The organism is Pseudomonas bharatica CSV86 (assembly GCF_000319305.2).
Lineage (GTDB): Bacteria > Pseudomonadota > Gammaproteobacteria > Pseudomonadales > Pseudomonadaceae > Aquipseudomonas > Aquipseudomonas bharatica.
In genome coordinates, this window is record NZ_AMWJ02000002.1 from 512642 (window position 1) to 743327 (window position 230686).

At 59.7% G+C, this 230686-nt stretch carries 196 protein-coding genes, 5 tRNA genes, 27 pseudogenes and 1 riboswitch (2 of these 229 cut by a window edge); of the genes and pseudogenes, 60 read left to right on the top strand and 168 right to left on the bottom strand.

Annotation, left to right across the window (positions count from 1 at the left end; all coding sequences use genetic code 11):
• The 16 genes and pseudogenes from fliQ to CSV86_RS16070 form a co-directional block, all read right to left on the bottom strand.
• A protein-coding gene (gene fliQ, locus CSV86_RS15995; RefSeq protein WP_009400027.1) for a flagellar biosynthesis protein FliQ crosses the window boundary here: on the bottom strand, positions 1 to 197 show its 5' portion. The gene continues 73 nt to the left of window position 1, outside the view; 197 of the gene's 270 nt are visible here — the first part of the coding sequence; it begins with the start codon at positions 195 to 197; the stop codon falls past the left edge of the window.
• Between the two features lie 16 nt (positions 198 to 213).
• Positions 214 to 966 (bottom strand): flagellar type III secretion system pore protein FliP, encoded by a 753-nt coding sequence (gene fliP, locus CSV86_RS16000; protein WP_009400028.1) that lies wholly within the window; start codon positions 964 to 966, stop codon positions 214 to 216.
• A complete protein-coding gene (gene fliO / locus CSV86_RS16005) occupies positions 966 to 1427 on the bottom strand; it encodes a flagellar biosynthetic protein FliO (protein WP_009400029.1) in 462 nt (153 codons plus the stop codon). The genes fliP and fliO overlap by 1 nt, the downstream gene beginning before the upstream one ends.
• On the bottom strand, positions 1428 to 1895 hold the full coding sequence (gene fliN, locus CSV86_RS16010) for a flagellar motor switch protein FliN (protein ID WP_037060469.1): 468 nt from the start codon (positions 1893 to 1895) through the stop codon (positions 1428 to 1430).
• A 45-nt stretch (positions 1896 to 1940) separates the two neighbouring features.
• Positions 1941 to 2909: a flagellar motor switch protein FliM gene (gene fliM / locus CSV86_RS16015; RefSeq protein WP_009400032.1), complete on the bottom strand. Its 969-nt coding sequence runs from the start codon at positions 2907 to 2909 to the stop codon at positions 1941 to 1943.
• 9 nt (positions 2910 to 2918) lie between these two features.
• Positions 2919 to 3419 (bottom strand): flagellar basal body-associated protein FliL, encoded by a 501-nt coding sequence (gene fliL, locus CSV86_RS16020; protein ID WP_009400033.1) that lies wholly within the window; start codon positions 3417 to 3419, stop codon positions 2919 to 2921.
• A gap of 186 nt (positions 3420 to 3605) precedes the next feature.
• Positions 3606 to 4901 carry a flagellar hook-length control protein FliK gene (locus tag CSV86_RS16025; protein ID WP_009400034.1) on the bottom strand — a complete coding sequence of 432 codons (1296 nt, stop codon included), beginning with the start codon at positions 4899 to 4901 and terminating at the stop codon, positions 3606 to 3608.
• Positions 4902 to 4999: 98 nt separating this feature from the next.
• Positions 5000 to 5347, bottom strand: coding sequence for an Hpt domain-containing protein (locus tag CSV86_RS16030; RefSeq protein ID WP_009400035.1), 348 nt, complete (start codon positions 5345 to 5347; stop codon positions 5000 to 5002).
• A gap of 27 nt (positions 5348 to 5374) precedes the next feature.
• Positions 5375 to 7077: pseudogene (locus CSV86_RS16035) on the bottom strand (ATP-binding SpoIIE family protein phosphatase).
• Between the two features lie 8 nt (positions 7078 to 7085).
• Entirely contained in the window at positions 7086 to 7391 is a 306-nt protein-coding gene (locus CSV86_RS16040) for an STAS domain-containing protein (RefSeq protein ID WP_009400039.1), read from the bottom strand.
• A gap of 94 nt (positions 7392 to 7485) precedes the next feature.
• Entirely contained in the window at positions 7486 to 7938 is a 453-nt protein-coding gene (gene fliJ / locus CSV86_RS16045; RefSeq protein WP_009400041.1) for a flagellar export protein FliJ, read from the bottom strand.
• A 6-nt stretch (positions 7939 to 7944) separates the two neighbouring features.
• Positions 7945 to 9302, bottom strand: a pseudogene (gene fliI, locus CSV86_RS16050) (flagellar protein export ATPase FliI).
• Positions 9292 to 10083: a flagellar assembly protein FliH gene (fliH, locus tag CSV86_RS16055; RefSeq protein WP_009400045.1), complete on the bottom strand. Its 792-nt coding sequence runs from the start codon at positions 10081 to 10083 to the stop codon at positions 9292 to 9294. The pseudogene fliI and the gene fliH overlap by 11 nt, the downstream one beginning before the upstream one ends.
• 120 nt (positions 10084 to 10203) lie before the next feature.
• Positions 10204 to 11223 carry a flagellar motor switch protein FliG gene (fliG, locus tag CSV86_RS16060; protein ID WP_009400046.1) on the bottom strand — a complete coding sequence of 340 codons (1020 nt, stop codon included), beginning with the start codon at positions 11221 to 11223 and terminating at the stop codon, positions 10204 to 10206.
• A pseudogene (locus tag CSV86_RS16065) lies at positions 11216 to 12271 on the bottom strand (flagellar M-ring protein FliF); the annotation flags it as partial. The gene fliG and the pseudogene CSV86_RS16065, both read right to left, overlap by 8 nt.
• Before the next feature lie 181 nt (positions 12272 to 12452).
• The gene (locus CSV86_RS16070; RefSeq protein ID WP_000349485.1) at positions 12453 to 12767 is read right to left on the bottom strand and encodes an ArsR/SmtB family transcription factor; all 315 of its coding nucleotides are present in this window, start codon (positions 12765 to 12767) and stop codon (positions 12453 to 12455) included.
• A gap of 141 nt (positions 12768 to 12908) precedes the next feature.
• On the opposite strand from CSV86_RS16070, the gene CSV86_RS16075 reads away from it, so the two are divergent.
• Positions 12909 to 13913, top strand: a complete 1005-nt coding sequence (locus CSV86_RS16075; protein ID WP_040363373.1) for a permease — start codon at positions 12909 to 12911, stop codon at positions 13911 to 13913.
• 12 nt (positions 13914 to 13925) lie between these two features.
• Entirely contained in the window at positions 13926 to 15203 is a 1278-nt protein-coding gene (locus CSV86_RS16080) for an ISL3 family transposase (RefSeq protein WP_000610830.1), read from the top strand.
• A 49-nt stretch (positions 15204 to 15252) separates the two neighbouring features.
• On the opposite strand, the pseudogene fliF reads toward CSV86_RS16080, so the two are convergent.
• From fliF to CSV86_RS16105, 5 genes and pseudogenes are all read right to left on the bottom strand, one after another.
• A pseudogene (gene fliF, locus CSV86_RS16085) lies at positions 15253 to 15990 on the bottom strand (flagellar basal-body MS-ring/collar protein FliF); the annotation flags it as partial.
• Positions 15991 to 16005: 15 nt separating this feature from the next.
• Positions 16006 to 16335 (bottom strand): flagellar hook-basal body complex protein FliE, encoded by a 330-nt coding sequence (gene fliE, locus CSV86_RS16090; protein WP_009402338.1) that lies wholly within the window; start codon positions 16333 to 16335, stop codon positions 16006 to 16008.
• 90 nt (positions 16336 to 16425) lie between these two features.
• A complete protein-coding gene (locus CSV86_RS16095; RefSeq protein ID WP_004574636.1) occupies positions 16426 to 17715 on the bottom strand; it encodes an ISL3-like element ISPpu12 family transposase in 1290 nt (429 codons plus the stop codon).
• 21 nt (positions 17716 to 17736) lie between these two features.
• Positions 17737 to 18249, bottom strand: a complete 513-nt coding sequence (gene lspA / locus CSV86_RS16100) for a signal peptidase II (protein WP_003821921.1) — start codon at positions 18247 to 18249, stop codon at positions 17737 to 17739.
• A 3-nt stretch (positions 18250 to 18252) separates the two neighbouring features.
• Positions 18253 to 19148, bottom strand: a pseudogene (locus tag CSV86_RS16105) (cation efflux transmembrane domain-containing protein).
• Between the two features lie 95 nt (positions 19149 to 19243).
• On the opposite strand from CSV86_RS16105, the gene cadR (CSV86_RS16110) reads away from it, so the two are divergent.
• Complete coding sequence (gene cadR / locus CSV86_RS16110) at positions 19244 to 19651, top strand: Cd(II)/Pb(II)-responsive transcriptional regulator (protein WP_009403731.1); 408 nt, start codon at positions 19244 to 19246, stop codon at positions 19649 to 19651.
• A 181-nt stretch (positions 19652 to 19832) separates the two neighbouring features.
• Here the strand turns inward: cadR (CSV86_RS16110) and CSV86_RS16115 are convergent, their stop codons facing one another.
• The 4 genes and pseudogenes from CSV86_RS16115 to CSV86_RS16130 form a co-directional block, all read right to left on the bottom strand.
• A complete protein-coding gene (locus CSV86_RS16115) occupies positions 19833 to 21230 on the bottom strand; it encodes a sigma-54-dependent transcriptional regulator (protein ID WP_009402336.1) in 1398 nt (465 codons plus the stop codon).
• Positions 21227 to 22432 carry a sensor histidine kinase gene (locus tag CSV86_RS16120; RefSeq protein ID WP_009402334.1) on the bottom strand — a complete coding sequence of 402 codons (1206 nt, stop codon included), beginning with the start codon at positions 22430 to 22432 and terminating at the stop codon, positions 21227 to 21229. Before CSV86_RS16120 ends, CSV86_RS16115 begins: the two co-directional genes overlap by 4 nt.
• A gap of 180 nt (positions 22433 to 22612) precedes the next feature.
• A pseudogene (locus tag CSV86_RS16125) lies at positions 22613 to 24016 on the bottom strand (sigma-54 dependent transcriptional regulator); the annotation flags it as partial.
• Positions 24017 to 24193: 177 nt separating this feature from the next.
• Positions 24194 to 24508, bottom strand: coding sequence for an ArsR/SmtB family transcription factor (locus CSV86_RS16130; protein WP_000349485.1), 315 nt, complete (start codon positions 24506 to 24508; stop codon positions 24194 to 24196).
• Between the two features lie 141 nt (positions 24509 to 24649).
• On the opposite strand from CSV86_RS16130, the gene CSV86_RS16135 reads away from it, so the two are divergent.
• A complete protein-coding gene (locus tag CSV86_RS16135) occupies positions 24650 to 25654 on the top strand; it encodes a permease (protein ID WP_040363373.1) in 1005 nt (334 codons plus the stop codon).
• 12 nt (positions 25655 to 25666) lie between these two features.
• A complete protein-coding gene (locus tag CSV86_RS16140; RefSeq protein WP_000610830.1) occupies positions 25667 to 26944 on the top strand; it encodes an ISL3 family transposase in 1278 nt (425 codons plus the stop codon).
• A 59-nt stretch (positions 26945 to 27003) separates the two neighbouring features.
• On the opposite strand, the pseudogene CSV86_RS33430 reads toward CSV86_RS16140, so the two are convergent.
• From CSV86_RS33430 to flgB, 36 genes and pseudogenes are all read right to left on the bottom strand, one after another.
• A pseudogene (locus CSV86_RS33430) lies at positions 27004 to 27081 on the bottom strand (hypothetical protein); the annotation flags it as partial.
• A 169-nt stretch (positions 27082 to 27250) separates the two neighbouring features.
• On the bottom strand, positions 27251 to 27547 hold the full coding sequence (gene fliT / locus CSV86_RS16150; protein WP_009402880.1) for a flagellar protein FliT: 297 nt from the start codon (positions 27545 to 27547) through the stop codon (positions 27251 to 27253).
• A gap of 23 nt (positions 27548 to 27570) precedes the next feature.
• Positions 27571 to 27954, bottom strand: coding sequence for a flagellar export chaperone FliS (gene fliS / locus CSV86_RS16155; protein WP_009402882.1), 384 nt, complete (start codon positions 27952 to 27954; stop codon positions 27571 to 27573).
• A gap of 129 nt (positions 27955 to 28083) precedes the next feature.
• Positions 28084 to 29484 (bottom strand): flagellar filament capping protein FliD, encoded by a 1401-nt coding sequence (gene fliD, locus CSV86_RS16160; RefSeq protein ID WP_009402884.1) that lies wholly within the window; start codon positions 29482 to 29484, stop codon positions 28084 to 28086.
• Positions 29485 to 29565: 81 nt separating this feature from the next.
• Positions 29566 to 29934 carry a flagellar protein FlaG gene (locus CSV86_RS16165; RefSeq protein ID WP_009402885.1) on the bottom strand — a complete coding sequence of 123 codons (369 nt, stop codon included), beginning with the start codon at positions 29932 to 29934 and terminating at the stop codon, positions 29566 to 29568.
• 67 nt (positions 29935 to 30001) lie between these two features.
• Positions 30002 to 30856 carry a flagellin domain-containing protein gene (locus CSV86_RS16170; RefSeq protein ID WP_009402887.1) on the bottom strand — a complete coding sequence of 285 codons (855 nt, stop codon included), beginning with the start codon at positions 30854 to 30856 and terminating at the stop codon, positions 30002 to 30004.
• A 217-nt stretch (positions 30857 to 31073) separates the two neighbouring features.
• A complete protein-coding gene (locus CSV86_RS16175; protein ID WP_009402889.1) occupies positions 31074 to 31325 on the bottom strand; it encodes a hypothetical protein in 252 nt (83 codons plus the stop codon).
• A gap of 5 nt (positions 31326 to 31330) precedes the next feature.
• Positions 31331 to 32619: pseudogene (locus CSV86_RS16180) on the bottom strand (motility associated factor glycosyltransferase family protein).
• Between the two features lie 55 nt (positions 32620 to 32674).
• On the bottom strand, positions 32675 to 33601 hold the full coding sequence (locus CSV86_RS16185; protein ID WP_009402893.1) for a ketoacyl-ACP synthase III: 927 nt from the start codon (positions 33599 to 33601) through the stop codon (positions 32675 to 32677).
• Between the two features lie 391 nt (positions 33602 to 33992).
• Positions 33993 to 35015 (bottom strand): pseudaminic acid synthase, encoded by a 1023-nt coding sequence (gene pseI, locus CSV86_RS16190; RefSeq protein ID WP_311985842.1) that lies wholly within the window; start codon positions 35013 to 35015, stop codon positions 33993 to 33995.
• Between the two features lie 15 nt (positions 35016 to 35030).
• Positions 35031 to 36497, bottom strand: a complete 1467-nt coding sequence (gene pseG / locus CSV86_RS16195) for a UDP-2,4-diacetamido-2,4,6-trideoxy-beta-L-altropyranose hydrolase (protein ID WP_009402898.1) — start codon at positions 36495 to 36497, stop codon at positions 35031 to 35033.
• Entirely contained in the window at positions 36494 to 37210 is a 717-nt protein-coding gene (gene pseF, locus CSV86_RS16200; RefSeq protein WP_009402900.1) for a pseudaminic acid cytidylyltransferase, read from the bottom strand. Before pseF ends, pseG begins: the two co-directional genes overlap by 4 nt.
• Positions 37207 to 38361: a UDP-4-amino-4,6-dideoxy-N-acetyl-beta-L-altrosamine transaminase gene (gene pseC, locus CSV86_RS16205; protein WP_009402902.1), complete on the bottom strand. Its 1155-nt coding sequence runs from the start codon at positions 38359 to 38361 to the stop codon at positions 37207 to 37209. Before pseC ends, pseF begins: the two co-directional genes overlap by 4 nt.
• Positions 38358 to 39359: a UDP-N-acetylglucosamine 4,6-dehydratase (inverting) gene (gene pseB / locus CSV86_RS16210; RefSeq protein WP_009402904.1), complete on the bottom strand. Its 1002-nt coding sequence runs from the start codon at positions 39357 to 39359 to the stop codon at positions 38358 to 38360. Before pseB ends, pseC begins: the two co-directional genes overlap by 4 nt.
• A gap of 158 nt (positions 39360 to 39517) precedes the next feature.
• On the bottom strand, positions 39518 to 42397 hold the full coding sequence (locus CSV86_RS16215) for a TIGR00180 family glycosyltransferase (protein WP_009402906.1): 2880 nt from the start codon (positions 42395 to 42397) through the stop codon (positions 39518 to 39520).
• 79 nt (positions 42398 to 42476) lie between these two features.
• Positions 42477 to 43208 (bottom strand): cephalosporin hydroxylase family protein, encoded by a 732-nt coding sequence (locus CSV86_RS16220; RefSeq protein ID WP_009402908.1) that lies wholly within the window; start codon positions 43206 to 43208, stop codon positions 42477 to 42479.
• 20 nt (positions 43209 to 43228) lie between these two features.
• Positions 43229 to 44302 (bottom strand): class I SAM-dependent methyltransferase, encoded by a 1074-nt coding sequence (locus tag CSV86_RS16225; protein WP_009402910.1) that lies wholly within the window; start codon positions 44300 to 44302, stop codon positions 43229 to 43231.
• Positions 44292 to 45149, bottom strand: coding sequence for an NAD-dependent epimerase/dehydratase family protein (locus CSV86_RS16230; protein WP_037061269.1), 858 nt, complete (start codon positions 45147 to 45149; stop codon positions 44292 to 44294). Before CSV86_RS16230 ends, CSV86_RS16225 begins: the two co-directional genes overlap by 11 nt.
• Positions 45150 to 45154: 5 nt before the next feature.
• Positions 45155 to 46378, bottom strand: coding sequence for a class I SAM-dependent methyltransferase (locus tag CSV86_RS16235; RefSeq protein ID WP_009402912.1), 1224 nt, complete (start codon positions 46376 to 46378; stop codon positions 45155 to 45157).
• On the bottom strand, positions 46375 to 46935 hold the full coding sequence (locus tag CSV86_RS16240) for a dTDP-4-dehydrorhamnose 3,5-epimerase family protein (protein WP_009402913.1): 561 nt from the start codon (positions 46933 to 46935) through the stop codon (positions 46375 to 46377). Before CSV86_RS16240 ends, CSV86_RS16235 begins: the two co-directional genes overlap by 4 nt.
• On the bottom strand, positions 46932 to 48014 hold the full coding sequence (gene rfbG / locus CSV86_RS16245) for a CDP-glucose 4,6-dehydratase (protein ID WP_037061271.1): 1083 nt from the start codon (positions 48012 to 48014) through the stop codon (positions 46932 to 46934). Before rfbG ends, CSV86_RS16240 begins: the two co-directional genes overlap by 4 nt.
• Positions 47996 to 48768, bottom strand: a pseudogene (gene rfbF, locus CSV86_RS16250) (glucose-1-phosphate cytidylyltransferase). The gene rfbG and the pseudogene rfbF overlap by 19 nt, the downstream one beginning before the upstream one ends.
• 218 nt (positions 48769 to 48986) lie before the next feature.
• Entirely contained in the window at positions 48987 to 50126 is a 1140-nt protein-coding gene (locus CSV86_RS33045; RefSeq protein WP_311985843.1) for a glycosyltransferase family protein, read from the bottom strand.
• Positions 50078 to 52570, bottom strand: a complete 2493-nt coding sequence (locus tag CSV86_RS16255) for a glycosyltransferase family 2 protein (RefSeq protein WP_311985844.1) — start codon at positions 52568 to 52570, stop codon at positions 50078 to 50080. Before CSV86_RS16255 ends, CSV86_RS33045 begins: the two co-directional genes overlap by 49 nt.
• Positions 52571 to 52684: 114 nt before the next feature.
• Positions 52685 to 54259, bottom strand: a complete 1575-nt coding sequence (locus CSV86_RS16260; protein ID WP_009402918.1) for a flagellar hook-associated protein 3 — start codon at positions 54257 to 54259, stop codon at positions 52685 to 52687.
• Between the two features lie 13 nt (positions 54260 to 54272).
• Positions 54273 to 56321 (bottom strand): flagellar hook-associated protein FlgK, encoded by a 2049-nt coding sequence (gene flgK, locus CSV86_RS16265; RefSeq protein WP_009402920.1) that lies wholly within the window; start codon positions 56319 to 56321, stop codon positions 54273 to 54275.
• Between the two features lie 10 nt (positions 56322 to 56331).
• Positions 56332 to 57537, bottom strand: a complete 1206-nt coding sequence (gene flgJ / locus CSV86_RS16270) for a flagellar assembly peptidoglycan hydrolase FlgJ (protein ID WP_009402922.1) — start codon at positions 57535 to 57537, stop codon at positions 56332 to 56334.
• 12 nt (positions 57538 to 57549) lie between these two features.
• A pseudogene (locus tag CSV86_RS16275) lies at positions 57550 to 58658 on the bottom strand (flagellar basal body P-ring protein FlgI).
• Between the two features lie 12 nt (positions 58659 to 58670).
• A pseudogene (flgH, locus tag CSV86_RS16280) lies at positions 58671 to 59365 on the bottom strand (flagellar basal body L-ring protein FlgH).
• 54 nt (positions 59366 to 59419) lie between these two features.
• Positions 59420 to 60205: a flagellar basal-body rod protein FlgG gene (gene flgG / locus CSV86_RS16285; RefSeq protein WP_009402928.1), complete on the bottom strand. Its 786-nt coding sequence runs from the start codon at positions 60203 to 60205 to the stop codon at positions 59420 to 59422.
• Positions 60206 to 60250: 45 nt separating this feature from the next.
• Positions 60251 to 60991 carry a flagellar basal-body rod protein FlgF gene (gene flgF, locus CSV86_RS16290; RefSeq protein WP_009402930.1) on the bottom strand — a complete coding sequence of 247 codons (741 nt, stop codon included), beginning with the start codon at positions 60989 to 60991 and terminating at the stop codon, positions 60251 to 60253.
• A 311-nt stretch (positions 60992 to 61302) separates the two neighbouring features.
• Positions 61303 to 61485, bottom strand: a complete 183-nt coding sequence (locus CSV86_RS16295) for a hypothetical protein (RefSeq protein WP_009402932.1) — start codon at positions 61483 to 61485, stop codon at positions 61303 to 61305.
• A 74-nt stretch (positions 61486 to 61559) separates the two neighbouring features.
• On the bottom strand, positions 61560 to 62882 hold the full coding sequence (gene flgE / locus CSV86_RS16300; protein ID WP_009402934.1) for a flagellar hook protein FlgE: 1323 nt from the start codon (positions 62880 to 62882) through the stop codon (positions 61560 to 61562).
• A 27-nt stretch (positions 62883 to 62909) separates the two neighbouring features.
• Positions 62910 to 63631, bottom strand: a pseudogene (flgD, locus tag CSV86_RS16305) (flagellar hook assembly protein FlgD).
• A gap of 15 nt (positions 63632 to 63646) precedes the next feature.
• Positions 63647 to 64087, bottom strand: a complete 441-nt coding sequence (gene flgC, locus CSV86_RS16310; RefSeq protein ID WP_009402938.1) for a flagellar basal body rod protein FlgC — start codon at positions 64085 to 64087, stop codon at positions 63647 to 63649.
• 3 nt (positions 64088 to 64090) lie between these two features.
• Complete coding sequence (flgB, locus tag CSV86_RS16315) at positions 64091 to 64501, bottom strand: flagellar basal body rod protein FlgB (RefSeq protein ID WP_009402940.1); 411 nt, start codon at positions 64499 to 64501, stop codon at positions 64091 to 64093.
• A 343-nt stretch (positions 64502 to 64844) separates the two neighbouring features.
• On the opposite strand from flgB, the gene CSV86_RS16320 reads away from it, so the two are divergent.
• Positions 64845 to 67445: an autotransporter family protein gene (locus CSV86_RS16320; RefSeq protein WP_009402942.1), complete on the top strand. Its 2601-nt coding sequence runs from the start codon at positions 64845 to 64847 to the stop codon at positions 67443 to 67445.
• A 102-nt stretch (positions 67446 to 67547) separates the two neighbouring features.
• On the opposite strand, the gene cheR is transcribed toward CSV86_RS16320, so the two are convergent.
• A complete protein-coding gene (gene cheR, locus CSV86_RS16325) occupies positions 67548 to 68375 on the bottom strand; it encodes a protein-glutamate O-methyltransferase CheR (RefSeq protein WP_009402946.1) in 828 nt (275 codons plus the stop codon).
• A 52-nt stretch (positions 68376 to 68427) separates the two neighbouring features.
• The gene (locus tag CSV86_RS16330; RefSeq protein ID WP_009402947.1) at positions 68428 to 69360 is read right to left on the bottom strand and encodes a chemotaxis protein CheV; all 933 of its coding nucleotides are present in this window, start codon (positions 69358 to 69360) and stop codon (positions 68428 to 68430) included.
• 67 nt (positions 69361 to 69427) lie between these two features.
• On the opposite strand from CSV86_RS16330, the gene flgA reads away from it, so the two are divergent.
• The 4 genes and pseudogenes from flgA to CSV86_RS16350 all read left to right on the top strand — a co-directional run bounded on the left by flgA (position 69428) and on the right by CSV86_RS16350 (position 72009).
• Positions 69428 to 70180, top strand: coding sequence for a flagellar basal body P-ring formation chaperone FlgA (gene flgA / locus CSV86_RS16335; RefSeq protein ID WP_037061278.1), 753 nt, complete (start codon positions 69428 to 69430; stop codon positions 70178 to 70180).
• A 180-nt stretch (positions 70181 to 70360) separates the two neighbouring features.
• Complete coding sequence (gene flgM, locus CSV86_RS16340) at positions 70361 to 70678, top strand: flagellar biosynthesis anti-sigma factor FlgM (RefSeq protein WP_009402949.1); 318 nt, start codon at positions 70361 to 70363, stop codon at positions 70676 to 70678.
• Between the two features lie 45 nt (positions 70679 to 70723).
• Positions 70724 to 71191, top strand: a complete 468-nt coding sequence (locus tag CSV86_RS16345; RefSeq protein WP_009402950.1) for a flagellar protein FlgN — start codon at positions 70724 to 70726, stop codon at positions 71189 to 71191.
• A gap of 75 nt (positions 71192 to 71266) precedes the next feature.
• A pseudogene (locus CSV86_RS16350) lies at positions 71267 to 72009 on the top strand (flagellar brake protein).
• A 37-nt stretch (positions 72010 to 72046) separates the two neighbouring features.
• Here CSV86_RS16350 and CSV86_RS16355 read toward each other — a convergent pair.
• From CSV86_RS16355 to bkdR, 3 genes and pseudogenes are all read right to left on the bottom strand, one after another.
• Positions 72047 to 73388, bottom strand: a pseudogene (locus tag CSV86_RS16355) (MFS transporter).
• A gap of 152 nt (positions 73389 to 73540) precedes the next feature.
• Entirely contained in the window at positions 73541 to 74782 is a 1242-nt protein-coding gene (locus CSV86_RS16360) for a glutamine synthetase family protein (protein WP_170395089.1), read from the bottom strand.
• A 327-nt stretch (positions 74783 to 75109) separates the two neighbouring features.
• Entirely contained in the window at positions 75110 to 75601 is a 492-nt protein-coding gene (bkdR, locus tag CSV86_RS16365; RefSeq protein WP_009402958.1) for a Bkd operon transcriptional regulator BkdR, read from the bottom strand.
• Positions 75602 to 75800: 199 nt separating this feature from the next.
• On the opposite strand from bkdR, the gene CSV86_RS16370 reads away from it, so the two are divergent.
• From CSV86_RS16370 to lpdA, 4 genes are read left to right on the top strand one after another with little or no spacing between them, the layout of a single operon-like run.
• The gene (locus CSV86_RS16370) at positions 75801 to 77033 is read left to right on the top strand and encodes a 3-methyl-2-oxobutanoate dehydrogenase (2-methylpropanoyl-transferring) subunit alpha (RefSeq protein WP_009402965.1); all 1233 of its coding nucleotides are present in this window, start codon (positions 75801 to 75803) and stop codon (positions 77031 to 77033) included.
• Position 77034: 1 nt separating this feature from the next.
• Positions 77035 to 78093, top strand: coding sequence for an alpha-ketoacid dehydrogenase subunit beta (locus tag CSV86_RS16375; RefSeq protein WP_009402967.1), 1059 nt, complete (start codon positions 77035 to 77037; stop codon positions 78091 to 78093).
• Complete coding sequence (locus CSV86_RS16380) at positions 78094 to 79374, top strand: dihydrolipoamide acetyltransferase family protein (protein ID WP_009402969.1); 1281 nt, start codon at positions 78094 to 78096, stop codon at positions 79372 to 79374. It abuts the gene before it with no gap.
• Between the two features lie 2 nt (positions 79375 to 79376).
• Positions 79377 to 80765 carry a dihydrolipoyl dehydrogenase gene (lpdA, locus tag CSV86_RS16385; protein WP_009402972.1) on the top strand — a complete coding sequence of 463 codons (1389 nt, stop codon included), beginning with the start codon at positions 79377 to 79379 and terminating at the stop codon, positions 80763 to 80765.
• A 106-nt stretch (positions 80766 to 80871) separates the two neighbouring features.
• On the opposite strand, the pseudogene CSV86_RS16390 reads toward lpdA, so the two are convergent.
• A pseudogene (locus CSV86_RS16390) lies at positions 80872 to 81593 on the bottom strand (TylF/MycF/NovP-related O-methyltransferase).
• Positions 81590 to 82455: pseudogene (locus CSV86_RS16395) on the bottom strand (2OG-Fe(II) oxygenase family protein). The pseudogenes CSV86_RS16390 and CSV86_RS16395 overlap by 4 nt, the downstream one beginning before the upstream one ends.
• Positions 82456 to 82777: 322 nt before the next feature.
• Between CSV86_RS16395 and CSV86_RS16400 the strand changes: the two are divergent.
• Entirely contained in the window at positions 82778 to 83356 is a 579-nt protein-coding gene (locus CSV86_RS16400) for a hypothetical protein (RefSeq protein WP_205346339.1), read from the top strand.
• Here the strand turns inward: CSV86_RS16400 and CSV86_RS16405 are convergent.
• Together CSV86_RS16405 and CSV86_RS16410 are read right to left on the bottom strand one after the other, a co-directional pair.
• The gene (locus tag CSV86_RS16405) at positions 83353 to 84057 is read right to left on the bottom strand and encodes a TraX family protein (RefSeq protein WP_009402979.1); all 705 of its coding nucleotides are present in this window, start codon (positions 84055 to 84057) and stop codon (positions 83353 to 83355) included. The genes CSV86_RS16400 and CSV86_RS16405 overlap by 4 nt on opposite strands.
• Positions 84057 to 84872 (bottom strand): AraC family transcriptional regulator, encoded by an 816-nt coding sequence (locus CSV86_RS16410; protein WP_009402980.1) that lies wholly within the window; start codon positions 84870 to 84872, stop codon positions 84057 to 84059. Before CSV86_RS16410 ends, CSV86_RS16405 begins: the two co-directional genes overlap by 1 nt.
• Positions 84873 to 84958: 86 nt before the next feature.
• Between CSV86_RS16410 and CSV86_RS16415 the strand changes: the two genes are divergently transcribed.
• Positions 84959 to 85849, top strand: a complete 891-nt coding sequence (locus CSV86_RS16415) for a DMT family transporter (RefSeq protein ID WP_009402981.1) — start codon at positions 84959 to 84961, stop codon at positions 85847 to 85849.
• Between the two features lie 66 nt (positions 85850 to 85915).
• Here the strand turns inward: CSV86_RS16415 and CSV86_RS16420 are convergent, their stop codons facing one another.
• The 5 genes and pseudogenes from CSV86_RS16420 to CSV86_RS16435 form a co-directional block, all read right to left on the bottom strand.
• A complete protein-coding gene (locus tag CSV86_RS16420) occupies positions 85916 to 86254 on the bottom strand; it encodes a hypothetical protein (RefSeq protein ID WP_037061286.1) in 339 nt (112 codons plus the stop codon).
• 74 nt (positions 86255 to 86328) lie between these two features.
• Positions 86329 to 87108: a methyl-accepting chemotaxis protein gene (locus CSV86_RS33435; RefSeq protein WP_376699766.1), complete on the bottom strand. Its 780-nt coding sequence runs from the start codon at positions 87106 to 87108 to the stop codon at positions 86329 to 86331.
• Positions 87109 to 87183: 75 nt separating this feature from the next.
• Positions 87184 to 88269, bottom strand: a pseudogene (locus tag CSV86_RS33440) (cache domain-containing protein); the annotation flags it as partial.
• A gap of 122 nt (positions 88270 to 88391) precedes the next feature.
• Entirely contained in the window at positions 88392 to 88730 is a 339-nt protein-coding gene (locus CSV86_RS16430) for a Rieske (2Fe-2S) protein (protein ID WP_009402984.1), read from the bottom strand.
• Positions 88731 to 88860: 130 nt separating this feature from the next.
• A pseudogene (locus CSV86_RS16435) lies at positions 88861 to 89984 on the bottom strand (FAD-dependent oxidoreductase).
• A 144-nt stretch (positions 89985 to 90128) separates the two neighbouring features.
• Between CSV86_RS16435 and CSV86_RS16440 the strand changes: the two are divergent.
• Positions 90129 to 91046, top strand: coding sequence for a LysR family transcriptional regulator (locus CSV86_RS16440; RefSeq protein ID WP_009402986.1), 918 nt, complete (start codon positions 90129 to 90131; stop codon positions 91044 to 91046).
• Positions 91047 to 91134: 88 nt separating this feature from the next.
• Here CSV86_RS16440 and CSV86_RS32010 read toward each other — a convergent pair whose 3' ends face one another.
• The 7 genes and pseudogenes from CSV86_RS32010 to CSV86_RS33450 form a co-directional block, all read right to left on the bottom strand.
• Entirely contained in the window at positions 91135 to 91857 is a 723-nt protein-coding gene (locus CSV86_RS32010) for a DUF6708 domain-containing protein (protein WP_240160516.1), read from the bottom strand.
• Between the two features lie 44 nt (positions 91858 to 91901).
• The gene (locus CSV86_RS16450) at positions 91902 to 94913 is read right to left on the bottom strand and encodes a T6SS effector BTH_I2691 family protein (protein ID WP_240160517.1); all 3012 of its coding nucleotides are present in this window, start codon (positions 94911 to 94913) and stop codon (positions 91902 to 91904) included.
• A gap of 23 nt (positions 94914 to 94936) precedes the next feature.
• On the bottom strand, positions 94937 to 95095 hold the full coding sequence (locus tag CSV86_RS32015) for a hypothetical protein (protein ID WP_240160518.1): 159 nt from the start codon (positions 95093 to 95095) through the stop codon (positions 94937 to 94939).
• The gene (locus CSV86_RS16455; RefSeq protein WP_009402989.1) at positions 95092 to 96039 is read right to left on the bottom strand and encodes a hypothetical protein; all 948 of its coding nucleotides are present in this window, start codon (positions 96037 to 96039) and stop codon (positions 95092 to 95094) included. Before CSV86_RS16455 ends, CSV86_RS32015 begins: the two co-directional genes overlap by 4 nt.
• Positions 96036 to 98108, bottom strand: coding sequence for a type VI secretion system Vgr family protein (locus CSV86_RS16460; protein WP_009402990.1), 2073 nt, complete (start codon positions 98106 to 98108; stop codon positions 96036 to 96038). Before CSV86_RS16460 ends, CSV86_RS16455 begins: the two co-directional genes overlap by 4 nt.
• A gap of 122 nt (positions 98109 to 98230) precedes the next feature.
• Positions 98231 to 99103, bottom strand: a complete 873-nt coding sequence (locus tag CSV86_RS33445) for a methyl-accepting chemotaxis protein (protein ID WP_376699767.1) — start codon at positions 99101 to 99103, stop codon at positions 98231 to 98233.
• Positions 99095 to 100183: pseudogene (locus tag CSV86_RS33450) on the bottom strand (HAMP domain-containing protein); the annotation flags it as partial. The gene CSV86_RS33445 and the pseudogene CSV86_RS33450, both read right to left, overlap by 9 nt.
• A 260-nt stretch (positions 100184 to 100443) precedes the next feature.
• Between CSV86_RS33450 and CSV86_RS16470 the strand changes: the two are divergent.
• Both CSV86_RS16470 and CSV86_RS16475 read left to right on the top strand, forming a co-directional pair.
• Entirely contained in the window at positions 100444 to 101601 is a 1158-nt protein-coding gene (locus CSV86_RS16470; RefSeq protein WP_009402993.1) for an alpha/beta hydrolase family protein, read from the top strand.
• 20 nt (positions 101602 to 101621) lie between these two features.
• Entirely contained in the window at positions 101622 to 102557 is a 936-nt protein-coding gene (locus CSV86_RS16475) for a VOC family protein (protein ID WP_009402994.1), read from the top strand.
• A gap of 151 nt (positions 102558 to 102708) precedes the next feature.
• Here the strand turns inward: CSV86_RS16475 and CSV86_RS16480 are convergent, their stop codons facing one another.
• From CSV86_RS16480 to CSV86_RS16525, 10 genes and pseudogenes are all read right to left on the bottom strand, one after another.
• Complete coding sequence (locus tag CSV86_RS16480) at positions 102709 to 104328, bottom strand: sulfatase-like hydrolase/transferase (protein ID WP_037061288.1); 1620 nt, start codon at positions 104326 to 104328, stop codon at positions 102709 to 102711.
• Positions 104329 to 104344: 16 nt separating this feature from the next.
• Positions 104345 to 105133, bottom strand: coding sequence for a cyclase family protein (locus CSV86_RS16485; protein WP_009402996.1), 789 nt, complete (start codon positions 105131 to 105133; stop codon positions 104345 to 104347).
• A gap of 11 nt (positions 105134 to 105144) precedes the next feature.
• Positions 105145 to 106131, bottom strand: coding sequence for an NAD-dependent epimerase/dehydratase family protein (locus CSV86_RS16490; protein WP_037061290.1), 987 nt, complete (start codon positions 106129 to 106131; stop codon positions 105145 to 105147).
• The gene (locus CSV86_RS16495; RefSeq protein WP_009402998.1) at positions 106122 to 107114 is read right to left on the bottom strand and encodes a fumarylacetoacetate hydrolase family protein; all 993 of its coding nucleotides are present in this window, start codon (positions 107112 to 107114) and stop codon (positions 106122 to 106124) included. Before CSV86_RS16495 ends, CSV86_RS16490 begins: the two co-directional genes overlap by 10 nt.
• Positions 107111 to 107683: a cupin domain-containing protein gene (locus CSV86_RS16500; RefSeq protein WP_009402999.1), complete on the bottom strand. Its 573-nt coding sequence runs from the start codon at positions 107681 to 107683 to the stop codon at positions 107111 to 107113. Before CSV86_RS16500 ends, CSV86_RS16495 begins: the two co-directional genes overlap by 4 nt.
• 13 nt (positions 107684 to 107696) lie before the next feature.
• Positions 107697 to 108893 carry an MFS transporter gene (locus CSV86_RS16505; protein WP_009403000.1) on the bottom strand — a complete coding sequence of 399 codons (1197 nt, stop codon included), beginning with the start codon at positions 108891 to 108893 and terminating at the stop codon, positions 107697 to 107699.
• The gene (locus CSV86_RS16510) at positions 108883 to 111303 is read right to left on the bottom strand and encodes an efflux RND transporter permease subunit (protein WP_009403001.1); all 2421 of its coding nucleotides are present in this window, start codon (positions 111301 to 111303) and stop codon (positions 108883 to 108885) included. The genes CSV86_RS16505 and CSV86_RS16510 overlap by 11 nt, the downstream gene beginning before the upstream one ends.
• A 5-nt stretch (positions 111304 to 111308) precedes the next feature.
• A complete protein-coding gene (locus CSV86_RS16515; protein WP_009403002.1) occupies positions 111309 to 112409 on the bottom strand; it encodes a WD40/YVTN/BNR-like repeat-containing protein in 1101 nt (366 codons plus the stop codon).
• 58 nt (positions 112410 to 112467) lie between these two features.
• Complete coding sequence (locus CSV86_RS16520) at positions 112468 to 113832, bottom strand: DUF1329 domain-containing protein (RefSeq protein WP_009403004.1); 1365 nt, start codon at positions 113830 to 113832, stop codon at positions 112468 to 112470.
• A gap of 10 nt (positions 113833 to 113842) precedes the next feature.
• A pseudogene (locus tag CSV86_RS16525) lies at positions 113843 to 115521 on the bottom strand (DUF1302 domain-containing protein).
• A gap of 318 nt (positions 115522 to 115839) precedes the next feature.
• Here CSV86_RS16525 and CSV86_RS16530 point away from each other — a divergent pair.
• The 3 genes and pseudogenes from CSV86_RS16530 to CSV86_RS16540 all read left to right on the top strand — a co-directional run bounded on the left by CSV86_RS16530 (position 115840) and on the right by CSV86_RS16540 (position 118888).
• Entirely contained in the window at positions 115840 to 116760 is a 921-nt protein-coding gene (locus tag CSV86_RS16530; RefSeq protein WP_009403007.1) for a LysR family transcriptional regulator, read from the top strand.
• 339 nt (positions 116761 to 117099) lie between these two features.
• Positions 117100 to 118443 (top strand): metal-dependent hydrolase family protein, encoded by a 1344-nt coding sequence (locus CSV86_RS16535; RefSeq protein ID WP_009403009.1) that lies wholly within the window; start codon positions 117100 to 117102, stop codon positions 118441 to 118443.
• 2 nt (positions 118444 to 118445) lie between these two features.
• A pseudogene (locus tag CSV86_RS16540) lies at positions 118446 to 118888 on the top strand (GlcG/HbpS family heme-binding protein).
• On the opposite strand, the gene CSV86_RS16545 reads toward CSV86_RS16540, so the two are convergent.
• Positions 118879 to 119799 (bottom strand): LysR family transcriptional regulator, encoded by a 921-nt coding sequence (locus CSV86_RS16545; RefSeq protein WP_009403013.1) that lies wholly within the window; start codon positions 119797 to 119799, stop codon positions 118879 to 118881. The pseudogene CSV86_RS16540 and the gene CSV86_RS16545 sit on opposite strands and share 10 nt — an antisense overlap.
• Positions 119800 to 119883: 84 nt before the next feature.
• The gene (locus CSV86_RS16550; protein WP_009403015.1) at positions 119884 to 120795 is read right to left on the bottom strand and encodes a LysR substrate-binding domain-containing protein; all 912 of its coding nucleotides are present in this window, start codon (positions 120793 to 120795) and stop codon (positions 119884 to 119886) included.
• Between the two features lie 82 nt (positions 120796 to 120877).
• On the opposite strand from CSV86_RS16550, the gene CSV86_RS16555 reads away from it, so the two are divergent.
• The 3 genes from CSV86_RS16555 to CSV86_RS16565 all read left to right on the top strand — a co-directional run bounded on the left by CSV86_RS16555 (position 120878) and on the right by CSV86_RS16565 (position 124473).
• A complete protein-coding gene (locus CSV86_RS16555) occupies positions 120878 to 122077 on the top strand; it encodes an MFS transporter (protein ID WP_051032720.1) in 1200 nt (399 codons plus the stop codon).
• 6 nt (positions 122078 to 122083) lie between these two features.
• Positions 122084 to 122845: a glucose 1-dehydrogenase gene (locus CSV86_RS16560; protein WP_037061297.1), complete on the top strand. Its 762-nt coding sequence runs from the start codon at positions 122084 to 122086 to the stop codon at positions 122843 to 122845.
• 230 nt (positions 122846 to 123075) lie between these two features.
• A complete protein-coding gene (locus CSV86_RS16565) occupies positions 123076 to 124473 on the top strand; it encodes a tyrosine-type recombinase/integrase (protein ID WP_009403021.1) in 1398 nt (465 codons plus the stop codon).
• 256 nt (positions 124474 to 124729) lie between these two features.
• Here the strand turns inward: CSV86_RS16565 and CSV86_RS16570 are convergent, their stop codons facing one another.
• From CSV86_RS16570 to cadR (CSV86_RS16585), 4 genes are all read right to left on the bottom strand, one after another.
• Entirely contained in the window at positions 124730 to 125668 is a 939-nt protein-coding gene (locus CSV86_RS16570; RefSeq protein WP_240160520.1) for a hypothetical protein, read from the bottom strand.
• 81 nt (positions 125669 to 125749) lie between these two features.
• Positions 125750 to 126217 carry a hypothetical protein gene (locus tag CSV86_RS16575; protein ID WP_240160521.1) on the bottom strand — a complete coding sequence of 156 codons (468 nt, stop codon included), beginning with the start codon at positions 126215 to 126217 and terminating at the stop codon, positions 125750 to 125752.
• A gap of 224 nt (positions 126218 to 126441) precedes the next feature.
• Positions 126442 to 127170 carry a hypothetical protein gene (locus CSV86_RS16580; protein ID WP_170394878.1) on the bottom strand — a complete coding sequence of 243 codons (729 nt, stop codon included), beginning with the start codon at positions 127168 to 127170 and terminating at the stop codon, positions 126442 to 126444.
• Between the two features lie 255 nt (positions 127171 to 127425).
• A complete protein-coding gene (cadR, locus tag CSV86_RS16585) occupies positions 127426 to 127833 on the bottom strand; it encodes a Cd(II)/Pb(II)-responsive transcriptional regulator (protein ID WP_009403731.1) in 408 nt (135 codons plus the stop codon).
• 95 nt (positions 127834 to 127928) lie between these two features.
• Between cadR (CSV86_RS16585) and CSV86_RS16590 the strand changes: the two are divergent.
• From CSV86_RS16590 to CSV86_RS16600, 3 genes and pseudogenes are all read left to right on the top strand, one after another.
• Positions 127929 to 128823 (top strand): annotated as a pseudogene (locus CSV86_RS16590) (cation efflux transmembrane domain-containing protein).
• Positions 128824 to 128826: 3 nt separating this feature from the next.
• Positions 128827 to 129339 carry a signal peptidase II gene (gene lspA, locus CSV86_RS16595; protein WP_003821921.1) on the top strand — a complete coding sequence of 171 codons (513 nt, stop codon included), beginning with the start codon at positions 128827 to 128829 and terminating at the stop codon, positions 129337 to 129339.
• A 21-nt stretch (positions 129340 to 129360) separates the two neighbouring features.
• Positions 129361 to 130553: pseudogene (locus CSV86_RS16600) on the top strand (ISL3-like element ISPpu12 family transposase); the annotation flags it as partial.
• A gap of 49 nt (positions 130554 to 130602) precedes the next feature.
• Here CSV86_RS16600 and CSV86_RS16610 read toward each other — a convergent pair.
• The 3 genes from CSV86_RS16610 to CSV86_RS16615 are packed head-to-tail and all read right to left on the bottom strand — an operon-like array spanning position 130603 to position 132896.
• Entirely contained in the window at positions 130603 to 131880 is a 1278-nt protein-coding gene (locus CSV86_RS16610) for an ISL3 family transposase (protein ID WP_000610830.1), read from the bottom strand.
• A gap of 12 nt (positions 131881 to 131892) precedes the next feature.
• Positions 131893 to 132123: a permease gene (locus CSV86_RS32770; protein WP_311985846.1), complete on the bottom strand. Its 231-nt coding sequence runs from the start codon at positions 132121 to 132123 to the stop codon at positions 131893 to 131895.
• A complete protein-coding gene (locus CSV86_RS16615) occupies positions 132072 to 132896 on the bottom strand; it encodes a permease (RefSeq protein ID WP_283811596.1) in 825 nt (274 codons plus the stop codon). Before CSV86_RS16615 ends, CSV86_RS32770 begins: the two co-directional genes overlap by 52 nt.
• 141 nt (positions 132897 to 133037) lie before the next feature.
• Here CSV86_RS16615 and CSV86_RS16620 point away from each other — a divergent pair, with 141 nt between their 5' ends.
• Positions 133038 to 133352, top strand: a complete 315-nt coding sequence (locus CSV86_RS16620) for an ArsR/SmtB family transcription factor (RefSeq protein ID WP_000349485.1) — start codon at positions 133038 to 133040, stop codon at positions 133350 to 133352.
• 920 nt (positions 133353 to 134272) lie between these two features.
• Here CSV86_RS16620 and CSV86_RS16625 read toward each other — a convergent pair.
• The 7 genes from CSV86_RS16625 to CSV86_RS16655 form a co-directional block, all read right to left on the bottom strand.
• A complete protein-coding gene (locus tag CSV86_RS16625) occupies positions 134273 to 134731 on the bottom strand; it encodes a GNAT family N-acetyltransferase (RefSeq protein ID WP_240160522.1) in 459 nt (152 codons plus the stop codon).
• Between the two features lie 97 nt (positions 134732 to 134828).
• Entirely contained in the window at positions 134829 to 135077 is a 249-nt protein-coding gene (locus CSV86_RS16630; protein WP_009394956.1) for a hypothetical protein, read from the bottom strand.
• 42 nt (positions 135078 to 135119) lie between these two features.
• Positions 135120 to 135446: a hypothetical protein gene (locus CSV86_RS16635; RefSeq protein ID WP_170394881.1), complete on the bottom strand. Its 327-nt coding sequence runs from the start codon at positions 135444 to 135446 to the stop codon at positions 135120 to 135122.
• A gap of 141 nt (positions 135447 to 135587) precedes the next feature.
• On the bottom strand, positions 135588 to 135884 hold the full coding sequence (locus tag CSV86_RS16640) for a hypothetical protein (protein WP_009394961.1): 297 nt from the start codon (positions 135882 to 135884) through the stop codon (positions 135588 to 135590).
• 1017 nt (positions 135885 to 136901) lie between these two features.
• Positions 136902 to 137105, bottom strand: coding sequence for a hypothetical protein (locus tag CSV86_RS16645; RefSeq protein ID WP_009394964.1), 204 nt, complete (start codon positions 137103 to 137105; stop codon positions 136902 to 136904).
• A 232-nt stretch (positions 137106 to 137337) separates the two neighbouring features.
• Positions 137338 to 137904, bottom strand: a complete 567-nt coding sequence (locus tag CSV86_RS16650; protein ID WP_009394968.1) for a type II secretion system protein M — start codon at positions 137902 to 137904, stop codon at positions 137338 to 137340.
• Between the two features lie 311 nt (positions 137905 to 138215).
• Positions 138216 to 139928, bottom strand: coding sequence for a phosphoethanolamine transferase (locus tag CSV86_RS16655; protein ID WP_043860449.1), 1713 nt, complete (start codon positions 139926 to 139928; stop codon positions 138216 to 138218).
• Between the two features lie 484 nt (positions 139929 to 140412).
• Here CSV86_RS16655 and CSV86_RS33455 point away from each other — a divergent pair, with 484 nt between their 5' ends.
• A complete protein-coding gene (locus tag CSV86_RS33455) occupies positions 140413 to 140751 on the top strand; it encodes a zinc ribbon domain-containing protein (RefSeq protein WP_075805335.1) in 339 nt (112 codons plus the stop codon).
• Positions 140752 to 140805: 54 nt separating this feature from the next.
• On the top strand, positions 140806 to 141711 hold the full coding sequence (locus tag CSV86_RS16665) for a cation diffusion facilitator family transporter (protein ID WP_037058636.1): 906 nt from the start codon (positions 140806 to 140808) through the stop codon (positions 141709 to 141711).
• Between the two features lie 116 nt (positions 141712 to 141827).
• Here CSV86_RS16665 and CSV86_RS16670 read toward each other — a convergent pair whose 3' ends face one another.
• Complete coding sequence (locus CSV86_RS16670; RefSeq protein ID WP_009394973.1) at positions 141828 to 142154, bottom strand: DUF2790 domain-containing protein; 327 nt, start codon at positions 142152 to 142154, stop codon at positions 141828 to 141830.
• 661 nt (positions 142155 to 142815) lie between these two features.
• Between CSV86_RS16670 and CSV86_RS16675 the strand changes: the two genes are divergently transcribed.
• Complete coding sequence (locus tag CSV86_RS16675; protein WP_009394976.1) at positions 142816 to 143490, top strand: heavy metal response regulator transcription factor; 675 nt, start codon at positions 142816 to 142818, stop codon at positions 143488 to 143490.
• On the top strand, positions 143487 to 144914 hold the full coding sequence (locus tag CSV86_RS16680; RefSeq protein WP_009394978.1) for a heavy metal sensor histidine kinase: 1428 nt from the start codon (positions 143487 to 143489) through the stop codon (positions 144912 to 144914). Before CSV86_RS16675 ends, CSV86_RS16680 begins: the two co-directional genes overlap by 4 nt.
• A gap of 47 nt (positions 144915 to 144961) precedes the next feature.
• On the opposite strand, the gene CSV86_RS16685 is transcribed toward CSV86_RS16680, so the two are convergent.
• Positions 144962 to 145549 (bottom strand): hypothetical protein, encoded by a 588-nt coding sequence (locus tag CSV86_RS16685; RefSeq protein ID WP_009394982.1) that lies wholly within the window; start codon positions 145547 to 145549, stop codon positions 144962 to 144964.
• Between the two features lie 267 nt (positions 145550 to 145816).
• Between CSV86_RS16685 and CSV86_RS16690 the strand changes: the two genes are divergently transcribed.
• A complete protein-coding gene (locus CSV86_RS16690; protein ID WP_009394983.1) occupies positions 145817 to 146038 on the top strand; it encodes a hypothetical protein in 222 nt (73 codons plus the stop codon).
• 82 nt (positions 146039 to 146120) lie between these two features.
• Here CSV86_RS16690 and CSV86_RS16695 read toward each other — a convergent pair whose 3' ends face one another.
• Genes CSV86_RS16695 through CSV86_RS16705 form a run of 3 tightly spaced genes read right to left on the bottom strand, consistent with a single transcriptional unit; the run spans position 146121 to position 148937 of the window.
• Complete coding sequence (locus tag CSV86_RS16695) at positions 146121 to 147575, bottom strand: ArnT family glycosyltransferase (protein WP_009394985.1); 1455 nt, start codon at positions 147573 to 147575, stop codon at positions 146121 to 146123.
• Positions 147569 to 148552 carry a glycosyltransferase family 2 protein gene (locus tag CSV86_RS16700; RefSeq protein WP_009394987.1) on the bottom strand — a complete coding sequence of 328 codons (984 nt, stop codon included), beginning with the start codon at positions 148550 to 148552 and terminating at the stop codon, positions 147569 to 147571. The genes CSV86_RS16695 and CSV86_RS16700 overlap by 7 nt, the downstream gene beginning before the upstream one ends.
• Positions 148518 to 148937 carry a GtrA family protein gene (locus CSV86_RS16705; protein ID WP_009394988.1) on the bottom strand — a complete coding sequence of 140 codons (420 nt, stop codon included), beginning with the start codon at positions 148935 to 148937 and terminating at the stop codon, positions 148518 to 148520. The genes CSV86_RS16700 and CSV86_RS16705 overlap by 35 nt, the downstream gene beginning before the upstream one ends.
• A gap of 258 nt (positions 148938 to 149195) precedes the next feature.
• Here CSV86_RS16705 and CSV86_RS16710 point away from each other — a divergent pair, with 258 nt between their 5' ends.
• Together CSV86_RS16710 and CSV86_RS16715 are read left to right on the top strand one after the other, a co-directional pair.
• On the top strand, positions 149196 to 150071 hold the full coding sequence (locus CSV86_RS16710; protein WP_170394884.1) for a LysR family transcriptional regulator: 876 nt from the start codon (positions 149196 to 149198) through the stop codon (positions 150069 to 150071).
• 302 nt (positions 150072 to 150373) lie between these two features.
• On the top strand, positions 150374 to 151681 hold the full coding sequence (locus CSV86_RS16715; protein WP_009394993.1) for an OprO/OprP family phosphate-selective porin: 1308 nt from the start codon (positions 150374 to 150376) through the stop codon (positions 151679 to 151681).
• 64 nt (positions 151682 to 151745) lie between these two features.
• Here CSV86_RS16715 and CSV86_RS16720 read toward each other — a convergent pair.
• The 5 genes and pseudogenes from CSV86_RS16720 to CSV86_RS16740 all read right to left on the bottom strand — a co-directional run bounded on the left by CSV86_RS16720 (position 151746) and on the right by CSV86_RS16740 (position 160106).
• A pseudogene (locus tag CSV86_RS16720) lies at positions 151746 to 153742 on the bottom strand (heavy metal translocating P-type ATPase).
• Between the two features lie 199 nt (positions 153743 to 153941).
• On the bottom strand, positions 153942 to 154265 hold the full coding sequence (locus CSV86_RS16725; protein WP_009394997.1) for a DUF2790 domain-containing protein: 324 nt from the start codon (positions 154263 to 154265) through the stop codon (positions 153942 to 153944).
• Between the two features lie 155 nt (positions 154266 to 154420).
• Positions 154421 to 157582 (bottom strand): CusA/CzcA family heavy metal efflux RND transporter, encoded by a 3162-nt coding sequence (locus CSV86_RS16730; protein ID WP_009394998.1) that lies wholly within the window; start codon positions 157580 to 157582, stop codon positions 154421 to 154423.
• Between the two features lie 24 nt (positions 157583 to 157606).
• Positions 157607 to 158856, bottom strand: a pseudogene (locus CSV86_RS16735) (efflux RND transporter periplasmic adaptor subunit).
• 66 nt (positions 158857 to 158922) lie between these two features.
• Positions 158923 to 160106, bottom strand: a pseudogene (locus CSV86_RS16740) (TolC family protein).
• 492 nt (positions 160107 to 160598) lie between these two features.
• Here CSV86_RS16740 and CSV86_RS16745 point away from each other — a divergent pair.
• Together CSV86_RS16745 and CSV86_RS16750 are read left to right on the top strand one after the other, a co-directional pair.
• Positions 160599 to 161942 (top strand): OprD family porin, encoded by a 1344-nt coding sequence (locus tag CSV86_RS16745; protein ID WP_009395002.1) that lies wholly within the window; start codon positions 160599 to 160601, stop codon positions 161940 to 161942.
• Between the two features lie 486 nt (positions 161943 to 162428).
• Positions 162429 to 163103 carry a heavy metal response regulator transcription factor gene (locus CSV86_RS16750; protein ID WP_009395004.1) on the top strand — a complete coding sequence of 225 codons (675 nt, stop codon included), beginning with the start codon at positions 162429 to 162431 and terminating at the stop codon, positions 163101 to 163103.
• A gap of 528 nt (positions 163104 to 163631) precedes the next feature.
• Here the strand turns inward: CSV86_RS16750 and CSV86_RS16755 are convergent.
• Positions 163632 to 163934: a hypothetical protein gene (locus tag CSV86_RS16755; protein ID WP_170394887.1), complete on the bottom strand. Its 303-nt coding sequence runs from the start codon at positions 163932 to 163934 to the stop codon at positions 163632 to 163634.
• 298 nt (positions 163935 to 164232) lie between these two features.
• Here CSV86_RS16755 and CSV86_RS16760 point away from each other — a divergent pair, with 298 nt between their 5' ends.
• On the top strand, positions 164233 to 165096 hold the full coding sequence (locus tag CSV86_RS16760; RefSeq protein ID WP_009395008.1) for a DUF5677 domain-containing protein: 864 nt from the start codon (positions 164233 to 164235) through the stop codon (positions 165094 to 165096).
• A 258-nt stretch (positions 165097 to 165354) separates the two neighbouring features.
• Here the strand turns inward: CSV86_RS16760 and CSV86_RS16765 are convergent, their stop codons facing one another.
• Positions 165355 to 166440 (bottom strand): IS630 family transposase, encoded by a 1086-nt coding sequence (locus tag CSV86_RS16765; protein ID WP_043859632.1) that lies wholly within the window; start codon positions 166438 to 166440, stop codon positions 165355 to 165357.
• Positions 166441 to 166494: 54 nt separating this feature from the next.
• Positions 166495 to 166707: a hypothetical protein gene (locus tag CSV86_RS16770; RefSeq protein WP_037061891.1), complete on the bottom strand. Its 213-nt coding sequence runs from the start codon at positions 166705 to 166707 to the stop codon at positions 166495 to 166497.
• Positions 166708 to 166909: 202 nt separating this feature from the next.
• Between CSV86_RS16770 and CSV86_RS16775 the strand changes: the two genes are divergently transcribed.
• Positions 166910 to 167041, top strand: a complete 132-nt coding sequence (locus tag CSV86_RS16775; protein ID WP_095158879.1) for a YHYH domain-containing protein — start codon at positions 166910 to 166912, stop codon at positions 167039 to 167041.
• Positions 167042 to 167113: 72 nt separating this feature from the next.
• On the opposite strand, the gene CSV86_RS16780 is transcribed toward CSV86_RS16775, so the two are convergent.
• Positions 167114 to 167710, bottom strand: a complete 597-nt coding sequence (locus CSV86_RS16780) for a TraX family protein (RefSeq protein WP_009405340.1) — start codon at positions 167708 to 167710, stop codon at positions 167114 to 167116.
• On the opposite strand from CSV86_RS16780, the gene CSV86_RS32020 reads away from it, so the two are divergent.
• Positions 167709 to 167846, top strand: coding sequence for a hypothetical protein (locus tag CSV86_RS32020; RefSeq protein WP_009405341.1), 138 nt, complete (start codon positions 167709 to 167711; stop codon positions 167844 to 167846). The two genes, CSV86_RS16780 and CSV86_RS32020, sit on opposite strands and share 2 nt — an antisense overlap.
• 51 nt (positions 167847 to 167897) lie before the next feature.
• Here CSV86_RS32020 and CSV86_RS16785 read toward each other — a convergent pair whose 3' ends face one another.
• The 9 genes and pseudogenes from CSV86_RS16785 to CSV86_RS16825 all read right to left on the bottom strand — a co-directional run bounded on the left by CSV86_RS16785 (position 167898) and on the right by CSV86_RS16825 (position 180099).
• A complete protein-coding gene (locus CSV86_RS16785) occupies positions 167898 to 169589 on the bottom strand; it encodes a TnsD family Tn7-like transposition protein (protein ID WP_075804296.1) in 1692 nt (563 codons plus the stop codon).
• Positions 169590 to 169887: 298 nt separating this feature from the next.
• Positions 169888 to 170706 carry a hypothetical protein gene (locus tag CSV86_RS16790; RefSeq protein ID WP_009405342.1) on the bottom strand — a complete coding sequence of 273 codons (819 nt, stop codon included), beginning with the start codon at positions 170704 to 170706 and terminating at the stop codon, positions 169888 to 169890.
• A 319-nt stretch (positions 170707 to 171025) separates the two neighbouring features.
• Complete coding sequence (locus CSV86_RS16795) at positions 171026 to 171397, bottom strand: histone-like nucleoid-structuring protein, MvaT/MvaU family (RefSeq protein ID WP_446532474.1); 372 nt, start codon at positions 171395 to 171397, stop codon at positions 171026 to 171028.
• A gap of 102 nt (positions 171398 to 171499) precedes the next feature.
• A complete protein-coding gene (locus CSV86_RS16800; protein WP_075804325.1) occupies positions 171500 to 173191 on the bottom strand; it encodes a TnsD family Tn7-like transposition protein in 1692 nt (563 codons plus the stop codon).
• Between the two features lie 15 nt (positions 173192 to 173206).
• A complete protein-coding gene (locus tag CSV86_RS16805) occupies positions 173207 to 174676 on the bottom strand; it encodes an ATP-binding protein (RefSeq protein WP_009405347.1) in 1470 nt (489 codons plus the stop codon).
• Positions 174673 to 176846, bottom strand: a pseudogene (locus tag CSV86_RS16810) (Mu transposase C-terminal domain-containing protein). The gene CSV86_RS16805 and the pseudogene CSV86_RS16810 overlap by 4 nt, the downstream one beginning before the upstream one ends.
• Positions 176843 to 177697 carry a TnsA endonuclease N-terminal domain-containing protein gene (locus CSV86_RS16815; protein WP_037061886.1) on the bottom strand — a complete coding sequence of 285 codons (855 nt, stop codon included), beginning with the start codon at positions 177695 to 177697 and terminating at the stop codon, positions 176843 to 176845. The pseudogene CSV86_RS16810 and the gene CSV86_RS16815 overlap by 4 nt, the downstream one beginning before the upstream one ends.
• A 107-nt stretch (positions 177698 to 177804) precedes the next feature.
• Entirely contained in the window at positions 177805 to 179082 is a 1278-nt protein-coding gene (locus CSV86_RS16820; protein ID WP_000610830.1) for an ISL3 family transposase, read from the bottom strand.
• 12 nt (positions 179083 to 179094) lie between these two features.
• Positions 179095 to 180099, bottom strand: coding sequence for a permease (locus CSV86_RS16825; RefSeq protein ID WP_040363373.1), 1005 nt, complete (start codon positions 180097 to 180099; stop codon positions 179095 to 179097).
• A 141-nt stretch (positions 180100 to 180240) separates the two neighbouring features.
• Between CSV86_RS16825 and CSV86_RS16830 the strand changes: the two genes are divergently transcribed.
• Complete coding sequence (locus CSV86_RS16830; protein WP_170394890.1) at positions 180241 to 180531, top strand: ArsR/SmtB family transcription factor; 291 nt, start codon at positions 180241 to 180243, stop codon at positions 180529 to 180531.
• Between the two features lie 134 nt (positions 180532 to 180665).
• Here the strand turns inward: CSV86_RS16830 and CSV86_RS16835 are convergent, their stop codons facing one another.
• Positions 180666 to 180980 carry an ArsR/SmtB family transcription factor gene (locus CSV86_RS16835; RefSeq protein ID WP_000349485.1) on the bottom strand — a complete coding sequence of 105 codons (315 nt, stop codon included), beginning with the start codon at positions 180978 to 180980 and terminating at the stop codon, positions 180666 to 180668.
• Between the two features lie 141 nt (positions 180981 to 181121).
• On the opposite strand from CSV86_RS16835, the gene CSV86_RS16840 reads away from it, so the two are divergent.
• Together CSV86_RS16840 and CSV86_RS16845 are read left to right on the top strand one after the other, a co-directional pair.
• Positions 181122 to 182126, top strand: a complete 1005-nt coding sequence (locus tag CSV86_RS16840; RefSeq protein WP_040363373.1) for a permease — start codon at positions 181122 to 181124, stop codon at positions 182124 to 182126.
• Positions 182127 to 182138: 12 nt separating this feature from the next.
• Complete coding sequence (locus CSV86_RS16845; RefSeq protein ID WP_000610830.1) at positions 182139 to 183416, top strand: ISL3 family transposase; 1278 nt, start codon at positions 182139 to 182141, stop codon at positions 183414 to 183416.
• 571 nt (positions 183417 to 183987) lie between these two features.
• On the opposite strand, the gene CSV86_RS16850 is transcribed toward CSV86_RS16845, so the two are convergent.
• Entirely contained in the window at positions 183988 to 184512 is a 525-nt protein-coding gene (locus tag CSV86_RS16850; protein ID WP_170394894.1) for a hypothetical protein, read from the bottom strand.
• Between the two features lie 15 nt (positions 184513 to 184527).
• Here CSV86_RS16850 and CSV86_RS16855 point away from each other — a divergent pair, with 15 nt between their 5' ends.
• Positions 184528 to 185508, top strand: coding sequence for an IS5-like element ISAch1 family transposase (locus tag CSV86_RS16855; RefSeq protein WP_014819624.1), 981 nt, complete (start codon positions 184528 to 184530; stop codon positions 185506 to 185508).
• Between the two features lie 397 nt (positions 185509 to 185905).
• Here CSV86_RS16855 and CSV86_RS16860 read toward each other — a convergent pair whose 3' ends face one another.
• The 4 genes from CSV86_RS16860 to CSV86_RS16870 form a co-directional block, all read right to left on the bottom strand.
• Positions 185906 to 186457 (bottom strand): hypothetical protein, encoded by a 552-nt coding sequence (locus CSV86_RS16860; protein ID WP_009397337.1) that lies wholly within the window; start codon positions 186455 to 186457, stop codon positions 185906 to 185908.
• Positions 186458 to 186564: 107 nt separating this feature from the next.
• The gene (locus tag CSV86_RS16865) at positions 186565 to 187188 is read right to left on the bottom strand and encodes a hypothetical protein (RefSeq protein ID WP_009397335.1); all 624 of its coding nucleotides are present in this window, start codon (positions 187186 to 187188) and stop codon (positions 186565 to 186567) included.
• A gap of 13 nt (positions 187189 to 187201) precedes the next feature.
• Complete coding sequence (locus tag CSV86_RS32775) at positions 187202 to 187330, bottom strand: hypothetical protein (protein WP_009397333.1); 129 nt, start codon at positions 187328 to 187330, stop codon at positions 187202 to 187204.
• Positions 187331 to 187840: 510 nt separating this feature from the next.
• On the bottom strand, positions 187841 to 188116 hold the full coding sequence (locus tag CSV86_RS16870) for a hypothetical protein (protein WP_009397331.1): 276 nt from the start codon (positions 188114 to 188116) through the stop codon (positions 187841 to 187843).
• 9 nt (positions 188117 to 188125) lie between these two features.
• Between CSV86_RS16870 and CSV86_RS16875 the strand changes: the two genes are divergently transcribed.
• A complete protein-coding gene (locus tag CSV86_RS16875) occupies positions 188126 to 188458 on the top strand; it encodes a hypothetical protein (protein WP_009397330.1) in 333 nt (110 codons plus the stop codon).
• 193 nt (positions 188459 to 188651) lie between these two features.
• Here CSV86_RS16875 and CSV86_RS16880 read toward each other — a convergent pair whose 3' ends face one another.
• From CSV86_RS16880 to CSV86_RS16895, 4 genes are all read right to left on the bottom strand, one after another.
• Positions 188652 to 188861 (bottom strand): hypothetical protein, encoded by a 210-nt coding sequence (locus tag CSV86_RS16880; RefSeq protein ID WP_009397328.1) that lies wholly within the window; start codon positions 188859 to 188861, stop codon positions 188652 to 188654.
• Positions 188862 to 189141: 280 nt separating this feature from the next.
• Positions 189142 to 191391, bottom strand: a complete 2250-nt coding sequence (locus tag CSV86_RS16885) for a DUF3991 domain-containing protein (RefSeq protein ID WP_170394897.1) — start codon at positions 191389 to 191391, stop codon at positions 189142 to 189144.
• A 68-nt stretch (positions 191392 to 191459) separates the two neighbouring features.
• Positions 191460 to 193880, bottom strand: coding sequence for a MobF family relaxase (gene mobF, locus CSV86_RS16890; RefSeq protein WP_170394900.1), 2421 nt, complete (start codon positions 193878 to 193880; stop codon positions 191460 to 191462).
• Positions 193877 to 194311 (bottom strand): hypothetical protein, encoded by a 435-nt coding sequence (locus CSV86_RS16895; RefSeq protein ID WP_009397324.1) that lies wholly within the window; start codon positions 194309 to 194311, stop codon positions 193877 to 193879. Before CSV86_RS16895 ends, mobF begins: the two co-directional genes overlap by 4 nt.
• Before the next feature lie 353 nt (positions 194312 to 194664).
• On the opposite strand from CSV86_RS16895, the gene CSV86_RS16900 reads away from it, so the two are divergent.
• From CSV86_RS16900 to CSV86_RS16940, 9 genes are all read left to right on the top strand, one after another.
• Entirely contained in the window at positions 194665 to 195210 is a 546-nt protein-coding gene (locus tag CSV86_RS16900) for a hypothetical protein (RefSeq protein WP_009399003.1), read from the top strand.
• A 28-nt stretch (positions 195211 to 195238) separates the two neighbouring features.
• Positions 195239 to 195961 carry a StbB family protein gene (gene stbB / locus CSV86_RS16905; RefSeq protein ID WP_009399004.1) on the top strand — a complete coding sequence of 241 codons (723 nt, stop codon included), beginning with the start codon at positions 195239 to 195241 and terminating at the stop codon, positions 195959 to 195961.
• A gap of 17 nt (positions 195962 to 195978) precedes the next feature.
• On the top strand, positions 195979 to 196728 hold the full coding sequence (locus tag CSV86_RS16910; protein ID WP_158487715.1) for a hypothetical protein: 750 nt from the start codon (positions 195979 to 195981) through the stop codon (positions 196726 to 196728).
• 29 nt (positions 196729 to 196757) lie between these two features.
• Positions 196758 to 197093 (top strand): hypothetical protein, encoded by a 336-nt coding sequence (locus CSV86_RS16915; RefSeq protein ID WP_009399006.1) that lies wholly within the window; start codon positions 196758 to 196760, stop codon positions 197091 to 197093.
• Positions 197093 to 197584, top strand: a complete 492-nt coding sequence (locus CSV86_RS16920; protein WP_009399007.1) for a hypothetical protein — start codon at positions 197093 to 197095, stop codon at positions 197582 to 197584. Before CSV86_RS16915 ends, CSV86_RS16920 begins: the two co-directional genes overlap by 1 nt.
• A gap of 76 nt (positions 197585 to 197660) precedes the next feature.
• Complete coding sequence (locus CSV86_RS16925) at positions 197661 to 199082, top strand: P-loop NTPase family protein (protein WP_170394903.1); 1422 nt, start codon at positions 197661 to 197663, stop codon at positions 199080 to 199082.
• On the top strand, positions 199079 to 199885 hold the full coding sequence (locus CSV86_RS16930; RefSeq protein WP_170394906.1) for a TraM recognition domain-containing protein: 807 nt from the start codon (positions 199079 to 199081) through the stop codon (positions 199883 to 199885). Before CSV86_RS16925 ends, CSV86_RS16930 begins: the two co-directional genes overlap by 4 nt.
• Positions 199882 to 200208: a hypothetical protein gene (locus CSV86_RS16935; RefSeq protein ID WP_170394909.1), complete on the top strand. Its 327-nt coding sequence runs from the start codon at positions 199882 to 199884 to the stop codon at positions 200206 to 200208. The genes CSV86_RS16930 and CSV86_RS16935 overlap by 4 nt, the downstream gene beginning before the upstream one ends.
• Entirely contained in the window at positions 200205 to 200954 is a 750-nt protein-coding gene (locus CSV86_RS16940) for a hypothetical protein (protein WP_009399009.1), read from the top strand. The genes CSV86_RS16935 and CSV86_RS16940 overlap by 4 nt, the downstream gene beginning before the upstream one ends.
• A 254-nt stretch (positions 200955 to 201208) precedes the next feature.
• Here CSV86_RS16940 and CSV86_RS16945 read toward each other — a convergent pair whose 3' ends face one another.
• The 6 genes from CSV86_RS16945 to CSV86_RS16965 form a co-directional block, all read right to left on the bottom strand.
• Positions 201209 to 202639, bottom strand: coding sequence for a hypothetical protein (locus CSV86_RS16945; protein WP_240160523.1), 1431 nt, complete (start codon positions 202637 to 202639; stop codon positions 201209 to 201211).
• Positions 202636 to 203394 carry a hypothetical protein gene (locus CSV86_RS32025; RefSeq protein ID WP_240160524.1) on the bottom strand — a complete coding sequence of 253 codons (759 nt, stop codon included), beginning with the start codon at positions 203392 to 203394 and terminating at the stop codon, positions 202636 to 202638. The genes CSV86_RS16945 and CSV86_RS32025 overlap by 4 nt, the downstream gene beginning before the upstream one ends.
• Positions 203394 to 203924 (bottom strand): hypothetical protein, encoded by a 531-nt coding sequence (locus tag CSV86_RS16950; RefSeq protein WP_009399011.1) that lies wholly within the window; start codon positions 203922 to 203924, stop codon positions 203394 to 203396. Before CSV86_RS16950 ends, CSV86_RS32025 begins: the two co-directional genes overlap by 1 nt.
• 570 nt (positions 203925 to 204494) lie before the next feature.
• The gene (locus CSV86_RS32030) at positions 204495 to 205310 is read right to left on the bottom strand and encodes a hypothetical protein (RefSeq protein ID WP_240160525.1); all 816 of its coding nucleotides are present in this window, start codon (positions 205308 to 205310) and stop codon (positions 204495 to 204497) included.
• A complete protein-coding gene (locus CSV86_RS16960; protein WP_009399013.1) occupies positions 205297 to 205596 on the bottom strand; it encodes a hypothetical protein in 300 nt (99 codons plus the stop codon). The genes CSV86_RS32030 and CSV86_RS16960 overlap by 14 nt, the downstream gene beginning before the upstream one ends.
• The gene (locus tag CSV86_RS16965) at positions 205596 to 206279 is read right to left on the bottom strand and encodes a YiaD family glycine zipper/OmpA-like lipoprotein (protein ID WP_009399014.1); all 684 of its coding nucleotides are present in this window, start codon (positions 206277 to 206279) and stop codon (positions 205596 to 205598) included. The genes CSV86_RS16960 and CSV86_RS16965 overlap by 1 nt, the downstream gene beginning before the upstream one ends.
• A 527-nt stretch (positions 206280 to 206806) precedes the next feature.
• Here CSV86_RS16965 and CSV86_RS16970 point away from each other — a divergent pair.
• Entirely contained in the window at positions 206807 to 207538 is a 732-nt protein-coding gene (locus tag CSV86_RS16970; RefSeq protein WP_037060128.1) for a TraX family protein, read from the top strand.
• A gap of 521 nt (positions 207539 to 208059) precedes the next feature.
• Here the strand turns inward: CSV86_RS16970 and trfA are convergent.
• The 3 genes from trfA to CSV86_RS16985 all read right to left on the bottom strand — a co-directional run bounded on the left by trfA (position 208060) and on the right by CSV86_RS16985 (position 210903).
• The gene (gene trfA, locus CSV86_RS16975) at positions 208060 to 208971 is read right to left on the bottom strand and encodes a plasmid replication initiator TrfA (protein ID WP_158487716.1); all 912 of its coding nucleotides are present in this window, start codon (positions 208969 to 208971) and stop codon (positions 208060 to 208062) included.
• Between the two features lie 262 nt (positions 208972 to 209233).
• On the bottom strand, positions 209234 to 209422 hold the full coding sequence (locus CSV86_RS33460) for a helix-turn-helix transcriptional regulator (RefSeq protein ID WP_170394912.1): 189 nt from the start codon (positions 209420 to 209422) through the stop codon (positions 209234 to 209236).
• 599 nt (positions 209423 to 210021) lie between these two features.
• Entirely contained in the window at positions 210022 to 210903 is an 882-nt protein-coding gene (locus tag CSV86_RS16985; protein WP_009399016.1) for a hypothetical protein, read from the bottom strand.
• A 150-nt stretch (positions 210904 to 211053) separates the two neighbouring features.
• On the opposite strand from CSV86_RS16985, the gene CSV86_RS16990 reads away from it, so the two are divergent.
• Positions 211054 to 212313, top strand: a complete 1260-nt coding sequence (locus CSV86_RS16990) for an abortive infection family protein (protein ID WP_009399017.1) — start codon at positions 211054 to 211056, stop codon at positions 212311 to 212313.
• A gap of 367 nt (positions 212314 to 212680) precedes the next feature.
• On the opposite strand, the gene CSV86_RS16995 is transcribed toward CSV86_RS16990, so the two are convergent.
• A tRNA-Arg gene (locus CSV86_RS16995) sits at positions 212681 to 212757 on the bottom strand.
• Positions 212758 to 213049: 292 nt separating this feature from the next.
• Here CSV86_RS16995 and CSV86_RS17000 point away from each other — a divergent pair.
• Positions 213050 to 213244, top strand: coding sequence for a hypothetical protein (locus CSV86_RS17000; protein WP_037060130.1), 195 nt, complete (start codon positions 213050 to 213052; stop codon positions 213242 to 213244).
• On the opposite strand, the gene phnN is transcribed toward CSV86_RS17000, so the two are convergent.
• Entirely contained in the window at positions 213232 to 213834 is a 603-nt protein-coding gene (phnN, locus tag CSV86_RS17005; RefSeq protein ID WP_051032698.1) for a phosphonate metabolism protein/1,5-bisphosphokinase (PRPP-forming) PhnN, read from the bottom strand. The genes CSV86_RS17000 and phnN overlap by 13 nt on opposite strands.
• A 338-nt stretch (positions 213835 to 214172) precedes the next feature.
• Between phnN and CSV86_RS17010 the strand changes: the two genes are divergently transcribed.
• The gene (locus CSV86_RS17010; RefSeq protein ID WP_003254499.1) at positions 214173 to 214499 is read left to right on the top strand and encodes an Arc family DNA-binding protein; all 327 of its coding nucleotides are present in this window, start codon (positions 214173 to 214175) and stop codon (positions 214497 to 214499) included.
• A gap of 178 nt (positions 214500 to 214677) precedes the next feature.
• Here CSV86_RS17010 and mgtE read toward each other — a convergent pair whose 3' ends face one another.
• From mgtE to alaS, 8 genes are all read right to left on the bottom strand, one after another.
• Positions 214678 to 216120, bottom strand: coding sequence for a magnesium transporter (gene mgtE, locus CSV86_RS17015; RefSeq protein WP_009399023.1), 1443 nt, complete (start codon positions 216118 to 216120; stop codon positions 214678 to 214680).
• A gap of 375 nt (positions 216121 to 216495) precedes the next feature.
• Positions 216496 to 216572, bottom strand: a tRNA-Arg gene (locus CSV86_RS17020).
• Positions 216573 to 216648: 76 nt separating this feature from the next.
• Positions 216649 to 216725 (bottom strand) — tRNA-Arg (locus CSV86_RS17025).
• Positions 216726 to 216801: 76 nt separating this feature from the next.
• Positions 216802 to 216878 (bottom strand) — tRNA-Arg (locus tag CSV86_RS17030).
• A 108-nt stretch (positions 216879 to 216986) separates the two neighbouring features.
• A tRNA-Ser gene (locus tag CSV86_RS17035) sits at positions 216987 to 217076 on the bottom strand.
• Between the two features lie 72 nt (positions 217077 to 217148).
• The gene (csrA, locus tag CSV86_RS17040; RefSeq protein WP_009399024.1) at positions 217149 to 217337 is read right to left on the bottom strand and encodes a carbon storage regulator CsrA; all 189 of its coding nucleotides are present in this window, start codon (positions 217335 to 217337) and stop codon (positions 217149 to 217151) included.
• A gap of 168 nt (positions 217338 to 217505) precedes the next feature.
• Complete coding sequence (locus CSV86_RS17045) at positions 217506 to 218741, bottom strand: aspartate kinase (protein ID WP_009399025.1); 1236 nt, start codon at positions 218739 to 218741, stop codon at positions 217506 to 217508.
• 87 nt (positions 218742 to 218828) lie between these two features.
• Positions 218829 to 221450, bottom strand: a complete 2622-nt coding sequence (alaS, locus tag CSV86_RS17050; RefSeq protein WP_009399026.1) for an alanine--tRNA ligase — start codon at positions 221448 to 221450, stop codon at positions 218829 to 218831.
• Between the two features lie 227 nt (positions 221451 to 221677).
• Positions 221678 to 221831, top strand: a riboswitch (FMN riboswitch).
• A 94-nt stretch (positions 221832 to 221925) separates the two neighbouring features.
• Between alaS and CSV86_RS17055 the strand changes: the two genes are divergently transcribed.
• Positions 221926 to 222432 (top strand): 6,7-dimethyl-8-ribityllumazine synthase, encoded by a 507-nt coding sequence (locus CSV86_RS17055; RefSeq protein WP_009399028.1) that lies wholly within the window; start codon positions 221926 to 221928, stop codon positions 222430 to 222432.
• 135 nt (positions 222433 to 222567) lie between these two features.
• On the opposite strand, the gene astE is transcribed toward CSV86_RS17055, so the two are convergent.
• From astE to argR, 8 genes are all read right to left on the bottom strand, one after another.
• Positions 222568 to 223578, bottom strand: a complete 1011-nt coding sequence (gene astE / locus CSV86_RS17060) for a succinylglutamate desuccinylase (protein ID WP_009399029.1) — start codon at positions 223576 to 223578, stop codon at positions 222568 to 222570.
• Between the two features lie 11 nt (positions 223579 to 223589).
• Positions 223590 to 223880 carry a hypothetical protein gene (locus CSV86_RS17065; protein WP_009399032.1) on the bottom strand — a complete coding sequence of 97 codons (291 nt, stop codon included), beginning with the start codon at positions 223878 to 223880 and terminating at the stop codon, positions 223590 to 223592.
• A 14-nt stretch (positions 223881 to 223894) separates the two neighbouring features.
• Entirely contained in the window at positions 223895 to 225244 is a 1350-nt protein-coding gene (gene astB / locus CSV86_RS17070; RefSeq protein ID WP_009399034.1) for an N-succinylarginine dihydrolase, read from the bottom strand.
• A gap of 25 nt (positions 225245 to 225269) precedes the next feature.
• The gene (gene astD / locus CSV86_RS17075) at positions 225270 to 226733 is read right to left on the bottom strand and encodes a succinylglutamate-semialdehyde dehydrogenase (protein WP_009399036.1); all 1464 of its coding nucleotides are present in this window, start codon (positions 226731 to 226733) and stop codon (positions 225270 to 225272) included.
• Positions 226730 to 227758 carry an arginine N-succinyltransferase subunit beta gene (locus CSV86_RS17080; protein ID WP_009399038.1) on the bottom strand — a complete coding sequence of 343 codons (1029 nt, stop codon included), beginning with the start codon at positions 227756 to 227758 and terminating at the stop codon, positions 226730 to 226732. The genes astD and CSV86_RS17080 overlap by 4 nt, the downstream gene beginning before the upstream one ends.
• 51 nt (positions 227759 to 227809) lie before the next feature.
• Positions 227810 to 228829 carry an arginine/ornithine succinyltransferase subunit alpha gene (aruF, locus tag CSV86_RS17085; RefSeq protein ID WP_009399040.1) on the bottom strand — a complete coding sequence of 340 codons (1020 nt, stop codon included), beginning with the start codon at positions 228827 to 228829 and terminating at the stop codon, positions 227810 to 227812.
• Between the two features lie 127 nt (positions 228830 to 228956).
• Complete coding sequence (locus CSV86_RS17090; RefSeq protein ID WP_009399041.1) at positions 228957 to 230177, bottom strand: aspartate aminotransferase family protein; 1221 nt, start codon at positions 230175 to 230177, stop codon at positions 228957 to 228959.
• A 350-nt stretch (positions 230178 to 230527) separates the two neighbouring features.
• Positions 230528 to 230686 carry the final stretch of a transcriptional regulator ArgR gene (gene argR / locus CSV86_RS17095; RefSeq protein WP_009399047.1) on the bottom strand. It continues 822 nt past the right edge of the window, so 159 of the gene's 981 nt are visible here — the last part of the coding sequence; the start codon falls outside the window, past its right edge; the stop codon is at positions 230528 to 230530.

Consider the following 230686-nt stretch of genomic DNA (forward strand, 5'->3'; position numbering starts at 1 on the left):
CCGGCGACGATCAGGGTGACCAGCATCACCAGCAGGCGCGGGAGAAAGCTAAGGGTCTGTTCGTTGATCTGGGTGGCCGCCTGGAACATCGCCACCAGCAACCCCACCAGCAGGCTCGGCACCACCAGCACCGCCACCATGAGGGTGGTCAGCCACAGGGCATCGCGAAACAGGTCGACTGCGACTTCAGGGGTCATGCTGCTCTCCTGCGCGTCAAACGCCGCCGAAACTGCCGGCAAGTGTGCCGATGATCAAGGCCCAGCCATCCACCAGGACGAACAGCATGATCTTGAACGGCAGGGAAATGATCAACGGCGACAGCATCATCATGCCCATGGCCATCAGCACGCTCGCCACCACCAGGTCGATGATCAGGAACGGGATGAAGATCATGAAGCCGATCTGGAACGCGGTCTTCAACTCCGAGGTCACGAACGCCGGGACCAGGATGGTCAGCGGCACCTGGTCGGGGCCGGCGATGTCGGTGCGCTTGGACAGGCGCATGAACAGGTCGAGGTCGCTCTGCCGGGTCTGCGCCAGCATGAAGTCCTTCAGCGGCACCTGGGCCTTCTCCAGCGCCTGCGGCGCGGTCAGGGTCTCGGACAGGTAGGGCTGCAGGGCGTCGCGGTTCACCCGGTCGAATACCGGGCCCATGATGAACAGGGTCAGGAACAGCGCCAGGCCGATGAGGATCTGGTTCGACGGGGTCTGCTGCAGGCCCAGGGCCTGGCGCAGGATCGAGAAGACGATGATGATCCGGGTAAAGCTGGTCATCAGGATGACGAACGCCGGGATGAAGCTCAGCGCGGTCATGATCAGCAGGATCTGCAGGCTGACCGAGTACTCCTGCTGGCCATCCGCCCCGCTGGACAGGGTGATCGCCGGGATCGACAGCGGGTCGGCGGCCAGCGCCGCAGGGGCGGCCAGCAGCACCAGCAGCGTCAATATCGTTCGCAATGCGGCCATCACGGCTTGTCCTTCTGATCCTTGCCCAGCAGCTCCATCAGGCGCTGGGCGAATTCCGGCGTGGCCGGGCGGGCGCTGGCCGGCGCTTCGACGGCTGTGTTCATGACATGCAGGGCGGTCAGGCTGCCCGGGGTATGGCCGATGAGGATCTGCTCGTCGCCGACCTGCACCAGCAACAGCCGATCACGAGGGCCCACCTGGCGACTGCCGACCACCTGGATCAGCTGGTTGGCGTTGGGCGCAGCGTTCTGCACCCGGCGCAACAGCCAGGCGAGAAAGAAGATCAACCCCAGCACCAGCAACAGGCCAAGAACCAGTTGGGTCAACTGGCCAGCGACGCTGCCGGAGGTTGCCGGTGCCACCGTCGCCACGGCCGGCGTGGCGCCAACCTGCGCCGCCAGGCCCACGGGCATCCAGCACAGGCCGGCGGCGAGCGCCAGCAGGAGGAGAAAACGCTTCACTCAGCGCAGCTTCTTGATGCGTTCGCTCGGGCTGATCACGTCGGTCAGGCGGATGCCGAACTTCTCGTTGACCACCACCACCTCGCCATGGGCGATCAGCGTGCCGTTGACCAGCACGTCCAGCGGCTCGCCGGCCAGGCGATCAAGCTCGATCACCGAACCCTGGTTGAGCTGCAGCAGGTTGCGGATGCTGATTTCGGTGCTGCCCACTTCCATGGAGATGTTCACCGGGATATCCAGGATCACGTCCAGGTTCGGCCCGTCCAGGCTGACCACTTCGCTAGGGCGTGGCGAACTGCCGAATTCTTCCATCGGCAGACGGCTGGGGCCGCCGCTGGAGGCGCCACTGTCGCCGGCCATCAGCGCATCGATATCGGCCTGGCCGTCGCCGCTTTCGCTCAGGGCAGCGGCCCACTCGTCGGCCAGTGCCTGGTCTTCCATCGAAGTAATGTCGTTTTCGTTAGCCATCTTGTCCTCGACAAGCAATCAAATCGGTTAATGAGGGTCAGGCGCTCAGCGTCGCTCGATCGGCGCCTTGATCTGCAGGGCCAGGGTGCCCTTGTGCGAGCCCAGGCTGGCCTTGAACGACGGCACGCCGTTGGCGCGCACGACCAGGTCCTCGGGCAGTTCCACGGGAATCACGTCGCCTGGCTGCATGTGCAGGATGTCGCGCAGCTTCAACTGGCGCCGGGCCACGGTGGCACTGAGCGGCACGCTGACGTCCAGCACGTCTTCGCGCAGGGCCTTGACCCAGCGCTCGTCCTGGTCGTCCAGGTCGGACTGGAAGCCGGCGTCGAGCATTTCGCGCACCGGCTCGATCATCGAATACGGCATGGTCACGTGCAGGTCGCCGCCGCCGCCGTCGAGTTCGATATGGAAGGTCGAGACCACCACCGCCTCGCTCGGGCCGACGATGTTGGCCATGGCCGGGTTGACCTCGGAGTTTATGTACTCGAAGTTGACCGGCATGATCGCCTGCCAGGCTTCCTTGAGGTCGACGAAGCACTGGTCGAGGACCATGCGCACGACACGAAGCTCGGTCGGGGTGAACTCGCGCCCCTCGATCTTGGCGTGACGGCCGTCGCCGCCGAAGAAGTTGTCCACCAGCTTGAACACCAGCTTGGCGTCGAGGATGAACAGCGAGGTGCCGCGCAGCGGCTTGATCTTCACCAGGTTGAGGCTGGTCGGTACGTACAGCGAGTGCACGTATTCGCCGAACTTCATCACCTGCACGCCGCCCACCGCCACGTCGGCGGAGCGCCGCAGCAGGTTGAACATGCTGACGCGGGTATAGCGGGCGAAACGCTCGTTGATCATTTCCAGGGTCGGCATGCGACCGCGGACGATGCGATCCTGGCTGGTCAGGTCATAGCTCTTGACGCTGCCGGGATCGGCGCTTGATTCGGTTTGCACCAGGCCATCGTCGACGCCATGCAACAGGGCATCGATCTCATCCTGGGACAGCAGGTCCTGCACGGCCATCTTCGGCTCCTACTGCAATACGAAATTGGTGAACAGCAACTGGTCGATGACCAGCTTGCCGACTTCCTTTTGCGCCACTTCCTGGACGCTGGCGGTGGCCTTCTGGCGCAGCATTTCCTGGCCGACCGGGGTCGCCAGCGACTCGAAGGACTGCCCGGAGAAGAGCATGACCAGGTTGTTGCGGATCACCGGCATATGCACCTTGAGCGCCTCGAGGGCGGCCTGGTCGCGGGCCTGCATGGTGATGCTCACCTGCATGTAGCGCTGGCGGCCGTTCTGGTTGAAGTTGACCACGAAGGCCGGCGACATGGATTCGTAGATGGCCGGTTGCTTGACGTTGGCCGCAGCCGCAGCAGGTTCGGCGGCAGGCTTGCTTTCGGACTTGTGCAGGAAGAACCAGGTAGCGCCAACCGACAGGCCGATGGCCAGCAACAGGGCCAGGACCAGCAGCAGGATCAGTTTGAGTTTGCCTTTAACGGCGGGGTCTTTGACTGCTTCGCTCTTCGCCATGCCAATAATCCGTCACTCACAGGAGGTTTGTTCCACTATGGCGTGTGGGCGAGCAAGTGTTATGCCAGTTTCAGGAAGGAACGGAGCGCCGTGAACCCTGTGGGAGCTGGCTTGCCAGCGATTGCGATGGTGAATTCACTACCGTCATCGCTGGCAAGCCAGCTCCCACAGGGTCCGCGCCAGCCTTTAGACGACGTAGTCGACGGTACTGGAGCCGATGACGGTCTGCGGTTCCACCGCCGCGACATCGGTCTCGCCGGCCTCGGCATTGCGCCGCGCCGCCACGCCACTCATCTTCGGCGAATCGTCCTGGCTGGCGCTGTGCTGCTGGCGCTGCTGGTCGGCGACGTTGACGTCCGGCTGGGCCATGCCTTGCTGGCTGAAGAGTTCGCGCAGGCGGTGCACCTGGCCTTCGAGGGCATCGCGCACCCCGGCGTGACCGCTGGCGAAGGTGATCTGGGTCGGCTGATCGACGGCCATGTTCACCTTGATGTCGAGGCGCCCGAGCTCCCTGGGCTCCAGCTGGATATCGGCAGACTTGAGGTTCTGGCTGGACAGGTACATGACCCGGTTGACCAGGCCCTCGGTCCAGCCGCCCTGGTTCATGGCCAGGGGCTGGTGCAGCGGCGCGGGCGCCACGGCATTGGCGGTCTTCGGCGTGACCGCCTGGGTCAGGCTGGCCAGGCGGTTGGCGAAATCGTCGACCCGGGTGTCGCTGCTGGCGCCCTTGAGGTCCTTGAGGCCGTCGTCGATCAGGCCGGCGAAGGCCTTGTCGCCGCTTTCGGTCTGGCCGGCATCGGCGTCACCCGGCTGGAGCATCTGCGCCAGTGTATTGACAGCCGGTTGCTGGGCCTGGGCACCCTCCTGCCCCGGGGTCTTGCTGGCGTGGGCCGAGGTAGTGCCCTGGGCCTGGGCGTTCTGTTCCAACGCCAGGCGCAGTACCGGCAGATCGGCCAGGGCATCCGCCTCCGGATCGAAGGCCTGCTCGTCACTGACCGCAGGGGTGATCGCCGCCGCCGGCTGCTGGCCTGCCGCCTGGAGCACCGGCGCCACCGCTTCGGCCTGGGCCTGGAGCAATTGCGCACCCTGTGCAGCATCGGTCAACTGGCCGGCAACCAGGTTGGCGTCGAGGGATGACTGGGCATTGGCATCGCTCGCATCGCCGCTATCGCCCTGCCCGGTCGCGCTGGCCTGGACTTCATGTTCGTCAGGCAATTCCTTGCCGCCATCGGCAACCTTGCCGGCTTCGGGCTCTTGCGCCTTGCCGCTGTTTGCCGCCGATTTGTCGACGCCCCCACGGCCCTGCGCAGGCACCTCGCTCTTGCCGGCAACCGGCTCCTTGGCCTGCTGCGAATAGACACGGGAAAAGTCCGAACCCTTGTCGTTCAAGCTCTGCGTGGCTTTGTCCAGGGTACCGTTCTGGGACCGTGCGCTCTTGGCGGCAACGCTGGATTGCAGCAATGGGTTTGATGCGACGGGCATGAAAAGGTCTCCGCTACAGAAGCTTGGCATCACGAATAGCGAAGGTTACGCAAAAGTCGCGCCAGGTTGCGCCTGACGCGACGTCGAAGAGCGCAAGCTCAGCTGACCTGCACCCGCTTGCACTCGTCACAAAAGATGTCGTGGACCTCGGCAAACTCCCGCCGTATCTGATCGATCAGGTGCTCGATGCCGAACAGCGAGTGCTGCTGCACCCGCTCTTCCACCTGGCGGCAAAGTTCTGCCAGCTCATGCGCCCCCATGTTGCTGGCACTGCCCTTGAAGCTATGCGCCGCCAACCGCAATTCATCGGCATTGCGGGCGCGAAAGAGGTCGTTCAGCCGCCGCTCGGAGTCGTAGAGGAAGGTTTCCAGCAGCTTGAGGTAGTCGTCCCCCATGACGTCCTGGAGGTCGCTCAATACCTTGCGGTCAACATGAGAATCGGACACTTGTTCACTCCTTGATCAAGACTGCGATTATGCCAGAGCGTCCCAGACGAACTCCACGCGCGCCCGGCGCCCGCCATCGCTCCATTCGGCATGCCGGCCCAGCCGGCGGACCAGATTCAGGCCACGTCCGCTCAGGCGCTGCTCGACAGCAGGCAAGGCGCTCACTTTACCCATGTCGAAGCCGTCGCCGCTGTCCTCGACTTCAATAATGAGACGCCCTCCTCCCTTCCAGGGTTCCACGCGCAGGCTTACGCGGATATGGCCGCTGTCCAGGGCCTCCAGGCGCCGGTCGCGCTCCTGATAGTAGGTGGTGAAGCCCTGGGCATCGCGCTTGAGCGCGGAGTCCAGGCCCAGCACCCCATGCTCCAGGGCGTTGGAATACAGCTCGTTGAGCACGCTGTACAGGGCACCGCTCTGCTTGCGCAGGCCGTGCACCTCCTGCAGCACCTGCATCAACCAGGGCAGCGGGTTGAAACGCTTGAGGGTCCGGGCACGGAACTCGAAGGACAGCGACCAGTCCAGCGGGCTCGACTGGCCGCTGTCGGAGTACATCAACGGCGCTGGCATCAGCCGCTCCGGGCCACCACGGTGATTTCCAGCAGGCTGGCATCGTCCCGCGCGCGGCCACGGAACGCCTCCAGGGCCAGCAGGACGTCGTCGAACAGATGCTCGGGACGGCGATTTTCGCTGAACACCCGCAGCAGGCGCTCGACGCCGAAAGGTTCATCACTTTCATCGCAGGTTTCCACCACGCCATCGGTCAGCAGGAACAGGCGGTCACCCAGGGCCAGCGGCAGCACATCGGTACGTTCGTCGAAGCGTTCAGGCGGCAACACCCCCAGCGGCAGGTGCCGCGACACCAGCGGCGTGGCCTGGTCGCCGGAAGCCGGCAACAGATAGCCGTCAGGCATGCCACCGTTCCAGACTTCCACCACGCGCCGCTCGAAGCTGAGGTTCAGCAGCAACGCGCAGCAGAACATGTCCACCGGCAGGATGCGCTTGAGCTTGGCATTCATCTCGCGCAGGGTTTCCGCCAGGCCGTAGCCCTTGGCCGTCATGCCATGGAAGACTTCGGCCAGGGGCATGGCACCCACTGCGGCCGGCAGGCCATGGCCGGTGAAGTCGCCGAGCAGCACGTGCATGTCACCGGTGGGCGTGAACGCTGCCAGCAGCAAGTCGCCGTTGAACAGTGCATAGGGTGATTGCAGGTAGCGGATGTTCGGTGCACCGAGGCAACCGGCATGGGCGATCTGGTCGAACACCGCCTTGGCCACACGCTGTTCGTTGAGCAGGTGGTTGTGATGCAGGGCAATCTGGTCGCGCTGTTCCACTACCGTGGCCTGCAGGCGGCGCAGGCGATCCATGGCCTTGATCTTGGCTGCCAGCACCGCCGGGCTGTAGGGCTTGGCGAGGAAATCGTCGCCGCCGGCCTCCAGACAGCGCACCAGGGCATCGTCCTCGGTCAGGGAGGTGAGAAAGATGATCGGCACAAGCTCCTCGCCGGCCAGCGCCTTGATCTGCCTCGCCGCTTCGAAGCCGTCCATCACCGGCATGACCGCGTCCAGCAGCACCAGTTGCGGGCGCTGTTCGGCGAACAGGGCGACCGCCAGCTTGCCGTTCTCCGCGGTCAGCACCCTGTGCCCCTGCTTGCGCACGATGGTAGCCAGCAACAGCCGGTCGGTCCCGCCATCCTCGGCGATCAGGACAGTCAGGGTATGCCCGTCGCTCATGCTGGCGCTCAAGTGATATCGAAGAGTTTTTCGAAGTTGGAGATCGCAAGGATCTTGCGCACATCGGAGTTGGTGTTGATCACCCGGATATTCGAATTATCGCCACCGGCGTGGTCACGCAGCAGCAGGAGCATGCCCAGGGCGGAGCTATCCAGGTAGGTGGCGTCCTTGAGGTCGACATCGAAGCTGTCGGGGCGCACCGGCGTGCGCTCGTAGGAATCGCGAAATTCCTGGTGCCTGCCGAAATCGAAACGACCCTTGATGCGGATCGTCAGCTTTTTCCCGTCCTGGGACAACTCGGTTTCAACAGCCATGTTGGCGCTTCCTTCGGAGGTGGCGAGTGCGGTCCTCTAGAAGGTTTAGCAGCCCGCCCGGAGCCCGGCAAGGCAGGCCGACCAGCGCGTGGTGTCAGAATCGATCGTGCCGCGGCAGGCGTTGCGACAGCTCGTCGAGAAGCTTCTGCTCACGCTTGTCCTCCAGCAGCCGGGCTTCCTCGATGTAGCGCTGGACCAGCTTGCGCAGCCCCTCGACCCGGGCGTAGGCCTCCTGCCAGGTGCCGCGGGCGCTATTGAGGTTGTTCTGGTGCCAGACCAGGCTCTGGTGCTGCTGCGCCACCGCCGTGTCGAGCTGGCCGAGGAAACGCTGGAAGCCCACCAGCCATTTGCCCGACACCCCCTGGCTGCCGCGCTGCATCCATTGCTGCTGGTAGTCGCTGCGGAACTGGTCGAGTTCGGCCAGCTTGGCCTGGGCCTGGGCCACCTGCTGCTGGAAGTGCCCGAGACGCTGCGCGGCCTTGCGCTCGGCATCCTCGGCCATCTCCACCACCGGGGCCAGGCGCGCGGCACGACTGGGCTGGGCCATGGCCTATCAGCCTGCCGTGAGCGGCGTGAATACCGCTGCCAGCTGTTCGCGGCTCTGCTCCTGGCTGACGTTCTCGTTCAGCCCCTGGCGCAGGAAGTGCACCAGCCGCGGTTGCAGGGATATGGCCAGGTCGGTTTCCTTGTCGCCGCCGGCCACGTAGGCGCCGACGCTAATCAGGTCGCGACTCTGCGACAGCCGCGACCACAGCTGCTTGAACTGCTGGGCCTGGGTCATCTGCTCGGGCGTGACCACCTGCGGCATGACCCGACTGATGGAGGCCTCGATATCGATGGCCGGGTAATGCCCCTCCTCCGCCAGGCGCCGCGACAGCACGATATGGCCGTCGAGGACGCCGCGCGCCGAGTCGGCGATCGGATCCTGCTGGTCGTCGCCTTCGGAAAGCACGGTGTAGAACGCGGTGATCGAACCGCCGCCAGCCTCGCCGTTACCGGCCCGCTCCACCAGCTTGGGCAGCTTGGCGAATACCGAAGGCGGGTAGCCCTTGGTCGCCGGTGGCTCGCCGATGGCCAGGGCGATTTCGCGCTGGGCCTGGGCGAAGCGGGTCAGGGAGTCCATCAGCAACAGGACGTTCTTGCCCTTGTCGCGGAAATACTCGGCGATGCGCGTGCAATACATGGCTGCGCGCAGGCGCATCAGCGGTGCGTCGTCCGCCGGCGAAGCCACCACCACCGAGCGCTTGAGGCCCTCGGTGCCGAGGATATGCTCGATGAACTCCTTCACCTCGCGCCCCCGTTCGCCGATCAGGCCGACCACGATGATGTCGGCCTCGGTGAAGCGGGTCATCATCCCCAGCAACACCGATTTACCCACGCCGGTGCCGGCGAAGAGGCCCAGGCGCTGGCCGCGGCCGACGGTGAGCAGGCCGTTGATGCTGCGAATGCCGACGTCCAGGGGCTGGCTGATGGGGTCGCGGTTAAGGGGTTGATGGTCGGGCCGTCCATCGGCACCCAGTCCTCGGCCTTCATCCCGCCCTTGCCGTCGAGGGCGCGACCGGCGCCGTCGAGAACACGGCCGAGCATGCTCATGCCCATCGGCAGGCGGCCGCTGTCGTCGAGCGGCACCACCCGCGCCCCCGGGGCGATACCGGCGACGCTGCCCACCGGCATGAGGAACACCTTGCCTCCGGCAAAGCCCATGACCTCGGCCTCGACCTCCACCGGGTGATAGCTGTCGTCATTGATGACCTTGCAGCGGCTGCCGACGGCAGCGCGCAGGCCTTCGGCCTCAAGGGTCAGGCCGACCATGCGCAGCAGGCGGCCTTCCACTACCGGCTGGTGGGGCAGGCGGATGGCGTCGGCGTAGGTACCCAGGCGCCTGGCGAAGCTGGTGCGGTCAAGGCGCATCGCTGGCTTCCGTTTCCTCGACCGGCACCTTGTTGTCCTGCAACTGGAAATGCAGGTCCGGCGCAGCCGGATGCAGCCCCTGGTCATGCAATTGGTCGAACAGTTGCTTGAGCGCTTTCTCGAGGCGGGTTTCCATGGTCGCGTCGATACGGCTGTGGGCGGTCTCGATCCAGCAGCCGCCAGGCTGCAGCGAGTCGTCTTCGAGCAGACGCCAGTTTTCCTCATGCCGCGCGCGCAGGGCCTTGGCCAGCTCGAAATCCTGGGGATTGAGGTGAATGCGAATGTTCTCGGCGCCCATGGGCAACAGCTTCAGGGCTTCGCGCAGGACATGGGTGATCTGGCTGGAATCGGTCTTCAGCTCGCGGCCGACGACCTCGCGGGCAATATGGCTGACCAGGTGCACGAGATGCTTTTCGATCTGCGCGTCCTGCTCGGCGATGGGGTCGAGCAAATGGCCCATCAGTTGCTCAAGGCTTTCCAGGCGTGCATTCAGGGCCACTTCGGCCTCCTGGCGAACCTTGAGCTGGGTGCTATGGAAACCTTCGCGCTCGCCCGTGGCGAAGCCCTCGTTGTAGGCCTCCTGGCGAATGCTCTCGAGCTCTTCGAGGGTCAGCGGCTGGACTTCCTCCAGCGGCACTTCCTCGACCTCCTCGGCGACCTCCTCGGGCTCAGGCTCGGGTTCCGGCTCCGGCTGCGGGTCGAAACTGGGCAGTGCCCAGCGGTCGAAACCCTCGACGTCGCGGGCGCGGATCAGTTCACTCAGATGTTCGTTGGTCGACATGATTCCATGCGCTCTCAAGTCGGGTTACGGATGACAGAAGCCCAGGCACGACCCGGGCTTGACGTCCAAACCCAAGGCTGCCTGGCAATCGGCGCCGCCCCGCAGGCCGGCGCCGACGCATCAGATCATCTCTTCGGCACCTTTGCCGCCCAGCACGATCTCGCCGGCTTCGGCCATGCGACGGGCGATGGTGAGGATTTCCTTCTGCGCAGTCTCGACGTCGCTGACACGCACCGGTCCCTTGGCTTCCAGGTCGTCGCGCAGCAGCTCGGAGGCACGCTTGGACATGTTCTTGAAGATCTTGTCCTTGACCTTTTCGTCCGCGCCCTTGAGCGACACCACCAGTACATCGGAGGAGACTTCGCGCAACAGGGCCTGGATGCCGCGGTCGTCGACATCGGCCAGGTTGTTGAAGACGAACATGAGGTCTTCGATCTGCTCGGAAAGATCGCCGTCGATCTCGCGGATCGCGTCCATGAGCTGCCCTTCGACCGAACTGTCGAGGAAGTTCATGATGTCCGCGGCACGCTTGATACCACCCAGGGTGGTACGGGCGGCATTCGAGTTGCCGGAGAACTGCTTCTCGAGGATCTGGTTCAGTTCCTTCAACGCCGCCGGCTGCACGGTGTTCAACGACGAGACGCGCAGGATGATGTCCAGGCGTACCTTATGGTCGAAGTTGCCGAGGACTTCCCCGGCCTGGTCAGGATCGAGATAGGCCACGACGATCGCCTGGATCTGCGGGTGTTCGTAGCGGATGACGTCGGCGACGGCGCGAGGTTCCATCCATTTCAGGCTGTCCAGACCACTGGTATTGCCGCCCAGCAGGATGCGGTCGATCAGGCCGTTGGCCTTGTCCTCGCCAAGGGCCTGGGTCAGCATCTTGCGGATATAGCCGTCGGAGCCGACACCCAGGCTGGTCTGGTCGCCGACGATCTCGACGAACTCGCTCATCACCTGCTCGACCTGCTCGCGATGGACGTTGCCCATCTGCGCCATGGCCACGCCCACGCGCTGGACCTCTTTCGGCCCCATGTGCCGAAGTACCTGCGCAGCGTCGGTCTCGCCCAGCGACAACAGCAGGATGGCTGCCTTGTCGACACGGGTCAGCTTGGAAGTCAGGGCTCGATTGTCACTCATCGGCGTTGATCCACTCTTTCACGACCTGGGCCACGCGACCCGGGTCTTCTGCCACCAGACTCTTGATAGCGTTGAGCTGGGCGTCATAGCCCTCGCTCGGACTAGGCAAGAGGATGCTTTGCGGACCACCCAGGCTGACACGGTCGCTCGGCATATCGCCGTCCAGCCCGATCATGCCGCCCAGTTCCATGTCGCTGTCGCTGCCGGACTGCTTGCCGCCGCCGGTGATGTTGTTGAGCACCGGCCGCAGGACCCCGAACACCAGCACGAGGATGAACAGCACGCCCAGCACTTGCTTGACGATGTCCCAGAACCACGGCTGCGAATAGAACGGGATCTCGGCGATGGCCTCGCCACGGTCGGCGGCGAACGGCACGTTGATCACGCTGACGCTGTCGCCGCGGCTGGCATCGAAGCCTACTGCGTCCTGGACCAGGCGGGTGAAGCGCGCCAGGTCCTCGGCGCTCCATGGCACCGTGGTGGCATTACCGTTGGCCGGGTCGATCTTGACCTGGTCATCGACCACAACCGCGACCGACAGGCGGGTCAGGCGACCCTGCTGCTGGCGGGTATGGCTGATGGAGCGGTCCAGCTCGAAGTTCTTGGTCGACTGGATGCGCTTGTCCGAAGGATACGGCGCCAGCATCGGCTGCCCGGTGGCCGGGTCCATGACCTGCTGGCCGTTGGCATCGAGCAGCGGCTGGCCCGGCTGGATCGCCGCTGCGGCACCGGGCGCAGCGCCACCGGTGGTCTGCGGCGCCGAGGCCGGCCCGGGAGGCTGGTTGCTCAACGCGCCGGGCACGCCCTGCGGACCGGAACTGCTGGAGCGCTGCTCGTTGACCGACTGCTCGCTGCGCAAGGCAGGCTGGTCGGGGTTGAACTGTTCGGCGGTGGACTCGACGGCACTGAAATCGACGTCGGCGGAGACCTCGGCCTTGTAGCGATCGTTACCCAGGACAGGCTGCAGGATGTTGTGCACCCGCTGGGTCATCAGCCCTTCCATGCGCCGGGTGTAGTCGAACTGCTTGCCGGCCACGGTGAGCTCGGTGTTTTGGGTATCCGGAATTTCTGGTTGATAAAATGCCAAAGATGTAAAGAAGAAAATCTTTCTCAGCGGATTATCTGATTGATCCTCTTCAGCCTACTCTACTGCCAATTTTCTGTTTCCACCTTCGCCTGAGTCTTCATAGCGATGCTGACTAGGGAGGACAGCGAGAGCTGGGCAAGCGTCAAAGCGGTTCTGGTTCATGCGCAATCCGGACACCTGCACAACATTCCTCTTGTAAGAAACCGATCAAATTCTCTAGGTGCCCATACTCGGGTATACAGACAATCGTGCGGCTATGTTTCTCCTGCCGGATCAGCCCTACCTTGGCCATGCGCGCAAGGTGATGTGATAGCGTCGAAGCAGGAATACCCAGCCCCTTCTGGATATCTCCGACCGAAGCCCCATCATGGCCAGCTTTGACCAGAAAGCGGAACACGGACAGTCGGTGACTATTCCCTAGCTCAGCTAAGCTGGCTGCAACCTTTTCGTGATCCATAGCACGCCCCAATAATTCGATGTTTCTAGAATTATAGTTGACAGGTCGGATAAACGCAAGTAGGCTGCGTACATCATTTCGACAATACTAGAAATATAGGAGTAATATTGAATGTCATCTCAACTCCAAGACGCTCTAGGCATGTTCGCCTTTCTCGCTATCGAGCTATCGGTTTTATTCATTGGCATTAGCTTGCTGGTCGGAGTTCTTCAACGTCACATCCCACCATCCAAGGTGGAAGCGTTACTGACTTCCAGTGGGAAGCGAGGCTATTTTCTTGCTGCTGGTTTAGGAGCTATAACGCCCTTCTGTAGTTGCTCGACTATCCCCATGTTGAAAGGGTTGATTCGGGCACGGGCCGGTTTTGGGCCGATGATGGTGTTTCTTTTCTCATCTCCGTTGCTGAATCCTATCGTCGTCGGCCTGCTGGTTGCCACGTTTGGATGGACACTTACTGCTATCTATGTGCTCGCCGCTTTGGTGGTCGCGGTAGGTGCCGGATGGCTGCTTCACACGCTTGGCTTCGAGCGTTATGTGCGCCGGACGGCGACACAAGAGAGCAGTGGATGTAGTTCATCAGCAAGCCCGTGCAGTGCTACATCGACCGCATCGAGTTGCGGCACCAACAGCTGCGACACCACTCCGAAGACGGCTTCTTGCGGGGCTGATAGGAAGACAACAGTCTCTACGTCTAGCGAATGCTGTGACAGTCAACCCACTGTCACGGTTAAGAAAGAAGGGAAGTACAGTGGTGTGTGGCGGGAAGCTTGGTCGGACTTTATCGATGTGTTGCCTTACCTGCTCATCGGTATTGCGATTGGCAGCGTGATCTATGGTTTCATGCCCACTGACTTATTGGAGCAGTATGCAGGCCCAGATAATCCCTTTGCCATTCCAGTTGCCGCTGTCATCGGCGTGCCGTTGTATATTCGCGCTGAAGCCGTCATACCTCTGGCAGCGGCTCTGATGGCCAAAGGCGTGGGTGCCGGGACGGTGCTAGCGTTGATCATCGGCAGTGCCGGAGCCAGCCTGACTGAGCTCATTCTGTTGCGCTCTTTGTTCACGCTGAAGCTTTTAGCGGCGTTTTTAGCAGTCATTTTTGCTATGGCGATGATTGCCGGTTACGCCACCTACCTGTTTTTCTGATCAAGGCGGGAGATGATTAATTCGTTAAGCCTTCCTGGGTACCAGTTGGTGGATTCTGATGAGCAGAATGAAGACATACATTTTCGGCTTGAAGCACCTACACCAGTAGCCTGCGAGGGGTGCGGCGTGCAGGGTGAGTTCGTGCGGTTCGGCAAGCGTGACGTTCCCTATCGTGATCTGCCCATCCACGGCAAGCGGGTCACTCTCTGGGTGGTCCGCCGCCGATACACCTGCCGGGCCTGCAAGACAACATTCAGGCCCCAGCTACCGGAGATGGTGGACGGATTCCGTATGACACTGCGGCTGCATGAGTACGTGGAGAAGGAATCCTTCAACCACCCCTACACCTTTGTGGCGGCACAGACCGGCCTGGACGAGAAGACGGTGCGCGACATCTTCAACGCCCGCGCCGAGTTCCTGGGGCGCTGGCACCGCTTCGAGACGCCCCGCATCCTGGGCATTGACGAGCTATACCTGAACAAGCGCTACCGCTGCATTCTGACCAACATTGAGGAGCGAACCCTGCTCGACCTGCTGGCCACCCGCCGCCAGGACGTGGTGACCAACTACCTGATGAAGCTGAAAGACCGGCAGAAGGTCGAGATCGTCAGCATGGACATGTGGAACCCCTACCGGGCAGCGGTCAAGGCTGTGCTGCCCCAGGCCCGTATCGTGGTCGATAAGTTCCATGTGGTGCGCATGGCCAACGATGCCCTAGAGAGAGTGCGCAAGGGCCTCAGAAAGGAGCTGAAACCGTCCCAGAGCCGGACTCTCAAGGGAGACCGGAAAATCCTGCTGAAACGCGCTCACGAAGTCTCAGACCGGGAGCGCCTCATCATGGAGACCTGGACAGGCGCGTTCCCGCAACTGCTGGCCGCCTACGAGCACAAGGAGCGCTTCTACGGCATCTGGGACGCCACCACACGGCTCCAGGCAGAAGCCGCCCTGGACGAGTGGATAGCCACCATCCCGAAGGGCCAAAAGGAAGTCTGGAGCGATCTGGTCAGGGCAGTGGGAAACTGGCGCGAAGAGACCATGACCTACTTCGAGACGGACATGCCCGTCACCAACGCTTACACGGAGTCCATCAACCGACTGGCCAAGGACAAGAACCGTGAAGGGCGCGGTTACTCCTTCGAGGTGATGCGGGCACGAATGCTCTACACCACGAAGCACAAGAAGAAGGCACCGACTGCGAAGGTCTCTCCTTTCTACAAGAAAACCATCGGTTACGGACTGCCGGACTTCGCAGAGGAACTCAACTACGGAGTCGATCTATCAACCATCTGATAATGGTATCAGGTTGGTGGGGTAAAGGTGCCCCATCAACCATTAAATCCGTATACCCGGTGTTTTCCAGCTGGCTGGAGAGCAGGTTGCCCTTCTGGTCGACCACGGTGACCTGGGACTTGTCCAGCTCCGGAACGCTGGTCGCCACCAGGTTGACGATGGCCATCACCTGCCCGGCTTCCAGGGAACGCCCCGGATACAGCTCGACCAGCACCGATGCGCTCGGCTTGCGCTCGTCACGGACGAACACCGAGCTTTTCGGGATCGCCAGGTGCACGCGGGCCGCCTTGACATTGCTCAGGGCCGAGATGGTCCGCGCCAGCTCGCCTTCCAGGCCGCGACGGTAGCGGGTGGCTTCCATGAATTGGCTGGTGCCGAGGCCCTGTTCCTTGTCGAGGATCTCGAAGCCGACGTTGCCGTCGCTCGGCGCCACGCCGGCAGCGGCAAGCTTCAGGCGGGCACGGGAAATGTCATCGGCCTTGACCAGCAATGCACCGGAATTGGGCTCGACGTTGTAGGGGATGTCTGCGGCAGCCAGGGTTTCCATGACCTGCTTGGTGTCCATGCCGGACAGGCTGCCATACAGCGGACGGTAGTCCGGCTGCTGCGACCAGAGGACCACGGCGAAACCGATGGCCACGCTGGCGGCCAGGCCGACCAGCAGGCCGATCTGCCGCAGCATGGGCATCTGCGAAATGTTTTCCAGGAACGACATGCCGAACAGCGGCGGCTTGGGCGCTGGCGGGCTGCCCTTGGCGGGCACGTTATCGACGACTGCATCGGCCATGAATCAAATCCCGCCTTAAACCGGCATCTGCATGATGTCTTGATACGACTGCACGAGCTTGTTGCGCACTTGCGTGAGGGCCTGGAATGAGACGCTGGCTTTCTGCGAGGCGATCATCACGTCGGTCAGGTCGACGCCGCTCTTGCCGATTTCGAAGGCATTGGCCAGTTGGGTGGACGCCTGCTGGGTGTCGTTGACCTTGTTGATGGCCTGACCCAGCATATCGGCGAAACTGCTCTGGCCCAGTTCGGCAGGTGCCTGCACGGACTTCGAGCCCGACATGGCTTCCGCCTGCATGGCGCGCATGTCCAGCATCAACCGATTGAATTCAACACCTTGGCTCATGAACTTCTCTCTCCGGGGGCCCGCATTTTTTTGGGTATACGGATTTAATGGTTGATGGGGCACCTTTACCCCACCAACCTGATACCATTATCAGATGGTTGATAGATCGACTCCGTAGTTGAGTTCCTCTGCGAAGTCCGGCAGTCCGTAACCGATGGTTTTCTTGTAGAAAGGAGAGACCTTCGCAGTCGGTGCCTTCTTCTTGTGCTTCGTGGTGTAGAGCATTCGTGCCCGCATCACCTCGAAGGAGTAACCGCGCCCTTCACGGTTCTTGTCCTTGGCCAGTCGGTTGATGGACTCCGTGTAAGCGTTGGTGACGGGCATGTCCGTCTCGAAGTAGGTCATGGTCTCTTCGCGCCAGTTTCCCACTGCCCTGACCAGATCGCTCCAGACTTCCTTTTGGCCCTTCGGGATGGTGGCTATCCACTCGTCCAGGGCGGCTTCTGCCTGGAGCCGTGTGGTGGCGTCCCAGATGCCGTAGAAGCGCTCCTTGTGCTCGTAGGCGGCCAGCAGTTGCGGGAACGCGCCTGTCCAGGTCTCCATGATGAGGCGCTCCCGGTCTGAGACTTCGTGAGCGCGTTTCAGCAGGATTTTCCGGTCTCCCTTGAGAGTCCGGCTCTGGGACGGTTTCAGCTCCTTTCTGAGGCCCTTGCGCACTCTCTCTAGGGCATCGTTGGCCATGCGCACCACATGGAACTTATCGACCACGATACGGGCCTGGGGCAGCACAGCCTTGACCGCTGCCCGGTAGGGGTTCCACATGTCCATGCTGACGATCTCGACCTTCTGCCGGTCTTTCAGCTTCATCAGGTAGTTGGTCACCACGTCCTGGCGGCGGGTGGCCAGCAGGTCGAGCAGGGTTCGCTCCTCAATGTTGGTCAGAATGCAGCGGTAGCGCTTGTTCAGGTATAGCTCGTCAATGCCCAGGATGCGGGGCGTCTCGAAGCGGTGCCAGCGCCCCAGGAACTCGGCGCGGGCGTTGAAGATGTCGCGCACCGTCTTCTCGTCCAGGCCGGTCTGTGCCGCCACAAAGGTGTAGGGGTGGTTGAAGGATTCCTTCTCCACGTACTCATGCAGCCGCAGTGTCATACGGAATCCGTCCACCATCTCCGGTAGCTGGGGCCTGAATGTTGTCTTGCAGGCCCGGCAGGTGTATCGGCGGCGGACCACCCAGAGAGTGACCCGCTTGCCGTGGATGGGCAGATCACGATAGGGAACGTCACGCTTGCCGAACCGTACGAACTCACCCTGCACGCCGCATTCCTCGCAGGCGATGGGATCGGGCACGTCCACCTGGAAGTGCATTTCGTCGTCGGTTGATTTGCAGCCCAGTACTTGGTATTGCGGCAGGTGAAGGATGTTGTCGGGAAGTTCGGTCATGGTGTTGTATAGGCGTAGGTGTCAGTCAGATCCATCCGACTCGGCATTGGTGTTTGCTTTTTTACCCAACAAGCTGCTGGAAACGAAAAGTAAGGCACCGAGGACAATTGCAATATCAGCCAGGTTGAAGGCCGGCCAATGCCAGTCTCGCCAATAGAAATCAAAGGAATCCACAACATAGCCGCGAAAGACCCGGTCAATCAGGTTGCCCATGGCGCCACCGAGGATAAGACTGTAAGCGATGGCTTCTCCTTTATGACGATTTTCAAGGATCAGCTTGATCAGAAAAATCGAGACCACTACCGCGATTCCGATAAAAAAGTAGCGCTGCCAGCCTCCACCATTCGCAAAAAGACTGAATGCGGCACCGGTGTTCCATAGGTGCACCCAGTTAAAGAACGGGGTCACCGAAACATACTCGCCATAGGCCATTGATTGCTGCACCAGCCACTTTACAGCCTGATCAGACGCTGCCAGCAGGCCCGATATGGACAATAGGGCATACGGCGAGAGCTTTTTGCCAATAATGAGCATTATTTAACCCTTCAACGCCAAAATGCGTCTGGCACCGTTAAGTACAATGCCCCCGCGATGGTGCCGATAATCAGATCCGGATAATTGGAACCGGTCCACGCGACCAGGGCGCCGGCGGTGATGACCCCCAGGTTGATCACCACGTCGTTGGCCGAGAATATCCAGCTTGCCTTCATGTGCGCCCCGCCTTCCCGATGTTTGGATATGAGCAGCAGACAACTGGTATTGGCAATCAATGCGACGAATGCGATAGCCATCATCACCAGCGATTCAGGCTCACTACCGAATACAAAGCGTCTCACCACCTCTACGAGCACGCCCACAGCCAAGATCAGTTGCAGTACACCAGCAAGATGCGCGGCACGTACCTGCATTTTCACGCTATGTCCAACCGCATAAAGGGCAAGCCCGTACACCGCCGCATCGGCAAAATTGTCCAGGGATTCTCCAATCAGGCCGGTGGACCGGGCGATCAGACCGGCAGTCATTTCCACCACGAACAGAAGTGCATTGATGCCGAGCAACCAGCGCAGGGTCCCGGATTCTTGCTTAGCAGAAGCTGCCGAAAACTCGGCGGCCTTGATGGTCTCCGGATTTGCAGCGACGGTTTCCTGAAGCGAGGCGCCTAGCCCCAAGGTCTTCAGTTTCGAGGTGACGGGCTCGACCTCGCCGTCATGCACGACCTTCAGCCGGCGGTTCGACAAGTCGAAGGACAGCGCCCGAATCTCCTCAAAGCCGTTCAGGGCTAGGCGAATCATTCGTTCTTCTGATGGACAGTCCATCTTCGGCACGGCATAAACACTGACCCATCTCCCTGGCGCCTCGGAGGAGGCCTGTATATCGGTATCCGCTGCGGACGTTGCATCACCGCCACAGGCGCCACCACAGGATTTGCTCATGATACGACTCCACTTGAACAATGTTGTGGTACCATTTAAAACTATAAAGCTACTATAAGGTCAATAGAGTAAAGAATCCGTTGGGGAGGAGGCTGATGCGCATTGGTCAGTTGGCGCAGTTGGTAGGGGTCGAAACACAGACGATCCGCTTCTATGAACAGCAGGGCTTGTTGCCGCCGCCTGATCGGCAGGACAACGGTTACCGTGTCTATACCGAGAAGCATGGTGAGGGGCTGGCCTTCATCCGTCGCTGCAGAATCCTGGGCCTGTCACTGGCTGAGATTCACGAACTACAGAGCTATGAGGACGACCCTCATCAGCCTTGTACCGCCGTCAACGCCTTGCTCGATGATCACATCTCTCATGTGCGGTCGCAGATAACCGCTCTGCAAGCGCTTGAGAAACAACTCGTTTCACTGAGAGCGAGTTGCAACGATGACCGGGAAGTTGAGGCGTGTGGGGTTCTTGCTGGAATTAGCGAAGGAAACATGCACCAGCAGTAGGTGAAGCATCAACCAGATAATCCGATGAGATGCCGGTCTGTCTCACTCTCATGCAAAGGTAAGATCAACCATTTAATCCGCTTACCCATTTTTTTGACACTCACGCAGCAGCTGAAACAGGACATAGCAACAAGAGTGCCAGCTAGCCCAAACGATTTTGCGAAACCATCACCAACATCCCTCAAAGCCCCGTGGCATAAAGGCTGGCCTCCACATCGAGGCCTGCATCGCGCATTTGTGCCAGTTTGTAACGCAAGGTCCGCGGACTGATCCCGAGACGCTCGGCGGCCTCCTTGCGACGGCCACGCTCGGCGCGAAGGGTGTCGATGATCATCTGGAACTCATGGCGGCGCAAGTCGTCTCCCAACCCGCCCACCTCGTCCGTCCCGGCAACCGCCTGCGGTGCTGCAGGCCGCGCCACATGGGGCGTCGAGGGCAAAACCGGGAGTGCACCGGCAAGACAGAAATCCGCCGCCGCGATCACCCCACCCTGCTGCAGGATCAGGGCGCGCTGAATCGCGTTGTCCAGCTCGCGCACGTTACCCGGCCAGGCATAGCCTTGCAGGCAGGCCCTGGCTTCCTCGGAGAGCCTAACCGGTGCGTGCTTCATTTTATTGACGTGGCGCAAGAGCAAACGCTCGGCCAATGGCAGAATATCGGCGCTTCGTTCCCTGAGCGGCCGCCAGGCCAGCGGGAACACCGACAGGCGATAGAACAGGTCTTCGCGGAAACGCCCCGCCGCGACTTCGCCCGCCAGGTCTCGGTTGGTCGTGGCAACCACACGGATATCCAGGGGAATCGGCTTGCGTCCGCCGACCCGCTCCACTTCCCTTTCCTGCAACACACGCAGCAGCTTGGCCTGCAGGCCCAGGGGCATCTCGGAAATCTCGTCCAGCAACAAGGTACCGCCGTCGGCCTGCTCGAACTTGCCTGCCTGCGCCGCAATGGCACCGGTGAACGAGCCTTTTTCGTGACCGAACAGCGTCGCCTCGAGCATGTTGTCGGGGATCGCCGCACAGTTGATCGCCACGAAAGGCTGCCCGGCCCGGGGCGACTGCTGGTGAATGTAGCGGGCCAGGACTTCCTTGCCGGTACCCGACTCGCCGGAAATCAATACGGTGGAATCGCTGCGCGCGACCCGCGCGGCCAGCTCCAGCAATTGCGCGCTGGCGGGTTCCAGGGCCACAGGGCCTTCGGCATCGGCGGCGCCGACGGCACCGAGGGCATGACGCGCGACCAGCTCCAGCAGGGCCTTCGGCTCGAAAGGCTTGACCAGGTAATCGGCAGCGCCCTGGCGCATCGCATCCACCGCCCGCTCCACCGCCGCATGGGCAGTCATCAGCAGGACCGGCAACTGTGGCTGGCTGGCGCGCAGGCGCGCGAGCAACTGGTGCCCGTCCATCCCGGGCATGTTCACGTCGCTGACCACCAGGTTGAACGGTTCGGCAGCCGCCATTTCCAGGGCATCCTCGGCGCAACCGGCCGCGCGCCAGGCGAAGCCGCCCAGCTCCAGGGTATCACCCAGGGCCTGGCGCAATGCGCGATCGTCTTCGACCAGCAATACCTTGATCACGCTCATGCCGACACCCCGCACAGACCGTCGATAAGCGGCAGACTGACAATTGCACAGGTTCCCCGGCCCGGACGCGAACGCAGGTGCAACTCGCCCTGGTGCGCCCTGGCAACTGCCTTGACCACCGCAAGGCCCAGGCCGGTACCGGTGGCCTTGGTGGTCAGGAAAGGTTCGCCGAGGCGTCGCAGCAATGCGCCGTCGATGCCGCTGCCGGCATCACTGATGCACAGGCGCAGGGTGGTGTCGCGACGGTACAGGTGAATTTTCAGGCGGGCGCTGCCGGAACTGGCCTGCAGGGCGTTCTCCAGCAGGTTGAGTAGCGCACCGACCAGGGTGTCGCGATTGCACAGCAGCTCGCCCAGATGGCTGTCGCACTGCCAGCGCACGCTGTGCCCCTGAACCTGGGTCTGCGCCGCCTGCTGCAAGGCCTGGAACAAGGCCTTCGGGGTCAGGCGGTCGGTCAGCGGCAGCTCGCCGCGGGCGAACACCAGCATGTCGCGCACCTGGTGCTCCAGTTCATGCAGGCGCTCCTTGAGGCTGCCGGCGAAACGCTGGCGGGTTTCCAGGGGCAGGTCCTGCCCGGCCAGATGGCTGGCGTAGAGCATCGCGGCCGAGAGCGGCGTACGGATCTGGTGGGCCAGGGAGGCGACCATGCGGCCAAGGGTGGAAAGGCGCTCGTGGCGGGCCAGGCGGTCTTGCAGATGACGGGTCTCGGTCAGGTCGTTGAGCAGCACCAGCTGGCCGGGCTCGGCATCCAGGGAGCGGGTGGAAATGGACAGCCGGCGGCCGTCGCGCAGGGAGATCTCGTGACCGTCATCCTCGCGAGGCGCGAAGCAGCGGGCGATCACCTGGCGCCACAGCTCGCCGACCAGCGGCGCGCCGAGCATCTCGCAGGCTGCCGGGTTGGCCTCACGCACCAGGCCATGACCATCGATGACGATGACGCCGCCGGGCAGCAGGTCGAGCAGGTTCTGCAGACGGTTGGCCAAGCGCTCCTTTTCCGCCAGCTCGGCCATCCGCTGGGCGCTGACCACTTCAAGCTCGCCCTTGAGTTCGGTGACCCGTGCTTCAAGCAGGTTATAGGACTGGCTGAGCTGGGTGGACATCTGGTCGAACAGGGCAAACGCCTGCTCCAGGCCGACGCGGCCCTGCTGCTCGGCAGCATCCGGACGTTGCGGCTCGGGTGAAGTGATAGCGGCGTGGGGCATCGTGCTCTCTCGCATGGCTTACCGTCATAAAACGGTATGTTGAAAGCGGTATAGCAATAGCCATGCCGGAAACTTTTGCGGCATGCCCGGCGAAAACGACAAGGCCCGCATGGCGGGCCTTCACCGGACAAAAAGAAAGGTTTTAACACAGCGGCCCCCGTTGGCCGCCAGAAGCAGGCGTCAATCCTCCGCCTGCTCGTCCCCATCGCGACGGCTCATGCCGTACTTGCGCATCTTTTCCACCAGGGTGGTGCGGCGAATGCGCAGGCGCTCGGCGGCCCGCGCGACGATGCCGCTGGCATCGTCCAGCGCCTGCTGGATCAGTCCTTGCTCCAGGCTGCCGAGGTAATCCTTCAGGTCCAGGCCTTCCGGCGGCAACATGGCGTTGGTCGGGAAGCTCGGCGCATGGCCGTTGATAACCACGCGCTCCTCCAGGTCGGAGCGCAGGCTGTCCACCAGTTGCTCGTCTTCGTCGTCGACATAGCGGAATTTCTTCGGCAGCTCGGCAACCCCGATCACACCATAGGGATGCATGATCGCCATGCGCTCCACCAGGTTGGCCAGCTCGCGGACATTGCCTGGCCAGCCGTGGCGGCACAGCGACATGATCGCCGCCGAGTTGAAGCGGATCGATCCGCGCTTTTCATGCTCCATGCGCGAGATCAGTTCGTTCATCAGCAGCGGGATGTCTTCCACCCGTTCGCGCAGCGGGGCCATCTCGATGGGGAACACGTTCAGGCGGTAATACAGGTCTTCGCGGAACGAACCCACCTCGATCATGCTTTCGAGATTCTTGTGGGTCGCAGCAATGATCCGTACGTCGATGCTCTGGGTCTTGTTGCTGCCGACCCGCTCGAAGGTGCGCTCCTGCAGCACGCGCAGCAGCTTGACCTGCATCGGCAGCGGCATGTCGCCAATCTCGTCGAGGAACAGGGTGCCGCCGTTGGCGAGCTCGAAGCGTCCGGCGCGACTGGTGATTGCCCCGGTGAAGGCGCCCTTCTCATGGCCGAACAGCTCGCTTTCGAGCAGCTCCGCAGGGATCGCACCGCAGTTGACCGGCACGAACGGCGCTTCTCGGCGCTTGGAGTGGTAGTGCAGGTTGCGCGCCACCACTTCCTTGCCGGTTCCGGACTCACCGAGGATCAGCACGCTGGCGTCGGTGTCGGCGACCTGCTGCATCATTTGCCGCACGTGCTGGATAGCCCGGCTGGTGCCGACCAGGCTGCGGAACAGGTTCGGCTCGCGTTGCCGCCCGCGCTCACGGGCCTGGTCGTACATCTCGCGATAAACCTGGGCGCGATGCAGCGAATCCAGCAACTTGCTGTAGCTCGGCGGCATTTCGAGGTTGGACAGAACACGGCGACGCAGCTCTTCCGGAAGCTCCAGCGAAGAAAATTCACCTAAAAGCAAAACAGGAAGGAACTCATCCCATGCAGCCACTGTCTTAAGCAAGCCCAGAACGCTGGCCGGCGAATTTACAGCGCCAATGAGGACACAGAGGACTTCACGACTGGACGATAACGACTCGACAACCTGCTCCCAGTCATGACTGGAGCACGGCAGATTTTCTTCCCCAAGAAAATTCGGGTATCCGGAATTTCTGGTTGATAAAATGCCAAAGATGTAAAGAAGAAAATCTTTCTCAGCGGATTATCTGATTGATCCTCTTCAGCCTACTCTACTGCCAATTTTCTGTTTCCACCTTCGCCTGAGTCTTCATAGCGATGCTGACTAGGGAGGACAGCGAGAGCTGGGCAAGCGTCAAAGCGGTTCTGGTTCATGCGCAATCCGGACACCTGCACAACATTCCTCTTGTAAGAAACCGATCAAATTCTCTAGGTGCCCATACTCGGGTATACAGACAATCGTGCGGCTATGTTTCTCCTGCCGGATCAGCCCTACCTTGGCCATGCGCGCAAGGTGATGTGATAGCGTCGAAGCAGGAATACCCAGCCCCTTCTGGATATCTCCGACCGAAGCCCCATCATGGCCAGCTTTGACCAGAAAGCGGAACACGGACAGTCGGTGACTATTCCCTAGCTCAGCTAAGCTGGCTGCAACCTTTTCGTGATCCATAGCACGCCCCAATAATTCGATGTTTCTAGAATTATAGTTGACAGGTCGGATAAACGCAAGTAGGCTGCGTACATCATTTCGACAATACTAGAAATATAGGAGTAATATTGAATGTCATCTCAACTCCAAGACGCTCTAGGCATGTTCGCCTTTCTCGCTATCGAGCTATCGGTTTTATTCATTGGCATTAGCTTGCTGGTCGGAGTTCTTCAACGTCACATCCCACCATCCAAGGTGGAAGCGTTACTGACTTCCAGTGGGAAGCGAGGCTATTTTCTTGCTGCTGGTTTAGGAGCTATAACGCCCTTCTGTAGTTGCTCGACTATCCCCATGTTGAAAGGGTTGATTCGGGCACGGGCCGGTTTTGGGCCGATGATGGTGTTTCTTTTCTCATCTCCGTTGCTGAATCCTATCGTCGTCGGCCTGCTGGTTGCCACGTTTGGATGGACACTTACTGCTATCTATGTGCTCGCCGCTTTGGTGGTCGCGGTAGGTGCCGGATGGCTGCTTCACACGCTTGGCTTCGAGCGTTATGTGCGCCGGACGGCGACACAAGAGAGCAGTGGATGTAGTTCATCAGCAAGCCCGTGCAGTGCTACATCGACCGCATCGAGTTGCGGCACCAACAGCTGCGACACCACTCCGAAGACGGCTTCTTGCGGGGCTGATAGGAAGACAACAGTCTCTACGTCTAGCGAATGCTGTGACAGTCAACCCACTGTCACGGTTAAGAAAGAAGGGAAGTACAGTGGTGTGTGGCGGGAAGCTTGGTCGGACTTTATCGATGTGTTGCCTTACCTGCTCATCGGTATTGCGATTGGCAGCGTGATCTATGGTTTCATGCCCACTGACTTATTGGAGCAGTATGCAGGCCCAGATAATCCCTTTGCCATTCCAGTTGCCGCTGTCATCGGCGTGCCGTTGTATATTCGCGCTGAAGCCGTCATACCTCTGGCAGCGGCTCTGATGGCCAAAGGCGTGGGTGCCGGGACGGTGCTAGCGTTGATCATCGGCAGTGCCGGAGCCAGCCTGACTGAGCTCATTCTGTTGCGCTCTTTGTTCACGCTGAAGCTTTTAGCGGCGTTTTTAGCAGTCATTTTTGCTATGGCGATGATTGCCGGTTACGCCACCTACCTGTTTTTCTGATCAAGGCGGGAGATGATTAATTCGTTAAGCCTTCCTGGGTACCAGTTGGTGGATTCTGATGAGCAGAATGAAGACATACATTTTCGGCTTGAAGCACCTACACCAGTAGCCTGCGAGGGGTGCGGCGTGCAGGGTGAGTTCGTGCGGTTCGGCAAGCGTGACGTTCCCTATCGTGATCTGCCCATCCACGGCAAGCGGGTCACTCTCTGGGTGGTCCGCCGCCGATACACCTGCCGGGCCTGCAAGACAACATTCAGGCCCCAGCTACCGGAGATGGTGGACGGATTCCGTATGACACTGCGGCTGCATGAGTACGTGGAGAAGGAATCCTTCAACCACCCCTACACCTTTGTGGCGGCACAGACCGGCCTGGACGAGAAGACGGTGCGCGACATCTTCAACGCCCGCGCCGAGTTCCTGGGGCGCTGGCACCGCTTCGAGACGCCCCGCATCCTGGGCATTGACGAGCTATACCTGAACAAGCGCTACCGCTGCATTCTGACCAACATTGAGGAGCGAACCCTGCTCGACCTGCTGGCCACCCGCCGCCAGGACGTGGTGACCAACTACCTGATGAAGCTGAAAGACCGGCAGAAGGTCGAGATCGTCAGCATGGACATGTGGAACCCCTACCGGGCAGCGGTCAAGGCTGTGCTGCCCCAGGCCCGTATCGTGGTCGATAAGTTCCATGTGGTGCGCATGGCCAACGATGCCCTAGAGAGAGTGCGCAAGGGCCTCAGAAAGGAGCTGAAACCGTCCCAGAGCCGGACTCTCAAGGGAGACCGGAAAATCCTGCTGAAACGCGCTCACGAAGTCTCAGACCGGGAGCGCCTCATCATGGAGACCTGGACAGGCGCGTTCCCGCAACTGCTGGCCGCCTACGAGCACAAGGAGCGCTTCTACGGCATCTGGGACGCCACCACACGGCTCCAGGCAGAAGCCGCCCTGGACGAGTGGATAGCCACCATCCCGAAGGGCCAAAAGGAAGTCTGGAGCGATCTGGTCAGGGCAGTGGGAAACTGGCGCGAAGAGACCATGACCTACTTCGAGACGGACATGCCCGTCACCAACGCTTACACGGAGTCCATCAACCGACTGGCCAAGGACAAGAACCGTGAAGGGCGCGGTTACTCCTTCGAGGTGATGCGGGCACGAATGCTCTACACCACGAAGCACAAGAAGAAGGCACCGACTGCGAAGGTCTCTCCTTTCTACAAGAAAACCATCGGTTACGGACTGCCGGACTTCGCAGAGGAACTCAACTACGGAGTCGATCTATCAACCATCTGATAATGGTATCAGGTTGGTGGGGTAAAGGTGCCCCATCAACCATTAAATCCGTATACCCGAAAATTCAACACCACCGCCAGGTCACGGCGGCGAGCACTATCGTCATCGATCAGGAGAATTTTGGTTTCACGCCACATGCAATAGCAACTTCCCTAGTCAACTCGAGGCCCGTCGAAGGGCATGCTCGACATCATTCCGACTGAACGGTCAGTGTTCCGACGTCTGAAATTAAAAAACAGCCACTAGTTAAGTCAAAAAACCTTTAATAGTCAAATTTATGGCGCATTGCTGATTTTCGATCATCAGTCAGCGGTACAGATGGTATACCTTTGTCGCCTGTTGCGCCTGCTTGATCTTTGACATCTCGTCGGCAATTGCCTGACGCTCTTCCGTCGCCACATCGATCAGCTGCCGATACACCCCCAGCAGGTTCTGGAGGTTGTCGCGCAGCGCCTCCTCGTCGACCACTTCCGCGCTCATCACTTCGTCCATGCAGGCACGGCAAGCCTGGTCCAGCTCGCCCACCGCCTCCCAGTCGCGATTGGCCAATGCACCCACCAAGGCTTCCCGGGTTTCCTCGATACGCTTGAGTACGGCACTCATCACGACATCCTCATCGCAACTGGTTATTGTGGGGCGACCGCGTCCCAGCCTTCCTTGACCGTGGTCAACAGATCAGCCACTTCGTCCAGGGCGCCAATGTCATTGTTGATATTGGCATCGCACAGCCGACGGGTCATATACAGGTAGAGGGCATCGAGACGCTCCAGTTCCGGCGTCATGTTGTCGCGATCCAGGCCTTCCCGCAGTCCGCCGACAATACCGATGGCCTTGCCGATGGCGATGCCCTTGCCGGCCAGGTCCTTGCGCTCCAGGGCGCCCCTGGCCTGGGCGATGCGATCCAGACCGCCTTCCATGAGCATTTGCACCAGGCGGTGCGGGCTGGCTTCGGAGGTCTGCGCCTGGGCGCTGATTTTCTGATATTGCCGAAGGGCCAACATCGGATTCATGTTCGTACCTCAACACAATGGCTTGCTGTATGACCGGGATATCGACCCGGCGTCAAAAAACTTTAGTCACCATGAAAAAAGCCCGACATGCGGAGACGGCATTGTCGGGCTTTTGACGCCAGCAAAAAGTCAGGAGTTCTTCTGCTGCGCGGCCATGGCACTGAAGATGGACGTGATGTTGTCACGCTGGGCGTTCAACTGACCCACCAGGGTATCCATGGTGTTGTACTTTTTGGTCAGCGAAGCCGTTAGCGAGGTGATCCGCGCATCCAGGCTCGACTGCTGGGTGGCCAGATTCTTCTTGGTGCTCTCGAGGATCTTCGAACGGTCGGCGAGCAGGCCGTCGGATTGGGTGTAAGGCTCCAACGCCTTGGTCAGGCGGTTGGCGAGCCCTTCATCACCCGAGAACATGCTCTGGATTTCGCCACCAAGCTTCTGGGTATCCAGCGCTGCCGTGAGCTTGGTGCTGTCGAGTTCCAGCAGACCGGTGCTTTGCACGGTGTTGATGCCCAACTGCGACAGCACTTTCAGCGAACCATTGCCGCCGGTACTGGAGACCACCAGCTCGTTGCGCAGGGCCGAGAGCATGCCCCGAGCCAACGAGTCGCCCGCCAGCGCAGGCGCGGTACCCAGGCTGCCGTCGGCATTCTTCGGCGTCTGGCTCAGGCCGTTGATGGTGGTGACCAGCGCGTTGTAGGCATCGACAAAGCTCTGCACCGATTTTTTCAGGCCGTCACTGTTGGTGGCTACGGTGATGGTGGTTTCGGCACCCTTGGCGACCAGTTCGAGGGTCAGGCCGCTGACTGCGTTCTCTACCTTGTTTGACTTGCTGGTCAGCACCATGCCATCGACCGAATACTCGGCATTCTTGGCCAACGCAGTAATGAAGCCAGCGCCCGCCCCCGACATCTGGGTCTCGCCATCGATGACCAGCTCGGGAATACCGGCGACGGAGATGTCCGAGCCCAGGCCGGTGGTGGTGGACGTCAGCACCAGGCGCGAGCCCTGGCCATCATTGATGATGTTGGCACTGATACCCTTGGCGCTCAGGGCACTGTTGATCGCGTCGCGGGTGGACTGCAGGGTCGCGTCGGCACCGATCTCGACCTTGTAGACGGTACCGTTCTGGGTGATTTCCAGGGTGCCCTGGCTGATCGCGTCGCTACTGCTGGCAAAACGCTGGCTGGCTACCTTGGAGGCCGTCGCCAATTCGTTGACCTTCACCGCGTAGCTGCCGCCTACCGCAGTGCTGCTCGCTGTCGCCTTGACCAGTTTGTCGTCGGCCGAAGTGGCGGAGTAGCCAATGAACTGCGGTGTCGTGGTGCTGCCGAGCTTGCTCAGGGCGGTGGTGAAGGTGGTCAGCGCGCTCTTGAGACTGCCGATCGCCGAAATCGAGGCCGTGTTGGCCTTGGTCTGCCGGTCGATCTGGTTCTGTTTGGGCGTTTTTTCGGCATCCGCCAGGGCCTTGACGATTGCAGAGGTATCCAGACCACTGCCGAGGCCGAGGGCAGGCAAAATCGGACTTGCCATTACATTCTCCTTTTCCTGGCTTGCGCCAAACGCTTGAACATTACCCGATGACGCGGTTTTGTATCAAATTTCGTACCGCTTTCAGACTTTCTCGTCGAAAAGCAGGCTGTTGACGTCTTGCAGGCTCTTTGCCAGTTCCAGGGCGGTTTCGGACGGAATTTGCCGAATCACTTCGCCACTGTCACGGGCAACGACCTTGACGACAGTCGTTCCGGTGGATTCGTCCACCGAAAATTCCAGGTTGCGCTGCAACGACTGGACGTAATCCTGTAGACCCTTGACTGCTTCCTGCAGGCTGGTATCGGAGTCTTGCTTGTCTTTATCCACTGCCGCGAGTTCCGGCCTGGCGTGGACCTTTTCGGACGCACCCTGTTCAGCAGCTTTTTCCTGCTGGGCTGCAGCTGCCGCTGGAGCCGGGTAAGACGCGTTCAACCTGACGCTCATGTCCATCGCCCATCACCTCCAAAGTAAAAAGCGAGGGAATGCTCGCGCACCCCCTCGCTCTTCATCGTAGCTATTACTGAAGCAGTTTCAGTACAGCGGATGGCAGTTGGTTGGCCTGGGCCAGAACTGCGGTGGACGCTTGCTGCAGGGTTTGCTGCTTGGTCAGCTGAGCGGTTTCCGAAGCGAAGTCGGTGTCCTGAACACGGCCCATGGCAGCAGCCGAGTTCTCGTTCATGCTCTGCAGGTTGTTGATGGTGGACTGGAAGCGGTTCTGGATAGCACCCAGCTCGGACTTCTTGTCGTCAACTTTTTGCAGTGCCGCGTCGATGGCAGTGATCGCGCCGTCAACAGCGGTGTGGACTGCGGAGTCCGAAGTACCGGAAATTGCCAGGGCACCAGTACCAACAGCCAGGGCGGTAGCCGCGAAGCTGGAAGTCATCGACACGCTCAGGATCTGGCTGGTGCCAGTCATTGCACCGACCTGGAACTCCATGGTGCCAGCGGAACCGTTCAGCAGTTGCTTGCTGGTACCGAAGGTGGTGGAGGTAGCGATACGGGTGATTTCGTCGGACTTGGCCGCGAACTCTTTGTTCAGCGCCGCACGTTCAGTGGTGCCGTTCGAGTCGTTACGGGCTTGCAGAGCCAGTTCACGCATACGCTGCAGGATGTTGGTGATTTCCGACAGAGCGCCTTCAGCGGTCTGGGTGATCGAGTTACCGTCGTTGGCGTTCTTGATCGCAACAGTGGTACCGGTGACCATGGTTTGCAGCTTGTTGGCGATCTGCTGGCCAGCAGCGTCGTCCTTGGCGCTGTTGATACGCAGGCCGGACGACAGGCGGGTCATCGAGGTGCTCAGCGCTTCGGAAGCTTTGTTCAGGTTCTTCTGCACGCCCAGCGAAGTGGTGTTGGTGTTAACGGTTAATGCCATGACGAATTCCTCGTTGGATGGATACTGCGGCTTCCGGCCCTGGCATCCGCCGGGTGTGGCCTAGAGAACCTTCGTAATGTTTATCGTCGTCTTGGCGGGTTGCTTTAGGGTTTTTTCAAAAAAAAATGCCATCACACCGCCACCCCTTGAAAATCAGGCACTTGCCCCTGTTCGCAGGCACCCCGGGAGGCAAGGTCTATGTGATGGCCATCACACTTCAGCGCGGAGCTGCCTGCTCGATCAGGTTCGGCAGTTCGTACTCGAGGCTGTCGGCCAGGGAGAGCCAGTCCTGGCGTTGCTGCGCTGCCAGCATTTCACTGAAAAGCGCGGCGAACGCTTCCTGGGTAGCCCCTGGCGCCAGCGCGAACAGCGCCGGGGCTGCGGCGAACAGCTCCACCATCGCCACCGCCGCCTCGATATCGCGGCCCAGGCGAAACAGCCCGGCACACTGCCGGGCGCTTTCTTGCATCGTCCTCATTGGCAGAACGCCTCATCGAAGGTGGTACCGGCGATCAGCGCGCCGGCGCGACTGGTGTTGCGGAACGCCACCTCGGGATGACGGGCGATAAAGCGCTCCAGCTCGATCAGGTAGCCGCGAAAATTCAGCTGGGTCCGCACCCGCTGGCCATTGCCGTCCAATACCCAGTGACGGGCCACGGACACTTGCGGGCCCAGCATGCCGTCGTCCCAACCGGTGTGGGTGCGATTTCCGGGGAAGGCAAAGTCGGCGCCGAACAGCGTGATGCGGCGCATGCCCATCTTGACCGCCAGGTCGGCCGCCGGATGGATGACGCTACCCCCACGAACAAATGGCCCCGGGGAATCGCCTCGCGCACCCGGTCGTACAGGGCACTGCCGGAGTAGGCGGCATAACGGGGACCGCGCCAGCCCGCCACGGTGTCGACATCGAGCATCGGCATGTACACCAGCGAGGTGTTCGCCGAAGCCTCGGGCGGCAGATGATGCAGGCGGATCTTGTGGTCGACGCTGACCACGATATCCGGCTCGATGCCGGCTGCCAGCAGCGGCTTGTAGGCCGTATCGACGGCAATGAACAGCGGGCGCCCGGGATCGGCATGAATACGCTTGAGCGCGGCCAGGTGGCCTTGCAGGGTCGGGCCGGTGGCAATGACGAAGGCCTCCTGCCCTGCCCGGCTGCCGAACAGTTCGGCAACGTCCCGGTCGCTGCGCAATAGCGGCAGGCTTTTTTCCAGCAACTCGACAAGATGAGGGTCAGCGGTATCGAAACTGGTGTTGTTGAACGCCAGGTGGGTTTCGCTCACCAGACGGTCGCGGATCTTCGCGTTGAAGTCGTCGGCCAGCGCCAGCTCCGCCGGCAAGGCGAAGTACGGCAGCGCGATTTCCCCGGCCTCTGCAGCGTAGGCAAGCTCGACCCGTGGATCGGCGAGCCATGGGCTCTGGTCCAGAAGACGCAAGACCAGCGCGAACAGGGCGCCGTTGAGGATGTGCACATGCAGGCGCTGCACGCCAGGACGCTGCAACAGGGCGTTCTGCAGATCGCCCAGGCCGGTACCGTAGAGGTTGAGGTGGGCGCTCTGGGGCAGGCTGTCGGCCTGGAACTGCGCCTCGGCCAGGCGATCATGACGGCTGCTGAGCTGGATGCCGTCGACACTCAGGGTCGAACCCAGGCCCTGGACCAACACTGCATCGATGCCGTCGCAGTCCTCACGCACGATGCGCTCGAACAGCGACGGCCAGCGAGCCTGGATGATTTCGGCGTTACGCTGGAAAAACTCGCTCATGGTGAGCATCCCTTGCCTGCGAAACGCCGAAGATTACCCTGCGCCGGGTTTCAGGTCACGGTCGATGAAGAATCGCCGAGCCCCACGAAAGGCCCACGCCGAAACCGCTCACTGCAACCCGCTTCCAGGTAGTGTCCAGCGCGTGTTTTTCCAGGAGCAGGGGAATGCTCGACGACACGGTATTGCCGGTCTCGACCATGTCCTTGACGAACTTCTCCGGTTTGTCTTCGAAACGCCGCGCCACGGCATCGACGATCGCCGCGCTACCCTGGTGGATGCAGAAGGCGTCGATATCGTCCGCCGCCAACCCGGATTGCTCCAGCAACTCGTGCAGGTGCGCGGGCACCTTGAGCAAGGCGAAGTTGAACACCTGGCGGCCGTTCATGAAGAACACGCCATCGGTGACCTTCAGGTGCGGCGCACCGGAACCGTCAGTGCCGAACGCCGACTTGCCAAGGGCCCAGACCGGATCCTCGCCCATCCAGGTGGCGGTGGCGGCATCACCGAAAAGCATGGTGGTGTTGCGGTCTTCCGGATCGACGATCTTCGAATACGGATCAGCAGTGACCAGCAGGCCGTTCTTCAGCCCGGCGGCTTCCATGAAGCCCTTCAGCGCGTAGATGCCGTAGACATAACCGGAACAGCCCAGGGAAATGTCGAAGGCCGCGACACGGGTCGGCAGGCCGAGTTTGTCCTGGACGATGGCAGCAGTATGCGGCAGGCCTTCGGCGTCGCCGTTCTGGGTGACGACGATCAGGGCGTCGATGGAATCGCGGGACAGGCCCGGGTTGGCGGCGAACAGGGCATTGACCGCCTCGACGCACAGGTCGGAGGTTTCCTGCTCGTCGGATTTGCGAGGCAGGAAGGCCGAGCCGATCTTGCCGAGGATGAACTCCTCATCCTTGCCGAACTTGGCGCCTTGTGCGTAGTTGTCCAGGCCGGCGGCCGGAACGTAGCTCGCAATGCTTTTTATGCCAATCATCATGGCTTCCCAATAAAAAACCGCTGAATATCACCGCTCGCATGATTCGAGGGGCGCCAGAAAACAGGAATTTGCGCCATCCGCTGGACTGGATGGCGATGGCAGCGCCGGTGACACGGCCCGTCGCTGCCGGTAACGATAGAGACACAGATGTCCGTCATGACCAATAGGTCACGGATTTTCACAGACAATGGCACATTTTCCTAGGGTCGCGGCTGGATTACGGTGGTGAAGCCACTATGGCTATCGCTGGCAAGCCAGCTCCCACAGGTTTCTCGGCCAACCGCGGGTTTTGTGTTCGACACGGTTACTGTGGGAGCTGGCTTGCCAGCGATAGCGATGGTGCAGCCACTATCGCAATCGCGGGTGAACCCCGCAGGGTCAGTGATGCTTATTCGACCAGCGACCAGTCCAGCGCCGTACCGCGCTTGAGCGGTTGCCTGGCCTTGCGTCCGAGCAGGGATTCCAGGTGCTTGGGCGCCAGGCCCAGCCCCGGTCGAATGGCGCGCACATTACTGGTATCGAAAACCTCGCCAACGGCCATGTCGCGCACAACGTACAACGAACGGCGAAAGCGTTTCGATGCTTGCTCGGCCTGGGTCGCGCCATAGCGCACCTGGCCAAGCGACTGCCAGGCGCGCGCGGTTTCCTCGACAAGGCTGGCCAGTTCCGCCGGCTCCAGGGAGAACGCCGCGTCCACCCCACCCTCGGCTCGGCTGAGGGTGAAATGCTTTTCCACCACGCTGGCGCCCAGGGCCACCGCCGCCACCGAAGCGCCTACCCCGAGGGTGTGGTCAGACAGGCCGACCTCGCAGCCGAACAACTCGCGCAGATGAGGAATGGTGCGCACGTTGCTGTTTTCCGGACTGGCCGGATAGGTGCTGGTGCACTTGAGCAAGACCAGGTCGCGACAGCCGGCCTCACGCGCCGTCCGCACGGTTTCATCCAGCTCGGCGAGGCTGGCCATGCCGGTGGAGATGATCATCGGCTTGCCGGTTGCCGCCACCTTGCGGATCAACGGCAGGTCGGTGTTTTCAAAACTGGCGATCTTGTATGCCGGTACGTCGAGGCTTTCGAGAAAGTCCACGGCGCTCTCGTCGAACGGCGTGGAAAAAGCCAGCATGCCCAACTCGCGGGCGCGCCGGAAAATCGGCGCATGCCAATCCCAGGGTGTATAGGCCTGCTGGTACAAGGCATACAGCGTCGAGCCCGCCCACAGGCTGTTGGCATCCTCGATGAAGAACTCGCCGTGGTTCAGGTCGAGGGTCATGGTTTCGGCAGTATAGGTCTGCAACTTCAGGGCATGGGCTCCCGCCCGCGCCGCGGCCTCGACAATCTGCAGGGCACGCTCCAGCGACTGGTTGTGGTTGCCGCTCATCTCGGCGATGACAAAAGGCGCAGCATCGGTACCCACACGCCGCCCCCCAGATCAAAACTGCTCATGCGAAAAATCCTTGAATAACCGTTCGAAATGGCGTTCCGACCGGGAGTAGCCGGCACCACGAAAAAGCTCTATGGAGGCCTGATTGTCCGCCAGCACCTCAGCCTCGATCACTCGCACCTGCGGCCAATGCTCGGCCAGCGCCCGCTCGCCGGCGGCCAGCAGCGCCCTGCCCCAGCCCAGCCCCAGACGCCCCTCGAACAGGTACAGCGACACTCGCGCCCGCGTTGGTTCCAGGCGGTCATAGCGCAGCATCCCTACGGCGCCATCGCCAGCCTCGCCAATCAGCAACAGGCGCTGATCGTTGTCGAGGGTCGCCCGCAGCCAGCGGCAATGCGCGCCCCACTCCAGCGGTGCCTGCTGGAGCGAGCCACGACGCACCGCCTCGGCATTGCGCCCGTCGAACAACAGCCGTGCATCCTCGAACCTTGCCTGGCGCAGCTGCAAGCCCGGTCCGAGCAAGGCCACTGCGACCCGCTGTGCGCCCAGGCCATCCACCCATTCCCGGCCGCGCGCGGCGAAGTGCTCACGCAGCGGCGCGTTTTCCAACAGCAAGGTGATCGCCTGGCGCAAGGCCTCCACCGATACCTGCGCCGCCATGCCCAGATACAGATGCACACCTGCACGGGCAAGGACTTCGGCATTGGCCGACTGATTGTCGGCGACACTGATGCACAGGCTGGGCAAGCCCATGGCGGCACGCTCCCAGGTGGTTCCGCCACCGGCGCCGATGAACAGCGTGGCAGCGGCCATGCGTCGGGGCAGATCGTCGACGAAAGCGAGCAATTGCCAGTCGGGCCGCTGGACGACCAGGGCGTGCAAGGCCGGCAGATCCGGTGACGATTGCCCGGCGATGCACTGCACCTCGATGCCTTCGATGCTGGTCAGCGCCTGGAGGGTTTTCAGGGTCATGCCGGACTGGTCGAAACCGCCGAAGCTGACCAGTACCCGTCGCGCAACATCGACCGGCGCCCTGCCCTGACGGAATTCCGGGCGCAACAGGGCGTAGCGCGGCCCGGCGAGGATCCGACAGGCGTCAGGTACAAGTGGGCGGTAGATCGCAGCACTGGCGGTAGCATTCTGGTCGAGCAGCAGGTCGCAATCGTGGGTGCGATCCGCCAGGTCGTCGATCACCATTACCTGCCGGGCCCAGCGCCGTGCGGCACGCTCCCAGGCGGCGCCAAGCCCATAGTGGTCGACGATGAGCCAGTCGAACACCCTGTCCGGCGCCAGCAAAGCGGCCAATTCGGCGACCTCGTCTTCAGTATCACCCGGCAAGGCGAACACCTCGTGCCCCTCGCCGCGGATCCGGGCGATTTGATGCCCCGGCAGTTCACGACAGGCAAAGGCCACCGTTGCCCCCAGGGCTGCCAGTTGCTCGGCGAGGGTCAGGCACCGTGCGACATGACCGATGCCGATCATGGCACCGGCATCGGCGCGGATAAGCACCCTCACCCCGGCAGCTCCCCGGCAGCGAGCAGCGCGGCATGGAGAAATTCGGCACGGCGCCAATCTTCCTCGGTATCGATGTCCTGCACCAGATGGCGCGGCAGGATCACCGGCAGGCTGCATTCGGAAAACAGCACATCACCACGCAGCCAGGCTGCGGCACGGCCCCAGTAGAACTGCCCGGCATCCTGGAAGGCAGGCGGCAGGTCCTGCGAGCGGGTTTGCCGGTACTGCGGATACAACGCGGTCAACGCACCGTCCTCGTTCAGGCCAAGGGCACGCTGCACGGGAAAACCGAATCCGCAGACAGAGAAAGCAAAGGAACGCTCAGCATGTGCTTCCAGCAACTCGCGCCCTTCACGCAGATAACGGCTCTGCAACAACGGCGCGGTGGCGTAGATACAGCAGGCCAGCTCGGCGTGATAACCCTGCTCCTGCAGGGTATGCAAGGCATGCACGATCACCGCGGCAGTGCCGGCGTGATCATCAGCCAATTCCGCCGGGCGCATGAACGGTACCTCGGCCCCCAGGGCCCGGGCCACTTCGGCGATTTCGGCGTCGTCGGTGCTGACCATCACACGCTCGAACAGACCACTGTCGAGGGCGGTTCGGATCGAATGCCGGATGATCGGTTCGCCGCGAAACGGCTTGAGGTTCTTTCGCGCAATACGCTTGCTCCCGCCACGGGCCGGGATGATCGCCACCACGCCACGGGTCATGCCAACACCCGACGCAGGCTATCGACTACCTGCTCCTGCTGGGCATCGCTCAGGTCCGGGAACAGCGGCAGGCTGATGGCCTGGCGGTAATAGCGCTCGGCCTCGGGGAAATCCCCGTCGGCAAAGCCCAGCTCGCGGTAGTAAGGCTGCAGATGAATCGGGATGTAGTGCAGGTTGACGCCGATCCCCGCAGCGCGCAGCGCCTCGAAGACCTGCCGATGCCGACTCTCCAGGCCCTCGCCCAGACGCACCACGTACAGATGCCAGGCCGACTCGGCGCCGTCCTGCTGCGTCGGCAACTGCAAAGGCAATTCGCCCAGCAGGCGCTGGTAGCGCGCCGACAGCTCGCGACGGCGGGCAAGAAAGTCATCCAGCCGGTTCAACTGGGACAGCCCCAGTGCCGCCTGGATATCGCACATGCGGTAGTTGAAGCCCAACTCGACCTGCTGGTAGTACCAACCGCCATGGCTTGGTTCGCTCATGCGTGCCGGATCACGGGTGATGCCATGGCTGCGCAGGTCACGCAGGCGTTGGGCCAGGCCCGGGTCGTTGCACAGAACCATGCCACCTTCGCCACTGGTGACGATCTTCACCGGATGGAAGCTGAACACCGTCAGGTCGGCATAGCGACCGCTGCCCACCGGCTCACCGGCGTAACGCGCACCCAGGGCATGGGCGGCGTCCTCGATGACCCGAAAGCCATATTCCCGGGCCAGCCGGGCAATCTCGCCCATGTCGCAGCTCTGCCCGGAAAACGCTACCGCCACCACGACCTTGGGCAAGCGCCCCAGTGCGCGCGCGCGTGCCAGCTTGTCGGCCAGGGCGCGGGCGTCGAGGTTCCAGGTCAGCGGATCGATATCGACGAAATCCACCTCGGCGCCGCAATAGCGTGCGCAGTTGGCCGAGGCGACAAAGCTGTTGGGGCTGGTCCAGAGCAGATCGCCAGGGCCGAGCCCGGCAGCCAGGCAGGCCAGGTGCAGACCAGCGGTGGCATTGCACACCGCAACCGCATGACCGGCCTGGCAACGCTCGGCCACGGCCCGTTCGAAGCGCTCGAGGGTCGGCCCCTGGGTCAGCCAGTCGGAGCGCAGCACCTCGACCACCGCATCGATATCCGCCTGATCGACGTTCTGCCGGCCGTAGGGAATCATGCCGGCAACCGCGCGTGAAGCTCGGCGATACCCTGGATGGAGAGGAATTCCGGGTTGGTATCGGAGCGGTATTCGAAGTCTTCCGCCACCCGCCGGCCCTGCTCGCCAACACCATCCACAGCGAAATCGGCATCGACATTGTTGAAGCGGATCGATGGCTCGATGGTGAAGTGGTCGGCGAACTCCAGGGTCATGCGCGCATCATCCAGCGGGATCATCAGCTCGTGCAGCTTCTCGCCGGGACGGATGCCCACCACCTTGTGCGGCAGTTCCGGCGCCATGCCCCGAGCCAGGTCGACGATGCGGATGGAAGGGATCTTCGGCACGAAGACTTCACCACCCTGCATGCGCGCGAAGCTGTCGAGAACGAACTGCACGCCATGGTCGAGGGTGATCCAGAACCGGGTCATGCGTGGATCGGTGATCGGCAGCTCGTTGGCGCCTTCGCCGATCAGCTTGTTGAAGAACGGCACCACCGAGCCCCGCGAGCCAGCCACGTTGCCGTAACGGACCACGGCGAAGCGGGTTTGCTGGCTACCGGCGACATTGTTGGCGGCGACGAACAGCTTGTCCGAAAGCAGCTTGGTCGCACCATACAGGTTGATCGGGCTGGCAGCCTTGTCGGTGGACAGGGCGACGACCTTTTCCACGCCATTCTCGATGGCCGCGGCAATGATGTTCTCCGCGCCATTGACGTTGGTGCGGATGCATTCGCTGGGGTTGTACTCGGCGGCAGGCACCTGCTTCAGAGCGGCAGCATGCACCACATAGTCGATGCCGCGCATGGCCTGGCGCAGGCGCTCGGCATCCCGCACATCGCCGAGGAACCAGCGCATGCAGGGTGCGGTGAAGCTTTGCTGCATCTCGTACTGCTTGAGCTCGTCGCGGGAGAACACCACGACACGGCGCGGCCGGTACTGCGCCAGCAGACGCGTGATGAACGCGCGACCGAAGGAGCCGGTACCGCCGGAGATGAAGATGGACTTGTCGTCGAACATGCCTGGATCCTGGAGCGCAGTGGGTCTGGGTCGGGAAACCAACGGTTTTCTGACCCCGACCCTGTTTATGCAAGCTCGAAGCAAGATGCAGGCCAGCGGAACAGGCGCCGCGCCAGCTAAGACTCGCATGGCTGGCGCAGAACCTGGCGGGAACGGCTTCAGCCGATCAGCGCTTTCCAGTCGAACGCCGCTTTCGCCGGGTCCAGGCGCCGCCCGTGAGCGGCGCTGCTCCAAAGCCCGGCCCACTTGCCGCGCAACGCCGCGAGGGCAACCTCGTCCTGCGGCAATTGCCCCGGATGCACCACCTGCACCTGCGGCGTCCACACCGTCAGCAGCCCGGCTTCGGCCACTTTCAGGCACAGGTCGACATCGGCGTAGGCGTCAGCGAACCCGACCTCATCCAGCCCGCCCAGGGCGCGGAACACCTCGGTCCGCACCATCAGGCAGACGGCCGAGACCGCCGGGTAGTTCTGCTCTACCGCAGCCTGGCCGAGATAGCCGGTTTCATCCTTCTTCAGGCCGACATGCGCAGCCTGCACACCGTCCGCCGTCAGCATCAACCCGCCCTGGGTCACGTTGCCGGCAGCATCCAACAGCTTGGCGCCGACGATGCCGACCTCCGGCCGCTGGGCCTGGTTGAGCAACAGTTCCAGCCAGTTGGCATTGACCACCTCGGCGTCAGGGGCCAGCAGCACCAGGTACTCACCGCTTGCTTCGGCGCTGGCGGCGTTGATCAGGGCCGCTTCGCCAAGCCGCTGCGGGCTCTGCAGGACGCGTACGCGTCCACCGAGCTGCTGCAACTGCTCGAGCCATTGCAGGTGCGCCGGCGACTGGCTGGCGTTATCGGCGACCAGCACCTCGTAGCGCAGGTAGCGGGTACGCTGCAAAACGCTTTCCAGGCAACGCTGCAATGCCTCCTGGTTGTCCTCGCTGCGCAGGATGATCGACACCTGCGGTCGCTCCAGGTGGCGATAGTCGATGCGCAAGGCCCCCGGCAGCGCCGAGCTGACCTGGGCCTTGTAGCCACGCGCGGCCAGATGCCGGGCCAGGGCCTGGCGGGCATGTTCGTTGTGCTTGAGCTCCGGCGCCCGGCTGATCAACAGCGGCTCGTCGAGGTGGGCGAGACCGTTCAGGCCGCCCTTCTCGATCAGGCGCAGGAGCAATTCGTATTCCAGCGCCTCGCTGAATTCGCTGGCGAAACCGCCCGCCTCCACCAGCACTTCGCGGCGTACCAGCCAGTGCCGTGCCATCAGCGGCGGCAGGCTCTGCAGCAAGTCGAGGTTGATGCCGGGGCGCAGCAGTTCACGCCAGGCACCGCCGGACAGTTGCTGGATCTCGTCCACTGCCACGGCACGGCAGTCCGGCGCGTCGAGCAGCTCCAGGCCGGCACGCAGCAAGCCGGTTGCGGTGAACTCGTCACCGGCCTCGGCCAGCATCAGCCAGTCGCAGCTACTCTGGCGGGCGATCTGGTTGATCTTGTCGACGTAGTCGTCCTTGCTCACCCGGACGAAATGCAGGGTGCTTTGCAGGCTGGTCATGGCCGGCAGCGGCCCGGTGGTGAAGACAATGATGCGGAACGAGCGGCTGACGCCGTTGATCAGGCTGTCGAAGGTGGCCTGCAGCCTGGCTTCGTCATGCTCGAGGTTGAGCAGGAGGATGCCGATCTGCGGGCCACCCTGATGCTGCTTGAGGTGCGCGGCGACGGCTTCGCGGCTGGCCGGGTCGGGCTGGCGCGCCTCCAGCCAGTCGAGCAGGCGTCCGGATGGCTGGGCGCCGAGCAGCGCGCGGCCGCCGTCGCTGGCCACGGCTTCCAGGCGCCGGGCCCATGCCTGCAACTTGCCGGCCTCTTCGGTCTCGCCATCGTCATGCAGCAAGTCAGCCAGGCGCTTGACGACCGCCAGGTTGTACGGCGCGGCCTTGAGCGCTTCGCGGGCGCGAGCGATCTGGCTGAACGCGTTGTCCTCGGGGTGCACGGCAAGCAGGCGTTCCTGCTGCAGCCAGATCGACTCCAGCTCTTCCTGCTGCACGCGGCCCGCCGGCAGGGCATGCAGGAGGAATTCGATTTCGCCCAGTCGGTCGAAGAACGCCTGGTTGTAGAACGGCAGGTTGACGTACTGGGTCGGCAGGAACTTGTAGGTCGATGCTTCGCCGGGCCCATTGACGTGGGAAGAGAAGACCGGCTCGATGATCAGCGAGCGACCACCGGCCAGGCCTTCGTACATCAGGGCGAAACTCTCCCGGGCCAGGGCGCGCAATTGTTCGCGCTCGCCCTTGAGCGGTGTCTCGAGGCCGGCCAGCACGTCGCTGAATTCCTCACGGCTGGCCACCGAGGCCGGGTCTGGGAGGGCCAGGGCGTAGGTGACCTCGGTATTGTGCTCGGAGGCGCCGTAGTTGGCTTCGCGCACCGCATAAGGGATCGGCAGCATGCGCGCCTTGGCACTGGCCAGCAGGAACCAGGTGTGGCTGACCTCCAGCCATTCGAAACGCAGGTTGTCGGGAATCTGCGCGGCCCAGTCCTGCAGCAGCGAGGTGCGGGTCACCGCGTAGAACGGCGGGATGAAGGCGTACAGGTAGTCGAGGATGCGCTGTCGCGGGTCGTCGCTGGCGAAGTCCTCCTGGCCGATCTTCTTGTCGCGGCGGTAGTAGTTGATGTGCCCCGCCTGGGCCAGGTACATCATGCTGTAGCCCTGGCACATGCCGTAGTCCGGATGGGCTTCGAGGAAGTCCAGGGACTCGCCGATGGCATCGGGCAGGATGAAGTCATCGTCGGCGACCAGCGCCATGTAGGGCGTCGTCACCAGGCCCAGGCCGTGCTTGATCTTGGCCTGGAAGCCACGGTAGTCGAACTGCGGCAGGTGCCGGTAGTCGACCCGCGGGAAGCGCTCGGTGATACCGGCAGCCGGCTCCGGCGAGGAGTCGAGCACCAGCAGGGTGCCGGGAAAGTCCTTGTAGTACTGCAAGGCGCGGCGCAGGAAGCCGGGGCGCTTGTGGGTCAGCATGACCAGGGTGAACTGGATGTTCAGGGCAGTGCTTGGCATGTGGGTACCTGACGGGAAATCTGCTGTGTGCTCTCGGGCCCCATCGCTGGCAAGCCGGGGCCATTAGGGTCGGTAAAAGTCAGCGCACCCGGCGCAGGTAGCCATCCGGCGCCACGCTGATCAGCAGCTTGTCCTGCATCTGCTGGTCGATTTCGAAATCGGCGTTTTCCTTGAGGTATTCCCACACCGCGGTCTTCGGGTTGTCGCCCGGGCCCCAAGGACGGTCCGGGAAGAACTCCGGCGGCATGTCCTCGACCACGGTATCCATCACCACGCAGTAGCTGCCCACCGCCACCAGCGGTGCGTAGGCACGCAGTTCTTCGAGCACGTGCTCATGGGTATGGTTGGAATCCAGCACCAGAATTACCTTCTTGCCTTCGGCGAAGGCGCGCACGCGCTCCACCACCGCCGGATCGATGCTCGAACCCTCGATCATGGAAATGCGCCTGGCCATCTGATGGCTTTCGATGGCCTCGCGGTTGTGCGGGCGGATGTCCAGGTCGATGCCCAGCACCTCGCCATGGCCCTGCAGTTCCAGCAACGAGGCGTAGTAGATGATCGAACCGCCGTGGGCGATGCCGCATTCGATGATCAGGTCCGGCTTGACCCGCCAGATGATCTCCTGCATCGCCAGCATGTCCTGGGGCAGCTGGATGATCGGCCGGCCCATCCACGAAAAGTGGTAGCTGTACTTGTGCTTGGCCGACTCGTTGAAGAAGTCCCGGGCCAGGCCCTTGAGCTGCTCGTCCTGGCCCTGGGCCTTGATGCCGGCCTCGCATTCGGCTTCGAAGGCCTTGATAACGTCGGTCATGGTGCTGTCTCTCCGGGAAGTCATTGAAATGCGGCGCTGTCGACGGCGTGGTAGACGAACCGGTCGGCGGTCATGCGGCGGATTTCTTCGAGGTAGTTGGAATTCATCACGAACAGGTTGGCGCCGTCGGGCAAGGCGGCCATGGCCTCCTGCGGCGACGAAACGCGCACGCCGCTCAGCGGCAGGTAGCGGCCCTGCTTGGCCGGGTTGATATCGACCACCTGGTCGACCGCCACCCCGGCACGCTGCAGGAACAGCGAATAGATCACGCCCTTGGACGACGCGCCCCAGATCGCCGAGCCCTTGCCGGCATCGCGCCGCACGATCTGCACCGCACGTGCCAGGCTGGCATTGAAATCAGCCGGCAGGCGCAGTGGCTCGGCCGCGCCATCGTCGAGGCGGCGCAGGCTGGCGAGGTCGGCGACCACGTACAGGTATTGCTCGCCGAACAGGCGCCCGGCCTCCAGCACACGGCCGAACAGGCGCTGCAGGTCAGAGAGGCGGAAGTAGTTGACGTGCTCGTAGAACAGGTCGAACCAGGCCTTGTGCTCGATGATCCAGTCCAGGCACGGCACTTCGATGTAGATCAGGCCGGCGTTGCCGTTGGCCCGGGCGATCTCGTGGAGGAAACCCACCGGATCGGCGATATGTTCCAGCACATGGCGCAGCACGATGGCATCGGCGCGCAGGTCCAGTTCGGCGGTGAACGGCGCCTTGATCACGTCGGCGTTGTCGCCTTCATAGGCCGGATCGATACCGGTCACGGCATAGCCACGTTCGCGCAGCAGTTCGAGGAAGTACCCCTTGCCGCAGCCCACTTCGATCAGGCTGTGGCCCTTGAAATGGCGGGCAACGATGGCCTCGACATCGTTCAGATGACGTTGGAACTGCCCGGAATGGGCCTGCTCGTTCTGGTAGTCGCTGTCGTAGCTGAGCTTGTCGGCATCGAAGGCATCGTTGAACACCAGGCCGGTGCGAGCGTCCTGCACCAGGCGCATATCGGCGCTGGCACTGGCCCGGGCGCTGGCGGCATCGGCGAATGTGCGGTTCTGCAGCACCGGCAAGGCATCGGCGCGGTACAACTCATGCTTCATGTTCTGCTCCCAGCAAGGCATGCAGGCGTCGGGCATCGCCCCAGAAGGCCATGGGCTCGTGCGCCGGATAAGGGTAGTGCCCCAGGTTCAGGGCGATCCGCGAATCCCGCGCGGCGCGCTGGCGCTCCACCAGGCTGCGTACCGCTATCGGCTGGCCGCTGCAAATATTGACCACGCCACTGAAATCGCGCCGTTGCAGCAAAGTGGCGAGATGTGCGGTGGCCGTCTCGACGGGCAGGAAATCGCGCAATTGCTCGCCGGCCGACATGTCGAATTGCGCCTGCCCCGCGTCAATGGCCCGGTCCAGGGCCGCCAGCAGGCTGTTGGGGTTCTGCCCCTCGCCATGCAGGTAGAACAGCCGCGCCCATTGCAGGGTGAACGGCACCTGCTGGCGCAAGGTGTCGAGGAACAGATGCAGGCTGTGCTTGGCCAGGCCGTAGGCATTGGCCGGCCGGCATTCCAGGGTTTCGCTCAGCGGGCCGCTCTGCATGCCGTACTCGAAGCAGGTGCCGGTGACCTGCACCTGCCCTACCCCGGCCTCGACGGCGTGCTTGATGAAGCGGTAGTCGGCCATCAGGTTGTGCTCCAGATGGAACAGCCCCTGGTAGTTGGGCAGGCCCGGCCATGCCAGGTGGACCAGGGCATCGACGCCTTCGCACAGGGCAGCGACATCGGTGCGTGGATCATGGATATCGGCGGCCACGAACCCGACCCGGTCGAACCATGGCAAGGCTCGCGCCGGCGCCTGGCGACGGGCCACCGCGCGCACCTGGCAACCACGGGCCAGCAATGCAGCAACCAGGTGCCGCCCGACAAAGCCGCTGGCACCGGTCACCAGTACGGTCATCGCGGTCACAGGATGGTCAGCTCGGGCACGGCGATGACGAAACGTCCGCCCCATTCACGCACCAGCGCCTGCTGCTCGCTGACTTCCTTGAGCAGGTTCCACGGCAATACCAGCACGTAGTCCGGCTGCTCGGCGGCCAGGCGCTCCGGTGCGACCACCGGAATGCGGCTCCCGGGGAGGAACTTGCCCTGCTTGTGCGGATTGGCGTCGGCCACCCAGGCCAGCAGGTCGGCGCGGACCCCGGCGTAGTTGAGCAGGGTGTTGCCCTTGGCGGCAGCGCCATAGCCAACCACGCGCTTGCCCTCGGCCTTGGCCTGGAGCAGGAAGCGCAGCAACTGGTGCTTGATGCGTTCGGCGGCCGGGGCCAGCGTCGTGTAGAAATCGACAGTGGTTACTCCAACCTTGTCCTCCGTGTCGAGCAAGGCCTGCACCGCCGGCCGCAGCGCCTGCGGACCATCGACACGCTGCACGTAGACCCGCAACGAGCCGCCGTGGGTCGGCAACTCCTCGACGTCGAAGATCTCCAGGCCGTTGCGCTGGCACAGGGTGCGCACCGCCGTCAGCGACAGGTAGGAATAATGCTCGTGGTACAGGGTGTCGAACTGGCTCTCGGCCATCAGGCTGAGCAGGTGCGGGAATTCGAAGGTGGCAACCCCCGACGGCTTGAGCAGCGTGGCGAAGCCGCGCAGAAAATCGTTGATGTCCGGAACATGGGCGAGCACGTTGTTGGCCGCCATCAGGTCGGCACTCCAGCCCTCGCCCACCAGTTGCGCAGCCGCCTGTTCGCCGAAGAATACCTCGCGAATGTCCAGGCCCTTGTCACGCGCGGCCTGGGCGGTGCTGCGGGTCGGCTCGACGCCGAGGCAGGGAATGCTGCGCGCGGCGACGTATTGCAGCAGGTAGCCGTCATTGGCGGCGATTTCCACCACCCGGCTGTGCTCGTCCAGGCCGAAGCGCGCGCTCATGTCCTCGACGTACTGCCGGGCATGGGCCAGCCACGAACTGGAGTAGGAACTGAAATAGGCGTAGTCGGCATCGAACAGCGCGTCGGCGCGGGTGTAGTCCTCGGTCTGCACCAGCCAGCACGCCTGGCACACGCCAACCTTGAGCGGCACCCAGGCCTCGGCAGCCGCCAGTTGCTCGGCGCGCAGGTAGGCATTGGAAGGCGGCGCGGTGCCCAGGTCGATCAGGGGCAGGCTCAGCGCTGCGCCACAGCCACGGCAATTCATGCAGGCACTCCGGTGAAATGATGATCCAGCCAGGGATGGGCCTCATCCCGGGCCGACAGATTCTTGACAGGCAGCGGCCAGGCAATGGCCAGGCGCGGGTCATGCACCGACAGCCCGCCTTCGCGTCCCGGCGCGTAGTCCGCACTGTGCAGGTAAAGCAGCTCGGCCTCTTCGCCGAGCACCTGGAAACCGTGGGCGAAACCGGCGGGGATCAGCAGGCTGCGACCGTCACCGGCCTTGAGGTGTTCGGCATGCCAGTGCAGGAAGGTCGGCGAGCCCTCGCGCAGGTCCACCGCCACATCCCAGACTTCACCGCGCAGGCAGGTGATCAGCTTGGCTTCCGGCTGCTCGCCCTGCTGGTAATGCAGGCCGCGCACCGAACCCTGGCCGAGGGTGTGCGAGTGATTGATCTGGCGAATGTGCAACGGCACGCCCAGGCCGGCCAGGCTGCCTTCGCAGAACAGCCGGGAAAACTGCCCGCGGGCATCGCCGTGGCGCTTGTGCTGCACGCTGTAGAGCCCGGCCAGCGGCAGGGCATGGAGTTGCAGGTCGCTCACGACAGCTCCGCGTACAGGTTCAGCTGATCCAGGGTAACGGCGCGCATCTCGTCGCCACGCTTCCACGCCAGGTGCCATTGCAGGGTGTGCTCCAGGCACTCTCGCAAGGACCAGCGGGTGCGCCAGCCGAGCAGTTGCCGGGCACGACCGCTGTCCAGGCGCAGCACGCCGGCTTCATGCAGGTCGCTCGGCTCGACGCGCATGCCCGGCGAGTCCGGCCATTGCCGCGACAGGTGCGCGACCACATCGCCAACGCTGCACATATCGCCTTCGGCCGGGCCGAAGTTCCAGGCACCGGCGAAAACCGGGCCCTCGGTATACAAGCGATGGGCCAGCAGCAGGTAGCCCGCCAGCGGTTCGAGGGCGTGCTGCCAGGGGCGGACCGCCTGGGGATAGCGCAAGGTCACCGGATGCCCCGCATCCCAGGCCTTGAGCACATCGGGGATAAGGCGTTCGGCAGCGAAATCGCCGCCGCCGAGCACATTGCCAGCCCGCGCCGTGGCCAGGGCGAGGCCATGCTCGGCGTGGCTGGCCGGCGGGAAAAAGGACGCCGCGTAGGATTGCGCCAGCAGTTCGCAGCAGGCCTTGCTGCTGCTGTACGGATCGTGGCCGCCGAGGGCTTCGTTCTCGCGGTAGGGCCATGGCCATTCCTGGTTGGCATAGACCTTGTCAGTAGTGACCAGCACCACCGAGCGCACGCCGCCGACCTGGCGAATGGCTTCGAGCAGGTTGAGCGTGCCCATCACGTTGCTGGACCAGGTGCCCAGCGGATCGCGATAGGCCTCGCGCACCAAGGGCTGCGCCGCCAGGTGCAGGACGATTTCCGGCTGCGCCTCGGCCACCACTTCGAGCAGGGCGCCAAGGTCGCGCAGGTCGCCACGGGCGTCCTTGATATCGCGGCCGACCTGGGCCAGCTCGTACAGGTTGGGGCCGGGTTGCGGATCGAGGGCGAAGCCGGTGACTTCGGCGCCCAGTTCCCGCAGCCAGAGTGCCAGCCAACTGCCCTTGAAACCGGTGTGACCGGTCAGCAGTACGCGCTTGCCGCTCCAGAACCCGGCATTCAGGCCCACTGTTTCCATGGGGCCTCCCCGCTCTGCCACAACTGTTCAAGATGATTCTTGTCGCGCAGGGTATCCATCGGATGCCAGAAGCCATCGTGCTGGAAGGCGTTCAGTTGATCCTCTGCCGCCAGCCGGGCCAGGGGCTCGGATTCCCAGGAGGTGTGATCGTCGATGATATAGGGCAGGACCTTCGGCGACAGCACGAAGAAACCGCCGTTGATCCAGCCGCCGTCGCCGCGGGTTTCTCGATGAAGCCGCTGACCTTGTCACCGTCGCGCTCAAGGGCGCCGTAGCGTCCCGGCGGTTGCACGGCGGTGACCGTGGCGAGCTTGCCATGACCCATGTGGAAGTCCACCAGGGCGCCGATATTCAGGTCGGACACACCGTCGCCGTAGGTGAAGCAGAAGGCCTGCTCGTCTTCCACGTAGCGGGCGGCGCGGCGCAGGCGGCCACCGGTCATGGTTTCCTCGCCGGTGTCGATCAGGGTGACCCGCCACGGCTCGCTGTAGTTCTGGTGCACGTCCATGCGATTGGCACGCATGTCGAAGGTGACGTCGGAGGTGTGCAGGAAATAGTTGGCGAAGAAATCCTTGATCGCATAGCCCTTGTAGCCAAGGCAGATGACGAAATCGTGGATACCGTGGGCCGAGTACTGCTTCATGATGTGCCAGAGAATTGGCTTCCCGCCGATCTCGATCATCGGCTTGGGCTTGAGGTGCGATTCCTCGCTGATGCGGGTACCCAGCCCACCGGCCAGAATTACTGCCTTCATGTCCTTCCCCTGTCGTCGCGCACGGCTGCAGCGCGGGATTTATGGCGATAGGAGGGGGACTTGCAGGAAACGCGCCAGATTTGCAGCGCCCTTTCGGGCCTCATCGCTGGCAAGGCCAGCTCCCACAGGGTTCGGCGGTGTCCGCGATACCTGTGGGAGCAACTGTCTTTGGGATGGGAGTGGGAGATTGTGTGTTGGAGGCCATCGAGGCCGCAACATCACCCCGGCATCCAGCCGTCATACCACACCTGCACATGCTCCGGCCGCAGCACGTAGTTGCGCATGACCTCGTCGTGCAACTGGTCGCCCATGCGGTAGCTGGCGTCAGGGTCGGCCAGGTGCATGCGGATCGCGTCCAGCCATTCCTCGGTGGAGTTGGTCTTGACCCGCGTGCACGGCAGGTAGCCCCGGTAGGCGGCGGTGTCGGTGACGATCACCGGGTAGCCGCAGGCGCCGTACTCCAGCAAGCGCAGGTTGCTCTTGCAGTCGTTGAAGATGTGGAACTCCAGCGGCGCCAGCGCCAGGTCCAGGTTGAGGCTGGACAGCTTGGCCGGGTAGGCACCCAGGCCGACCGGTGGATGGAATTCGTGGATGTAGGGGCGCAAGGCCGGCGGGCACATGCCGAAGAAAATCCACTCCACCTCGTTGGCCAGGGTCTTGATCACCTCGGCAATCACTTCCAGGTCGCCGGTATGGCTGGTACCGCCGCCCCACCCTACCCGCGGCTTGCTGGAGGTACGGCGCCGGGCGCGCTGGCCGACCCAGAGTTCCTCGGCCAGCATGTTGGGCAGCACGCGGATGTCGCGGTGGGTATCGCTCAGGGCATCGGCCAGCGGCTCGGTGGACACCACCAGGCGGTCGCAACGGGCAATGCCGCGGCGCAGCGAACCCTCCAGGTCACGCGGGGTGTGCTTGAGGTGGCCGTTCTTCTTCGGCACCTTGACCACGTAGTCGTCCAGCTCATAGATGACGAAGCCCTTCGAGTAGGTCTTGAGCCGCTCGATTTCCTTGATGAAACCTTCGGTGTAGCGCCCCTGCAGGATCGCCACGTCGGGCGCGCTGCGCGCGAGCTCGACGTTGGTGGGAATCTCGAAGTATTGCTGCTGCGTCACCCAGCCCGCCGCCTCCAGCTCGGTCAGCGGCTTGATGACCCGGTAGTGGCCCACGGCGGTCTTGTTCATCGGCAAGGCGAGGATGTGCGGCAGCGAACGCCCGACGAAAGGCTGCCAGCCGTCCTTGAGCCCAGGCTCGAGACGGAACGCCGCCTCCTTGAGCGAGAGATTCACGTTATACGCCGGATCCCGGGCAATCACCGGCATCCAGGCCTGCTGGAAGGCCTCGTGCTGCTGGACCAGCACGGCCTGGCGCTCGGCGTCCTTCTGCGGGTCCGGGCCGGGCCCGGCGGACGGTCCAGCACCAGGCGGGCACGGGGCGTCCAGACACTGAGATAACCGGCCTGGCGCATGCGCAGCCCCAGGTCGACATCGCTGAAGGCAGCGCTGAAGACGGCGTCGTTCAAGCCGCCCAGTTCCAGCAGCAACTGCTTGCGCACCAACAGGCAATCGGCGCCCAGGGCCGAGTAGTTCTGCGCCACCTGCAGCCGTTGCATATAGCCACCAGCCTGGCTCGCCTCGCCCACGAACGGCGAGTACACCGCGCCACGCATGCCCAGGATGCCGCCGGCATTGACCACCAGGCCGTGGGCGTTGACCAGTTCGGCACCGACCATGCCGACTTCGGGACGCTGGCCATGGGCCAACAACTCATCCAGCCAGCCCCCTTCGGTTATCACGGTGAAGACGTCGAGCATCACCAGGTATTCGCCCCGGGCCTGCCCCGCCGCCAGGTTCTGCTGGGCGGCGAACGAGCTTTCCTCGTCCAGCTCCAGTACCCGCAAGCGCGCCCCCATCTGCGCCATGGCCGCCAGCCAGGTTCGCGACTCCTCGCGCTGGCTGGCGTTGTCGATCACCAGCACTTCGTAGTTCGGGTAGGTGGTCTTGGCAAATACGCTTTCCAGGCAACGCTCCAGCGCAGCGACCTGGTCGCGGAAGCTGAAGACCAGGGTCACCAGTGGCTGCGTCGGATGCAGGTAGCGGATCTGGTTGATCGCGCTGCCCATCTCGTTTTCCAGGCGATAGTCCATGCCCAGGCGGCGCAGGTGGGCATCGAGCACCCGCGGATTTTCCGCAACCACGGCCGGCGAGGACAGCCAGGCGGCGAAGCCGAAGGCCGACTCCACCAGGACTTCCGGAACATGTTCGACCACCTGCGGGCCGTGGCTTTCGACCAGGCGCCAGAGCAGGTCATGGGGCGCCAGTTCCCGGTAGCCGCCGGCAAAGCCGCCCGCCGCCAGGTAATGCGCGCGCGAGAACGCCAGCACCCGCCCGGTGAAGGGATAGGCCCGCTGCAGGTCGAGGTTGAAGTCAGGCTTGAACACCGGCTCGCTGGAAACCTCGTCATCCAGCCCGCCTTCGTCACCATAGAGGCAGGCGATTTCGCCCAGGTGCACGATGCGCTCGGCCATCAGCATCAGGCTGAACTCGCTGAGGCGATCACCGGCGCGCAGCAGGCAGAACCAGTCGATGCCGTCCAGCTCGGGCAGCACTTCGTTGAGCTGCAACGCCCAGTCGTCCTGCAACGCCCGGCCGATCAGGCTTTCATCGAGGCTGGCCGGCAGCCGGCCGGCACCCAGCAACAGGGTGCTCGCGGCGCCGTAGCATTGACGCTGGATGCTGTCCAGGGTGCGCTGGCGCGCCTGGCTGTCGCCCTCGCTGTCGAGTACCACCACGGCAATCCGCGGCTGCCGCTCCCAGTGCTCACTCAGGCGCATCAAGCGGCGCAGTACCAGCGGGTCCTGGCGGCAGCCGAGCCATTCCTTGTAAAGCTCGGCGAAGGTATCACTGTGGTCGCCGACCTGGGATTCCTGGATCGCCTGCAAGCTGCGCAAGACATGGACCAGGAACAGATTTTCCCAGACACGCTCGACGCTGGAGCCATCCACCGGCAGGACATGGATCTTCACCCAGCCGGAGAACGACTCGCTGGCCGGCGGACGGGCGGCGAACATGCTGCGCAGCCATTGCAGCTCGTTGGCGCGCGAGGCTTGCAGGTCCGCCTGGCGGCGCAACTGCTCGGGGTGGATGCGCTCGATGCAGTTGATCTGGGCGGTCACCGCCAGGTTGCCGCGTCGCAGCAGGCAGACGAACAGCGCGAAATCGATATGGGCGTGGAACCCGGCCTCGACCAGCGCTGGCAGCAACTCGTTCAGGTCCTTGGCGCGCATCAGGGTGTTGCTGAAACCGCCGATGAAGTTCAGCGGATTGCTTTCGAAGAAGTCCAGCAGGTCGCTGCCGTGATAGACCGTGTCGCCCCAGGTGAACCAGCTGTTTTCCAGGCGCTGGGCCAGGGAGAAATCCTCGCCGTCCACCAGGCTGCGGCGAGTGGTGACCAGGCTGACGTCGTCGTTGGCCAGGTACAGCTTCAGCTCGCTGCTGATGCAGTCGGCCAGCAGACGGTCGTCGTCGCAAAGGAACTGTACGTATTCACCGCGGGCCAGCTCCAGCCCCGCCAACAGGTTGTGCGGCAGACCGAGGGGCCGGGCGTTGCGCTGGTAATACAAGGGGCAGCGCGCCAGGGGTTCCAACTCGTCGACGATGGCCTTGATCTCGTCGTCGCGCCCTTCGTCGCAGACGATCACTTCGAGGTGGTCATGGCTCTGCGCCAGGGCGCTGACCAGGGCCGCGCGGAAAAAACGGGCGTTGTTGGCGGGAATGACAAGGCTGACAAGAGGTGCTGGATTCACGGGAAGACTCTCGACCAGGAACCGCCCTCGGGTGAAACGGAACAGCCTGGCACTGGGGGAATGGCGGCTGTGCCGCGCCACGCCCGTAGCGGGGACGCGGCGCAAGCGCAGGTTTTACAGGCTGTTGAACAGGCTCAGCTGGCTGATCCGGCTGAAGGCCATCTGCGACGCCTGGAGCATGGTCTGTTGCAAGGTCAGGCGGGTCATGACCTCGGCCGGGTCCGAGTCGCGGATCGACGACTGGGTGCTGGCGTTGGCGATGCTCAGGCTCTCGTTGGCCAGCTCCTGCAGGTCCAGGGCCTTGCCCCGACCACCGATGGAAGTCACGGTGTAGCCAAGTTGGTCCTGCCCGCTGCTGATGTTGGAGATGGCCGCATCGAGGGCTTCGCGCAGTTGCTGCTGGCCGGCGGTGCTGCCGTCGATCGGCTGTTCCAGGGCCTGGCGCAATTGGGCGACGGTGTCGAGGATGTTTTGCGTCTGGTGCTTGTTGACCTGCACCACGTACTGGTCACCGGAAGCAGGCGCTGCGCTGAAGTCGAACTGCACACCGGCAGCGGTGGCCGTCGGCGGCGTACCGGCCAGGGTACCGTTGGCCACCGGACGGCTGTCGGCGGTTACCGGCGAGGCGTACAGCTCGAAGTCGGTGGCGCTGGTGAACTTGATCACCGCACCACCGGACGGGAACGCCTTGGCGTATTTGTCGGCATCCACCACCTGGGTCGAGCTGACCTGGGCGCTGGAGGCGTTGCCCGGGCTGCGCACGCCGGTGATGGTGTCCGGCTTGCTCTCCAGGGTAAAGGTGTGCCCGGCCACCACGGCATCCGGGTTGGTGTCACCGGTCTGCAGGTTGATGTTCAGGCGCAGGTCGACGCCACGGAAGCTGATCGAAACGCCACCCGTGGTGCTCGGATCGAAGGTTCCGGCATTGGTCGCATCGGCGGTGACATCCGTACCCGAGGCATCGGTGACCTTGAACTGGGTGCTGCTGAGCAGGGTGATGGTGTAGGGCTGGCCGCTGCGGAACTGGTCGTTGTAGCCCGAGGCGCTGGACATCTGCCCGTCGGTGAAACGCACGCGCCCGTCATCCGGGGTGGGTGCGGTCAGGGTGGTCTGGGTACGGTTGGTGTTCAGCGCCTGCTGGAAGGTCTTGGCCCCGCTGTTGGTAGCGGCCATGGTCAGCATGTCGCCGACCTGCAGTTTCAGCTCGCCCTCGTCGCCCATGTAGCTGTAGGTACCATCGGCGTTGCGCACGAAGGGCTGGGTATCGCTCTTGGAGCCGGAGAACAGGTACTGGCCGTTCTCGTCGCGGGTGTTCATCAGGCTCAGCAACTGCTCTTCGAGCTTGCCCAGCTCGGTGGCGGTGGCCTTGCGCTCGGTATCGGTAAAGCCGGCGTTGCCCGCCCCCAGCGCCAGCTCATTGACCCGCTGCAGCAGGGTGTTGATCGAGTTCAGGGTGGTTTCCGCCTGGCTCAGGCTGTTGCGCACCGACGTGGTGTTGGTGGCGTACTGCTCGAGCATCGAATTCTGGTGGTCGAGCTGCAACAGGCGCGCCGCGCCCACCGGATCATCGGCGGCGGTGCGCACACGGATCAGGTCGCTGGCTTCCTCGCCGGTCTTGACCACATTGGAATAGTTGCGCTGGTAGTTGGCGGCGCTGGATTCGTAGTACTGGGAAGTGGAAATACGCATGCTCTACGACTCCTTAAAGCGCACTGATCAAGGTGTTGAAGACTTCCTGCGCCGCCTTGATGATCTGCGACGAGGCGGTGTAGTACTGCTGGTACTTGACCAGGTTGCCGGCCTCTTCATCCAGCTGCACGCCGGAGAGCGAGTCGCGGGAAGCCTTGGCCTGGGTCAGGATGACCTCGGTCGCCGCGCTATCCATCTTGGCTTGCTGGGTTTTGGCCCCGACGCTTTCCACCAGCTTGCCGTAGGCATCGCTGATGCTGACGCCCTTGGTGGTGCTGCCGACGTCGACGGTCTGCTTGTTCTGCAGTTCCAGCAGGCTCAGGCCGTTGCGGTTGTCCGAGGACGAAGCACCGGTCAGGGACACGGTGTAGCTGTCGTTCTTCTTCGGCGCGCCGCTGATGTCCATCTGGAAGGCGAAGGTTTTCTGCACGCCACTGCCGTCCAGCACCGGCGCGCCGGAGGCATCGACCATCGGCACGTTGATCTGCAGGGTGTTGTTCTGCCCGGGAATGAAGGTGCCGCTGCCGATGGCGTTGCCCTTGGCATCGACCACCGAATAGGTCTGCGGCGAGGCGGTTTCGTCGCCGAACACCAGGCGCACCGGCGTTCCGTACTTGATGCCGTTCTGCAGTTCCAGGCGCTGGGCCGGGTCGGCGATATCCAGGACCGAGGTCAGGACCGGCTGGGAGATCACCCCGGTGCCGGTATTGCTGCCGCCGGCGGTAGCACCCAGCGGCGCAGCCATGGCCAGTTTCTTCGAGTCGGTCATGACCACGTCGAGATTCGCCGCGCCGTTGCGCGTCGGCGTGATCTTGAAGCTGTCGCCGGCACTGAGCGCACCGCCGTTGAGATTCAGGCTGAAACCATCGATGACCGGCTGCGGATCATCAGTGAGGTCGAAGCTGCCCATGCTGGTGTTGTCCGGCAGCTTGCGCACGGTGTAGCTGGTGGCGCTGGTGAAGGTCACCTGGTAGTCGCTGGTGCTGAGCAGGCTAGTGTCCTTGATCACCACGTCGAGGTTGCCCGAGCCAGCGCTGTTGCCGTTCATGGCGATGCTGCGCCCGGCCATGGACAGGGCGCTGTTGATGTCGTTGAACAGCGCCGAACCGAATTCACCGTTCTTGTCGATCCCCTGGGCCAGCTGGGTGTTGACCTTGTCGGCCATGACCAGGGCCAGGCGGCCGATCTCGTTCTGCGCCGGGATCAGGGTGTCCTTGCGGTAGCGCAGCAGGCCGCCGATCTCGCCACCGGTGAGGGAGTTGGTCACATCCACAGTGGTGTTGTTGTAGGCCAGCTTGATCGACACCTGGCTCGGGTCGGTGGTGCTGGTCACTACGCTCAGGGCATTGACGCTGGTGCCCAGGACCAGGGACTGGCCGTTGGCCAGGGTCACGTCGATGTTGCCATTGCGGTTGGTGGTCTGCACGCCGACCAGTTCGTTGAGCTGGCGGATGGTCTCGTCGCGCTGGTCGAGCAGGTCGTTGGGCTGGCCATTGACCGCGCCGACCTTGGCGATCTGTTCGTTCAGCGACGCAACGGTCTTGGCCAGGTTGTTGACCTGTTCGGTCATCGACTTGAGGTTGCCGTTGATGTTGCTGTTCTGTTCCTTGAACTGCGCGGCGATGGTGTTGAAGCGGTTGGCCAGGGCTTCGGCGTTGGTCAGCAGCAACTGCCGCGAAGCATCGTCGTTGGGCTTGGCAGACAGGCCCTGCAGCGCGCTGAAGAAGCTTTTCAGGGCGCCGGTGACGCCGGTGTTGGCGTCGGACAGCAGGTTGTCCACCGAGGTGATCTGGTTCAGGTACGACGCGGCGTCGCTGTTCAGCGACGTGCTGGTCTGCAACTGGTTGTCGAGGAACGCGTTGTACACCCGGCGCACGTCGGCCAGGGTGGTACCGGAACCGATGTACACCTGGCCGTAGCGGATCGAGCCGTTGGTGGTCTGGATGTTCTGCTGGCGCGAATAGCCGGCAACATCGGCGTTGGCAATGTTGTTACCCGTGGTATGCAGGCCCGACTGGGCGGCCCCAAGTCCCGACATCCCGATGCTGATCAAACTCGCCATGGTTCAAACCTTATAGTTTCGTCGTTGGGCTCATCGCCGCGTAGCTGTCGTACGACTTCATCTGTTTTGCGATCTGCGAGATCTTGCTGGCGTAGTTCGGGTCGGTGGCGTACCCGGCCTTTTGCAGCTCTCGCACGAATTGTTCCGGGTTATCGGCCGACTTCACCGCTTCTTGATAGCGACTGTTGTTCTGCAACAGGCTGACCAGGTCGTGGAAGCTGTCCTGGTACGAGTCATAGGAGCGGAACGCCGCAGTCTCCTTGACGAACTGGCCGTCGCGGAACTCGCTGGTGATCGCCCGCGCCGAATCCCCTTCCCAGTTGCCGGTGGCCTTGATGCCGAACAGGTTGTGACTGCTGCTGCCGTCGGAGGCGCGCATGACCGACTTGCCCCAACCGGTTTCCAGGGCCGCCTGGGCCACCAGGTAGCGCGGATCGACGCCGATGCGCCTGGCCGCCTGCTCGGCCATCGGCAGCATGGTGGCGACGAAGTCGTCGCTGGAATCGAAGGCTTTCTTCGCCGGCGCCAGCGGCGGCTGGGCCACGGCGCGACCGTAGATGCGCATGGACGAACCGGGCGCGGCGAAGGTTTGCGCCGGCTCCCAGTCACCCTTCACCACCGCGTCGGTCATGGCCGTGGTACGTCCGGGAATCGCTGCGGTATTGGTGGTGGCCGCGCTGGCATTGGCCGACGGCACGATGCCCGCCAGCAGGCGATCGGTCAGCTTGCCCGGCAGGGCCAGGCGCCGCGAATTGAGGGCGGCAACATCGTTGCGGTTGCCGGCGCCAGCCTCGCTGCTGCGCACCGGCTCGGCGACCTTGCTGGCCCACAGCGCCTTTTGCTCGACATCGACCCGCGGGAACGGGCTGGTGTTGACGCTGCTCGACTTCTGCTTGGACAACTGGCGCATCAGCACGTCCTGCAGCCCGATACCCCCACCCTCGCGGGACAGGCTCACCGCCAGCTGCTGGTCGTACATCGACTGGTACTGCTTGGTGGTCTCGGTATTGAGCGGGTTGTCCTTGGCCAGCACATCGGTGGCCGAACGCACCGACTTGAGCATTTCATTGAGGAACAGCGACTCGAATTCCTGGGCCACCTTGCGCAGGTTGCCCTCGCTGTCGCGGTCGCCGACCTTCAGTGAATTGAGGCGATTGAGGTCGGTATAGGCACCGCTGTCGGCGGTGCTGAACATGGCGCTCTTGGGCAGATCCATCGGTTGCGCTCCTCAGATCACGATCAGGTCGGCCTGCAACGCGCCGGCCTGCTTCAGTGCTTCAAGGATCGCCATCAGGTCGCTGGGCGCGGCGCCCACCTGGTTGACGGCACGGACGATCTCGTCGAGCGTGGTGCCCGGCCGAACTTGAACATCGGCTTGGCTTCCTGCTGGGCGTTGACCCGGGAACGCGGCACCACCGCGGTCTGGCCGTTGGAGAACGCTCCCGGCTGGCTGACGATCGGGTCTTCGGTGATGGTCACGGTCAGGCTGCCGTGGGTCACGGCGGCCGGCGACACCTTGACGTTCTGGCCGATCACGATGGTACCGGTACGCGAATTGATGATGACCTTGGCCACCGCCTGGCCCGGATCGATCTCTAGGTTTTCCAGGATCGACAGGTAATCGACGCGCTGACCCGGATCGAGGGGCGCAGTGACCCGCACCGAACCGCCGTCCACCGCCTGGGCCACACCCGGGCCGAGCAGTTCGTTGACCTTGTCGACGATGCGCTTGGCGGTGGTGAAGTCAGGACGGTTGAGGTTCAGGGTCAGGCTGTTGCCCTGGTTGAAACCGCTGGGCACGGCGCGCTCCACGGAAGCGCCGCCGGGAATCCGGCCCGCCGACGGAACGTTGACGGTGATCTTCGAACCGTCACGGCCCTCGGCATCGAAGCCGCCTACCACCAGGTTGCCTTGGGCGATGGCGTAGACGTTGCCGTCGATACCCTTGAGCGGGGTCATCAGCAGGCTGCCGCCACGCAGGCTTTTCGAGTTGCCGATGGAGGACACGGTGATGTCCACCACCTGCCCCGGCTTGGCGAACGGCGGCAGGTCGGCATGCACGGAAACCGCCGCGACGTTTTTCAACTGCACGTTGCCCGACCCTGGCGGCACCTTGATACCGAACTGAGAGAGCATGTTGTTGAAGGTCTGCAGGGTGAACGGGGTCTGGGTGGTCTGGTCACCCGTACCGTTGAGCCCCACCACCAGGCCATAGCCGATCAACTGGTTGGAACGCACGCCGGAAATGCTGGCGATGTCCTTCAGCCGCTCGGCCTGGGCGCTGCACGCTGCGGCCAGGAGAAGGGTCGCGGCAACGAACTGCTTGAACTTGAGCATGGTCACCCGAACCTAGAACGGGAAAAGCGGACTGAGGAAGAAGCGGTCGAACCAGCCGGGCTGGCTGGCATCGGCGAAGGCCCCGGTACCGGAATAGGTAATGCGTGCATCCGCCACCCGGGTCGAGGACACGGTGTTGTCGGTGCTGATGTCATCGGCGCGGACCAGGCCGGCGATACGCACCAGCTCGTCGCCGGTGTTCAGGGTCATCCACTTTTCCCCGCGCACGGCGATGATGCCGTTGGGCAGCACGTCGGCCACGGTCACGGTAATCGAACCGGTCAGGGTGTTGCTCTGCGCCGACTTGGCATCACCCTTGGTGCCGCGGTCGCCGCTGTAGCCGGCGCTGAGGCTGAGGTCGTTGCCGCCGATCGGGTTGTTGGTGGTCAGGCTGGAGCCGAACAGCGAGGTCAGGCCGATCTTCGCGGTGCTGTCCTTGTCGATCTGCGAATTGGCATTCTTGCTGGCCTGGGTCCGCTCGTTGAGGGTGATGGTGATGATGTCACCGACCCGGAACGCCTTGCGGTCGCTGTACAGGTTCTGCTCGAAGCCAGCCTGGTAGATCGAACCGTTGTTGGCGGCCGCCGGCAGGGGCGTACGCGGCAGCACCGGCGCGTAGTACGGATCGTTGGGCTTGGGCGTCGGCGCGACGCAGCCAGCCAGCAACACCGCCCCCCCAGGGCGACAACGGACAACAAACGGCTCATGACTCTGACCTCACGGTGTAACGAGTAGCGAAATAGCGACCTTGGTCACGTCAGTTACAGGTTCTGGGTAACGTACGAGAGCATCTGGTCGGCGGTGGAAATCACCTTGGAGTTCATTTCGTAGGCACGTTGGGTGGTGATCATGTTGACCAGCTCTTCCACGGTGCTGACGTTGGAGTTCTCCAGGGTCTGCTGCATGGTGGTACCGAAGCCGTTGAGGCCCGGAGTACCGATCTGCGGCGCGCCGCTGGCGGCGGTTTCCAGGAACAGGTTGCCGCCCTGGGCCTGCAGGCCGGCCGGGTTGATGAAGTCGGCGGTCTGGATGTTGCCGATGATCTGCGCCGCCGGGTTGCCGGCAGTGGTGATCGACACGGTGCCGTCCTGGCCGACGGTGAAGGTCTGGGCATCCGGCGGCACGACGATGGCCGGCTCCAGGGCGAAACCGTTGGCGGTGACGATCTGGCCGTCGGAGTTCAGGTGGAAGGTGCCGTCACGGGTGTAGGAAACGGTGCCGTCCGGCTGCAGGATCTGGAAGAAGCCACGGCCGTTGACCGCGAGGTCCAGCGGGTTCTCGGTGGTCTGCAGGCTGCCGGTCATGAAGTTCTTCTGGGTGCCGACGATACGCACACCGGTACCCACTTGCAGGCCCGACGGCAATTCGCTGTCCTGGGTCGACTGGGCACCGGGCTGGCGCTTGACCTGGTAGAGCAGGTCCTGGAATTCGGCGCGATCCCGCTTGAAGCCGGTGGTCGAGACGTTGGCCAGGTTGTTGGAAATCACGGTCAGGTTGGTGTCCTGGGCGGACAGACCGGTTTTACTGACCCAAAGAGCCGGAAGCATGCTGTTCTCCTCGTACGCCTGTTTTTCGGCGCTACGCCTGTGTCATTAGCTGATTTGCAAAACCCGAGCCATGGCTTCGTCGCCTTCCTTGGCCGTGTTCATCATTTTTACGTGCAGCTCGAACTGCCGGGCCAGCGCCAGCACCGAGGTCATTTCCTCCACGGCATTGACGTTGCTGGCCTCGAGGAAACCGGACACCACCTGCACGTTGGCATCGGCAGGGGCTGGCTGGCCGCTCTTGGTATGGATCATCCCATCCAGGCCCTTGGTCATGGTCTTCAGGTCGGGGTTGACCAGCTTGATGCGATCGACCTCGGCCAGCACCCGCGGGCCTTCGCCCATGGCGCGGATGGTGATGGTGCCATCCTGGCCGATCTCGATCTTCTGCTCCGGCGGCACGGCGATGGGGCCGCCGTTGCCCATCACCGGCATGCCGTTGCCGGCACGCAGGACACCGACCGCGTCGACGTTCAGGCTGGCGGTGCGCACGTAGGCTTCGCTGCCGTCCGGCGCCTGTACGGCGATGAAGCCGTCGCCGCCGATGGCGATATCCAGGTCACGACCGGTTTCCTGCAGCGCACCGGGGCTGAAATCAGTGGCCGGGCGCTCGGTCATGGCATAGGCCCGCGCCGGAAAGCTGTCACCGAATACCGGCATCGAACGGGCCTGCTCCAGGTCACGCTGGAAACCGCTGGTGGAAATGTTCGCCAGGTTGTTGGCATGGGCCTTCTGCGCCAGCGCGTTCTGGCTGGCGCCGGTCATGGCCACGTAAAGCATCTTGTCCACAGTCTTCCTCCGCTGGGCTGGCGAACACTTGCCGTTCACCGCTGCTGTCGAGCGATGAAAGCAATTTTCGAACCAGATTTTGGCAAGGCGGGAAAAGCCCTGTGTTTTCGGGGTTTTGCTGGTTTTGCGGAGGGTTGCTGCGGAAGGGGAAGACAAATTGCCGGCGGTGGGTTTGCCGGGGGCGGCAAGATCCCGCCCCTTGTACAAGCCTTTTCGGCCTCATCGCTGGCAAGCCAGCTCCCACAGGTTCCGAGTCACTGCAGAACCCTGTGGGAGCTGGCTTGCCAGCGATGAGGCCATCAAGGACACCATCAAGGCCGGCACCCGGCATTGTTGAACGGCCCGGCAAAACGCTTCCAGCCCTCACCCGGCGCCTGCTGGGCACAGACCAGGCGCCCGTCGGCCTGGCTTTCCCAGCGGTACCACGGGGCCATCGCCGCCAGCGCCTGGCCTGCCAGCACGAACAACATTCCAGCCAGCACAAAACGCTTCATTTCCACCTCGCTGAAACGACAAGCCCCCGCCCGGATAGGGAAGGGGCTCGCGTGATCACACTACCCAGCCAACATCAGGTCATCTGGATGATGGTCTGCATGATGGAACTCTGGGTGGAGATGGTCTTGGCGTTGGCCTGGTAGTTGGACTGCGCCTTGACCAGCTCGACCAGCTCCTGGGTCAGGTTGACGTTCGATTCTTCCAGGGAGTTCGAAGAGATCGAGCCGAGCGTACCGGTCTTCGGCGTGTCGATGCCCGGGATGCCCGAGGAGTAGGTTTCCTTCCAGCGGGTGCCGCCCTGCTGCTCCAGGCCCTGCTCGTTGGCGAAGCTGGCGATGGCCAGCTGGCCGATGGCACGGGACTGCTGGTTGCTGAAGCTGGCGAACATGACGCCGGTGGAGTCGATGCTCAGGCTCGACAGGATGCCGGTGGCATAACCGTCCTGGGACTGGGACAGGCGCGCCGTCTCGGTGTTGTAAGAGGTGGTCGAGTTCATGTCCAGGCGGATGCCGTCCGGGTTCGCGGCCGAACCATTGGGCGACCAGGTACCGGTGGTGGAGTTGTACGCCGACGGAATCCAGCCCTTGACCGTGAACACGTTGTTGACCACGGCGAAGCTGTCGTCCGGCGCGACCGAGCCGGTCATGGTGTTGATGCTGCCGTCGGACTTGAAGGTCATGGTGCCGGTCAGCGGCGTGGTGCTGGTCGGGTCCTGCGGGTTGCGACCGTCGATCAGGGTGTACATGGTCCAGGTGTTCTGATCGGTCTTGCGATAGTACTGCTCCATGGTGTGCTTGTTACCCTGGCTATCGTAGATCTCGGTCGAGAACTTCTTGCTGTAGGTGGTTTCGTCGGTCGGCACGAAGGCCGGGCCGGTCGGCGCCAGCGGAATGCTGTCGGCCGAGGAGTTGAGGTTGATGCCCTGGTCGATCAGGCTGGTGGCCTTGGGCGCCAGCGCCGAGGTGTCGATCTTCAGGTCGGTCAGGCCGGACTTGATGATCTTGCCGTTCTCGTCGGCGGCATAACCCTGCAGGCGCAGCCCGTCGGAGGTGACGACGTAGTTGTCCTTGTTGGTCTGGAAGGCACCGGCACGGGTGTAGCTGAGCGAGCCGTTGTCGCTGAGGATGAAGTAGCCCTGGCCCTGGATGGCCATGTCCAGCACGTTGCCGGTGTTGTTCACGTCACCCTGGCCGAACTGCTGGGACACCGCCGCCAGGCGCACGCCGTTGCCGACGGTCTTGCTGCCGACGCCGAGCTTGCTTGCCGAGTACACGTCCTCGAACTCCGCGCGCGAGGATTTGAAACCGGTGGTGGCAACGTTGGCGATGTTGTTGCCGGTAACGTCCAGCTGCTTGCTGGCTGCATAGAGACCGCTAAGGCCGATATTGAAGGACATCTTTCACTCCTGTGCCGTTAGCCGGCTCTATATACCGATGGTTTGCACTTTGGACAGCGCGACGCTGCCCTGACCGGCGAGGTTGAGCATCATCTCGCCCCCTGTCTGGCTGATGGTGACGCTGCTGACGGTGGCCGGGAGCAGGGTGTACATCTCCATGGCCTTGCCGTCGACGGTGGTGGTCGCCTTGAACGAGTAGGTATCCGGCGAAACCACTTCACCCTTGTCGTTCTTGCCGTCCCAGACGAACGAGGCGTTGCCGGCCTTCTGTTCGCCCAGTTGCAGGGTGCGCACGGCGTTGCCGTCCTTGTCGGTGATGGTGACGGTGACGCTGCTGACCGACTGCGGCACCACTACCGAACCGTTGAGGCTCTTGGTGGTATCGACCACCGCCTTGTCGGTCTGGGCGATCACCGAGCGACCGACCAGGGACGAGGCCTGCAGGGCCTGGGACGATTTGTAGTTGCCGGAAATCGCATTGACCGACTCGTTCAGCGAGGTAATGCCCTCGAGGCTGCTGAACTGGGCGAGCTGGGCCACGAATTCGCTGTTGTCCTGCGGATCCAGGGGTTCTGGTGCTGCATCTGGGTGACCAGGAGCTGCAGGAACGCATCCTTGCCCAGGGTCTGGCCGCCGGTGGAGCTGTTGGTTGCGGAGGCGACGCCGGTCTGCGAGGTGCTCTTGGTCCCCGAGGCCTTGATGACGTCGTTGAGGTTCACCCCTGCTGTCGTATCGTTGACGCTAGCCATTGGCGTAATCCCTTATCACTGACCCAGGGTCAGTACTTTCTGCATCATGGTCTTGGCCGTGTTCATCAACTCGGCGTTGGTCTGGAATGAACGGCTGGCCGAGATCATGTCGGCCATTTCCTCGACCACGTTGACGTTCGGGTAGTAGACGTAGCCGTCCTTGTTCGCCGCCGGATGGTTCGGCTCGTAGCGCGCTTCGAGGTTGCTCTGGTCTTCGACCACACCAAGCACCTGCACGCCCTGCCCTGCTGCGTCCTGGTCCTGGAACAGCGACTGGCTGCCGTTCTGTGCCTGCTGGAAGGTAGTGGCGAACACCGGGTGGCGCGCGCGGTAGGTCTGGTCGATGCTCGACGAGACGGTCTCGGCGTTGGCGATGTTCGAAGCGACGGTGTTCAGACGGGTGGTCTGGGCGCTCATGCCGCTACCGGCGATGTTGAAAACACTGGCGAGGGACATGACTTACTCTCCGCGCAGGGCCGAAACCAGCCCTTTGAATTTACTGTTGAGCAGCGTGAAGCTGGCCTGGAAGCCCACGGCGTTTTCCGTGTAGTTCGATTGCTCGAGCTGGGCATCGACGGTGTTCTGGTCGATCGAAGGCTGCATCGGCGTGCGGTACTGAAGCGACTCGTCACTGAGGGTCACGCCCTCGGCCTCGATGTGCCGGGCGTTGGTCCGGTCCAGGGCGAAATGGCCACCCGCCTGGGTCTTCTCGGTTTCGGCGGCGAGCACCTTGGAGAAGTCCATGTCGCGCGCCTTGAAGTTCGGCGTATCGGCGTTGGCGATGTTATTGGCCAGCACCTCGGCGCGCTGGGCGCGGAAGCTCAGGGCCTTTTCGTGGATACCGAGCGCTTTGTCGAAGCTGATGCTCATGTCGGGGAAACCTTCGAAGGTTGACCGGATGGTTCGTTGACGATGAACGAGCAAGTCCCATGCCAACAAGCGAAACCCCAATGAAACCGGGGTCTTTGCGGTTTTGCCGGAGGCGGCAATGCCAGAAAAGCGGCAACCGGTTTCCGCTACCTGCCGCTGGCGGAGGAAAAAAGCGGCAATCGGCCACGGGAATCCGGCGCCAAAATGATGTCATTTTGACCCCGGGTCCTTTAACATGCCGCCGCCCATTGCATGGCAGTTAGCCATCAACCCGATCTGCCAGTCGCCGTGCAAGGAGCGCACCGAGATTTCAAACACGTTTAAGGACTGAACCGTGGCTTCGATGCTTTTCCGCAAGACCCTGCTCGCCCTCGCGGTGGCCACCACTGCCCTGCCGGCCCACGCCCAGACCGTGCAACTGACCAATGCCGGTTTCAAGAGCGAAAACCAGACCTATGCCGACTCCCTGGAAATTACCGGGAGCTACAGCGGCACCGCCGGCGAAAACGACCCGATCGAATTCAATGGCAGCCATCTGCAACAGGACCTGATCCTCAACGCCATCATCAACAGCACCGGCGACTTCGCCGGCGGCGTGGACATGGACGTCTACGAAACCCCAACCGCCTGGGTCAACAACCGTATCGACGGCAACCTGATCCACAGGGGCAGCATCACCGCGGTCGGCGGCGGCGCCAATGCCCTGCGCATCGACCCGGCGGTCATCGGCGGCAGCGTGATCAATGAAGGCTTGCTGTTGGCCAAGGGTGAACCGCTGGAAGACGGCGGCGCGGTCGATATTGCCACCGGTATCGACATGAGCGGTTCAACCCGGATCAAGGGCGACCTGATCAACGCTGCGAGCGGCAAGATCATCGTGGAAGGCGAAGACGCTACGGGCATCTACCTGACCGGCGGCGAGATCGTCGGAAACGTCATCAACAACGGCGAGATTCAAGCACACGGCGAAGACGCAGTCGGCCTGGAAGTCGCCGGCGGCTTCAACGGTAGCAACTATGCCGCTACCAAACTGCTCGGCATCGAAAACAACGGCACCATCACCGCCACCGGCGCGGATGCCAACGGTATCCGCATTACGAACGCCAGCTTCAAAACTATCGCCAACCATATCGTCAACACCGGCACCATTCAGGCCACCGACGCGGCTATCCACATCACTGCGACTGATGTGGACGGACAGCCGGGCGAGTTCGCGGGCATGCGCATCGTAAACAGCGGCACGCTGATTTCCGATGACGAAGCCATTGACGCCAGCGACAGCAAAAGCAGGGTGTATGTACGCTTGCTGGACGGCAGCAAGGTGATCGGCAACCTGATCAACCTGAATGACCTCTACATCACCGGCGATGTGCAGTTCACCGGCACCGACAGCCAGGCCGACGGCGCGAACATTCGCCTCTCCCACCAGTACAGTGCCGTAGACATCGGCAACCCGAGCTTCGGTCACACCCGGCTCAACCTGCTCGGCACACACACCAGCATCGATGGCCGGGTCTACGTGGCGAACGACACTACACTGGTCCTTAATCTCTCCAGCGCCACCAGGCCTGACACGCCGGTACTCAGCGTTTCCGACTTCATTCGATTCAGCAAGGACTCGCAGATCCAACTGGCCGCCCAGGGTAGCGACTTTTCCGCCAATGCTGTCCAGTACAAGCTGATCCAGGCTGGTGAACTGGTTGTCACGGACGATAACGACGATGTCGACCCGAACGGCAAGCTGAACCTGACGAGCTCTTCCGCCCTGCTCAACATCGACAGCTACAAGCTTGAGGACAACACCCTGGTCGCCACCGTGACCGCCAAGGGCCAGGAGCAAGTCGAGGAAATCATCGTCGGCAACGGCGGCTCCGCCAACGGCCAGAAGGCCATCGGCAGCCTGGTCAACGATGGCGTGATCAACCGTATCCGCGAGCAGAACCCCAACGATCCCTTCCTGCAAACCCTGCTCAACACCAGCGAAGCCGACCTGGCCCGCATTGCCGAGCAACTGACCCCGGAAACCAACGGCGGCGCCACCCAGGCGGCCACCACCAGCCAGAACCTGGTCAGCAACGTCACCGGCAGCCGCACCAGCAGCCTGCGCGGCGCATCGTCCGGCGATGCCTTCAAGGAAGCCGGCGTGTGGGTTCAAAGCCTGTACAGCGACGCCACCCAGGACCTGCGCGACGGCGTGGCCGGCTACAACGCCTATAGCCGCGGGATCGCCGTAGGTGCCGACGGCAAGCTGAACGACCAACTGACCCTGGGCCTGGCCTATAGCTTCATCAACACCGACGTGAACGGCAAAAGCGGCAACAAGACCGAAGTCGACAGCCACGCCTTCACCTTCTACGGCGGCTATGAGCTGGGCAACTACTTCGTCGACGGCAGCCTGACCTACGGCGTCAACGACAACGACAGCAAGCGCCGGATCGCCGGCACCCAGGCCAAGGCCAGCTACGACAGCGACCTGCTCGGCCTGAATCTGATCGGTGGCTACACCTGGAAGATCAACCCGCAAGTGCTGGTCGAGCCACGGCTGGCGGCGCGCTACAGCCAGGTGAACATCGATGGCTACCGCGAGAAGGGTTCGTCGGCTGCGTTGAAAGTCGAGGACCAGCGCTACGAAGCCATCGAACTGGGCGCCGGTGTGCGTGTTGCCGGCAGCTTCAACCTCGGCGCAGGCACCCTGGAGCCGCAGGTCAAACTCATGGCCTACCACGACTTCGCCGCCGACGAGGCCAGCAGCACCTCGACCTTCCTGCTCGGCAGCACCCCGTTCGTCACCAGCGGCGCCAAGGCCGTGCGCAACAGCTACGAAGCCGGTATCGGTACCGACTACAAGCTGGGCGCGGTGACCCTGGGCGTGAACTACGACTACATCGGCAAATCGGGCTTCGATGCCGATGTATTCAGTGCCAAGGTGCGGTACGACTTCTGATCGCCTGAAATGAAAAGCCCCCGGTCGTGAGGCCGGGGCTTTTTTGGGTTTTGCAGTGTTCTTCAGGGCTTGCCAGCGATGAGGCCCTCAAGGGCACCGGAGTCATTTGGCCTGATAGATGATCCCCGGGCTGCACTGCACCATCTGGTACAGATCCGGCAAGCCATTGAGTGCCTCGGACGCCCCGAGGAACAGGTAGCCACCCGGCTTCAGCGTGGCATGGATGCGGGTGAGGATGTCCTTCTTCACCTGCGCCGAGAAGTAGATCAGGACGTTGCGGCAGAACACGATGTCGAACTTGCCCAGCGCCGCATAGCTGTCCAGCAGGTTGAACGAGCGGAACTCCACGCGGCTGCGAATCGGCGCCTTGATTGCCCAGCGCCCCGGCCCCTTCGGATCGAAATAGCGCTGCAGGCGCTCCTGGGACAGGCCGCGGGCGATCGCCAGACTGTCGTATTCGCCGGTCTTGCAGTTGGCCAGCATCGCGCCGGAGAGATCGGTCGCCACGATCTGCGCGCCCATCTTCAACTGGCCGACGTTGGTCCGCTCGAACTCGTCGAGGGTCATGGAAATCGAGTAGGGCTCCTGCCCGGACGAACAGGCCGCCGACCAGATGCGCAGGCGCTGCCCGGGGCTGTTTCGCAGCATCTCCGGCAACACCTTGTTCTTCAACACTTCGAAGGGGTAGGTATCGCGGAACCAGAGGGTTTCGTTGGTGGTCATGGCGTCGACCACCTGCTCGCGCAAGCCGCTGCGCGGCTGGCTCTGGATGCGCTGCACCAGTTCGGTCAGCGTCTTGATGCCTTGCTGCTCCATCAGCTTGTTGAGACGGCTGGAAACCAGGTACTGCTTATTTTCGCCCAGCAGGATGCCACAGGCTTTTTCCAGGAAGACCCGGAACTGTTCGAAATCCAAATTACCCGTAGACAATGGTGCCGCCTCTTAAATCGTGTACAACGCCAGGGGCCTGAGCCCCCGGCAATTAGTGTGTGGCATTGATCCGGTCGACCACCCGCTGGGCCAGGTCGTCCGGACGGAACTTGGCGAGGAAGTCGTCGGCGCCGACCTTCTTCACCATGGCCTGGTTGAATACCCCGGACAGCGAAGTATGCAGGATGATGTGCAGGTTTTGCATGCGCGGATCGTTGCGGATCTCCGCGGTCAGCGTGTAACCGTCCATCTCCGGCATCTCGATGTCGGAGATCATCATCAGGAACTCTTCTTCCGGGCGCTTGCCCTCGTCGACCAGTTTCTTCAGGTACTCCAGTGCCTGGCGTCCGTCATTCAGCGCGACCACCTCCACACCGACCGTCTGCAGGCAGCGACTGACCTGCTTGCGCGCTACCGATGAGTCGTCCACGGTCAGCACCCGCAGCGAAACGGCCTTGCTGTGCACCTCGGCATTGACCACCCCGGTGGACACCGACTCGGAGGCAGGCGCCACCTCGGCGAGAATCTTCTCGACGTCGATGATCTCGACCATCTTGTTGTCGACCCGGGTCACCGCCGTGAGGTAGTGATCGCGCCCGGTCCCCTTGGGTGGCGGGTGGATCTCTTCCCAGTTCATGTTGACGATGCGCTCCACCGAGTGCACCAGGAAGCCCTGGGTCTTGGTGTTGTACTCGGTAATGATGACGAAGCTCTTGCTCGGGTCCTGGTTCTCCAGGGGAGGCAGACCCGTCGCCATCGCCAGATCCAGGATCGGGATGGTCGCCCCACGAATATTCGCGACACCGCGCACGACCCGACTGGCCTTGGGCAGAAGTGTCAGGCTCGGGCATTGCAGCACTTCCCGTACCTTGAACACGTTGATCCCGTACAACTGCTCGCCGCGCAGGCGGAACAGCAGCAGTTCGAGACGATTCTGTCCTACCAGTTGCGTGCGCTGGTTCACCGAATCCATTACACCAGCCATGCCAGACTCCTCAAACGAAGCATTAGGGCAGCGCGCAGATCGGCACGCGCCTTGCTTTTCTACTTTCATGAATACGAAAACGACATTTTTCCGACGCCTGCACCGCCATCTGCCCGGCTTCCTTGCTGCGCTGTGCCTGTTGACTCCCGGCGCTCGAACTCTGGCTGACACTTTCACCTTGCCTGAAGTGCTTATCGGTGTCACCCAGGGGTTTCTTGAGTTTTCCGTAGAAGACTATTTGCAAAAGAGCCAGACCGAAGGCCGCTACGAGATCCAGGTGAACAACCTCGACCCGCGGCTGCGCATGCCGCTGTGCAGCGAGCAGCTCGGCGCCAGCCTGGAAAGCCCGGCCCAGCCACTGGGCCGGGTGACGGTGCGGGTGCGCTGTGATGGCAGTTCGCCGTGGACGGTATTCGTACCGGCCCAGGTCAAGCTGTTCCGCGATGTGGTGGTGGTCAGCCGGCCACTCAAGCGTGACGCCGTGGTCCAGGAACAGGACGTGACCCTGCGCGAACGCGACGTCGGCCTGCTGAACCAGGGCTTCCTCGCCAGCCTCGACCAGGCCATAGGACAGAAAGTCGTCCGACCAATGGTCATCGACCAGGTCATCACCCCCGTTCATCTGGAACAGGCCGAGGTGATCCGCAAGGGTGATCATGTGGTCATCATCGCCCGCAGTGGCACGCTGGCCGTGCGCATGCCCGGCGAAGCGCTGAGCAAGGGCGGGATGAGCGAGCAGATACGGGTACGCAACCTCAACTCCAAGCGGGTGGTCAAGGCCAGGGTAACCGGTCCCGGCGAGGTGGAGGTTTCCATGTGACCATGTGACACAGGCCACCGCGCGACGAATCAGCGCTGGCGATCAGGAAGCGCATTTTCTAGACTGTGCGTATTACGGATATGACGACCTTGTCACGAATGCCTGTCAATTCGTGCCTAAAGTTTTTTCGGGTCGGCCGAAAAAAGGGCAAGCGTCCTATTTCCGAGAGGTTTTCTGATCATGGTCATCGACTTCAGTCGTTTGAATAACTCCCCGTCAGTGACGGGCGGCCTGCGCACCGGCACCAGCCAGGAAAGCGCCGCCAGCAATCGCGCAGGCCAGTCCGACGCGGCAGCCGTTACCGCACAGAGCGGGGAGACCGTACACCTCAGCCATGAGGCCCAGCAGTTGCAACAGGTCAGCGACAAGCTGCGCGACCAGCCCATCGTCAACAGCGACCGCGTGGCCGCGTTGAAACAGGCCATCGCCGACGGTAGCTACCAGGTCGACGCCAACCGCGTGGCCAGCAAACTGCTCAATTTCGAAGCCCAGCGCTAGCCCTCGGCGCGCTGACTTCAAGGACGCCAAGACCAAGAGCCAGCCATGCACGATACGACCCTGCTGCAACTGATCGAAGAAGATATCGGCCCGGCCGAGCAATTGCTGCAGCTGCTGCGGGACGAATACGTCGCCCTGCACGGCCGTGACATGCCGGCACTGGAAGACATCCTGGCCTACAAGCAGTCGCTGGTAGTCCTGCTCGATCAGCACGGTCGTCGGCGCAGCGAGCTGCTCGCAAGCCTCGGCCTGACCCCGGATCGTGCCGGCGTCGAGGCCCTGGCCAGCCAGTCGCACCTTGGCCCGCAATTGCTCCAGCAACTCGACGTACTGGGCAACCTGCTCAACGAGTGCAAGGCGGTCAACGAGCGCAACGGCGAATCCATCACGCTTCAGCAGGCCACCACGGCCAACCAGATCAGAATCCTCATGGGCGGCGAAGCCCCTTCGCTATACGACAGCCGGGGCTCGACCTCGCCGCTTGCCAAGCCTCGTGCACTCAGCCAGGCGTGACCCTCTATCAAGCCATAGCGCATACTGGCAAAATGCCTTGTGCGTGTGTCGTTTTTGCCTGGAGATTCATCAACCGTGTTCAATGACGTAGAAGCTCCGCAGCCTCCGAAGGTGTTCAACACGCCTTTGGAAATTGCCGCCAACCTGCGGATGCTGCAAGAGAGCCATGATCCGCTGATCATTACCTTCCATGAGCGCAGCCAGCGTTTCCAGAGCTACGTGGTCGAGGTCGACCGTGACAACAACGTCCTGGCCCTGGATGAAATGATCCCCCGCGACGGCGAACGTTTCCTGGAAAACGGCGAGCCCTTTCGGGTCGAAGGTTTCCATGACGGCGTGCGGATCGCCTGGGAATGCAACCAGCCACTGACCATCGACTCTTCCGGCGACGTGCGCTGCTACCGCGGCACCCTGCCCGAGGAAGTGACCTACCATCAGCGCCGCAATGCCTTCCGTGCCGCCCTCAAGCTCTCGCAACTGGTCGACATCGTCCTTGACGGTGACAAGCTCAAGGGCGTGGGTGCCATCCGCGGCAAGCTTCTGGACATCTCTGCCACCGGCTGCAAGCTGCGCTTCGAAGGCAATATCGAAGAGCGCCTGCAACTGGGCCAGGTCTACGACAAGTTCGCCGCCAGCGGGCCCTGAGCCTGACCCAGATGTCGGTGGAACTGCGCCATCTGCATTTCGAGGAGCGCCTGAACGCCACCTTCGCCGGCGTGCGCTTCCATAACCTGACCGGGCAGATGCAGCGCAAGATCGAGAGTTTCGTCTATCAATTGCAGCGCGAAGCGCGACGCTTCGACAAAGACGACTACTGACAGGAAAACGGGGACCGCATGCGGTCCCAGTTTTGTTTCAAAGCGGCTTGGCCGGTTCCTCGACCACCTGCCCTTCCTTGACCTCCCCCGCCTCGTCCTCGGCTTCGGTATCCTCGGCTGCGACCGGCGTCTGCATCTGTTCCTGAACCACCTGCTCGTTGACCCGCGGGTCGAGGGCAGCGGCCAGGGGCGAGCTGGCTGCCGGCATGGCCACGTGGGACAACGGCGCATCTTCCACCTGGTGCAACCCGGTGACCGCATCGGGACGAATGCGCCAGACCAGCACCAGGGCGAAGAAGGTGAAGAAGGCATAGAGCATCTGGTCGCCAAAGGCCTTCATCAGCACCCCTGCCGCCAGTGGCCCGATACTCGCGCCGACGCCATAGGTGACCAGCAGCATCGCCGTCAGCGAGACCCGCCGCTCGCTTTCCACGTGGTCGTTGGAGAAGGCCACGGCCAGTGGGTACAGGCAGAACTGCAGGAGCGAGACGAGGAAGCCGGCCGCGAACAGCACCGCCATCGGCACCCCGGCAGGATCGCCAACGGCAGCGAGGCGATCGCCAGGCCGATGGCCACGCTGCGGATCAGCACGGCACGGTCGTAGCGGTCCGACAGCCAGCCCAGCGGCCATTGCACCAGCAGGCCGGCGAAGATGCACACGCCCATGAAGATACCCACCTGCTCGGTACTCAGGCCCTGCTTCGAGGCATAGAGCGGTGCCAGGCCATAGAACGAACCGACGATCAGCCCGGAGCCCAGCACCGTGCTCAACGACTGCGGCACCCGCTTGATGAAGAAACGCGGCTCCATCGGGGCCGGCCGCAGCGGCGCCGGGTGGATGCGCCGGGTCAGGGCCACCGGCACCAGGCACAGTGCAAAGCACATCGCCACCAGCATCAGCAGCTCGGGGCCAGTTGCGGATGGACTACGAGGATCAACTGGCCCAGGACCAGGCCCAGGTAGGAGGCGATCATGTAGCCGCTGAACACCGCGCCACGATGCTTGGCATCGGCCTGCTCGTTGAGCCAGCTCTCGATGACCATGTACTGGCACATCATCCCGAGGCCGACGATGACCCGCAGGAACAGCCACGCCGGCAGGAAGCTGACCAGGCCGTGACCCAGTACCGCGGCACCGACGATCCCGGCGCAGGTGGCATAGGCGCGGATATGTCCGACCCGGGCGATCAGGCGGTGACCGATCTTGCCACCCAGAGCCAGACCGAAATAGTTGGCAGCCATCAGGGCACCGACCCACAGGCTGTCGACCTGGTCGGCGCTAAGGCGCAGGGCAAGGTAGGTGCTCAGCAGGCCGGAGCCGATCAACATCATCAGAGCAGCGAAGTACAACGCGCGAAAAGACTTCCAGATAGTGCGCATCAGCGTCCCGAACGACCTCTTGGGCTGGTGGAAAAACTGCGTGAAAGCATAAGTGATTATTCCGGCCGCGCGGCCGGCACCGGCGAAAAAAACAAAAGGCCGATTACGCCAGGAACCCGCGTAATCGGCCTTCTAATTCCGTGGATTGCCGGTCAGGCCTGGGCCGCCAGTACGCGCCGCTCCCAAGGGGTGATCTCATCGAAGAAGCTGGTCAGCTCCTGGGTCTTGGTGGCGATATAACCGGCGATGAACTCCTCGCCGAACAGCTCCCGCGCCAGGCTGCTGCGCTTGAGACGATCGAGCGCCGCATGCAGCGTGCACGGCAGCGACAGGTGATCCGGCACCGCGAACTCACCCTGGATCGCCGGGGCCGGTTGCAGGCCGTTCTCGATGCCATGCAGACCGGCGGCGAGGCTGGCGGCGATGGCCAGGTAGGGGTTGGCATCGGCCCCCGGCAGGCGGTTTTCCACACGCCGGGCCACGGGTGAACTGGCCGGAATGCGCAGGCCGGCGGCGCGATTGTCCTCGGACCAGCATGCATTGTTCGGTGATGCGTAGGGATGGCACAGGCGCTGGTAGGAGTTGACGTTCGGGGCGAACAGCGCCGTGAAGTCGGCCATGCACGCCTGCTGACCACCGATGAAATGCAGGAAGGTATCGGTGGGCTTGCCGTCGGCATCACTGAAAACGTTCCGGCCGCTGCCAATCTCCACCACGCTCTGGTGAATGTGCATCGAGCTGCCCGGGGTATGTGCCAGCGGCTTGGCCATGCACACCACGGTCAGGCCGTGCTTGAGCGCAACCTCCTTGAGCAGGTGCTTGAACAGGAAGGTCTGGTCGGCCAGCAGCAGCGGATCGCCGTGCAGCAGGTTGATCTCGAACTGGCTGACGCCCATCTCGTGCATGAAGGTATCGCGCGGCAGCCCCAGCGCTGCCATACAGCGGTACACCTCCTGGAAGAACGGGCGCAAGCCGTTGTTGGAACTGACGCTGAAGGCCGAATGGCCGTCTTCGCGGCGCCCGTCCAGGCCCAGCGGAGGCTGGAATGGCCGGGTCGGGTCAGTGTTGGGTGCGAAAACGAAGAACTCCAGCTCGGTCGCCACCACCGGCGCCAGGCCGCGTGCGGCATAGCGGGCGATCACTGTCTTGAGCAAGCCGCGGGTGGACAGGCCGGAACGTTCGCCGCTCAATTCGTCGGCATCGCAGATGGCCAGGGCTCGGGGTTCGGCGCTCCAGGGCAGGCGGTGGATCTGCGCCGGATCGGCGACCAGTGTCAGGTCTCCGTCATCGCCGCCATAGAAGCGCGCCGGCGGGTAACCGCCCATGATGCATTGCAACAGCACGCCTCGCGCCAGTTGCAGGCGTCGGCCTTCGAGGAAGCCCTCGGCGGTCATCACCTTGCCGCGCGGCACGCCATTGAGATCCGGCGTAACGCATTCGATTTCATCAATGCCCGTCAGGCGCTCTTCCAGGGAACGCTGAACATTGGTCGTCATGACTCTGTCCTTGTTGTTTTCGCATGCCGGAAACGGCGACCCGGACAACATACTCAGGGGCTGTTCAAAATATCAAGCGGTGATGGCGGCGACTGATCGTGATTTTCTACACCTTTAGAGATGTTTTGCTCTCAGGGGCCCTATCGCTGGCAAGCCAGCTCCCACAGGTCCGACGGTGAACACAATCCCTGTGGGAGCTGGCTTGCCAGCGTTGAGGCCCTCAAATCAACGTGGCTCGCGCAGGGTCAACCCATTGGCCGGCAACGGCAGCGCCGTCTTGTACCTGACCTGCTTCAAGGCAAAGCTCGACCTGATATTCGCCACCCCCGGCAACCGCGTCAGGTAATCAAGAAACCGCTCCAGCGCCTGGATGCTTGGCAGCAACACCCGCAGCAGATAATCCGGGTCCCCGGTCATCAGGTAGCACTCCATTACCTCGGGCCGTTCGGCGATTTCTTCCTCGAAGCGATGCAGCGACTGCTCCACCTGCTTCTCCAGGCTGACGTGAATGAACACGTTGACATCCAGCCCCAGTACCTCCGGCGCCAGCAAGGTCACCTGCTGGCGAATCACGCCGCATTCCTCCAGCGCCTTGACCCGGTTGAAGCAGGGCGTCGGCGACAGGTTCACCGAACGCGCCAGTTCGGCGTTGGTGATCCGCGCGTTTTCCTGAAGGCTGTTGAGAATGCCGATGTCAGTGCGATCCAGTTTGCGCATGAGATAAATCTTCCCGCCTTTTGTTCTTTTGCAGAATATTTATCCGTCCGCTCGAACAAAGGCAACGAACATCAGAAAAATATTCTTCCGGGGCCGGAATATCATTAAGACAAGACTGACTTCCCGGTCACAAGCCGGGTCCCAGTAGCTACTGCGTCAAAGCTCAACAAAAACACAAGACAGAGCGAGCGTAAAAAGCATGAACGAGTACGCCCCCCTGCGTTTGCATGTGCCCGAGCCTACCGGCCGGCCAGGCTGCCAGACCGATTTCTCCTACCTGCGCCTGAACGACGCAGGTCAAGTCCGCAAACCCGCCATCGACGTCGAACCTGCCGATACCTCGGACCTGGCCTACAGCCTGATCCGCGTTCTCGACGCCGAAGGCAATGCAGTAGGCCCTTGGGCCGAGGGCATCGACCCGCAGGTCCTGCGCCAGGGCATGCGGGCAATGATGAAGACCCGCCAGTTCGACAGCCGCATGGTGGTTGCCCAGCGCCAGAAGAAAATGTCCTTCTACATGCAGAGCCTGGGCGAGGAAGCCATCGGCAGTGCCCAGGCCCTGGCCCTGAACCGCAGCGACATGTGCTTCCCGACCTATCGCCAGCAGAGCATCCTGATGGCCCGGGAAGTGTCGCTGACCGAGATGATCTGCCAGTTGCTGTCCAACGAGCGCGATCCGCTCAAGGGTCGCCAGTTGCCCATCATGTACTCGGTGCGCGAGGCCGGCTTCTTCACCATCAGCGGCAACCTTGCCACCCAGTTCGTCCAGGCGGTCGGCTGGGCCATGGCCTCGGCGATCAAGGGCGATACCAAAATCGCCTCGGCCTGGATCGGCGACGGTGCTACCGCCGAATCCGATTTCCATACCGCCCTGACCTTCGCCCACGTCTACCGCGCCCCGGTGATCCTCAACGTGGTCAACAACCAGTGGGCCATCTCCACCTTCCAGGCCATCGCCGGTGGCGAAGCCACCACCTTCGCCGGCCGTGGCGTGGGCTGCGGCATCGCCTCGCTGCGGGTGGACGGCAACGACTTCGTCGCGGTGTACGCTGCCTCGCGCTGGGCCGCCGAACGCGCCCGCCGCGGCTTCGGCCCGACGCTGATCGAGTGGGTCACCTACCGCGCCGGCCCGCACTCCACGTCCGACGATCCCTCGAAATACCGCCCCGCCGACGACTGGATTCACTTCCCGCTGGGCGATCCGATCGTGCGCCTGAAACAGCACCTGATCGCCAACGGCCATTGGTCCGAAGAAGAGCACCAGCAGGTCAGTGCCGAGCTGGACGCGGAAATCATCGCCGCGCAGAAGGAAGCCGAGCAGTACGGCACCCTGGCCAGCGGACAGATGCCGAGCCCGGCCTCGATGTTCGAGGACGTCTACAAGGAAATGCCCGCGCACCTGCGCCGGCAGCGCCAGGAACTGGGGATCTGACATGAACGACCACAACACTTCCATCCAGGTTGAAACCGCCATGTCGACCACCACCATGACCATGATCCAGGCCCTGCGCTCGGCCATGGACATCATGCTCGAGCGCGACGACAACGTGGTCATCTACGGCCAGGACGTCGGTTACTTCGGCGGTGTGTTCCGCTGCACCGAGGGCCTGCAGAGCAAGTACGGCAAGTCCCGGGTGTTCGATGCACCGATCTCGGAAAGCGGCATCGTCGGCACCGCCGTCGGCATGGGCGCCTACGGCCTGCGCCCGGTCGTGGAAATCCAGTTCGCCGACTACTTCTACCCCGCCTCCGACCAGATCGTTTCCGAGATGGCCCGCCTGCGTTACCGCTCGGCCGGTGAATTCGTCGCCCCGCTGACCCTGCGCATGCCCTGCGGCGGCGGAATCTACGGCGGCCAGACCCACAGCCAGAGCCCCGAGGCGATGTTCACCCAGGTCTGCGGCCTGCGCACGGTGATGCCATCCAACCCCTACGACGCCAAGGGCCTGTTGATTGCCTCGATCGAATGCGACGACCCGGTGATCTTCCTCGAACCCAAGCGCCTGTATAACGGCCCCTTCGACGGCCACCATGATCGCCCGGTAACCCCTTGGTCGAAGCATGCAGCCAGCGCCGTGCCGGACGGCTATTACCAGGTGCCGCTGGACAAGGCGGCAATCACCCGCCCTGGCAACGACGTCACCGTACTGACCTATGGCACCACGGTCTACGTGTCCCAGGTCGCCGCCGAGGAAACCGGCGTCGATGCCGAGGTCATCGACCTGCGCAGCCTGTGGCCGCTGGACCTTGAAACCATCGTCGAGTCGGTGAAGAAGACCGGCCGTTGCGTAGTGGTGCATGAAGCCACGCGCACCTGCGGCTTCGGTGCCGAGCTGGTGTCGCTGGTCCAGGAACATTGCTTCCACCACCTGGAAGCGCCCATCGAACGCGTCACCGGCTGGGACACCCCCTATCCGCACGCGCAGGAGTGGGCGTACTTCCCTGGCCCTTCGCGGGTCGGTGCGGCATTGAAACGGGTCATGGAGGTCTGAATGGGCACGCACGTCATCAAGATGCCGGACATCGGCGAAGGCATCGCGCAGGTAGAGCTGGTGGAATGGTTCGTCAAGGTCGGTGACACCATCACCGAGGACCAGGTGGTGGCCGATGTCATGACCGACAAGGCCACGGTGGAAATTCCTTCGCCGGTCTCCGGCAAGGTCCTGGCCCTGGGCGGCCAGCCCGGCGAGGTCATGGCGGTGGGCAGCGAGCTGATCCGCATCGAAGTCGAAGGGGCCGGCAATCATCAGGAAAGCGCCGGCAAGCCGGCACCGGTGGTTGCAGCAGCACCCGAGCCGAAACCGGCTCCAGCTCCGGCAGCGGTGGAAGCGCCGGCGGCCAAACCGCACATCGCCGCCGCAGCGGTCGAGAAGGCACCGATCGTACCCCGTGGCGCCAATGAAAAACCCCTCGCCTCCCCCGCCGTGCGCAAGCGCGCCTGGGATGCCGGGATCGAACTGCGTTACGTCCACGGCAGCGGCCCGGCCGGGCGCATTCTTCACGAGGACCTCGACGCCTTCCTCACCCAGCCGACCCGCAGCGGCAACGGCGCCCCGGGCGGCTACGCCAAGCGCGAGGACAGCGAGCAGATCCCGGTGATCGGCCTGCGCCGCAAGATCGCCCAGCGCATGCAGGACGCCAAGCGCCGCGTCGCCCACTTCAGCTATGTGGAAGAGATCGACGTCAGCGCCCTGGAAGAACTGCGCCAGCACCTCAACGGCAAATACGGCGAAAGCCGCGGCAAGCTGACCCTGCTGCCGTTCCTGGTGCGCGCCATGGTCGTGGCCCTGCGCGACTTCCCGCAGATCAACGCCACCTATGACGACGAAGCCCAGGTCATCACCCGCCACGGCGCGGTGCACGTGGGCATCGCCACCCAGGGCGACAACGGCCTGATGGTGCCGGTGCTGCGCCACGCCGAAGCCGGCAGCCTGTGGCATAACGCCAGTGAGATCTCGCGCCTGGCACAGGCCGCACGCAGCAACAAGGCCAGCCGCGACGAACTCAGCGGCTCGACCATCACCCTGACCAGCCTCGGCGCGCTGGGCGGCATCGTCAGCACGCCGGTGGTCAACACCCCGGAAGTGGCGATCGTCGGGGTCAACCGCATCGTCGAGCGGCCCATGGTGGTCAACGGCCAGATTGTCATCCGCAAGATGATGAACCTCTCCAGTTCCTTCGATCACCGGGTGGTCGATGGCATGGACGCCGCACAATTCATCCAGGCCGTGCGCGGCCTGCTCGAACAACCTGCCAGCCTGTTCGTGGAGTAAGCATGCAGACCCTGGACACCACCCTGCTGATCATCGGCGGCGGCCCCGGCGGCTATATCGCCGCGATCCGCGCCGGACAACTGGGCATTCCCACCATCCTGGTCGAAGGCCAGGCCCTCGGTGGCACCTGCCTGAACATCGGCTGCATTCCGTCGAAGGCGCTGATCCACGTGGCCGAGCAGTTCCATCAGATCGAGTTGCACAGCCAGAAATCGACCCTCGGCATCAAGGTCGCCGCGCCAAGCCTGGACATCGGGCAGAGCGTGGCCTGGAAGGACGGCATCGTCGACCGCCTGACCACCGGCGTCGCCGCCCTGCTGAAGAAAAACGACGTCAAGGTGATCCACGGCTGGGCCAAGGTCATCGACGGCAAGCTGGTGGAAATCGACGGGCAGGACCTGCGCATCCGCTGCGAGCACCTGCTGCTCTCCACCGGCTCCAGCAGCGTCGAGTTGCCGATGCTGCCGCTGGGCGGCGCGGTGATTTCCTCCACCGAAGCCTTGTCGCCCAAGGCCCTGCCCAAGCGCTTGACCGTGGTCGGCGGCGGCTATATCGGCCTGGAGCTGGGCATCGTCTACCGCAAGCTCGGCGTGGAGGTGAGCGTGGTGGAAGCCCGCGAACGCATCCTGCCGACCTACGACGCCGAACTGACCCAGCCGGTGGCCGAATCGCTGAAGAAGCTTGGCGTGCAGCTGTACCTCGGGCACAGCGTCGAAGGTTTCGACGCCGCGACCAATCGCCTGAAGGTGCGCCAGCCGGATGGCGAGGAGCTGACCCTGGAAACCGACCAGGTGCTGGTCGCCGTGGGACGTCGTCCGCGTACCAGAGGCTTCAACCTCGAAGCCCTGGACCTGAAGATGAACGGCGCCGCCATCGCCATCGACGAGCGCTGCCAGACCAGCATGCGCAACGTCTGGGCCATCGGTGACGTGGCAGGTGAGCCGATGCTGGCGCACCGGGCCATGACCCAGGGCGAGATGGTCGCCGAACTGATCGCCGGCAGGCAGCGGGCCTTCGCGCCAGCCGCCATCGCGGCGGTGTGCTTCACCGATCCGGAGCTGGTGGTGGCGGGCAAGACGCCGGAGATGGTCAAGGAAGAAGGCCTCGATTGCCTGGTGGCGCAGTTCCCCTTCGCCGCCAATGGCCGGGCCATGACCCTGGAATCGAAGAGCGGCTTCGTGCGCGTGGTGGCGCGGCGTGACAATCACCTGATCGTCGGCTGGCAAGCGGTGGGCGTCGGGGTTTCCGAACTGTCCACGGCCTTTGCCCAGTCACTGGAGATGGGCGCGCGGCTGGAGGATGTGGCGGGGACCATCCATGCCCATCCGACACTGGGTGAGGCGGTGCAGGAAGCGGCGCTGCGGGCGTTGGGCCACCCATTGCATATATGAAGGAAGATCAAAAAGCGGGCCGCGGTTCCCGTGGGCTTGCCAGCGATTGCAATGGTGGATCCACTACTGCAACTGCTGGCAAGTCCGCTCTTGATTTCCGGGACGGTCAGACGCGGAAATACCCCACCGAAGAATCGAACGGCAAACGCTTGAGCTCCACCTTGTTCAGGTCCAGCACATCACGCAGCGCGGCAGTCTCGCCTGGGAAGTTGCGATAGGCGACTTCGTCCAGGACCACGATGGCGCCCTTCGGCATGTACGGCAGGAAGGTTTCCAGGGCGACCTTGGTCGACGAGTACAGGTCGGTGTCGAGGATCAGCATGGCCACTACCAGGTCCGGACGGGTCTTGACGAAGGCCGGTACGGTTTCAAGGATGTCGCCCTTGACGATCTCGCAACGCGGGATGCGGTTGACCGGACGCACCAGGTCGTTGGCGTCGATCATGTCCTGGATCAGGCTCTCGTCGGTGTCGGAGAACATGCTTTCGTTGATGTCCGCCGGGTCTTCCTTGGCATCGATGCTGGCAAAGCCCTGGAAGGTGTCGAAGCCGATGATCGAACGGTTGATCGCATACGGCTCGAGGATCATCGACAGCTGCATGTAGAGCATCAACGAGTTGCCCTTGTACACGCCGCATTCAACGATGGCGCCAGGGATGTCCTGGACCATCTTGAACAGTTCGATCCGCGACAGCGCCGCAGTCACGGCGATGCGGTTGGCGAAGACGAAGGGGCATCGGCCACGTATTGGGCATCGACACGGCTCAGCACGCTGGCGCGCTTTTCGTTGTACTCGACCTCGGCAGCGGTCAGACGACGCTTGGTCATGGGTTAACTCCCTGGAATTGCGAAAAGTCGCTGGCATGGAAAAGGTCTTTGAAGCCGGCTTCCACGTCGAAACAACCGTTGTCGACATTCGGCGCGCCGCGCTTGTGAATCAGGTCCTGCAGGTGGATCAGGCGGAAATCCACGCTGAAGCGGATCCGGTCGGTGTGGTTGGCCACGGTGCCGTGCAGGTGGGCGCCGGAGAACATCAGGATTTCGCCGCTGTTGCCGGCGATGCGCAGTTCGGCACTGGCGTCGATCTCTTCCAGGGGCACGGGGTGCACACGGTTTTCCTGGGTGATGTTGTCCTTGGCCTTGAGGCGCTGGTTGCTGATCCAGTCGGTCAGGCTCCAGCTGGGGACGAGTTCTGCACCGGCCTGGTGAAGTACGCCGGGTTGATCATCATGGTCTGCCCGGGCTCGATGCTGTAGATCGGCATCCAGGTATTGAGCTGGCAATCGACGCTGCCATACCAGGTATCGCGGTGAGGCTTGTAGGCATAGCTGACGCCGGCGTGCAGGTAGTCGTAGTTGGGGACCACGCGCACCCGCGGGACATCGAAGATGTAGTCGTTCGGGTCGGCACCGATTTCCAGGATGTAGTCGCGGATCAGCGCCTTGGCCTGTGGCCCGTTGGTGAACTTGCGCTTGAGCCGAGTGACATGCTCGACGAAGGTTTCCACCGGCATCTTCTTGTGCAGCGACAGGTGGTCGGTCTCGCCGTCGAAGGCTTCGGTGATGCTGTGCCGGGCCAGGGCGCAAAGCTCATGGGCGCTGCGCAGATGGGTATCGAGGAAGATGTCGCCCGCATAGACCTGCTCGCGGAATGCCGGCTTCTTCTGCAACTGGTTGATGTAGAGATTCATGGGTGCCTCTTCCTCATTAAGACTGATGCCCGCCGGGCGGGCCATGAATTGAAGTGGACGCAAGGCGACGTCCCCCTGCCCGACCGGCAGGGAACTCCAACCGCATGGGCTGCCGGGTCATGGCCCGGCTGTAGTGATCTTGTGATCGGCATCACGCAGGCAAACTTTAATGCCGCCCGGCTTGCCGCGAGCGGCAAGGGGTTTCCGCCCGGAGGCACAGCGGCGCCCCCTCTGGAGGGGCAAAGCCGCGGTACACAAGGGTTTTACCAGACTGGCACAGCTATTGCCCGTACTGGTGGTCCAATTCAAGGAGATCGATCCTGTGAGCATCATCAATGGCCATGGCTGGCAGAACGCTGCCGTCCAGCAACAGCGAAACCTGCCTGCCGCCAGCGGCGTGGACGAGCAAACCTATCAGGTGCAGACAGCCAAGGTGTCGCTGGTTTCCAGCGTCGCCAGTGCGGCGGCAACACGCAACGCTTCCAGCTCCACCTACCAGGATGCCAAGGACGCGCAGGACGAAGCGTTCGCCAAGCTCAAGGTAGCCTTGCAGAACCCCGCCGACAGCGACGCGACCAGCCGCAGCGCAGCCCAGGAATTCCGTGACTACATGGCGCTTTCGCCAGCGGAGAAGATCCGCCTGAAGATGCTCGGCGAGCTGGGCCTGACCGAGGCAGACTACGAGGCCCTGCCACCCGAGAAGAAGGACGCGATCGACAAGCAGATCGCCTTGCGCTTGAAGGAGGAAAGCGAGATCAAGTCCATGGCCGGGATGGAGCCGCAGATGCAGGCGGCAGTGGCGGCACAGACCTTGATCAGGCCGCTGAGCGAGGTGGAAGCAACAGACCCGGCGCAGTTGCGCAAGGACAAGGAGGATCGGGAGGATCCGCTGAATGTCTAGGAGCCTGTGCCCGCCCGAACCATGTGAGCGAACACGCTGATCGCGGCAAGGTGCAACGGATAGAACGCCCAGGCCCACCGCCCCACCGGCGGCACCGGGCCGGGCCATTCGTGGCGCAGCAAGGCCAGGCCGAGCGACACCGCCATGAACGCGGTACCGGCTACCGTCAGCGAAACCGGCGCCAGCGGATGCTGGAACAGCCAACCATTGGTGAAATTCCCGGCGACCGCCAGCAATCCAGCCAGCCAGGCAAACCGCCGCTCTTTCAACGCGATCAGCAACGCCGCCGGCAGCAGCACGCCCGGCAGACCGTACATCAGCCAGGCGTTGCCCAGCGTCGCGACCAGCGCAGCCACCAGCGCCAGCCACGTCGCGGCACGGGTGCGCAGATGCACACCCCAGGCGAGCAGCAGGCCAAGGCCCAGGGTCGGCATTACGTTCAGGGTCGGCGAGCCGTTGTCGAGCCAGCGATACGGCACCTCGGACAGCAGCGAAAAACCCAGGAACCACCACAGGTATCGCCACTGGATAGTCGTCGCGCGCAGCACATTCGCCGCCAGTGCCAGGCAGAAGAACGGGAACGCAAGGCGCCCGGGAATGAACAGCCACTCCTGCTGCGGCCACAGGTAACGCAGGTGATCGCCGATCATGCTGACGATCGCCAGCCACTTGAGCAGATCGAGGGACGCCGAGCGAGCCATCAACGCGACCGGAACGCCGCCGGGGTCACCCCGACCACCTTCTTGAAGGCGCGGGTCATATGGCTCTGGTCGAAGAAGCCACAGGCCAGGGCCGTCTCGGCCAGGTCGGTACCCAGGCGCAACAGCACCTGGGCCCGCGCCACTCGCTTCTGGATCTGGTAACTGTGCGGTGCCACCCCGACCTCGCGCTTGAACACGCGGATCAGGTAGAGCGGGTCCATCCCGGCATCCAGGCCAAGGGTTTCCAGGGACAGGTTGTGCTCCGCTTCCTGGTCAAGACGCCTGCGAATGCGCCGCACCGCCTCGCGCTCGGGACGACCGGGACGAGCCAGGTCATGCCCGTGCCGTTCGAACAGAGCGGCTAGCGTCTCGACCAGCAGCGTCTCGCGCTCCAGCGGCAACAGCGAATCGGCGAGGCGACCATGGGCCGAGAGCAGGCACCGGGCAAGCGCCGGATCATCGCTCATCGGCGCGCGAAACAGGTGCACGTACTGGCTGGCATGACGTCCGGCCAGCACATGCTCGTTCAACCAGCAAGGATCGACATACAGCATGCGGTAGACCCACCCAGCCTGGTCCACCGGCACCCCGTCATGGATCTCCCCCGGGCTCAGGGTGACCACGGTGCCACTGCCGCCGAGGTGGTGGGCGCCACGGTAATACAGCTTTTCCACCCCGTGGGTGATCACCCCGAAGGCATATCGATCATGGGCATGCCTGCCGAAATGCTGCTGGCTGTAGCGCGCGCTGAGCAGCTCGCAGCCCCCTTCGGGAATGCGCAGGAAACGGGAAAAGTCCTTCTCGTGCGGCGTCATCGGCTGTCCAGTTTCGTCCAATCGTTGCGGAGGCAGGCCTGATAGGTTCTGCGTTCCCAAGCAAACCTGCAAGCGATGCCTTCCACATGCAAAACAAACGTGCCCTCCTGGAACTCACCACTGGCGGCCTGATGCTCAGCCTCTCGGCACTGGCCGTTGCCTTCGCCGATATCGGCGCGGGTGGCGCCGGTTTCTACCGGATGCTGTTCGCCTCGATCCTGTTCTACCTCTGCCTGAAATGGCGCCGGGTACCGGTACGCCTGCCATCGGCGGCGGCCGTGCGCCTCACTGCCCTCGCCGGCCTGTTCCTGGCCATCGACCTGATCCTCTGGCACCACAGCATCTACATCGTTGGCCCGGGGATCGGATCGATCCTGACCAACTGCCAGGTGTTCTTCATGACCCTGCTGGGCCTTTGGTTGCTCAAGGAAAAACCGTCGCTGAACTTCAGCCTCGCCATCGGCCTTGCATTCTTCGGCCTGTACCTGCTGCTGGCACCGGAGATGAGCAACGAAGCCGGCGTGCGCGGCGTACTGTTCGGGATTGCCTCGGGCCTGGCCTATGCGGTCTGCGTCTACTGCCTCAAGGCCGCCAGCCAATTGCCCTGCGGCGGCGGCGACAAGCTCGCGCAGATGCTCAACCTGAGCCTGTGGGCCGGACTGGTGATGCTGGGCTATGCGCTGCTGCGCGGCGAGAGCCTGGTTATCGCTGACGGGCAGACCTTGCTGATGCTGGTGATCTACGGGGTGATGGTGCAGTTCGCAGGCTGGCTGCTGGTGAACCGGTCGATCGGGCATATCAGCCTGGGGCTGGCGGGATTGATCCTGCTGCTGGAGCCGGTGATCACCTATTTCGTGGATGTCGCACTGTTGGGAAAACCCAGTTCCGCAGTCCAGATTGGCGGGGCGTTGCTGACGGTGGTGGCGGTGTATATCGGGTCGTTGCGGCCGCCGGAGAAGGTGTGTGTAACGCAATGAAGGCTTGACGCGAACCGCTGGAAGCAGCGGCTGCGCAGCGCAGCCGCTGTCCAGTCGAGGCGTGACCTAGCGCCTGGCAATACGGTTACGCTCGTGGCGAATACAGCCATCGTAGTAGGTCTTCTTCACCGAGGCCGGTTGCAGGCGACTGCGGCTGGCGTAGGTCTGCTCGGTGATGCCCAGGGCCATCCGCGGCATCCATCGTTCCGCGTACTTGCGCGTCTTGAGATTCTCCCGGGCCCGCCACAGGGTGGTCCCGGAGAGCTTCGAGTGCTGTGCCGAGCGGGCCACTTCCGAGCCCCAGCGGCACATTTCGATCTGTTTCCTGTTCAACTCCCTGGCCTGGGCCGAGGTCATCACCGACATCAGCACCAGGGCCACCGCACCTGCATATCCGAATCGCATCTGGAAAAAGGTCCCACTGTCCAAGAAGCGAAAAATGCTATGCGAAAACAAGGGTTGAAAGGGCCATCACGGCGTTACGACTTGAACCGCCCCACCAGTTGATGCAATTCCTGCGACAGCTCCGAAAGCCGTCCCGAATCCTCCCGCGCAGAGCCTGCCAGTTGCTCCACCACCCGCGCCTCGTCGTAGATCTGCTGGATATGCCGGTTGATCTCCTCGGCGACGCTGTGCTGCTCTTCGGCCGCTGCCGAGATCTGCAGGTTCTGGTCGCGGATCTCGTTGACCGAAAGCTGGATGCCTTCGAAGCTGTCCCGCGCGTTTTCGATGGACGAGACACTGGCCCGGGACAGGTCCAGGCAGCTTTCCATCTTCTCCGAGACTTCCTGGGTCTTGCTGCCGAGGCTGTTGAGCAACTGGTCGATTTCCCCGGTGGAATCGGAGGTGCGCTTGGCCAGCGCGCGTACCTCGTCGGCGACCACGGCGAAGCCCCGGCCCTGGTCTCCCGCCCGCGCCGCCTCGATGGCCGCATTGAGCGCCAGCAGGTTGGTCTGCTCGGCGATACCGCGAATGGTGCCGAGTATCTGGTTGATACTGCGGCTGCCGGCCTCCAGTTCGAGCATGGCCTGGGACGACTCCACCAGGCGGCTGCCCAGGCGGTTGACGTTCTCGGTGGTCTGTTCGATCTGCTGCTTGCCTTCGGCCACCCGGCGATGGCCGTTCTCCGCGGAGTCGGCCGCGCTGCTGCAGGAACGTGCCACTTCATTGGCGGTGGCGACCATTTCGTTGAACGCGGTGGACACCAGTTCCACCGCCTCGCGCTGGCGACCGGCGGCCTCGTTCATGTTCCCGGCCATCTCGCTGTTGGCCCGGGACGCGTCATGCAGGTTGGTGGAGGCCGCGCCGATGCGCTGGATCAGTTGACGGATCGCCGCGAGGAACTTGTTGAACCAGCCTGCCAGTTCGGCGGTTTCGTCCTTGCCATGGACTCGCAGGTCCTGGCGCAGGTCGCCCTCGCCCTCGGCAATCGACTGCAGTCCGCTGCTGACCTGGCCGATCGGCTTGACGATAACCCGCGAGAAGGCCGCCGCGATCACCGCGAACAGCAAGCCCAGCACGATCACGATGCCAGCGGTGAGCCAGGTCATGCGCGTGGCCGTGGCCATCACTTCCTGCTCCTCGATCAGGCCGACGAAGCGCCAGCCCAGGCCGGGCGAGGTCCAGACATTGGCCATGTAGCGGGTCCCGCCGATCTCCACCGCCGTCGAGCCCTGGGTGGTCGCGGCCAGCCTGGCATAAGGTTCGCCCAGGTCCTTGAGCGGCTTGAAGCTGTGGGCGCTGTCACGGGGGTCGACCAGCACGATGTCGTTTTCGATCAGCATCACATAGCCGCTGTCACCCAGCTTGATGCTCTTGACCAGTTCGGTGAGGTTTTTCAAGGAAACGCTGACCACGAACACACCCTTGGCCTTGCCGGCCTCGTCGAGCATGGCGCGAGCGGTGCCGACCAGCGCGACATCGTCCTTGTCGTAGTAATACGCGCTGGTGCGTACGGTCCTGTCGGGGCTGGCCATGGCCGCCTTGTACCAGGGACGGGTGCGCGGATCGTAGTTGGCCAGTTTCGGATCATCCGGCCACTTGGCATAGCTGCCGTCTTCCAGGCCGATGGACAGGATGGCCGCGGCCGGGTGGGTCTCGCCGTACTGGGCGAAGCGGGCGATCACTTGCCTGGCGGATTCCGGCAACGGCTGCTGCGCAGCATCCGGGCCCTGGTAATGTTTCAGTCTGGTGACAGAGGTGTATACAGGATCCTTGGCCATCTGATCGACGTTTTGCTGCGTTCCGTCGAAGAACTGCCGCATGTTGCCGTCGATCTGGCGGATTTCACGGGTGCTGCTGTCGAGGAACTGGCTCACCGCGTCAGACCGGGTATTGCTTACGGCCATGATGCCGACCAGGCTGACCGGGAGGATGGCGACGGATATGAAGGCAAGGGCAAGCTTGGTTTTTATTCTCATGAAAGAGTCACGATCCAGGCAGAAGTTGATCCGTTGGTCAGATAATGGCACCTTGCCATCTCCTGGTTTTCGGCCGCAGCATCGTGAATCTTTAGGGTTGATTTTGTGTACAAGTTATCAATCTAGTGAATCCACAGATTGAGTTGCTCGTCCTGGTGGATTTCCAGGGCCTGGAGTGACTGGCCCAGGCAAGGGCCCAGCAGGCAGGAACCGTCGGCGGGATCGAACAGCGCGCCGTGGGCGAAACAGACGATGTGCTGGCCGTCGCCGGACATGAAACGGTCCTTGCGGTATTGCATGGCGACGTCGAGGTGCGGGCACAGGTTGCGGTAGGCCTTGATCTGGCCCTTCCACTTCAAGGCGAGGACGGTGTCGCGGCCCTGGTGCCAGGGGTCGAAGCCGCGGGCCTGGCCTTCTTGCAGGTGGTGTTCGTGGCATAGCAGAACAGGAACGTTCGACACGCTTGTTTTTCTCCACATGATTCACGGCCCTGTGGGAGCTGGCTTGCCAGCGATAGCGATGGGGAATTCACTAGAGCTATCGCTGGCAAGCCAGCTCCCACGGGGCCCATCTTGCTCTCTCGATCAATGTTCAGATCGGCTCGGCCGTACGCGCCAGCATCGCCTTGGTCAGCCCGACCCGGTCGAACCCGGCATCCCGGGCCATTTCCCGCTCGCCAGCCAGGATCGAGTTTTCGGCGATGTACTTGCAGCGGTCGAAGCGGCGCATCATGAAGCGTTGCAAACGGGTCCGCAGATCACCGTCGCCGAACAGTTCCTCAGCCAGCACCAGGGCATCCTCGATGGCCATCCCGGCACCCTGCCCCAGGTGCGGCGTGGTGGCATGGGCCGCATCGCCGATCAGGATCACCCGGCCCTTGAACCACGGGTCATCAACGAACAGCACTTCCATCGGCTTGTAGACCACCTGGCTGTCATCGGTGATCTGCTCGCGCAGCTCGCCGACCAGCCCGCCGATTCCGGCGATGCGGTCGCGCATGGTGGCGGCCAGCTGGTCCTTCTCGAACCAGGGGTTTTCCGGCTCATGGGAGGTAGAGAACATGTACATCAGGCCGTCCGACAACGGCACCAGCCCGGCATTGCCTTCGGCGCCGGTGTAGCTGGCCAGGTGGTCGATGGAGGGATGCCGGGGAAGTTGTAGCGCCACACGGCCTGGCCGGTGAAGCGTGGGGTATAGCTATCCCCGTAGAGCAGGCCGCGGATCTTCGAATACACGCCGTCGGCACCGATCATCAGGTCGTAGCGGCCGCTGGAGCCGTCGGTGAAACTGACATTGAGGTCGAGGGGAAATTCTTCATAGGAAGCCACGCTGATGCCGAGGCGTACCCGGGTACCGAGTTCGATGGCGGTATCGCTCAGCACCTGGTGCAGGGCCAGGCGCGAGATGCCGACGTTGGCCGGGTATTGCGGGCCGGCCAGGCGCTGCCCGGGAATGCGCGCCAGGGCCTTGCCCTGCAGGTCGTAGATGCCGACGTCCTCGAAGGGGTAGGCAGCGTCCAGGTAGCGATCGAGCACCCCGAGGCGGGCCATTTCCCGGACCACGTTGCTCTGCTGGATGATGCCGACGCCGTACACCGTCCACTCCGACTTGATCTCCACCAGGTCGACCTCGACCCCTTGGCGCCGCAGCGCGATCGCTGCGCACAGGCCGCCGATGCCGCCGCCCACGATCAGTACTCTGTTGATATCGCTCATGCGTATTTCCCTTGTTCTTGTTGTCTGGATCAGCCCTCGGGCAGGAGGCTGGAAGCACAGGCTAGGAACCGGGGAAGGATTTGACTAATCGTTACTGGGGATGCAGGGTATCGCGAAAATAAATACAACAACGAGATGCCTGCCATGCGCTTCAAACACCTGGACCTGAACCTCCTGGTGGCGCTGGATGTCCTGCTCGAAGAGCAGAACATCACCCGAGCCGCCGAACGTCTGCACATGACCCAATCGGCCACCAGCGGGGTGCTGGGCAGGCTGCGCACCTACTTCGAGGACGACCTGCTGGTCCAGGTCGGGCGCAAGATGATGCTCACCCCACTGGCCCGCGACCTGGAAATTCCGGTGCGCGAAGTGCTGCTCAAGATCCAGACCTCGATCACCGCCAAGCCGGTGCAGGACATCGCCGAAAGCAAGCGGCATTTCCGCATCATGGCCTCCGACTACCTGATCAGCGTGCTGTTCGCCGAAGTCATCCGCGAAATCAACCGGCACGCGCCGCTGATGACCTTCGAACTGATCAGCCCTGGCGAAACCGCACGGGAAATGCTGATGCGCGGGGAAGTGGACCTGATGATCGCGCCGGACCACTACATCGTGAAGGAGCACCCATCGCAGTTGCTCTTCGAAGAGCAGCACGTCTGCGTGGTGTGCCAGGACAACCAGGCGGTGGGCGAGCGCCTGACCCTGGAGCAATACCTGGAGCTGGGGCATGTCTCGGTGGTATTCGGGCGCAGTCGCACGCCGGGGATCGAGGAATGGTTCATGAGCGAATACGGCTGCAAGCGCCGGCTCGAAGTGATCACCCACGACTTCAACACCCTGCCGCAACTGGTGATCGGCACCCAGCGCGTGGCCACGGTACATGGCCGCCTGGCCCGGCTGTATGCACGCAACCTGCCGCTGCGCATCGTCGCGCCACCGGTCAACCTGCCGGCGATGCAGGAGTACATGAGCTGGCACCGCAGCCTGGACCGGGATCCGGTGCTGGCGTGGCTACGGGGGAAGTTGCTGGAAATGGCGAGCGCGACACCGTTGGCGGCCTGAGGCTTCCTTCGAATCCGACACGGCCGCCGACAGGGTATTGCTCAGCAGCATGGCCCACACCTTGCGCTGGGCCAGCTTGCGGAACTGCTCATGGCGCGGTCCTCGACTCCAGGTCCATATCGGCCGGCCACTCGACCTTCGGCGCCAGCAGCATGGCGACGTTGCACCACAGCACATCGTTATGGTCTCGAGGTGGCCCCGGTGGAGGCAGCGCGTCAGGGCCTTGTTGCATGTAGGTGCAGACGTAGGCCCAAGCGTGCTCGTCGGCACCCATGGCGGTCAGGGGGAAGCGGTCGATAACTTGGTTGGTACCGGGTTTGACGATGGACAGTTCGACGCCGAACTGGATGATGACCCCGCCCTGGGCCGTGAAGTGGGTTCTTCTCCAGCGTTCGGCTCGGACTTGTGACCAGTCGTAGGCAACGGGCACTACCCGCCACTTTTCGAAGGGGTTCCACCAGCGGTATTTGAAGTTGTAGGCGTAGAGGCGTTGGCGAGCTCGGTTGAAACGAAGAGGCAGGTCGCGGGGAGGAGATACATCGAATTTCCAAAAAAATAGGGTTAACCAGATACCAATGAGTGAAGTTGAGATAAGAATGACCCACTCTTCGATCACCAGCGTTCGCTCAGCAAATAGATAAAGCCATGACGATATGAAAAGAGATACGGCTGAGGGGGGCACGAACCATATCACCACCCCTCTAACAAGAGCCGATGCCCGAGGCAACTCCAGAAAAACATCATCTTGATGATTGGGGGTATCGAGACCAAGCGCTGGAGCCATAACCGGCGACTCTTCGGGAGTGGGCAAATCCTCTCGCCATCCAGGACAGGGTGGATTGAGTCTCGGTCCTTTCATGCGAGTTCCAACCTGACTTGTCCCTTGATCTTGTCCTCTCTCACGATCAGTCGGGCGAAGCCTGAATTATCGCTCTTGTCAGGCCAATAGAGGACTTCGAGTTCAAAAGCATGAACTTCAAGATATCCAAAGAAACTGATGGAACCCTGAATCTCGAGTGTTTGGGCATTTTGCGTAATGACAGGCGCCGTTGTTTCCGGATGGTAACCCGGTTTCTTCCAGTTCGCCGGAGGCGGTAACGGACCATTCACCCCACCGCTACGACCACTCGCGATGGTTTCTCCCAAAGTGTGGTTTGGCCGGAATACCTGCAACGCCCATTCATAACCTGACACATCAGCCTTATACCCAGGCAGGACGAGCTTGTAGTCCAGAAAGAGTCCCGCCGGAATTGCGTCACCAATAGCAAGCCCGCCCGTCTGCTCGGCTTTCAACGCCATTCCCACATCCGCAGTCAAACCCAACAAGGCTGCGTTCAAGACACCAATTGCCGTATCCATGTCCTCTGGCTTCTTCCAGCGACGATACGTCTCTGGCACTCCCCAAAGAGATTGTCTCGCCCATAGTTCAAGGGGTTGTGACTCTTGCTTTTTCGCCCATACCGCTACGCCGTACGCAACAAGGCCCAGTAATACACTGACTGCGAGCGGAGCAAGTGCTATAGCGACTGGCGCCAGAGAGCCTGCAAATCCTGCTCCTGCTGAAAGACCGGCCATGATCGCCGCTCTTATGTAAGCATCTCTTGCTTTTGTATCTCCGACTTCTCCTACTCGAACCGCCGCAAACGCATACTGCAACCCCTCCAACGCACTAGCCAACGCCACCAGCGCCCCACCGTACTGCACGATCCGCGCCCCCACCCCGACTGTCTGTCCAACAATCCGGGTCGGCATGTGCAGATCCGGCCGAACCATCTGAATCGTCCCACCGACAACCTCCGTACCGGCCCCCATCACACCAATCGATGCCGACATCACCGCCGCCACCGCTTCGGGATGCTTGTCCCCCACCGCATCGAGCAGGCTGGCATAGCTTCGGCGCAGGCTGTCCTGCTGGAACCACAAGCTGATCAGGCCCAGCCCCATGGCGCTGGCGCCGGGTGTGCCGGCAACAGCGGCGGTGCGCATGCTGTGCATCGACTCCCGCGCCAGCTGGATGGAGCCCTCGGCATGGAGGGTCACCTTGCGCGCCAGGTTGTCCATGGCCCCTTGGACTGCTTCGGCACCGACAGTGACCGTGCGCAAGGCATCGCCAATGCCGTCGCTGACCCCGGCGCTTAGCTTGTCCAGCCGGGTCTTCAGGGACTCGGCCTTTTCCAGGGTCCAGAACGTGACTTCGACCAGCTTTCCTGGAGCGCCCGGCACGGCCGCCGACAGGGTGTTGCTCAGCAGCATGGCGCGCACCTTGCGCTGGGCCGGCTTACGGAACTGCTGGTCGAGCCGGGTCATGTAGCGATCGGTGCTTTCCTGCAGCACTTCGTTGAGCAGCGAAAGGTACTCGCCCACCTTGAGGGAAACGGTGACTCGCGTGGCCTCCACCCCGAAGTGGCGCAGCAGGGCCGCGCGGTGCAGATGCCCCAGCAATGTCCGGGTCTTGTCCGACAGCTCGTTGCCGAGACGACTGCTGGCCGTCGCCGCCGCGGACAGCAGTTGGCCGATGGCGTCCTGGACGGGCCCGGACATCAGGTTCCTGGCTTCCTGGGTGGTGATAAAGGTCTTGATGGCGTGGTAGACCCGGGTGCGCTCGTCACCGGCGAGAGCATCCTGCAGCTCTCCGAACAGCGGGATCATCCCGGCAGTCAGGGCCCGGTACAGCAGGCTGTCGTGATCCTCCAGCAGCGTTTTCCAGAGCCGCAAGGTTGGGCCCAGCGGGCCGTCTCCTCTCTGTTCGGTCGCACCACCGGACAGGCAGGTCCCCTGCATGCGGAAGAACAGCGCGACCGAGCGCGGGTCGGTGATGCTGTAGTCATACCTGGCCGCGCGCTGATAGGCCGCGTCCTTGCAGTGGTGCTCATAGTGTTCGGCAACGTCATCGAAGACCTGTTGCCAGCCAGCGAGGGTATGCTCGAAGTCCGCCTCGAAAGCCGCACGGGACTGCTCGTCGTAGCGTTCTTCCAGGCGCTCCCTGGCCTCCGCTTGCTTGATCGGGGCCAGGCGCGCGGTCTCCGCCTCGACATCGAGCAGGGGAAAGTTCCGATTGAGCATCGGCAGGGTCGGATTGACCATCGGGTTGTTGTTCTGCTCGCTCCGCCACTTGTTTTCGTCTTTCGCGCGCTTCTTCGCCCTTTCCTTCGCGACTTCCATCTGATGCCCACGGATCGCGAGCAAGGCCTGGGAGGTGAAGTACTCGAAGCTGCGCTGCGGTTCGGCACACCATTGCAGCATGGCCTGGTGGCGGAGCAGACGCTGGGCATTGAGCTCCTGGACCACGCCGATGGGGTCAGGCAGCACCAGGGCCAGTACGCCGTTGGGCAGTTCATGTTCCTGGATCACGTTGCGCAGATGCCCCTTCAGGGCACGCAGGCGGTGCTGGCGACCATAGAAGCCGTGCACGCTGCGAAAATCGCCGGGGATGTTTTGCGCGTACTCGAGCACCTGCTGGAGCTGCGGGTCGCTTTCGCTCATGGCGATGCCGACGCTGGCGGGGTCGCTGCGCGCGGCCTTGAGGTCGAGTTGGTGGAAGCGTTCATCGAGGTTAACGCCGTCGACCACGCCGCCGTGCAGGTAGCTATCCAGCACCGCCTTGGGCCAGGGGTCGTTGGCAATGGCCAGCCAGGCGGTGGAGTACTTGTTGGCATCGATGTTGATGAAGGATGCCGGGATGTCGTGATCCTCCCGGATACAGGCCTCACACAGTGGCCGGGGTTCTTCCTGCGGCATCTGGTACGGGCGGAACTGGCTCAGCGCCCCTTCGGGCGAAATCTCGTAGGCCTGCCATTCGCGGCGGTCGAGCAGCACATAGAGATAGCCCTGGCGCAAGATGCGAGGTTGCCCAAGGCCGATGCGCACGGCCTGGACCTCGGAGCCAGGGGTCAATGGCCGCAACTGGGTCTCCCAGGGGCAGGGGCATAGGCGGCGCGCAGGGGCAGGATGGGCAGGCCGCTGCGCTGGCAGGTGGCGCAGAGGGTGCTGGGGACCGGACAGGCCTCGCCGGTGGCGATGTCGGAAATGACGCTGAAGCTGATGGTCATGAATAGTCCTTCGCATGGGGCAGATCAGTGAAGGTGCGTTTCCAGAGGGCTTCGCTGTAGTGGCTGGCGAAGTGGCCTTGCAGGTCCAGAGCACCTGACCCGGCCTTGGTGATGAGCGCCTGGATTTCCGGGTGGCGCAGCAACAGCGGGTGGATGAACACCCGGTGCAGGCAGAGGGCGATGATGTCGCGATGACTTCGAAGACCGAACGCGTAGGCATCGCGGACCAGACGCAGCGCATGCAGGGCTGCCTGTGGCGGCAGGACGGTGTCTCCTGTCCAGCGCCACGGCGCGAAGCCGGCAGGGCGTTGCAGAAGGTGCTGCCAGATACCGAGGAAGTTGCTGATCAGCGGTGCCCACTGCTGGGCCTGGTGAGCCGCCTCCGGCATCACGACCTCGGCCGGGTCGTCAGTGCCGCGTATCACGGCATGAGTGCCCCAACTGAGCGGTAGTAACCAGAAGCGGATGGGGCATAGCAGCCAGGATTTTTCACTGACCGCCGTGGCGCAAAACAACTCCAGCCGGAGTGGCTCGAACCAGGGCAAGGGGCGCCCGTCTTTGCCCGCAATGGTGTGGCAGCGCGTTGCGATATGACCGGCGATGATATCCAGTGGTTGCGGGCTGAGCAGCCAGCCGCAGACATAACGCTTGTGGTAGCCCGTGTCCCTGGATGCGCGCTCGGCACTCCATTCGAGATGCTGCAGCGCTGGCGATTCACCGGGCCTGGCCAACTGAACCAGCGCGGGACAGGCGTCGGGAGTATGGGCAAGATCCGGGCGCAATACGCGGGAGACCGCAGCATCGCCAAGCGACTGGACCAGGGACGGCACACTGAGTGGGTGCTCCGGCGCACAGTCGGCCAGGCCATCCAGCAGCAGGTAAAGATAATCATCCGGCGTGCGGTGATGCTCGAGGAAATGCGTGACAGCCCTCCCCGCCTTCATTTGATTTTCCTTTCGCATAGGGCGTGCTCGCCTTCCAGCACCTTGCTGGTCTGGGACAGGTTGTTGCCGCTGCCTCCTGCGGGCTTGTTCATGGGGCCCTTGAGCGTGAGCGCGATGCCATCCAGCGTGATGCCTGCAGCATCGATGCGCAGCGTGCCGCCGGGGCCCTTGAGGACCAGAGTGTCGGCGCTGCCGATTTCATGGACCCGGGTGCGGTGGACGATGCGCTGGCCCGCTTGCAACATGACGTCGCCTTGCACCTGCTGTCGCAGATTCCCGCCGATCTCGATGTGGTGGTCGGCGGTCGTGGTGTCATGACGGTCGTTGCCGACCTCTTCGGTCCGGTCCCCGGCCGTGGTGATGCTGTGGTTGCCGCCGACTATCAGGTCGTCGTGTTCGCCAATCTCATGGCGCCGGTTCTCCCCGATCAGCACCTGCTCGTCGTTGCCCACCGTGTTCTTGCGGTCGTGACCGACGGTAAGGCTCTCGTCGTTGTCCACCTGCTCGCTGCGGTCATTCCCGACGTGGGTGGTTTCGTCGTTCCTGACTTCGTTCCTCTGGTTTCTCTGGGCATGGATGAAGACTTCTTCCTGCCCCGCTTCGTCCTCGAAGCTCAGCTCGTTGAAACCATTGCCCTTGTGGGTCTGGCTCTTGAAGACCATTCGGGTCTTGTTTGCGGGCAGTTCGTAGGGCGGGCGCTGAAGTGCCGTGTAGCATCGACCGGTGATCACTGGCTGGTCAGCGTCCCCGTTCTGGTAGCTGACAATCACGCCCTGACCGATGCGCGGGATTGCCATATGCCCCCATAGCGCTCCGGCGATGCCTTGCGAAACCTGGATCCAGCAGGAGCTGTGTTCGTCTTCGTTGCCTTCCCGGTCCCACGGAAACTGCACCTTCACCCGGCCGTATTCATCGCAATAGATTTCCTCGCCCGGCGGCCCCACTACCGTGGCCATCTGCGGGCCGTCGATGCGTGGTTTGGGCAGCGGCTCGGGGCGCCATTCGGCGTCGTGCGGGACCAGGGTGGCGATGCAGTTGTAGTGGGTGCCACGATCAGCATCGGCGCTATCTTCTTCCTGGCTGACGTACTGCTTGCCGTGGTGCTCCAGGTGCACCGGGCGCCAGCCGCGGTTCATGTCCTCGCGGGGGTGACCCACCATGTCGAAAAACAAGCCGGGGACCAGCCGGGCATCGTCGCCCTCGGCAATGACCTGGCAGGCGTCACCGCGCAGGCCGAGCAGGCGGCTGCGGCTGAAGGCCTCGCCGGGCTTTTCTCCGCGGTAGCGACCAGGGTAGTCGTAGCGCTCGTAACTGTCCGCCTGGTGCTCGAGGTCGGTGGCCTTGTACGTGCTCTGCTCGGTGTATCTCGGGTTCTTGAAGCTGTAGTCGCGCTGCACCTGGCGGGCGCTGCGCACGTTCTCGCTGTAGGTGAAGCGGTGCAGCGCCGGGCCCGGGCGGTCGGCGCCGGGCTTGGGGTTGTATTCCACCGGCGGGCCGGGCTGCTTGCCGAAGATCCACAGGTAGTCGCAGTGGATCAGGCGGTGGCCTTCCTCACTGTGCAGGAAGCCATAGAAAAAGCCCTCTTCGCGCATGATGCGCTCGACGAAGTGATAGTCGGTGTCGCCGGCCTGCACGCAGTATTCGCGGACAGTGTGGGGCTTGGCGGCGCGCAGTTCGTAGTCGAGGGTGAGGGCGTGTTTTTTCAGCATCACGTTGGCGATGTCGGGCACGCTGAGGGTCTGGAAGATGCGCCAGTCCGAACACAGCTGCAGGCGGGCCAGGCGGGGTTCGACGAGCGCACGGTAGCGGGTGTGGCGAAAGCCGGTCTCACCTTGCTGGAAGCCGCTGACCGAACCGTGGACGTAGCGTACGGGCTGGCCGCCCTGCCAGAGGGTGAACAGCGCGGGGCGGTCGAGGATCTCGCCGAACTTCACGGCGGCATCGGTGCTGCTCAGGTCGACTTCGAGGCGAAAGGTTTCGGAAAGGGCCTCGGTGAGGTGGAACTCGACGACTTCGAATTCACCGGCTGCTGCGGTGAAGGTGAAGCGCAGATCGGATTGAACGGCCATGGCGGATGTCCCGGGGAACGAATTCCCCGGAATCCTGACTGCCGGTCAACCAGTGGTATATAGGAAAAGTCCCAAGCCAACGCATGAAAAGACTGCGCTTTTGAAGCCGGATCCAGCCGGCCTCATCGGCGCTCTAAACGAAATACACCCAGCGCCTCCCCCAACCCCGCACTCAGCCGCTGCAATCCCTCACTCGCCTCCTCCAGCCGCGCACACTCCGCCGCATTCTGCTCCACCACCCGCTCCACCTCGCCCGCCGCATCATCCACCCGCCAGGCGAGATCCTGCTGGGTCCGCGCCGCTTCGGCGATATGCCCGGCAGCACTCTCCACCTCGACAATGCTCGCCGTGATTGCCGCCAGCACTGCACTGGCCCGAGCCGTCAGTTCCACACCTTCACCAGTCAGTCGCTGGCTGTCATCCAGGCTGGCCGCCGCCGTCCGTGTCACCTCGCCCAGGCGCTGGATCATCCCGTCGATCTCCCCGGTGGACGCCCGGGTCCGGCTGGCCAATCCGCGCACCTCGTCCGCCACCACGGCGAACCCTCGCCCATGTTCCCCGGCCCGCGCAGCCTCGATCGCCGCATTCAACGCCAGCAGATTGGTCTGCTCGGCCACCGCGCTGATCACATCCAGCACGCCGGTAATGGCCTCGCTCTGGCTTTGCAGCAGTTGCATGGCCGCAGTCCCCGCCGCCATTTCCCCGGACAACCGCTGAAGACTCTGGCTCGCCTCGCGCACCAGCCGGTCCCCTTCGTGAATCAAGGAACTGGCCTGCCCCAGGCTAGCCTGGCTTGCATCGACCCGCTGATTGACCTGCACCGTCGCCTGGGTCATCAACTGCATGGCCTGCATTACCTCGCCGGTCTGCCGCCGCTGCGCCCGCACGCCCTGCCCCGTGCGCTCGACCATTCCGGCCAGGGTGCCGGCGGCGACATCCAGTTGGTCCGCATCCCCGCCGATGCGCCCGACCAGATCCCGCAGTGCCTGCAACATCACGCCGATCGCCTCGTTCAATTGCCCCAGTTCATCGCTGCGTCCCAGCCTTGGCAGGCGCCCGTGCAGATCCCCGGCGGCGACCCGCTGTGCCAGCGCCAGCATCTGCCGGACAGGCACGGCGATCGAGCGGCGGATCAACACGCAGGCCGTGATGCTCGACAGCAAGGCCAGCCCGAGCATCAGCGCCAGTTGCAGGTCCAGGTGCCGACGTCGCACTTCCCAGGCCTGGACAGCACGCTCGCGCTCACCATCCAGGGCGGCAATCACCTGCTGCGCCGCGTTGCTCATCGCCGCCTGCTGGCCCTGGGCCTGCTCGCCGCTATCGCTGTAGCGCAGGAACGCCTGGCGGTACTCCTCAAGCGCCGCGGCGGCCTCATCCAGGGCCTGACGACGCTCTCCCTCCAGCCGGGCGGCAAGGCTGCTTAATGCGCTGCCCAGTTCATTGACCCGGTTGATCCAGTCGTCGCGATAGCGCTGCTGCGGATCGAGGGTGAAATACAGCTCGCTGTCACGCAGGTTGGCCAGCCGCTCGCGCAGCGCGGCGGCGTCCTCCAGCAGTTGCATGGCCGCCGTGCCGGGTGACTGGTCCTGCTCCAGCCCGGCATTGATGTCATCCAGCTGATCGAGGAACACCCCGGCAAACCGTTGCCCTGCCCCCTGTGCCAGTTCCTGCATGCGCAGTCGCGCATCCTGGGCTTGCAGGCGGGCCCCGGCATAAGCCTGGAAGCCCTGCAGGTACTCCATGCCAAGCCTGGCGAAATCCCCGTCGACCGACTCGTCGCGCAGCTTCTGCAAGGCCATGGTCACGTGCCCGGCGGACTCGTCAGTGACCAGCAAGGCGAACGCCTTCTCCGCCTGCCGCGCCTCGGCCAGGTGATTCTGCAAACGCTCCAGCTCGCGCAAGCGCTCGCTATTGGCCTGGCTCACCTGCAACGCGTACCAGGCCGCCAGCCCCATGCCAAGGGTGCACACCAGCACCAGGGCAAAGCCCAGCGACAGCTTGCCGCCCACGCTGAGACGAGCGAACGCGCCGGCGGACGGGATGGTTTCGAACACACTGGAAACGGACAAGGGCATCCTCCTCGCAAAGCCGCGCGTCGTGCGCGGCCGCCCATCCTGCCCGCCTCATTCCCCGCTCCACCAATCGCATCTGGCGATGCGACGCATCGGCCCGCGCCATGTATCGCGTGCCCGGATAGCTGGCATCCGAACAAGCGATTTGTCCGATTCCCGAGGCCCGTGCGAGTTTGCAACGGCTGCCCGAAGGGCGGTCGCCGCGTGCTTCGGCAGATCTGCGCTGCATGCCGGCGACGTGCATAACAAGAAGGAAAACAACCATGTTCCGTTACTTCCCGAGCAACTACGTGTGGAACCTCTCGGTCAACCTGGCCATCGAAATGGGCGCCCGCATCGGCGAAATCGTCGAGATGTGCGAGCCGCTGCAAGAGGCCGCGAAACAGCCTGATGCCGAAGGCACCCGGGCCTTCCGCGAGACCTGGGCGAGGATGGCCGACAAGCTTTGCGAGCTGGCTGCCGAGGACGAAGCCCGCGGCCGGCTGCTGTCCGCCGGTGAGAAATACAACCGTGCTGCCACCTACTACCTGACCTGCGAACGCCTCCAGGCCCACGGTGCCCCCGGGCGCATGGCGCTGTACCAGCGCTTCCTCGATACCTTCGCCCGCGGCATCGCGCTGTCGAAGGAGAATTGCGAACGGGTCGAAATCCCCTACGAGGGCAAGGTGCTCTCCGGCCTCTACGTGCGCGCCGAAGGGGTCAGCGACCCGGCACCGGTGCTGGTCCAGCTCAACGGCCTGGACTCCACCAAGGAAATGAAATACCGCGTCGGCCTGCCCGCATGGCTGGCCAAGCGTGGCGTGGCCTCGCTGCTGATCGACCAGCCCGGCACCGGCGAAGCCCTGCGCCTGCATGACCTGAAGGCGCGCTACGACACCGAGCATTGGGCCAGCCGCGTGGTGGACTGGCTGCAGGACCGCGCAGACATCGACCCCAAGCGCATCGGCTGCGAAGGTGTGTCCCTCGGTGGCTACTACTGCCCGCGCGCCGTGGCCTTCGAACCGCGCTTCGCCTGCGGCGTAGTGTGGGGCGCCAACCATGACTGGCGCGATGTGCAGAAACGCCGCCTGGAGCGCGAAGGCAGCTTCCCGGTGCCGCATTACTGGGAGCATGTGCGCTGGGTCTGGGGCGGCAAGGACATCGAGGCGTTCATGCAGATCGCCGAGAACGTCCACCTCGATGGCGTCGTCGAGAAAATCCGCGTGCCCTTCCTCGTCACCCATGGCGAGCAGGACTCGCAGATCCCGCTCAAATGGGCACACCGCACCTACGAGCAACTGGTCAACAGCCCCAAGCGCGAGCTGAAGATCTTCACCTCCCGCGAAGGCGGCGTGCAGCACTCCAGCTTCGACAACTCCATCAATGCGGGCCAGTACATCGCCGACTGGGTTGCCGAAACCCTCGGCGGCCGCACCGCCTGAACCCCGGATAGAACACCATCATGAACATCATCGGACCCGATTACCTGGTCTTCGGCGTGGACAACGTCGCCGACTGCGTGCAGTACATGACCGACTACGGTCTCAAGCCTTGCGATATCGACGAAAGCGGCGGCTGGCTGGAGGCCCTCGATGGCACTGGCGTGCTGATCCGCCCGCGCCACGACCCACGCCTGCCGCCGGCGATGGAAACCGCCACCACCCTGCGCGAAACCGTGTACGGCGTCGCCGACGAAGCCACCCTGCAGGCCATCGAGGCCGAGCTGGGCAAGGACCGCGAAGTGCAGCGCGGCGAGGATGGCGTGCTGCGCTGCGTGGACGACATGGGCTTCGCCCTCGGTTTTCGCATCACCCGGCGCCGAACCCTCGACCTGCCGGGCGAAGCCAGCCATGCCCCGGGCGCGCCGGCAGCGCGTGCGGTCAATGCGCTGGGTGCGAGCAACGACATGCCGGCCTTGCCGCGCAGCCTGTCCCATGTGGTGTATTTCGTGCCGGATCCGGACCGGGCCGAGGCGTTCTACCAGCGCCTGGGCTTCGTCTGCACCGACCGTTTCGCCGACACCGGACCGTTCCTGCGGCCCGGCGGCACCCAGGACCATCACACCCTGTTCCTGATCCAGACCCCGCCGTTCATGAAAGGCATCGAGCACTTCACCTTCCATATGGGCGGGCCGACCGAGGTGCTGGTGGCCGGGACGCGCTTCGTCGAGAAAGGCTATGAGTCGTTCTGGGGCCCGGGACGGCACCAGTTGGGATCGAACTGGTTCTGGTACTTCAACAGCCCCATGGGCTGCCATGTGGAATATGACGCCGACATGGACCTGCACGACGAGCAGTGGACGGCCCGCGTGGCCGCGCCAGGGGCGGATAACTCGCAGTATTTCCTGTTCCACTACCAGGAGAAATGGTTCCCGGGCGGGCCGCCGGCCAAGCATTGAGGGAATGCAAAAAGGGGGGTGTCGGATGACACCCCCCTTTTTTGATGTGTTGCTGATGGCCTCATCGCTGGCAAGCCAGCTCCCACAGGTTACGCGATCCCTGTGGGAGCTGGCTTGCCAGCGATGAGGCCATCAAAAGCAACGTCCATCTTCAGTTCTTCCGCGGCGGCACAACCACCCCAACCTCCTTCGCATACGCCTGCCACTGCCGCTTCAAGCGCTCGAACACCTCCGGCTCGCGCGAGGCCAGGTCCTCCAGTTCACCCCGGTCCCGCGCCACATCGAACAGTTGCCAGCGCGTGGGCTGCGGCGCCTGCCCGGGCATCGCCCAGGGGCGCAGCCCGAGCAGCTTCAGGTTGCCTTCGCGGTAATACAGGCTGCCGAACAACTCCCCGGCCAACGGCCGTTCCAGCGCACCCTTGCCCTCCAGCATCGGCAGCATCGAACGCCCGGTGATCGGGTGCTTGCCCTGCTCTTCGGGAACCGCCAGCCCGGCTATCTCGAGGAACGTTGGTGCCAGGTCGTCCACCCGCGCCACGCCATGTTCCACACCCTGGCGCGCCAGCGAGCGAGGCATGTGCACGATCGCCGGCACGCTGATCCCGCCTTCCGCCGTACTGCCCTTGAACAGGCGCAGCGGCGCCGCACTCACCTCGGCCCAGCGCAGCCCGTAGTCGATCTGCGAGCCACGCCGCCCCAGGTTCTCCAGGCTGTTATCGGTATGGGCGCCCGCCGGGTAGAACTGCTCGTGCCGCTCCCCTGCCGCGCCGTTGTCGGACATGAACACCACCAGGGTGTTGTCGTATTGCCCGGTGCTTTTCAGGTAGTCCAGCAGGCGTCCGATGTTGTAGTCGAGGTTGCCGACCATGGCGGCGTAGATCTCCATCTTGCGCGCCTCGACCCGTCGCTGCTGCGGGCTCAATTGTTCCCAGCCCGGCAGGTCCGCCGCCACCGGCAGGCGCTGCGCGGCAACGAAGCCTTCCGGCAGCAGGCCTTTCTCGCGCTGGCGTTCGATGCGCGCCTGGCGGACCTTGTCGTAGCCCTGGTCATACAGCCCGCGAAACTTCTCCAGCCAGGCCTGCGGCGCCTGCAACGGCCAGTGCGGCGCGGTGTAGGCCGCGTAGGCGAAGAACGGCTTGCCGCTGTCCTGGCCCTTGCGCAGGTAGTCGATCAGCTTGTCGGTGTAGAAGTCCGAGGAGTAGAAATTCTCCGGCAACTCCACCGGCTGGCCATTCTCGCGATAGGTAATACGTTCGATCTTCGCCGTCGGTTGCCCCGGTGGCTTGAAGTGCACGCCCCCCCCTTCGAGCAGGGTGAACGACTGCTCGAAACCACGCCGGTCAGGGCCCTGGTCGGGCCCAAGGCCAAGGTGCCACTTGCCGACCATGCTGGTGCGATAACCACCCTCGCGCAGCAGTTCGGCAATCGAATGGGATTGCCGGTTGAGGTAGCCCTCATACCCCGGTTTGCCACGCTGGAACGGCTGGATCGCCTCCTCCATGGTGCCCAGCCCGGCCAGGTGGTTGTCGGTGCCGGACATCAGCATCGCCCGGGTCGGCGAGCAGGTCGGCGCGGCGTACATATGGGTCAGTTGCAGGCCATGGGCGGCCAGTTGGTCGAGGTTGGGCGTGGCGATCTCGCCACCAAACGAACCCAGGTCGGAGTAGCCGAGGTCGTCGGCCAGGATCAGCAGGATATTCGGCCGCTCGGCAGCCACGACAGCGCCGGACACGAGACATGCCAGCGCAGTGAGCAGGAAGGGAAAACGCACGGGAACCTCGCTGTTCTTATTCTTCGAAGATCGCCACGGCGCGAACGAAGCCGGCGGAGGCGTGCTTGATCTTGTACGGGAAGCAGGACACCAGGAAACCGCTGGCCGGCAGGTTGTCGAGATTGGCCAGTTTTTCCATCTGCCCGTAGCCGATATCGCGCCCGGCCTTGTGCCCTTCCCAGATGATCGAAGCATCGCCACTTTCGGCGAAGCGCTGGCGGGTAAAACTGAACGGTGCATCCCAGCTCCAGGCATCGGTACCCACCACCCGCACGCCGCGATCGAGCAGGTACAGGGTGGCCTCGCGGCCCATGCCGACGCCGGCATCCAGGTAGCCCGGCTGGCCGAACAGGCTGCCGGCCCGGGTATTGACCAGAACGATGTCCAGCGGCTGCAGTTCATGGCCGATACGCCGCAACTCGGCTTCGACCTCGGCCGCGCGGACCACATGCCCATCCGGCAGATGACGGAAGTCCAGCTTCACCCCGGGTTGCAGGCACCATTCCAGCGGTAGCTCGTCGATACCGAAGGCCGGCTTGCCGCCGTCGGTGGTCGAGGCGTAGTGCCAGGGCGCGTCCATATGGGTACCGCTGTGGGTAGTGATGGACAGGCGCTCGGCAGCCCAGGACTCGGCGCCCGGCATCTGCTCGATGGCCAGCCCCGGAAACATCGCGGCCATTTCCGGCCAGCCCTGCTGGTGGTCCATGTAGTCGATCTTCGGCAGCAACGGCGGCGGATCGGTGTAAGGGTTGTTGTCCAGGGTCACCGACAGGTCGACCAGGCGGCGTTTGCGACTCGGGGTCATGGGGATTCCTCTCAGGCGGTTGCGGTGAGCGCCCGTGAACCACGGACGCGTTGGGTAAGGTCGAGGGCCTGGCGCACCAGTGCCCTGGCCGTGCCGTCATGCTGGAAACCACGCTGCCGGGCCAGGGGCGTGCGCATCGGCGGGAAGCGTCCGAACAGCGCTTCCAGCGCCGGGTCGGGCTGGTAATCGATCAGGCTGCGGCGTTCCTCACCGAAGACCTGCGCCAGCGCATCCACCACCGCAGCGATGGACAGGTGCAGCACCGGCAGTTGCCACACCCGGCACGGCGCACCAGCGTGCAGTTCGAATTCGGCGGCATGCAGCAGGTTGTCAACGCAGCAGGCCGCCGACATCCACCAGGCCGTGGCCTGGGGCGAGACCGGGCAGGTGTAGCGCTGCCCGGCCGCGAAACGTTGCAACAACTCGCTCATGAACGCCGAACGCAGCCCGGCGCCGTCGCCGGGCCGGGCGACGATGCCGGGCAGGCGCAGGGCGCGGCCATCCACTTCGCCGCGCCGGCCCAGATCGCCGAGCTGCTGTTCGATCATCAGCTTGTGCGCGCCATAGGACAGCGCCGGGCGTGTCGGTTGCTGCTCGTCCATGCGCAACGGCAGGTCAGCGCCGTAGACCGCAACGCTGCTGGCATACACCAGTACCGGCGGGCGTTGCGCATTGCGCAGCAGCTCCAGCAACTGCAGGCTGGCAAGCAGGTTGACCTGGCGGCCGAGCGCGTAGTTTTCCTCGGCCGCGCCGCCCGCGATGCTGACCAGGTGGAAGATCACATCCACCCCGTCGGCCAGCCCCCTGCGCAGCAACGCCGGGTCGGTGATACTGCCGGCCAGATGACGCAGGCGCGGGTCTTCGGCAAAGCCGTCGAGCTGCTGGTCGAGCAAGATCAGCGCCTCGATGCGCCGGCCGCGCAACTGCCCGGCGGCCAACAGGCGCCGGACTAACTGACGCCCCAGGAACCCGCCCGCCCCGGTGACCATTACGCGCATGGCGCACCTGCCTGGACCACCTGCTGGTCGATGGCGCCGAACAGTGGCGAGCCATCCCGGCAGCGGGCCTCCATGCGCACGCGCTCGCCGAAGTGCATGAACGCGGTACGCGGCGAGCCGTGCTCGAGCATTTCCACTGCGCGGCGCTCGGCGATGCAGGCCGAACCGACGCTGCGGTCGGCGTTGGACACCGTGCCCGAACCTATCACGGTGCCGGCGCTAAGACGTCGGGTCAGGGCCGCATGGGCGATCAACTGGTGGAAACCGAAATGCATGGCGCCGCCGTCGGGATGGCCGAACCATTGGCCATTGCGCTGTACATGCAGGGGCAGGTGCACCCGGCCTTCGTGCCAGTCCTCGCCCAGTTCATCCGGGGTGACCGCCACCGGGGCGAAGCTGGAGGACGACTTGGCCTGGACAAAGCCGAAGCCGGTCTTCATTTCCCGGGGCGCCAGGGCACGCAGGCTGACATCGTTGAGCTGCAGGACCAGGCGTACATGCCCGAGCGCCTGTTCGGCGGAGCAGCCCAGGGGCACCTCGTCCACTACTACGGCGAACTCGCCTTCGAAATCGATGCCATGGGCTTCACTGGGCAGCGGGATGTCCTGGCGCGGGCCGAGGAAATCGTCGCCGGCGCCCTGGTACATCAACGGTGTGTCCTCGACGCCTTCGATAGGATCGAGGCGGAAGGCGCGCTGCATCAGCTCGCCATGGCTGAGGAAGCACGAGCCATCCAGCCATTGCCAGGCTCGCGGCAGCGGGGCCATGGCCTGCTGCGGATCGAAGTCGAAGGCAGCGTCCAGCGCGGCGCTGTTCAACGCTTGGTAGCGAGCCAGCAGGCGCGGTTCGAGCTGCGCCCAGTCGTCGATTGCCGCCTGCAAGGTCGCGGCGATATCGCCGGCGTCGACCGCCCGGCGCAAGTCCCGGGATACCAGGTGCAGACGACCGTCGCGGCTGCCATCGGCCAGGGTCGCGAGCTTCATGCCAGCACCTCCTGCAGCGGCTCGGCATAACGCCCGTCGAGGAGGATGAAGACCATCCGCGCCATCGCTTCGGTGCGGTTGCTCCAGGCATGGTTGGTGCCGCGCTGGACCACGATATCGCCGCGCTTGAGGTGCACGTCCTCGTCATCCAGCACCAGCCACACTTCACCTTCGGTGACGATGCCGTAGTCGAGGGTTTCGGTGCGGTGCATCAGCTTGTGGCGGGACTCGCCCGTACCGGTGCCGGCATGGGACTCGCCGATTTCGGCGAACACCGCCGCCGCATCGGCAGCACTGACCTGGTTCTGCACGCTGTCCGGCGGGATATCCACCACGCGGATCAGGCTGCCGAAGGCCGACGGGCTGAGCACCAGCGGCCTGAGGGTCGGGTCCGCGCCATTGTCGATCACGGCCGGGCTGGCATCGCTGCTCCAGACCTCATGGAACACCGTACCGGGCACGGCCTTGAGTTCGAGGCTGGTGGGCACGGCGCCAACCAGTGCCGCCAGGGCCGTGCCGGTAGCGCTATGGCCGGTGACGACACGTTTGAAGGGGGGAAGTGCTTGCATGTGGACTCCGCTATCAGATCTTGTTCGGGGAAGAAGGCAGGGCCGGCATCGGGCTGATGCGCGGCAAGGCCAGGCAGACCAGGGCCAGCAGCAGTTGCGCCAGCGCCACCACGGCCAGGGCACCTGGGAGTGCCTGCGCACTGCCCGAGGTCAGCGCCAGCACCGCCAGCGGGCTAGCGAATTCGCCGGCGAACAGCGCCGCAGTGAAGCCACCGGTGGCGCGCCCGCGCTGGGCTATGCCGGCACGGGACATTACCCAGGTGATCAAGGTCGGCAGCATCAGGCCGATGCCCAGGCCATTGAGGGCGACCGCCGGGGTCAGCCACAGCGCATCCGGCGCCTGGGCCATCAGGCCGCCGCCAATGCCCGCAGTAACGAAGGCCAGCGCCAGCACGTGCTGGCGCGCCCAGCCATGCAACAGGCGGAACCCGAGGGCGCCAAGCATTACACCCAACTGGTTGGCGCCCATGACCATGCCGATCTGCTGCGGCGACTCGACATGCAGCAAGCCGAGCAGGAAGCCCGCCTGCACCGGCACGATGAACAGGCTGACACCCGCCAGCAGGCTGAACAGGTACAGCGGCAACAGGGCGCCCCACGGAAAGCCGGCGACGTCGCGTTCCAGCCGGACCTCGCTCGCCTCGCCTTCCCAGAGCAGCCAGGCCATCAGCGGCAGCAACAGCAGCCCGACGCCGTACAGCATGTAGGGTGTGCGCCAGCTCTCCTGCCCCAGCGCCCCGCCCACGGCAATGAACAGCGCCGCCGACAGCGAGGTGCAGACCATCTGCAAGGCGAACAAGCGTTCGCGCCGGGCGCCCTGGTAGTAATCGCCGATCAGGGTGGTACAGCAGGTCATGATCCCCGCCTCTGCCAGACCCAGGCCGGCACGACTGGCGACGATCGCCGGCAGCGACTCCAGCCACAAGGGCAGCAGGCCGAACAGGCTGTAGAGCAGCATCGAGCCGAGCAGCAGCGGCTTGCGCCCGAGACCGTCGGCGATGATGCCGGCGAAGGGCGCGAGCAAGGCGATCACCAGCGCCGGGATGGTCAGGCTGACCGGAACCAGCACCGAGACCAGCGGGTCATCGCCGAAGTGCGCCTGCATCCGTGGCAACACCGGGGCCAGCAGCACCGCGCCAAGGACCGGCAGGCAACTGCCAAGCAGCAACAACAGGGATTGCGGCAAACCCGCCTGGGCTTCACGACGCATGGGAGACCTCCTGGCGTACGGACGATTCGGTAGGGAGGGACGCCGGACGCACCGGCAGGAGGAAACGCGCCAGGGCCGGCAGCAGTACCAGCGCGCCGACCATGTTCCAGACGAACATGAAGGCCAGCAGCACGCCCATGTCGGCCTGGAACTTGATGGGCGAGAACATCCAGGTGCCGACGCCGATGGCCAGGGTCACGCCGGTCAGCATCACCACCTTGCCGGTGGACACCAGGGCCCGGTAATAGGCCTCGGACAGACTGGCGCCCTGGCGCAGGTGGGCGAGCAGGATGCTCATCACGTACAGCGCGTAATCGACACCGATGCCCACGCCCAGGGCGATCACCGGCAAGGTGGCGACCTTGACCCCGATGCCCAGCCAGACCATCAGCGCTTCGCAGAGGATCGAGGTGAGCATCAGCGGGATCACCGCGCAGAGCGTGGCGCGCCAGGAACGGAAGGTCAGCAGGCACAGCAGGATCACCGCGCCGTAGACCCAGAACAGCATTTCGCGGTTGGCCTCGCGCACGACGATATTGGTCGCCGCCTCGATGCCCGCGTTGCCAGCGGCCAGGAGGAATTTCACCTCGGCAGTGTTATTGGCCGCGGCGAAACCTTCCACATGCTGCACCAGCCGGGTCAGGGTCTCGGCCTTGTGATCGGTGAGGTAGACGTACAGCGTCAGCAGGTTGCACGCCTCGTTGTACAAGCCGCGCGGGGCGCTGGCGGTGATCATGTTGAGCATCGCCTGGTTGTTCTGCAGCTCGTACCACTTGGGGTTGCCTTCCGACAACCCGACCAGCATGCGCCGGTTGAGCAGCGCCAGGGAGTTGGTCGAATCCACGCCCGGCAGGCTGCGTAGCTGCCAGTCCAGCTCGTCCACCTTGCGCAGCACGTCGTAGCGCGCGCAGGCCCCGGCCGGGGTCTGCACCATGATCGCGAACAGGTCGCTGCTGGCGCCGTAGGCCTGGGTCATGAAGGCGTCGTCGCGGTTGTAGCGCGAGTCGGCACGCAGCTCCGGGGCGCCGGCGTCGAGGTCACCGATGGCCAGGTGCAGGCTGACCAGGAAACCCAGCACCGCCAGCACCAGGCTCACGCCGATGCACAGGCTTGCCCAGGGCTTGCGGGTGAACAGGTCAAGAAAGCGCCAGAACGGATGGCGGGCCTTGCCGCTCTGCTCGGCGCGCTCGCTGCGCAGGCTGATCGCGGCAGCACAGGGGCTGACGCCGACGTACGAGAGCAGCACCGGCAGCAGGATCAGGTTGGTGAAGATCAGCACCGCCACGCCGATGCTGGCGATGATGGCCAGGTCCTGGATCACCTTGATCTGGATGATCATCAGCACCGCGAAGCCCACCGCATCGCAGAGCAAGGCGGTGAGACCTGCGAGGAACAGGCGGCGAAAGGTGAAGCGCGCAGCGACCACACGGTGCATGCCGCGCCCGATGTCCTGCATGATCCCGTTCATCTTCTGCGCGCCGTGGCTCATGCCGATGGCGAAGACCAGGAACGGCACCAGCACCGAATAAGGATCGAGCTGGAAATCCAGGAGCGGCAGCAGCCCCAGTTGCCAGACCACCGCAACCAGCGAGCAGATCACCACCAGCAAGGTGCTGCGCACGCAGCGGGTGTAGGCGTAGAGCACCGCCGTGGTGATGAGGATCGCAACGGCGAAGAACACCAGGATCTGTTGCAGGCCGTCGATCAGGTCGCCAACTTTCTTGGCGAAGCCGGTGACATGGATAGCGATGCCATCCTTGGCGAACTCGCCGCGCAACGCCTCCAGTTGCCCGGCCAGTACCGCATAGTCCAGCGCCTTGCCGTCCGGGGTGCGGGCCAGCAGCGGAACCTGGATGATGCTGGAGCGCTGGTCGAAGGCCACCAGTTGGCCGATCTCGTTGGACAACTGCACGTTGCGCCGCAGCTCGGCGAGGGACTCGGGGCTGCCGTTGTAGTCGTCGGGGATGACCGGGCCGCCATCGAGTCCGTCCTCGGTCACCGAGACCCAGCGGGTGGCCGGGGTCCATAGCGACTTCATGTAGGCGCGATCGACGCCGGGCAGCAGGTAGATGCGTTCGCTGAGTTTCTGCAGGGTGTCCAGGTAGGCCGTGTCATAGATTTCGCCGCGCGTGTTGGCGACGGCAATGCGCAAGGTATTGCCCAGGCCGGACAGCTCCTTTTGCCGCTCCAGGTAGTTGGCGATATAGGGATGCCCGGTGGGGATCATCTTCTCGAAACTGGCATTGAGCTCCAGGCGCGTGGACTGCCAGCCCAGCACCAGGGTGGTCAGCAGGCACAGCAACAGGACCCAGTGCCGGTGGTTGAACAGGGCCCGCTCGATCAGCGAACCGGAACGCGGGTCGAACCCGTCCGGGCTGCCCGGGTCGGGATGGCGGCTTGCGCAATTCATGGCGATCACTCCGAAGCGGAAACGGTAGGCGCAGCGACGCGGGACAACCCGGTGAATCCGGCGGTCACCAGGCTGCCGTCGGCGGCCTGGACTACCGCCGCCACCGGCTTGCGCTGCGCGGCAAAGGCGGGCTCCAGGCCACCGACGGCACTGGTGAACAGCCCACCGGACTGATTGCTCAGCAGCACCCGGCCATCGCCGAGGGTAATGGCGTCGCTGAACGACACCGGGGCCAGGGTCGGCAGCGCTTCGGCCTGTTGCGCCCCCGCGGCGAGGACGAAGGCGTTGCCCTTGAGCCCACCGATCAGCAGCGCGCCGTCGGCCCGGGTGGCAAGGGTGAACAGGCTGCCGTGATAAGGACTGGGCAGCGGGTGGAAATGCTCGCCATCGTCGGAACGGGCCAGGTAGCCCTGTTCGCCAGCCAGCACCCAGGACTCGCCCTGGCGCGCCACGGCATACAGATGCAGGCCGTCGGGGTTGTCGATGCGGCCCATCAGCGAGTGCCAACTGGCGCCGCCATCGTCGCTGCGCAGGGCCAGGCCATAGGCACCGACCACCAGCACGCTGCGCTCATCCCTGGCGGCCACGGCGAGGAAGGGTTTGTCCGCGGCTTCGCCGGCGATGCGCTCGGCGGTTTCCAGCCGGGTCACGGCCATCTCGTCATCCGGCGCCTGCTGCGCGGCGCGGCGGGCATCCTCCAGCTCGACGTGCGCGGCACGCTCGCCGTCCAGTTGCAGGCTCCAGCTCTCGCCGCCATCGCGGGTCGCCAGGACCACCCCGGAATGTCCTGTCACCCAGCCGTTTCGGGCATCGGCAAAGGCCACGGCGGTCAGGCCCACCGAGACCGGCACCGCAACCTGGCGCCAGTGCTGGCCGTTGTCGTCGGAGAGCAGGATCAGCCCGCGCTCGCCCACCGCCACCAGCCGCTCGCCGGCCCGGGCCAGGGCGGTGAAGACGGCGCGCTGCGGATGGGCGATCTGCATCGCCGGGCTTTGCAGGACATCGCCGACCGCACGCTGCTGCAGCATGGCCTGGGCCTGGCAAGTGGAAGCCAGCGGCAAGGCGAGGACCAGCAGCAGGCCGCTCGACTGAAGCAATCTGTTCATGTCTACCTCGAAATCCAGTACCGAACGGGAGGGCAGCGCCTGCCCTCCTCCTTCGCGGTCAGCGCACGCCGCGCCCGGCCATTGCCGCCGGGGAGAACTCGGCCGCCTTGTAGCGATCGACCACGGCGTACTGCTGGTCCTTGCCGGCGTAGAGGTTCTGGATGAACCAGGCACCGGAGACCAGGTCGTAGAAGCCCGACGACAACTGGGCCACGGCCGGCAGGTCGGGCATTACCGACGGCAGCGACCACAGGGTCTTGGCCAGTTGGCCGTTGGCATCCCAGCGGTCGCCGAGCATGGCTTGCCAGGTGTCTTCATCGAGGTAGTAGCGGCCCTTGGGCAACTGGTGGCGCTTGCCCGGCGCCAGGTCGGCTTCCACCACCCAGACCCGGTGCAGTTCCCAGCGCACGTAGTCGGGGTTGAGGTGATGCTTGGCGAACAGGTCTTCAGGTTTGGCGGCGGTCTGTACCTTGTTGGTGTTGTAGGGGATGTACATCTCCTGCTTGCCCACCAGCTTCCAGTCGAAGCGGTCCATACGGCCCTGGAACACGCTCAGTTCGTCGAACGACATGACCCCGGCAGTGGCAGGCGTCGGCGTGTCGCAACAGGCGTTGGGCAGCTTGCGCACGCGGCGCTGGCCGGTCAGGTAGACGTGGGCCTGGGACTTGTCGCCGTTGATGTTGGTACGCCCCATGATCTGCTCGCCGGCACGCAGGGCCGGGCCGACGTTGAGCAGGCGGAACAGCCAGTAGTCACCGTCGAAGCTGGCCGCGTTGCCGTCCTGGTAGTAGTAGGGCATCTCCTGCACGGCCTTGCCGTCGGTGGTCATCACCTGGGCGCCGTCGGCGGTCATCAGGTAGTGGCGGAAGTCCATGGCCAGGGACACGCCGCGCCAGTTCAGCAAGTGGTTCCACATGGCCTCGGCACCGTTCTTCGGCAGCGGGAACGGGATGCCGCCATAGGCGCCTTCCGGCACCGGGCCGGCACTGCTCTCTACCAGCTTCGCCTCGCGGGCATTCCTGAGGGTGTTGTCGTAGACCCACTGCGGCGCGGCGGCCGTGCGCCGGGTCGGGTAGACATCGATGCGGTAGCTCTCCGGGTAACGCTTGAACATGGCCTTGGTGCCGTCGCTGAGCCTGGCGGCGTACTGGTCGAGATTCTTCGCGGTGATGCTGTACAGCGGCTTGTCGCCGGCGAACGGATCATTGCGCTTGCCACCCTGTTTGAACGAGGGATCGACCTTGGTGTAGCCGCCGTCCCAGGCCGGGATGCTGCCGTCGGCGTTGCCGGCGCGCTCGGCGCCCAGTGGCGTGAGCTGCTTGCCGAGGTCGTCGGCGCCCGCCGCCACTGCCGGCTGCAGGCCCAGGACTGCGCTGCACAGCAAGGAGGCACAGAAGGTCTTGAGAGCGAAAGGAATGTTCACGGAGATCCCCTCAGAATGTTGTTTTAACCGAGAAGGCCAGGTAGTCCCGGTCTTTCAGTGCTTGTTTGAAGGTGAATCGGGAGAGGGCATCGAGGTTGGTGTCCTCGGGGCGTAGTAGTGGGTGTAGGTCAGGCCGAAGGTCACCCGGTCGAGGTAGGTGGCGCTGACCCCGACGTTGAAATCGCCGCCGCGGTCCGGGCCGAAGCTGCTGACCACCGCCGACTTGCCCATGGGGAAGTAGCTGATGCCCAGCGGCACGCTGAGGTCGATGCCGGGGAACACCTGGCGGTAGGTCGGGGTGTAGACCAGCTTGAGACCGACCCCGTCGTCGGTGGCACCCGGGTCCAGGGCCGCGCGGTTCTTCGTCACGCTGAGCAGGCGGTTCCAGGCCACCTCGCCGACCAGGCTGGCCTCGTTGGCGACGAAGGACGGGCCCAGCGAGGCGATCATGTTCAGGTTGAGGTGCGCGGTGCGGCCGACGGCATAGAGCGGGTGGTCGTCGTTATCGGCAACCACGCCGGCACCGATGGTCTGGCCATTGGAAACCAGCGGCATGTTCCAGCGCATGGAGGCTTCACCGGCGAAGCTGTATTCATCGATGCTGGTGGCGAAGCTGGCGCCCAGCGCGCGGATGTCTTCCGGATAGACCCAGTAGTACTCGCCGATCTGTCCGCTGGCGTAGTTGGGCCCGCTGGCGCTGGGCTTGAGGTACAGCTTGGGCGACTTGTCGTGGTACTGGATGGCGTACAGGCCGTACTCGACGGTGTCGGCGGTGTAGCGCAACTGCAGGCCGCCCTGCCCCGAGCTTCTCGCGTCCTTGTCCTTGCCGTGGAAGAACGCCGCCGGGCTGTCCGGATTGCCGCCAAGAAACGCCGGGAAGGGTTCGCCGACGATCAGGCGTTCGTTGCCGGTGCCGATGGTGTCGCTGACCGAGAAGTAGCTGCCGGCGCCCGGCAGGCGGGTTTCTTCCCATTCGAACTGGTAGTAGGCGCCGACGGAAAGCGCGTCGGTGAGCTGGTAGGTACCGGACAACTGGCTGACCGGACGGGTGATTTCCTTGAACTGGGTGTTGGGCACCGACACCGCCTTGACCACGTCCACCGGGGCCATGCCGCCGGCAATGCCGTTGGCGCCGAAGAACAGGCTTTCGCCCCAGATCAGGCCGTGGCGACCGAGACGCACCGAGGCGGCGCGGTCGGCGACGTCGCCGTTCCAGTAAACGAAGGCATCCAGCAGTTCGCCGTCGCCGCCGTGCAGATGACGGGTGTCGTCGCTGAACCGGTCGTAGGCCACCGAGCGCACGTTGGCCCGGGACGGGTCGTTGTTGTCGTTGTCCTTCTGGTATTCGGTGTCGTACCAGGCCGCGCCGCTGACCCGGGCGCCGAAGTCGCGGTAGCCGATGTCCAGCTCGGAAAGGATGTCCAGGCGGTTGGAGATCAGGCCCTTGGCGAAGGCACGGTCACCGTCGTCCTGGTTGAGGGCGACCTGGCCGCGGGTGAGCTTGCTGCTCTGGTCCTGGGTGCGCCAGGCGGCGCTGTACTTGAGTGTGTTGTCCCAGCGCAGGCTCAGGTCCGGGTTGCCGGTCTGGATTTCGAATGCCTGGGCGCCGGGAATGCCCATGACCAGCGCCGCAGCGAGCGTCAGGGTGGAAGGCGCACGCCGCGATGCGGCGATGGAGCGAATAGCCATCGAACGAACCCTCTTTTATTGTTTTTGTTGGCATCTTTTCTTGGCCACCACCGGCCGGTAAGGCAGCCGGACCGGTTCTGGGTCGTGTGCCAGGGGTGGCATCGCCCGGCGGGATAGACCGGGCGACGGGCACAGGTTGACCTGCACGGCTGTCTCTGACTAATCGCTTGTCGGGATGCGACCTATCGAGCGGCGCGATACCTCGAAGGCATCGCGCAGGGGGATATCAGGCATCGGCAAAAGCGATACCCGGGCGCATTGACGGCGCGCGAGCGCGACCGGAAGGTATCGGCAAAACAACTACAAGAAGCCCGAGCCATGCGTTTTCACCATCTGGACCTCAACCTGCTGGTTGCCCTGGACGTGCTCCTCGAAGAGCAGAACATCACCCGCACCGCCGAACGCCTGCACATGACCCAGTCCGCCACCAGCGGGGTGCTGGGACGCCTGCGCACCTTCTTCGAAGACGAATTGCTGGTGCAGGTCGGCCGGCGCATGCAGCCGACGCCCTATGCCCTGGAGCTGGCGGGGCCGGTGCGCGAGGTGCTGCTGACGATCAGATCCTCGATCACCGCCAGGCGGGTATTCGACCCGGCCGCCAGCAAGCGGCACTTTCGCCTGGTGACCTCCGATTACCTGATCAGCGTGCTGTTCGCCCAGGTCATTCAACGGATTCACCGGCAAGCGCCAGGGGTTACCTTCGAGATGCTCAGCCCCGGCGACAACAGCTCCGAACTGCTGATCCGCGGCGAGGTGGACCTGATGATCGTGCCCGAGCGCTACCGGATCGACGATCACCCGGCGCAGCTGCTGTTCGAGGAAGACCATGTCTGCGTGGTCTGGCGCGACAACCCGGAGGTCGGCGACAGCCTGAGCCTGGAACAGTACCTGGCCATGGGGCATATCTCGGTGGGCTTCGGCCGCAACCGGCACCTGAGCATCGAGGACTGGATCATGAACCAGTACGGGGTGAAGCGGCGCCTGGAGGTGATCACCAACGACTTCAACACGCTCGCGCAACTGCTGGTCGGCACGCCCCGGCTGGCGACCATGCACCGGCGCCTGGCGCAGCTTTATGCGCGGTACCTGCCGCTGAGGATATTGCCGACACCCATGAAGATTCCGCTGATGGGCGAGTACATGCTGTGGCACCGGAGCATGGACGGGGATCCGATGCTGAAGTGGTTGCGCGGACGGATTCGGGATTGCATTCAGGATATTGATCTGCCGGTGACCTGATGGAGCCGGCCACAGAATTCCGGCTCGACTCGCTCGACTGTGGGAGCGGGTTTACCCGCGATGACGGCGGTGAATTCACTACCGCTATCGCTGGCAAGCCAGCTCCCACAGGTTTCTCGGCCAGCCGCGGGTTTTGTGTTCGACACGGTCACTGTGGGAGCTGGCTTGCCAGCGATTGCGATGGTGAATTCACTGCCGCTATCGCGGGTGAACCCGCACACACAGGGTCCGCGCTGGACCTATCCATCCGGTCAATGCCTAGCCATCGACAGCATCTGATAGTCCCCACCAACACAGCCCCTAGCCTGCGTCACAAACGACAAGACGAGGCACCACCCCATGACCGCCCTGCACCTGCACTGCGCAACCCTCTTCGACGGCACCAGCCTCGAACCCCGCCAGCACCAGACCCTGATCATCGAAAACGGCCTGGTCCGCCACGTCGGCCCGAGCACCCGGTCCCCGCGCCCGCAACCGGGCGACCGTGAGGTGCACGGCCATTTCGTGATGCCCGGCCTGATAGACGTGCATACCCACCTGGCCTTCGGCAATGCGCAAAGCGAGGAAGACATCGATATCTGGACCAGCGACGAATTCCGCGCCCTGCGGGGCCTGTTCTTCGCCCAGCACGTGCTGGCGGCGGGCGTGACGTCGATGGTCTGCCCCGGCGACAGCGGCCAGCTCAGCATCGCCGTACGCAACACCGTGAACGCCGGCTTGTTCGAAGGGCCACGCATTGCCGCCAGCAGCCGGGTGATCACCAATCGCCAGAGCCTCAACGACTGGTTTCCCAGCCGGGTTGGCGCACCGGAGTACTTCACCGCCGCCCTGGTCACCAGCCGCACCGAGGCCATTGCGCAGATCCGCAAGCAGGCCAAGGACGGCGTGGACCTGATCAAGATCGCCATGGACGGCACTCACCGCCGCGCCAACGGCGAGATCATCGCCGCCTTCACCGCCGACGAGACCCGCGAGATGGTCGAGGAAGCCCACCGCCTCGGCTGCCGGGTGGCGGCCCACGCCTACGGGCGTGAAGCGGTCATGTATGCGGCCAGGGCCGGGGTCGACCTGGTGTTCCATGCCTTCTACATGGACGACGCCTGTATCGAGGCGCTGCTCGAAGCAGGCAGCGTCCTCGCGCCAACCATGACCTTCCCGCAGAACACCGTGGACTTCTGCCAGGCCCATGACCCGGCCATCACCACAGGCTATGCCGGCTACTGCGCCCGCACCCTGGAGTCGGGTACGCCGGTGCTGAAACGGGCCAAGGCCGCCGGTGTCCCGTTCGCCTGCGGCAGTGACAGCGGCTTTGCCGTGACCCCCTATGGCGAGTGGCATGCCCGCGAACTGGAACTGCTGGTACGACGCCTGGACTTCACCCCCGCCGAGGCGCTGTTCGCCGCGACCCATGTCGGCGCGCGCCTGATGCCCCGTGGCGAAACCCTTGGCACCCTGGAATCGGGCAAGCAGGCCGACCTGCTGATCCTCGACGGCTCGCCGCTGGAAGATATCCGTATCCTCCAGGACCGCAGCCGCCTGCTGGCCGTGTACAAGGCCGGCGAACCGGTGAAGTTGCAGCGTACCGCCTACGACCCCAGGCAGGTATCGGACTTCAACTCCCTGAAGTGGACCGATCTCTACACCCGCGACCGCGTGGCCGAGCTGGGCAAATGGAGCCTGTGAACATGAGCATACTCGACGTTGAAACGGCCGCACGGCTGGCGGCGGCCACCCTGCGCCAGGCCCGCGAGCTGGGCATCAAACCCCTGGCTGCGGCGGTACTGGACGCCGCCGGCATCCACTGGCGGTGCTGCGTGACGAGCAGGCCAGTTTCCTCCGGCCGCGCATCGCCAGCGGCAAGGCCCGCGGCTGCCTGGGCATGGGCGTGGGCGGTCGGGAACTGGCACGACGCGCGCAGGCGATGCCGGCGTTCTTCGATGCGATCAACAGCCTCACTGACGGCGAAGTGATTCCGGCGCCCGGCGGGATCCTGCTGCGCGATGCACAGGGGCGGCTGCTCGGGGCGATCGGCGTCAGCGGCGATAGCTCGGATAACGACGAACACTGTGCGCTGCTGGCGATTGCCGCTGTCGGCCTGCGGGGGGACACCGGCGACCCTCAAAGCTGAGTCGCCTGCTCCAGCAACAGCTGACGGAACCAGGCGAGCATCGGGTCCCCGGCCTGCTGCGGATGCCATTGCAAGGCCTGGGCAGCAGGCGGGAACTCGACAGGCGCCGGTAGCACATGCAACGGGTAACGCTGCGCCAGCGCTTCGGCCTGGCGGCGTAACAGCGTAGCGATACGCGGTGTGCCGACCACGAAATCGGCCATCAGGGCAAAGTTCTGCACGGTGGCCACCACCCTGCGCTCGATGCCGATGTCCCGCAGGTGCTGGGCTTCCAGGGAGAGCGTCTGCCCATCGGCGAACTCGCGCAGAACGTGTTCGCCTTCACGAAAACGCACCTCCGTCAGCGCCTGGCCGACCGGCCAATGTGCGGCGCAGACGATGCAGCACAACGCATCGTCGAGCAACGCGGCGTGGGGGTAGGCGGGATTGATCCGGCGTTGCGGCACGATCGCCAGGTCGCTGCGACGGTACTCCAGGGCTTCGGCGACCTGGTCGCCATCACGGGACCGGGACAGCTCGCGCACCACCAACGAAGCGCCGGGCGCGAGGCGGCGCAGCGCGCGGCTGACCGCAGGCATCAGGGTAGCCGCCACATAATCCGAGGCCATCAGGGTGAAACGGCGCTCGCAGCGGGCCGGATCGAATTCGGCCGTGGTTTCCACCAGCGCGTCGGTCATCAGCAGCAGTTCGCGGACCCTGGGTGCCAACTGCCGGGCCAGCGCACTGGGCTGCAGACCGCGGCCAACCGGGACCAGCAGCGGATCCTGGAAGTGCTCGCGCAAGCGCCCCAGGGCGGCACTGGTCGCCGACTGACCAAGGTTCAGGCGCTCGGCCGCCCTGCTGACGCTGCTTTCTTCGAGCAGGACATCGAGGGCGACGAGAAGGTTGAGATCGAGGCGGCGATAGCGCATGGACGGGTTATACCTCAACGTTGCCCGCACACGCCCTCGCGTTTAATGCTGGCAGGTATCGCCGTCGGCGATACCTGGCCTGGTTCAGGCCACTGTACCCGGGCCGCTGCCTCTTGCCTCTTCGAGCAACCAATCCACGAAGCCGGAAAGCAGTTGCGTCGGGTCGGCCCGACGCGGGAACAGGGCCACGTATCCGGTCCGGGACACGCTGATGTCCGGCAACGGCGTCATCAGCGTGCCGCGAGCGATGTCGATCTCCAGCATCGGCAGCGGCCCGATGCCGATTCCCAGACCGTCTTCCACGGCCTGGCGGGTCACGAAGAAATGATCGAAGGTTTGCCGCGGATGGCCTTCCAGGTGCTCCAGGCCGGCAGCTTCCAGCCAGCCCAGCCAGTCTCCGGCACGGGTTTCGCTGGCCAGCCAGCGATGCCCTTCGATGTCGCGTGGCTCGCGGATCGGGCGCCGGGAAAACAACGCTGGGCTCATGATCAGCGTGTCGTGGTCTTCCAGCAGTGGCACGACGTGATGATGCGGCCACAGGTCCGGCCGAGCAGCGCCACGCCGGATCGCGACGTCGACACCGCCGCGCAGGTCCTCCACCACGCTGGAAACCGTGGTGACCACCACTTCGATGTCCGGATGCCCGGCGTGATAGCGCTCGAGCCTGGGGATCAGCCAGCGCATCGCCAGGCTGGTGGGCGCACTGACCCGAAGGATGCGTCGCACGCTGGGCCTGCCGCAGGCTTCGGCCGCTACGGCGAGGCGATCCAGGGACAGGCCGACTTCAGCGGCAAAGACGCGGGCCATCGGTGTGGCAACCATCCGCCGCCCCTCCTTGATGAACAGGCGCTGGCCCAACCAGTCTTCGAGCGTAGCGATCTGCTGGCTCACGGCCCCTTGGGTCACGCCCAGCTGCAGGGCAGCATCCGCGTAGCTACCCACCCGGGCCGCCACTTCGAAAACGCGCAATGCGTTGAGGGGTGGAAGACGGCGCATCACTCTTTCCTTTAGAAAATCTAATGTATTCCGTTAGGAGATATGGTTTGTGCAAGTTATTTAACGCATTCACCATCATTGCATGAATACTCAAACCCGGCTTCCAGTGATTCCCAGCGGCACGCCTGCAAAAGCGTCACGCAGCTTGTCGGCAGCCTGCCTGACCCACGCCCTGCATGACGGCTACACCGATGCGCTATATGTGTTCCTGCCGGTCTGGCAAGCGCAGTTCGGCCTCTCCTATGCCGGGCTGGCGGTTATCCGCGCGCTCTATTCCGGAACGATGGGCGGCCTGCAGATACCCGCCGACCGCGCATTGCGCAACTGGTCGCCGCGAGCGGCGCTGATGCTCTCGACCGCACTGGCCTTGGCCGGCCTGCTGCTCATGGCCCTGCCCCTGGGCATGATCGGGCTTTGCGCGGGGCTTGTGCTGGCAGGCATTGGCTCGAGTATCCAGCATCCGCGCAGTTCGATGCTGGTCACCGAAACATACGGGGCAAATTCGCGGCGTCCCTTGGGTATCTACAACTTCTCCGGCGACCTGGGCAAAGCACTGCTGCCTGCGCTGGTGGCGGTGCTGCTACCGGTTATCGACTGGCAAGCGGTGATGGTGCTGATGGCAGCGCTGGGCATCCTGCTGATCATGGCCCTGGCCAGGCTTGCACCGTCGACGCCGATGCAAGCGCAGCGAGCCGCAACGCGTGCCCCGGGGCGCGCCCAGGACGGTCGGGGCTTCGCAATCCTGGCCACGGTCGGCGCCCTGGATACCGCAACGCGCATGGGCTATCTGCTGTTCCTGCCCTTTCTCATCCAGGGCCGCGGTGGCGATTCTCCGACGATCGGCGTCGCCCTGGCCCTGCTCTTCATCGGCGGCGCATTCGGAAAGTTCACCTTCGGCTGGCTGGGCGAGCGGATCGGCGTGGTGCGCTGCGTCATGCTCGCCGAGTGCGCAACGGCGCTATTGATCGCGGCGACGCTGGTCACTCCGCTGCTGCCGACACTGCTCCTGCTACCCGTGCTGGGGATCGTGCTCAACGGAACCTCGTCGGTTCTGTACGGCACCGTCCCGGAATTATCGAAAGGCGATACTGGACGCGCTTTCGCGGTGTTCTATACCTGCGTCATCGGCTCCGGCGGTATCGCCCCCATCCTTTTCGGTGCGATCGCCGACCTGAGCAGCCGAGCCACTGCGCTGCTGCTGACCGTGCTCACCGCACTGGCCGTCGTGCCCCTGGTGTCGACGCTGCGCCCGTACCTTCAGACCAGCCCAACTTCGAGGTAAGCATCGATGGACACAACTGCCCATGCACCCGTCATGGTGATCACCGGCGCCAGCCGCGGCATAGGCGCGGCAACGGCCAGACTTGCCGCCACGCGCGGCTACGACGTGGTCATCAGCTACGTTTCCAATGAAGCGGCCGCCCAGGCCGTGGCCCAGGAGGTGCGCGCCGCTGGCCGCCGGGCGCTGCCTGTGCGCGCTGACAGCGCAGACCCGGAACAGGTCGGCCGGCTTTTCGCCGCGGTCGACGAGACCTTTGGTCGACTCGATGTGCTGGTCAACAATGCCGGGATCATTGCCCGGCAGTCACGCCTGGAGGATCTGGATATCGAGCGGATACGACGGATCTTCGCCGTCAACGCCATCGGCCCGATACTCTGCGCGCAGCAAGCGGTCAAGCGCATGTCGCAGCGCCATGGCGGCGCTGGCGGCGTGGTGGTCAATGTATCCTCGGCAGCGGCCAGGCTCGGCAGCCCGAACGAATACATGGACTACGCCGCCTCCAAGGGTGCACTGGAAACCTTCACTACCGGCCTGGCCAAGGAAGTTGCCGGGGAAGGCATTCGCGTCAATTGCGTTCGGGCCGGCCACATCTATACCGAAATGCACGCCAGCGGCGGGGAGCCAGGACGGGTAGACAGGGTCAAGCACACGATTCCGCTAGGCCGGGGTGGCCAGCCGGAAGAGATCGCGCAGGCCATTCTCTGGCTGGCAAGCAGCGAAGCGTCATTCGTGACCGGGGCGTTTCTGGATGCGACAGGGGGGAAATGAAGGGGTGGTGTCCAGGGCAGGTTCGAACTGCCAACCTTCCCCTTAGGAGGCATATGCTTTTGTGAGTCAGCTTGATTCCGCTCGCTTCCTGAAATGTCACAACCCCCTGTTTTTAAAGGGCCTATCTATTCTGCTTGTGTCTTAAGGTTTCTCCTTGTAGCGTTCTGAATCATGAGAAGTGGGGACCGAAGTGGGGACTGGAATTGGCCACCAATACTGCAGATAAAAGCGTGAACGATCAAAAGCTCAAGGGCATGCCGCTAGCCTCCAAGTTGACTGAAAGCTTACCTGGCCGTTCTCGGGGTAGCCTTTTGTTCAAGCGCAGCCAAAGTGGTGCGATCAGTGCCTACTTCCGCTACCGGCTCAACGCAAAGGACACGATGATCTCTCTGGGCCAATATCGCTTGAGCGTCAGGGCGCCGGGACTGGCACTGTCCGAGCTACGCGACAAAGCGGCAGAGATGGCGTTGATTGCTTCCGAGCACGGCGACGTTAAAGTGTACTTGGCGGCCAGAGCCGCCGCAGAGAAAACACAACGACAGGCCGAAGCGCTCGCTCAGCAGCTTGCGACGCGACAAGGTAGCTTCGAAGAACTGCTAAACGCATATGTCAAAGATCTAACCGCTCGCGGCAAGGTCAAGGCAAAAGAAGTCGAGCGCCTATTTCAGACACACGTGATCCAGCACCACCCAGATCTGATGAAGCGTCCAGCAAAGTCCATCAGCGGCGAGGACATTCATTCGGTGATGAGCGCGCTACTCGCACGCAAACCTAAAGGTCGTGGTATCGGGAACAAAGCGAAAACGGTCAACACTGACATGCGATCAACTGCTGCCAGCGTCCACCGATATCTAAAGGCTGCATTCAGCTATGGCGGCAAGGCACACCTTTCCCTGGATCGAGATGTAAGTGATTCGAAGGTTTTCGACATCGGGGTCAATCCAGCTACCAAGGTCCCTACCCTTGCTAATACACGCGGCGGTCAGACTGAATCCCTGACGCCAGAGGAGTTTGGTGAGCTTTTACGTCACTTGGATACCCTACCTCCCCGAGAGATGGCGATCTGCAAAGGTTTAATCTACCTGGGCGGCCAACGAATGGAGCAACTGCTCCGTGTGACCTGGGAGGATACGTCCGACGATCTTCTGCACCTTACCGACGGAAAAGGGCAAAAGACTCAAGCATGGGATCACCTGCTACCCCTGACCGCCAGGATTAAACAAATCCTGACGCCTTTGTTTGAGAGCAAGATTGGGCCTGGCCCGTTTTGTATTGGCCGGCGCTGTATTCGTCCGGATACAGCGGGCAAGCGATTCAGTGATGCTGGAAGAGCGTTGAATGGTTCCGGTAAAACGCGATATTTCAGTTACGCGAACGTCCGGGTAAGCGCTGAAACGCTGATGGCTGCACTTGGAATTACAAAGGAAATCCGTAGCTGGCTGTTATCTCACGGGCGCAACGATGTGCAATCGATTCACTACGATCGATACAGCTATCTACCAGAGAAAAAGGCTGCCCTGGAGCTATGGGGTAGATACCTAGACTGTTTGTATGCGGAGAAAGAGTGGGATCAAGGCAAGGTCATTGTGCTCAGCCGAAAGCGGCCTCAGGAGATTACAAAAAGCTGATGCAGTGATTCGGCCTAGTCAACAGCAATGCTAACGAGTGGTCAGTATCGGATCAATTAGGTGGTCAAGTGGTGTGCAATTTCGCATGAGCAAATCACCCAGCCTAATAGTCACGAACAATCGTAGCCATTTGGTAGCGTAACAAGGCAGGAAAATTGGCCTGCCTTGAGCAAATCAAGTCAACCCTGCCCCCCATCGTCCACCACCGGCGATGGCTTGTATTCGCACCTTTGCCGCACGAAGTCAGTCGGTACTGTTACGAACGCCTCAAAGAACTCCTCGAAGTCGAAATCGGCCAGCTTATACGGAGCGACAAGCACGGATTCTTGGGCATTCCGAGGAAAACCACAGGCTGATTCGCCGCGACGTTGGCGCACTCGTGGGAATAGCTAAAGTCCAATGCATGTGCCATCAGATAGACCTTCTCCGGCACGCGGGAATCAGCTATCTGATCACTAGACCAGCCCCATCCGAAATAGAGAATCACACCGGACACCAAAAAGGACAGTAGCGAGTATAGAGGTGGCTCATCAACGGAGGTGCCATCAAGCCTACCTTTGATCCAGCCGGCACCAATTAGGCCGTGAACCAATGATAGCGTCATGGCCACGCTGAGTATGAACGGCACCAGCCACTTGAGCACCAATAGACCAGTGGTGAGGACCAAGGTAATGGGTAAGGCGGAAGCATCAATGTGGAAAACCCCATTGACGTAACTCGCAGCTTTACCACGTGCGCAGAGAACCACAACGGAGAGGATGATTGAAACCAGAAACTTGGTAATGGCAAAGCTCCATAGCGACCTCACCACCGCCGAGCGCTCCAGAGACACCCCAATGAAGATCGTGCACAGGACCACAGCCGACAAGCGAAATGCCAAGGTATGCTCGCGTACCCAGTCCATATCGCTGCTAGCTGATCGAGTGATTGCCAACAAGACACCCACAATGCCAATCAAGCCAAGGGCCCAACTGAGCTCATATCGCTGCCTGGCTTTTTCATGCCCTTGGGCGCTCAGCCATTCCCCTAAGCGGTGGTGGATGTCGCGAACGTAATACTTCAAAGACTTCTGGCGTTCCCGAGACAGGTCCTGCCCAGTCCCTCGAAGCTCACAATGAATGCCTTCGAGGTGTTTTTCGATTTTTTCGCTCATGTTCTGAAGACTATCGCTGAAGAAAACGATGACGTGAAACATATGTTCCGCGTGGGATCATGCAAGCCCGGCAACTGATCTTCGTTGACATGAAGCGATGCAATTAGCCCAGGTAAGATGACGTCAGCCCAGGCTTGCTGGCATAGATGCCGCCGCGTATTGAGCAATCGTACGCTCGACATGAGCATCGGCGCGGCGATAGATTACCGGGAGCTCCGCGTCGAAAGCTCGCGCAACGTCTTCAAATGTCGGCGTCGCTTGTCCACCGCAACCGCGACGCAGGCGAGCTTTCACTTTGTCGTACAGCTTTGCTAGCACCTGGCTCTGCTCGACATAGCGGCGCAGGCTTGACAGCTTGTAAGGGTCAGAGAAATTTTTCGCAGACGAGTTGATCAGCGCTTCGTATTTAGACATGTCCACGGAGAAAGCAGGTTCAGTGTAGAAGTAGTGATAGCAAAGTTTCCTGATTCTTTCGTCCGCTTCGTATTGCTGCTGCCGTAGCAGATCCTCTTCATGCTCCGCCTCCTCGTCAGCTTGAACTTTCTTCATGACCAGAATTTCTGCTTTTGAAGCAATGGCCAGTAGCTCCATGTCGTCCCCTGCAAAGGCGATTTGCTTGAGAAAGGTCGCTACCCCAGCAGTTTGTATTCCAAGAAAAAGTCGTGATCTAGATAGTTCCCGTCGACGTTTTGTTGTGACTCCAGCTTCTCGACCCATGCTTCGAGGTTTGCTTTGATCGCGCTGCGCATCCAATTGCCCTTATTTAAATTCAGCCCGTACATTCTGTATGTTTCTACAGGCAAGGCACTATGCCATCAGGCGGCTGGTAATCCTAGCCCCCCTGCAAAAGTGGACTGGGCGTCGCGGGAATACATTCCTATATCTACCGACAACGCCCTGTTGATCGGCGGCGTTTTCCTACGGTTTAACGCCGTTGACCCAACCCGTCCGAGCAGGAGTTGGATAAAAGCAAAAAGCCGGTGAAACAGGTAATCAACATGATCTGTATGAATTACCGGTACTTGACGCTTTTCGTAATGACGAATGAGGAAATTGTTGCCTATATCGGTCAGTTGTTTCGCCTCGACATCAAGCATTGTACGGAAGTCAGGTTCGCTAGCAGTAGCGTCCAAAATCATCGAGATCGATCTCTTTTTATCTGCATCAGCAAGCGATTTCAGCCGTTCAAATGCATCCCATAAACGCTCAAGTGCTTCCCGACGAATGATCGGATCTGGTGAGGAAAACTTCGCCCGAGACTCTTCGAGAGCATTGTCCAAGATCTTATCGCCTGTCCTGAAGACGGCTCGACTAAGCGTCTCGCGCAGAATCAGAGGCAATAGGCGTACGACTCGCCCATTGGATTGCAACTCGTAGGCTACTCCGCATCGTGCAAAAACACTGTTAACATCGACCATGAACTCAAACTGGCCTTCACTCTGATTAAAACCCAGGTGGTTGTGGTTATGATAATCGTGACGTTTGACTACAAAAGGCTTCGCGACAACAGCATGCACATACTCTATGAAATCCAGAATCAGCAAAGTTGCTGGTGCCATTGGAATGGGAGACCCAAAGCTAAAATCAGGATCTGTCTGAGTAGTTTGGAGCGGCCACTCTAATCCAGGCATCAAGGCCCTGACATTGTCCCCCAGAGCTTTCTCGTCAGTACCGTAAGGAGCCGCTCCATCGAGACAATTCACCGGAAAGTGGGGTAAGCGGATTAAATGGTTGATCTTACCTTTGCATGAGAGTGAGACAGACCGGCATCTCATCGGATTATCTGGTTGATGCTTCACCTACTGCTGGTGCATGTTTCCTTCGCTAATTCCAGCAAGAACCCCACACGCCTCAACTTCCCGGTCATCGTTGCAACTCGCTCTCAGTGAAACGAGTTGTTTCTCAAGCGCTTGCAGAGCGGTTATCTGCGACCGCACATGAGAGATGTGATCATCGAGCAAGGCGTTGACGGCGGTACAAGGCTGATGAGGGTCGTCCTCATAGCTCTGTAGTTCGTGAATCTCAGCCAGTGACAGGCCCAGGATTCTGCAGCGACGGATGAAGGCCAGCCCCTCACCATGCTTCTCGGTATAGACACGGTAACCGTTGTCCTGCCGATCAGGCGGCGGCAACAAGCCCTGCTGTTCATAGAAGCGGATCGTCTGTGTTTCGACCCCTACCAACTGCGCCAACTGACCAATGCGCATCAGCCTCCTCCCCAACGGATTCTTTACTCTATTGACCTTATAGTAGCTTTATAGTTTTAAATGGTACCACAACATTGTTCAAGTGGAGTCGTATCATGAGCAAATCCTGTGGTGGCGCCTGTGGCGGTGATGCAACGTCCGCAGCGGATACCGATATACAGGCCTCCTCCGAGGCGCCAGGGAGATGGGTCAGTGTTTATGCCGTGCCGAAGATGGACTGTCCATCAGAAGAACGAATGATTCGCCTAGCCCTGAACGGCTTTGAGGAGATTCGGGCGCTGTCCTTCGACTTGTCGAACCGCCGGCTGAAGGTCGTGCATGACGGCGAGGTCGAGCCCGTCACCTCGAAACTGAAGACCTTGGGCTAGGCGCCTCGCTTCAGGAAACCGTCGCTGCAAATCCGGAGACCATCAAGGCCGCCGAGTTTTCGGCAGCTTCTGCTAAGCAAGAATCCGGGACCCTGCGCTGGTTGCTCGGCATCAATGCACTTCTGTTCGTGGTGGAAATGACTGCCGGTCTGATCGCCCGGTCCACCGGCCTGATTGGAGAATCCCTGGACAATTTTGCCGATGCGGCGGTGTACGGGCTTGCCCTTTATGCGGTTGGACATAGCGTGAAAATGCAGGTACGTGCCGCGCATCTTGCTGGTGTACTGCAACTGATCTTGGCTGTGGGCGTGCTCGTAGAGGTGGTGAGACGCTTTGTATTCGGTAGTGAGCCTGAATCGCTGGTGATGATGGCTATCGCATTCGTCGCATTGATTGCCAATACCAGTTGTCTGCTGCTCATATCCAAACATCGGGAAGGCGGGGCGCACATGAAGGCAAGCTGGATATTCTCGGCCAACGACGTGGTGATCAACCTGGGGGTCATCACCGCCGGCGCCCTGGTCGCGTGGACCGGTTCCAATTATCCGGATCTGATTATCGGCACCATCGCGGGGGCATTGTACTTAACGGTGCCAGACGCATTTTGGCGTTGAAGGGTTAAATAATGCTCATTATTGGCAAAAAGCTCTCGCCGTATGCCCTATTGTCCATATCGGGCCTGCTGGCAGCGTCTGATCAGGCTGTAAAGTGGCTGGTGCAGCAATCAATGGCCTATGGCGAGTATGTTTCGGTGACCCCGTTCTTTAACTGGGTGCACCTATGGAACACCGGTGCCGCATTCAGTCTTTTTGCGAATGGTGGAGGCTGGCAGCGCTACTTTTTTATCGGAATCGCGGTAGTGGTCTCGATTTTTCTGATCAAGCTGATCCTTGAAAATCGTCATAAAGGAGAAGCCATCGCTTACAGTCTTATCCTCGGTGGCGCCATGGGCAACCTGATTGACCGGGTCTTTCGCGGCTATGTTGTGGATTCCTTTGATTTCTATTGGCGAGACTGGCATTGGCCGGCCTTCAACCTGGCTGATATTGCAATTGTCCTCGGTGCCTTACTTTTCGTTTCCAGCAGCTTGTTGGGTAAAAAAGCAAACACCAATGCCGAGTCGGATGGATCTGACTGACACCTACGCCTATACAACACCATGACCGAACTTCCCGACAACATCCTTCACCTGCCGCAATACCAAGTACTGGGCTGCAAATCAACCGACGACGAAATGCACTTCCAGGTGGACGTGCCCGATCCCATCGCCTGCGAGGAATGCGGCGTGCAGGGTGAGTTCGTACGGTTCGGCAAGCGTGACGTTCCCTATCGTGATCTGCCCATCCACGGCAAGCGGGTCACTCTCTGGGTGGTCCGCCGCCGATACACCTGCCGGGCCTGCAAGACAACATTCAGGCCCCAGCTACCGGAGATGGTGGACGGATTCCGTATGACACTGCGGCTGCATGAGTACGTGGAGAAGGAATCCTTCAACCACCCCTACACCTTTGTGGCGGCACAGACCGGCCTGGACGAGAAGACGGTGCGCGACATCTTCAACGCCCGCGCCGAGTTCCTGGGGCGCTGGCACCGCTTCGAGACGCCCCGCATCCTGGGCATTGACGAGCTATACCTGAACAAGCGCTACCGCTGCATTCTGACCAACATTGAGGAGCGAACCCTGCTCGACCTGCTGGCCACCGCCGCCAGGACGTGGTGACCAACTACCTGATGAAGCTGAAAGACCGGCAGAAGGTCGAGATCGTCAGCATGGACATGTGGAACCCCTACCGGGCAGCGGTCAAGGCTGTGCTGCCCCAGGCCCGTATCGTGGTCGATAAGTTCCATGTGGTGCGCATGGCCAACGATGCCCTAGAGAGAGTGCGCAAGGGCCTCAGAAAGGAGCTGAAACCGTCCCAGAGCCGGACTCTCAAGGGAGACCGGAAAATCCTGCTGAAACGCGCTCACGAAGTCTCAGACCGGGAGCGCCTCATCATGGAGACCTGGACAGGCGCGTTCCCGCAACTGCTGGCCGCCTACGAGCACAAGGAGCGCTTCTACGGCATCTGGGACGCCACCACACGGCTCCAGGCAGAAGCCGCCCTGGACGAGTGGATAGCCACCATCCCGAAGGGCCAAAAGGAAGTCTGGAGCGATCTGGTCAGGGCAGTGGGAAACTGGCGCGAAGAGACCATGACCTACTTCGAGACGGACATGCCCGTCACCAACGCTTACACGGAGTCCATCAACCGACTGGCCAAGGACAAGAACCGTGAAGGGCGCGGTTACTCCTTCGAGGTGATGCGGGCACGAATGCTCTACACCACGAAGCACAAGAAGAAGGGGTATACGGATTTAATGGTTGATGGGGCACCTTTACCCCACCAACCTGATACCATTATCAGATGGTTGATAGATCGACTCCGTAGTTGAGTTCCTCTGCGAAGTCCGGCAGTCCGTAACCGATGGTTTTCTTGTAGAAAGGAGAGACCTTCGCAGTCGGTGCCTTCTTCTTGTGCTTCGTGGTGTAGAGCATTCGTGCCCGCATCACCTCGAAGGAGTAACCGCGCCCTTCACGGTTCTTGTCCTTGGCCAGTCGGTTGATGGACTCCGTGTAAGCGTTGGTGACGGGCATGTCCGTCTCGAAGTAGGTCATGGTCTCTTCGCGCCAGTTTCCCACTGCCCTGACCAGATCGCTCCAGACTTCCTTTTGGCCCTTCGGGATGGTGGCTATCCACTCGTCCAGGGCGGCTTCTGCCTGGAGCCGTGTGGTGGCGTCCCAGATGCCGTAGAAGCGCTCCTTGTGCTCGTAGGCGGCCAGCAGTTGCGGGAACGCGCCTGTCCAGGTCTCCATGATGAGGCGCTCCCGGTCTGAGACTTCGTGAGCGCGTTTCAGCAGGATTTTCCGGTCTCCCTTGAGAGTCCGGCTCTGGGACGGTTTCAGCTCCTTTCTGAGGCCCTTGCGCACTCTCTCTAGGGCATCGTTGGCCATGCGCACCACATGGAACTTATCGACCACGATACGGGCCTGGGGCAGCACAGCCTTGACCGCTGCCCGGTAGGGGTTCCACATGTCCATGCTGACGATCTCGACCTTCTGCCGGTCTTTCAGCTTCATCAGGTAGTTGGTCACCACGTCCTGGCGGCGGGTGGCCAGCAGGTCGAGCAGGGTTCGCTCCTCAATGTTGGTCAGAATGCAGCGGTAGCGCTTGTTCAGGTATAGCTCGTCAATGCCCAGGATGCGGGGCGTCTCGAAGCGGTGCCAGCGCCCCAGGAACTCGGCGCGGGCGTTGAAGATGTCGCGCACCGTCTTCTCGTCCAGGCCGGTCTGTGCCGCCACAAAGGTGTAGGGGTGGTTGAAGGATTCCTTCTCCACGTACTCATGCAGCCGCAGTGTCATACGGAATCCGTCCACCATCTCCGGTAGCTGGGGCCTGAATGTTGTCTTGCAGGCCCGGCAGGTGTATCGGCGGCGGACCACCCAGAGAGTGACCCGCTTGCCGTGGATGGGCAGATCACGATAGGGAACGTCACGCTTGCCGAACCGCACGAACTCACCCTGCACGCCGCACCCCTCGCAGGCTACTGGTGTAGGTGCTTCAAGCCGAAAATGTATGTCTTCATTCTGCTCATCAGAATCCACCAACTGGTACCCAGGAAGGCTTAACGAATTAATCATCTCCCGCCTTGATCAGAAAAACAGGTAGGTGGCGTAACCGGCAATCATCGCCATAGCAAAAATGACTGCTAAAAACGCCGCTAAAAGCTTCAGCGTGAACAAAGAGCGCAACAGAATGAGCTCAGTCAGGCTGGCTCCGGCACTGCCGATGATCAACGCTAGCACCGTCCCGGCACCCACGCCTTTGGCCATCAGAGCCGCTGCCAGAGGTATGACGGCTTCAGCGCGAATATACAACGGCACGCCGATGACAGCGGCAACTGGAATGGCAAAGGATTATCTGGGCCTGCATACTGCTCCAATAAGTCAGTGGGCATGAAACCATAGATCACGCTGCCAATCGCAATACCGATGAGCAGGTAAGGCAACACATCGATAAAGTCCGACCAAGCTTCCCGCCACACACCACTGTACTTCCCTTCTTTCTTAACCGTGACAGTGGGTTGACTGTCACAGCATTCGCTAGACGTAGAGACTGTTGTCTTCCTATCAGCCCCGCAAGAAGCCGTCTTCGGAGTGGTGTCGCAGCTGTTGGTGCCGCAACTCGATGCGGTCGATGTAGCACTGCACGGGCTTGCTGATGAACTACATCCACTGCTCTCTTGTGTCGCCGTCCGGCGCACATAACGCTCGAAGCCAAGCGTGTGAAGCAGCCATCCGGCACCTACCGCGACCACCAAAGCGGCGAGCACATAGATAGCAGTAAGTGTCCATCCAAACGTGGCAACCAGCAGGCCGACGACGATAGGATTCAGCAACGGAGATGAGAAAAGAAACACCATCATCGGCCCAAAACCGGCCCGTGCCCGAATCAACCCTTTCAACATGGGGATAGTCGAGCAACTACAGAAGGGCGTTATAGCTCCTAAACCAGCAGCAAGAAAATAGCCTCGCTTCCCACTGGAAGTCAGTAACGCTTCCACCTTGGATGGTGGGATGTGACGTTGAAGAACTCCGACCAGCAAGCTAATGCCAATGAATAAAACCGATAGCTCGATAGCGAGAAAGGCGAACATGCCTAGAGCGTCTTGGAGTTGAGATGACATTCAATATTACTCCTATATTTCTAGTATTGTCGAAATGATGTACGCAGCCTACTTGCGTTTATCCGACCTGTCAACTATAATTCTAGAAACATCGAATTATTGGGGCGTGCTATGGATCACGAAAAGGTTGCAGCCAGCTTAGCTGAGCTAGGGAATAGTCACCGACTGTCCGTGTTCCGCTTTCTGGTCAAAGCTGGCCATGATGGGGCTTCGGTCGGAGATATCCAGAAGGGGCTGGGTATTCCTGCTTCGACGCTATCACATCACCTTGCGCGCATGGCCAAGGTAGGGCTGATCCGGCAGGAGAAACATAGCCGCACGATTGTCTGTATACCCGAGTATGGGCACCTAGAGAATTTGATCGGTTTCTTACAAGAGGAATGTTGTGCAGGTGTCCGGATTGCGCATGAACCAGAACCGCTTTGACGCTTGCCCAGCTCTCGCTGTCCTCCCTAGTCAGCATCGCTATGAAGACTCAGGCGAAGGTGGAAACAGAAAATTGGCAGTAGAGTAGGCTGAAGAGGATCAATCAGATAATCCGCTGAGAAAGATTTTCTTCTTTACATCTTTGGCATTTTATCAACCAGAAATTCCGGATACCCGAAGAAGGCACCGACTGCGAAGGTCTCTCCTTTCTACAAGAAAACCATCGGTTACGGACTGCCGGACTTCGCAGAGGAACTCAACTACGGAGTCGATCTATCAACCATCTGAGGGTGGTATCAGATTGATGGGGTGAAGGTGCCCCATCAACCATTAAATCCGTATACCCGGAAAGTGGAAGCCAAAACCACCGTTGGCTATATATCTCTGAACCAAAGCAACAATACCGGCCCAAGCAACCGGCGAAATTACCTGATCTATGCGAGGAACAGGTCCGTTCTCGCGATCACTGAAGTAGTCCGTCACTTTTTCTCTCCCATACTAGAACGCTAAAAGGGCGCCCCTCTACGCACAAGGCCCCGGATTCTGAGGCCAGGGCTTGGGTACAGCGGGCTTTTTCCTCGCTGTTAGCTTGGATACGTCGCATAACAGCTTTTGTAGCGCTGAAGCAACGACTCCAGGAAAGCAGTCACGCTCGAATCGTGCTGGAGAAACGACTTCACTTGGTTTATTTCGTGCTCTTCCAGATCCGCCGTATCTTCGTCAACCGTGCCTGCCCAATCCGAAAGTACGTCCTGCCACTGCACGTCTTCCTTTTCCGATATCCCAAAGTGCTCCTCCAGCCACAAATAGGCTTCAGCTTCACCGCCGAAACCCTCTGGCCCCAGATGCGATCCATTTCAGTTGGAACTGACTCGATTAATTCTGATCTGGTTACATGTTTCATCGCTCGGTTTCCTAGATCAGCACTCAACCAATCGTGTGTATTGGAGTACGGGCTCCCCGGACTCGGAGTCGATGCCTGCAGTTGGTGAATCTGAAATGATCTTGGATGCAACCCGCTGAGAGGCGATATTGTCTGCGCCTACCACGGCTTCAACATAGAAAGACTTCGCACCGTGACGACCAAGCCCGTGACGCAACTCTTGAATACCCTGCTCAATGATCATGCCTGCCCAACCACGATTGCAGTACGCTTCGGGTACTGCATACCCCAGGTTGAAGCAAGGCACCCCGTCAATGGGTTCATGGTGGACAAAAATGGCGATCGCCTTCACTCGCCCATGTTCAATCCGAGCATATGTGTAGCGGATTACGCCATTCGGTTGGTCAAGAACAACTCTGACACCAGGACTCAACTCAGTGGGGTCAGTCGGCATACCTCGGCGAACCTCCCTTTGCAGGCTGACCAAGGCATCCATCGGATCTGCGATTCTCATAACGTCCCTCACTTCCAACACTAGATGTTGCGTTCGATAATCTGCTCAGCAACACCAGATGTAGTGCCGCCACGGTTTCCTATCTGCTTTCAACCAATTGCTGGGCTAGGTCCTGGAACGCTTGGTCCTCTGGCCCATTCCGCCTGAACGCATAAATCAATGTCAGCATAAAGTTGTAATTTCTGGCATCCATCGCACGCAGCTGAGAGCCTAAGTCGAACGGATATTCTTTGGCGTCCCACAGATGCAGTACAAGTGCTTGCAGCGGTGGTTGCTGCAAGATCGTCTTGGCATGAATGGCAAACTCGCTGGTAGATTCGATGGGCATATTGCTTTCCTTGCTCTATATGGGTCGCCGATCACCGAGCCATCACATTGTGAAGACCTTGTAAATTCGGTTCGCGTCCCAATTCATGGTGACAAATGACTTAACGTCGCCTTCTAAGAACAACGCGCCTTCAAAACTACGTTCGCTGTCGTTGGTTATGAAGAGATATATCTGATCATTTTGCTTTTCAAGACTCCAGCCAACGCTCGCTAGGTTAGCAGCCCATCGCCCTAACTCAGGAGAGCCATCAGGCAACCACATTCTTGCCGTATCGCCGCGCGTCTTTATAAAATCCCACACCGAATCAGGCGTAGCCTCTACGCCGCCAGTCATCTCAAACGTATCGTCAAACCCATCGATATATCTCACAGGGGCCTTCTTCTCTACCACCTGATCTTGATCGTCAGTGTCCTGCCATTATTAAATCTGATACCGCGCCCAAAAGTGGTCACTCTATGGTCCTCGCAATAGTTTCGTTTTCCCATCTATTCGCAATAGGGTCGGATCAGATCAGGCCAGTGCCTCAACCAGTGCTTGCGACAGGCCCCCTTCATTAGCTCCCAAATCGACAGCTTCCATAACCTGCAATCGAGCGTACTTCTCGCCATCGATGATGATCTGTCCAGCAAATGTTTGCGCTGGCCAGCGGATCAACAGGCTATGACGGTGTTTCGGTTCGTCACCCCCATCGTATTTCGAGACGACAGCTCCGGAACGCATATCTATGACAACGCTATGCAACAGCTGGGAGTGGAACTGAGGGAGAGTAGCGAGAAATTTTAGAAGGGGATGGTTCGATGAAGTCATGACTTGCTCCTTGTAATCTGATGGTAATTTTGCGTTCAGGACAATCGCAGCGCCGGTTTCCTATCTACTTACATCCAGTGACTGCCGGTGTCTTCGAACGTCATCGAGGCGGGGGCCGACTCTTTCAAAACACGGCGATCAGCTTGAAGTGCAACAACCAACGGCGGATCCGTATCGGCCTTGGGCAGTAAGCGAAATCAACGGGGTCAGGGGTTTGGTTCCCCTCATCATCAAATGGTCCGTTGAGGGCGTCACGGGCCAGTCGCACCCGATGACTCTCATCGCAGAAAGGACATTGGAAAGTGGCCCATTCAGGCCATAGTGCGTTCGTCATGGGATCATTCCTTCGATTTAGCGGACGCGAGATAGGCGCCCTTTAACTGGCTTAGCCCCGACTGGCGGGCTTGTGGGTGCAGCGATTTTCCTTATCATCGACTGATCACGATTGGCTCAGTTGCAGTCCTGCCGGCTGACAAGAATGGACATCACCAACTTGCCGTCCTTCCCGACATAGTTATATCGGTAGGATCCTCCAAGATCCAAAAATGGCCTCACCATGGCCGGCGTTGAACAAACCTGGCTGACAAGTGATGGAGCAATCGATTTCCTCACTGCGACTGGTCGAGTTCCAGAGAGGAGTACCGCGGGAATCGGTACCAATACCCCCACTCCCTACCTTTCCCTGTGACGTCGTAAAGCTGAGTATCAGCATCCACCATTTTCGGGAGACCCTGTGTTGCCCTTGGAATACCTCGGGAGAACAACTCTCGAAAAAAATCGTCCTCAGACATCCCTTTTGCGGCCAGAGCCTGACGAGTTGCTTCCGCGGAGACGCCTCCTCCAACAGCTCCACCAGCTGTGCCAGCGGCTGTTCCGAACGCCTGCCCAAGCTTTCCAGCGAATGCACTTCCTTGAGCAGCAAGCATGGCACTCAAGACCACGCAGAAACTGATTCCCCGCGGAACCCTGCTTACAAATTCACTCATTCTCATTGTCCTTCCCTGCACGACGGGTTTCCTACTTGTCTGTCTTCTGCGAGTTGCTTTGCTCGCACGCTTGAATGGCTGCGTTGGTCGCCTGGATAACCTCATCCAATCGGCGGCGAATGATCGGCAAATCGGATGCCGTCAGGGCATACCCGATAGCCAGTACCGCGCCCAGTTCCTTAGCGGCTTGTGATGCAACAGCTTCCAGTGTGCGGGGTGCTTCAAGCTGGTTCATGGTCGCGGTTTCCCTTAACTTTACTCAGCAGCGGCTAGTGCTGCGTTGTGCATGGACACAATGTAGGCAGCCAGGGCTGCGCCCCCTGAAAATGACCGATGCGCCAGCCTTCATCCTCCGAGTCGCTGACCAGGAAAATCTCATCTGCACAGTTGGACTCCCATGGCATCCTTACATCATCAGAGAGCGTGCTTAGCGGGCCTGCTTGATCAGTAGTCATCACGCGTTTTCCTCAATGATTCGGTTTTTCCTGGAGCGAGGTGGAGCACGCTTCAAGCGCTTTGCCTGTCAGCACATTCAGCTCAATCGCTCGCTCGCGAATGTCATCCAGATTATTTCTGTAGAAACCTGGCGACCCAGAACGCTGGATTGCAGGAATGGATTCGAGCCAGTGCTGCATGTCTATCAAGCGATACAACAATGCCCTCAGAGGCCCAGCGACGGCTGAGGGAAACTGTGCAAGCGAAGAAGCTGCGGCCAACAGATCTGGAATGTGCTTTTGAAAGTCGCCGTCATCGGGATCGATGTTGATAAAACCATCATCCTCGGAATATGCAGAGTCGGTTGTTTCTATAAATCGGTCTAATGACCGGTTCATTCTGAGCAACGACGGGTAGAAGTTGAGGATTAGGTTTTTCGCCTTTTCTGCATTGTCAGCTGCCTTTGCCCGTCTTTGGCTCAAGCTCGTAATAGCGGGAATTGCCACAGCAACGCAGATTGCTGCTACCGATCCTACAGCTTGGATCCAAGCTGCTTGTTCTGATGAAGAGATGCTGGTCCACCACTGGATTAACGCCATATCGAATCTCCTTTTGGAGGCTCATAATATAGTTTGACACAAAGCCCCCCGGATTCCGTGGCCTCCAGCGATGCGGCCTACCGCAGCAAACGAATTATAGTTTGACACAAGCAGATGCTTCATCGAAAAAGGCACTCTGCGGCGAATAATATAGTTTGACACAACCAGGGACGAGCTCACTTTAGGCGGACTCATCAACCCTGTAGGCCTTCAGCTCAAGCCAGCTATGCATGCTCAAGCGCTCTCGATGGACCTCCGTACCTAGGGATCTGCCGTAACATCAACGACTCGAAGCTCTAGCCGAGCCCTGTTCAAGGGATTGAGCGATAGCTAACGCTCTTAGAGCTGACGTCCAGAGGCCTACAAGGTGCAGTGAAGTCCAGCATTGAACGATAAGAGGATGTCTGAACGCTCATCATCCCGAGAACTGTGTGGAACAGATTGTCATGGCTCAACGGTGAGCTTGCCTGGGCTCTTAGACAACCGACATCGAGTCCTTCGTTCTTCGCCATCGGGTCAGACATCCAGAGCACCAATGGAACCTTGGTTTGCTCACTAGGAGCCATCGCATAGGGCAACCCATGTAGGTAGAGACCGCCCTCACCCAGCGACTCCCCGTGGTCAGAGACGTACATGAGTGCAGTGTCGAATCTAGTGTTCGCAGCGAGAATATCGATCAGCGCAGATGTCACGTAGTCGGTGTACAAAATCGAGTTATCGTAGGCGTTGACCACCTCTTGCTGCTTACATTTGTCGAGTTCATTCGTCTCGCAGACAGGCTCGAATTTCCTGAATTGCGAGGGGTAGCGCTTGTAGTAGGCAGGGCCATGGCTTCCTTTGTAGTGGAGCACTAGAACAGCATCACCCTCCAAGCTCTTGATGAAGTCCTCCATCTCAGCGAGTAGTACCCCGTCCTTGCACTCGTCACTGGTGCATAGCTGGGAGTCTGTACTGAGGGCAACCTTGCGGTTGGGGACGCGGTCACAGACCCCTTTGCATCCCGAATTGTTATCAGTCCACATGACGTTGATGCCAGCCCGCTGAAGCACGTCAAGCAACCCTTCACGACTCTTGGCTAAGCCATCTTTGTATCCATCCTTTCCGACATCGAGAAACATACACGGCAGCGAAACTGCAGTAGCTGTGCCGCAAGAACTGACGTTCGAGAAACTGATTACATTGCGCTTTTGAAGCTCTGGATTGGTCTCACGTGAGTAGCCGTTGAGAGAGAAGTTGGCAGCGCGCGCGGTCTCTCCCAGAGCCAGTACTAATAGCTTGGGCTTTCGAACTGCACCTTGACGATTTACCACTGCATCGGAACCTATGACCGTCAGTGTTTTAGGCGTGGCCAGTTGGCGTTTCAGGTACCCATGACCGGCTGCAAACAGATTGGTAGGTACCAGAATAAGTCGAATCTCTCGGTTATTTCTCAGCAAGGAGGCATACGACTGATACTGACTCAGCAGGATGCCGGAAAGGGCGACCAGCGCTAGTGAAAGGACAACAAGTCTACTGGCCAGGGCCTTCGCCCAAGGCTTTCGCCGGATGGGAACCTGGCTAATTATGTAAACGGGCAAGCCTCCTACAATGGCAACCCAAAGGAAAAGCTTCCAATTCAATAACTCGAACACTTCACCGATGTCGGTCTCCACAACGTTGGTGAACATTGTGTAGTCAATAACGATACCGTAAGTACTCATAAAGTAGCTTGCAAAAGCCGCACTAATCAGGACTAGGCACAGCAGTGGTTTGGCGAGCCGCCACCACGACAACAAGCTGAGCACTGTAAAAACCCAAGCGAACACAAGCACCGGCAGGCTGCCGGCAAGCAACCAGTTAATATCATTTTTCTTGAACACCAGCTTCCAAATCAGCGCCCAAAGCTCAGAGTTTGCGAAAGTCAGTAACCAAGCAGTTACGAAACCGACTAACAGATTAGTACTGACTCCCTCCTTCCGAGCATTACGAATAAAAAGTGCCAATTTTCCAGGCAGGGTTTTAACGTCGAATTCTGGAGGTGTCATTATCAAGCTCTGAGATGCTGCTCACCCATAGCGCTTGCTATGGAATTTACGGAGGTAACACGCAAGCCATCGACCAACACTGGACGGGCATGCGGTGTCGGGGCACCGGAGACCATGAGCTTCGGGACTTGAGAGCGCTTAGGATTCGTAAGGCAGAAGGATTAGAGGAGGAATGGATTTTTCTAGAGTCATTATTTCTTTCATCTGATAACTACACGATGACCTCCTGATTACAATGTTGACAGAATCAGCGCAACGACTTCCCGTTTGCTATCGCTAACGTTATGCTAAAAAGTAGCCAATACTAAGCCGTCAAATACTTCATACTGCATGCGCAAATTAATCATATGTCAACAGCAAGTCTAGCTAGATCTATCGCGCGTTACATTTGAACTTAGATCACTAATTAGAAGTCCATGTTCTTGAGCGGATGATCATTTATCCGACACCGCTCGTAGATCACCCATTAATGAGGGCGAACGTCATGAAGTTTTTCAAAGATCTCTTGGGTAGCAATCACGGTCGAGGGAGCCACAGCGGCGGCAAACACCACGACAGGGGGCATGGAAGCGCTCGACACGAGCGGCGTGATGATCCTCAAAACTGCGAAAGTCGCAATCATTCAATCGACGGCACACCCCCGGCAGCCCAATCCTCAATCAAAGCTCCACAGAACTGTAGGCAGTGCAGGACCACAAACGAACCGTCAGCGCGTTTTTGTCTAAACTGCGGAGTACCACTAACAAATGGTTGCTCCGCCTGCGGCTCTCCAATGAGTGCCGGAGCAAGATTCTGCAGCCAGTGTGGTCAAGCAGCTCTCTAAGGCAAGCTAGCCAGAAAAGACAACGCGACTAGAGCTCTACACAAGGAGAAATACGTGGGGTCAAATCATGATCATGGTAGTGCTGCGGTGCGTGAAGGGCATCAGAAAAAGCTGGTCATGGCGCTAGCCTTGACTGGCAGCTTCATGATCGCAGAGGTAATTGGCGCGTGGATAACCGGCAGCCTAGCGCTTTTGTCGGACGCTTCTCACATGTTTACGGACACCGCCGCTTTGGCGATCTCATTGATTGCACTTCAGATTGCCAAGCGTCCCGCGGACCAGAAAAGAACCTTTGGCTATGCGCGCCTGGAGATTCTCGCGTCCACATTTAACGCCGTGCTGCTTTTCTTGGTGGCAATGTACATCTTGTATGAGGCCTACCAGCGTTTCTTCATGCCCGCGGAGATCGCCACCGGGGCGATGATGTGGATCGCGATCGCTGGATTGATCGTGAATCTCATTTCGATGCGACTACTCGCATCTGCCAGCAATGAGAGCCTCAACGTCAAGGGGGCCTACCTCGAAGTCTGGAGCGATATGCTCGGCTCGGTGGGCGTGATCATCGCAGCTCTCATTATCCGGTTCACGGGGTGGGGCTGGGTAGACACGATTGTCGCCGTTGCAATTGGCTTATGGGTATTGCCGCGCACATGGCAATTGCTTCGCGAGAGCTTGGGCATTCTTATGGAAGGGGTTCCCAGAGGCCTGGAAGTTGAGGCAATCGAGTCCACTATCCTCAGTGTCGAGGGGGTGACTGGCGTCCATGATCTGCACGTTTGGGCGGTGAGTAGTGGCAGTAACGTACTGACATCGCACGTTGTAGTGCGGGACTCAGCAGATGCAGACACTGTACTGGCGGCTGTCGTCGACGCTGTCAGCAGTGCATTTGAAATACACCACTGCACCATTCAGATCGAGCGCGAATCGTTCCACGAAAGTACTCCATCGCCGACCCACTGACATCAGTCGGTAACTTCTGACCGCCATTGACACCTTCCAAGTCGAAAGTGTCAATGAGCGGGAGTAATTTGCGAACACCTGTGAGCCAATGCTTGGGAGCACCCAGTTGTGGTTGCTCACCGACTATTTATGCACTCACCATTCACCAAGTAGCGAACCATGTGTAGTTCACCTTTAGAATCCTCATAGCTCATCATGCTATTGACGCTGCCACATTGACGAACGTTAGGCGATACGTACACTAGCTTACTAACGTCCAACTTTATACCGTAAGCGTAGTCTTCAACTTCAGGCATAGGCTTCTTCGTGCTCTGTGCGTAGCGCGCGGTAGCGTCTTTGGCAGACCGCTCAAGTTCCTCATTGGCCTGCATACTACTGTGGGCATTTGTCGACAGCGCGGAAAAAAGCATGAACACGGCGATAGCAGATCTAGTTGTTTTCATGATAAGTCCATTAATAAAAAAAGCGCCCTAAACAGGGCGCTAAAATTCACCTTACCAAAGGAGCAGATGGTTCTAAGGCGAATGCATCGGCGTGAGCAGATTTTCGGAGCATAACGCCCCAAAGCAGCGCTGCCTGCGTGCTGCGGTCAAAATAACAAAGGCGGCTGACGACAAGATGATGGTGCAATTACAATTTGGACATGTAACAGATTGTAATTGCAGAGTAGATTCCCTGCCTACTTGGGATGAAAAGACAAGCACGTCTAATGCAGAGAGGCCCTGATCGCTGAGTCAAATTAGCGACGCCTGCCAAGGTGTCATTGGGTGCCGCGCGCAGGCCCCAACTGTTCTGGCAGAAATGCTGTCCGTGAACGGCCGAATCCTCCTCAACCACCAGCGCAGAAAGCCGCTGGAAGCCGCAGGATCCGCTATGCTGAGGAAGGTAAGTCAGCGTGACTGTCAGCAGTCTTGCTACTACATTACAAATTTGTAGGATTTCGCCGCAGCTACCTTCTTCGCGTTAAGATTCGAGTGCAATCAGGTGACCAAGGCGTACGCACAGAAGTAGCGAATACCACACTATATGCCCTCGGCTAAACTTTCAAAAAATGAAAGCTTTTTGTGGATTAGGCCAACTCCTTCCCATACTTTGAGATAGGTTATGCGCATTTTAATAGTGGAAGACGAAATTAAAACTGCTGAATATCTTCAGCAGGGCCTATCCGAAAGCGGATACATCGTAGACATCGTGCATAATGGCGTTGACGCCTTGCACCAGTTCTATACCAACGACTACTCGCTCGTTCTACTGGATGTTAACCTCCCAGGTATTGATGGCTGGGACTTGTTGGAGACCATCCGGAAAACCAGTAGAGTGCGCATCATCATGCTGACTGCCCGCGGGCGCATAAATGACAAGCTCAAAGGCTTGGACGGCGGGGCTGATGACTATCTCGTGAAGCCGTTCGAGTTTCCAGAGTTGTTAGCCCGTATTCGCTCATTGCAGAGGCGCGGTGATGAGTTGGTCGAGAAGACCCTACTTAAAATTGCCGACCTGGAGCTTGACTCCGTACGGCATAGAGTCTTTCGCGGCAGCACACGCATCGACCTCACCACCAAGGAGTTTGCCCTCCTGCATCTGCTCATGAGCAGAGCGGGCGAAGCGCTGACCCGTTCACAGATCATCTCGTTGGTATGGGACATGAATTTTGACTGCGACACCAATGTCATCGATGTCGCTATTCGGCGCTTACGCTCGAAGATTGATGATCCATTTGAAACCAAGCTAATTCATACGCTTCGAGGCGTTGGGTACGTTTTTGAGGAGCGCGCATGAGGCCTTTCAGCCTGGCTGCGAAGCTAGGATTAAAAGTTGGATTGATGAGCGCAGGGTTGCTGCTTCTGTTCGCCACCTTCGGGTACCTGATGGTGGGTCAAGCTCTTGAAAGAAACGCCAGAACTGACCTCGAAGTGAAAATGGAAGGAATGGCTCACAACCTTTCTACCATCTCGGATATCTCCGGGGTCAATGCAGACGCGCACCAGCTCGTTGATCTGGTCATGGGCCACAATAATCTGTATGTGAGCATCTTCGATTCAACAACGAGCAGACAGCCGCTGCTCTCGATCGGCTCGAAGCAGGTGAATCTAGAGGTACGCAAATTCAACGCTGGAGCGACGGCGCAAGAACATGAGTGGCGCGACACCCAGGGCCGCCCACTACTCAGCACGTCCCGCGTAATGCGCTTGGATGATGGCACCGAAGTAAGCGTCTACATGACTATGGACCAGTCATCCAATGAGGCTCTGCTCGACGCACTGCTTACCTGGGCTCTGATGATGTCCCCCGTTATTCTCTTGCTCATCCTAGCTATTGGCTGGTGGACTGTGCGACGTGGCCTGCTGCCCTTAACAAAGTTCCTGAAGGTTGCCTCCAAAATTTCGACCGAGAGCCTCGAGCATCGCCTGCCGGCAGATGGAATGCCGGCAGAGCTCAAAGAGCTCGCAGACGGAATCAATATCATGCTGGCTCGACTGGACGATGGGGTTCAGCAGCTTTCGCAGTTCTCTGATGACCTTGCCCATGAGCTCAGAGCACCATTGTCCAATCTGATGGGGAAAGCCCAGGTTGCCCTGACCCGAGAGCGGTCGCTGTCCGAGTACCGCGAGGTTCTCGAGTCCTGCACAGAAGAACTGGATCGGATGAGCCGTATGGTTTCCGACATGTTGTTCCTAGCGCAGGTCAGTCATCCTGCATCCATGGTTGAGTTCGAAACCGTATCCTTGGTCGATGAGATTCAGCGTGTTTGCGATCTCTTCAGTATTTCGGCTGAAGACGGCGAGATCCAACTCCAGATTTCGGGCAGCGACGACGCCGTGCGCGGTAATCGTCTGATGATTCAGCGTGCCGTCTCGAATCTGCTATCAAATGCTATCCGATACTGCCCCCGAGGTCGCACGGTCTACGTGAAGGTACACCGCAGTGCAAACGGTACTACTTTAAGCGTGGGCAACCCGGGGCGCGGGATTGCTAAAGAACACCATGCCCATTTGTTTGAACGGTTCTACCGCGTGGACAAGAGCCGAGCACGGAGTGAAGGTGGTACAGGGCTTGGCTTGGCCATCGTTCAATCGATTATGAGCCTGCACCAAGGTTCGGCGGGTGTGGAAGTGACTGATGAAAACTTCACCTGGTTTCACCTTAACTTTCCTCAACCCCAGCTCAACCACTCTACGATGAGCGCCGCCTCGATCGCGTGATCAAAAAGGCCCGTCAATAGACGGGCCTTTTGCTTTATTCCAGAGCATCAGTCCCTAAGGACCACAGGATCCATCGGGGCCCTTAAAATCACTGACTTTATGATCTGTTGCTCTTCTGGGTTGGCGTTTTTCCAAAGCTGTGAGAAATATTGAGCGTTGACCTTTTCTTGAGCGCTCACACGGCCGGCTGCATCAATCAGACGCATGGTCGAGTACGAACAGATCAATGCCAGGATGAAAAATGCTGTCGCCACCACCATTACGTAACGCTTGGCCAGTGCCGGTGCACGCTTGAGTTCTGCGAGCGAAGCATTCGCGGCACTGGTAGCGATCGAAAGCTCTGAAATGAGAGGCTGGATGGCACTGTCGACTCCACGGTAAGCGGCAGAGTACGCTTTTGTCGCGGCGCGTAAGGCGACCTCTTCACCATCGGACCAAGCCTTCTCAGCCTTCCGAACCTCCCCGTGAATCTGCCGACCTATAGCCTCTACCTGCTCCACCATCTCGTTCGACCTCTCCAAGACAGCGCTAGAAAGCCGTGTCTGAGATGTCAGCTCATCGACCTGGGCAGAAAGATTTTCAGCGCAGCGGCGAAAATCATTCATGGCAACTGCCCAAGGCTCAATTTCATTCATAGCTATCTCCTGGTGCGGACTGCAATGCCGCACGAAACTACGGTGGTAGATATCAAAATTGTAATTTACTGGATAACTGAAATTTTCTTTCAGCAATTCCGGCGATAGGTCTGATCCTTCCAGATCCAGACTTAGAACGCATCCTGCCGCACGCTAAAATTACGGAATTGTAATTAATACCTCACCTTGTCGTTAGCTTCGCTTCCCTAAACTACAAAACAACAAAGACCCCTAGTCAGGGAGGTCTAGTAAATACCGAGGTTCAACATGAAATTTGTAAAATCTATCGCTCTTGGAAGCTTGCTGTTCGGTCTGATGACTACCGCCCATGCTGAAGACGGATTTGATCGAGCGAAAAAATTCAACGAAAATTTCCGGGCTGAGCAGGCACGCATATGGAGCGATGATTCATCGGATCAGAAAAAGCAGCAGGTCGCTCAAGAGAAACAAAAAGAGCGCAAAGATGCCAAGGAAAAGTCCGATAACTGATCGACGATAAACTAGGAACTCTGATGAGGGTAGCAGTCAACAAAAAAGCCAGGTTAATACCTGGCTTTTTTTCATCCTAAATTTAGCCCTCGTTCTTCTGATAAGTTTTCGTGCTGCTTTCTATGGCGAGGCTTTGGGCATTTTTCTCGTCGGCGTTCCAACGGCATAGCAGTAGTTGGCTGGCGTTGGCTTCTGTGATCTTGGTGCACTCCAGGCCGGTAGGCAGCTCAGCATTGCTGTCGCGCAAGCGCCTCGATAGATAAAACAAGCCACTGCTTGGCCATTTGGCAGGATCCTTGATGTGCTCGGATTTGCCAGTGCTGTAGAACTCGGATGAGTACGACCGGCGTCCCGGATAGATCAGGGGGCCCGGCTGAGTAGACTGAGCATTGAGCCAAGCCTGGATCACATCCCGCTGATTCTGAGGCCGCGTTTCCATTGCGCCAGCGTAAATTATGCCCGCTCCTATCATTGGCAATATCAAAGCACTCATAGCAGCAGCCCATGTAGTCTTCGGGCCGGTATCGCTGACCCGGCCCGACAGCAGCAAAGCCCAGGCTGGGAGCGCAGGAAGCAGGTAGGTCCACAGAATGTTGCCGGCGAACGTGAAGAAGACCGGAGTAGCCAGCGCCCAGAGCCAGAGGTAGGCCTCAAACCGCTGCAGCGACGCACGCCTACGGATCAGCAATGGAAGGAAGAATACCCACGGAAGAAGCGCTAACCCGAGCTGTAGCCAGATGGTCCCGTATGGCTTGGCGTGGGCGCTGCCGTAAAGATCACCAGCCCAGTTGCTAACGACGTAACGGCTCCAGTGCTCACCAACGAAAAAGTACTCCATAAAGCCTGGTGTCTTCATCTCAGCCAAGACGTACCAAGGCACAGAGATGCCGAGCATAAGACCCAGGCCGCCAGCCCAAGGTAGCCTTAGCACCCGTTTCCATTCCTTGTAAATCACGATCCAGAGGAATGCCGGCGCCCCTACTAGCACCAGGGTCAGCGGGCCTTTAGCAAGCAGACCTAGCCCCAAACCTGCGAACATCAGATAGGCGTACGCTTTGTCGGCGCATTGCATCCAACGCCAGAACCCATAACTGGCCAGCAAAATTGAGAACGATAGAACGGGGTCGGTCAGTACGACTCCGCTGGAGACCAAGCCAAGCGTTGTGCTGGAAAAGATTATTGCCGCCCAAATGCCCGCGTTACGCGAGAAATGCTGCGTACCGAGCTTGATGATGATGAAACAGCTAGCCAGGTGCAGCAGCCATGCAGGGAATCGAGCAGCGAACTCATTGACCCCGAAGATCGTCATGCTCGCGGCTTGCGTCCAGAAAGACAGTGGTGGTTTGCCCCAAAACGGTACCCCGTAATCGAACATGGGCGTGATCCAGTCATTCAGCTCGACCATTTTTCGCGCCATTTCGGCATAACGGGCCTCCGATGTGTCCATCAGGGGGTAGACACCCAATCCTGATAAACGTAGGACCAAAATAGCGCCCAATATCCGCCATAACGTCTGCTCCCTCTTCAAACTCAGCATTTCTTACCCTCGAACGATGAGACCGAAGGGTGGATAGACGCGCACTCCGCTTTGGGACTGTTTTTCAAGAAATACTGGGGGCGGCGCTTAACCTCTGCGAGTGTCAGGCCAAGGTACTCCCCCACCATGGCGACACCGACGCACATAAATGAGGCCATTCCGACGAGCAGATGATGGACATCGAAACTACCAGCCACGAGGGCTGCGAGCATGTAGCAGAAGCTGGAAACGAAGAGTGCAAAGCTAGCGAGACTGAAGATACGCAGCGGCTTGCGAGAAAAACTGAGAATGCTCTCGATGGCAAGATTGATTAGTCCAGCCACGTTCCACTTGCTGCTCCCTGCATGACGAACAGCGCGATTATAGGGTAGTTCAAAGGTGCGAAAGCCTACCCAGCCGATCATGCCCTTAAGGATGCTGGAACGCTCATCCAATGCTCGAATAGCTGCAAGCGGAGCGGGTCCAATCAAGCGAAAATCGCTGACATCGGCGGGCAAATCCACTTTATCCACCAGACGCTGCATGACCCAATAGTAGGCTCGAGCGCTCATGCGCTTGAAAAGCGAATCGCCGGTTCTCAGATTGCGCTGCATGTTCACCACGTCATAACCCTTTTGCCAGAACTCCACCATGCCGGGAATGAGCTCAGGCGGATCTTGCAAGTCGACGTCAATGAAGATGAGCGCGCTGCCGCGAGCATGATCTATCCCAGCCCTCAACGCGGCCTCCTTTCCAAAGTTTCGACTCAGGAAAAGGCATCGAACAGCCGAGCCATCCTGATACTCACGCAGCAGCTCTGCAGTACCATCATTGCTGCCATCGTCGATGTAGAGAATCTCGCAAGAAACAGGTAGCCGCTTAACAACTTTGGTAACGCGTTGGTGGAACTCTGGAATGGTGTCTTCTTCTTGAAAGCAGGGAACCACAATGGTCAACAAGGGATCAGGGCGCTCGGGAAACCGATTTAATGTCTGCATGGCTGAATGTCCAGAAACGATGTGCAATGAATCCAAGTGCCGTAAGGGCTATAGTCACTAAGGCCTGGGCGATAAGCGGTGAGAAACTTAATTTAATGAGTACCCAAATACCCACTCCGTTACCTAGGTTTGCTGCCAGAGCGACAAGTGTGAACCTAATAGGCTGGAGCACTCGAGAACCATCTGCCTTAAAACAGTGCGCTCGATTACCGATGAAGCTTGCAATAGCACCTACCATGCTGCCACATATACTGGCCGACACGGGATCAGCAAGCTCCGCTTCGATAAGCGCCAAGAAGATTGCATAATGTATCGCTGTCGCTATTGATCCGACGCCTAAATATCGGAACAGCAAAAATACAAGAGGCGGGCATTTGGTTTCCATGTGCTGAGACTATGGAAGCAAAGGTGAAAAAAAAGTGAATCAAATGTCGGTAGAAAACTGGGGAGCAGATGCCGATTATAGGGTTAAAACTTTACGGAAAACCTAGCACGCCAAAATATCAAAAAGATTTCCTCATAATTACTTTATTGAAATCAACCTCGCCAAATAACAATTAGATTACGCGGAAATTACAATATTGATAGTATCGGGAACTGCAGATCCACATTGAGATAAATTCTCCCCGCACAAGGGGAATAAATGGCTACACAAAATGAAACATCTACTGGCATTACTGTTTCTTGCATTCCTGACATATTGGATGATCTGCCAATTGATAAACAGTTAGCGCTAGAATTTTTCTCAACCGTACGTTGTGCAAATTTTAAACAGGCAGCCAGGGCGCTCAACCTACCTGTAGTAGGCCTTCGGAGGCGCCTGGAAAAGCTAGAGGAGCACATCGGTTCTCCTGTATTCGTCTATAAAAACAACAAGCTTGCTCTGACTCGAATAGGCGACAAGGTCAGCCATTACCTTTCGCAACTTTTTGGCCCTGAGGGCCTTGGAAAAGCCGGCGACACGGGCATCCCGGGGCTCACGCTTGCGATCACAGAACCGGTACTCAGCGATATCGTCAATCGAGATCTCGTCGCCTACGTTCGGGATCATGCTGAAATGCAACTGGAGATCCACTCTGAGTGCACCCCGAAAATGCTCAATGGATGTGACGTCGATGTGGGTATTGTTCTCGTGACACCATCTGATGACGATGCCTTCGATCGCTACCCCGAGTACAGGTTCGAACGGCTTGGCCGGATCGGACACGCGTTATTTATCTCAAGCCGCTACTCAAGAAGTGTCACGGTCCCAGTGGCGAGTGATGACCTACAGAATTTTATGCTCGTTCTTCCTTGGGACGATGACATTCTCTCGGGTTCCAAAAATTGGGCCTCTATAATTTCCGGCCACCGAGGAGGGACGACCAGAGCCAAGAACTACAATTTCTCCCGCGGCCTGGTGGTTGGGGGGCCTGCATTGGTGTGTTGCCAGATTACAGCCGTAAAATGGACAGAAACATCACGCTCGTGCCAGGATTTCTCGAAGACTTGGAAGATAAAGATGTCTATCTTGTTATAAAGTCAACGCTCACACGCAACCCTCAGGCCTTGGATATCCGTCGACTGATTAAAAAAAGCTTCTTGGACAAAAGTGACTGGCTTGATAAATGACAAGCTCGTTATTTTTCAGAAGTCTTTCTTTAACATTACAGAAACACTTCTGTCATTTTTGCTTGCGATCTAGCCATAGTGCTTAGAACAAAGGCATCTTGTTGCAGCAGGTGACGAACGTGACCTGCTCACATCTGCCAGATCTATTAGGCCCGACGGAGGGCAAACATCCCGTCGACGCCTTAGCACTTAACACACGAGAGGCAAGCAATGATCCGTTCTTCGAACATGCGAGTGAAGCTTTTGGCTGCCGCAATAATAGGCACATTTTCCTCGCAAGCATTCTCCGGAGTAGTCACTAGCGACGGAGCTGATATCGTTCTCAAAACCAAGGGCGGTCTTGAACTTTCTACTACCGATAAGGAGTTCAGTTTCAAACTGGGCGGCAGGGTTCAGGCCGACTACGGACGGTTCGACGGTGTCTTCACCAAGAATGGCGATACTGCTGACGCAGCCTACTTCCGTCGCGCCTACATCGAGTTCGGCGGTACCTTGTACCGTGACTGGAAGTACCAGGTTAGCTACGACCTGTCCCGCAACACCGGTAACGACGCCGATGGCTACTTTGACGAAGCGAGCCTGACCTACACGGGCTTCGCTCCAGTCCAACTGCGATTCGGCCGCTTCTACACCGATTTCGGTCTTGAGAAGGCGACCAGCTCGAAGTGGACAACCGGGATGGAGCGAAACCTTTCCTACGATGTAGCAGACTGGATCAACGACAACGCTGGCATGGGCGTTCAAGCCACCAGCACCATCGCGAACATGGCCTACCTGTCGGGTAGCGTCTTTAGCGAAACCAACAATGATAACGATGGCGACAGCACGAAACGCTATAACGTGCGCGGTGTCTTCGCACCGCTGCATTCTGATGGCAACGTCCTGCACATCGGTGCCCAGTATGCCTATCGCGACCTCAAAGACAGTTCAGTAGACACCCGGATCCGCTCACGTCTCGGCGTTCGTGGTGTGGATACCAATGGCGGTGGTGATGCGGGTACCAACGGCAATCGCATGCTGTTTGGCGGCGCCACGGCGCAAGAAGGCCTGTGGAGCGACGATTCGGTCTGGGGTGTTGAAGGTGCTTGGGCTACCGGCCCGTTCTCTGTGCAAGCTGAATACCTTCGCCGCAAATTGCAAGCTGACCAGGCAACCAATGACCTGAAAGCATCGGGCTACTACGCACAAATGGCGTATACGCTGACTGGCGAGCCCCGCATCTACAAACTCGACGGTGCCAAGTTTGACACCATCAAACCACAGAACAAAGATCTGGGGGCCTGGGAAGTTTTCTATCGCTTTGACGACATCAAGGTCGAGGACGGTAACCTGGTCACCACTGCGGCTCAGTCAGATGAGCGCAAAGCAAAGAGCCACACAATCGGTGTGAACTGGTATGTCAACGAGGCCGTGAAGGTGAGTGCCGACTACATCAACGTGCGCACTGACAATGCCGAGAACGCGGCCGGAGACGACAGTGGCAACGCTCTCGTAACCCGCCTGCAATACGTCTTCTGATCCACTTTCAGACTGTCGTGTACAAAGGGGCGCTCAATGCGCCCCCTTTGTTTATGTTCAGAGATCAAGTGCTCCTGCGGTAACCCAGCAGGCGTAAGGCGTTGAACACGACCAGAAGCGTGGACCCCTCATGAATAGCGACGGCAGCACCGATGCTTAACCCCATCATTGTGGAGGGGACCAGTATCGCGACGATCCCTAAGCTGACGAATAGGTTCTGGCGGATGATGGATTTCGTATGGCGGCTTAGCCCGACCGCAAATGGAAGTTGTCGAATATCGTCGCCCATAAGCGCAATATCAGCCGTTTCCAGGGCAACATCGGAGCCTGCCGCACCCATTGCAATCCCCACGCTAGAATTGGCCATGGCCGGGGCGTCATTCACACCATCCCCTACCATCGCTACTTTGGAGGTGATGCGCAGGTTCTTGATAGCCTGAACCTTGTCATCCGGCATTAGATCCCCCCACGCCTCATCCAAGCCCACCTGTTTGGCGACAGCTTCTGCAACGCGACGGTGATCGCCTGAGATCATGATCATGCGTTCAATGCCCATTTGCTTGAGCTCCTGAAGCGCCTCCTTCACTCCTTCCCTGGGCGTATCCAACAATCCAATCGCTCCCAGATCACGATCACCACGGCGCACAATCATCGTTGTGCGACCTGATTGACGCAGTCGCTCCACAGCTTCCAGAGCAGGTTCGGTGAGGGAGGGAATACCATCAGCACCAAACATCTCAACTTTGCCGATCCAAACTTGCTGACCATCTAGCTCAGCCTGGACACCCCGACCAACCAGGTTCCTCACATTCGTTGCTTGGGGTTTACTTCTGGTTCCAATCATCTCTTCACCGTCGCGCACAATGGCTACAGCGAGCGGGTGGTCGCTCATCGACTCTACGGAGATTGCAACAGTCAGAAGGTCTTCGATCTTGGTACCGCCCACGGGTACTACATCGGTAATACGAGGGCGTCCTTCGGTTAAGGTACCAGTCTTGTCGAATGCCATGGCGCTCAATGAGCCAAGCTCTTCAAGCGGTGCACCACCCTTGATCAACACCCCACCCCGAGCAGCTCTGGCGATACCTGAAAGAATGGCGCTGGGTGTTGCTATCGCAAGCGCACAGGGACTTGCGGCTACCAGAACGGCCATGGCGCGATAGAACGAATCTCGGAAAGGCTCGTCGAGAAAAATGCCGGCAAATACCAGGCCTGCCACCAAGAGCAGGATCAAAGGGACGAAAATCCGCTGGAAGCGATCCGTGAATCGCTGGGTCGGCGACTTCCGGACCTCTGCTTCACTGACCATTTTGATGACTCGCGCCAGGGTGCTTTCCGTGGAGCGCCGTGTCACCTCGATCTCGATCAGATTTTCGCCGTTGATGGTGCCCGCGAAAACCTTGGATGCAGCATCTACAGCATCCGGCTTACTGCGCGCGAGAGCTGCGCTAGCGACTGGTTTTTTGTCCACTGGGACGCTCTCACCGGTCACAGGAGCCTGGTTGATGCTCGAGAACCCTACGACCACAAAACCATCGGCTGGCAGGCGATCATTTGGGCGTACGATGACAACGTCACCGGGCACCACAAGATCCACTGGCATTTCCTGCGTACCATCGGAGCGTCGTACGATGGCGGTTGCAGGTGCGAGTTTGGCCAGCGCCTCAATAGCTTTTTTCGCCCGGCCCATCGCATAGCTTTCAAGGGAATGCCCCAGACTGAAGAGGAACAGTAGCAGAGCCCCCTCTGCCCAAGCCCCATGCTTGCAGCCCCTACGGCCGCAAAAAGCATTAGCGTATCGATCTCGAAACGTTTTTGGCGAAGGTTGGTGATAGCTTCCTTGGTTGTGAACCAACCACCGAAGACATAAGCAGATACGTAGAGTATCAGCGGCAGTCTATCAATCAGGCCGAGTTTCCCTGCGAGAGCTCCGGCTCCCAGGAGAGTGCCACAGATTAGCGCGAAGACCAGTTCGGTGTTCATACCAAATATGCCACCATGCTCATGACTATGGCTTCCAGACCCTACTTTTTCGTCTGGGTGTTCAAGCAAAACTTTCATAACTCGTCCTTTCTGAGGCTACTACCTTTGGGGGCAGTTATTGGGCATCGTGTCTGGTGACCTGATATTTATTCCACTACGTACTCGCAGGCGCCGAAAAACAAGACCAGCCGTTACCAAATAGCTGCAGAGAAAATAAAAAATGCCAAGCATTGCTTGGCATTTATAAAATCGATTATTTTTCGAAGAAAAACGAACACTACTTATCATTTACGCACTGCGAATACAGAGAATAACGGACTGTCTTTAGCGTACCCTGGGAGTCTTCGAAGGTCATCAACCGCGAGTAAACCTTGCAGGTACGGGGGTCTTGAGATTGACGAACAAATTTTGCTACATCAATTTTCATACCGTATTTATAGTCCTGTATCTCCGGCATAGGTTTGCCATTTTTCTCCGCGTACTTTGCAACAGCAGTCTGATGCTCCTGGATATATTGCAGCTGTCTTTTCTCCGAAAAAGTGCTGGCTTGCGAAGCTATTGAAAAAATAACAAGTGCAGCAGCAACAATAATTTTCTTCATACATCCTCTCAATGTAAGACTTTCTCGGATGTAACTCTAGCAACCTACAGACATCACCGGCATGACGAGAGACTTACAATTTTGTAAGGTTGGCTAAACTAGTTCAGATAGAAAAAAGCCCACAATGCATATTGTGGGCTTTTTCTTAACGAGTATCAGTTGACGACTTCGACCTCATCGCCGTCTTCATCCTTGCGGTGCGCCCAATGATACAGGGCGGGAAGTACCAGCAAGGTCAGCGCCGTGGAAGACAAGATCCCACCGATCACCACCGTCGCCAGTGGCCGCTGAACTTCTGCCCCGGTACCAGTGGCCAAGGCCATCGGGATGAAGCCCAGTGATGCAACCAAGGCAGTCATCAGAACGGGGCGAAGTCGAGTCAGAGCGCCCTCATCGACGGCTTGTCTGAGCGTGCGTCCTTCCTCTCGCAGGCCTCGGATGAAAGCAATCATCACCAGGCCGTTAAGCACCGCCACACCTGAGAGCGCAATGAAGCCAACACCTGCGGAGATCGACAATGGGATGTCCCGCAGCCACAACGCCATGACCCCACCAGTGAGAGCGAATGGAATGCCGGTAAAGACCAGCATGCCGTCTTTGAGGTTATTGAACATCAGGAACAGCAAGGTCATGACCAGCAGCAAAGCGACCGGAACGACAATCTGCAGACGTTTGGCAGCCGACTGCAACTGCTCGAACTGACCACCCCAATTGGTCCAGTAGCCGGCGGGGATCTCCACATTCGTTGCCAGGGACGCGCTGGCCTCTTCAACGAACGACCCAAGGTCGCGGCCCCGGACGTTGGCACTGACGATCACCAGACGCTTGCCGTTCTCGCGGCTGATCTGGTTCGGACCCAGTTGCAGGTCCAGGTTGGCGACCTGCGACAACGGGATGAATCCAATCTGATTGGCGCCTTGAGAGGCATTGGCCGGCACAGGGATCAGAAGGCTGGACATACCTGCTACATCGGTACGCACGGCCTCAGGCAGGCGCACCACCATGTCGAAGCGACGGTCACCTTCATACAACGTGCCGGCCGTACGGCCACCGACAGCGATGGCGATCGAGTTCTGAACATCCGCAATGTTCAGACCGTAGCGTGCGGCTTTCTCACGATCAATGTTGATAGTCAGCACCGGCAGGCCGGTGGTCTGTTCAACCTTGACCTCCGAAGAGCCCGGTACCGCCTTGAGCGCTGAGGCAATCTTGTTAGCCGTGCTGTTGAGCACACCCATGTCGTCGCCAAAAACTTTCACAGCGACGTCGCTTCGAACGCCGGAAATCAACTCGTTGAAACGCAGTTGGATGGGCTGGGACAACTCATAGTTGCTGCCTGGAACGTTGGCAGCAGCTTTCTGCACTTCAGCAATCAGCTCATCGCGAGGCTTCTTGGGGTCGGGCCACTGGTCCTTAGGTTTGAGCATGATGTAGGCGTCGGAGATATTGGGCGGCATCGGGTCAGATGCAATTTCTGCCGTGCCCGAACGCGCAAACATCCTCTCTACTTCCGGCACCTGTTCAATCACGGCCTTCTCAAGGCGCTGTTGCATTTCAACAGACTGGCTCAAGCTCGTCCCAGGCACACGCAAGGCCTGCATAGCAAAGTCCCCCTCACTCAGACTAGGGATGAATTCGCTACCCATACGACTTGCAAGCACACCGCTCAGCACGACCAAGACTACTGCGGCCGAGAAAGCAATATTCCGATGCCCAAGTACCCATTGCAGAACCGGCTCATAACGGCGCCGCGCAGTGCGCATCACCACACCTTCCTCTTCCTTGACCTTGCCAGTGACAAACATGGCGATGGCCGCAGGTACGAAGGTGACGGAAAGAATCATTGCACCCAGAAGCGCCATCACGACGGTGAAGGCCATGGGGTGGAACATTTTGCCTTCGACGCCGGTGAGGGCGAAGATCGGCAGGTAAACCACCATGATGATCAACTGGCCGAAGATCAGTGGCCGGCGAGCTTCACCCGCGGCAGCGAAGACCTCATGGAAGCGCTCGGCTTTGGTTAGCATGCGGCCATGCTTGTGCTGTGCATGAGCCAGGCGACGGATCGCGTTTTCCACGATAACCACGGCACCGTCTACGATGATGCCGAAGTCGAGCGCCCCTAAACTCATTAGGTTGGCACTGACCTTGTTGTTGAACATACCCGTGAAGGTGAACAGCATGGACAGCGGGATCACCATCGCGGTGATCAGTGCTGCACGGATGTTACCGAGGAACAGGAACAGAATGGCGATTACCAGGATCGCACCTTCCACCAGGTTCTTCTTCACCGTCGCAATAGCTTTTTCAACCAGGTTGGTACGGTCGTAAACAGTTACGGCGACCACGCCCTTTGGCAGGGTGCGATTGATGTCAGCCAGCTTGGCAGCGACAGCTTGGGACACGGTACGGCTGTTTTCACCGATCAGCATAAATACGGTACCGAGCACGACCTCGCGGCCGTTCTCAGTGGCAGCACCTGTACGGAGTTCTTTGCCGATGCTGACATCAGCGACGTTGCTGATGCGAATAGGAGCGCCATCCACACTGGAGATCACGATGTTGGCGATGTCTTCGATGTTGCCTAGCTGACCCGGCGCACGGATGAGCAACTGCTCACCATTACGCTCGATGTAACCGGCGCCAACGTTGGCGTTGTTGCTCTCCAGCGCTGCGACCAGGTCGTTGAGGGTTAGCTTGTAGGTAGCAAGGCGCTTCGGATCCGGCGCGACCAGGAACTGCTTGGCGTAGCCACCAATGGTATTGATCTCGGCCACACCTGGGACGTTGCGCAGTTGAGGCTTGATGATCCAGTCCTGGATTACCCGCAGGTCGGTGGGCGTGTACGGTGTACCGTCCTCTTTGACTGCGCCATCTTCGGCTTCGACGGTCCACAGGAAGATCTCGCCAAGACCGGTGGATACCGGACCCATTACGGCCTCTACACCCTCTGGCAGCTGTTCCTTCGCAACCTGCAATCGCTCGTTGATCAACTGGCGAGCAAAGAAGATGTCCGTGCCGTCCTTGAAGATCACGGTGACCTGAGACAGGCCAGAGCGAGACAGGGAACGGGTCTGCTGAAGGCCCGGGAGACCGGCCATGGCCGTTTCAACAGGAAACGTGATCCGCTGTTCGGTTTCCAAAGGCGAATAGCCAGGCGCTGAAGCGTTGATCTGCACCTGGACGTTGGTAATGTCGGGTACCGCATCGATCGGCAGCTTCTGATAGCTGTAAATGCCGATGCCGGCCATGATCAGAACAGCGATCATTACGACGATGCGCTGCTCAATGGCAAATCTGATGATACGTTCAAACATGAGAAATCATCCTGTCAGTTCGCATCAGTGCCCGTGCTCGGCAGATGCTTTGCCAAGCTCGGACTTGAGTGTGAAGCTGCCACTGGCTGCAACCTGGGCGCCGGCTTCGATGCCGTCGGTGATTTCCACATACCCATTGTCGCGGCGGCCGGTTTTTACCGGGCGAGTGTCAAAGCCCTCTGGGGTACGCACGAATACCGAAGGTTTGTCTTCCACGGTCTGTACGGCGCTTTCAGGAACTGCAACGGCGACTCGATCAGTCTGAGAGGTGACCGCGATGTTCACGAACAGACCTGGTCTCCAAGCGCCGCTAGGGTTGGTCAGGGTCACGCGGACGGTCGCTGCACGGTTTTGCTCGCCCAACAGGCTGCCGACATAACCCACCTTGCCGTCGACCGAGACGTTCATGTCAGGCGAAGAAACCTTCACGGCGCGGCCAGTCACGACCTTGCCCAAGTCGGTAGGAGGAACTGCGAAGGTGGCCCAGACTTGGTTGAGGTCGGAGAGAATGAAGGCGTTGGTCGCCTCGCTGACGACTTCACCCATGGTCAGATGCTTCTCCACCACCACAGCGTCAAAGGGGCGCGAAGCTCGTAGCGATTACCGCCAACGGAATTGACCGAGGCACCGATCGCGCCGACCTTCTGCTTGGCGTTGGCCAGCGAGATCTCGGCCTCCTGCAGCGCCTGGCGTGCCTGGAGGTAATCCTGCTCGGCAGAGATCTTGTCCTGCCACAGCTGTTTCTCACGGTCGAAGGTCACGCGGGCCAGTTCTAGGCGACGCTGTGCGGCTTGTTGCTCACTGCGCAGATCAGAGATCTGTTGGCTAGCGATCACAGCGAGGACTTGGCCCTTCTTGACCGTCTCGCCCAAGTTGGCCTGAACAGTTTCCACAACACCCGGTACACGAGGAACAACGTGTGCAGTGCGGTCTTCATCGAAGCGAATCTCGCCTGGGAAACTCACAATTGTGCCCAGGTCACGAGGAGCTGCAGACTCCAAGACGACACCGGCTGCTTTGATCTGCTCGGCACTGAGCGTCAGCTTGCCCTCTTCCTCTCCACCCTCTTCGCTATGGCCTTCTTCACCATGCCCCTCATCACCAGCCTTTTGGGCGGATGAAGTGGTCTTTTTTTCGTCGCCATGGCCATCGTTAGCGCCGTGCTCGGCAGCGCCGGCTGCCTGCAACTCGGAACTGCTATCCCAGGCAAGGCTGCCAAATCCGAGGGCTGCCACAGCGGCAACCGCGAGGGCGATCTTGCGTTTGTTATCCATTGCTACTCCTGCTGATCGTAGGCACCGCGTTTTTCAAAACCAGTGCTCAAGAATTGTGTGTCCTGTTCAGCGAACGCCGGCACTCGTACCAACGTCGCCATAAACCCTTTCCACCTGCGCACGCGCATTGGTCGCAGCTGCCAGCGAGTCGAGGTACTGGCCACGCGCGAGGATCAAAGTGCGCTGGGCATCCAGCACCTCGATGAAGCCGAATTTGCCCATCTCGAATCCGCGGGTTGCGGTTTCCACAGCCTGCTGGGCAGACGGCAGAATGGTCTTGTCGTAGGACTCAACCTCTTGCATGGCGGTGGTCCACTGGTTCAGTGCGGTCTGGGTTTCCGAACGAAGTCGCAGTTCCACAGCGTTACGCTGGTCTCGGGCCTGATCTGCACGTCGAGAAGCGGAAAGAATGTTGCCCTGATTACGATCAAACAGAGGTAGTGGCATGGACAGTCCAACCAAATTGATACGCTCACGCACGGAGCGGTCGTATTGGCTACCCACACTCACCGTTAGGTTCGGAATACGTTGTGCTCTTTCTGCACCAAGCGAGGCGTCGCTCTTGTCGATCTGCACTACTGCCTGACGCATCTCGGCAGTCTGATCGAGTTTCGAAAGCAGTTCTTCCGTCTGAGGAGGCACCCCGGAGACAGGGTCGGAGAGTCCAGACGATCAAATACGGTCACCGAGCTACCAGTAATTTGGCTGAGCTGCTGGTAGGCGTTCGCTTTCTCCGTTTCAGCGCGGCGAACCTGCAGCTTGGCTTCGGCCAGTTGCACCTGGGCACGCGTGGACTCCACAGGGGAAGACTTACCTGCGCGGACGCGTCCATCGACAACCCGAAGGCCACGCTCAGTCAACTCCAGAGATTGTTTAGCCAAATCCAACCCAGTCTGGGCCCGCAGGGCTGCGTAAAAAGCCTGAACGACGTCAGCCCGCAGTCCGTTTACACGACGATCTAACTCCAACTGCGCGACAGTTTGGCCGTAGGTGGCGACTTCAACGCGGGCACCCCGCTTACCACCAAGCTCGAGCGTCTGGCTAAGCGTAACGGTCGTTTGGCTGTTGCTCCGACGAGTGTCCTCAACGTCGTACGAAATTTCGGGGTTGGGGATAAGCCCAGCCTGCTTGCGGGCGCCGTCCGCTATCCCAATCTCCTGTCTAGCTGCAGCGAGATCTGGGTTGGCATCCATTGCTGTGGAGAGTGCTTGCGGCAAGCTGATGCTTTGAGCAAATGCACCAGGTGCCATCAATCCGGAGATAGCCACACAGAGCGCAGCGATCTTCCAGGGCGAGACAGAGGTCTTGGTTAAAATATTGCGGTTATACCGGGGCACTTTGATAGTCCTCGTGCACAAACTTTGATAAAGCTTGGCGAGAACGCGGAATCAGCTGCCAAGCCCCACTGGATTAGGTGATGGCACTCTAATCAGCGGCAGCTATCAGAGGGGTGGCTAGAAAATTACAATTTCGTAAGAAATGCCGGTATCACCTGTAAACACTGAAGAAATCGGCCCATGTGACGGATTTTATTACAGACCAGGCAAATGAGTAGCACGCGTAAAACCGAGAAAGATAACGAACAGATGACGAAATTGTAATTGATCTATCACCCTCTCGTTATCTTTGCCCTGCAAATATTAGCTCGGCGCTACGCTAGGCGCGCTGCCGGGTTAGAACATATAAAGACGCCCGCGCAAGTAAAACATAATAAAAGCTGCCATAAATCAAAGGAGCATCGAATGAGAATTAAGGTACCACTTTATCTGGCCGCAGTTTCTGCGCTCTCTGGAAGCTATGCTATCTCGGCACAAGCTGAAGAAAAGCCGGAAGGCTTTATTGAAGGCAGTAGCCTCACTGTCCTGAACAGAAACTTCTACTTCAATCGTGATAATCGCGATGGTTCTGCCCCTACCTATAATAGCGGCAAGGGCAATACCAATGGCTATTCCGAAGCCTGGGCACACGCGATCATTTCCAAATTCAACTCCGGGTTTACCCAAGGTACAGTCGGATTTGGTGTTGATGCCTTCGCTATGATCGGCCTCAAGCTTGATACCGGCGACGGACGCAACGGCGGCCGAAGCTCCTTCGACGTGCTTCCCGTTGATAACAAGGGCGAAGCTCGCGATGAGTACACCAAGGTTGGTGGCGCAGCAAAAGTCCGCTTGTTCGATACCGTGGTGAAGGTGGGTGATGTTTTTCCATCGACGCCCGTGGTTGCATCGGGCGACTCTCGCCTGCTGCCAGAGAGTTTCCGTGGTGTGACGGTTGAAAACACCAGCATCCAGGGCCTCACCCTGCAGGGGGGTCGACTGCATGCGATGAGCCAGCCGGTTTCCAGCAACCTGAACGATAACTTCGTTACCTTCTATGGCGGCCCGGTAAACTCGCCTTGGATCGGTTACGGTGGTGGCGACTATCAGGTCAACGACAATGTCACCGTGAGCGTATACGCCAGTCAACTGAAAGATGTCTGGAATCAATACTACGCTGGCACCAGCGTCGTTTACCCACTGAGCGACAACCTCGCGCTGCTCGGTGGCTTCAATTATTACAAGGCTGTAGATGAGGGCAAGCGACGCCTGGGTGAGTTCGATAACAACATCTGGAGTGCTAAGGTCGGAGTACGTTATGGTGCTCATACCCTCGCACTGTCGCACCAGCGCAACAACGGCGATGACGACTTCGATTATCTGCGTCAGTCGGATTCCATTTTCGTCGACAACTCGATCCAATACAGCGACTTCAACTCTCCGAAGGAACGCTCCTGGATGCTGCGCTATGACCTGAACATGTCTAGCTACGGCATTCCTGGACTTTCGTTCATGACCCGCTACGCCAGAGGCTCAGGCGCAGACTACTCGAACGCCAACCAGTTCTACATGCGCACTGACAATAACGGCGATCCACTCACCAATCAGAAGCGTTGGGAGCGTGATGTCGAGGTCAAATACGTCGTACAAACAGGTCCAGCCAAAGACCTGTCCTTCCGGTTGCGCCAGGCCACTACTCGCGCCACTGCGTTTGAATCGGATCTGGATGAAACTCGTGTGATCGTGGAGTACCCACTCTCGATTCTGTAATCGCACCGGTTGATTCGGATATTAATAAATATCCGAATCAACCAAAGACTTAACATCAAGAATTCACCTTGAGTAGCTTAATTGCTCCTTTGGTAAAAGGTGGATATTTGGCGTCCTTTGGGCGCCTTTTTTTCACCTAAAATTTAAATATTCGTTCGAGTACATGCATCGCATGTCGATGTAGCTCATGACTGCACCAGTGCTCGGTCTCTTCAATGTGAGGAACCTCTCCGTCATCTGAACGAAACGAGATCAAAACAAAGAAGAAAACAACCAAATATTTCATAAGGCTAAATCACCTTCTAGTCAAAGGGATCATGGTGACGAAAACTGCGACACAGTATACCGAAAGGTTATCAGGCGCATTGCTTACAAATTACAAATATGTAATTTGAGCCCTAATACGTTAGTTATGATTTATCATCCGTTCAGTAACACCGGCGCAAGCGCACGGTTAATGGCTCAGTGATATCGAGACAAAATCAAATGCGAATTCTGGTAATTGAGGATGAGGTTAAAACTGCGGAATATGTGCGCCAAGGCCTAACAGAGTGTGGTTATGTCGTTGATTGCGTACATACCGGTCCAGATGGTCTATTCCTGGCCAAACAACACGAATACGAGGTGATCATTCTCGATATAAACCTTCCAGATATGGATGGTTGGCAGGTTCTCGAGCTACTAAGGCGAAAAAATTGCCCTTCGCGCATCATGATGCTCACCGCGAGGAGCCGCTTGGTCGACAAGGTCAGAGGTCTTGAGAACGGCGCAGATGACTACCTGATCAAGCCATTTGAGTTCCCTGAGCTGCTTGCTCGCGTCCGCGCCTTGATGCGTAGGTCCGATCACCCATCGTCTACAGAAACAATTCGAGTAGCTGATCTGGAACTCGACCAGAGCCGCCACAGAGCATTCCGGGACGGGCAACGAATTGACCTGACGACTAAAGAGTTCGCGCTTCTGCATTATTTGATGCGCAACACCGGACTGGTGCTTAGCCGTACGCAGATAATATCTCAAGTTTGGGATATGAACTTTGACTGCGACACCAATGTAGTTGAGGTTTCTATCCGTAGGCTCAGGGCGAAAATAGACGACCCCTTTGAAAGCAAGTTAATCCATACACTTAGAGGGGTTGGGTATGTACTGGAGAAGCGCTAAAGCTCCAGCAACCAGCATATTTAAGTAGATCTCACGTAAACTTTTGTCACTTGCGAATACCAACCTCCTGCTTGGTTGGGTTTGCTTTTTCTCGGGGTAATACTACGACGCCGATATTATTTTCCCGTGGACTTGGCGATCGGTTTTTAGCCCCGGCTTATCCCAAAGGATTCTTTCCTATTTCTCGATAAATAATTTTTTGCGAGTTTTAGCCACGAGGGTAGCCGCTTGGCGGAGCCCCCAGGCGCGCGCTGGAACGCCGGCTGCAGGCGGCGCTAAGCACTCCTGTCTTGGAACTGCATCCGACAATCGCATCGCTTCTCGAACTACCTATTTCGGATCAGGTTGGGTTTAGGGAGCGCCTACTATCCAAAAGCGCCTCCAATGTAGACCTGAACTAACCTTGGAGGAAGCTACAGACCTCGGCACGAGCCGCTGAGGAGACGAGCGCAGGATCGAGAAGCAAGAGCTCGAGTGGCTTCTTACCCGCGAGATAGCTATTGGAACTACCGAACCAGAGCGCCATTCCTAAGCCAGTTTTCCGGGGGATAACGTCAGGATGATATCGTTCATGCATTGCAGCAACTCACCTTCGGGTGAAAATGCGTAGAGTGGATACAGGGCCTCATGATCCACAATGATCGAGAACACACGGTTCTCGGCTTCCCAGGTACTGAGGATTGATCGGGATAGGTTGGGTTGAAAATGGATGCGACTAGCTAAATCTTCAAAGCAAAGAAGATCGCCGCTGCCAAGGATCCTGGATACAGCTCTTTCAAGGGATTGAGCCTCTCTCAGACGCGTCTTACGTCGAATCTCATCGTTGTCCATCATCGCCTCCCCCCTCGCCAGACCCCGCAATCAGATCCACACCAAATCCGTACGCGCAATGAGCTCGCAGCTCATGCCCGTCTTCAGACTGATTCAAAATTTACCAATCCACGAGCAGATACGACCGCTATCCGATAGGTGGTTTCGACATGCTTCCGCGAAGCGAGCAAAGGCGCTATTCCGGGCTTGCACCGTCTCGCAGATCCAGGGTTGGCCTGTGCAGTCGTTGACGGCTCCCTGAGCGTTCACGCTCAGCCTAGACTCAGCGTACTGGAACGTTGCGATAAGGAGGATGTGTATGCAGTACAAGCGAGAGACCGGGCTGGAAAAAGAGTTCGAGGTCCTCATCGGGTTGATGGCTGAAATGATCACAGCCCAGGCAGAACAATCCGACCCGGCAGCCGACACCCCAGCGTGGATGTTCAGTCAACATGATTTGGCCAAGAAACTCTTTCGGCACATGTGCTCAGTGAGGACACTGCTCGAACCGTCTCCATTCAGGAACGAGACAATCCCTGCGGGCAGCTTCATTGATCACTCTTCGATGGCAGTTCTGACCCGTTCGGCGCTTGAAAATTACCTGGTAATGACGTGGCTCCTTAGCGGCGGGGATGATTCGCTGCGAGAGTTTAGGCATAACGTTTGGGAATACTGCGGCTGGAAGAAACGAAGCAAAATAGCAGCAACCATCGATGACGCCAGAGTAGCCCGAAACAAGGCAGAGACCGATGCAGCAGCACTATGGCCCTCTATTCAAAGCTCACCGCACTTCCAAAAATATGCTGCTCCCCAGCAAGACCGCCTTCGCAAAGGCAGCTGGGACGTAGGGTGGCATTGGAACGACCTAGCGGTGGATGCGGGGCTACACAAGACTTATTTCACCTCCTACTACCCGTTTCTAAGTGGCCACGCACACAGCGATTTCATCGGTACCCTCCAAAGTAGCCAAGCGAGAAACCTCGCAGATCAATACATGCTAGGGTCGGCCAACTTGCAGGTAATTCTGATGCTGATCGGGCATTTTTCCCATCACTACTCAAGCCTGTTTCCTCCCGCTCGTGAGGTACTGCTCAATGCTGAAGGTGCCCGGGAAACTGCTGAAAAATGGAATATCCGCGCAGAGGATATGGATTACGTTTACAAGCCAGACAGCCATGTGTAATTGCACCCACGTGACCACCTGTTTGCATTCGATGTGACCATCGATTGGCGTTCGATCTGACCAGTCGCTTGCATAGCTGAGCGGCGAAAGTATCCATCGACGATTGAGAGCTAACGACCCAAAGCTGCTCTTGGCGGAAGGCTGCTAATGACCCCAGCAGCCCTCCATAAAAGGCAGCTTTGGGTCCAGAGGGGCAAGAGAAGCTGTAGACATAAACCTTTAATGAAGAGGCCTAGTGTGGTGTTTCACAAGTAACATTCATATTTTTCGGCCTAATACCTCGGCCGCCCGGCCGACGCTCGCCAAAATGTCCTCGGCCTTTCGATACCAGCGAAACGGTCGAGGGTTGGCGTTGTAAGTGGACAAGTAGTACTCAATCGACTCCTCCAGATCCTTCACGCTGGTGTGTGCCTGGCGCTTGATCCACTTCTCGCTCAGCGTCGAGAAAAAGCGCTCCACCAGATTCAACCAGGATGCCGATGTCGGTGTGAAATGCACTTGGTAGCGCGGATGCGCTGCCAACCATGCTTTCACTTTGTCGGTCTTGTGTGTCGCGTAGTTGTCCATCACCAGATGAACAGGCATGTCCTCTGGTACGTTGGCGTCCACCTCTTTGAGGAAGGCAAGAAATTCCGTGCTTCTATGTCGACGCTTCAATCTTCCGATGACTTCACCCGTAGCAATGTCCAGCGCCGCGAACAACGATGTGGTTCCATGGCGTTTGTAGTCGTGTGTGCGAGTGACGGGATTGCCGGGGGCAAGAGGTAAGCTTGGCTGGGTACGGTTCAGCGCCTGAATCTGGCTTTTCTCGTCGATACAGAGCACCAGAGCCTTGTCGGGCGGGTTGAGATAGAGCCCAACAATGTCGTGGACCTTGTCGACGAACAGAGGATCGGTCGAAAGCTTGAACGTCTTCTCAAGGTGAGGCTTGAGTCCGAAGGCATGCCATATCCGCATGACGCTGGCTGGAGAAATACCGGTTGCCTGACTCATCGAGCGAGTACTCCAGTGGCTGGCATCTTCGGGTTTGGATTGCAGTACCTGATTAACCACGTCCTGTACTTGTTCATCGGTAATGCTGCGAGGCCGACCTGAGCGATGTTCGTCATTCAAACCATCAAGCCGCAACCGACTGAATCGCACCCTCCAACGTGAAACCGTGTGCACGCCAATACCGAGCCTGTGGGCGATCGAGGTGCCTGACTCTCCACCTGCACACGCCAAGATGATTTCGGCCCGAATTCGGGATTCGGCGGGGCCTTTACGTTGCCGGGAGCGGCGAAGCAGTTCGAGGTGTTCTTCGTCGCTCAACTCAATCAGGGCAGCAGGTCGGCCGGTTTTCATATCGTTGCTCCGAGGCATTTCTGATGCTGAAAAGCCTAGACCAAAATATGAGTGTTACTTGTGAAACACCACACTAGTTGGGCCTCCAAATACTTGAAGTTGGTACTCCGAAACGGCCTCAAGTAACGACTCCGCCAGAATTCTCAGGTGCTCGGTCTCATCGGATGGGCGCCCCGCAGCTTTGGCTTCGTGGTACCTTCGCAATGCCTCAATGGCCTGCTGCATCAGTGGCTCACCCGCCTCTATCTTTTTCCGTAAATCGTCCATGCCGTCCTCCGGTTTTGCCAACGGGAGTATAGGACGCATAGCAGATCACTCCGTTAGATACCCGTCATGAACGACAGCTAACGACCCATACCAGTCATTCCTTTCATCGGCTTCGCGGCAATTAGGATTGTTAACGGGAGGCACTTGGCCATATGCTCGCCAAGGCAATTTGCCACTACAACGCTGAGCATGGAGTAGCCTGATGAAAATCGTTTCCCTCGTGATTGCTGCCGTCCTTTCGTTCTCCTCGATAGCCGCCTTCGCACACAGCGGTGGTACTGACTCCAAGGGTTGCCACACCAATCACAAAACGGGCGAGCGCCACTGCCATTAAGGCAGTGCGTGGGCTCTTTCAGCGCTGGCGTTCTTGACCCAGGGGATGCCAGCGTTAAAGCAAAGCCCGCAGCTAAAGCAGGTTGTGAATTCCCAGAAGCCCTGACGGGTAGAACCAATAGCTCCACTGTGTGACTGGCAAGATCTTGAATGGCAGCCGGGCCCAGAACAGAACCAAACCGAGCAAAGGAGCCAAAGCCGCGATCAGCAGCGCCAGAACAGCGAACGGCTCAAGCTGCGCCGCCTGTTCGAATAGGCCAGTACGAGAGTTGACGATTAGTTCGGGGCGTTTGATGGCAAGCACCAGAGCCGCCGGCACGAACACCCCGTAGAAGCAGTACATCAGCGGCTCGCTCAGCAGATAACCCACCAGAATTGCACCGCCAGCCATTACTAGGCTTTCGAGCGTCCGGTGCTGAACTCTCCAAGCGACCAGAAGCCCTAGCGCCAACGTGACCAGGACATTGAAGGTGCCCGAGGTGCTGACCATCCGGTAAGGGACTTCAGAAAGAGCAGCGAACAGCACCAAAAATGCGAGGTACCGACCATTGCTCTGAGTGAATAACTCACCTGGCTGATTGCGTAAAACGTTGATCACGACTGCCAGACAGAACTGGGGAAAAGACAATCTCGGCTCGCGAGCCCTGAAGAATGGCTGGCTGTGGGCCATGGCCGGCGCCTCGTTCGTGGTGATCTTCGCCCTCAACGTGCCGTTCCCGCTGATCGTGCTGGTGGACGCCATCATCCTCGCCATGTTCTTCGGCTCTCACGTGCTTTGGCCACAGAGCTTCAGTGGGGGCATTTGATTGGCCTTCCGCGATGATCGCGGTGACGGCAGCGATTACTCTGCTCCACTGTTAGCTCAGCACGTTGCTTGAGGGCCCGCTTGATGACTTTCTGCGATAGTACGCGTTCCCCCCAAGCAAAAAGTCGAATCCTGGGGGCCCCTGCCAATCCCTAAGAACACCGGTTGATTTGAGAAGTGCTTCGGGGTCAACACCGTTCCTGGAAAAGCTGTCTAAATCCCACTCAAAAAAACTGACAAGAACAGAGAAGACCGGATTAGGTACCGTGGATACCAAATTTAGACCGCCGGTGTTAAGTGGCAGCTTTAGTCTTGTCATATCCGCAATCGCACAAATCAACCTTCTCAGTCGAAAATGCCAAACAGACTCCAAATGAAGTTCAATCTGCTGCACGGTGAGCGGGAATCTGCTCTTACGTACTGATGGACTCGGAGGCAGGCGAACAGGAAGTAGTTTTTGCAGATTGGCGAGGTTCACCCGTTTCTGTTCTTTAGAAATCAGGTAAAGATCCTCAACCTTCGCTTTCAGAATGGCGGCGAACGCGCTGTCTCGCTTATCGCTGACGTCCTCGACCTTAAGCGATTCGGGCTTCGATCCACTAAGCTTCGCCATCAGCCAGGTGTTATCGTTTTCGTTAAGCCACCGTGTGGCTTGGTAAGCCTTTCTCCAAAGATACTCCAGACTGACATCTGTTCGTGCTGCTAGAATCGTCTCGATTTTTTGCCGACACTGTTCTTTTTTACCGACTTTTGGCTTTTCCAAGTTCGAACGAGATCTTGCACCTGAAATACTTTGAAGAATTAGTTCTTGCCTCAATGCGCTCTCAAATTCATCTACTGTTCCAAAAAGATGTAGCGCAATAATTAGATGACGCGCGAGCGGCATATCCATCTGACCTCGATGAGAAGTAAACCTAAGCCACTGCGAACGCTTACCTGCTCCATAGGCTTTGTCCATTTCCGATAGAGATTCATCACCATATTTAGATTGGATACTGTCGAATAGCTTTGAAGTGCCTGTAAATCTACCGTGTATAAACCCGCGCTTTCTGCATTGGCGCAGATAGCAAGAACACAAGGCCTCACTACTCATCGTCTGTATATTTCGCTGAAGCAGTTCGTGTGCGAACTCCGCGAACTTCTGTTGAAGATGACTTCCCTTCTTTGCCGCCGCTGGAGAGAGAGCACTCCAACCGCATGCGCAAGGCTCGGTAAGACTCGGAAGCAACCGAAGCTTTCGGAAGAACGGATGGGTGCATTCGGGACAAACATGCATCAGTAAGTCACCGTGACGCCAACAGACGGAGACACCCGGTATATGGTGGGACCGGTGCCAATAGGCATAACCCAGTTCAAGTAGATCCTGCTGCACACAGCTGGGGCACAGTTTAGCCTTGCCGTGGACGGATCCTTCGCGACGGGGAACACGCGCAACCCGGCAAAAACTGAGCCCTGTCGCCCCATCATTCCCCTCTTGAGCGATGCCTAGAAAAGGTCTGTACAAAGGGAAAGTGGTGTTCGTGGAAATCAGCTCCTCGAGGTTGGCCTCTGCATCGCCAGGTAGCCTGGCAGCGAGCACCTCTAGCCGCTTGGGTAGCGTACCTATGGAGAAAACGTCCGAGCCAAAAAGGTCACGAAAAGTTTCCCCAACGGTTTTGTTACCTGAAAGGAAGTGATAGCGAGTTATACGAGAGTGCAGCATCTCGCCCGGCATAGTCATGGGAAAAAATAGAAGATCAGACATCGGTTACCGACTTACAAATTAGGTTCGGGAAGAACACTCATTCCGTGATCGGTACACTTGTATCACACCAAACCCTGTATCAGGGTCAGGACTTTTAGAAATTTACAAAAGTGTGATGGCGCATAGCCAGTATACTTTCAACACTTTTTTGCCAATATGGCTGTGTGCATCTGCTCGGCAAATATCAAGTGCGCGCCATGATTTTCGGGGGGTTGAGGGCAGTGCCACTCTCAAATTCTTTAACACTTTCTTGAAAAAATGTGTGCATCACATGGCGAGCTGACCACCACCCACAAACTCAGTTTTCGCTCGGCTTTACGAATTCCAAGGCAGAGGCAACATTCTCCTGGGAAGGGCGCTGAGGCGCAGCGGCGCTTCGGACAGGCGGCTTGTCCTCCTCTTCGAGCGCCGGCCACCGCGTATCGAAACCTCGCACTAAATATCGGTTCGTCCGGTCAAATTGATGCTCGTTGTGAAACTCACCAGGGCGGAACGAGACCAGCTCCATGGCATACAGCTGCGTGATCGTATCGGCGATGTGATGTCTGGGAACCCCTGTGTAGCTCGCCAGACGGTCGTAGCTGATGGTCGCTATTCCGCGGCGATCTCGGAATGCCAAGATCGCCAGATAGATCTTCATGGCGTGAAATGACAGCTGCGTAAAGTTGAATTCGCTCAAACGCAGCATACGTCCGAGGTTGCCGTCGTATAGCCACAGCTTCGGGATTTTCCCCCAACCGTAGTCATCATTCCATTTCTCGATTTTGATCAAGGACCCACTCTTGAGGGCGCGCGTCTCGCGAGCGATCAATCCGGCATTTTCGAGTCTGAGAAGGGACCGCGCTACCACCGCTCTAGACATCACACCAAGCTTGCACAACTCCGTATAGGTGACCTTGGCCATTCCTGTGGAGAAGTCCGCGCGGCAGCACAGCACCAGAAAGAGCTTGAGCGCTGCCAGGCTCTCGTTGCGCAGTGCAGGAGCATCGACCTCTGGCTGCACAAGGTGCAAAAACAATCGGCTGCTTGGCCTGGTTGATCGGCCGCGGAAGTCTACAAGAGCTCCCTCGTGGATCCATCTGATCGGCAGCTTCGCCCACTCACTCTTGGCCGCCATCACGCCTTCCCCCATGCAAGCCAGACAACATAGAACATCAGCGCAAGGCTGATCATTAAGCAAAATAACGCAAGATTAACTGGATTGGAGGAAAGCGCTTTCTCAAAAAAACTAAGTAGGTTTTTCACTGTTGCAGCTCCGAAAACTGATCAAGGCTCAACTGTGAAGATCTCGCGCCGCCTTATCTAGATGGAGGCATACCGATTTTCCTTCTCTAGCCCATGTAATACGTGGCTTTCAGGAAAAATTTATAGTTCATTTGAGTTCAGATTCAGAGCCCAAATCGGGGGGAGGAGACCAATCAAGGATCAGTCTCCTTTCATTCATCGCTGAAGCCACGACTCGACCGTGTCAGCGCCGTGTTCTGACTTCCAGTACTGGAGGCGCTTGTGGTTACCCCTTTTGTCTCGATGACCTCACCACTGTGAGGATTGAGGTAGACCTTCAGCGCGCGCTGCTTACGCTCCGCTCTAATCTTGGGCTCCCTGACAGGGCGTACGATCGTGGCTTTCGGATCCAGCAACTCAATCACCTGCGGCAGGCCAAAGCCATGTTCGGCCAGAAGGGCTCGAAGCTTTGTCTCAAACTCGATCTCGCGTTTAAGGCCCTCATCGTTTTTCAATGCTTCTAGTTCAGCCAGCTGAGCTGCAAGCTGTTGTTCAAGTTGACGAAACTCCGCCAAGCGCGACATTTGATGACTCCATTTTTGGGATTGGCTGACATCGTAACACTATGGATCAGGTGGACAGGTGGGCCGAGCCCGTCAGCTTGAAGCTCGCGCGGTACCTGCCGGCTAAAAGCCTTTACCCTTCTTGGACGACACCCTCGGCCTTATGCAGGCAGTGCGGTACAACGACGATTGAGTCACGCTTCGTTGCTCCGACAACAGTTTCTCCTGAGCCCATTGCAGACGCCGACGATGAAACTGCTCAGCAGACTCGCATTCCTGCTCCAATGCTCCCGCACAGAGTGGGAGTTTGGCGAGTTGCTTCTCGAACCGCGACAGTGCGTTGAGCTCCCTACCAATCCTGGTACGCGATACTCGAACGGGTTTTCCAGATACTGCTCGAAGCCTCTGAGCACAACTTCTGATCTGCTCAGCAAGTTCCGCGTCGAGGACAACGAATACGCCGGCACTATGCGCCCGGCCTCCGTGGGCATTGCGATGCTCCGCGATGCAGTCCGTAAGCCATGCGCGATCGCATCGATAGAGCCACGCATAATCACGACATTCGCGAGCCTGGAGCCGACGATGAGCCTCCTCAAAGGCTGTTCGCCGCTGCCGGCGCTCGTTTAAAAATCTCGCTTCTCGCCAGGCGCTCGGACCACCTTCCACGGCGCGGATGGCCCGATAAACGTAAACCACGGACACATTCAGCGAGTCGGCGATCCTCAATGCATCGTGTCCGGAAAGCGCTAGCTTCCAAACTGCCGCTGGCAGACCATCCAGCTCTTCAACTCTGGGACTCGCCACCCTCAGGTGTGATGAGCGGACCTCAATTGGCAGTGCTCTCCCCTCCCTGGGCAATAGCAGCTCCCCAGTGTGTGGGATGCTTGCCAGTTCAACTTTCAAAGCGCTGGCCAGCAAGATGTACTTGAGAGGATGGTGGGTGCCTCTGGGCCTTCGAAGCAGCTTGGTAACCCAAGTCGCAGGCAGTCCTGGAGAGGCCTCACGAAGAATCGAATACTCCCCTGCGACCGGGAGTTCGTTGAAAAAACTGTTCATATGCGCAGCCAAACGGCACAGATCCAACCGATGCGCTTCACCGCAAGCCAGATCAAGAGCTGCAGCGCCTTGCAGGAGAAAGGATTGCACTACAGTAGCGGCTAGCGGACCTAGACGTGAACGGAGCAATTGCTGTGAGTTCAATGCGACCTGGTGCAACCTGGGGACGTACTCTTGGGCAACCTCCAGTTGGACTGAATGGCCTTGTACTTCGTCATCGTCTGGAAGATTGAGCTGTCGTGAGTTTCGGCTATGCCAGCCGTGATCCACTACCTTTAGCAACTGGCAATGGTCGGGACATACCAAAACACCGGGTAGTTGGTGGGTTCGATGCCAGTAGGCCGCCCCATCCCGAGCGATATCTTCGTCGATACACAGGGGACAAAACCGCACTCTCGAAGCGCCCTCGATCCGACTGGCATTGATGCCCAATTTCAGCATCAGTCCTTTACCATCTACCGCCATCACGCCCTGAGCGTGCTGCATTTGGTCATGGGTGAGGAAGGGTGCGTAGTAAGGCAACACGGTATGCAGCTCGATGATTCGAGCAACGGAGAGATCAGTGCCGTGGGGAAGTAACTCGGCCAAATCAGCCAACCGACTCGGAAACGCCACGTTCTGCGTAAACGAGGCCGCGGCGAGCTCGCCAGCGAAGGCAGCTTTACGGCTACCTCCACAAAGCCGGGCGTATCGAGAGAGGACACTGTGAAGTGTCTCGTCGAGAAAAGCTGCTGGGAAGAAATGGAATTTGAGCCCCATCTCCATACCCTCGAATCATGATTTACGGTAGCTTGGTGAAAACTCAAAGAGGTCCGTAGAGATCCAACCAGCTGACTTCAGCGCTGCCAGGGTGTCAGGCTGTTGACTCAAGGCCTTTGCCTCCGATGATTCCACAGCAACAGCTGCGGGCGCGGTAGGAGCTGTAGGCTTACTCTCTACAGCTGTGGGAGCCTGGGTCTCCGGCTTAGAGTGCGGCGTCACACCACGCAGCAATGCAATACGCTCTGAGCGAGGGAGTCCGTCAAACGCCATCATGGCTATCAGCTGCTCCTCGATAGGAAGCAAGTCGTCGAACTGCCGCATACGTGCAGGGTTGCGGCTGCGTAAAGCCGAGATAGCCGGTTTGAGAATCTGCATCTTGGCATTACTGACCTGGGTAATTATCTCGGCAGTCAGACACTCAACACCGCTCTGAATAGCATATCGCTGGCTAAGTACCAAAATCTTAACCAAAAAGTCCGTTACGCCTTGGGTGTGCTCGTACAGCGCGTCGAAAATTTTGGGAGTGAGTTCAGCCTGCTGCTTGCACCATTGATAACTCCAGAGGTTCTGAACCAGAAACTGCCACTCTTCATCATCTTTCTCGAATCGCTTGAATTCGACCATACCGCCACCGCAACTGCGCCGTGCAACACGCATAACGTCAGAGAACAGGCTGATCATCGAATTCGTACCGATGAACACGACAGGAATTCCGATATTGTTTACGAGGTGGAGGAAGAAGTTGAGCATGCTGTCCTTCCCACCCGTCTTCGCCAAGTGAAGGTTCTGAAGCTCATCAATAAGCAAAGCACCAATGTAGAACGTGCTGGCGACCTGCTCCATCTGCTGCAGCGCATCGTCGATGTTCCTGTACCGATGTCGCTTGTGATAATCCGCATCTCCCAGTGCCTTACCAACGGCATGGAAAAACTGTCGGCAAAATCCAGCAAGCGAGCCATCTCGCGGACAATCCAGCTTGAGCCACGTGATTTGTGTTTGGACGAACTGCTTGCCCTCAAAACGCTCATGCCGAATCGTCTGTGGATAAAGGCTCAAAATGGCGTGCAGAGCAGTGGACTTCCCAATTCCACTCAAGCCTACAACACTGAACGAGTCAGCGGTCGACTTGAATGAGTCATGGTAACGCTGGGCCCCTGACAGGGAATGTAGATGCCTTACCGTGGTAGGTGAGGTTGGGTTGCGTCCAACGTATCCCCGGCGGATCAGCAGGGAAATCATGGACTCCAGCTCCAAATGCAGCAGGAAAGGTTGAACGACTGTCCTCAAGCGCTCGATGCAGTGAACCCGTGTTGCACCGTCGAGATCAAGCTCTGCGGGTGTAACTGGCTCGGGGAAATTCGATATCAAATCGATAGCATCCGTATCAACAAGAATCGGCGGCAGAGCTTCGATCAAGGGGTTTCCCGCGTACTCAGCGATCGCTTGTTTGGTATAGCTCGCAAAAATTTGTGCGCCTTTCATTGAGTTTTCCCCGGCCGCGTTCTTTTAAGGAGATCGATCACCTGCGCGCGGCGAGGTCCCGCATACGAATCATGCGTAATTAAAGGTGTGTCGGCAGCGGGTTTTGCAGGCTCGGCACGGACGCCATCAGGAACAAACGCATTCTCGCGCTCACGCTCCCGTTCCTCGGACCGGTTTTGGCGGATATTACCCACCGCCTCAGCCTTGGTGCTGGCAGCTGGTTCATCCTTTCGCTCGGCCCGCGCATTGCTGATGATTTGTTCGACCGTGTCGACCAAGCTCACACGGCTCTCCAGCTCCGCGCGTTTATGAGATGGGGGCAACTGTCGATACGCTTCCAAAAGATCGTAGATTTCATCCGAACGGTAGTCGGCGTACTTGAAGTCCGAGCCTCGAAGGTCACAGCGGACGAACTGCTTGTTCTCACCCTGAATCCAGATATGCGCCGCGGAATTCGGATCAAACCGACAGTCAATCGACCAGACACCATTACGTCGAGCCTTGGCAAACCAGTTCTCTTTGATGGCGAGCTCGCAAACATAGTGCATTCCGCGAAAGAGCATGCCGCCCTTTTGCACGGTGGCTCGTTCGCGAGGCAGCAGGTGGAGATAGATCAATTCGTCAGGCCGGTTATTGGCGTGAATCAGGTCATTCTCCAAAGCCCAGGTCCATATGCCCGTCGGAGTAGGCTCGACGCCATCGTTCATCATCGCCTGTGTGAGGCGATCCGGCTGCCGATGAAAACGGTTGTAATGAAGAACGGACTCAATGACGATCTGGGTAAATTCCTTCAGGTTCAGCGTGGCATCGAGTCGACAGTCCCGCTCGCCCCGCTCTTTATCTCGTGCGGCAACGCCGCCTGGAAGCCACCTGATATCGGTTAGATCATTGAGGATACCGAATCGACTTTCGACCATGGGCTTCCAATCTGGTCTGTACGGAGGTGCCGTACCCATCTCGATGCCCAAGCCGCTTGCCAGCCCTTCTGCTGCAAGGGACAGCATCTCGCCCCGGTCGGCGTAGATCTGATGTGGCAAATGATGACAGTCCCAATCACCGGGGCGATCTCGACACCGTTCTTCGCACAGAACTCCACCTTGGAGGTAAAGGCGTTGAACAATGCCTGCCGAGCGCCGTTCCAGCTAGGCCCCTCCAGGCCGACATAGAGACCAACAATCATTCCCGAGAAGCTGTCCACAACGACGTATACCACCGGACGACCGATAGTCATCCGCCGCGAGTAGCTGTTAACCAGGTAGATGTCCGCAATCGTCGCGTCGATCTCAAACTGGTGGCACGGGCCACGAAGCCAATCGCGAACAGTGCCTGCGATTGGGCGGCAATCCTTAAGCCACTTCGTCAACCCTTTACGCCCACGATCAGTTTCAATTTCATCAAAAAACTGCTTTCCCCAGTAGTCGAACTGAGTGAATGTTGGAATTTCCGATTCCGGAAGAAGTCGTACCCGATTTTCCGAGTTTTTCGAAAGATCCTTTACAGAATAAAATTTCTTAAGCATCTTGTCGTAAGCAATACGAAGAGATGATGTTTTATTTTTTGCATAAAGCGCATAACCTACTTTTACTTTTATGCATCGCTTATCAATAGCACTGAGCAATTTACAAGGGGATACAAGTACCCCCTGAAATTTTGGTTTCCGTCCTGGTCGTACGCCAGGCGAGTAGTTTCTGTTCGCCACTCCTACAGCCGAATAGTTCTTAAGAAACGCATTTCTTACCTGACCATAAAACCAGTATCGATACAGTAAGCGGTAAATGGTCTTTCGCTGGATACCCAGCTCAGCGGCCCTGTTCCCAACCAGCCGGCCCATCTCGCCCTGCACGAAAATCTGTCCTGGATAAGCCGGGTCTAGGAGAGGCTCGATAATTGCCCACTTCTCATCTCGATCACGCTTAGTGCTGTCATCGAGGTCATCCTCCAGAACGAGCAGAAACTCAGGCACGGCAGTCACTACCGGCTTGGTGTCGCCAGACTCTAACGACAGCCTGAGCTCCTCAAGGCCCAAAGGATAAGGTTTACCTGGCGGCTCGGTCAGAGCTATCACCATTACGGCGTCCTGAGCCTCAATGAGGTGAAGAACTCTAACCATGGACGAGATCACAGAGTGTTCCGTTACAGGTTCAAACACCTCATTCACTGAAATATTCATGATAATTTCTCAATGAATGAGGTCATCTCGGCGGGATAAACTACCTTGAGATCTGGTAACGGCGATTTGAGGTGAAGCGGAGCGCTGCTCAAATCGACCTGAATCATCTTGCTCCAGATAAGATGGAAGAACATGTCCCGCGCCTCGGTATACGGTATAGACAAACGGGTTGCGATTTTTCGCAAAGACTCAGATGTCGACCAAGGGTAAGCCTTACTAGCCTCAAGGATTTCGAGAAAATCGGAGTGCAGAGATGAACTCATCAGAGGCCGGGGTAGCCGTGCATATTGTCTCAACAGCCCGAGATTCTTAATCAGATTAGGTGTGAACAACTCCTCGGTGACAATGCTCCAGTCCACGTCCTGGCTCATCCAGAATCGTCTCTCAATCTCCAATTTCTCCAATGTCCGGACAGAGTCCTCCCCGACGAGATCTTGCTGATACTTGATTGTCCTTGCGACGGACCTGAAATCCCCATTCGGCTGCTTCACGGTCAAAAGGAAGTCTGTCGTCATGACTAGCGGGAGGGTGGTTCCTTTGTATCTCGGATATCGGACACCAATTGCCCGGGCAATTGCTTGGGTGCTTTCCACCTGGAGCAGCGGATACTGCTCACGGATGTCCACGACGTCTTCAGAGAATTCGCAAACCAGGAAAAAGGCGCGTTCGAGATCGGACAAAAAGTGATGTATACGATCGATTTTCACGCCTTGGATTTTGTGAGACCGCCCCCGCGACGGGACGTCCTGTACACGCAACCAGGGCACGTAACTGGCTCCGGCTCCGGCACCAAATCCGTTGGCAATGTGCCGTTCAATATCCTGCTTCGAAGCAAACCTACGACCGCGCAACACTGCCTCCTCAGACCAAACGAAGCGCTGTACCTCACATTCAAAAAAAGGGTATACGGATTTAATGGTTGATGGGGCACCTTTACCCCACCAACCTGATACCATTATCAGATGGTTGATAGATCGACTCCGTAGTTGAGTTCCTCTGCGAAGTCCGGCAGTCCGTAACCGATGGTTTTCTTGTAGAAAGGAGAGACCTTCGCAGTCGGTGCCTTCTTCTTGTGCTTCGTGGTGTAGAGCATTCGTGCCCGCATCACCTCGAAGGAGTAACCGCGCCCTTCACGGTTCTTGTCCTTGGCCAGTCGGTTGATGGACTCCGTGTAAGCGTTGGTGACGGGCATGTCCGTCTCGAAGTAGGTCATGGTCTCTTCGCGCCAGTTTCCCACTGCCCTGACCAGATCGCTCCAGACTTCCTTTTGGCCCTTCGGGATGGTGGCTATCCACTCGTCCAGGGCGGCTTCTGCCTGGAGCCGTGTGGTGGCGTCCCAGATGCCGTAGAAGCGCTCCTTGTGCTCGTAGGCGGCCAGCAGTTGCGGGAACGCGCCTGTCCAGGTCTCCATGATGAGGCGCTCCCGGTCTGAGACTTCGTGAGCGCGTTTCAGCAGGATTTTCCGGTCTCCCTTGAGAGTCCGGCTCTGGGACGGTTTCAGCTCCTTTCTGAGGCCCTTGCGCACTCTCTCTAGGGCATCGTTGGCCATGCGCACCACATGGAACTTATCGACCACGATACGGGCCTGGGGCAGCACAGCCTTGACCGCTGCCCGGTAGGGGTTCCACATGTCCATGCTGACGATCTCGACCTTCTGCCGGTCTTTCAGCTTCATCAGGTAGTTGGTCACCACGTCCTGGCGGCGGGTGGCCAGCAGGTCGAGCAGGGTTCGCTCCTCAATGTTGGTCAGAATGCAGCGGTAGCGCTTGTTCAGGTATAGCTCGTCAATGCCCAGGATGCGGGGCGTCTCGAAGCGGTGCCAGCGCCCCAGGAACTCGGCGCGGGCGTTGAAGATGTCGCGCACCGTCTTCTCGTCCAGGCCGGTCTGTGCCGCCACAAAGGTGTAGGGGTGGTTGAAGGATTCCTTCTCCACGTACTCATGCAGCCGCAGTGTCATACGGAATCCGTCCACCATCTCCGGTAGCTGGGGCCTGAATGTTGTCTTGCAGGCCCGGCAGGTGTATCGGCGGCGGACCACCCAGAGAGTGACCCGCTTGCCGTGGATGGGCAGATCACGATAGGGAACGTCACGCTTGCCGAACCGCACGAACTCACCCTGCACGCCGCACCCCTCGCAGGCTACTGGTGTAGGTGCTTCAAGCCGAAAATGTATGTCTTCATTCTGCTCATCAGAATCCACCAACTGGTACCCAGGAAGGCTTAACGAATTAATCATCTCCCGCCTTGATCAGAAAAACAGGTAGGTGGCGTAACCGGCAATCATCGCCATAGCAAAAATGACTGCTAAAAACGCCGCTAAAAGCTTCAGCGTGAACAAAGAGCGCAACAGAATGAGCTCAGTCAGGCTGGCTCCGGCACTGCCGATGATCAACGCTAGCACCGTCCCGGCACCCACGCCTTTGGCCATCAGAGCCGCTGCCAGAGGTATGACGGCTTCAGCGCGAATATACAACGGCACGCCGATGACAGCGGCAACTGGAATGGCAAAGGGATTATCTGGGCCTGCATACTGCTCCAATAAGTCAGTGGGCATGAAACCATAGATCACGCTGCCAATCGCAATACCGATGAGCAGGTAAGGCAACACATCGATAAAGTCCGACCAAGCTTCCCGCCACACACCACTGTACTTCCCTTCTTTCTTAACCGTGACAGTGGGTTGACTGTCACAGCATTCGCTAGACGTAGAGACTGTTGTCTTCCTATCAGCCCCGCAAGAAGCCGTCTTCGGAGTGGTGTCGCAGCTGTTGGTGCCGCAACTCGATGCGGTCGATGTAGCACTGCACGGGCTTGCTGATGAACTACATCCACTGCTCTCTTGTGTCGCCGTCCGGCGCACATAACGCTCGAAGCCAAGCGTGTGAAGCAGCCATCCGGCACCTACCGCGACCACCAAAGCGGCGAGCACATAGATAGCAGTAAGTGTCCATCCAAACGTGGCAACCAGCAGGCCGACGACGATAGGATTCAGCAACGGAGATGAGAAAAGAAACACCATCATCGGCCCAAAACCGGCCCGTGCCCGAATCAACCCTTTCAACATGGGGATAGTCGAGCAACTACAGAAGGGCGTTATAGCTCCTAAACCAGCAGCAAGAAAATAGCCTCGCTTCCCACTGGAAGTCAGTAACGCTTCCACCTTGGATGGTGGGATGTGACGTTGAAGAACTCCGACCAGCAAGCTAATGCCAATGAATAAAACCGATAGCTCGATAGCGAGAAAGGCGAACATGCCTAGAGCGTCTTGGAGTTGAGATGACATTCAATATTACTCCTATATTTCTAGTATTGTCGAAATGATGTACGCAGCCTACTTGCGTTTATCCGACCTGTCAACTATAATTCTAGAAACATCGAATTATTGGGGCGTGCTATGGATCACGAAAAGGTTGCAGCCAGCTTAGCTGAGCTAGGGAATAGTCACCGACTGTCCGTGTTCCGCTTTCTGGTCAAAGCTGGCCATGATGGGGCTTCGGTCGGAGATATCCAGAAGGGGCTGGGTATTCCTGCTTCGACGCTATCACATCACCTTGCGCGCATGGCCAAGGTAGGGCTGATCCGGCAGGAGAAACATAGCCGCACGATTGTCTGTATACCCGAGTATGGGCACCTAGAGAATTTGGGGTATCCGGAATTTCTGGTTGATAAAATGCCAAAGATGTAAAGAAGAAAATCTTTCTCAGCGGATTATCTGATTGATCCTCTTCAGCCTACTCTACTGCCAATTTTCTGTTTCCACCTTCGCCTGAGTCTTCATAGCGATGCTGACTAGGGAGGACAGCGAGAGCTGGGCAAGCGTCAAAGCGGTTCTGGTTCATGCGCAATCCGGACACCTGCACAACATTCCTCTTGTAAGAAACCGATCAAATTCTCTAGGTGCCCATACTCGGGTATACAGACAATCGTGCGGCTATGTTTCTCCTGCCGGATCAGCCCTACCTTGGCCATGCGCGCAAGGTGATGTGATAGCGTCGAAGCAGGAATACCCAGCCCCTTCTGGATATCTCCGACCGAAGCCCCATCATGGCCAGCTTTGACCAGAAAGCGGAACACGGACAGTCGGTGACTATTCCCTAGCTCAGCTAAGCTGGCTGCAACCTTTTCGTGATCCATAGCACGCCCCAATAATTCGATGTTTCTAGAATTATAGTTGACAGGTCGGATAAACGCAAGTAGGCTGCGTACATCATTTCGACAATACTAGAAATATAGGAGTAATATTGAATGTCATCTCAACTCCAAGACGCTCTAGGCATGTTCGCCTTTCTCGCTATCGAGCTATCGGTTTTATTCATTGGCATTAGCTTGCTGGTCGGAGTTCTTCAACGTCACATCCCACCATCCAAGGTGGAAGCGTTACTGACTTCCAGTGGGAAGCGAGGCTATTTTCTTGCTGCTGGTTTAGGAGCTATAACGCCCTTCTGTAGTTGCTCGACTATCCCCATGTTGAAAGGGTTGATTCGGGCACGGGCCGGTTTTGGGCCGATGATGGTGTTTCTTTTCTCATCTCCGTTGCTGAATCCTATCGTCGTCGGCCTGCTGGTTGCCACGTTTGGATGGACACTTACTGCTATCTATGTGCTCGCCGCTTTGGTGGTCGCGGTAGGTGCCGGATGGCTGCTTCACACGCTTGGCTTCGAGCGTTATGTGCGCCGGACGGCGACACAAGAGAGCAGTGGATGTAGTTCATCAGCAAGCCCGTGCAGTGCTACATCGACCGCATCGAGTTGCGGCACCAACAGCTGCGACACCACTCCGAAGACGGCTTCTTGCGGGGCTGATAGGAAGACAACAGTCTCTACGTCTAGCGAATGCTGTGACAGTCAACCCACTGTCACGGTTAAGAAAGAAGGGAAGTACAGTGGTGTGTGGCGGGAAGCTTGGTCGGACTTTATCGATGTGTTGCCTTACCTGCTCATCGGTATTGCGATTGGCAGCGTGATCTATGGTTTCATGCCCACTGACTTATTGGAGCAGTATGCAGGCCCAGATAATCCCTTTGCCATTCCAGTTGCCGCTGTCATCGGCGTGCCGTTGTATATTCGCGCTGAAGCCGTCATACCTCTGGCAGCGGCTCTGATGGCCAAAGGCGTGGGTGCCGGGACGGTGCTAGCGTTGATCATCGGCAGTGCCGGAGCCAGCCTGACTGAGCTCATTCTGTTGCGCTCTTTGTTCACGCTGAAGCTTTTAGCGGCGTTTTTAGCAGTCATTTTTGCTATGGCGATGATTGCCGGTTACGCCACCTACCTGTTTTTCTGATCAAGGCGGGAGATGATTAATTCGTTAAGCCTTCCTGGGTACCAGTTGGTGGATTCTGATGAGCAGAATGAAGACATACATTTTCGGCTTGAAGCACCTACACCAGTAGCCTGCGAGGGGTGCGGCGTGCAGGGTGAGTTCGTGCGGTTCGGCAAGCGTGACGTTCCCTATCGTGATCTGCCCATCCACGGCAAGCGGGTCACTCTCTGGGTGGTCCGCCGCCGATACACCTGCCGGGCCTGCAAGACAACATTCAGGCCCCAGCTACCGGAGATGGTGGACGGATTCCGTATGACACTGCGGCTGCATGAGTACGTGGAGAAGGAATCCTTCAACCACCCCTACACCTTTGTGGCGGCACAGACCGGCCTGGACGAGAAGACGGTGCGCGACATCTTCAACGCCCGCGCCGAGTTCCTGGGGCGCTGGCACCGCTTCGAGACGCCCCGCATCCTGGGCATTGACGAGCTATACCTGAACAAGCGCTACCGCTGCATTCTGACCAACATTGAGGAGCGAACCCTGCTCGACCTGCTGGCCACCCGCCGCCAGGACGTGGTGACCAACTACCTGATGAAGCTGAAAGACCGGCAGAAGGTCGAGATCGTCAGCATGGACATGTGGAACCCCTACCGGGCAGCGGTCAAGGCTGTGCTGCCCCAGGCCCGTATCGTGGTCGATAAGTTCCATGTGGTGCGCATGGCCAACGATGCCCTAGAGAGAGTGCGCAAGGGCCTCAGAAAGGAGCTGAAACCGTCCCAGAGCCGGACTCTCAAGGGAGACCGGAAAATCCTGCTGAAACGCGCTCACGAAGTCTCAGACCGGGAGCGCCTCATCATGGAGACCTGGACAGGCGCGTTCCCGCAACTGCTGGCCGCCTACGAGCACAAGGAGCGCTTCTACGGCATCTGGGACGCCACCACACGGCTCCAGGCAGAAGCCGCCCTGGACGAGTGGATAGCCACCATCCCGAAGGGCCAAAAGGAAGTCTGGAGCGATCTGGTCAGGGCAGTGGGAAACTGGCGCGAAGAGACCATGACCTACTTCGAGACGGACATGCCCGTCACCAACGCTTACACGGAGTCCATCAACCGACTGGCCAAGGACAAGAACCGTGAAGGGCGCGGTTACTCCTTCGAGGTGATGCGGGCACGAATGCTCTACACCACGAAGCACAAGAAGAAGGCACCGACTGCGAAGGTCTCTCCTTTCTACAAGAAAACCATCGGTTACGGACTGCCGGACTTCGCAGAGGAACTCAACTACGGAGTCGATCTATCAACCATCTGATAATGGTATCAGGTTGGTGGGGTAAAGGTGCCCCATCAACCATTAAATCCGTATACCCAGAATTTGATCGGTTTCTTACAAGAGGAATGTTGTGCAGGTGTCCGGATTGCGCATGAACCAGAACCGCTTTGACGCTTGCCCAGCTCTCGCTGTCCTCCCTAGTCAGCATCGCTATGAAGACTCAGGCGAAGGTGGAAACAGAAAATTGGCAGTAGAGTAGGCTGAAGAGGATCAATCAGATAATCCGCTGAGAAAGATTTTCTTCTTTACATCTTTGGCATTTTATCAACCAGAAATTCCGGATACCCCAAAAAAATAGTTCTAGGAAAACACCGCCCACGAGGAGCTGCTCAGAGGGTCGTACCTAGACTACTCCGGCTGAAAAGCGAAGCAGCTAATCCGGACCAATGGCGTGGTCCAGAAACGGGAAACCCCGTAAATACGGGGGTTTGCGCGTTGTGTCAAACTTTAATAGCTTGTGTCAAACTTTATTATTTTGTGTCAATCTTTATTATTCAAAGCCACCTTTGCAATATCGTGGACACGAAATCGGCGTCCCTACGCGGTTTTCCTATGGATCAAGCAGTGGCAACATTTGCAGTATCGGAATACCAGCAAGGTCCTCCTCGCTTAGGGACGCACCGATGGTTTGACTCCATACGGGGTCAACAACTTGAAGGTCTTGAGTAAGTCTGTCTGCTACCCCAACAATCACGTCTTCGAATTTCTCAACAAGGGAGATGGCTCGGGTCCACATCCGGTTGCCTATCTCTGTGATTTCCAGGTCCACTTCCTGTGCAGAGCAAGGGGTTCGACTCTGGACGTTACGCAGCACTATCAAGGCCTCGCTGACTCTCGCATTGTCTTGGACTGCACCCAAAAAAGGAGAGTGGAAAATCTCAAAAGCCTTAGAATGATTTACCCCTCTATTCTGGGTGTCATGTCGGGCAGATAGTGTCTCAGCCAACGCCCCCGCAAACAAAACAATGATTCGCCGTTTTAGATAGTTGGCCAGTGCTTCAATATCAGTGATCGGCTGGTCTAAGGAAACTCTGAAGAAGACTTCCTGATTTGGCAAAATGCCCAGACTCTCCACCCGCCCGAGTTTCCGATGAAGCAGATGACCTTCGCCGACGCCGAGTACGCCGGTAAGCGCAAGCAGACCCGCAAGGAATTGTTCCTGATCGAGATGGATCGGGTTGTGCCATGGAAGGGTTTGATTGCCTTGATCGAGCCGTATTACCCCAAGGGCGAAGGCGGCCGACCCGCCTATCCGCTGATGGCGATGCTGCGCGTACATCTGATGCAAAACTGGTTCGGCTACAGCGATCCGGCGATGGAGGAAGCGCTGTACGAGACCACCATCCTGCGTCAGTTCGCCGGGTTGAGACTGGAGCGCATTCCGGACGAGACCACCATCCTCAATTTCCGCCGGCTGCTGGAGAAGCGTGAGTTGGCGGCCGGTATCCTTGGCGTGATCAATGGCTACCTGGGAGATCGCGGCCTGTCGCTGCGCCAAGGCACCATCGTCGATGCCACGCTGATCAATGCGCCGAGTTCGACCAAGAACAAGGACGGCAAACGCGACCCGGAGATGCACCAGACCAAGAAGGGTAACCAATATTACTTCGGCATGAAGGCCCACATCGGAGTGGATGATGAGTCGGGTCTGGTACACAGCGTAGTCGGTACGCCAGCCAACGTGGCGGATGTCACTCAGGTCGACAAGTTACTGCACGGCGACGAAAACGTCGTTTGCGCCGATGCCGGCTACACGGGCGTCGAAAAGCGCTCCGAACATGAAGGCCGGGCGGTGATCTGGCAGGTCGCGGCACGCCGCAGCACTTACAAGAAGCTTGGCAAGAGCAGCCCGCTCTACAAAGCCAAGCGCAAGGTCGAGAAGGCCAAGGCGCAGGTGCGGGCGAAGGTCGAGCACCCGTTTCGGGTGATCAAGCGCCAGTTTGGTTACACCAAAGTTCGCTTTCGAGGGCTGGTGAAGAACACGGCGCAGTTAGTGACGCTGTTCGCCCTGTCGAACCTGTGGATGGCGCGCCGACATTTACTGGCGAATACAGGAGAGGTGCGCCTGTAATGTGGGAAATGGCCGGCGCGAGGTGCTCGCGGCGGCTAAAAATCCAGAAAAAATGGATGATTCGATCGTTTTTTAGACGAATCGCCGCTTTTAAAATTGGCAGGGCTGAAGTCAGCCAGAAATACGTGACTACTTCAGACCATCCCTAAGAATATCTCTGAGCCGCCTTTGTGGCCGTTGTCCTCAATCAATTTCAATGTAACCTCACCAGTGCGGAAGCCCATCACTCTTGCTAGGACATAGTGCCCCATTTCATGCTGTGCGAGAGTTCTTGCTCGCTCTCTGTGGTGCTGTTGAATACGCATAGACTCAGGACTCTCAAAACGCCGGGCTCTGCTGGACTGCCAGCCTTTCACCGCCAAAACCCCATAGTGGGCAGAAGGGCAGCGACTTTTTCTTAGTGGTGCTCTTTAGATCTGATCAAGGCTTCCAAATTTGGTACGACATTGGCGTCGAGATGATCCTTCATTCGCTGGCTCAGATGGTGCTCGTTGGGAATATCAATTCCCTCTTGGCTCGCCCATTCCCGCAAAATGCCCAGCAGGACCATGCTGAGGATGTGACCATCTTCCATGTACTGGAGTAGGAAAACCTTTAGCCTCCCTCGTCCTTCATCGGAATGCAGGTCAAAACCGCCAGGCACGTCATGCAGCCGATGCGCAATGATGTTGCGATGCTCGAGGAAGCGATCCAACTTGTCGTCGAAGGTGGGATGCAGATCAACCTTCCCTCGCAATGCTTTGAGCAACCGTCCAAGAGTGGCTTTCGAATATCGCTCCAGCAGGAGCTGAACCTGTTCCACAGTTTGCAGGGGCTCGCCGTGCAAAGGGAACGTAAGACAATTGCTCAACAGGCGCTCAACACCCTGCCCTGCGATCATCGCAAGACCCAGTGTCTTCAACACGTCGTCCTGTATAGGCTTGTAGCCCGACTGCGCTTGATCTTTCATGATCGGATTTTCCTGCAATTCAGTGTTCTGTTTTCAATGCCCGCAAGATGGCGTTTTGCAGCACCTTCGGACATGCCCTGAAACGCTCGATCAACAACTTTTCCTTCCTAAACCAGCACTGCCGGGTGGGTGGCATTCCACTGCTCAAAAGCCGCCTGCGAGGTTGCCGCAGTAATCTTCTCGGCGCACTGGCAGCAGTACGCAATGCCACCGGATGCTCCGACATCACGGTGCCCTTGCTGGCATGGGTTCATGCGCCAATCGTCATCGCGGGCTTCCTCATCCAGATCCGGCTGATGCGGCTCCGCCTGGAACTGGGCGACATACTCAAGCACGGCGGCCACCCGCAGGCCGGTCGCGCTGCTCTTGTCGGTGCACACGCGGTAGGCATGGCCGCTCTGGACGATTTCGCCCAGCAGCTCAGCCGCGTTGTCCAGGTGCTGCTCGGTTTCGTTGGTGTGCTCAATGAGCTGGTTGTAAGCCTGTTGCGACTCGTCATGGCGACGATCCATAGCCTGGACGATCTTGAGCAAGCGCTTCGTGCCGATTTCATCGGTATCGCCCAAGCAGAGCCGGTCACCCGCATCCTGAGTGCATTGGCAATCGTCGGTCAGCACTTCCGAGCTACCAACCCACCCGCAGATAGTGCACTCGACGGCGTAGTAGCTCCCCACCAGAGGCTCCTGGCCGATGCACAGCGGCATGCGTACTACCTTCTCAACATTGCTCATCGTGAACTCCTACTTAGGCCAAGCGGCTTTCCAGATCCGCAATTTCGTTCAGGATGTCTGCACGGGTGTCGTCGTCTGTGTCGTTACCGTTGAGAGACATTTCGAGCTGGTCGAGGCGGGCATAAATCTGTTGTTGGCTCATGGCGTCGATTTCCTAGAGGTTGTGAGGCTTACGAAAGCCCTGTATTACCCAGCGCATCACCAAGATCAACAGCCCCAATACCAAACACAATCCAACCCATGCGCCAAGCACAGTTAGTCCATGCTCCCTTTGGCGCTTTTCTTGATATGCGCGTAGCCTCTCAATCTGGGCGCTCTGCTTCTCTATAGCCGCTTGAACCTGCGCCACTGATCGGCTCGTACCGATACCCGCTTCGGCTGCCGATAGCTCCTGCGAAAGGTCGTTGTAGACCCCAACAGCCCAGTGCATAGTTGATTCACTGGGTTTGGTCAGCATGCCTACCCAGCCAGAGGCAAAAGCCGCCAATACGCATGCAGTGATCCACAACCTAATCCAGCCACTTCTGCGCCCTTTCATTTCCATAGGTGATTCCCTATCAGTTTCTCGGGCGCGAAAATCGCACCTCCCTCTACGGCCGCGGCCCCGGCACAGGCCAGGGCTTGGGGTGCAGCTGAGCGGGCTTTCCGATAACTAGCTGCGTTCGAATTCTTCGGCGGTCATGTAGCCGAGATACGAGCAGTTCATGACAGTGGCGGTATTAGATACCGTGGCATTGCGTTTAGCTGCCGTGATCACTTGCTTGGTGACTTTCTGCTCTGGCAACCAGTGATAGGCATTGGCATAAAGCGCTTGCCCATTACGTACTTCAAAAAAGGTAAAAACGTAGTAATGATTTCTCGACATGGATTCGTCCTGCTTGATCCCGGAGCGCAAGAACCGCGCTTCACTACTGCCGCTGCCCAGCATGTGCTGGGCTTGGGCGGTGCCGTTTTCCTTGCCTTTAGGCTGCGCGGTTCAGCGCTTTGTCGTAGTAGCTCGTTTGCAGCCCCCAGTACACAACGTCCTGCTGGGCGAGACGGTGTCGACCAAGCCTACCGCTGCACCACCTGCGACCTGCAGGACCTCGACCGCCACACCGACCTCAATGACAAGACCTGGACCTGCAACGCCTGCGGCAACCCGGTGCTGATCGACCTGGCCGACGACAAAGGCAATACCCACACCGTCGAACGCCGGCAGGCCCAGCACCTAACCGACAATGACCGGGTCGTCCTCGATCACGACCTGTCGCTGCTGAGCTGTATCTAAGCCTCCAACACCGCCATCGGCAAAGGCCCGGGCTGGTACATCGCCCTGCAGGGCCACCGGGGGAGAAGGTCGAACCCAACCGCTACTATAACTGCGTCCCGCGCTGATCGAGAATGTCAGAGCCGCTTGGCGAGCTATGCACGGTGCATAGACTGGTCCCACGGTATGAGTCAGCCTTGGTTTTGTTACCGACTCAATCTGACAACTGTGCGCCCACTGCAGGCTTCATTGCAGCGGCAACACTCTCAGCCATTTCAACCAACACATCGACAATTCGCGCGTTCTCCCAAGGATCGCCAGGTGCAACAGCCGCCGCGACGACCCTCGGGTTTGCCAGCACGGCCTGCAGCGCATCGAAGTCATTTGCGTTCAGGTCAAGGCTGAAGCTCAAGCGTTTAGTCATTGATGTAACTCCAAAAGAGGGATCCAGATGCCGGCAACCATCGCCTGCACTAGATGCCCAGCATGCTTGATGTAGCTGAATACTTCGAATCCACTAGCTACCGACCGAAGGCTCATGCCCCCTAAGCATTAGATCGGTCTCATGTGGCTATAAATCGCTTCACCTTCATCATAGGTAGCTCGGGTTTCTGGCTGGGTAACCGGCCTAATTGTTGCTCCTACCGGAGCAATGGATTCAGAATTCTGCACTTCTCGCTGGACGCTCACCGCTTGGATACGCTTCAGGGCCTCGTTGGGATCTTCGCCAGGCAGCAGACCAATACGCTCACGAACATCTTCGATTTGTGCCCCGGGAACTGGCCAACGAGTCGAGCGTGACGCTTCGCGGTAAGGCCATCGCCGCCTTGATCGCGATCATATGCGAGCGAAAACCGTTCAATTTTGTAACGCTCGACAAGGGCGATAATTGCCGCCTCAGTTTTTGGACCTGGCTCACCAGTAGTGCCGATGAACAGGATATGCCTTCGGTCTTCTGGACTAGCCAGCTGGTAGGTGCTCAAGGTGTCGACGCCGCCCTCACTGAAACGGATTTCGGTGGGATTCGCGCATTTCGGGTTGGCGAGGTAGATACCTTTTTCAGTTTCTGCCGTAAAACCCTTGAACTCACGTCGTTCGCCATTGATCACCTGAGCACCGCGGTACTCATAGCCGCAGAACTTAGAATTCGCATCAATGTGAGGAAAAACAGCCGATCCATGTCGGCTCGTACGCCAACGTGTTTCGGCCAACACTTCGGACGAGATCCCTCGCTCTTGGCTCAGGTAGCTATCACGACGAGACATGAAGCCAAACGTCCGGTAGTGGTTTTTCGTGCTGGTTGCGATTGTCTCTAGGCGCTCGCGTTCCTTCCTCTGTCGCGACTCTTCACGTACAAGATCAATACGGGCCTGCTCTTCCGCCGATTTACCCAGCGAAGGTAGAACGCCCCCCTGAAACGCACGAACATCGTCCTTGGCCTGGATGAAGGTGCCGCCCCTAGCTTCCTGATAGAGCTTGAAGATGTCACCGCTCGTCCCTGAATGCCGGTCATGCCAAACCCAATTGGCATCAGCAGCCTGGTAAATGTCGTACTTCCCTGAGCCGTGGCGGAAAACAGCATGTCCTTTATACGAGGCCTTCTTGTCGTATTCCATGCCAAGGTGGACAGCGTAGTCGGTCAGGTCAACATCGCGCTTCATCGCGGCAACTTCGCGGGCGTCTGATGCTTTATCGTATTTCATCGAGCGTGCTACAGCAGCACCAGGAATCTGCCGTCGCACTCGACCAAGAGGCTGTCGATCAGCGAGTGTGTTATCGGACAATACACCCTCACGTCCCCTTCCGGCACCTGCTGCCAGATCGCATGTGGACAGCGTACGCAGACAGTCTGAGGGAGCTCGCCCTGCAGGGCGCTTAATGTTGCCGAGCGAGCGAGAGAAGGCTTCTTCATTTGCTGCGTCACCGGCGCCGGCGGCGCGATCAAATTGGCCGAGGCTGCCGGCGACTCGCTGGCCTGCGGCGCCGGCTCGGGATTCGGGTCGGAAAACTCCATCGGCGGCGACGACAGGTCGTCCATCAACGCGGGGGTAGCGGCCGAGGCCGGTAAGGGTGGCAGGTCGGGCAGGATCAATTCGGACATAGCAGGCCTCCTGAGGCTCAGGCTTGATCAGTTTCAGCTTCGTGGCGAATAAGGCGGGCTTCATTCCCTGGAGCGTTTCGCATAGATCACGGCGCTGCTCTGGGGGCACGGATGAGCCGGGGTTTGTCCAAGGTTCAACTTCAATACCTAGAGCAGGGTTTTCTGCAGCTATAACAGCAACGCGGCGAGCGGCGGGCGGCCAGGTCTGTTCGTCGGCGCGAAAGTCGACAACGGCAGCGCCGAAGGCCCTGGCGTGGTCGATCTCGGCTTGAGCCGGCGGCAGAACCGTGACGGACTGACGGGGCTTTCCTTGAGGCTCTTCCGTAGCCTGGCCGGGGAACTGGAAGAGTGGTGAAACACCCTGGAGGCGATCGAGGACAGACAGTTGTTGAGGGGCCAGCTTGAACGGTTGGCCGGTGTGCGCGGATGCCCGAATTGCTTCCCGGGCCTGAGGCATCAGATCGAGAGCATTCTCTTTGTAGACGAACTCCGCCGTCGACTTTCGGAATGGGAGCCAGTTGGCATCACTCAGGTACGTTTTGCACCCGTGGATCCCTCTGGTGTAGGCGACATACCAAGCCTGCAGCGATGCGTAGGAGGACGGCAGATAATAGGTCTGCATGACAGTCATCCCCTGCGCCTTGTGGCCCGTCATCGCGTAACCGTACTGCAGCGATTCATACTCACTGGCTTGGATCTTGATCGCCCTCCCATCGTCGCGTGCGATCGTGAAAAGGATGTCCTCGATCCGGTCGCCGTCGACTTCACGAGTGATTCGCTCAATGCCCAGTACGGTGCCGAGATCCCCGTTATAGATGGGCTCTTTTTGGGCATCCTTGGCCGTTTTTCGCAAAAGCAGGCGATCGCCAATCGCGACTTGGAGCGTGAAGCGCTCGCCGGGCAGTACCTCGGTATCGATGCTTACGCTGCCCCTACGCTCAATTCACCACGAGCGAATCGGGCATCGCGGATTTTGTCGTTGAGCGCTCGAACCTGTTCGTTGGTATCGGCGAGAACGAGTATCTGGGACCAGTTCAACTCTCGAACGACGCCATCCTTCCCTGGTAGACCGGCTTTCATGTCAGCGAAAACATCGCCAACCAGCTCGTCAGCCTCATTCACACCATCCGCGAAAACCTTGAGCTGGTCGTCGCGCTGCATGTGGCGGATCGCTTCGCTTACCTTGCCTTCGTAGAGGGCCTGAGCAGTCGGCTTGAATTGATCGGTCTGACGGGCGATCGTTTCGATCTTGGCGCAGCGGTCGCCAACAGCGTCATACAAAAGGCCGAACAGTGCGGCGGTTTCTACGGCGTCATGCTGGTTTCTGTCACCCACGCAGATCAGGCGGGCGCCGGCCTGGTGACAGGCCACCACCAGGTTATGCATCTGGTAGGTGTCCAGCATGCCGGCTTCGTCGCATACGACGATATCGCCACACCCAATGAGATCCTGCTTTTTGAAGCGCTGGCCGGCCCGCTGAGCGGCCAGAGCCTCCTGGTGCTTAATGAGCAACGAATGGACGGTCTGAGTCTGGATGCCGGTCGACTTCGCCAGCTCCGTCGCCTGCTTGTTTGCAGGCGCAACGCCAATGACGCGGCGCCCCTGTGCCTTGAACGCTTCGGCGTATACGCGGAAAGTCGGCGCCATGGTGGCGGACTTGCCCACGCCAGCGGCCCCCTTCAAGAATGTGTACTGGCCTGGACCCGTCAGATCGTATGCAGCCTGGCGCTGCTCCTGACTGAGCCGGAAAGGCTTCTCACCAGGTTTTTGGGTCGACTGCTTTTCATTCTCGTAGGCGTCGATCACCCGGTCTACGAGGGCACGGTCAACGTTCCAACGCGGATCATTGAGGCCGGCATAAACCGCCTTCAGGCAGTCAGCTTCGAGAGTAATGAACTCCTTCGTCGTGTATCGCCTTAGTGGCGTGCGGCCGCTTTCGTCTGGCGACTGGGGGATTTCGATCAGTCCGAGCTGTTTGAAAATCTCCGACTTGGTTGCGTCGATGTGGTCGAGGCCACCTTTGCCAATAGTGAGGTGCGCCGCTGCAGAATCGATCGCGAATTCGTCGATAACAGTGGAGCCGCGGAACACCATGCGCTGCAATTCAGCGAGACTCGGCGCCTTGAGCTCTTCAGGTGTAGATGCCTTTAGCTCGACAGTCGGGATCGTTTCGCGCCAATGAGTATCTAGGCTTTCTCCTAACTCAATGTCCTTCGCGTCGCGGCTTCTGACGGCGATAGCCTGGGCAGCAGCCTGGCCCGAGGTGGCCATAGTCATCTTTTCGGCCTGAATCTGCTCCCTGCGCTTGGAGCGCTCGGCCACGAGCTCCTTGGAGACCGATGATTCGTTGAGACGAAGGCCATGCCCCGTCCAGTCGACGACCATGGCCGAGGCCAAATCGGGTAAGCGTTCTTGGAGACGCTGGTAGAACGCCACATCGACAACCGCGCCAAACTCTTTCTGGCTTTTGTAGAGCCATCCCGCATCGAGTGTCAGGAACTTGCCATCGACGGTGCGGACGAAATTCGGTCGTTCAAGGTGGACGTGAAGCTGAGGATCAGGGAAGTCCTCACCAGGTGCTCGACGTGCTGTGCAGTGGGCATAAGTGAGCGTGACACACTCACCCGTTACCGATTCCGCACCTTGAGCACCTTCCCGCCCGCGAATACGGCCGACGCGGTGTTCACGCTCAATGGCGTCGTTTACAGCGCCCATCATGCACTCCTGGATGACTCGGCGAGTTTCGTCGTCAGCCTTAGCCCAGTAGATGCTGATAGATTTCTGAAGGCTCACGCACGAACTGAAGCCGAGGACGGGATCTTTTGCCGCCTTTTCTTTGCCTTCCTTCTCTAGTCGCTCCAGATCGCCGGCGTCGAGCTGCTTTTTCGTGGACGGGTTTGCCTTCTTTGATTCAGCTTCCTGAATAGCCTTGTCGATGGCCTTTCGGCGCTTCTCATCGAGGAGCGCCTCACCAGTGCGCGGGTTGATGCCACGGAAAAGAGCTAGGTAATCGCCATCCTGGGGATGCTCGCCGAGGCCCAGCTTGCTGGCCAACGGGCCGGCAATACCCGATGCCAAGGTGTCGGTGCCGGACTTGTGGTAGTAGTCCTCGCGCCCTGTGCCCTGGTCGCCTTCCACCTGACTGACGATCGCTGCGATCTCGGCATCGACTTTCGCCAGCTCGGTAGCCATGACTTCATCTGTCACACCACGCTCTGCGCCCAGAGTAATGCGCTCCTCACGTAAGGCCTGGAGCTCCTTCAGTTTCTTTTCGAAATAGCTGGCCTTGGCTGCAAAGTTGCCGGCCGTGGTCTTCTGGTTGCTCATCCCGTAGTGGCTCATCTCTCGATCTCCATGCCTGTCTGCTCGGCAATGAGGCGATCCATAACCATCGGCACGAGCCGATTGAGCATCGGCTCGACGGTGCCAGCGAGCAGTTCAGGCCGGCGCTCGGCCTGGCTGGCGAGAACCTGCAACAGCAGATCAGGAAGAGCAGAGCCCAGAAGGGAAGAAACGGACTGGGTGATTGCGCCAGCCATCGAAGCCACAACTGGACCATCGAGGAGAACGGGAACAGGTCGGGAAGGGTCGGCGCTGAAACGCTGCGCTGCCATGAAGCCGGCAATTTCTTCGTCTGTGCGCAAGGACAGGAGGGCATCAAGCACGCGGCCTTGAGCAACGCCTAGGCGAGCCGAAAGGCGTTCCAGACGCACCGCCGCAACTTCATCCAGGTACTGGGTCGAGGTCTTCGCCCCGGCCTTCTTCCGCGCCATCTTCCTTTTCCCTTCTGAGAACGCTTCTCAGGTAGACGGCTTTAGCCGGCGTACCTTGCTTTTGCTTTGTTGCTTTTCCGGCTTGGAGGCCGTGCATAGCGCGGGCTCCGGGTCGACGCGAAGCACCCGAAGGGTGCAGATGTGTTAAGAAAACCTCATTGCAAAACCACAATAATCCAGAAAAACCATCATAGCAATACCAGTAAAGCCATAAAAACCACTATGAAAAACCATTAATATCCATTGACGACCAGATAAAACCAGATTTAAATCTACTCCAAGGGGTGTGTAAAACCAGAAAGGCCCACTAAAATCCAGTTTCAACCATTAACAGCACACTGGAGGATGTCGGGATGTTCAAACGCCCTGAGGACCTGATCGCGGAACAACAGGAAGCCGAAGAGATGGCTGCAGAACTGGAGGCATGGCTCGCAAAAGAGGAAGCCACCGAGCAGAAGAACCGGCGTGGGGCTGGTTATCGCCTACTGAATCCGGTGCGAGTACAGATCGCCCTATTGATGCAGCGCGGGAAAACCGTAAAGGACATCCATCGGGCACTTGATGAAGCACTTGGCATCAAGGTCGATCTCAAGACCGTACGCAAATTCATGGTCGAGAACATGCCAGAGGAATACGCCTCGTATCTGGGTGCAAACAAGCGAGGCAAGAAGGAAAACCGGGTCTATCAGGACGGTTCAAAGCCAGCTCACGAAGAGTTGACAGCCTCACCGAGCCCGGCAGAGCAGGAGCAAATTGACCGTCACCTAAAGGTTAAAACCTCTCCGGTGCAACAAGTGAAAACCGCTGAAATATCAGCAAAAAAACCGCCACTTACCGCTGGTGATCTCCGAGCGATGACTGGTCAGCTTGATCCAGAGAAGTACCGAACCGACGACTAGTCGGAACATCTACGAAAGGAAGAGAAAAATGCGCGTAGCACTCGTCAACCTTGGCGGCAACCAAGGCAAGACCACCCTCTCAGTAAACCTGTTCGCGCCACGTATGCCGGAAGCGAAGATCTTGGCAGTAGAAACGATCAACGCCGCGGGTGGTGACCTTGGCGCTGCCGTTGAGCAACTGAAGGGCGAGCAGTTCGCCCGGATCTATGCGGAACTTGCCTCCACCGACGATTTGATCCTGGATGTTGGCGCATCGAACATCGAAGACTTCCTGGTCGGCCTTTCCCGTTTCGAGGATGGCCACGATGAAATCGATCTGTTCGTCATCCCCTGTACTTCTGACACCAAGGAACGCACTGAGGCCATGAAAACGGCCCACATGCTCAGCGCTCTCGGTGTTCCTCCAAAAAAAATTCAGTTCGTGTTCAACCGAGTCGTTGATGGCGTCGAGGCTGAGTTTGCGGACGTGCTGAACTTCGCGAAAAAAAGCGGTGTGGCGTTTGCCAATCCGGCATGCGTTGTCCCTGAGTCGGAGCTTTTCGCCCTGCTCTCAGATAAGAAAATGAACATCGTCCAAGCACTGAGTGATATCACCGATTACAAGGCCGAGTTGAAAGAAGCAACTCGCTCCGACGACAAGAAGGCTTGGCGTCGTGCCATGGACATGCTGGCTATCACCAAGCAGTCCAAATCGATGGATCGACAGTTGCAGCATGTTTTCGAACTGCTGACTTCGACGGTGGGGGCCTGACGATGAGCGCGCTCCCGATGAATGTCAGCGAAGCTGCTCTCACACGGGAGCAACTGATGCTGCGCGAGCTCTTCCGCGATCACTTCGAGCTGGCTGATCGTTTTGAGGCAACAGCAAATCAGATGGTCGCCGTCGATCGATCCCTACACGGCTCTGGCGAGCAGCAGGGAATTGCAGAGTTACTGCTCGATGCTGCAGAAAATATCCGTGGCGCAGCATCATCAATCGACACCATGAACTTGGATGGCTTCTCGCGAACGCTCGACTCCCTCAGCCGGCAGATCGCCGGTCTACCAGGTCGTTTGCTCAAGCCGGCCGATGAGATCGACTTCCGAGCCTCCCTGCGCGAGGGGATTGCTCAAGTGCTGGCTGATTCGATCATCGATGCCAAGCTTCAAGTTGAGCGAGAAGCGGTTGAGGTCGCCATCAATGACCTAGCCGGGCGCGTTAAAGCGGCGATGGCGCAGCTAGGCGAGAGTTCAGCTAACTACTTCGCAGAGCGCAACCAGCTGCGAGGCCAACTCGACGCAGAGAAAGTTAAGTCGGCTGCAGTGACAGAGCGACTGACGTACTTCGAACAGGACAAAGACAACGCCTTGCGCCAGATGACCACCAACTTTGCGGCCACGGCTCAGCGCACAGGTACAGCTCGCTTGATCGACCTTTGCGCGGGTCTGGCAATCGGCATCGTCGTGTCGCTCAGCGTCCTGGTGCCGATGGCCAGCCAATACCTAAACCAACAAATCCACGCCAAACAACAGCGCTAACGCGCAACCACTACTGAAGGAGAAATCGCATGGTCAACCAAGGCGATGATGGGGATTTTCGTGCCCGAAAAAAGAAGGTGAGCCTACTTGGCAGTGACGCAGAGGCTTTTATCCGCGCCCGACATGAGGAGCGCGAAGAGTTCAAACGCCTTGAAGGGCGGGACCTCGATGGTCTGGACACACTGGCCAAGGATCCGCGCATGGAAGAGCTACATAAGCAACATCAGCAGCGGGACGACGCTCCAGCATCCAACGCTGAGCAGCGCAAAGATGCCCAGGAGGTGGTCCAGGAAGAGCAAAAAAAACTGACTGATCATCAGGTCAGCCACGACAAACAGGGCGAACAAGCCGGGAGATCAATGTGATGGATAACAGAACCCTAATTGCAGCATCGGCACTGGTCGCAGCCTTCACGGGTCAAGTGGGCGCTTGTCCTCTTGTGGATTGCCTGCCGGGATTGAGCGAACCTCAGTTTCAGTCTCGTGAAGACATGCTCGGGTTGTATGACCTGAAGCAGCCTGGGCAAGCGGCAATGCACGTTGGGTTAATCGCCGCCGACCTAAGAATCGCGCGCCTCGAAACGGAGAACCGTGCTCTTCGTATCGCTCTGGCAACTGGTACTACACCGGACGACAGCAGCCTCAGGTTTTATCCAAGCCTGAACAGCTTCCTGGACGCAATGAAATCGGACCTGATTCAGACAGACACAACAGGCCGGATGCCTCAATTGCGTCATTTTGAGCAACGGGTCCGCAATGCGGACACTCGAGCAAAAATAGCTGATGCATCGCGGGCGCTGGTAATCGAGAGCGCTCAAATTGCTGCGGCGGCGAACGCAAATAAACAAGCAAATTGAAAGGGTGGCTCACCTGAGCGGCAACTCAGGTGAGCCGGTTTCGCGGCAGGGAAAACCCACGAAAGGAAGAAATTGTATGGTAACGCAATTCCGTAATTACATGGAAAATCTGCTTCTTTGGGTCACAGATCCTGAAGCAGCAAAACGCGCATGGCGCGAGCGCCGAACACAGGCCATTCGCATAGCGCTTGGCCCACAACTGAGCGCGGATACTCGCGGTTGGCCGGCCGATCAGATCCTCCACGATGATGTGATCGAGGCCCTCCCATCGGATCGTGCATCGCTCACGCGCCGCGCCTTCTATGGCCGCGCTGCATTCCATTCGGGCGCTCGACTCCAGAAGCGCCTACGCGCACGGAATTTCGCGCTGAGCGTCGGTTCGCTCTTCCTAGTATCAGCTACGGCATACCTCATGGGTCGCAACGGTTCCAGTCTCGCCTGGCAATGGGGTTCGATCGCTGCCGGTCTCTGCATCGCTTTAGTAGGGGGGTACGTTCTCCTTTGCTCGCTTGGTCTGACGCCTAGGGCTTGGCGACTGATGGTCCCTGCTGGCCCGCTGCTAACTGAGGATGAAATTCAGGATGTGAAAGAGTTCGGCGCTCGCGTGTTGCTGCGCGTAACTCCACCTCGGACTCCTGCCGATCTGGTCGGCTCGTATCGATCATGGACGTACGATCGCGATGGCAACCCTGTTGATGGTCAGATCGTGCCCGATGACCTATCGGTGTCCTACTTGCGCAAAGCACTGGTCGATGAGTCGATGCCAATGGCTGTCGCCGGAATCGCCATTCTGCTGGCCGGTCTATTCGTCGCTTCCGATTCCCTGAGCTGGTTCATCGCGCCGGTCGCCGCTGGCGGCGCTGCAGTCTGGTCGTTCCTAGCGATCTTCGATCTATCCTCGATCGCTAAGACCCGAGCTGCGGCGGCCCGCGAGGCCTTGGCAGTCTCCGCCTATCCCAAACTCATTGAACAGGAAGGTAAGAGCAAATTCGCGGACTTCGATCGCGCATTGAATGAGCAAATCGAACGAGCAATGAGCGAAAAGTCTTCATTCATCAACCTGGGCACTGCAACTGACCTATTTGCTGAACGACGGGATCCGTATAGCCCCGCCCAAGCGGGCATGCCTTTCGGCCTGTCTGTGGGAGACCTTTCGACGCACATGCTTGTACTGGGCCAAACCGGGACGGGTAAAACGGCAGCGGTGATTCGGCCAGTGGTCTGGCAATGGCAAGAGGCAAAAGCAGGCGGCCTGCTGGTATTGGACGGTAAGGGTCAACTTCCGAAAGAGCTCGCCGGCCTTCCGGCTACCAGATCATCAGCCCTAAATCGTCGAACTTCAACGCCATCCAGAATCTCCAGCCGGATGAAGTCGCCGATACTCTTTTCCAGCTATTCAGCTCCGAGAAAAGTAATGCGGGAGACGTTTCGGGCAGCGAGTGGGAGCAATTCGCCCGTGAGCTACTGCGCAGCACGGCGAAAGTTCTTGCGCTCATGAATGCCTTGGAGCGGGTCGAGTGGCCATGGAACCTCAGCTCAATCTACAAACTCGCATTCGACCTAAGTAGTCGTGATCGAGCAAAAGAACTGATCGAAGGCGATTGCATGCATCTTCTCCCTGGACACCTGCATCGTGCTTATAACTCGTTCATGGTGCGCCACCTGCAGAAAGCCACCGAAACCCGTTCGTCTATCGAACTCAATTTGGAAACCTGGCTCGGTACTCTCATCAATGATCAAGAGCTTGGTGCGTGGGCTGACTGTGTTGACGGTGTCGAGATCGAGGACTGCCTCTACGGCGCAATGATTGGGCTGGCTCTGCCTGATACCCAGAGTGGCGTTGCCATTTCGGCGCTGGCCAAGCGTCGCTTCTATAGCGCGATCAAGCGCCGTGGCGATAACTGGAAAACAGAAGGTCAGGAGCCCGTGCTCCTGGTAGTCGACGAGGCACAGGATTTGGTTTCACATGAAGAGCTGGCGATCCTGCCTAAAGCCCGCTCACTCGGTCTGTGTGCGTTGTACTCGACTCAGGGGCTCGATGGCCTGCAGGTTGCACTGCAGGACGAGCAGGCCACGATCATGCTCCTGGATCAATACCGTTCGGTGGTGAGCATGCAAGTCGGCTCTGAGATGACCCTCGACTACGTTTCCCAGCGCCTGGGGGCTGCACCTCGCGTGGTGTTTTGTGAGGTCGCTGCGAACACCACGGACCCAGTGGCCACGGCGAACCTTTACGGCGCAAATGCCGGGGTTACTCCACCGGAACCTTGGCTGCCAAAGCGCAGACATCAGAAGAGATGATCAAAGTGGGGCGCTCGTATAGTCATGTCGGCCAAGCTATTAGCACGGTCTCTGAGTTAGCGAAGAAGTTTGGCGCTGAACAGGCATGGCAGCAGTTACCTGCTGCAATTCGTCGTGAGCGACCGGCTGGCAGCGTAAAGATTGGCGAGATCCCACTCGTGTCACCAGATGAGATCCGGTCGCTGACGATGAATAAATTCACCGCGCTCGCATCGGTCAATCGCTGCGGGACTATTCGTCGCGCTCAGATCCGACTCAATCCCATGTTCGCATTCCCGAGCGAAACGAAAAACGTACCCGGCGCTGAGGAGGTGGCAGCATGAAAAACTCTTCGGCTCATCTCCTCGCTCAGCATGGCGAACTGCTCCAGGTCAGCTCTGTTATCACCGGCGAGCCCTCAAACGACAAGGCCAGGTGCTTCTTGAAAGCGATCGGCGTCGCTACGCTCTGCATCGCCGTTGCAGCCGGCGCGGGCTACGTTACCCAGGGGATCCGTGAAGAAACTGCGCGCATAGCGGCTGCGGAGAAAGCCAAGGCAGAACGCCTGGCCGCGGAAAAACGCATCGCTACGGCTAAAGTTGCCGGGCTACAGAAGCGCATAATTGCGATGCAGACTCAGGTCAGTACTGAGCGTGATGCGCTGCTGGAGCAATTCCAGCGGCTTTTGGCAGACAAAGACAATGATCCCGCAGTTGCCGAAATGCTGCGCCGGTATCCAGCACCGTACAAGCCGCTCCAGGGCATTGATCCCGTCGCATTCGAAGCTTTCATTGATCTCGATCGCGAAAGCTGGATCGCTACCGGGACAAGCCCGAAGCTCAATGACCACTACCAGGCTGAACGGGCGAAAGTCCAGGCCGGTACTGAATACCTGCGCTATGTCAATGAGGCCCTGGAGCTGCAAGCTACCGTGTCCCCGGCGCAGCCGGCTGCTTCTCGCTCTGTGCCGACCCTGCCCGTGGCGCCGGAGCCGATCATGCCACTGGAAACGCCAGCGCCTACGCCGGCGGCGAAGCCGCGCACAACACCGACTGGCGTGCCAGGCAAAGTGCGAGTCCTAGATTGGTAGTCTGGTCGGCTAGCGCCTAAAGGATCCCGGCCTCGGCCGGGTTCTTTATGCCCGCTGCGCGGGCCGAGCCCGGAAGGGAAAACAGTGTGCGCCGGATTCGTTCTAGCTCCCCTCTGTCCGATCTCGTACTTTTCCAGGCGCCGCAAAAAGCCCGCAAGAGCGGGCCGTTTGTGGAGCAGTGAGCGTAAGATGGTTTATCGTCGCTGAGCGGGACGGTATCCGCATCGGCCATGTTGACTACAGCCTACACGTGCTCAAGGACCGGCGCCGCCGCCCTGCTGAGGTGGTAGCGATCGGGATGGTGTGATCGCCCGGCTTATAGATCCCGTGAGAATCTGCCGGGTGCTCATAGAAAGCCCCCCTATGATTCCCTGCATTGAGTTCTCGTAAGGATTTAGGCCCGGCTCACTGAGCGAAATCATATTGAGCACACTACGGGGAAATGAGGTGATCAACTGAGCACTGGTGACAACTACGTTCCAGGACAGCAGGATAATCACTACGACCATCAGCAATCCGCCGATCAGTATCCCTCCGAGGCTTTCCAGCGGACGGCCGACATCGGCGACACCAGGATCAAACATCCCCCAAAGTCCCATAGCCATCGCCTGGACCATTGCTAGGCCGACAGCGCTAATCACAATCGCAGCTGCCAGGCCACCCACGGCCAAAGCAGGGTAGAGAAAGATGAAGATGAAGGCATTCCAACCTTTTGCCGACAATTGAGAGGTGTGCTCTTCGCCTTTCGGTGCGGCCATACCAGCCGACCAGAGCGTCACTCCGAAAAAGGTTGTAGCAACGGCTACGAGCCAGCTGATTGCCCCCATCAGTCCATAGATGGCAAACAATAGAGGCATCACGTAGCCAAGTAACCCGCCAGAGACGATCATTACTCCTCCGATTGCTTTTGGCAGCGTCCCATCAGTGATTGAGTTGAGTCCGGGGATGTATTTCGCGATCGTCCCGCCCGCAAAGAATCCAATGCCTGTGCCTACAAGCGAGCGTCCCCAAGATGCAATGTTGTGGATATTCTGGTTCGAGGGGCCGGTCGTGGATTTGAGGATATCGAGCGAGAAAACTCTAGCCAGCAGAGACTTTTGAGCACCAACATTTCCAGGTTGAATCTGCGCTAGTGCTTCGCTTTCGACCAATTTTGAGAGCGAGTCGCCCGGAGTCATCGCCGAAAGTGTGGATTTGGGCATCATCTGTGCGGTCGCACCCTCTGCGTAGCTAGCAGCACGTGAGAAATCGCTCGCTGCGCGCAACACAAACGTGCCGCCGAGCATCCAGCCCCAGTGCTTTACTTCTTCAAAATACGCTTCACTACGAGCAGACTGGTCAGTGGCAATCGTGGTGCTGATGGTTTGCTCAACCATAGTTTTGTACCAGTCTGCGGACTGACTGGCCCATGTAATACTTTCCTCAAAAAACTTCTTCGCTGCACCTGCCCCCACAGTCCCATCGCGAGCCAAAATCGCCTGCTGGACAGCATGCTCGACCAGACCGATCCAGATCTCACGCTGAGCCGAGGCTATACCGACTTCGATAGAGGAGGCATTGTTTTTCTTGACCTGTGCATACTCATCACTGCAGGTCACTGACGACAACCAACCGGCTTGGCAAAACCACCCCTCGGTTTCCATTTCCCGCTCGACCGTACCAGTAACAGCGTCGGGTTCGATCAATCGCGAAACCCCATGCTGACAGCACGGGCCAATTCGTCGCTCGGAGGAATTAATGGTATCTGTAAAGATCGGCCTGCATTTGCGATATACACGCCTGCAGCGGTGTCAGTCGAGCCCACGGCAGGGTATTTAACGCCGTAGACCTGATTCCATTTTATTTTTATGGCCTCGCCCGCAACGTCACGACTCGATAGCGAAGTTAGTTGCGCGTTCGGATCTCGAAATATCTTAAGAGCAGCAAGTTGGACCGCTGAGACTTTCCAGCTATTTAGCATATCCAACGCAACTTTCGCGTCGACCTCAACTCGAAATTTCGGATCGCTAAACAGGTTATGGCGATGCATCAGCTCAAATGCATCGTGTTGCATCGTGTCTCCGAATTCGGCCGCAGATTTGGAGACACCTGCGACAAGAGCGTGTCCAGGCGTTAACGTGATCGGAATTCCGCCAGCACTAGAGACAGGTATAACTGGTGCAACTAGAGTCAAGGCAAGAATCACCCGCAACGGGTAGAAAAAAGCCTCGTTTCCATCTTTTGCGCCGAAAAAATTACCGTTGTTCTTGAGTCGGAAAATACCAAGAAACATGGCCCAGGCCGCGAGGGCGCCGAACATCGCGAGGCCAAGTGTTGCGAACGCGGAGGCAAATATTGTCAGCGGTGTCACGTCCTGCGCAACAAAACTCGTAACGTTTGATGTATCAAACATCCAGCGTCCGAACATCCAAGACAAAACCAACTGTGAAAAGCTATTCATCACTTAGCCCTCACGCGAACCTGATAATCAGCCGGCAAATTTTTACCTATAAGCAACCTCGGATTACGTATAACATCCCTCATGAATTTAATTACTGGTGGAGCGCTTTGTGAATAGGCCATGTTTACTCGATATGCATTTTGAAAAAGCATCATGCACACCATATTTAGAAACGCCACGTTTGCAAAAATTATGAGATTCCCCCGATCCCAGCTTGCAACCAGATTGCCGAGCACCACAGCTATACCGAAAATAAGAATTGCGTTTACGAACAAAAGTGACTTATAGGCACGCCGCAATGAATCATTAGTAATCATGCAATCTTGGCACATTTTATCCCAGAGCAGGCGATCATCAGTTTCCGCCAACTCACGATCAGCTTTCGCCTGGTCACGAATAGCCTTGAACCAGCGGCATCCCCCTTTAATAAAGTAGATAGGCAAACTCACTGAATACTTCAGCTCGCGTGCGGCATTCTTCGTCTGGCTGTAGCCAGTCAGATAACCCGCGACTGTTTTGACCTTACTCATGATCAACCTCACTAGTATAAACTGGCGGGATTGGAACAGGCGGAACCTGCACTTTAGCGAATGTATTTGGGTGAGCCATGGGTGTGGATTCACGCCCAGGAACAACAAGACCGAAGTAGATAATCAGACCAATCCCAATCGTTCGTGGAATCTTTACTGAGACCTCTTTAAGCAGCATTTCTAGTCTCCTCACCTAAGATTATTTCTACAGTCCCAGCCAGGGCTGCTATTACGTGAGCATCGTGCTCACAGATTTCAGGTAATTCGCCCGCCTTGACTTGAATCTCACGGAGAGCAGCCAAAGCGCGGTTAAGTTTATCCACTGTAATGCTCACACTCTTTCCTTTCGAATTTCTAATGACTAAATTTTAAGAGCCGACACCAAAACCTTCCAATTGCATATTTCTAATCAAGCAAATATTTTTGCAATTCCGTAAGCATATAATAATCAAATATTACGAAAAATTTAGCACTCACAGCCCTCAAACTAATAGCTATAAACTATGGCTTTATTATTAATGTCACACCCACAAAAAACCCCTCATTGAGGGGCTTATTTGCGAAGTTTGATCAGTACCGGCGAAGTATTCCAGTCATCTCGTTGTAGAACTCCTGGGGATGCTCACCATGGGTCTCGATGTCCTTCTCGGCTACATATGCGCGCCAAGTGCCACTCTCAAAAACAAACTTAAACCCATCCGTGCTTGCTGTTCGGCGATTGACGCCACCGTAGTTGTCAATGGGACGGATTTTTTCGACGCCATCGATGATCAGGGATAAATAGCCGGTGTCTGGATTGCTTTTCTCATTCCAGAAGGTCATTTCGATTTTTTTTGCCTTTGGTGTGCCGAGTGCATCCTCCAGATATTGCGAGGCTTTCGCACTGTAAACTGCGTCAGTAGTCGCAGCTTTCGGCATGACCTGATTCATCTTCTGTTCGCCACACCCAACCAGGGCGACCAGAGCCAGCACTAGTATGGCGATTTTGATTTTCATAATTTCAGTCCTCGTTACTTCGCAATTTTCAACCGCATCGCATGAATTGTGTATCAGCGGGCTCATTGCTCGATCACCTGATGAGTGAGCAAGGCCAAGTAAGCGGCTGCAGTCACGTACAGCATGCCCAGGACAGCAGATCCAGCTGTCACCGATGTGAGCGGCGTACGTCAGGCCGGCGATCGCAAACGGCCAGGTCATCGCAGCAGCGCCGCAACCGAACACCAGCGCAAACATCACCAGAGCAGCGAGCCAGCGGAAACCAGGAATCGAAACATCACGACCAAAGTCGACACAGGCCTCTAGGCCGGCGACCAGAAAGCGCACTGGACTGCGAGCGATCCGGCGAGCGGCCGTGAATCCGGGCCAGACAATACTAAGTGCGTTCATCGTTTATCTCCCGCACCAGGTCCTGCTGCGCTTCGCGCCAGGCCTGGATCATCTGTTTAACCTCAACAGAGCCGTGATGCAGTTTTTCGCGTGTACCTGGAGCAAGCCGGATCTTCGTGCTGGAACCAATCTCGGCATATACGCCAATTTTGATCTTCAGTTCCTCAAGCTCCATCAGGTCGACAGCACCGGACTCAACCATCAGTGCGACCGCTTCCAGGTGCGCGCCCTGCATCAGGAGCAGGGCGACATCCAGGCTTGGCGGTGAAGCCAGGCGCAGGCTCATTACTGAGCCTTATCCATGGCCACGGGCTGGATCGGCGCCTTGAGTCGAATCTCAACGCGGCGGTTCTGCGCCCTGCCCTCCTCCGTGCCGTTGCTTGCGATCGGCTGGGACGGGCCAGCACCGTAGACTTGGATGCGAGTTTTATCGATACCCTGGCCGATCAGGTGCTTACCGACGCTGACGGCGCGCTTCTGCGACAACTCGATGTTGCTGGCATTGCTGCCAACGTTATCGGTGTGGCCAGTGACCTCGACGTTGTTGTCAGCGTAGGACTTGAACGAGCCCGCGAGCTTGTCCAGGTTGAATGCCGCCGCCGGCGACAGCTCGGTCGAGCCAGTGTTAAAAGTGATCGCGCCAGGCATCACGAGCTTGATGTCGTCGCCTTGGCGCTGCACTTCGATGCCAGTACCAGCGGTGGCTTTACGCAGATAGGCCTCTTGGCGGTCGGCATAGACGCCGTAACCCGCGCCGGCCAGGCCGCCGATACCGGCGCCGATGAGTGCGCCCTTGCCGCGGTTGTCTTTATTAATCAGTGCACCTGCAGCGGCGCCGGCGATGGTGCCGATGCTGCCCCAGGTCAAGGTTTGGTTGCGCGAGCCGTCTTTGTCGGTCGGGGCGAGGTTGGCGCAGCCAGCCAGGGAGAGGATGCTGATGATGAGCGAAGCGGAGATGATCTTTTTCATTGTCGAGTCCTTTACTACGACGGGTTGATTTGGTTTGCACGCAATGGCATGCGAAGCCGCGGGAGCGGCAGATCAACTGGTGTCACAGCGAAGACCCGATAGGGCGTTTCTTTTTATTGCCTCCCCTCCCCTGTCGCTGATCCGAGGAAGTTCAGTGTGCAACTTATATCTACACCGTACTGCTTAAAACTCCAGCCGAGTTGCTGCCCGACTGGATTAGTCTGACTTTAGGGCTGTGAAGGCTCGTAGTCGCGGTACTCACCGCGCCACTCAGTGGCTTCGTCCTGGTCGATCCGACCTTGGCTCAACAGAGTGAGAATATAGATTTCGGTCAACGAACAAGCCCTACCGCTGTTCGGGGAAGCTCGGCGCACAGCAATTAACTACAGAACACTTGTTGAATGCAATTATCCCCCAGCACAACTGCACGCACAAGCACTTAACCCACAAACATTCATGATAAATATATATCACAAGCGTAGAACCCATATACAATCAACACTAATAAATAGCCTTGCAGGCCAATAATGAAAAATTTCGAAAGAGACAACTCACTTGATCTAGTTAAGTGGATCGCACTATTTACAATGATCATCGATCACACCTGGTTTGTGCTACCTAGTGAAATACAGGAAAACATGTGGTGGATGCGGATTATCGGTCGGTTTTCATACCCCTTATTCAGCCTCGCAATCGCGGCAAATGTTGTCCGACAGCCAATCAGTTGCCCAGTCGGACTGAAATATCTGAGCGGGATATTACTATTCGCCATCCTGAGCCAATGGCCGTATTCGAGATATTTCGACAACGGGCATTTAAATATTCTGTTCGTTATAGCACTTGGCCTAGTTATCGCTCAGGCGATGCATCATCGGACTCCTGGACTGATCTTATGCGGGATCCTGGCCCTGATGATCACAACCGCGTTCCGTCCGATACTGAGCTATGGCGTAGCTGGAGTGTTTTTACCTACTGCGCTGGTAATCGCGCTTCGGGCACGGAAGCTAGATATTAAAATCGTAAGTTGGTCCTTATCCGCTCTTCTCGCCGCTATCGCAAATGTTGGCAGTTCGATTTTTCTGCTGCATGATCTGCCATCGATGGATCATGCGGTCATCAGCGCAGCCGCATTAGCACCAGTGCTCGGATTGACTCTACTGCAGATCCAGGTTCGGCCGTTAAGCTCCGTCAAAGCCTGGCTGTACCCCATTTATCCGATCCACTTGCTACTACTCAGCTCGCTATCAGTAGCATTCTGATTCGCCCAGCTCGTGACGAGTTAACTGCGGCCTGCTCCCATCGCACGCGAGCTTCCAGGGGGAAAGCTAGCTACATGGGCTCTTGTTGGCACTGCCCAAACCATCATACGGCCTTCAAACGAAACGTCGACGCTATAATTCACTTCCTTCCCTTCCGGGGCTTCTCAAGCGCCTAAGGCGCTTGGTCATAAAGCAGGTGTGACGCCTCAGACCGCGCAGATACCCCGACGATAACCACCCCACTCCTGAGGTTCGATAATGCATCACTTCCAGCCAAAAAGGGATCACCCATGACCGTCCAGCATTTTCGATCCCTCCACTTTACTCCGAACATCCCCGAGGCCTGATGTTAAATCATTTTAAAAGCATGTTAAGCAGCCCGAACGCTCCTGGAGCCCTTGCCCACGCCCTCTCCGGCAATTGACCCGCGCAGATACCCCGATAATTGACGCAGATACCCCGAAGTGACGCGCAGATACCCCGAAGCACGCTGCGCAGATACCCCGATGCCTGTGGATAACTCACGGTTTCTTGCTTTTGGTGTGAGGAACCCGTGTCCATCGAACCGTGCCTTCTGCAATTGACCAGCCTCTGATAACTCCCTCATCCTCTAGTTCACCCAGTGCACTCGGTAATGCCCGGCAAGTAAAGTCCCTTGGACGCCCCCGCGACCCACTCCATACTCTGAGTTTTTCGCAACCTATTCCATGCGACCCAACCTGATGACCAGCTATATAATTCTGAAGATATTTTGCCAAGGGACTCTTTAGCCTCACCCGAACATCCATATCAATGAACGCAAGAAACTCATTAGAAAATATTGAAACAATCTCAGTATCCATTTCTATGGAGTATTGCCCCCCTACCCCCCACCTCAATTTGTCTATCAGCCTAAAGCTCTCACCTCCCAGCCGGCCTTGAACAAATATGATAGCGCTTGCAAGTCGCTCCATTGAATCATGGAGCCTTCGATAACTTTCTGATGAAAGATCGCTTCCACGACCAATGGCACGTAAAAATGCTGAGCGCTCAAAAAAAGTCATTTCGCCTGGAGATGCACCTTGAGACAACTGAATCGTATGTAAGAAAACATCATTATCATACATATCTAACTCCTCGCCTGACATTCTTACCAAGCAATCAGAGCGCCCCTCAAGTATTTGGTTCTTTAACGTTCTCCGGGCTCCTTTTTTGAGGTTTGAAAATAAGCCCGTTCTGGTCCACTGAGTAGGCATGGCCGAAGCCATCATAGGCAGAAAAGGAAATTTATATTGAGCAGGAGTGACCTCGGTGCTTGGATGTCCTACTTCAGCCTCAATGGCATTTCTATAACTTTCGCGCTCCGCTGCCTCTTGTGAGCGTCTTTTCAAAATTGCATGAGCTCTTGAAGGTATGCTGCACGCAATCTGCTGCTCCGGCCAAAGCTCATACATACTGACCCACCCACTCCGCTAGCTTTAAGCGAGAAATGCGCCCGAGCGAATGAAAAAGAGTCATACGGTGATCCGAAGGGCAGCGCTTTAGCAAAACTCCCCCTACTACAAATAACCTTGCTCGGTAGGTGAGGTACGCGAAATTAATGCTTGCAAGCCTGCAATACATACACATAAATTATCCGCCTTTTACGCTCGCAGACTTCCGCCAAAAACTGGCCGCCGAACGTAGTTACCTAGAAGCCCCTCTCGCACGGGATTTTCAGGCACGTTTCTTTGAGGTATGTTTCTGCCGCAAGTAAAACTCACAGATATCTACGAGATTCCAGCGAATTGCACGACCGAAATGCAACGGCTGTGGAAAATCAGGATCATTCTTCGAGAGCCGATAAAGCGTTGAACGCGAAATCTTAAAGATCTCGCAAACCTGCTGGGTAGTTTGAATTTCCATCACATATATCTCGTTATCGAATCATGTGACGCTGATCATTCGTGACACAAGCGGACACGTCAATCCGCCTGCAATTACCCATAAACTGCTGATTTTGGGATTGTTTTACTATGTGAATTGCATTTATATATTTTTATGCGGACCTATAGAGTGCACTTAGCATCAAAAGACAACAACTAATCTAAAAGGCAAAATTCAAATAACCATTTAATCTAAACAGATTTTAACTTTCCGGTGCACAAAAGGCCAAGTTTGAAGATTCTTCGAGCAAGCCCCTCCGCCAGAGTCGCACACTAGGCGTGTGGCCTATCAGGTTAAGACCACCAAGATTGACGTAGAGACATCAGAAAATGCAGAAGCGATCTTTCTTCTGACGCCGCGCGGGTGGCCTACCTGAGATCAGGCAGGAGCGCAGTTCTACAGGCCAGATCTAGGCACGCAAAGAAGTCATGATCAGCTTCCGCATTGCTCATGCGATTCGGTGACTGTGCATCCTGCGCAATCAAGCTCAAAGCTCGCTCTCCGAGCACGCGGCCCAGTCTGCTGGGCTGACGGTACGCCAGACCTTGCGATCCGACCTTCCATCAGCCTGTCCGCAACTAGGCATCTAGATCAGCAATCATCATCCGCAGCGGCGCAGCGGCCGCACCGAGGTGAATGAGGCGGGCAAGATTGTCCGGTTTGAAGAATGCGTGCCCACTGGCGATGACCCGCTGGGCCTTGGCCATGTGCAAAGGAACTTCGCCGACCCACTTTGCAGTTGTCACGAGTTGCCGCGGCTTCATGAGCGAAACCTCGTCAGCCTTAGTCTTGCTCAGCTCGCTGATCGGAGCGACCAGATTGGTCAGCAACAGGACCTTGGCGCCGTCCTTGAAGAACTCCAGGCCTTCAAGGTTGGCCAAGAACTCGCCTTTGGTTGGCCATCCATCGCCCGGCCTATGGTTGTTGGTCTCGAAGTACACTTCGGCTTCCGCTTCCGTCATAGCCACCCGACGCTCGATCACTGGGTTGTCGCGTCGAGCCCGCTCCTTTAGCGCAGACATCACGGCGGTGTCGATCGCGCCCTGCAGTCGGAGCTTGAGGTCGACCAATTCCCGGTACTGCCGGTGAATATCCTCCACCACCGGCAGGACCTCTGCCATGCGCTCAATCATCCGCGTCACAGTCTCAATGCGGCGCTTGCGGGCAACCGCCGCGTCGACCCGCTTGCGCTCCCGAGAGAAGGAGGCGCCGAAATGGGTCTTGCCGCAGTCGATTCCGATGGCCGTTTCTTTACTGTCGCTGGTAGTGACCAGATATCCGCTTAAATGCGGTTGCCGGCAACTAGCGATCCCGCATTCAACCCGCTCCAAGAAGCGATACGGCGCGATGACGGCGCCAAAGTGGCGAAGTGCCTGGGGGTGAAACGCCAGGGAGGGTTCAAACGCCTCCCTGGCGAGCAGTTCTTGATAGTTGTCGATGACAATGATCTCTAGACTCAAACCGCTGCACCTCTTGATTTCATAGGGGATGGCAGGTTGCCTCTATGCTATTTAATCACAGACTGCAGACAGGAACCGGTCAGTTCGAGCAGAGCCTGCACGCTTGATCAGCCAACGCGATTACAGTGCACAACAGACTGGAGTTGAAAGATGGAGAGCAGTGATCACCTGGATAGGGTCCTTGCGACGGTGCATACCCTCTTGCTGGCCGAGGGTGCGGACGAGGCGGCAACGATTGTTCGCGGCTACCCGGCTAAGGCGGAGCTGACCGGCCATGACAACTGGAATGGCGGCACGGACATCTGGGAGATTCAGTTCAGACTTCCTGCAACGGATTACGCGCGCCTTGGCGCAAGACGCAGTCAGTTGGAAGAGAAGATCACCGCCAGACTCAAAACTATTCTCGAACACGAAGTGGATGACTGGTATTCCGCTTGTATCCTACCCGCGTTGGACTACCGGAAAGACTGGCGTTCAGACACTTCTGAGCTGCCTCGTAACGTACGCCAGAACATCCTGGACGGCATGCGTCTCGAAAATACCGTCTGGTACGGCCAACTCGATGATATCGAGTTTCTCAACCGCCTTTATGACCTCAAATCACTACCCTCGACAGACGGGCGCTACAAGGACGCCGTCGGTGACATCTTCCAGCACCGGTTCAACAACGATGATTGGGAGATCGATTGGGTCTACAAAGACAGCCGCTTCCAACTCTTGGAAGGCAGCGCGGAGCAGTTCCTACGCTTCCTCTGCGAAACCGTTCACCCCATGGTCCGACCGATCAGAGACGAAGCGCTCAAGCTGGTGGTTCATTTCAATCAACAATTGAGGGTAGCGGGCTGGGAGCTGTTCGAAGAGGAGCAAATATCTGGGCGGCCACGTTTTGCCTTCCGCTCTGTCCATCACAATTCAGCCCGCGCGGTGCTGCGCGCAAAAACCGTCGCGGATGCACTCGACGCCGGCTGGATGGCCAAGGAAATTGAGCGACTGGAAAATGCTGTAGAGCGCGATCCAGCGCTGGCAATCGGGACCGCGAAGGAACTGGTAGAGACCTGTTGCAAAACGATTCTGACGAAACGAAACATTCCCGTTACGAAGTCCGACGATCTAGGCGACCTCACCAAGAAAATCGCCAAGGCCCTGAACCTAGTCCCGGAAGGGGTAAGCGAAGCGGCCAGGGGGGCTGACAACATTAAGGCCATTCTTCGGGCCTTGACTCAGATGACGAGCAACCTGGCACAACTCCGGGGGCTATACGGCACTGGCCACGGACGCGATGGCCAGCACCGCGGCCTGCAGCCCCGCCATGCCCGCTTGGCTGTAGCCGCTGCCGTCGCGTTTATCGATTTTGTCTCCGAGACCTATCGGCACCGAGAGGGGGTTAGGAGCGACGACAAGGCTGAATGACGACAGCCGACTACCAACACCAGTACGTACGGCAGACGGTCAACGGAAGAGGTCCCTTCCCAAGCTTGGATAGTAGCGGAGATTAGCGTGAGCCCACACTCGCTGCGCAGGTGCTCGAAACTCCGTCTTGAGGGAAACGATGCAGGCTTCCCAAGTTCTCCGCAGAAAATAAGCTCGTATCACTTCGCTTTGTCCACCTCGACCTTCCAGGCTTGGGTTGCCTGACATTTGCGCGGAGACCTTTCAGGATCGGCACCGACGATCTACAGCTTCAAAACGCACTGAGAAGTGGGGACTGATGTGGGGACTAAACAGATATCACTGCCGAGAAAGCTAGGGGAAAGCTAAGCTAACTGCCTGATTATATTGGTGTCCCAGGGCAGGTTCGAACTGCCAACCTTCCCCTTAGGAGGGGGATGCTCTATCCAATTGAGCTACTGAGACCCTGAGCCGATGACGGGCGTCACGCGGCGGAAGGCGTGCATGTTAACCAGACGGGAGGTATTTGTCATTCCATGGATCGGGCTTTTTGCCTGCCCGAATCCACAAGCTGCGTGCAGGCTTCGTGCAATTTGCAACGGAGCACAAGGCCATCATTGCATGATGCACGGAAGAACCCTGCTCTAATTAACGTAAGTTGTTGATTTTAAAAGATAAAATAAAATTATTCAGATGGCATGCGGCATGCTGGAAGAAATATAACGGAATGTACCCACCCAACAGCCGGATCACGCCCATGACTCACGCCCTGCTCGCCCTGAATGCCCTGGCCCTGACCGCCGTGATCGCCATGGGCCTGTTGCCCGCGAAAACGCCGGTGCATTCGCTGGAATACCGCACCTCGATGCAGGCGCGTCCTGCGGTCATGGGTGAGGCAGAAGCCACGCTGACGCAGGTCAAGGTGAACCAGGAGGAGCGCTACGCTTTCTGAGTCGGCAAGCCAGCTTCGCGCAAGATATCCAAAAGGCGCTGCGCCGCATCGGCCAAGCTGGTGGAGTTATCCAGATCATGCACATCGGCGCCCAGCCCGGCGGAAACCAGGGCGTTGCGCGCCAGACGGGCTTCGATTTCCTCTGCGGATTCCCGCCCGCGATCCTTCAGGCGTCGGGCCAGCACCGCGGCTGAAACGCTGATCAGCACAGGCAGCAAGTGTGGGTATCTGCTGCGGGCCTGTGGCAGGTTGGCCCTAGAGCCGTTGACCACCACCCATTGGCCAGCGGCAAGCCAGCGATCCATCTCAACGGGAATGCCATAACTGAGGCCGTTGGCCTGCCAGTCCAGTGCGAATCCGCCCTGCTCCCGTAGCGCCTGGAATTGCTGAAGCGATACACTGTGCGCCGCTTCGCCCACGGCCTCGGCGGAGCGGGTAATCACCCGCCGCACCACAACCACGCCCAGCGCCTGGAGCGCCGGCCTGGCCTGATCGATGATGCTGTCCTTGCCGGAACCGGATGGCCCCATCAGGTAGATCAATCTCCCGCCGGCCCGGGGTGGGGTCTCGCCCCTTGCGTCATGCTGCATAGCCACTATGCTCATAGATAGGAAAAGCGCAGGTATTTTAGGCGCTTTCCGTTACCTTTTCGCTGGTCTGCCTCGACAGTCAAAAAGGTGGCTGGATCGGGAAGGCGGGAATTGAAACTTTTCAAACCAGTGCTCATTTCTGATAATTGGTACTGGCAAAAAGCCTCCACCCGGTTCAATATTTGTCACAGAATTGACGCCAAGGAACCGGCGACAATGAGGCATTATTGCGACCTCATTCACAATTCAGGTTGAACATTTGACCGTATCGATGGTCCTAGTCTCATCGCGCGGCCAACTTCAAGAACCGCTCCCCCTGAACTAAACCGGTCAATTATATGCGCCCAATGAAACAGGCTATCTACTCAAGCCGAACCGCAGACAAATTCGTCGTCCGCCTGCCAGACGGAATGCGTGAGCGCATTGCCGAGGTTGCGCGTAACCACCACCGCAGCATGAACTCCGAGATCATTGCCCGCCTGGAACAGAGCCTGATCCAGGAAGGTGCACTGGGCGACGAACTGAGCATGCGCCTGGACAGCCCGGAACTGTCCCTGCACGAGCGCGAGCTGCTGCAACGCTTCCGCCAACTGTCCCACCGCCAGCAGAACGCCCTGGTTGCCCTGATCGCCCATGACGTCGAGATGGCAGCGGACGCCTCCTGATCGTCCCGACTGACTTCAGCTCAAAACAAAACGCCCGGCGCAATCGATTGCACCGGGCGTTTTGCTTTCTGGATCCTCGGTGTTGCTGAACCCTGTGGGAGCTGGCTTGCCAGCGATGCGGCCGGGACAGACAACAAAAAAGCCAGCGCGAAGCTGGCTCTCTTGATTCAACGATGGCTTACAGCAGGAACAGGGTGGCCAGCCCCAGGAAGATGAAGAAACCACCACTGTCGGTCACCGCCGTGATCATCACGCTGGAGCCCATTGCCGGGTCGCGACCGAGGCGCGTAAGCGTCATCGGGATAAACACCCCCATGAACGCTGCCAGCAGCAGGTTAAGGGTCATTGCAGCGGTCATCACCACCCCTAGCGACCAACTGCCATAGAGCAGGAAGGCCACTACCCCGATAACGCCACCCCAGATGAGGCCGTTGAGCAGCGATACCGCCAGCTCCTTGCGCATCAAGCGGGTAGTGTTGCCCGGAGTGACCTGGTCGAGCGCCATGGCACGGACGATCATGGTGATGGTCTGGTTGCCGGAATTGCCGCCGATACCGGCCACGATCGGCATCAACGCCGCAAGAGCCACCAGTTTCTCGATCGAGCCTTCGAACAGGCCGATCACCCGGGACGCCACGAAGGCAGTGATCAGGTTGATTGCCAGCCAGGCCCAGCGGTTGCGCAGCGAGCGCCAGACCGAGGCGAAGATGTCTTCCTCTTCGCGCAGACCGGCCATGTTCAGCACTTCGGTTTCGCTTTCTTCGCGGATCAGGTCGACCATTTCGTCGATGGTCAGACGACCGATCAGGCGGTCGTTCTTGTCCACTACCGGAGCCGAAACCAGGTCGTAGCGCTCGAACGCCTGGGCTGCGTCGTAGGCGTCCTCGTCAGGGTGGAAGCTGACCGGATCGTCGGCCATGACCTCGGCGACCTGCTTGTCAGGGTCATTGACCAACAGACGCTTGATCGGCAGCACGCCTTTGAGGATGCCGTCGTAATCGACGACGAACAGCTTGTCGGTATGGTTGGGCAATTCCTTGAGCCGGCGCAGGTAGCGCAGGACCACTTCCAGGCTGACATCTTCGCGGATGGTGACCATCTCGAAGTCCATCAGCGCACCGACCTGCTCCTCGTCATAGCTCAATGCCGAGCGCACCCGCTCGCGTTGCTGGGCGTCGAGGCTTTCCATCAGTTCGTGGACGACATCCCGGGGCAGCTCGGGAGCAAGGTCGGCCAGTTCGTCGGCGTCCATCTCCTTGGCCGCGGCGAGCAACTCGTGATCGTCCATGTCGGCAATCAGGGTTTCACGCACCGAGTCGGAGACTTCAAGAAGGATATCGCCGTCGCGCTCTGCCTTGACCAACTGCCATACGGTCAGGCGGTCGTCCAGGGGCAAGGCTTCGAGAATATGGGCAACGTCGGCGGAGTGCAGGTCATCGAGCTTGCGTTGCAGCTCGACGAGGTGCTGCCGGTGGACGAAGCTTTCCACGTGATCGTTGTGGGCGCCTTCCTGACGGTGGGTCAGGTCTTCGACCAGGCGCTGGCGCTGCAGCAGCTCGACCACCTGGGCCAGGCGGTCCTGCAGGCTTTCCTGCGTTTTTTTTGCTTCGATTTCAGTCATAGGCGAACTCCACTCCCAGCAGCGGAGCACGCCGGGAGATCAATCAGTCACATCGTGATTGGCAAAACAGGCTTTTAAGTAACTACTGGGTAAGTCCATGGTGGTATTCCACAAGCCCCGGCGGGGCTGACGGGCGCAATCATACACCGCTTGAGCTGCCAGGGGCTGAAAATCTCGGTGAAAACAATCGTTTGCGGAAATGACGAAGGCAAACTCCCGAATCCATCAATGCGACGGCCAGTGCCCGAAAAAGAGCACATCCACTCCCTGAAAAATTAGCACGCGCCGGCGACGCCTGGATGACAAATCATTTATCGGGATCAACAAATTGCGGAAAACAAAAAGCCCGCCATTAAGGCGGGCTCTTCGTCTATATGGTGCACTCGACAGGATTCGAACCTGTGACCGCTCGGTTCGTAGCCGAGTACTCTATCCAGCTGAGCTACGAGTGCAAGGTTGGCGCTTGATGAACCAGATCACCTCTGGTGTATCCGAAACAACTTCCAGAGGAAACGGCTTCTTGGATTATGGTGCACTCGACAGGATTCGAACCTGTGACCGCTCGGTTCGTAGCCGAGTACTCTATCCAGCTGAGCTACGAGTGCAGGGTTGGTACTTGATGGACCAGATCACCTCTGGTTGAAGCCGAAGCAGATTTCAGTGAAACTTGCTTCTTCTATATGGTGCACTCGACAGGATTCGAACCTGTGACCGCTCGGTTCGTAGCCGAGTACTCTATCCAGCTGAGCTACGAGTGCATTTGAAGCCGCGCATTATAGTTCGCTAAATCTTTTTGGCAATCACTTTTTCGTTTAATTTCAACTACTTAGCGATTCATGCCAGATTACAGCGCCCTACATGAATAATGGCGGAGAAGGGGGATTCGAACCCCCGATACCCTTGTGAGGTATACTCCCTTAGCAGGGGAGCGCCTTCGGCCACTCGGCCACCTCTCCGCAACACGGGGCGTATAATAACCAGAGCCTTCCCCGTTTGCAAACTCTTTTTTGAAAAAAAAACGAGAAAAATTAAAGGGTTGGTTCTTCGTCCTTCTCTTTCTTGATCCGCAGATAGATTTCCTCGCGGTGCACAGCCACTTCCTTCGGTGCGTTGACGCCAATGCGCACCTGGTTTCCTTTGACGCCGAGCACGGTCACGGTAATTTCGCCATCGCCAATAATCAGGCTTTCGGCACACCGACGAGTCAGAATCAGCATACGTTACTCCTCACGGGATTCAGTTCAGGGACAACAGTCTGTAGGTAAAGCGGGCTCGGGACTGCAACCAGGACGGTTGCCGGCCTCTGCCGGAGTATTGACCAGGGTGTGAAGGGGCACACAGGTCGAAAAAAGGAGCGCGGCCTGGCCGCGCCCCCGGGACACCGCTTATTCGCCCGAACGGGCCGGAGCGTCCAGCTCGAAGGCGGTATGCAGAGCGCGTACGGCCAGCTCCAGGTACTTCTCTTCGATTACCACCGAAACCTTGATCTCCGAGGTGGAGATCATCTGGATATTGATGCTCTCCTTGGCCAGGGCTTCGAACATGCGGCTGGCGACGCCCGCGTGGGAGCGCATGCCGACACCGACGATGGAAACCTTGGCGATCTTGGTGTCGCCGATCACTTCCCGGGCACCGATCTGGCTGGCGGTGTTTTCCAGCACCTGCTGCGCCTTGGCGTAGTCGTTGCGGTGCACGGTGAAGGTGAAGTCGGTGGTGTTATCGTGCGAAACGTTCTGCACGATCATGTCGACTTCGATATTGGCGGCGCTGATCGGGCCGAGGATCTTGAAAGCCACGCCCGGAGTGTCCGGTACGCCACGGATGGTCAGCTTGGCTTCATCGCGGTTGAAGGCGATGCCGGAAATGATCGGCTGTTCCATGGATTCCTCTTCATCAATGGTAATGAGGGTACCCGGACCCTCCTGGAAGCTGTGCAGCACGCGCAGCGGAACGTTGTACTTGCCGGCGAACTCGACGGCACGGATCTGCAGGACCTTGGAACCGAGGCTGGCCATTTCCAGCATCTCTTCGAAGGTGATCTTGTCCAGGCGCTGGGCCTGGGATACCACGCGCGGGTCGGTGGTGTAGACACCGTCGACATCGGTGTAGATCTGGCACTCGTCAGCCTTCAGGGCCGCCGCCAGGGCCACGCCGGTGGTGTCGGAACCACCGCGACCGAGGGTGGTGATGTTGCCTTGCTCGTCGACGCCCTGGAAACCGGCGACCACGACCACGCGGCCGGCCTTGAGGTCGCCACGGATCTTCTGGTCGTCGATTTGCAGGATGCGCGCCTTGTTGTGCGCGCTGTCGGTGAGGATCCGCACCTGATTGCCGGTATACGACACCGCCGGGATGCCGCGCTTGATCAGTGCCATGGCGAGCAAGGCAATGGTCACCTGCTCACCGGTGGACACGATCACGTCCAGTTCGCGTGGAACCGGCTGATCGCTGATCTGCTTGGCAAGGTCGATCAGGCGGTTGGTTTCACCGCTCATCGCCGACAGTACAACCACCAGGTCATCGCCGGCTTCGCGGAATTTCTTGACCTTTTCGGCTACCTGCTCGATTCGCTCGATTGTGCCGACCGAGGTACCGCCAAATTTCTGTACGATCAACGCCATTTCAAAGCCGCCTCAGCCCGTGAAGGGCACCCAATAAACAAAACACAACGCCGACGGCCCGCTACTAGACAACGGGCCGTCGGCGCCTCAGACACCCTGCTCTGCGAATGGCACGGCCAGGGCCAGTGCGCCGTCCAGCGCTGCGGCGTCCACGCCACCACCTTGCGCCATGTCCGGACGACCGCCACCCTTGCCACCCACCGCCGCAGCGGCTTGCTTCATCAAATCCCCGGCTTTGAGTTGGCCGGTGAGGTCCTTGGTCACGCCGGCGACCAGTACGACCTTCTCTTCGTGGACACTGCCGAGCAGGATCACTGCGCGGCCGAGCTTGTTCTTCAATTGATCGACCAGGGCCAGCAGGGCCTTGCCGTCCTGGCCGTCCAGGCGTGCAGCCAGGACCTTGACGCCCTTGACGTCCACCGCACTGTTGGCGAGATCGTCGCCGGCGGCGCTGGCAGCCTTGGCCTGCAGTTGCTCCAGCTGTTTTTCCAGCTGGCGGTTGCGCTCCAGCACGGCCGACAGCTTGTCGATCAGGTTGTCACGGCTGCCCTTGACCAGTTGCGCGGCTTCCTTGAGCTGTTCTTCGGCGCCATTGAGGTAGGCCAGTGCCGCAGCACCGGTGACCGCCTCGATACGACGCACGCCGGAGGCCACGCCACCTTCGCTGACGATCTTGAGCAGGCCGATATCACCGGTTCGCTTGGCGTGGATACCACCGCACAGCTCGACCGAGAAGTCGCCCATGCTCAGGACCCGCACGCTGTCGCCGTATTTCTCGCCGAACAGGGCCATGGCGCCCTTCTGCTTGGCGGTGTCGATATCGGTCTCTTCGGTCTGCACCTCGGAGTTCCTGCGGATTTCGCGGTTGACGATCTCTTCCAGGGCCTTGATCTGCTCTGGCTTGACCGCCTCCGGATGGCTGAAGTCGAAACGCAGGCGCTGGCTGTTCACCAGCGAGCCCTTCTGCTGTACGTGCTCGCCCAGGACCTGGCGCAGCGCAGCGTGCAGCAGGTGGGTGGCGGAGTGGTTCAGCGCCGTGGCCTTCTGCACATCGGCATCGACCCTGGCCTCGACCTGGGCACCGACGACGAGCTTGCCGCTGGCGATCACCCCGTGGTGCAGGAAGGCACCGCCGGTCTTGGTGGTGTCGCGCACGTCGAAACGCGCGGCGCCGGCCTGCAGGTAGCCGGTGTCACCGATCTGGCCACCGGACTCCGCGTAGAACGGCGTACGGTCGAGGATCACAACGCCCTCCTCGCCTTCGCCCAGTTGCTCGACCGACTGGCCATCCTTGTACAGGGCGACGATCTTCGCGCTGCCTTCGGTAGCGCTGTAGCCAAGGAACTCGGTGTCCACGTCGACCTTGACCAGGCTGTTGTAGTCCAGGCCGAAGGCGCTGGCAGAGCGGGCGCGCTCGCGCTGCGCTTCCATCTCGCGCTCGAAGCCTTCCTCGTCGATGCTCAGCTCGCGCTCGCGGGCGATGTCGGCGGTCAGGTCCATCGGGAAGCCGTAGGTGTCGTACAGCTTGAAGACCACTTCGCCGGGAATGACGTTGCCCTTGAGGTCGGCCAGGTCCTGTTCGAGGATCTTCAGGCCCTGCTCCAGGGTCTTGGCGAACTGCTCTTCCTCGGTCTTCAGCACACGCTCGATATGCGCCTGCTGGGTTTTCAGCTCGGGGAAGGCGTCGCCCATCTCGGCCACCAGTGCCGCGACGATCTGGTAGAAGAAGCTGCCCTTGGCGCCGAGCTTGTTACCGTGGCGGCAAGCGCGACGAATGATACGGCGCAGCACGTAGCCGCGACCTTCGTTGGACGGCACCACGCCGTCGGCGATCAGGAAGCCGCAGGAACGGATATGGTCGGCCACCACTTTCAGCGAAGGCTGGCCTTCGTCGGTGCAGCCGATGGCCTTGGCCGAAGCGGCCAGCAGGCTCTGGAACAGGTCGATCTCGTAGTTCGAGTGGACGTGCTGCAGGACCGCGCTGATGCGCTCCAGGCCCATGCCGGTGTCCACCGATGGCGCCGGCAGGGGGTGCAGGACACCATCCGCGGTGCGGTTGAACTGCATGAAGACGTTGTTCCAGATCTCGATGTAGCGGTCGCCGTCTTCTTCCGGCGAGCCGGGTGGGCCGCCCCAGATGTCGGCGCCGTGATCGTAGAAGATCTCGGTGCACGGACCGCACGGGCCGGTGTCGCCCATGGTCCAGAAGTTATCGGAGGCGTATGGCGCGCCCTTGTTGTCGCCGATGCGGACCATGCGCTCGGCGGGAACGCCGACTTCCTTGGTCCAGATGTCATAGGCCTCGTCGTCGGTCGCGTAGACGGTGACCCAAAGCTTGTCCTTCGGCAGGTTCAGCCACTTTTCGGAGGTCAGGAAGGTCCAGGCGAAGGTGATCGCATCGCGCTTGAAATAGTCACCGAAGCTGAAGTTGCCCAGCATTTCGAAGAAGGTATGGTGGCGCGCGGTGTAGCCGACGTTTTCCAGGTCGTTGTGCTTGCCGCCGGCACGCACGCATTTCTGGCTGCTCACCGCGCGGGTGTATGCGCGCTTTTCCTGGCCGAGGAAGCAGTCCTTGAACTGGTTCATCCCGGCGTTGGTGAACAGCAGGGTCGGGTCGTTGCCCGGGATCAGGGAGCTGGAGGCGACTCGGGTGTGTCCCTGCTCTTCGAAGAATCGAAGGAAGGCTTCACGGATTTCTGCGCTTTTCATAGGTTCTTCCACGGAAACGGCGGCCTGAGGCAAAAGTGCGCGTCAAAAGACGAAAACGACGGCAAAGGGCCGCATTATAGCCAGCCTGCGTGCCAGTTGTAGTGGGTTTATACGCTGCAAAGGCCCATTCACGGATGAAAAGAAGGTTAATCGAGGCGATTTGCTTAGCAGGCTATGCGTTCATCGGAAAACTGTGTTACAAAAAGCTCGGCCATCACCCATGATGGCAACGTTCTCAGGGCGGGGTGCAATTCCCCACCGGCGGTAATTGCGCCCAGCGCGCATAGCCCGCGAGCGCTTGCAGGCAAGGCTTTGCAAGGTCAGCAGACCCGGTGCGATCCCGGGGCCGACGGTCACAGTCCGGATAAAGAGAGAACGGGATAGGCACCTTGTGTCCGTTCGTCCGCATTTTCGCGAGCGACCATCCCTTTCGATCCAGATGCCCTGTTTCTTATACAAACAGGAGTCCGTTTCAATGCAAGCAACCCCAATCGACAGCAAAGCCCACGGCAACGAGCGTATCGCCTTCGTCCAGGCTTGCTGGCACAAGGATATTGTCGATCAGAGCCGCAAGGGCTTCGTCGAGCAGATGGCCAAGCACGGCTATCAGGCTGGTGATATCGATTTCTACGAAGTCGGCGGCGCCTTCGAGATTCCGCTGCACGCCAAGCTGCTGGCGCGCAGTGGCCGATATGCTGCGATCGTCGCGGCCGGGCTGGTGGTGGATGGCGGCCTGTATCGCCATGAGTTCGTCGCCCAATCGGTGATCAGCGGGCTGATGCAGGTCCAACTGGAGACCGAAGTGCCAGTGTTCTCGGTGGTGCTGACCCCGCATCACTTCCATGCCGGTGATGAGCACCAGAAATTCTTCTTCGAGCACTTCGTGCTCAAGGGCGAGGAAGCGGCGAATACCTGTGCCGATACCTTGTTGAAACTGCGGGCGTTGCGCCGTAGCGAAGTGCCGCAGAAGGTGGCGGTGTAAATGAAGAAGGCCGCGGTGAGAACCGCGGCCTTTTTTGTTGATAGTTGCGGCCCTATCGCTGGCAAGCCAGCTCCCACAGGGTTCTGCAGCGACTCGGACCCTGTGGGAGCTGGCTTGCCAGCGATGAAGCCGGTACTACTGGCCTAGTCCTTCAGCCGAAGCCGGAACGATCAGGATCCCCGCCCGCAGTCCATTCTTCACCTTGGGATTGGGGAAAATGATCCTCGCCCCCTCCTCCTCCACGATCCAGCGCGTCTCGGCCAGATCCTCGGCCAGCAGATAGCCCTTGGACAACTCCGAGAAGTTCTCGATGTCCGCCGGCAGGTGCAGGTGGAAGCTGTCGCTGTGCTTGATGATCTCGCGGGCGACACTGAACAGTTGCAGGCCGTCCAGCTCTTCGGTCGGCACCGGCTCGTTGCCCTCGATGATCTGGATGAGCCGGGTCTCCAGAAGGTCGAGGTTGACCTGCTGGTTCTGCCCGAACGGCCGTGCCTTGCCCAGTTCCAGGGTGAAGGACTCGGCGCCCAGTTGCTCGTAGGTGTAGGCAGTGAAGGTGATCGAGGTCTTGCTCTGCAACAGCACCGCCTCCATGCCGGCAGCCCGCAGGCGTGCCAGCTCGCGGCGGGAATGCTGGCGCCCTTCCTTGTAGGGATAGAGCGCGAACTGCTCGATCTTCGATCCACGGATCGCGGTGTGTAGGTCGTAGTGCAACCGGGTACGTCCCGGGATGCTGAAAAAGGTCGCCGCCAGATGCTCCAGGTCCCCGGCGCGCAAGGCCTCCGGACCGCTGGACAGTTCATGCCGCCCGTTGAACAGGCGATTCACGTCCTGTTCGATATAGCGCTCGCCCTTGCGCATCGCCTCGGGGTTGCCGAACAGGAACAGGACCCGTGCCCTCGGATGGATCTCGCCCTTGGCGATCCGCCCGAGCAGATCGTCGAGCAGTTCGATGGGCGCGGTCTCGTTGCCGTGGATACCGGCGGACAACAGCAGGTCGAGGCCGTTGTCCTGCGACTCCGGCGGCCGCACCTCCAGCGCGCCCTCGGCAAGCCAGCGCAGGCGTACACCTTGCACCGTGGCCTGGGTCTTCTCGGCCGGCTCGCGTTCGAACAGGGTCAGATCAAGCAGTTTGCCGAGGGAGAGCATGGGGCGATTCCTTAGTGATGATGTCCGCAATCGGGACCATGGACGTGATCGTCATCGTCGCCGACATCCGCCGGCTCCATTTCCAGTTGCAGGCTGACCAGGTTGGTCGCCAGCGGACGCAGCAGCAGGTTGGCGTACTCGGTATCGCCTTCCTCGACATCGACGCCGATCAGCAACTGCCCGCGGCCGTCCTGCTGGATCCATACTTCCTTGCCCTGCCAGATCACCGCAAAGCGGTTGGTGGAGGCTTCGCGCTGGTTGCCATCTTCGTCTTCAAGGATCAGTTGCAGGGCGTCGGACATTTTCGGGTGCTCTTTCAGGGGTTGAGTTGGAACGGATAGACCGAACCCAGTTTGAGGATATGGGTCAGCTCATCCAGCGCCGTACGGCATTCCACCAGCAACTGCGGGTCGGCCAGGTCGTTTTCGACGAGGCGGTCGCGGTAGTGCCTGTCGACCCATTGGGTCAGGGTGTCGTACAACGGGGCGGTCATGATAACCCCTGGATTGACCGCCGCCAGTTCCGTTTCATTGAGCGCGACACGCAGCCGCAGGCAAGCCGGGCCACCACCGTTCTGCATGCTCTGCTTGAGGTCGAATACCCGCACCTCGGAAATCGTGCCGCCCTGGCTGGCCAGGCTGTTCAGGTAGGCCCAGACCCGCTCGTTGTTGCGGCATTCCTCCGGCACCACCAGCAGCATGGAACCGTCGTCGCGGCTCAGCAACTGGCTGTTGAACAGATAGGAACGCACCGCATCCTCCACCGTCACCTGGGCCCGCGGCACGCAGATCGCCTTGAAATTGCCGCCGCGCCTGGCCAGTTTGTCCCTCAGTTCGGCGAGCACGCGCTCGGTCTCGAGGAAGGCATCCTCGTGGTAGAACAGCACCTCGCCATTGCCCACGGCGATCACATCGTTATGGAACACGCCCTGGTCGATCACCGCCGGATTCTGCTGAGCATAGACCACGCCGTCATCGCTCAGGCCGTGCAGGCGGGCCACGGCTTGCGAGGCTTCCAGGGTCTGGCGCGCCGGGTACTTCTGCGGCGCAGGGTAGCGGGTGTCGAACGCGCTGCGGCCGAAGACGAAGAACTCGACCCCCGGTTCGCCGTAGGCACGGCAGAAGCGGGTGTGGTTGGCCGCGCCTTCGTCACCGAACTGGGCAACCGCCGGCAACGCCGCGTGGTGGGCGAAGTACTGCTGATTGGCGAACATGGCGCCCAGCACCCGGCTGGTGGTCGGGTGCTCGATGCTGCGGTGGTACTTGCAGTTCAGGTTGGCCGCGGTGAAATGCACGCGACCGTCGGCGGTGTCGGCGCTCGGGCTGACGGTGGCGGCGTTGGCAACCCACATGCTCGACGCCGAGCAACTCGCCACCAGCAGCGGCATGGCGTCTTTCGCCGCGCGCTGGATCACCTCGGCATCGCTGCCGCTGAAGCCGAGGCGACGCAGCGCCGCCACGTCCGGACGCTCCTGCGGCGCCAGCACGCCCTGCTTGAAGCCCATGTCGGCCAGGGCCTTCATCTTGGCCAGGCCCTGACGCGCCGCTTCCCGCGGGTTGGAACCCTGCTGGCTGTTGCTTTGCGAGGCCACGTTGCCGTAGGACAGGCCGCCGTAGTTATGGGTCGGTCCGACCAACCCATCAAAATTCACTTCAAACGATTTCATCGGTCAAGGCTCCGTGAACCTGTTGTTATAGGGCGACGCCGGGGGTCAGCGTGGCAGGCAGGACCAGGCTGGCGGTCTCCAGGGAGGCGACCGGGTAGGCGCAATAGTCCGCCGCGTAGTAGGCACTGGCGCGGTGGTTGCCGCTGGCACCGACACCGCCGAACGGCGCGCTGCTGGCGGCGCCGGTCAGTTGCTTGTTCCAGTTGACGATGCCGGCGCGGCTTTCCAGCCAGAACTGCTGGTAGCGCGCATGGGAGTCGGACAGCAGGCCGGCGGCGAGGCCGTAGCGGGTGTTGTTGGCTTCGGCGATGGCAGCCGGGAAGTCGGCATAACGGATCACTTGCAGCAGCGGGCCGAAGAACTCTTCATCGGGGCGATCAGCCACTGCGCTGACGTCGAGGATGCCCGGGGTCAGCAGGGCGGCAGTCGCCTGTGGCTGGGTCATTTCCAGCAAGGCGCTGGCGCCGTTGGCCAACAGCTTCGCCTGGGCATCCATCAGCACCCTGGCCGCATCGAGCGACACGACGGAACCCATGAACGGCGCCGGTTGCTGGTCGAAAGCGCCCACGGAAATGTTCTTGCTGACCTCCACCAGGCGCGCCAGCAGACGGTCGCCCCAGGCGCCCTGCGGCACCAGCAGGCGGCGCGCGCAGGTGCAGCGCTGGCCGGCGGAGATGAAGGCCGACTGGATGATGGTGTAGACCGCCGCGTCCAGGTCCTTGACCTCGTCCACCACCAGCGGGTTGTTGCCGCCCATTTCCAGGGCCAGGATCTTCTCCGGGCGCCCGGAGAACTGCTGGTGCAAGAGATTGCCGGTGCGGCTGGAGCCGGTGAAGAACAGCCCGTCGATACCCGGATCGGCAGCAAGGGCCACGCCGGTTTCCCGCGCACCCTGGACCAGGTTCAGCACGCCCGCCGGAAGGCCGGCATCGATCCAGCACTTGACGGTCAGCTCGGCGACCTTGGGCGTCAGTTCGCTTGGCTTGAACACCACCGCATTGCCCGCCAGCAGTGCCGGAACGATATGGCCATTGGGCAGGTGGCCGGGGAAGTTGTACGGGCCGAACACCGCCACTACGCCGTGGGGCTTGTGACGCAGCACGGCGGTGGCGTCGGCCAGCGGGCCGCTCTTCTCGCCCGTGCGCTCACGGTAGCTCTGTACCGAAATGGCGACCTTGTTGACCATGCTGGTCACCTCGGTGGCTGCTTCCCACAGTGGCTTGCCGGTTTCCTCGCCGATGCAGCGGGCCAGTTCGTCCGCGTTGGCCTTCAGTTGCGCGGCGAAGGCTTCCAGCACGGCGATGCGCATGTCCAGGGACTGCCGCGCCCAACCGGGGAACGCCTGGCGTGCGGCGGCGACGGCCTGCTCGACCTGCCCGGCATTGGCGCCCTGCCCCGCCCAGATCACCGCTTGGGTGACCGGGTTCAAGGATTGCAGGGCATCGCCCTGGCCGGCCAGCCACTGGCCTGCGATGTAATGAGTGGTCATTGGTTGGCCTCCCGGGGCGCGGACAGTGCAACGGCGCGTACCTGGTCGCCGGCGCTCAGGCGCAGGCGCTTGGCGGTCTGCGGATCGACCACCAGGGTACCGGCCGCCAGGCGCGCAGGCGCTGCGGCGATGCGGCAGTCCTCGCGCTTGCGGTTGTGGATGATGAAAGGCGTGGCGTCATCGCCCGGGGTACCGATCGCCAGCACCAGCGCCTGGCTGTCACGTACCGCACGGATCCTGCGGGTTTCGCATTCGATGGCCGGGCCGGCGTCGAAGATGTCGACATAACCCTGGTAGCTGAAGCCTTCGCTCTTGAGCATCGACAGCGCAGGCTCGGTATCGCTGTGTACGCGACCGATCACATTGCGCGCCGCCTCGGAGAGGAAGCAGGTGTACAGCGGGAACTTGGGCATCAGCTCGGCGATGAAGGCCTTGTTGCCGACACCGGTGAGGTAGTCGGCCTGGCTGAACTCCATCTTGAAGAAATGCCGGCCCAGGCTTTCCCAGAATGGCGAGCGGCCCTGCTCGTCGGACATGCCGCGCATCTCGGCGATGATCTTGTTGCCGAACAGCTCGGGGAACTCGGCGATGAACAGCATCCGCGCCTTGGACAGCAGGCGGCCGTTGAGGCCGCTGCGGCTGTCGGCACGCAGGAACAGCGAGCACAGCTCGGAGTTGCCGGTCAGGTCGTTGGCCAGGAACAGCGTCGGGATTTCCCGGTAGATGTTCAGTTCCTGGGAGGCACTGACGGTCAGGCCGACCCGGTAGTTGTACCAGGGTTCGCGCAGGCCGACGGCGCCGGCGATGGCGGAGATGCCAACCACGTCGCCGGCGTCGTTCTCCAGCACGAACAGGTAGTCGGCGTCGCCCCGCTCGGCCTCGCCACGGAAGGTCTTCTCGGCCCAGCCGACCCGATGGGCCAAGCGTTCTTCGTTGGCCGGCAAGGTGGTCAGGCCGGTGCCAGTGCTGCGCGCCAGCTCGATCAGCGCCGGCAGGTCACTGCTGCGTACGGGACGAACGATCATGCTATCTCCTCGGGCAGGCGCACCATGGGCGCCCGCGAAACTCAGTCAGTATCAAACCGCGACCAGGCGCACGCTGGCGCCTTCGCCGACGCCAAGGGCCTCGACGGCGTCCTGGCTCAGGTAAACGGGTTTGCCCGGCACCCAGTCCAGTTCCAGCAATACCGCGCGGTAGTCCTGCAACTGGCCGTTGGTCACCAGGTACTGGCGGCCGCCCCTGGTCGGCTGCTCCTGCAGCCTGACCGGCACGACCCGGCTCTGGGCGATCGAACGGATGCCGGAGACCCGCGCATGCAGGGTCGGGCCGCCGTCGAAAATATCGATGTAGTGATCGGTCTCGAAGCCTTCGCGCATCAGGATGTCGAAGGTGATCTGCGCCCGCGGGTGGACCTGGCCCATGGCTTCCTGGGCGGCGTCCGGCAGCAGCGGCACGTAGATCGGGTAGTGCGGCATCAGCTCGGCGAGGAAGGTACGGCTCTTCAGGCCGCACAGGCGCTCGGCCTCGGCGTAGTTGAGATCGAAGAAGTTGCGCCCGATCGCGTCCCAGAACGGCGAATCGCCGTTCTCGTCGCTGTAGCCGACGATTTCGGTCACCACCGAGTCGGCGAAGCGCTCCGGGTGCGAAGCCATGAACAGCAGGCGCCCGCGGGAGTTGAGCTCGGCCCAGGCAGTGTTCACCAGTTCCGGCAGCACGTAGAAGCTGGTCAGCAGGCTGTTGCCGGTGAGGTCATGGCACTGGGAAAGCACATGGATCTTGTTGTGGATCTTCAATTCCCGGGAAGCGTGAACGAAGGTCTCGTTACGGAAACTGTAGAACGGCTCGGAGTAGCCGGCCGAGGCGACGATGGCCGAACAACCGACCAGCTTGCCGGTGGCCAGGTCTTCCAGGACGAAGAAATAACTTTCTTCGCCGTTGAAACTGACTTCGGCGGCGAAGGACGTTTCCGAGGCGGAAATCTTGTCGCCCAGGCGACCGGCATCGTCCGGCAGGGACGTGACACCAATGGGACTGTCCGCAGCCAGACGCTGTACTTCATCCAGGTCAGCCATTTGCGCGGGGCGCATCACCAGCATGGTGTCACTCCTTTCGGATATACGGGCCGACGTGTCGGCGCAAAAAAAGCGGCGTGTGCGCATTGGGCACAGGCCACGGAAATCGGTTCGCTGGCCGGGCAGGCCAGCGAAGGTGCAGCGGGGTGAATCAGGCCTGGGTCAGCTTGGCGGCAGCGCGCTCGAAGCGGTCCAGACCTTCGTCGATATCGGCATCCTCGACCACCAGGCTCGGGGCGAAGCGGACCACGTCCGGGCCGGCCTGCAGGACCATCAGGCCCTCTTGCTCGGCGGCGTTGAACACGTCCTTGGCCTTGCCTTTCCAGGCGTCGGTGAGTACACAGCCGATCAGCAGACCCAGGCCACGGACCTGGCTGAACAAACCGTACTTCTCGCCGATCTGTTGCAGGCGCGACTTGAAGCGCTCGTGCTTGGCCTTCACGCCGTTGAGCACTTCAGGGGTATTGACGATATCCAGCACGGCATTGGCGACGGCGCAGGCCAGCGGGTTGCCACCATAGGTGGTGCCGTGGGTGCCGACGGCCAGGTGCTTGGCCAGTTCGTCGGTGGTCAGGATCGCGCCGATCGGGAAACCGCCGCCCAGGCTCTTGGCGCTGGACAGGATGTCAGGCACCACGCCGTAGTGCTGGTAGGCATACAGCTCGCCGGTACGACCGACGCCGGTCTGCACTTCGTCGAAGATCAGCAGCGCGTTGTACTGGTCGCACAGGGCACGTGCGCCTTCCAGGTAGGCCTTGTCGGCCGGGACCACACCGCTCTCACCCTGGATCGGCTCGATGACCACGGCGCAGGTCTTGTCGGAGATCTGCGCTTTCAGCGCTTCCAGGTCGTTGTACGGCACATGGCTGATGCCGGTGATCTTCGGACCGAAGCCATCGGAGTACTTCGGCTGGCCGCCGACGCTCACGGTGAACAGGGTGCGCCCGTGGAAGCTGTTGACGGTGGCGATGATCTCGTACTTTTCCGGACCGAAGCGGTCATGGGCAACCCGACGGGCCAGCTTGAACGCAGCCTCGTTGGCCTCGGCGCCGGAGTTGCAGAAGAAGGCGCGGTCGGCAAAGGTCGCATCCACCAGCTTGCGCGCCAGTTGCAGGGCCGGCTCGTTGGTGAAGACGTTGGAAACGTGCCACAGCTTGTTGGCCTGTTCGGTCAGCGCGCTGACCAGCGCCGGATGGGCATGCCCCAGCACGTTAACGGCGATGCCGCCGGCGAAATCGATCAGCTCGCGACCCGACTGGTCCCAGACTCGGGAACCGGCGCCACGCACGGGAATGAAGGCGGCTGGCGCATAGTTGGGAACCATTACCTGGTCGAAATCGGCGCGTTGCACCGGAGCTTGCTCAACGGACATCGGAGTCTCCTGAAGAGGAACGCCTGCCTGGAACTGGCGAGCGATGGGGGGATTGTAAGGAGAGATGAACACTTGGCCTTGTCGCCAAGCGACAACTTCTTATAGCGCCAAACCCTGTTTTTCCAAGGCTTTCGGCAATGCGACATATAGCTTCGCAAAGGCGCAGTTTAAACGGTGCGAGGGCTTGGCGGGGAGAGAGTTGGGGGCGGGAAAGACAGGAAATTCAAGGTGTTTGATGATTGCTGGGGTGCCAGCTGGGTTTTCTATGGATTTGAGGGCCCTATCGCTGGCAAGCCAGCTCCCACAGGGACCTTGTGGGAGCTGGCTTGCCAGCGATGAGGCCCTGAAGGTCAACCGCGCTCGGCGGGGACGGAGGAGAGCTCGAACGGCGAACTGCTGCGCCGCTGGTTGCGGTCTTCCCGCGGCGTGGCGCCGAAGAAGTTGCGGTAGGCACTGGAGAAGTGCGGCCCCGACGAGAAGCCGCAGGACAAACCGATCTGGATGATCGA

Bases quoted from the DNA above. Each gene is read 5' to 3' on its own strand.
- fliP (WP_009400028.1), bottom strand. From the start codon at position 966: ATGGCCGCATTGCGAACGATATTGACGCTGCTGGTGCTGCTGGCCGCC.
- fliN (WP_037060469.1), bottom strand. From the start codon at position 1,895: ATGGCTAACGAAAACGACATTACTTCGATGGAAGACCAGGCACTGGCC.
- fliM (WP_009400032.1), bottom strand. From the start codon at position 2,909: ATGGCCGTGCAGGACCTGCTGTCCCAGGATGAGATCGATGCCCTGTTG.
- fliL (WP_009400033.1), bottom strand. From the start codon at position 3,419: ATGGCGAAGAGCGAAGCAGTCAAAGACCCCGCCGTTAAAGGCAAACTC.
- CSV86_RS16025 (WP_009400034.1), bottom strand. From the start codon at position 4,901: ATGCCCGTCGCATCAAACCCATTGCTGCAATCCAGCGTTGCCGCCAAG.
- CSV86_RS16040 (WP_009400039.1), bottom strand. From the start codon at position 7,391: ATGGCTGTTGAAACCGAGTTGTCCCAGGACGGGAAAAAGCTGACGATC.
- fliJ (WP_009400041.1), bottom strand. From the start codon at position 7,938: ATGGCCCAGCCCAGTCGTGCCGCGCGCCTGGCCCCGGTGGTGGAGATG.
- fliH (WP_009400045.1), bottom strand. From the start codon at position 10,083: ATGTCGACCAACGAACATCTGAGTGAACTGATCCGCGCCCGCGACGTC.
- fliG (WP_009400046.1), bottom strand. From the start codon at position 11,223: ATGAGTGACAATCGAGCCCTGACTTCCAAGCTGACCCGTGTCGACAAG.
- CSV86_RS16070 (WP_000349485.1), bottom strand. From the start codon at position 12,767: ATGGATCACGAAAAGGTTGCAGCCAGCTTAGCTGAGCTAGGGAATAGT.
- CSV86_RS16075 (WP_040363373.1), top strand. From the start codon at position 12,909: ATGTTCGCCTTTCTCGCTATCGAGCTATCGGTTTTATTCATTGGCATT.
- CSV86_RS16080 (WP_000610830.1), top strand. From the start codon at position 13,926: ATGATTAATTCGTTAAGCCTTCCTGGGTACCAGTTGGTGGATTCTGAT.
- fliE (WP_009402338.1), bottom strand. From the start codon at position 16,335: ATGAGCCAAGGTGTTGAATTCAATCGGTTGATGCTGGACATGCGCGCC.
- CSV86_RS16095 (WP_004574636.1), bottom strand. From the start codon at position 17,715: ATGACCGAACTTCCCGACAACATCCTTCACCTGCCGCAATACCAAGTA.
- lspA (WP_003821921.1), bottom strand. From the start codon at position 18,249: ATGCTCATTATTGGCAAAAAGCTCTCGCCGTATGCCCTATTGTCCATA.
- cadR (WP_009403731.1), top strand. From the start codon at position 19,244: ATGCGCATTGGTCAGTTGGCGCAGTTGGTAGGGGTCGAAACACAGACG.
- CSV86_RS16115 (WP_009402336.1), bottom strand. From the start codon at position 21,230: ATGAGCGTGATCAAGGTATTGCTGGTCGAAGACGATCGCGCATTGCGC.
- CSV86_RS16120 (WP_009402334.1), bottom strand. From the start codon at position 22,432: ATGCCCCACGCCGCTATCACTTCACCCGAGCCGCAACGTCCGGATGCT.
- CSV86_RS16130 (WP_000349485.1), bottom strand. From the start codon at position 24,508: ATGGATCACGAAAAGGTTGCAGCCAGCTTAGCTGAGCTAGGGAATAGT.
- CSV86_RS16135 (WP_040363373.1), top strand. From the start codon at position 24,650: ATGTTCGCCTTTCTCGCTATCGAGCTATCGGTTTTATTCATTGGCATT.
- CSV86_RS16140 (WP_000610830.1), top strand. From the start codon at position 25,667: ATGATTAATTCGTTAAGCCTTCCTGGGTACCAGTTGGTGGATTCTGAT.
- fliT (WP_009402880.1), bottom strand. From the start codon at position 27,547: ATGAGTGCCGTACTCAAGCGTATCGAGGAAACCCGGGAAGCCTTGGTG.
- fliS (WP_009402882.1), bottom strand. From the start codon at position 27,954: ATGAATCCGATGTTGGCCCTTCGGCAATATCAGAAAATCAGCGCCCAG.
- fliD (WP_009402884.1), bottom strand. From the start codon at position 29,484: ATGGCAAGTCCGATTTTGCCTGCCCTCGGCCTCGGCAGTGGTCTGGAT.
- CSV86_RS16165 (WP_009402885.1), bottom strand. From the start codon at position 29,934: ATGGACATGAGCGTCAGGTTGAACGCGTCTTACCCGGCTCCAGCGGCA.
- CSV86_RS16170 (WP_009402887.1), bottom strand. From the start codon at position 30,856: ATGGCATTAACCGTTAACACCAACACCACTTCGCTGGGCGTGCAGAAG.
- CSV86_RS16175 (WP_009402889.1), bottom strand. From the start codon at position 31,325: ATGCAAGAAAGCGCCCGGCAGTGTGCCGGGCTGTTTCGCCTGGGCCGC.
- CSV86_RS16185 (WP_009402893.1), bottom strand. From the start codon at position 33,601: ATGATTGGCATAAAAAGCATTGCGAGCTACGTTCCGGCCGCCGGCCTG.
- pseF (WP_009402900.1), bottom strand. From the start codon at position 37,210: ATGACCCGTGGCGTGGTGGCGATCATCCCGGCCCGTGGCGGGAGCAAG.
- pseC (WP_009402902.1), bottom strand. From the start codon at position 38,361: ATGATTCCCTACGGCCGGCAGAACGTCGATCAGGCGGATATCGATGCG.
- pseB (WP_009402904.1), bottom strand. From the start codon at position 39,359: ATGTTCGACGACAAGTCCATCTTCATCTCCGGCGGTACCGGCTCCTTC.
- CSV86_RS16215 (WP_009402906.1), bottom strand. From the start codon at position 42,397: ATGCCAAGCACTGCCCTGAACATCCAGTTCACCCTGGTCATGCTGACC.
- CSV86_RS16220 (WP_009402908.1), bottom strand. From the start codon at position 43,208: ATGACCGACGTTATCAAGGCCTTCGAAGCCGAATGCGAGGCCGGCATC.
- CSV86_RS16225 (WP_009402910.1), bottom strand. From the start codon at position 44,302: ATGAAGCATGAGTTGTACCGCGCCGATGCCTTGCCGGTGCTGCAGAAC.
- CSV86_RS16230 (WP_037061269.1), bottom strand. From the start codon at position 45,149: ATGACCGTACTGGTGACCGGTGCCAGCGGCTTTGTCGGGCGGCACCTG.
- CSV86_RS16235 (WP_009402912.1), bottom strand. From the start codon at position 46,378: ATGAATTGCCGTGGCTGTGGCGCAGCGCTGAGCCTGCCCCTGATCGAC.
- rfbG (WP_037061271.1), bottom strand. From the start codon at position 48,014: ATGGAAACAGTGGGCCTGAATGCCGGGTTCTGGAGCGGCAAGCGCGTA.
- CSV86_RS16260 (WP_009402918.1), bottom strand. From the start codon at position 54,259: ATGCGTATTTCCACTTCCCAGTACTACGAATCCAGCGCCGCCAACTAC.
- flgK (WP_009402920.1), bottom strand. From the start codon at position 56,321: ATGGCGAGTTTGATCAGCATCGGGATGTCGGGACTTGGGGCCGCCCAG.
- flgJ (WP_009402922.1), bottom strand. From the start codon at position 57,537: ATGGATCTGCCCAAGAGCGCCATGTTCAGCACCGCCGACAGCGGTGCC.
- flgG (WP_009402928.1), bottom strand. From the start codon at position 60,205: ATGCTTCCGGCTCTTTGGGTCAGTAAAACCGGTCTGTCCGCCCAGGAC.
- CSV86_RS16295 (WP_009402932.1), bottom strand. From the start codon at position 61,485: ATGAAGCGTTTTGTGCTGGCTGGAATGTTGTTCGTGCTGGCAGGCCAG.
- flgE (WP_009402934.1), bottom strand. From the start codon at position 62,882: ATGTCCTTCAATATCGGCCTTAGCGGTCTCTATGCAGCCAGCAAGCAG.
- flgC (WP_009402938.1), bottom strand. From the start codon at position 64,087: ATGTCCCTCGCCAGTGTTTTCAACATCGCCGGTAGCGGCATGAGCGCC.
- flgB (WP_009402940.1), bottom strand. From the start codon at position 64,501: ATGAGCATCAGCTTCGACAAAGCGCTCGGTATCCACGAAAAGGCCCTG.
- CSV86_RS16320 (WP_009402942.1), top strand. From the start codon at position 64,845: ATGCTTTTCCGCAAGACCCTGCTCGCCCTCGCGGTGGCCACCACTGCC.
- CSV86_RS16330 (WP_009402947.1), bottom strand. From the start codon at position 69,360: ATGGCTGGTGTAATGGATTCGGTGAACCAGCGCACGCAACTGGTAGGA.
- flgA (WP_037061278.1), top strand. From the start codon at position 69,428: ATGAATACGAAAACGACATTTTTCCGACGCCTGCACCGCCATCTGCCC.
- flgM (WP_009402949.1), top strand. From the start codon at position 70,361: ATGGTCATCGACTTCAGTCGTTTGAATAACTCCCCGTCAGTGACGGGC.
- CSV86_RS16345 (WP_009402950.1), top strand. From the start codon at position 70,724: ATGCACGATACGACCCTGCTGCAACTGATCGAAGAAGATATCGGCCCG.
- CSV86_RS16360 (WP_170395089.1), bottom strand. From the start codon at position 74,782: ATGACCGCCGAGGGCTTCCTCGAAGGCCGACGCCTGCAACTGGCGCGA.
- bkdR (WP_009402958.1), bottom strand. From the start codon at position 75,601: ATGCGCAAACTGGATCGCACTGACATCGGCATTCTCAACAGCCTTCAG.
- CSV86_RS16370 (WP_009402965.1), top strand. From the start codon at position 75,801: ATGAACGAGTACGCCCCCCTGCGTTTGCATGTGCCCGAGCCTACCGGC.
- CSV86_RS16375 (WP_009402967.1), top strand. From the start codon at position 77,035: ATGAACGACCACAACACTTCCATCCAGGTTGAAACCGCCATGTCGACC.
- CSV86_RS16380 (WP_009402969.1), top strand. From the start codon at position 78,094: ATGGGCACGCACGTCATCAAGATGCCGGACATCGGCGAAGGCATCGCG.
- lpdA (WP_009402972.1), top strand. From the start codon at position 79,377: ATGCAGACCCTGGACACCACCCTGCTGATCATCGGCGGCGGCCCCGGC.
- CSV86_RS16405 (WP_009402979.1), bottom strand. From the start codon at position 84,057: ATGGCTCGCTCGGCGTCCCTCGATCTGCTCAAGTGGCTGGCGATCGTC.
- CSV86_RS16410 (WP_009402980.1), bottom strand. From the start codon at position 84,872: ATGACGCCGCACGAGAAGGACTTTTCCCGTTTCCTGCGCATTCCCGAA.
- CSV86_RS16415 (WP_009402981.1), top strand. From the start codon at position 84,959: ATGCAAAACAAACGTGCCCTCCTGGAACTCACCACTGGCGGCCTGATG.
- CSV86_RS16420 (WP_037061286.1), bottom strand. From the start codon at position 86,254: ATGCGATTCGGATATGCAGGTGCGGTGGCCCTGGTGCTGATGTCGGTG.
- CSV86_RS33435 (WP_376699766.1), bottom strand. From the start codon at position 87,108: ATGGCCGGGAACATGAACGAGGCCGCCGGTCGCCAGCGCGAGGCGGTG.
- CSV86_RS16440 (WP_009402986.1), top strand. From the start codon at position 90,129: ATGCGCTTCAAACACCTGGACCTGAACCTCCTGGTGGCGCTGGATGTC.
- CSV86_RS32015 (WP_240160518.1), bottom strand. From the start codon at position 95,095: ATGACCATCAGCTTCAGCGTCATTTCCGACATCGCCACCGGCGAGGCC.
- CSV86_RS16455 (WP_009402989.1), bottom strand. From the start codon at position 96,039: ATGAAGGCGGGGAGGGCTGTCACGCATTTCCTCGAGCATCACCGCACG.
- CSV86_RS16460 (WP_009402990.1), bottom strand. From the start codon at position 98,108: ATGGCCGTTCAATCCGATCTGCGCTTCACCTTCACCGCAGCAGCCGGT.
- CSV86_RS33445 (WP_376699767.1), bottom strand. From the start codon at position 99,103: ATGTTGCAGGCACTGCGGGATCTGGTCGGGCGCATCGGCGGGGATGCG.
- CSV86_RS16470 (WP_009402993.1), top strand. From the start codon at position 100,444: ATGTTCCGTTACTTCCCGAGCAACTACGTGTGGAACCTCTCGGTCAAC.
- CSV86_RS16475 (WP_009402994.1), top strand. From the start codon at position 101,622: ATGAACATCATCGGACCCGATTACCTGGTCTTCGGCGTGGACAACGTC.
- CSV86_RS16485 (WP_009402996.1), bottom strand. From the start codon at position 105,133: ATGACCCCGAGTCGCAAACGCCGCCTGGTCGACCTGTCGGTGACCCTG.
- CSV86_RS16490 (WP_037061290.1), bottom strand. From the start codon at position 106,131: ATGCGCGTAATGGTCACCGGGGCGGGCGGGTTCCTGGGGCGTCAGTTA.
- CSV86_RS16495 (WP_009402998.1), bottom strand. From the start codon at position 107,114: ATGAAGCTCGCGACCCTGGCCGATGGCAGCCGCGACGGTCGTCTGCAC.
- CSV86_RS16500 (WP_009402999.1), bottom strand. From the start codon at position 107,683: ATGCAAGCACTTCCCCCCTTCAAACGTGTCGTCACCGGCCATAGCGCT.
- CSV86_RS16505 (WP_009403000.1), bottom strand. From the start codon at position 108,893: ATGCGTCGTGAAGCCCAGGCGGGTTTGCCGCAATCCCTGTTGTTGCTG.
- CSV86_RS16510 (WP_009403001.1), bottom strand. From the start codon at position 111,303: ATGAATTGCGCAAGCCGCCATCCCGACCCGGGCAGCCCGGACGGGTTC.
- CSV86_RS16515 (WP_009403002.1), bottom strand. From the start codon at position 112,409: ATGAACAGATTGCTTCAGTCGAGCGGCCTGCTGCTGGTCCTCGCCTTG.
- CSV86_RS16530 (WP_009403007.1), top strand. From the start codon at position 115,840: ATGCGTTTTCACCATCTGGACCTCAACCTGCTGGTTGCCCTGGACGTG.
- CSV86_RS16535 (WP_009403009.1), top strand. From the start codon at position 117,100: ATGACCGCCCTGCACCTGCACTGCGCAACCCTCTTCGACGGCACCAGC.
- CSV86_RS16545 (WP_009403013.1), bottom strand. From the start codon at position 119,799: ATGCGCTATCGCCGCCTCGATCTCAACCTTCTCGTCGCCCTCGATGTC.
- CSV86_RS16550 (WP_009403015.1), bottom strand. From the start codon at position 120,795: ATGCGCCGTCTTCCACCCCTCAACGCATTGCGCGTTTTCGAAGTGGCG.
- CSV86_RS16555 (WP_051032720.1), top strand. From the start codon at position 120,878: ATGAATACTCAAACCCGGCTTCCAGTGATTCCCAGCGGCACGCCTGCA.
- CSV86_RS16560 (WP_037061297.1), top strand. From the start codon at position 122,084: ATGGACACAACTGCCCATGCACCCGTCATGGTGATCACCGGCGCCAGC.
- CSV86_RS16570 (WP_240160520.1), bottom strand. From the start codon at position 125,668: ATGTTTCACGTCATCGTTTTCTTCAGCGATAGTCTTCAGAACATGAGC.
- CSV86_RS16575 (WP_240160521.1), bottom strand. From the start codon at position 126,217: ATGGAGCTACTGGCCATTGCTTCAAAAGCAGAAATTCTGGTCATGAAG.
- cadR (WP_009403731.1), bottom strand. From the start codon at position 127,833: ATGCGCATTGGTCAGTTGGCGCAGTTGGTAGGGGTCGAAACACAGACG.
- lspA (WP_003821921.1), top strand. From the start codon at position 128,827: ATGCTCATTATTGGCAAAAAGCTCTCGCCGTATGCCCTATTGTCCATA.
- CSV86_RS16610 (WP_000610830.1), bottom strand. From the start codon at position 131,880: ATGATTAATTCGTTAAGCCTTCCTGGGTACCAGTTGGTGGATTCTGAT.
- CSV86_RS16615 (WP_283811596.1), bottom strand. From the start codon at position 132,896: ATGTTCGCCTTTCTCGCTATCGAGCTATCGGTTTTATTCATTGGCATT.
- CSV86_RS16620 (WP_000349485.1), top strand. From the start codon at position 133,038: ATGGATCACGAAAAGGTTGCAGCCAGCTTAGCTGAGCTAGGGAATAGT.
- CSV86_RS16625 (WP_240160522.1), bottom strand. From the start codon at position 134,731: ATGGATGCCTTGGTCAGCCTGCAAAGGGAGGTTCGCCGAGGTATGCCG.
- CSV86_RS16630 (WP_009394956.1), bottom strand. From the start codon at position 135,077: ATGCCCATCGAATCTACCAGCGAGTTTGCCATTCATGCCAAGACGATC.
- CSV86_RS16640 (WP_009394961.1), bottom strand. From the start codon at position 135,884: ATGACTTCATCGAACCATCCCCTTCTAAAATTTCTCGCTACTCTCCCT.
- CSV86_RS16645 (WP_009394964.1), bottom strand. From the start codon at position 137,105: ATGAACCAGCTTGAAGCACCCCGCACACTGGAAGCTGTTGCATCACAA.
- CSV86_RS16650 (WP_009394968.1), bottom strand. From the start codon at position 137,904: ATGGCGTTAATCCAGTGGTGGACCAGCATCTCTTCATCAGAACAAGCA.
- CSV86_RS16655 (WP_043860449.1), bottom strand. From the start codon at position 139,928: ATGACACCTCCAGAATTCGACGTTAAAACCCTGCCTGGAAAATTGGCA.
- CSV86_RS33455 (WP_075805335.1), top strand. From the start codon at position 140,413: ATGAAGTTTTTCAAAGATCTCTTGGGTAGCAATCACGGTCGAGGGAGC.
- CSV86_RS16670 (WP_009394973.1), bottom strand. From the start codon at position 142,154: ATGAAAACAACTAGATCTGCTATCGCCGTGTTCATGCTTTTTTCCGCG.
- CSV86_RS16675 (WP_009394976.1), top strand. From the start codon at position 142,816: ATGCGCATTTTAATAGTGGAAGACGAAATTAAAACTGCTGAATATCTT.
- CSV86_RS16680 (WP_009394978.1), top strand. From the start codon at position 143,487: ATGAGGCCTTTCAGCCTGGCTGCGAAGCTAGGATTAAAAGTTGGATTG.
- CSV86_RS16685 (WP_009394982.1), bottom strand. From the start codon at position 145,549: ATGAATGAAATTGAGCCTTGGGCAGTTGCCATGAATGATTTTCGCCGC.
- CSV86_RS16690 (WP_009394983.1), top strand. From the start codon at position 145,817: ATGAAATTTGTAAAATCTATCGCTCTTGGAAGCTTGCTGTTCGGTCTG.
- CSV86_RS16695 (WP_009394985.1), bottom strand. From the start codon at position 147,575: ATGCTGAGTTTGAAGAGGGAGCAGACGTTATGGCGGATATTGGGCGCT.
- CSV86_RS16700 (WP_009394987.1), bottom strand. From the start codon at position 148,552: ATGCAGACATTAAATCGGTTTCCCGAGCGCCCTGATCCCTTGTTGACC.
- CSV86_RS16705 (WP_009394988.1), bottom strand. From the start codon at position 148,937: ATGGAAACCAAATGCCCGCCTCTTGTATTTTTGCTGTTCCGATATTTA.
- CSV86_RS16710 (WP_170394884.1), top strand. From the start codon at position 149,196: ATGGCTACACAAAATGAAACATCTACTGGCATTACTGTTTCTTGCATT.
- CSV86_RS16715 (WP_009394993.1), top strand. From the start codon at position 150,374: ATGATCCGTTCTTCGAACATGCGAGTGAAGCTTTTGGCTGCCGCAATA.
- CSV86_RS16725 (WP_009394997.1), bottom strand. From the start codon at position 154,265: ATGAAGAAAATTATTGTTGCTGCTGCACTTGTTATTTTTTCAATAGCT.
- CSV86_RS16730 (WP_009394998.1), bottom strand. From the start codon at position 157,582: ATGTTTGAACGTATCATCAGATTTGCCATTGAGCAGCGCATCGTCGTA.
- CSV86_RS16745 (WP_009395002.1), top strand. From the start codon at position 160,599: ATGAGAATTAAGGTACCACTTTATCTGGCCGCAGTTTCTGCGCTCTCT.
- CSV86_RS16750 (WP_009395004.1), top strand. From the start codon at position 162,429: ATGCGAATTCTGGTAATTGAGGATGAGGTTAAAACTGCGGAATATGTG.
- CSV86_RS16755 (WP_170394887.1), bottom strand. From the start codon at position 163,934: ATGGACAACGATGAGATTCGACGTAAGACGCGTCTGAGAGAGGCTCAA.
- CSV86_RS16760 (WP_009395008.1), top strand. From the start codon at position 164,233: ATGCAGTACAAGCGAGAGACCGGGCTGGAAAAAGAGTTCGAGGTCCTC.
- CSV86_RS16765 (WP_043859632.1), bottom strand. From the start codon at position 166,440: ATGAAAACCGGCCGACCTGCTGCCCTGATTGAGTTGAGCGACGAAGAA.
- CSV86_RS16770 (WP_037061891.1), bottom strand. From the start codon at position 166,707: ATGGACGATTTACGGAAAAAGATAGAGGCGGGTGAGCCACTGATGCAG.
- CSV86_RS16775 (WP_095158879.1), top strand. From the start codon at position 166,910: ATGAAAATCGTTTCCCTCGTGATTGCTGCCGTCCTTTCGTTCTCCTCG.
- CSV86_RS32020 (WP_009405341.1), top strand. From the start codon at position 167,709: ATGGCCGGCGCCTCGTTCGTGGTGATCTTCGCCCTCAACGTGCCGTTC.
- CSV86_RS16780 (WP_009405340.1), bottom strand. From the start codon at position 167,710: ATGGCCCACAGCCAGCCATTCTTCAGGGCTCGCGAGCCGAGATTGTCT.
- CSV86_RS16785 (WP_075804296.1), bottom strand. From the start codon at position 169,589: ATGTCTGATCTTCTATTTTTTCCCATGACTATGCCGGGCGAGATGCTG.
- CSV86_RS16790 (WP_009405342.1), bottom strand. From the start codon at position 170,706: ATGGCGGCCAAGAGTGAGTGGGCGAAGCTGCCGATCAGATGGATCCAC.
- CSV86_RS16795 (WP_446532474.1), bottom strand. From the start codon at position 171,397: ATGTCGCGCTTGGCGGAGTTTCGTCAACTTGAACAACAGCTTGCAGCT.
- CSV86_RS16800 (WP_075804325.1), bottom strand. From the start codon at position 173,191: ATGGGGCTCAAATTCCATTTCTTCCCAGCAGCTTTTCTCGACGAGACA.
- CSV86_RS16805 (WP_009405347.1), bottom strand. From the start codon at position 174,676: ATGAAAGGCGCACAAATTTTTGCGAGCTATACCAAACAAGCGATCGCT.
- CSV86_RS16820 (WP_000610830.1), bottom strand. From the start codon at position 179,082: ATGATTAATTCGTTAAGCCTTCCTGGGTACCAGTTGGTGGATTCTGAT.
- CSV86_RS16825 (WP_040363373.1), bottom strand. From the start codon at position 180,099: ATGTTCGCCTTTCTCGCTATCGAGCTATCGGTTTTATTCATTGGCATT.
- CSV86_RS16830 (WP_170394890.1), top strand. From the start codon at position 180,241: ATGGATCACGAAAAGGTTGCAGCCAGCTTAGCTGAGCTAGGGAATAGT.
- CSV86_RS16835 (WP_000349485.1), bottom strand. From the start codon at position 180,980: ATGGATCACGAAAAGGTTGCAGCCAGCTTAGCTGAGCTAGGGAATAGT.
- CSV86_RS16840 (WP_040363373.1), top strand. From the start codon at position 181,122: ATGTTCGCCTTTCTCGCTATCGAGCTATCGGTTTTATTCATTGGCATT.
- CSV86_RS16845 (WP_000610830.1), top strand. From the start codon at position 182,139: ATGATTAATTCGTTAAGCCTTCCTGGGTACCAGTTGGTGGATTCTGAT.
- CSV86_RS16855 (WP_014819624.1), top strand. From the start codon at position 184,528: ATGAAGCAGATGACCTTCGCCGACGCCGAGTACGCCGGTAAGCGCAAG.
- CSV86_RS16860 (WP_009397337.1), bottom strand. From the start codon at position 186,457: ATGAAAGATCAAGCGCAGTCGGGCTACAAGCCTATACAGGACGACGTG.
- CSV86_RS16865 (WP_009397335.1), bottom strand. From the start codon at position 187,188: ATGAGCAATGTTGAGAAGGTAGTACGCATGCCGCTGTGCATCGGCCAG.
- CSV86_RS32775 (WP_009397333.1), bottom strand. From the start codon at position 187,330: ATGAGCCAACAACAGATTTATGCCCGCCTCGACCAGCTCGAAATGTCT.
- CSV86_RS16870 (WP_009397331.1), bottom strand. From the start codon at position 188,116: ATGCTGGGCAGCGGCAGTAGTGAAGCGCGGTTCTTGCGCTCCGGGATC.
- CSV86_RS16880 (WP_009397328.1), bottom strand. From the start codon at position 188,861: ATGACTAAACGCTTGAGCTTCAGCCTTGACCTGAACGCAAATGACTTC.
- mobF (WP_170394900.1), bottom strand. From the start codon at position 193,880: ATGAGCCACTACGGGATGAGCAACCAGAAGACCACGGCCGGCAACTTT.
- CSV86_RS16895 (WP_009397324.1), bottom strand. From the start codon at position 194,311: ATGGCGCGGAAGAAGGCCGGGGCGAAGACCTCGACCCAGTACCTGGAT.
- CSV86_RS16900 (WP_009399003.1), top strand. From the start codon at position 194,665: ATGTTCAAACGCCCTGAGGACCTGATCGCGGAACAACAGGAAGCCGAA.
- stbB (WP_009399004.1), top strand. From the start codon at position 195,239: ATGCGCGTAGCACTCGTCAACCTTGGCGGCAACCAAGGCAAGACCACC.
- CSV86_RS16910 (WP_158487715.1), top strand. From the start codon at position 195,979: ATGAATGTCAGCGAAGCTGCTCTCACACGGGAGCAACTGATGCTGCGC.
- CSV86_RS16915 (WP_009399006.1), top strand. From the start codon at position 196,758: ATGGTCAACCAAGGCGATGATGGGGATTTTCGTGCCCGAAAAAAGAAG.
- CSV86_RS16920 (WP_009399007.1), top strand. From the start codon at position 197,093: ATGGATAACAGAACCCTAATTGCAGCATCGGCACTGGTCGCAGCCTTC.
- CSV86_RS16925 (WP_170394903.1), top strand. From the start codon at position 197,661: ATGGTAACGCAATTCCGTAATTACATGGAAAATCTGCTTCTTTGGGTC.
- CSV86_RS16930 (WP_170394906.1), top strand. From the start codon at position 199,079: ATGAATGCCTTGGAGCGGGTCGAGTGGCCATGGAACCTCAGCTCAATC.
- CSV86_RS16935 (WP_170394909.1), top strand. From the start codon at position 199,882: ATGATCAAAGTGGGGCGCTCGTATAGTCATGTCGGCCAAGCTATTAGC.
- CSV86_RS16940 (WP_009399009.1), top strand. From the start codon at position 200,205: ATGAAAAACTCTTCGGCTCATCTCCTCGCTCAGCATGGCGAACTGCTC.
- CSV86_RS32025 (WP_240160524.1), bottom strand. From the start codon at position 203,394: ATGAATAGCTTTTCACAGTTGGTTTTGTCTTGGATGTTCGGACGCTGG.
- CSV86_RS16950 (WP_009399011.1), bottom strand. From the start codon at position 203,924: ATGAGTAAGGTCAAAACAGTCGCGGGTTATCTGACTGGCTACAGCCAG.
- CSV86_RS32030 (WP_240160525.1), bottom strand. From the start codon at position 205,310: ATGAACGCACTTAGTATTGTCTGGCCCGGATTCACGGCCGCTCGCCGG.
- CSV86_RS16960 (WP_009399013.1), bottom strand. From the start codon at position 205,596: ATGAGCCTGCGCCTGGCTTCACCGCCAAGCCTGGATGTCGCCCTGCTC.
- CSV86_RS16965 (WP_009399014.1), bottom strand. From the start codon at position 206,279: ATGAAAAAGATCATCTCCGCTTCGCTCATCATCAGCATCCTCTCCCTG.
- CSV86_RS16970 (WP_037060128.1), top strand. From the start codon at position 206,807: ATGAAAAATTTCGAAAGAGACAACTCACTTGATCTAGTTAAGTGGATC.
- trfA (WP_158487716.1), bottom strand. From the start codon at position 208,971: ATGTATGAGCTTTGGCCGGAGCAGCAGATTGCGTGCAGCATACCTTCA.
- CSV86_RS33460 (WP_170394912.1), bottom strand. From the start codon at position 209,422: ATGGAAATTCAAACTACCCAGCAGGTTTGCGAGATCTTTAAGATTTCG.
- CSV86_RS16990 (WP_009399017.1), top strand. From the start codon at position 211,054: ATGGAGAGCAGTGATCACCTGGATAGGGTCCTTGCGACGGTGCATACC.
- CSV86_RS17000 (WP_037060130.1), top strand. From the start codon at position 213,050: ATGACTCACGCCCTGCTCGCCCTGAATGCCCTGGCCCTGACCGCCGTG.
- phnN (WP_051032698.1), bottom strand. From the start codon at position 213,834: ATGCAGCATGACGCAAGGGGCGAGACCCCACCCCGGGCCGGCGGGAGA.
- CSV86_RS17010 (WP_003254499.1), top strand. From the start codon at position 214,173: ATGCGCCCAATGAAACAGGCTATCTACTCAAGCCGAACCGCAGACAAA.
- mgtE (WP_009399023.1), bottom strand. From the start codon at position 216,120: ATGACTGAAATCGAAGCAAAAAAAACGCAGGAAAGCCTGCAGGACCGC.
- csrA (WP_009399024.1), bottom strand. From the start codon at position 217,337: ATGCTGATTCTGACTCGTCGGTGTGCCGAAAGCCTGATTATTGGCGAT.
- CSV86_RS17045 (WP_009399025.1), bottom strand. From the start codon at position 218,741: ATGGCGTTGATCGTACAGAAATTTGGCGGTACCTCGGTCGGCACAATC.
- alaS (WP_009399026.1), bottom strand. From the start codon at position 221,450: ATGAAAAGCGCAGAAATCCGTGAAGCCTTCCTTCGATTCTTCGAAGAG.
- CSV86_RS17055 (WP_009399028.1), top strand. From the start codon at position 221,926: ATGCAAGCAACCCCAATCGACAGCAAAGCCCACGGCAACGAGCGTATC.
- astE (WP_009399029.1), bottom strand. From the start codon at position 223,578: ATGCTCTCCCTCGGCAAACTGCTTGATCTGACCCTGTTCGAACGCGAG.
- CSV86_RS17065 (WP_009399032.1), bottom strand. From the start codon at position 223,880: ATGTCCGACGCCCTGCAACTGATCCTTGAAGACGAAGATGGCAACCAG.
- astB (WP_009399034.1), bottom strand. From the start codon at position 225,244: ATGAAATCGTTTGAAGTGAATTTTGATGGGTTGGTCGGACCGACCCAT.
- astD (WP_009399036.1), bottom strand. From the start codon at position 226,733: ATGACCACTCATTACATCGCAGGCCAGTGGCTGGCCGGCCAGGGCGAT.
- CSV86_RS17080 (WP_009399038.1), bottom strand. From the start codon at position 227,758: ATGATCGTTCGTCCCGTACGCAGCAGTGACCTGCCGGCGCTGATCGAG.
- aruF (WP_009399040.1), bottom strand. From the start codon at position 228,829: ATGCTGGTGATGCGCCCCGCGCAAATGGCTGACCTGGATGAAGTACAG.
- CSV86_RS17090 (WP_009399041.1), bottom strand. From the start codon at position 230,177: ATGTCCGTTGAGCAAGCTCCGGTGCAACGCGCCGATTTCGACCAGGTA.